Origin of the sequence: Paenibacillus oryzisoli, from assembly GCF_050467285.1 — a bacterium.
In the GTDB taxonomy this organism is placed as follows: domain Bacteria; phylum Bacillota; class Bacilli; order Paenibacillales; family NBRC-103111; genus Paenibacillus_E; species Paenibacillus_E oryzisoli_A.
The window spans coordinates 57,672-288,357 of the sequence record NZ_JBCMUN010000012.1 but is presented as its reverse complement, the minus strand read 5'-3'; the positions used below and the strand labels follow the sequence as shown (position 1 = coordinate 288,357).

Annotated in this window: 160 protein-coding genes, 1 tRNA gene, 1 riboswitch and 1 other annotated feature (2 of these 163 only partly in view); of the genes, 36 read left to right on the top strand and 125 right to left on the bottom strand. The window is 54.3% G+C overall.

The window, feature by feature from the left end:
* The 5 genes from ABE504_RS21605 to ABE504_RS21585 all read right to left on the bottom strand — a co-directional run.
* Nucleotides 1-553 carry the 5' end (the start) of a response regulator transcription factor gene (locus tag ABE504_RS21605; protein WP_430092512.1) on the bottom strand. The gene continues 1,076 nt to the left of window position 1, outside the view, so the window shows 553 of its 1,629 coding nt (coding positions 1-553); it begins with the start codon at nucleotides 551-553; its stop codon lies off the left edge, out of view.
* Nucleotides 554-555: 2 nt separating this feature from the next.
* Nucleotides 556-2,346, bottom strand: a complete 1,791-nt coding sequence (locus ABE504_RS21600) for a cache domain-containing sensor histidine kinase (protein WP_430092510.1) — start codon at nucleotides 2,344-2,346, stop codon at nucleotides 556-558.
* Nucleotides 2,347-2,468: 122 nt separating this feature from the next.
* Complete coding sequence (locus ABE504_RS21595; RefSeq protein ID WP_430092508.1) at nucleotides 2,469-3,815, bottom strand: ABC transporter substrate-binding protein; 1,347 nt, start codon at nucleotides 3,813-3,815, stop codon at nucleotides 2,469-2,471.
* Nucleotides 3,816-3,948: 133 nt separating this feature from the next.
* On the bottom strand, nucleotides 3,949-4,776 hold the full coding sequence (locus ABE504_RS21590; protein ID WP_430092506.1) for a carbohydrate ABC transporter permease: 828 nt from the start codon (nucleotides 4,774-4,776) through the stop codon (nucleotides 3,949-3,951).
* Between the two features lie 20 nt (nucleotides 4,777-4,796).
* Nucleotides 4,797-5,750: a carbohydrate ABC transporter permease gene (locus ABE504_RS21585; RefSeq protein ID WP_430092504.1), complete on the bottom strand. Its 954-nt coding sequence runs from the start codon at nucleotides 5,748-5,750 to the stop codon at nucleotides 4,797-4,799.
* Nucleotides 5,751-6,084: 334 nt separating this feature from the next.
* Here ABE504_RS21585 and ABE504_RS21580 point away from each other — a divergent pair, with 334 nt between their 5' ends.
* The gene (locus tag ABE504_RS21580) at nucleotides 6,085-8,304 is read left to right on the top strand and encodes an S-layer homology domain-containing protein (protein ID WP_430092502.1); all 2,220 of its coding nucleotides are present in this window, start codon (nucleotides 6,085-6,087) and stop codon (nucleotides 8,302-8,304) included.
* Nucleotides 8,305-8,400: 96 nt separating this feature from the next.
* On the opposite strand, the gene ABE504_RS21575 is transcribed toward ABE504_RS21580, so the two are convergent.
* Both ABE504_RS21575 and ABE504_RS21570 read right to left on the bottom strand, forming a co-directional pair.
* Nucleotides 8,401-9,846: a DEAD/DEAH box helicase gene (locus ABE504_RS21575; protein WP_430092780.1), complete on the bottom strand. Its 1,446-nt coding sequence runs from the start codon at nucleotides 9,844-9,846 to the stop codon at nucleotides 8,401-8,403.
* Between the two features lie 44 nt (nucleotides 9,847-9,890).
* Entirely contained in the window at nucleotides 9,891-10,625 is a 735-nt protein-coding gene (locus ABE504_RS21570) for a MerR family transcriptional regulator (RefSeq protein ID WP_430092500.1), read from the bottom strand.
* 157 nt (nucleotides 10,626-10,782) lie between these two features.
* On the opposite strand from ABE504_RS21570, the gene ABE504_RS21565 reads away from it, so the two are divergent.
* Nucleotides 10,783-11,676 carry an alpha/beta fold hydrolase gene (locus ABE504_RS21565; RefSeq protein WP_430092498.1) on the top strand — a complete coding sequence of 298 codons (894 nt, stop codon included), beginning with the start codon at nucleotides 10,783-10,785 and terminating at the stop codon, nucleotides 11,674-11,676.
* A gap of 119 nt (nucleotides 11,677-11,795) precedes the next feature.
* Here ABE504_RS21565 and ABE504_RS21560 read toward each other — a convergent pair whose 3' ends face one another.
* Nucleotides 11,796-12,563, bottom strand: a complete 768-nt coding sequence (locus ABE504_RS21560) for a DODA-type extradiol aromatic ring-opening family dioxygenase (RefSeq protein WP_430092496.1) — start codon at nucleotides 12,561-12,563, stop codon at nucleotides 11,796-11,798.
* 48 nt (nucleotides 12,564-12,611) lie between these two features.
* Nucleotides 12,612-12,965, bottom strand: a complete 354-nt coding sequence (locus ABE504_RS21555; protein WP_430092494.1) for a DoxX family protein — start codon at nucleotides 12,963-12,965, stop codon at nucleotides 12,612-12,614.
* Between the two features lie 132 nt (nucleotides 12,966-13,097).
* Between ABE504_RS21555 and ABE504_RS21550 the strand changes: the two genes are divergently transcribed.
* Nucleotides 13,098-13,499, top strand: a complete 402-nt coding sequence (locus ABE504_RS21550) for a winged helix-turn-helix transcriptional regulator (RefSeq protein ID WP_430092492.1) — start codon at nucleotides 13,098-13,100, stop codon at nucleotides 13,497-13,499.
* A 14-nt stretch (nucleotides 13,500-13,513) separates the two neighbouring features.
* On the opposite strand, the gene ABE504_RS21545 is transcribed toward ABE504_RS21550, so the two are convergent.
* On the bottom strand, nucleotides 13,514-14,953 hold the full coding sequence (locus tag ABE504_RS21545; RefSeq protein WP_430092490.1) for a PLP-dependent aminotransferase family protein: 1,440 nt from the start codon (nucleotides 14,951-14,953) through the stop codon (nucleotides 13,514-13,516).
* Between the two features lie 244 nt (nucleotides 14,954-15,197).
* On the opposite strand from ABE504_RS21545, the gene ABE504_RS21540 reads away from it, so the two are divergent.
* The gene (locus tag ABE504_RS21540) at nucleotides 15,198-15,416 is read left to right on the top strand and encodes a hypothetical protein (RefSeq protein ID WP_430092488.1); all 219 of its coding nucleotides are present in this window, start codon (nucleotides 15,198-15,200) and stop codon (nucleotides 15,414-15,416) included.
* 270 nt (nucleotides 15,417-15,686) lie between these two features.
* Here ABE504_RS21540 and ABE504_RS21535 read toward each other — a convergent pair whose 3' ends face one another.
* The 14 genes from ABE504_RS21535 to ABE504_RS21470 all read right to left on the bottom strand — a co-directional run bounded on the left by ABE504_RS21535 (nucleotide 15,687) and on the right by ABE504_RS21470 (nucleotide 37,964).
* Complete coding sequence (locus tag ABE504_RS21535; protein WP_430092487.1) at nucleotides 15,687-15,815, bottom strand: hypothetical protein; 129 nt, start codon at nucleotides 15,813-15,815, stop codon at nucleotides 15,687-15,689.
* A 50-nt stretch (nucleotides 15,816-15,865) separates the two neighbouring features.
* Nucleotides 15,866-16,075: an MbtH family protein gene (locus ABE504_RS21530; RefSeq protein ID WP_430092485.1), complete on the bottom strand. Its 210-nt coding sequence runs from the start codon at nucleotides 16,073-16,075 to the stop codon at nucleotides 15,866-15,868.
* Nucleotides 16,076-16,587: 512 nt separating this feature from the next.
* A complete protein-coding gene (locus ABE504_RS21525; protein WP_430092483.1) occupies nucleotides 16,588-23,763 on the bottom strand; it encodes an amino acid adenylation domain-containing protein in 7,176 nt (2,391 codons plus the stop codon).
* 21 nt (nucleotides 23,764-23,784) lie between these two features.
* Nucleotides 23,785-24,774, bottom strand: a complete 990-nt coding sequence (locus ABE504_RS21520; RefSeq protein ID WP_430092481.1) for an isochorismatase family protein — start codon at nucleotides 24,772-24,774, stop codon at nucleotides 23,785-23,787.
* A gap of 452 nt (nucleotides 24,775-25,226) precedes the next feature.
* Complete coding sequence (locus ABE504_RS21515; protein WP_430092777.1) at nucleotides 25,227-26,921, bottom strand: (2,3-dihydroxybenzoyl)adenylate synthase; 1,695 nt, start codon at nucleotides 26,919-26,921, stop codon at nucleotides 25,227-25,229.
* 19 nt (nucleotides 26,922-26,940) lie between these two features.
* Entirely contained in the window at nucleotides 26,941-28,185 is a 1,245-nt protein-coding gene (dhbC, locus tag ABE504_RS21510) for an isochorismate synthase DhbC (RefSeq protein WP_430092479.1), read from the bottom strand.
* An 89-nt stretch (nucleotides 28,186-28,274) separates the two neighbouring features.
* Nucleotides 28,275-29,057, bottom strand: coding sequence for a 2,3-dihydro-2,3-dihydroxybenzoate dehydrogenase (locus ABE504_RS21505; protein WP_430092477.1), 783 nt, complete (start codon nucleotides 29,055-29,057; stop codon nucleotides 28,275-28,277).
* A 17-nt stretch (nucleotides 29,058-29,074) separates the two neighbouring features.
* The gene (locus ABE504_RS21500; protein ID WP_430092475.1) at nucleotides 29,075-29,926 is read right to left on the bottom strand and encodes an alpha/beta hydrolase; all 852 of its coding nucleotides are present in this window, start codon (nucleotides 29,924-29,926) and stop codon (nucleotides 29,075-29,077) included.
* Between the two features lie 714 nt (nucleotides 29,927-30,640).
* Nucleotides 30,641-31,615 (bottom strand): FecCD family ABC transporter permease, encoded by a 975-nt coding sequence (locus tag ABE504_RS21495; protein ID WP_430092775.1) that lies wholly within the window; start codon nucleotides 31,613-31,615, stop codon nucleotides 30,641-30,643.
* A gap of 43 nt (nucleotides 31,616-31,658) precedes the next feature.
* Nucleotides 31,659-32,666, bottom strand: coding sequence for a FecCD family ABC transporter permease (locus tag ABE504_RS21490; RefSeq protein ID WP_430092473.1), 1,008 nt, complete (start codon nucleotides 32,664-32,666; stop codon nucleotides 31,659-31,661).
* A gap of 10 nt (nucleotides 32,667-32,676) precedes the next feature.
* Nucleotides 32,677-33,693 carry an ABC transporter substrate-binding protein gene (locus ABE504_RS21485; RefSeq protein WP_430092471.1) on the bottom strand — a complete coding sequence of 339 codons (1,017 nt, stop codon included), beginning with the start codon at nucleotides 33,691-33,693 and terminating at the stop codon, nucleotides 32,677-32,679.
* A gap of 100 nt (nucleotides 33,694-33,793) precedes the next feature.
* Nucleotides 33,794-35,404 carry an ABC transporter substrate-binding protein gene (locus tag ABE504_RS21480; protein ID WP_430092773.1) on the bottom strand — a complete coding sequence of 537 codons (1,611 nt, stop codon included), beginning with the start codon at nucleotides 35,402-35,404 and terminating at the stop codon, nucleotides 33,794-33,796.
* Between the two features lie 93 nt (nucleotides 35,405-35,497).
* Entirely contained in the window at nucleotides 35,498-36,166 is a 669-nt protein-coding gene (locus ABE504_RS21475) for a 4'-phosphopantetheinyl transferase family protein (RefSeq protein ID WP_430092469.1), read from the bottom strand.
* Nucleotides 36,167-36,839: 673 nt separating this feature from the next.
* Nucleotides 36,840-37,964, bottom strand: a complete 1,125-nt coding sequence (locus ABE504_RS21470) for a serine hydrolase domain-containing protein (protein ID WP_430092467.1) — start codon at nucleotides 37,962-37,964, stop codon at nucleotides 36,840-36,842.
* A gap of 183 nt (nucleotides 37,965-38,147) precedes the next feature.
* Between ABE504_RS21470 and ABE504_RS21465 the strand changes: the two genes are divergently transcribed.
* Nucleotides 38,148-38,750 carry an AAA family ATPase gene (locus ABE504_RS21465; RefSeq protein ID WP_430092465.1) on the top strand — a complete coding sequence of 201 codons (603 nt, stop codon included), beginning with the start codon at nucleotides 38,148-38,150 and terminating at the stop codon, nucleotides 38,748-38,750.
* 87 nt (nucleotides 38,751-38,837) lie between these two features.
* Here ABE504_RS21465 and ABE504_RS21460 read toward each other — a convergent pair whose 3' ends face one another.
* The 11 genes from ABE504_RS21460 to ABE504_RS21410 all read right to left on the bottom strand — a co-directional run bounded on the left by ABE504_RS21460 (nucleotide 38,838) and on the right by ABE504_RS21410 (nucleotide 54,641).
* Entirely contained in the window at nucleotides 38,838-39,725 is an 888-nt protein-coding gene (locus ABE504_RS21460; protein WP_430092463.1) for a hypothetical protein, read from the bottom strand.
* Nucleotides 39,726-40,147: 422 nt separating this feature from the next.
* A complete protein-coding gene (locus tag ABE504_RS21455) occupies nucleotides 40,148-40,420 on the bottom strand; it encodes a hypothetical protein (protein ID WP_430092461.1) in 273 nt (90 codons plus the stop codon).
* Between the two features lie 382 nt (nucleotides 40,421-40,802).
* A complete protein-coding gene (locus tag ABE504_RS21450) occupies nucleotides 40,803-41,570 on the bottom strand; it encodes an SMI1/KNR4 family protein (protein WP_430092459.1) in 768 nt (255 codons plus the stop codon).
* Nucleotides 41,571-41,787: 217 nt separating this feature from the next.
* Nucleotides 41,788-41,967: a hypothetical protein gene (locus ABE504_RS21445; RefSeq protein ID WP_430092457.1), complete on the bottom strand. Its 180-nt coding sequence runs from the start codon at nucleotides 41,965-41,967 to the stop codon at nucleotides 41,788-41,790.
* A gap of 230 nt (nucleotides 41,968-42,197) precedes the next feature.
* Nucleotides 42,198-42,440: a hypothetical protein gene (locus ABE504_RS21440; protein WP_430092455.1), complete on the bottom strand. Its 243-nt coding sequence runs from the start codon at nucleotides 42,438-42,440 to the stop codon at nucleotides 42,198-42,200.
* Nucleotides 42,441-42,454: 14 nt separating this feature from the next.
* Nucleotides 42,455-44,479, bottom strand: coding sequence for an RHS repeat-associated core domain-containing protein (locus ABE504_RS21435; RefSeq protein ID WP_430092453.1), 2,025 nt, complete (start codon nucleotides 44,477-44,479; stop codon nucleotides 42,455-42,457).
* Entirely contained in the window at nucleotides 44,439-44,777 is a 339-nt protein-coding gene (locus ABE504_RS21430; RefSeq protein WP_430092451.1) for a hypothetical protein, read from the bottom strand. The genes ABE504_RS21435 and ABE504_RS21430 overlap by 41 nt, the downstream gene beginning before the upstream one ends.
* Before the next feature lie 236 nt (nucleotides 44,778-45,013).
* Nucleotides 45,014-45,163 carry a hypothetical protein gene (locus ABE504_RS21425; protein ID WP_430092449.1) on the bottom strand — a complete coding sequence of 50 codons (150 nt, stop codon included), beginning with the start codon at nucleotides 45,161-45,163 and terminating at the stop codon, nucleotides 45,014-45,016.
* Between the two features lie 238 nt (nucleotides 45,164-45,401).
* Nucleotides 45,402-45,797, bottom strand: coding sequence for a hypothetical protein (locus tag ABE504_RS21420; RefSeq protein ID WP_430092448.1), 396 nt, complete (start codon nucleotides 45,795-45,797; stop codon nucleotides 45,402-45,404).
* Nucleotides 45,798-45,812: 15 nt separating this feature from the next.
* Nucleotides 45,813-52,604, bottom strand: coding sequence for a polymorphic toxin-type HINT domain-containing protein (locus ABE504_RS21415; protein ID WP_430092446.1), 6,792 nt, complete (start codon nucleotides 52,602-52,604; stop codon nucleotides 45,813-45,815).
* A 24-nt stretch (nucleotides 52,605-52,628) separates the two neighbouring features.
* Nucleotides 52,629-54,641 (bottom strand): S-layer homology domain-containing protein, encoded by a 2,013-nt coding sequence (locus ABE504_RS21410; RefSeq protein ID WP_430092445.1) that lies wholly within the window; start codon nucleotides 54,639-54,641, stop codon nucleotides 52,629-52,631.
* Nucleotides 54,642-54,723: 82 nt separating this feature from the next.
* Nucleotides 54,724-54,819: riboswitch (cyclic di-GMP riboswitch) on the bottom strand.
* A gap of 263 nt (nucleotides 54,820-55,082) precedes the next feature.
* On the opposite strand from ABE504_RS21410, the gene ABE504_RS21405 reads away from it, so the two are divergent.
* The gene (locus tag ABE504_RS21405) at nucleotides 55,083-55,991 is read left to right on the top strand and encodes an ArsR/SmtB family transcription factor (RefSeq protein ID WP_430092443.1); all 909 of its coding nucleotides are present in this window, start codon (nucleotides 55,083-55,085) and stop codon (nucleotides 55,989-55,991) included.
* Nucleotides 55,992-56,093: 102 nt separating this feature from the next.
* Here the strand turns inward: ABE504_RS21405 and ABE504_RS21400 are convergent, their stop codons facing one another.
* From ABE504_RS21400 to ABE504_RS21360, 9 genes are all read right to left on the bottom strand, one after another.
* The gene (locus ABE504_RS21400) at nucleotides 56,094-56,327 is read right to left on the bottom strand and encodes a hypothetical protein (RefSeq protein WP_430092441.1); all 234 of its coding nucleotides are present in this window, start codon (nucleotides 56,325-56,327) and stop codon (nucleotides 56,094-56,096) included.
* Between the two features lie 124 nt (nucleotides 56,328-56,451).
* A complete protein-coding gene (locus tag ABE504_RS21395; RefSeq protein WP_430092439.1) occupies nucleotides 56,452-57,633 on the bottom strand; it encodes an MGDG synthase family glycosyltransferase in 1,182 nt (393 codons plus the stop codon).
* A 149-nt stretch (nucleotides 57,634-57,782) separates the two neighbouring features.
* Nucleotides 57,783-60,458, bottom strand: coding sequence for a YhgE/Pip family protein (locus ABE504_RS21390; RefSeq protein WP_430092437.1), 2,676 nt, complete (start codon nucleotides 60,456-60,458; stop codon nucleotides 57,783-57,785).
* A gap of 65 nt (nucleotides 60,459-60,523) precedes the next feature.
* A complete protein-coding gene (locus tag ABE504_RS21385) occupies nucleotides 60,524-62,596 on the bottom strand; it encodes a methyl-accepting chemotaxis protein (RefSeq protein ID WP_430092435.1) in 2,073 nt (690 codons plus the stop codon).
* 606 nt (nucleotides 62,597-63,202) lie between these two features.
* Nucleotides 63,203-64,276, bottom strand: coding sequence for a peptidyl-prolyl cis-trans isomerase (locus ABE504_RS21380; protein WP_430092434.1), 1,074 nt, complete (start codon nucleotides 64,274-64,276; stop codon nucleotides 63,203-63,205).
* Between the two features lie 65 nt (nucleotides 64,277-64,341).
* On the bottom strand, nucleotides 64,342-65,169 hold the full coding sequence (locus ABE504_RS21375; protein ID WP_430092433.1) for an MBL fold metallo-hydrolase: 828 nt from the start codon (nucleotides 65,167-65,169) through the stop codon (nucleotides 64,342-64,344).
* A gap of 14 nt (nucleotides 65,170-65,183) precedes the next feature.
* Nucleotides 65,184-67,625 (bottom strand): choice-of-anchor Q domain-containing protein, encoded by a 2,442-nt coding sequence (locus ABE504_RS21370; RefSeq protein WP_430092431.1) that lies wholly within the window; start codon nucleotides 67,623-67,625, stop codon nucleotides 65,184-65,186.
* Nucleotides 67,626-67,886: 261 nt separating this feature from the next.
* A complete protein-coding gene (locus ABE504_RS21365) occupies nucleotides 67,887-68,993 on the bottom strand; it encodes a Gfo/Idh/MocA family protein (protein WP_430092429.1) in 1,107 nt (368 codons plus the stop codon).
* Nucleotides 68,994-69,035: 42 nt separating this feature from the next.
* Nucleotides 69,036-71,435, bottom strand: a complete 2,400-nt coding sequence (locus ABE504_RS21360) for a glycoside hydrolase domain-containing protein (RefSeq protein ID WP_430092427.1) — start codon at nucleotides 71,433-71,435, stop codon at nucleotides 69,036-69,038.
* A 339-nt stretch (nucleotides 71,436-71,774) separates the two neighbouring features.
* On the opposite strand from ABE504_RS21360, the gene ABE504_RS21355 reads away from it, so the two are divergent.
* The 4 genes from ABE504_RS21355 to ABE504_RS21340 all read left to right on the top strand — a co-directional run bounded on the left by ABE504_RS21355 (nucleotide 71,775) and on the right by ABE504_RS21340 (nucleotide 76,439).
* The gene (locus ABE504_RS21355; protein WP_430092425.1) at nucleotides 71,775-72,749 is read left to right on the top strand and encodes an ABC transporter permease; all 975 of its coding nucleotides are present in this window, start codon (nucleotides 71,775-71,777) and stop codon (nucleotides 72,747-72,749) included.
* A gap of 12 nt (nucleotides 72,750-72,761) precedes the next feature.
* Complete coding sequence (locus ABE504_RS21350; RefSeq protein ID WP_430092423.1) at nucleotides 72,762-73,640, top strand: carbohydrate ABC transporter permease; 879 nt, start codon at nucleotides 72,762-72,764, stop codon at nucleotides 73,638-73,640.
* Nucleotides 73,641-73,686: 46 nt separating this feature from the next.
* Nucleotides 73,687-75,291, top strand: a complete 1,605-nt coding sequence (locus ABE504_RS21345; protein WP_430092421.1) for an extracellular solute-binding protein — start codon at nucleotides 73,687-73,689, stop codon at nucleotides 75,289-75,291.
* Nucleotides 75,292-75,452: 161 nt separating this feature from the next.
* Nucleotides 75,453-76,439: a LacI family DNA-binding transcriptional regulator gene (locus tag ABE504_RS21340; RefSeq protein ID WP_430092419.1), complete on the top strand. Its 987-nt coding sequence runs from the start codon at nucleotides 75,453-75,455 to the stop codon at nucleotides 76,437-76,439.
* A gap of 97 nt (nucleotides 76,440-76,536) precedes the next feature.
* Here the strand turns inward: ABE504_RS21340 and ABE504_RS21335 are convergent, their stop codons facing one another.
* The 3 genes from ABE504_RS21335 to aroA all read right to left on the bottom strand — a co-directional run bounded on the left by ABE504_RS21335 (nucleotide 76,537) and on the right by aroA (nucleotide 80,305).
* Complete coding sequence (locus tag ABE504_RS21335; protein WP_430092417.1) at nucleotides 76,537-77,760, bottom strand: NAD(P)/FAD-dependent oxidoreductase; 1,224 nt, start codon at nucleotides 77,758-77,760, stop codon at nucleotides 76,537-76,539.
* A gap of 118 nt (nucleotides 77,761-77,878) precedes the next feature.
* On the bottom strand, nucleotides 77,879-78,937 hold the full coding sequence (gene aroC, locus ABE504_RS21330; RefSeq protein ID WP_430092415.1) for a chorismate synthase: 1,059 nt from the start codon (nucleotides 78,935-78,937) through the stop codon (nucleotides 77,879-77,881).
* Between the two features lie 18 nt (nucleotides 78,938-78,955).
* Nucleotides 78,956-80,305, bottom strand: coding sequence for a 3-phosphoshikimate 1-carboxyvinyltransferase (gene aroA, locus ABE504_RS21325; RefSeq protein ID WP_430092413.1), 1,350 nt, complete (start codon nucleotides 80,303-80,305; stop codon nucleotides 78,956-78,958).
* Between the two features lie 108 nt (nucleotides 80,306-80,413).
* On the opposite strand from aroA, the gene ABE504_RS21320 reads away from it, so the two are divergent.
* Nucleotides 80,414-81,301, top strand: coding sequence for a LysR family transcriptional regulator (locus ABE504_RS21320; protein ID WP_430092411.1), 888 nt, complete (start codon nucleotides 80,414-80,416; stop codon nucleotides 81,299-81,301).
* A 2-nt stretch (nucleotides 81,302-81,303) separates the two neighbouring features.
* Here ABE504_RS21320 and ABE504_RS21315 read toward each other — a convergent pair whose 3' ends face one another.
* Complete coding sequence (locus tag ABE504_RS21315) at nucleotides 81,304-81,768, bottom strand: VOC family protein (RefSeq protein WP_430092409.1); 465 nt, start codon at nucleotides 81,766-81,768, stop codon at nucleotides 81,304-81,306.
* Nucleotides 81,769-81,868: 100 nt separating this feature from the next.
* Here ABE504_RS21315 and ABE504_RS21310 point away from each other — a divergent pair, with 100 nt between their 5' ends.
* Nucleotides 81,869-82,783 (top strand): helix-turn-helix transcriptional regulator, encoded by a 915-nt coding sequence (locus tag ABE504_RS21310; protein ID WP_430092407.1) that lies wholly within the window; start codon nucleotides 81,869-81,871, stop codon nucleotides 82,781-82,783.
* 191 nt (nucleotides 82,784-82,974) lie between these two features.
* On the opposite strand, the gene ABE504_RS21305 is transcribed toward ABE504_RS21310, so the two are convergent.
* The 8 genes from ABE504_RS21305 to ABE504_RS21270 form a co-directional block, all read right to left on the bottom strand.
* Nucleotides 82,975-83,349, bottom strand: a complete 375-nt coding sequence (locus ABE504_RS21305; RefSeq protein ID WP_430092405.1) for an MmcQ/YjbR family DNA-binding protein — start codon at nucleotides 83,347-83,349, stop codon at nucleotides 82,975-82,977.
* Between the two features lie 677 nt (nucleotides 83,350-84,026).
* Complete coding sequence (locus ABE504_RS21300) at nucleotides 84,027-85,013, bottom strand: Gfo/Idh/MocA family protein (RefSeq protein WP_430092403.1); 987 nt, start codon at nucleotides 85,011-85,013, stop codon at nucleotides 84,027-84,029.
* 511 nt (nucleotides 85,014-85,524) lie between these two features.
* The gene (locus tag ABE504_RS21295; protein ID WP_430092402.1) at nucleotides 85,525-88,785 is read right to left on the bottom strand and encodes a hypothetical protein; all 3,261 of its coding nucleotides are present in this window, start codon (nucleotides 88,783-88,785) and stop codon (nucleotides 85,525-85,527) included.
* Nucleotides 88,786-88,951: 166 nt separating this feature from the next.
* Complete coding sequence (locus ABE504_RS21290; RefSeq protein WP_430092400.1) at nucleotides 88,952-90,280, bottom strand: FAD-dependent oxidoreductase; 1,329 nt, start codon at nucleotides 90,278-90,280, stop codon at nucleotides 88,952-88,954.
* A 70-nt stretch (nucleotides 90,281-90,350) separates the two neighbouring features.
* Entirely contained in the window at nucleotides 90,351-91,895 is a 1,545-nt protein-coding gene (locus ABE504_RS21285) for an extracellular solute-binding protein (RefSeq protein ID WP_430092398.1), read from the bottom strand.
* Nucleotides 91,896-91,944: 49 nt separating this feature from the next.
* Nucleotides 91,945-92,817: a carbohydrate ABC transporter permease gene (locus ABE504_RS21280; protein WP_430092397.1), complete on the bottom strand. Its 873-nt coding sequence runs from the start codon at nucleotides 92,815-92,817 to the stop codon at nucleotides 91,945-91,947.
* Between the two features lie 3 nt (nucleotides 92,818-92,820).
* Complete coding sequence (locus ABE504_RS21275; RefSeq protein ID WP_430092771.1) at nucleotides 92,821-93,747, bottom strand: ABC transporter permease; 927 nt, start codon at nucleotides 93,745-93,747, stop codon at nucleotides 92,821-92,823.
* 273 nt (nucleotides 93,748-94,020) lie between these two features.
* Entirely contained in the window at nucleotides 94,021-96,309 is a 2,289-nt protein-coding gene (locus ABE504_RS21270) for a helix-turn-helix domain-containing protein (protein ID WP_430092395.1), read from the bottom strand.
* Between the two features lie 261 nt (nucleotides 96,310-96,570).
* Between ABE504_RS21270 and ABE504_RS21265 the strand changes: the two genes are divergently transcribed.
* The 5 genes from ABE504_RS21265 (at nucleotide 96,571) to ABE504_RS21245 (ending at nucleotide 99,438) form a co-directional block, all read left to right on the top strand.
* Nucleotides 96,571-96,951, top strand: a complete 381-nt coding sequence (locus ABE504_RS21265; RefSeq protein WP_430092393.1) for a hypothetical protein — start codon at nucleotides 96,571-96,573, stop codon at nucleotides 96,949-96,951.
* Between the two features lie 38 nt (nucleotides 96,952-96,989).
* Complete coding sequence (locus ABE504_RS21260; protein WP_430092391.1) at nucleotides 96,990-97,412, top strand: SRPBCC family protein; 423 nt, start codon at nucleotides 96,990-96,992, stop codon at nucleotides 97,410-97,412.
* Between the two features lies 1 nt (nucleotide 97,413).
* On the top strand, nucleotides 97,414-97,800 hold the full coding sequence (locus tag ABE504_RS21255; RefSeq protein ID WP_430092389.1) for an ArsR/SmtB family transcription factor: 387 nt from the start codon (nucleotides 97,414-97,416) through the stop codon (nucleotides 97,798-97,800).
* A gap of 243 nt (nucleotides 97,801-98,043) precedes the next feature.
* Complete coding sequence (locus tag ABE504_RS21250; RefSeq protein WP_430092387.1) at nucleotides 98,044-98,811, top strand: DODA-type extradiol aromatic ring-opening family dioxygenase; 768 nt, start codon at nucleotides 98,044-98,046, stop codon at nucleotides 98,809-98,811.
* A 258-nt stretch (nucleotides 98,812-99,069) separates the two neighbouring features.
* Nucleotides 99,070-99,438, top strand: a complete 369-nt coding sequence (locus tag ABE504_RS21245; protein WP_430092385.1) for a DoxX family protein — start codon at nucleotides 99,070-99,072, stop codon at nucleotides 99,436-99,438.
* An 848-nt stretch (nucleotides 99,439-100,286) separates the two neighbouring features.
* Here ABE504_RS21245 and ABE504_RS21240 read toward each other — a convergent pair.
* The 13 genes from ABE504_RS21240 to ABE504_RS21180 all read right to left on the bottom strand — a co-directional run bounded on the left by ABE504_RS21240 (nucleotide 100,287) and on the right by ABE504_RS21180 (nucleotide 130,415).
* On the bottom strand, nucleotides 100,287-101,204 hold the full coding sequence (locus ABE504_RS21240) for an effector binding domain-containing protein (protein ID WP_430092383.1): 918 nt from the start codon (nucleotides 101,202-101,204) through the stop codon (nucleotides 100,287-100,289).
* A 92-nt stretch (nucleotides 101,205-101,296) separates the two neighbouring features.
* Nucleotides 101,297-102,013, bottom strand: coding sequence for a metallophosphoesterase family protein (locus ABE504_RS21235; RefSeq protein ID WP_430092381.1), 717 nt, complete (start codon nucleotides 102,011-102,013; stop codon nucleotides 101,297-101,299).
* 187 nt (nucleotides 102,014-102,200) lie between these two features.
* Nucleotides 102,201-107,348, bottom strand: a complete 5,148-nt coding sequence (locus ABE504_RS21230; RefSeq protein WP_430092379.1) for an S-layer homology domain-containing protein — start codon at nucleotides 107,346-107,348, stop codon at nucleotides 102,201-102,203.
* An 869-nt stretch (nucleotides 107,349-108,217) separates the two neighbouring features.
* Nucleotides 108,218-109,381: a hypothetical protein gene (locus ABE504_RS21225; protein ID WP_430092377.1), complete on the bottom strand. Its 1,164-nt coding sequence runs from the start codon at nucleotides 109,379-109,381 to the stop codon at nucleotides 108,218-108,220.
* A 64-nt stretch (nucleotides 109,382-109,445) separates the two neighbouring features.
* Nucleotides 109,446-110,321 (bottom strand): carbohydrate ABC transporter permease, encoded by an 876-nt coding sequence (locus ABE504_RS21220; protein ID WP_430092375.1) that lies wholly within the window; start codon nucleotides 110,319-110,321, stop codon nucleotides 109,446-109,448.
* Between the two features lie 12 nt (nucleotides 110,322-110,333).
* Nucleotides 110,334-111,287, bottom strand: a complete 954-nt coding sequence (locus ABE504_RS21215; RefSeq protein WP_430092373.1) for an ABC transporter permease — start codon at nucleotides 111,285-111,287, stop codon at nucleotides 110,334-110,336.
* Nucleotides 111,288-111,374: 87 nt separating this feature from the next.
* Entirely contained in the window at nucleotides 111,375-112,910 is a 1,536-nt protein-coding gene (locus ABE504_RS21210) for an extracellular solute-binding protein (RefSeq protein ID WP_430092371.1), read from the bottom strand.
* A 219-nt stretch (nucleotides 112,911-113,129) separates the two neighbouring features.
* The gene (locus tag ABE504_RS21205; RefSeq protein WP_430092369.1) at nucleotides 113,130-113,687 is read right to left on the bottom strand and encodes a redoxin domain-containing protein; all 558 of its coding nucleotides are present in this window, start codon (nucleotides 113,685-113,687) and stop codon (nucleotides 113,130-113,132) included.
* 85 nt (nucleotides 113,688-113,772) lie between these two features.
* Nucleotides 113,773-122,229 (bottom strand): S-layer homology domain-containing protein, encoded by an 8,457-nt coding sequence (locus ABE504_RS21200; RefSeq protein WP_430092367.1) that lies wholly within the window; start codon nucleotides 122,227-122,229, stop codon nucleotides 113,773-113,775.
* Between the two features lie 40 nt (nucleotides 122,230-122,269).
* Nucleotides 122,270-122,635: a cytochrome-c oxidase gene (locus ABE504_RS21195; RefSeq protein ID WP_430092365.1), complete on the bottom strand. Its 366-nt coding sequence runs from the start codon at nucleotides 122,633-122,635 to the stop codon at nucleotides 122,270-122,272.
* A gap of 460 nt (nucleotides 122,636-123,095) precedes the next feature.
* Nucleotides 123,096-125,144 carry a LuxR C-terminal-related transcriptional regulator gene (locus ABE504_RS21190; RefSeq protein ID WP_430092363.1) on the bottom strand — a complete coding sequence of 683 codons (2,049 nt, stop codon included), beginning with the start codon at nucleotides 125,142-125,144 and terminating at the stop codon, nucleotides 123,096-123,098.
* A 158-nt stretch (nucleotides 125,145-125,302) separates the two neighbouring features.
* Nucleotides 125,303-128,755 (bottom strand): glycoside hydrolase family 44 protein, encoded by a 3,453-nt coding sequence (locus ABE504_RS21185; RefSeq protein WP_430092361.1) that lies wholly within the window; start codon nucleotides 128,753-128,755, stop codon nucleotides 125,303-125,305.
* A gap of 133 nt (nucleotides 128,756-128,888) precedes the next feature.
* A complete protein-coding gene (locus ABE504_RS21180) occupies nucleotides 128,889-130,415 on the bottom strand; it encodes an extracellular solute-binding protein (protein WP_430092359.1) in 1,527 nt (508 codons plus the stop codon).
* Nucleotides 130,416-130,569: 154 nt separating this feature from the next.
* On the opposite strand from ABE504_RS21180, the gene ABE504_RS21175 reads away from it, so the two are divergent.
* Complete coding sequence (locus ABE504_RS21175; RefSeq protein WP_430092357.1) at nucleotides 130,570-132,900, top strand: helix-turn-helix domain-containing protein; 2,331 nt, start codon at nucleotides 130,570-130,572, stop codon at nucleotides 132,898-132,900.
* A 197-nt stretch (nucleotides 132,901-133,097) separates the two neighbouring features.
* On the opposite strand, the gene ABE504_RS21170 is transcribed toward ABE504_RS21175, so the two are convergent.
* The 3 genes from ABE504_RS21170 to ABE504_RS21160 all read right to left on the bottom strand — a co-directional run bounded on the left by ABE504_RS21170 (nucleotide 133,098) and on the right by ABE504_RS21160 (nucleotide 136,455).
* A complete protein-coding gene (locus ABE504_RS21170; RefSeq protein WP_430092355.1) occupies nucleotides 133,098-133,625 on the bottom strand; it encodes a hypothetical protein in 528 nt (175 codons plus the stop codon).
* Nucleotides 133,626-133,779: 154 nt separating this feature from the next.
* On the bottom strand, nucleotides 133,780-134,289 hold the full coding sequence (locus ABE504_RS21165) for a hypothetical protein (RefSeq protein ID WP_430092353.1): 510 nt from the start codon (nucleotides 134,287-134,289) through the stop codon (nucleotides 133,780-133,782).
* Between the two features lie 21 nt (nucleotides 134,290-134,310).
* Nucleotides 134,311-136,455, bottom strand: a complete 2,145-nt coding sequence (locus tag ABE504_RS21160; RefSeq protein WP_430092351.1) for an ABC transporter transmembrane domain-containing protein — start codon at nucleotides 136,453-136,455, stop codon at nucleotides 134,311-134,313.
* A gap of 175 nt (nucleotides 136,456-136,630) precedes the next feature.
* Between ABE504_RS21160 and ABE504_RS21155 the strand changes: the two genes are divergently transcribed.
* Nucleotides 136,631-138,391, top strand: a complete 1,761-nt coding sequence (locus tag ABE504_RS21155; protein ID WP_430092349.1) for a diguanylate cyclase — start codon at nucleotides 136,631-136,633, stop codon at nucleotides 138,389-138,391.
* A gap of 93 nt (nucleotides 138,392-138,484) precedes the next feature.
* Here ABE504_RS21155 and ABE504_RS21150 read toward each other — a convergent pair whose 3' ends face one another.
* From ABE504_RS21150 to ABE504_RS21140, 3 genes are all read right to left on the bottom strand, one after another.
* Complete coding sequence (locus ABE504_RS21150) at nucleotides 138,485-138,769, bottom strand: hypothetical protein (protein ID WP_430092347.1); 285 nt, start codon at nucleotides 138,767-138,769, stop codon at nucleotides 138,485-138,487.
* Nucleotides 138,770-139,004: 235 nt separating this feature from the next.
* Nucleotides 139,005-139,841: a sugar phosphate isomerase/epimerase family protein gene (locus ABE504_RS21145; RefSeq protein WP_430092345.1), complete on the bottom strand. Its 837-nt coding sequence runs from the start codon at nucleotides 139,839-139,841 to the stop codon at nucleotides 139,005-139,007.
* 22 nt (nucleotides 139,842-139,863) lie between these two features.
* Complete coding sequence (locus ABE504_RS21140; protein ID WP_430092343.1) at nucleotides 139,864-140,937, bottom strand: Gfo/Idh/MocA family protein; 1,074 nt, start codon at nucleotides 140,935-140,937, stop codon at nucleotides 139,864-139,866.
* Nucleotides 140,938-141,060: 123 nt separating this feature from the next.
* Between ABE504_RS21140 and ABE504_RS21135 the strand changes: the two genes are divergently transcribed.
* Nucleotides 141,061-141,993, top strand: coding sequence for a helix-turn-helix domain-containing protein (locus ABE504_RS21135; protein WP_430092341.1), 933 nt, complete (start codon nucleotides 141,061-141,063; stop codon nucleotides 141,991-141,993).
* Between the two features lie 42 nt (nucleotides 141,994-142,035).
* Here ABE504_RS21135 and ABE504_RS21130 read toward each other — a convergent pair whose 3' ends face one another.
* The 8 genes from ABE504_RS21130 to ABE504_RS21095 form a co-directional block, all read right to left on the bottom strand.
* Nucleotides 142,036-142,920 carry an ABC transporter ATP-binding protein gene (locus ABE504_RS21130; protein ID WP_430092339.1) on the bottom strand — a complete coding sequence of 295 codons (885 nt, stop codon included), beginning with the start codon at nucleotides 142,918-142,920 and terminating at the stop codon, nucleotides 142,036-142,038.
* A gap of 2 nt (nucleotides 142,921-142,922) precedes the next feature.
* Nucleotides 142,923-145,814 carry an FtsX-like permease family protein gene (locus tag ABE504_RS21125; protein WP_430092337.1) on the bottom strand — a complete coding sequence of 964 codons (2,892 nt, stop codon included), beginning with the start codon at nucleotides 145,812-145,814 and terminating at the stop codon, nucleotides 142,923-142,925.
* Nucleotides 145,815-145,824: 10 nt separating this feature from the next.
* Nucleotides 145,825-146,859: an efflux RND transporter periplasmic adaptor subunit gene (locus ABE504_RS21120; protein ID WP_430092768.1), complete on the bottom strand. Its 1,035-nt coding sequence runs from the start codon at nucleotides 146,857-146,859 to the stop codon at nucleotides 145,825-145,827.
* Nucleotides 146,849-147,553, bottom strand: coding sequence for an ABC transporter ATP-binding protein (locus ABE504_RS21115; RefSeq protein ID WP_430092334.1), 705 nt, complete (start codon nucleotides 147,551-147,553; stop codon nucleotides 146,849-146,851). Before ABE504_RS21115 ends, ABE504_RS21120 begins: the two co-directional genes overlap by 11 nt.
* Before the next feature lie 123 nt (nucleotides 147,554-147,676).
* Nucleotides 147,677-148,906 carry a response regulator transcription factor gene (locus ABE504_RS21110; protein ID WP_430092332.1) on the bottom strand — a complete coding sequence of 410 codons (1,230 nt, stop codon included), beginning with the start codon at nucleotides 148,904-148,906 and terminating at the stop codon, nucleotides 147,677-147,679.
* Between the two features lie 6 nt (nucleotides 148,907-148,912).
* Nucleotides 148,913-150,610, bottom strand: a complete 1,698-nt coding sequence (locus ABE504_RS21105) for a sensor histidine kinase (protein WP_430092330.1) — start codon at nucleotides 150,608-150,610, stop codon at nucleotides 148,913-148,915.
* Between the two features lie 303 nt (nucleotides 150,611-150,913).
* Entirely contained in the window at nucleotides 150,914-151,903 is a 990-nt protein-coding gene (locus ABE504_RS21100; protein ID WP_430092328.1) for an aldo/keto reductase, read from the bottom strand.
* 561 nt (nucleotides 151,904-152,464) lie between these two features.
* Complete coding sequence (locus ABE504_RS21095; protein ID WP_430092325.1) at nucleotides 152,465-153,985, bottom strand: MDR family MFS transporter; 1,521 nt, start codon at nucleotides 153,983-153,985, stop codon at nucleotides 152,465-152,467.
* 175 nt (nucleotides 153,986-154,160) lie between these two features.
* Between ABE504_RS21095 and ABE504_RS21090 the strand changes: the two genes are divergently transcribed.
* From ABE504_RS21090 to ABE504_RS21080, 3 genes are all read left to right on the top strand, one after another.
* Nucleotides 154,161-154,916, top strand: coding sequence for a spermidine synthase (locus ABE504_RS21090; RefSeq protein WP_430092323.1), 756 nt, complete (start codon nucleotides 154,161-154,163; stop codon nucleotides 154,914-154,916).
* Nucleotides 154,917-155,094: 178 nt separating this feature from the next.
* On the top strand, nucleotides 155,095-156,651 hold the full coding sequence (locus ABE504_RS21085) for an ABC-F family ATP-binding cassette domain-containing protein (protein ID WP_430092321.1): 1,557 nt from the start codon (nucleotides 155,095-155,097) through the stop codon (nucleotides 156,649-156,651).
* A 106-nt stretch (nucleotides 156,652-156,757) separates the two neighbouring features.
* Nucleotides 156,758-156,829: transfer RNA gene (locus ABE504_RS21080), tRNA-Lys, on the top strand.
* Nucleotides 156,830-156,873: 44 nt separating this feature from the next.
* On the opposite strand, the gene ABE504_RS21075 is transcribed toward ABE504_RS21080, so the two are convergent.
* Nucleotides 156,874-157,098, bottom strand: a complete 225-nt coding sequence (locus tag ABE504_RS21075; RefSeq protein ID WP_430092319.1) for a hypothetical protein — start codon at nucleotides 157,096-157,098, stop codon at nucleotides 156,874-156,876.
* Nucleotides 157,099-157,693: 595 nt separating this feature from the next.
* Between ABE504_RS21075 and ABE504_RS21070 the strand changes: the two genes are divergently transcribed.
* The gene (locus ABE504_RS21070; RefSeq protein WP_430092317.1) at nucleotides 157,694-158,029 is read left to right on the top strand and encodes a DUF5658 family protein; all 336 of its coding nucleotides are present in this window, start codon (nucleotides 157,694-157,696) and stop codon (nucleotides 158,027-158,029) included.
* 332 nt (nucleotides 158,030-158,361) lie between these two features.
* On the opposite strand, the gene ABE504_RS21065 is transcribed toward ABE504_RS21070, so the two are convergent.
* Nucleotides 158,362-161,565, bottom strand: a complete 3,204-nt coding sequence (locus ABE504_RS21065) for an ATP-binding protein (protein ID WP_430092315.1) — start codon at nucleotides 161,563-161,565, stop codon at nucleotides 158,362-158,364.
* Between the two features lie 88 nt (nucleotides 161,566-161,653).
* The gene (locus ABE504_RS21060; RefSeq protein ID WP_430092312.1) at nucleotides 161,654-162,907 is read right to left on the bottom strand and encodes a GGDEF/EAL domain-containing response regulator; all 1,254 of its coding nucleotides are present in this window, start codon (nucleotides 162,905-162,907) and stop codon (nucleotides 161,654-161,656) included.
* A 260-nt stretch (nucleotides 162,908-163,167) separates the two neighbouring features.
* Between ABE504_RS21060 and ABE504_RS21055 the strand changes: the two genes are divergently transcribed.
* The gene (locus tag ABE504_RS21055; protein ID WP_430092310.1) at nucleotides 163,168-163,878 is read left to right on the top strand and encodes a response regulator transcription factor; all 711 of its coding nucleotides are present in this window, start codon (nucleotides 163,168-163,170) and stop codon (nucleotides 163,876-163,878) included.
* A gap of 165 nt (nucleotides 163,879-164,043) precedes the next feature.
* Nucleotides 164,044-164,676: a hypothetical protein gene (locus ABE504_RS21050; RefSeq protein WP_430092308.1), complete on the top strand. Its 633-nt coding sequence runs from the start codon at nucleotides 164,044-164,046 to the stop codon at nucleotides 164,674-164,676.
* On the opposite strand, the gene cls is transcribed toward ABE504_RS21050, so the two are convergent.
* The 11 genes from cls to ABE504_RS20995 form a co-directional block, all read right to left on the bottom strand.
* Nucleotides 164,671-166,119 carry a cardiolipin synthase gene (gene cls, locus ABE504_RS21045; RefSeq protein WP_430092306.1) on the bottom strand — a complete coding sequence of 483 codons (1,449 nt, stop codon included), beginning with the start codon at nucleotides 166,117-166,119 and terminating at the stop codon, nucleotides 164,671-164,673. The two genes, ABE504_RS21050 and cls, sit on opposite strands and share 6 nt — an antisense overlap.
* A gap of 567 nt (nucleotides 166,120-166,686) precedes the next feature.
* Complete coding sequence (locus ABE504_RS21040) at nucleotides 166,687-167,604, bottom strand: aldo/keto reductase (protein WP_430092303.1); 918 nt, start codon at nucleotides 167,602-167,604, stop codon at nucleotides 166,687-166,689.
* A 526-nt stretch (nucleotides 167,605-168,130) separates the two neighbouring features.
* Nucleotides 168,131-169,000, bottom strand: a complete 870-nt coding sequence (locus tag ABE504_RS21035; RefSeq protein ID WP_430092301.1) for a fumarylacetoacetate hydrolase family protein — start codon at nucleotides 168,998-169,000, stop codon at nucleotides 168,131-168,133.
* Between the two features lie 197 nt (nucleotides 169,001-169,197).
* Entirely contained in the window at nucleotides 169,198-169,998 is an 801-nt protein-coding gene (locus ABE504_RS21030; protein WP_430092299.1) for a creatininase family protein, read from the bottom strand.
* A 100-nt stretch (nucleotides 169,999-170,098) separates the two neighbouring features.
* The gene (locus tag ABE504_RS21025; RefSeq protein ID WP_430092297.1) at nucleotides 170,099-171,304 is read right to left on the bottom strand and encodes an amidase; all 1,206 of its coding nucleotides are present in this window, start codon (nucleotides 171,302-171,304) and stop codon (nucleotides 170,099-170,101) included.
* A 29-nt stretch (nucleotides 171,305-171,333) separates the two neighbouring features.
* Complete coding sequence (locus tag ABE504_RS21020; RefSeq protein ID WP_430092295.1) at nucleotides 171,334-171,768, bottom strand: cupin domain-containing protein; 435 nt, start codon at nucleotides 171,766-171,768, stop codon at nucleotides 171,334-171,336.
* A gap of 49 nt (nucleotides 171,769-171,817) precedes the next feature.
* Nucleotides 171,818-172,597, bottom strand: coding sequence for a cysteine hydrolase family protein (locus tag ABE504_RS21015; RefSeq protein WP_430092293.1), 780 nt, complete (start codon nucleotides 172,595-172,597; stop codon nucleotides 171,818-171,820).
* A 26-nt stretch (nucleotides 172,598-172,623) separates the two neighbouring features.
* Complete coding sequence (locus ABE504_RS21010) at nucleotides 172,624-174,300, bottom strand: CocE/NonD family hydrolase (protein WP_430092291.1); 1,677 nt, start codon at nucleotides 174,298-174,300, stop codon at nucleotides 172,624-172,626.
* Nucleotides 174,301-174,727: 427 nt separating this feature from the next.
* Complete coding sequence (ggt, locus tag ABE504_RS21005) at nucleotides 174,728-176,320, bottom strand: gamma-glutamyltransferase (protein WP_430092289.1); 1,593 nt, start codon at nucleotides 176,318-176,320, stop codon at nucleotides 174,728-174,730.
* Nucleotides 176,321-176,366: 46 nt separating this feature from the next.
* The gene (locus ABE504_RS21000) at nucleotides 176,367-177,440 is read right to left on the bottom strand and encodes a Rieske 2Fe-2S domain-containing protein (protein ID WP_430092287.1); all 1,074 of its coding nucleotides are present in this window, start codon (nucleotides 177,438-177,440) and stop codon (nucleotides 176,367-176,369) included.
* Between the two features lie 226 nt (nucleotides 177,441-177,666).
* The gene (locus tag ABE504_RS20995) at nucleotides 177,667-178,077 is read right to left on the bottom strand and encodes a hypothetical protein (protein ID WP_430092285.1); all 411 of its coding nucleotides are present in this window, start codon (nucleotides 178,075-178,077) and stop codon (nucleotides 177,667-177,669) included.
* 127 nt (nucleotides 178,078-178,204) lie between these two features.
* On the opposite strand from ABE504_RS20995, the gene ABE504_RS20990 reads away from it, so the two are divergent.
* On the top strand, nucleotides 178,205-179,221 hold the full coding sequence (locus ABE504_RS20990; RefSeq protein WP_430092283.1) for a DUF3231 family protein: 1,017 nt from the start codon (nucleotides 178,205-178,207) through the stop codon (nucleotides 179,219-179,221).
* Nucleotides 179,222-179,278: 57 nt separating this feature from the next.
* Here the strand turns inward: ABE504_RS20990 and ABE504_RS20985 are convergent, their stop codons facing one another.
* Both ABE504_RS20985 and ABE504_RS20980 read right to left on the bottom strand, forming a co-directional pair.
* Nucleotides 179,279-179,779, bottom strand: a complete 501-nt coding sequence (locus tag ABE504_RS20985) for an N-acetyltransferase family protein (protein WP_430092281.1) — start codon at nucleotides 179,777-179,779, stop codon at nucleotides 179,279-179,281.
* Nucleotides 179,776-180,249: an SRPBCC family protein gene (locus tag ABE504_RS20980; RefSeq protein WP_430092279.1), complete on the bottom strand. Its 474-nt coding sequence runs from the start codon at nucleotides 180,247-180,249 to the stop codon at nucleotides 179,776-179,778. The genes ABE504_RS20985 and ABE504_RS20980 overlap by 4 nt, the downstream gene beginning before the upstream one ends.
* Before the next feature lie 223 nt (nucleotides 180,250-180,472).
* On the opposite strand from ABE504_RS20980, the gene ABE504_RS20975 reads away from it, so the two are divergent.
* Together ABE504_RS20975 and ABE504_RS20970 are read left to right on the top strand one after the other, a co-directional pair.
* Nucleotides 180,473-181,639 (top strand): FAD-dependent oxidoreductase, encoded by a 1,167-nt coding sequence (locus tag ABE504_RS20975; RefSeq protein ID WP_430092277.1) that lies wholly within the window; start codon nucleotides 180,473-180,475, stop codon nucleotides 181,637-181,639.
* Between the two features lie 47 nt (nucleotides 181,640-181,686).
* Complete coding sequence (locus ABE504_RS20970; protein ID WP_430092275.1) at nucleotides 181,687-182,367, top strand: TetR/AcrR family transcriptional regulator; 681 nt, start codon at nucleotides 181,687-181,689, stop codon at nucleotides 182,365-182,367.
* 373 nt (nucleotides 182,368-182,740) lie between these two features.
* On the opposite strand, the gene ABE504_RS20965 is transcribed toward ABE504_RS20970, so the two are convergent.
* The gene (locus ABE504_RS20965) at nucleotides 182,741-182,941 is read right to left on the bottom strand and encodes a hypothetical protein (RefSeq protein ID WP_430092273.1); all 201 of its coding nucleotides are present in this window, start codon (nucleotides 182,939-182,941) and stop codon (nucleotides 182,741-182,743) included.
* 192 nt (nucleotides 182,942-183,133) lie between these two features.
* Here ABE504_RS20965 and ABE504_RS20960 point away from each other — a divergent pair, with 192 nt between their 5' ends.
* Both ABE504_RS20960 and ABE504_RS20955 read left to right on the top strand, forming a co-directional pair.
* On the top strand, nucleotides 183,134-184,474 hold the full coding sequence (locus ABE504_RS20960; RefSeq protein WP_430092271.1) for a S1C family serine protease: 1,341 nt from the start codon (nucleotides 183,134-183,136) through the stop codon (nucleotides 184,472-184,474).
* Nucleotides 184,475-184,594: 120 nt separating this feature from the next.
* Nucleotides 184,595-184,820: a binding site (T-box leader), on the top strand.
* A gap of 48 nt (nucleotides 184,821-184,868) precedes the next feature.
* Entirely contained in the window at nucleotides 184,869-186,782 is a 1,914-nt protein-coding gene (locus ABE504_RS20955; RefSeq protein ID WP_430092269.1) for an arginine--tRNA ligase, read from the top strand.
* Between the two features lie 1,002 nt (nucleotides 186,783-187,784).
* Here the strand turns inward: ABE504_RS20955 and ABE504_RS20950 are convergent.
* From ABE504_RS20950 to ABE504_RS20920, 7 genes are all read right to left on the bottom strand, one after another.
* Nucleotides 187,785-190,592, bottom strand: coding sequence for a polysaccharide lyase family 8 super-sandwich domain-containing protein (locus tag ABE504_RS20950; protein ID WP_430092267.1), 2,808 nt, complete (start codon nucleotides 190,590-190,592; stop codon nucleotides 187,785-187,787).
* Nucleotides 190,593-190,634: 42 nt separating this feature from the next.
* Nucleotides 190,635-192,023 (bottom strand): FAD-dependent oxidoreductase, encoded by a 1,389-nt coding sequence (locus ABE504_RS20945; protein ID WP_430092265.1) that lies wholly within the window; start codon nucleotides 192,021-192,023, stop codon nucleotides 190,635-190,637.
* A gap of 90 nt (nucleotides 192,024-192,113) precedes the next feature.
* Nucleotides 192,114-193,646 (bottom strand): extracellular solute-binding protein, encoded by a 1,533-nt coding sequence (locus tag ABE504_RS20940; protein WP_430092263.1) that lies wholly within the window; start codon nucleotides 193,644-193,646, stop codon nucleotides 192,114-192,116.
* Nucleotides 193,647-193,684: 38 nt separating this feature from the next.
* Nucleotides 193,685-194,545 carry a carbohydrate ABC transporter permease gene (locus ABE504_RS20935; protein ID WP_430092261.1) on the bottom strand — a complete coding sequence of 287 codons (861 nt, stop codon included), beginning with the start codon at nucleotides 194,543-194,545 and terminating at the stop codon, nucleotides 193,685-193,687.
* The gene (locus tag ABE504_RS20930; protein ID WP_430092259.1) at nucleotides 194,539-195,465 is read right to left on the bottom strand and encodes an ABC transporter permease; all 927 of its coding nucleotides are present in this window, start codon (nucleotides 195,463-195,465) and stop codon (nucleotides 194,539-194,541) included. The genes ABE504_RS20935 and ABE504_RS20930 overlap by 7 nt, the downstream gene beginning before the upstream one ends.
* Before the next feature lie 176 nt (nucleotides 195,466-195,641).
* Entirely contained in the window at nucleotides 195,642-197,381 is a 1,740-nt protein-coding gene (locus ABE504_RS20925) for a sensor histidine kinase (protein WP_430092257.1), read from the bottom strand.
* On the bottom strand, nucleotides 197,378-198,940 hold the full coding sequence (locus tag ABE504_RS20920; protein ID WP_430092255.1) for a response regulator: 1,563 nt from the start codon (nucleotides 198,938-198,940) through the stop codon (nucleotides 197,378-197,380). The genes ABE504_RS20925 and ABE504_RS20920 overlap by 4 nt, the downstream gene beginning before the upstream one ends.
* A gap of 183 nt (nucleotides 198,941-199,123) precedes the next feature.
* On the opposite strand from ABE504_RS20920, the gene ABE504_RS20915 reads away from it, so the two are divergent.
* Nucleotides 199,124-199,975 (top strand): sugar phosphate isomerase/epimerase family protein, encoded by an 852-nt coding sequence (locus tag ABE504_RS20915; protein WP_430092253.1) that lies wholly within the window; start codon nucleotides 199,124-199,126, stop codon nucleotides 199,973-199,975.
* 856 nt (nucleotides 199,976-200,831) lie between these two features.
* On the opposite strand, the gene ABE504_RS20910 is transcribed toward ABE504_RS20915, so the two are convergent.
* The 12 genes from ABE504_RS20910 to ABE504_RS20855 all read right to left on the bottom strand — a co-directional run bounded on the left by ABE504_RS20910 (nucleotide 200,832) and on the right by ABE504_RS20855 (nucleotide 217,010).
* Complete coding sequence (locus tag ABE504_RS20910; protein WP_430092251.1) at nucleotides 200,832-201,590, bottom strand: SDR family oxidoreductase; 759 nt, start codon at nucleotides 201,588-201,590, stop codon at nucleotides 200,832-200,834.
* Nucleotides 201,591-201,619: 29 nt separating this feature from the next.
* On the bottom strand, nucleotides 201,620-202,447 hold the full coding sequence (locus tag ABE504_RS20905; RefSeq protein WP_430092249.1) for a phytanoyl-CoA dioxygenase family protein: 828 nt from the start codon (nucleotides 202,445-202,447) through the stop codon (nucleotides 201,620-201,622).
* A gap of 239 nt (nucleotides 202,448-202,686) precedes the next feature.
* Nucleotides 202,687-205,863 carry a polysaccharide lyase family 8 super-sandwich domain-containing protein gene (locus tag ABE504_RS20900; protein WP_430092247.1) on the bottom strand — a complete coding sequence of 1,059 codons (3,177 nt, stop codon included), beginning with the start codon at nucleotides 205,861-205,863 and terminating at the stop codon, nucleotides 202,687-202,689.
* Between the two features lie 254 nt (nucleotides 205,864-206,117).
* A complete protein-coding gene (locus tag ABE504_RS20895; protein ID WP_430092245.1) occupies nucleotides 206,118-207,203 on the bottom strand; it encodes an SGNH/GDSL hydrolase family protein in 1,086 nt (361 codons plus the stop codon).
* Between the two features lie 14 nt (nucleotides 207,204-207,217).
* Complete coding sequence (locus tag ABE504_RS20890; RefSeq protein WP_430092243.1) at nucleotides 207,218-209,056, bottom strand: FAD-dependent oxidoreductase; 1,839 nt, start codon at nucleotides 209,054-209,056, stop codon at nucleotides 207,218-207,220.
* 68 nt (nucleotides 209,057-209,124) lie between these two features.
* Complete coding sequence (locus ABE504_RS20885) at nucleotides 209,125-210,657, bottom strand: extracellular solute-binding protein (protein ID WP_430092241.1); 1,533 nt, start codon at nucleotides 210,655-210,657, stop codon at nucleotides 209,125-209,127.
* Between the two features lie 92 nt (nucleotides 210,658-210,749).
* On the bottom strand, nucleotides 210,750-211,610 hold the full coding sequence (locus tag ABE504_RS20880) for a carbohydrate ABC transporter permease (RefSeq protein WP_430092239.1): 861 nt from the start codon (nucleotides 211,608-211,610) through the stop codon (nucleotides 210,750-210,752).
* Complete coding sequence (locus ABE504_RS20875; RefSeq protein ID WP_430092765.1) at nucleotides 211,604-212,464, bottom strand: ABC transporter permease; 861 nt, start codon at nucleotides 212,462-212,464, stop codon at nucleotides 211,604-211,606. The genes ABE504_RS20880 and ABE504_RS20875 overlap by 7 nt, the downstream gene beginning before the upstream one ends.
* Before the next feature lie 240 nt (nucleotides 212,465-212,704).
* Nucleotides 212,705-214,483: a cache domain-containing sensor histidine kinase gene (locus tag ABE504_RS20870; RefSeq protein WP_430092237.1), complete on the bottom strand. Its 1,779-nt coding sequence runs from the start codon at nucleotides 214,481-214,483 to the stop codon at nucleotides 212,705-212,707.
* Nucleotides 214,484-214,489: 6 nt separating this feature from the next.
* The gene (locus ABE504_RS20865) at nucleotides 214,490-215,269 is read right to left on the bottom strand and encodes a response regulator transcription factor (RefSeq protein WP_430092235.1); all 780 of its coding nucleotides are present in this window, start codon (nucleotides 215,267-215,269) and stop codon (nucleotides 214,490-214,492) included.
* 211 nt (nucleotides 215,270-215,480) lie between these two features.
* Complete coding sequence (locus tag ABE504_RS20860; protein WP_430092234.1) at nucleotides 215,481-215,999, bottom strand: hypothetical protein; 519 nt, start codon at nucleotides 215,997-215,999, stop codon at nucleotides 215,481-215,483.
* A gap of 3 nt (nucleotides 216,000-216,002) precedes the next feature.
* Nucleotides 216,003-217,010, bottom strand: a complete 1,008-nt coding sequence (locus tag ABE504_RS20855) for an AAA family ATPase (RefSeq protein ID WP_430092232.1) — start codon at nucleotides 217,008-217,010, stop codon at nucleotides 216,003-216,005.
* A 272-nt stretch (nucleotides 217,011-217,282) separates the two neighbouring features.
* On the opposite strand from ABE504_RS20855, the gene ABE504_RS20850 reads away from it, so the two are divergent.
* Together ABE504_RS20850 and ABE504_RS20845 are read left to right on the top strand one after the other, a co-directional pair.
* The gene (locus ABE504_RS20850; RefSeq protein WP_430092230.1) at nucleotides 217,283-217,957 is read left to right on the top strand and encodes a response regulator transcription factor; all 675 of its coding nucleotides are present in this window, start codon (nucleotides 217,283-217,285) and stop codon (nucleotides 217,955-217,957) included.
* Nucleotides 217,954-218,949 (top strand): sensor histidine kinase, encoded by a 996-nt coding sequence (locus ABE504_RS20845; RefSeq protein WP_430092229.1) that lies wholly within the window; start codon nucleotides 217,954-217,956, stop codon nucleotides 218,947-218,949. The genes ABE504_RS20850 and ABE504_RS20845 overlap by 4 nt, the downstream gene beginning before the upstream one ends.
* On the opposite strand, the gene ABE504_RS20840 is transcribed toward ABE504_RS20845, so the two are convergent.
* The 3 genes from ABE504_RS20840 to ABE504_RS20830 all read right to left on the bottom strand — a co-directional run bounded on the left by ABE504_RS20840 (nucleotide 218,950) and on the right by ABE504_RS20830 (nucleotide 222,486).
* Complete coding sequence (locus ABE504_RS20840) at nucleotides 218,950-220,917, bottom strand: FtsX-like permease family protein (RefSeq protein WP_430092227.1); 1,968 nt, start codon at nucleotides 220,915-220,917, stop codon at nucleotides 218,950-218,952.
* A complete protein-coding gene (locus ABE504_RS20835; RefSeq protein WP_430092226.1) occupies nucleotides 220,914-221,660 on the bottom strand; it encodes an ABC transporter ATP-binding protein in 747 nt (248 codons plus the stop codon). Before ABE504_RS20835 ends, ABE504_RS20840 begins: the two co-directional genes overlap by 4 nt.
* A gap of 175 nt (nucleotides 221,661-221,835) precedes the next feature.
* On the bottom strand, nucleotides 221,836-222,486 hold the full coding sequence (locus ABE504_RS20830; RefSeq protein ID WP_430092224.1) for an alpha/beta fold hydrolase: 651 nt from the start codon (nucleotides 222,484-222,486) through the stop codon (nucleotides 221,836-221,838).
* Between the two features lie 358 nt (nucleotides 222,487-222,844).
* On the opposite strand from ABE504_RS20830, the gene ABE504_RS20825 reads away from it, so the two are divergent.
* Nucleotides 222,845-227,485: a fibronectin type III domain-containing protein gene (locus tag ABE504_RS20825; RefSeq protein ID WP_430092222.1), complete on the top strand. Its 4,641-nt coding sequence runs from the start codon at nucleotides 222,845-222,847 to the stop codon at nucleotides 227,483-227,485.
* 155 nt (nucleotides 227,486-227,640) lie between these two features.
* On the opposite strand, the gene ABE504_RS20820 is transcribed toward ABE504_RS20825, so the two are convergent.
* Complete coding sequence (locus ABE504_RS20820) at nucleotides 227,641-228,399, bottom strand: SDR family oxidoreductase (protein WP_430092220.1); 759 nt, start codon at nucleotides 228,397-228,399, stop codon at nucleotides 227,641-227,643.
* Between the two features lie 198 nt (nucleotides 228,400-228,597).
* Here ABE504_RS20820 and ABE504_RS20815 point away from each other — a divergent pair, with 198 nt between their 5' ends.
* Nucleotides 228,598-229,209: a TetR/AcrR family transcriptional regulator gene (locus ABE504_RS20815; protein WP_430092218.1), complete on the top strand. Its 612-nt coding sequence runs from the start codon at nucleotides 228,598-228,600 to the stop codon at nucleotides 229,207-229,209.
* Nucleotides 229,210-229,257: 48 nt separating this feature from the next.
* On the opposite strand, the gene ABE504_RS20810 is transcribed toward ABE504_RS20815, so the two are convergent.
* Complete coding sequence (locus tag ABE504_RS20810; RefSeq protein ID WP_430092216.1) at nucleotides 229,258-230,139, bottom strand: hypothetical protein; 882 nt, start codon at nucleotides 230,137-230,139, stop codon at nucleotides 229,258-229,260.
* A gap of 21 nt (nucleotides 230,140-230,160) precedes the next feature.
* Nucleotides 230,161-230,686, bottom strand: the 3' portion of a protein-coding gene (locus tag ABE504_RS20805) for a heavy metal translocating P-type ATPase (protein ID WP_430092214.1). It continues 1,937 nt past the right edge of the window; only the last 526 of its 2,463 coding nucleotides appear in the window; its start codon lies beyond the right edge, outside the window — the gene reads right to left on this strand; its stop codon occupies nucleotides 230,161-230,163.

The following is a 230,686-nucleotide window of genomic DNA, read 5'->3' as shown; positions in this document are numbered from 1 at the left end:
GGATGACTGCGTGCTTCTCCAAATGAATGCCGAAGTCCAGCGCCTTCGCCTGCCATTCCCGCTGGTCAAAGAGCGGCTCGTTGACCGTCGTCCGAATGAAATGCCGCTTCGTCGCGCCGCGCTGCTGCGATACCTCCTTTTCCAGCTTGCGGTGTTTGGACTGCGCATTGCCTTCGGCGTCAAGCTGCTCTTTGACCCGCTTCAACACCTCGGTAATGTTGGTCGCATTCATCGTTTCTTTCAATATATACTCGCTCACCGACAGCTTCACCGCCGCCTGCGCGTAATGAAACTCGTCGTGGCACGACAAAATGACCGCTTTCAGGTTCGGATCATCCTCGCGCAGCGACGTGATCAACTCAAGCCCGTTCATCTCCGGCATCCCGATGTCGCTGATCAGCACATCCGTCTTCGCCAGCTTGCCGGCCTGCAAAGCCTCCAAAGGATTGGCGTATGCACCCGTCAGTTGGTAGCCCAGCTCTTCCCACTTGATCGTTGCCTGCAAAAACTCCAACACCGGCAAATCATCATCTACAATCATGACGGTATACATCGTCAACTCTCCTTTTCCGGCTCTTGCGGGAAGCGCAGCGTAATTTGGGTGCCCTCCTCAGGTCGGCTCTCAATGTCGTAATCAAATCGATGCCCATAAATCAAACGCAGCCGCTCAAAAACGTTATAAATCCCGATGCCGGACAACGTCCGCGCCACCGACTTGTCGACCGCCGCTTCCACCGGCGGTGCCTCCAGCGCAACCCGCAGCTCCGCCAGACGCTCCGGCGTCATGCCGATGCCCGAATCCCGCACCTCGATCTGCAAGCGGCCATCCTCTGTAAGCCGCGAGGTGATCGTAATTTCACCGCCTTTACTTTTAAGGCCGTGAAGATAGGCATTTTCGATCAAAGGTTGGAGCAAAAACCGCGGAATCGGCACCAGCAGCGTATCTGAAGCCGCCTGAATGCGCAGCAGCACTTTGTCGCCATGCCGCGAGTTCAGCAGCCGAACATAATGTTCATTTGTATCAATCTCTTCATGCAGCGAAATATACGCGTTATTGCGGTTAATCGTCATCCGCAGCAGCGAGGACAGGGAGCTGATCAGCTCGGCGTTCTCCTCGTCGCCTTTCATCATGATTTTCAACCGAATGGAATTAAGGACGTTAAATAAAAAATGCGGGTTAATCTGCGCCTGCAGCATCGCCAGCTCTGCCTTCCGCTTGAGCTCCTGCTCGCGCTTGTTCTCTACTAGCATTCGCTCAATGCGGTCGATCATCCTGTCAAAAACGTACCCAAGCCGCCCGACCTCGTCGCCTCCGCTAATATTGGAGCGCTCGCTGAGCTGCCCCGACTCAATCCGGACAACCGTTTGCACAAGCCGCGCAATCGGCTTCGTCAACGTACGAACAACGGACAGCAGCAGTATCGCGAAAAGCACTAAAAAGCACAACTGGATAAAAAAGTCCTTGTTGCGGAACGACTCAATCTGCTGCGCGGCCGCCTTGTATGGCGTCATATTCACCAGACGCCATTCCGGCGTAACGCGGCTCGACATCATAATATAGTCTTCGCCGGCTACTTTGACGAACGAGGTACCTTCCTCTTCGCCAAGCTGCTCGAGGTAAGGGAATGGCTGACCAATGGTCGATGAATCCTTGTCTACGAGGATTTTCCCTGTATCGTCGATAATCACCATGGATTCCTTACCCTCATATTGGCGGAATAGCTGCTGCAATCCCCCCATTTCCAGGCCCACGATTACGTAGCCGTAAGTAAGACCATAGGTACGCAGCGGTTTCGCGGCTGTAAGTACATAAGGCTGCTTGGTTTCCTGCGCATAGTTGGGTTCGACGCCGATCCATTTGGCATTATACCCCGTCATGTTTTGCACATCGGGAAACCAGCTCTTCTCGGTGAAAGAGTGAGGATCAAAACTAAACGTCGAATAGGTGGCAACATACTGCCCATTTGGCATAAGCAGCGTGACATACATGTCGCCAAGCGGTCTTTTCACTGTGGCAATCCGTAGAGCCAGCGTCGTTTTATATCCCACAAGCTCCCTCTGATCGACGAAGGCGTCCGCGCGGCTTAGCTTCAAAATAGGTTCCTGCAAATCTTCATCGAATTGCAAAAAATTCATCATATACACCATATTTTTGAGCTGCCCGTCCACGAATTGATTCACAATACCCAGCGACTGCCGCGCATTGTTCTCTACTTGCACCCGCACCGCGTCGCGGGTAAAGAAATTCGATACGTACATCGACACGATGGACGGAATAACCAGACAAATAAGAATGGTCAAAACAAGCTTGTTACGGAGCGATAACGATCTGATCCTTGTCAGCAAGCGGGGTCTCCTCCCTCCCAAGGGAAGTATGTAAATGCGGAAAAAGAGGAGGCCTTCCGGCTCCCTCTTGCTTCCTCTTTCAGTATAGCAACTTCTGCCCAATTTCTAAAACAATTTAGGCCTTATTTCGCGTTGCTTTTACGAATATCTTCAATTTTTGCTTTTGCTGTCGAAATCGTTTTATCCAGATCTTGTTTGCCAGTCAGGTACAGCTCAACTTGCGTCAAGAATTCTTTCTCTTGTTGCAAAGCGTACGTTGGAGGCACAACCAGCTTCGTGGATTTGTTCACTTTCAACGTGTTCAGCAAAGATTCTTTGTCGATGAATTTCACTTGATCCGGCTTGCCGCTTGCCAGGATGGCATCTACGTTTTTCGCAATGTCGGCTTTTTTCCATGCGGAGAAGAACAGACCTTGTGTTTGGATACCTTCGGTTGTGTACCATTTGATGAAATCATAAGCCGCTTGCTTGTTCTTGGAGTTCGCCGCGATACCCAGGAAGTCCGCGCCTACTTCTGTCAAACCGTTTTCGTCTTTGGCATCATATTTCGGATACGGTGCAAAAACAGTGTTGAATTTCGCATTTTGGGAAAGCTCGCCGACCATCCAGTTGCCTGTTGCGAGCATCGCTGTTTTACCAGCGTAGAACACATCGCGGTAAGCCATTTTTTGCGAAACAACTTCGAAATAAGGAACGGAAGATTTATCGATGTTCTCCATTTTGTTACGCAGGTCTAGGGAGAAACGAACGCGCGGGTTGTCGATATTTTCTGTACCGTCGGATTTCACCAGGTATGCGTTGTTCATATCGTTGTTTTGCGCAAGCAGCGCGTAGTCTTTCCAGTTGTGGAAGTAGGAGCCGTACACTTTCGAAGCGCCTTCGCCGCTAGTCATTTTCTTCGCGTAGTCAGCATAGTCGTTCCAAGTCCAGTCTGTCGGCACTTTCAGACCCGCAGCATCCAATTTGTCTTTGTTCAACAGGACGAACCACTCGATCATTTTACCAGGAAGCGCGTAGTATTTGCCATCGACAACCGGGTCAAGCTTGTACTCGTCTTTGACAACGATGTTGTCTTTTTTCAAATAGCTGTCCAGAGGCTCCAGGATGCCTGCGCCAACGCGTTGTGCGAAGTCGGAAGCACTAGAGTACATGACAACGTCCATTTGCTCGCCGGAAGCGGCCAAGAGGTCAAGTTTTTTCATGCCTTCTTGGGAGTCGCCTTTCTCGGACATGCTCTCGTAAACCACTTTTACGTTCGGGTGAGTCGCGTTGTAAGCTTCAACCGTTTTGTTCCAGTTGCCTTGCGCTTCTGTGTACCAGCCTTGTACTTTAATCGTAACTGGAGCACTGGCTGTACCTTGTTTGCCGCTGTCTGTGGCAGCTGTATTATTTTCTTCTTTGCTTCCGCAAGCTGTTAATGCTGTAGAGAGAAGCAGAACGCCGCTCATGACGAGTAGACTCTTTTTCATTTGAACCCCTCCAAATTGTTTTTTGCGTGAAAACCTTTACATGACCGATAGTACCCTATCGGGGGGTGAGCACACGAGGCAATATTTTAACCTCATGCACTCATATTTTGACATGTTGCGACATACAGGACTGTTATCCTTTGACGCCGCCCATGGAAATGCCCTCGATAACTTGCTTCTGGCCGATGATGAAAATAATCAGGAGCGGCACGATCGCCGACACCGATGCGGCCATGATCAGCGAGTAAAAGTTGCCGTTCAAATCGGCAAAGGATTGAATCCCAAGCGGCAAAGTGAACAAGGTTTTCGTTCTCAGGAAGATCAGCGGATTCTGGTAATCGTTCCATGTCCAGATGAAACGCAGAATCGCATATGTGGCGATCGCAGGCTTTACAAGCGGTGTACAGATCGACCAGAAAATCCGGAAATGCCCTGCGCCATCGATCCGTGCCGATTCCATGTATTCTTCATGGATACCGAGGTAAAATTGGCGAAGCATGAACGTACCGAGTACGGAGAACGAACCGAGCAAAATCAAGCCGAAATGGCTGTCGAACAAGCCTACCCAACGGAACAGCAAGAATTGCGGAACCAGGATCGCTTGGCTCGGAATCATGTAGATCACAAGGACCAGAACAAAGATCACATTGCGGCCGCGGAACTTGATTTTGGAGAAGGAATAGGCGGCCATTGACGACAGCAGAACGGAGAGCGCCGTCGTGCATACGGTGACTTTAATGGAATTCCAATAGTAGAGCGGGAAATTCGTCGACCACACTTCTTTATAGTTCTCGATCAACTGCCAATGCTTCGGAATCCACTGAATCGGATAAATAAATACGTCCGCCTCCGGCTTCATGGACGCCGAAATCATCCAGATGAACGGGGACATGAACAATATCCCGATCACGCACATGAGCAGCGTCAGCAGCGTTTTTTTCAATTTTTCAAACTTGTCCATGGGAGTTCCTCCTTCTTCTCTTAATAGTTAACCCATTTACGCTGTCCGAACCATTGAATGAGCGTAATCAGCAGGATAAGAATGAGCAGTACGATCGCCATCGCTGACGCATAACCGGATTGCAGATTGATAAACGCCGCATCGTACAGACGCGTCACCACGACACTCGTGGAGTTTGCTGGACCGCCGCCTGTCAAAACCATAATCACGTCAAACACCTTGAACGTCCCAATAATGCCCGTTACAAGCAGGAAGAACGTTGTCGGCGACAGCATAGGCACCGTAATTCTCAGGAATTGCGTCCATTTGGAGGCGCCGTCGATGTCAGCCGCTTCGTAGAGATCTTTCGGAATCGACTGCAAGCCGGCCATAAAGATAATCATGTTGTACCCGATGTTCACCCAGACCATCAGCCCCATCACGCAATACAGGGCAAAGTCCGGATCGGCCAGCCATTTTGGCGGATTGGCCATGCCCCAGCTGATTAGAATTTGGTTAATCGGCCCGTAGGTCGGGTGGAACAACACCTGGAATACAATCGCTACCGCGACGATCGAGGAAATGTACGGCACGAAGTAAACGACTTTGAACAGATCTTTGAAATAAATTTTCTTATCGATCACGATGGCGAGCGCCAACGAGCAAATGAGTGTAAGCGGCACGACAATCATCAGAATCAAGTTGTTTTTCAAAGATAGCAGGAAGACCGTGTCGTGAATCAGCTTCACGAAGTTGTCCATCCCGACGAATTTTACTTTAGAGAAGCCCGCTACGAAGTTCCAGTTCGTAAAGCTCAGAAAGAACGATGCAATAATCGGAAACAGTGTAAACGCGGTAAGTCCCAGCAGCATCGGTGCAACGAACGCATAGCCGATGAGATCCTCTTTAATCTGCCGCGAAGACCGCTTGGATTTCGCTTTGGCCGAAGAGTCGGACGCCGCACCCGCGGATTGTGAAGTTATATGGTTAGCCATGCACTCACCCCATGTCGTATTTTCTCTCATTTTATCGTGCCAGCGCGAACGGAGTAAGTCACAGATTTAACCCGTTGGAGTAATATTTTAACCTGCGGGACGAAATTTAACCTAAATTCCGAGGCTTGCTTCACACTTGAGGGTATCCAATTAAATACATAGGAAGGAAGCCTTTAGTCCCAGTAATTCATTTCACTGCTTTCCAATTTATATCAATTGAGATATATTTGTATCAGCGTAAGTAATATATTACTAGTTCCTAAGGAGGTAGGCAGAACCAAATATGCTAGGCAAGTATTCAATAGCTTTTTAATTAATTGATGGAGATGATAATGTGTTAAAAAGGAAAGTAAGCAGTTTGTTCCTCATCCTATTCCTATTCTTCAATATTTCCACGTCGGCTTATGCTGAAAATGTCAGTCAAATCATCGGTGACAATAACACTGTTGTGTTTGTGGATCTGACGCCAAATTACGATTGGGCAAAGGAAGCGATAAAAAGCTTTGCTCAGCAAGGGATCGTTTCGGGCGTTGGCGACGGCAAATTCGCTCCGGATGAAATGGTTACAAGAGAGCAGTTTGCTAAAATGCTAGTTTTAACCTTTAACGCGGCCCTGACTTCACCTCAAGAACCTACTTTTTCAGATGTTCCGCTGGATAAGTGGTCCAATCCTTATATTGAAGTAAGCAAGGATTTTCTTACGGGTTATGTCAATCCGTTTGGCGGTAAGATGAGTTTTCACCCTGAAGAGGCGGCTACTCGCGAGGATATTGCCGTGTCGTTAATCCGAATCATGGGTCTTTCCGATCAAGATGTCAGTAATCCCAATTATGCAAAATACGCTTTCAACGATGCTTATAACATTTCACCCGGACTATTAAAATATGTGAGTATCGCGGCTGAACGAGGACTAATTAATGGATATGAAGATGGTACCTTCAGACCTACACAAGGAATTACTCGCGCCGAAAGCGTTGTATTGCTCAATAGAGCTACGAAACAAGCCGTATCTTCAGCGACGGAGGAATTAGACGTATCCGCTTCAATTATCACTGGTCAAAATCCTAACGAAGTGACCCTCTCCGTTAAAGCGGAAGAAGGCACTAAGATAACGGTTGACGGCGAAGCCTTAAGGATGGACAAGATGGGGAATGGGTACATCGGGGGCATGGTGCTGTATTCATTCGAAGAGGAAGGAACGAAAACCTTTAAGATTGAGGCAACAAAAGGCGCAAAAAGGAAGATGCTAGAGAAAACAGCAAAATATCAAATTCTAGCCCCTGTTCTAACCATAACACAAGCTCCGACAAACTCGGAAATCAATTCCGCAACGATCAAAGGCACCGTATCTGATAAGAATGACAGCAATCCTATTGTTACCATTAACGGAAAAGATGTCGGAGCCTATTATGGCAGCTTCGAGAAAACAGTCAGTTTGGTGGAAGGCGATAACACTTTCACCATCGTGGCGACAAACAAATTAGGGAAGTCCACAACGGTTGAGAAGACCATCTCTTTCGGCGCCGGAGCTCCTATACTCAATATCACCCAAGCTCCAATAAACTCGGAGATCAATTCCGCTACCATCCGAGGTACCGTATCCGATACAAATGACAGCAATCCTATTGTTACCATTAACGGAAAAGATGTCGGAGCCTATTACGGCAGCTTCGAAAAAACGGTCAGCTTGGCGGAAGGCGATAACAAATTCACCATCGTGGCGACGAACAAGCTTGGGAAGTCCACCACGGTTGAGAAGACCATCTCTTTCGGTGCCGGATCTCCTGTACTCAACATCACCCAAGCGCCAACAAGCTCAGAGATCAATTCGGCCACCATCCGAGGTACCGTATCCGACAAGAATGACAGCAATCCTATTGTTACCATTAACGGAAAAGATGTTGGAGCCTATTATGGCAGCTTCGAAAAAACGGTCAGCTTAACGGAAGGCGATAACAAATTCACCATCGTGGCGACAAACAAATTAGGGAAGTCCACTACGGTAGAGAAAACCATCTCTTTCGGTGCCGGAGCTCCTGTACTCAATATCACCCAAGCCCCAGTGAGTTCGGAAGTCAATTCCGTCACCATCAGAGGCAACGTATCCGACAAGAATGACAGCAATCCTATTGTTACCATTAACGGAAAAGATGTCGGGGCCTACTACGGCAGCTTCGAAAAAACGGTCAGCTTGGCGGAAGGCGATAACAAATTCACCATCGTGGCGACAAACAAATTAGGGAAGTCCACCACGGTAGAGAAAACCATCACGTTTATTATTTCGGCGCCTCAAATCACCTTTACCAACATGCCGGAAGTAACGAATCAAAAAACGCTGTCTCTGCAAGGTAATATAAGGGACAATGACAGTAATCTAAAATTGTATATCAACGATCAAGAGGTTAGCTTGGATTATAGTAAAAATTTCTCAAAAAGCGTTACACTTTCAGAAGGCGATAACACATTCGTGTTCAGAGCCGTAAATAGCTACGGCAAATCCACCTCTATCGTGAAAACGACGAAATTCACAGAACCTGTACCATCCAAACCTTAAGAAGGTACACTTCGCACCGTCATAAGCAATACGTATAAATGAGTTCAAGCCGTTGCCTTTTTTTCCGGGCAGCGGCTTTTTATCTGAAACTTCTCCCTAATTCCTCGCTTCGTGCACTTTCAACTGTTTGCCTTTAATCTTCGTGTGCTTCATCATGGCCAGTACTCTCGGCCCCTTGCCGTTCAGGATGTCCACGTACGACGCGGTATCGCCGATCGTAATAATGCCGATATCCGCAGCCGTCATGCCTTCCAGTTTCGAAAGCGTGCCGACAAAGTCGACGGCGCGCAGCTTCTTCTTTTTGCCTCCATTAAAATACAGCTTCATGATGCCCTCGTTCAACTGCTCGTTCCGAGCCGGCTTCAGGGCCAGCTCCTCCTGCAGCTTCTGCTCCCAGGCGGGCAACGCTGCCGTAACTTCCGCCGCAGTCGGCAGCGCCTGGCGCTGAATGTCGAAGCCGAGATACGCCTCGATCTCCGGCACCAATTTCTCCTCGTTCGGCGTCACGAGCGTGATCGCCTTGCCCGCCTTGCCGGCGCGGCCCGTCCGGCCGATCCGATGCACGTAGCTTTCCTTCTCCAGCGGAAAATCGTAGTTGATCACGTGGGTGATCGCCTCCACGTCTATGCCGCGCGCCGCGACGTTCGTCGCGATGAGGAAGCGGAACTCGCCGCGCTTGAACGCGTTCATCACAAGAAAGCGGTCGTCCTGCAGCATGCCGCCGTGAATTTCGTCGCACGGCAGTCCAAGCTCGTCCAGCCGCTGGAACAGCGCGTCTACGCCTTCCTGCGTGCGGCAGAACAAGATGCAGCTCTCCGGATTCTCCACGACGAGCACATCGTGAAGCACTTGCAGCTTCTCCGCCGGATCGACGGCGAGAAGCCGATGTTCGATCTGAGCCTTGCTCTCCTCCGGCGCCTGAACCGCGATGTCGACGGGGTCCTGTTGATAGCGGTGGCAGAGCCGCTCCACATCCTCGGGCAGCGTCGCCGAGAACAGCATCGTCCTGCGCGCAGTCGGCAGCTCATCGATGATCGCGCTGACCTGCTCGATGAAGCCCATGCGCAGCAGCTCGTCCGCCTCGTCGATGACGAGAAAGCGCAGCTTCGATACATCCAGCGTCCCTTTCTGGATGTGGTCGAGCACGCGTCCGGGCGTGCCGACGACGACGTGACATTTTTGCCGCAGCTCGAGCTTCTGTCTTGCAAACGGCTGCTTGCCGTACAGCGCCACCGCCTTGATCCGCTTCAGGCGGCCGATGTCGGTGACGTCGCTGCGAATCTGGTCCGCCAGCTCGCGCGTCGGCGTCAGAATGAGCGCCTGCGGGCGATTCTCCTCCCACTGGACACGCTCGCAGATAGGGATGGCGAACGCGGCCGTTTTGCCGCTGCCAGTGCGCGCTCGCACGGTGACATCCCGCTCTTGCAAGGCAGTCGGAATGACGGCCATCTGCACATCCGTCGGCTGCGTGTAGCCGAGGCTCTGCAAAGCGCGCAAGATGTCGGCGCTCAGGTGAAATTGCGTGAAACTTGTTGTAGGTATCGTCACGTGCCGTGCTCCTTTGGGGTAATCGTGGTTTCATTGTACTACATTTCGGTATGGGGATTCACAGCTTCTCCGTTGCGGATTAAGGAGATATATGCCATGAGCTCAGCAATGCCCGCGTAGCGAATAACCAGCTTTTCATTCAAATGCTGCAAAGCAAGCTGAAACGCCTGATCAATTTCAGACAAGTTACGGCGATCCAGGTCGTCCAGCAACTCTCTCAAATTGTCGATATAATACACCGTTCTCCGCAGACTGCGGATGACCAGGATTTTGCGCAATTCCTTCTGCGTGTACAAGCGATAGCCGCTCCTGTGCTGCCTGTCCGAGGAGACCAGCCCCTCCTGCTCCCAGTGCCGAATGGCTGACGTATTCACGCCTGCCAGTTGCGCAGCTTGCCCGATGGTCATCTGAGCCGGAATGGGAGCATTCCCGTACGGGGTCAAATCGGAGCGTTGAATCATCTCCGAGATCGCTTGGACACGCCGTTTCTCCTCCTGTAAATCATTGAGCTGCTCGTTAAGCTGCCAGAGCCCCTCCACTGCCGTGCCCCGCTTCACATGCCGCATAGCTTCATAGGCTGGAGGAATATCAAAACCTTTCAATAATGCGCGGATGCTGCGAAAAGCTTGCAAATGCACAGGCCCGTAGCTGCGGTGACTGCCGGAAGTGCGGGGAACATCAGGAATCAGCCCCTGCCCCTCGTATCTTCGTAACGTCGTCGTGCTGACTTGCAGCATTTCGGCGATTTGCGCCGGTGTATAGACATTCGTCATGAAACACCTCTTCAACCTTCATCTCAAACCTTCAAGTGCTACGCAAAGTTTCATCTTCTCTACAGTATAGGCGATAGGCGGTGTGCCGTGCAAAACCGGGATATTGCGTTTATGTTGTACGATAGAAGGGACAACAAAAAAGGAGTGTGGATTTGTGATGATTCAAAAGCAAATTGGTTTACAGAACGGTACCCTACTAGAGGTGCAATTAACCGGATGTGCAACAGGTCCCGTCATCATGCTGCCTGGCGCTAAAACTTCGGTCTATGGCGCGGAAGCCGAAGCCCTCAAACAGTGGGGAGTTGATCCTGAATTAGGCCGGCATCTGAGCGAAGGATTGTCCGATACGTTTCAGGTGCTGACCTTTGACTATGAGAAGCATATCATGCAGCATCCTCAACCAGAGACATTTACTCCAGCGAATATTGTACAAGATTTACTTCGCATTGCGGATGGCATGGATGTCAAGCGATTCAGCTATTACGGCTACTCTTGGCTGGCGGTAATTGGTTTGCAGCTTGCACTCCGCACCGACAGACTGGACAGCCTCGTCATGGGCGGCTTCCCACCGTACCGGGGACCTTACGATGAAATGTTAGCTGTCACGACCGCGACGCATACACTGGCTCTGGCCCACTTGCAAACGTCGGAGTCGACGAAGGCAGCAAGTCTCGATGCTGGCCAGCCGGATGCTTACGACTGGGATGCCGCTCCTGTCGCTCTCAATTCCCGGCAAACACAACAGTTTCGCACGTTATATGCCGCATTATCCGGTTTTGACGATACCGTCATTCATGAAAAGCTGCGCAACCTGCCCAAACTGGTGTTTGCGGGCGAAGCTGATACGATCGTGTACGGCGAGCGGTTTGGCGGCGTCACGGTGGACATCGCGGGACGCTTGCAGGAAAGCGAAGTCGATCTGACTCGCCACGGCTGGGATGTGGCAATGATTCTTGGGGCAGAGGGGGATCACACGAAAGCAATGCAGCCCGCAGCCGTGCTGCCCGTGATCGTGCCATGGCTGCTGAGATGTTTGGTCGACCCGAAGTAAGCGGGACATAGACGCTCTCAGGTTGATGACCGGCGCCAAAGGCCGCTCTCTCATCAATATACAAAAAGCCCAGTCAGCTTCCGCTAACCAGGCATTCTTCTCTTCCTCATTTAACCTCATTAAAATTTCATGCTTAACGTGCTTAACGAACCATGCTCAATCGTATCGTGGAGCACTTGAACCTCCCGCGCCAGCGACCCGGCGCCGAGCGCAATCAAGAGCGGCACGAAGTGCTCCGCTCGAGGCACGCCGCGCCGCGCATAAGGCGCCAGCGCCATGTACTCGCTGAGCGCTTCTACGTCGCGCGCCAGCGCTTTCTCGCGAATCCAGTCGCGGAACTCCATCGCCCACTGGCGGGGCGGCGCCGCGTCCGACATATCGATTTCATTGAAGTTGTGCGTCAAAAAACCGCTGCCAACGACCATGATCCCATCCTGTTCCAGTCCTTGCAGCGCTTCGCCAATGGCAATCTGCTGCCGCGCAGGCAGGTATGGATTTACCGAAACCGGCACGATCGGAATATTCGCTTCCGGGTACGCGTGCATCATGATCGGAAACACGCCGTGATCGAGACCACGGTATTTTATTTCGACCGGGATGTCCCGCGAACGCAAGCGATCCGCCACGATAGACGCCACAATCTTGGAGCCGCGAGCCGGGTACTGCACCTGATAATACGCCGGCGGGAAGCCATAGTAGTCGTACACCATCTCATGAACATCGTCCGTCGCGGCAATGGTTGTCACTTCATTTTCAAAATGCGCTGAAAAAATCACAATCGCCTTGGGCTTATTCGCCTGACCGAAGCGGTTCAAGAACCGCGTGAAGTCCGAATTCTCGAATATCGTCATCGGCGAGCCGTGCGCCAAAAAGACCGGTGAAATCACTGTCAATCCCTCCTAACTTGCCTTGCCGTGCTAACCGCAGCCTCGCGTTTACATCCGCCCAATCGCCACAAAAATCGTAAGCGCCAACAGCACGATATTCATCACGACCGCCTGATTTTCTTTCTGTCTCGCATGCACGCCGATCGCAAGTATCATGATAATCCCCAGCCCGATTGCCGCAATCGGCGTCAGCACCGGCGCAATGCCTGTCGCATAAGGCACGATCAGACCGATCGCTCCAAGCAGTTCGGAAAGCCCGATAAAGCGCACATAGCCGTTCGAGGCGTTTTTCGCCCAAGGCATCGTGGATTTGACTTTAGCCACTTGCGTCGTTTTCATGAGACCGCCCATCAGAAACATAGCGGCAAGCAAAATTTGTGCAATCCATAACGCAATATGCATAAGCGGCATTCCCCTTTTCGTTATTTTCAACATGCCTTTATGGACGTATAATAATCCCTAGTCGCACAAATAAGAAGTAGGCACCTGAAATAAACCTAGTATACAAAAAGATACCAAAGGAGAAATAAGGCGATGCACACGGATTGCAAATTTGAAACCGTTCTGGAAATTCTCGTCGGCAAATGGAAGCCCGTCATTATGTTCCAATTATTTTCCAATGGTACGATGAGATTTAGCGAATTGCAGAGAGCGATTCCGGCCATTACCAAAAAAATGCTGACCCAACAGCTGCGTGAACTGGAGTATCACGATATTGTCCACCGCAAGGTGTACCATCAGATTCCGCCGAAGGTCGAATACTCCATTACGGAGCATGGGAGAAGCATGGACCTCGTCATGCAAGCCTTAAACGACTGGGGAAGGTTTCACACTGCGCATTTGAATCAACTGTACGATGAGGGTGAGGGAGCTAATGAGGGCCACAACCGGGAGGACGAACCCCTTGCCGATGCGATCGATAACGCGGTGGAGTAAGCTCACCTCCCCTCTTAATCCGCCGCTTCGCGCAGCGCCTCAGCGAATTTGGCAATGCCGGGGCCGATCTCTTCCGGATCCCGCGGCCTTGCATACGTGAACCGCACATAACCATCGCTCGAGCCATATACGCTGCCCGGCACAAAAACGACTCCTCGCCGGATCGCCTCTTCCAGCAGTTTGCCGTCGTGCACCTTGGGGACAAGCTTGCACCAGAGATGCAGCCCGCCCTGCGGCGCTTCGTACGTCAGTAAGCCTGGCAGTTCTCGCCCTACAGCTTCGAGCAGGCTGTCCCGTCGAAACTGCAGCTGCAGCCGCAGCCGTTCCAAATGCGGTTCCAAATAAGCCGACGTCAGAAACTGCGCCACAATCTGCTGTGGTATGACGCTCAGCCCGAAATCCATCTGCTGCCGGGCATCCGCCAGCCGCTCCACAATGGCATTCGGCGCGACCATCCAGCCGATTCGCATGCCGGAGGCGGCGATTTTGGAAAAAGAGCCGACGTAAATCACAGAACCGCCGGTATCCACCGCTTTGAGCGGAGGCGGAACGGGACGGTCGTAGGCCGTTAAGCTGAACGGATCGTCCTCCACGATCGGAATACCCAACTCACTGGCTGTGTTCAGAAGCTGCCGACGGCGCTCCAGATCGTACAAAGTACCGGTCGGATTTTGAAAATTGGGATTCATGAACACCATTTTAATCTGATGCTTTTTCACCAATTTCCGGATCTCGTCCACATAGCCTTCGGAGCTGCCTACTGGCAGGCGAAACAGCCGCAGGCCCGCGGATTGGAACATCGGCAGCGAATAGCAGTACGACGGATCTTCAATCGCAACCGCATCCCCCGGTGACAAGAGGCACTGTGCAATCAAAAACAACGACTGCTGCGACCCCGAAGTAATCAAAATGGACGACTCCGTCGTCTGAATCTCCCGATGCCGTGCCAGATACGTCACCAAAGCTTCTCGTAAGGGCACATAGCCCTGCGGATTGTCGTAGCCCAGGTACGACGTGTAAGTATGCTCGCGCATGAGTTGCTGGATTTCCGCCGTCGGAGCCAATGAGCCCGCCAATTCTCCGCTGGCAAAATCAATCAGCGACGGCTGCTGCTGCAGCGCTTCCCGGATGCGCCGCAGGAAAGGCACGTTCGGAAGAAAGCTGCCGCCCTCGGCATACTGCCGCCAGTTCAGCGCATACGGAGGGGTTGCGCCCCATTTGGTCTGACTTACGCGCGTTCCGCTGCCCGTCTGGCTCTCAATCAAGCCGATCGATCGCAGCTCCGCGAACGCCTGAATAATGGTGCTGCGATTCACGCCGAGCTGCTCCGCCAGTTTACGTTCCGACGGCAGCAAGCTGCCGGGCGGAAATTCACTGCACGCGATACGCTGCTCGAGATGCGCGGCGATTTGTTCATATATCGGTTTTTTGCTGTCCCGGTCGGGTTTCCACATCGAATGACAACCTCTCTTTTTCCGGCCTGCCGCGCCGTCACGCTGTCCAAATGTAGCCGGATTGTCACATTTTCCGTCTAGTGGTTGGGCTGACAAGCTGAAAAACACGCATTTTCCCTGTATTTTAAGCGAATTGGATGGGTGCTGCAATGAAAAAGTGGATGATGTGTTTTCAGCGATCGTTCGTTATAATCAATCTCGTAGTCATCGTTTTCAAACCCTTTGGCAGGATGGTGATTCTTCTATGAACTTGTACACCTATTATGCGATTTTCTTCATTCTTATATTGTTCGGGCTTGTCAGCACCGTGATGATCGGTTTTTCCCGCAGGAACGCCGAAGGCGACCAGACTTACTTTCAAAAAACAGGAACCAAATGGGCGCGGCTGACTGCCCTTTACGTTGTGTCGATTGCGGCAGGTTTGCTCGCTTTAGGGGCTTTTATGTATTATGCGGTGAAGTGAATATCGATGAAAACCCCCTCAGCGCCGCTGAGGGGGTTTTTGGTGGTGCCGCCTAGGTGGATGCCGGCGGCCGTGATGGGGTTGCCGCCGCTACGGAGGCGGCTGGGCTTGCACCCGGCGCCGCGCTGGGTGCGGGTGGTTGCGGCCGGCGCGCGAGCACCCCGGCCGTATCGGCTTCGCGCAGCGTGAGGGCGAGGCCCCACGCCAGCGCCAGGAACCCGGCCGCGGCGAGCAGCGCGGCCTGATACCCGAGCGCGCTAGGCGCCGCGCTCAGGGCTGCGTCGGCGGCTGCGCCAGCCGACGAGCCGCCCGTCCTGGCAGCGAGGATGCTGCCAATGACGGCCACACCCCTGTTACTCGTACCCAACCTCCCGTCGACGTCCCCTCTTGTGTTTCCAATGCTGAAACTTGCTCTTGCCGCTTTCTCCTCCGGTCCTTTCTCGCTCTCGTCATACGCTTGCCGCTTGAGGCGCGGCCACCTGCGGATGCATATCCGTCCAGTTTTCTTCAATATAAGCAAGGCACGCATCGCGTCCCGCTTCATAATGCTTCGTCCACCCTGCTGGCACGTGGGCAAAAGCCGGCCACAGCGAATACTGCCCCTGCTCATTCACAAGTACGTAGAATTTATCTTTCGTCGCTTCAAAAGGATTGCTCATGGGAAATCCTCCTCATCTTATCTATAGTTCGAACGTCCGAGTTTGTATCTTTTTCATCAAAATCGGGAGACATCGTCTACCCGAGCTCACAAATGCCTGCGAAATGGCAGGCTTTTTCTCCTCTTGGCATGTTTTAAGGGAAATGCCTGCAAATAAGCAGGTTTTAAACACCACTTCCGCAAAATCATGCAATTTTTTCGAAAAATCCTGCTTTTTCGCAGCTTTTACCTTAAATCAGCACGGTGCGAGAGAAAATTCCTGCTTTTCTGCAGGTTTTGGACGGAGCAGGGGGACGGCAGCGGTATCCAGAGTATGTCGGGCCTGGCCAGACTAGCCAGGCCATACCACACCGCAATACTACTTCGCCACCCTTCCCGGAAAAGCGGCGCTGCTCAGCGGAATCGTCCCTGAACTCCTGCAACTCCCGCAACTCTCACCCGCCCTACACCAGTCACATATCTCCTTCCTCCTACTCCTCACCACCCTGCACCAGTCCCCCCATCTCCTTCCACCTACCGCTCCCCACCATGCATCTCCGCCAATTTCCGGGAAATAATCCGTCCAATGTCGGTCAGCGGCCCTGGCTGGCACAAATCTTTGTGCCGGCATGCCAGGTCATGCTGCTCGATGGAGCCGGTAATGTAAGGCTGCCACGTGCTCGGCGAGATCGGCGTGAACCAGTCCGGAATAACCGTCGAGTGAACAAAAAGCAGATCGCCTTTGTACGGCCCCGGACGATACGCGCCGAGAATCCGCACGGAGTTCACATACGTGTCTTTGAGGCTCATGATCACCTCAGGCTCCAGGCTCGCGAGTGCGCTGCCGTCGCTGCGAAGAATTTCCACCGCAGCCTCCATATCCAGCTTTCGGTCGCCGCCCAAGCTGTCCGGGTCATACCCGCCCAGCGCGAGCAAGGCGATCAGCGCCTCTTCCTCGTTCGGTCCTTCGCTGATCGGCAGGAAGTGGCTCGGGAAGGCGTCCAGCATCACGAGCAGCGCGATTTCCTCACCATCCGCTTGCAGCAGGGACGCAATCGCATGCGCCACGTTGCCGCCGAGCGACCAGCCGAGCAGGTAGTACGGGCCGTGCGGCTGCACGGAGCGGATGTGCGCGATATAATCGGCCGCCATCTCCATCAAATCGCCCGGCAGCGGCTCCGGTCGCGCAATGCCCCGGGCCTGCAAGCCGTAGACCGGATAGTCCGGTCCGAGCGATTTCATTAGACCCGCGTAGCACCAGCTCAGACCGCCCGCCGGATGAATGCAGAAGAACGGCGAGTGCTTCCCGCTGCGACGCAGCGGCAGCAGCACGTCCAGCGCGCCATCGCTGTCGCCGCCTTCAAGGCGGGCTGCAAGCCCAGCCACCGTCGGCGCTTCGAACAGCGTCCCGATGCTGAGCGACACGCCCAGCGCTTCGCGGATGCCACTCATCAGCTTCACCGCGAGCAGCGAGTGGCCGCCAAGATCGAAGAAACCGTCGTCGATGCCGACTTTCGTCAGACCGAGCGTCTCGGCGTACAGGTCGCACAGGATTTCCTCCTGCGGCGTCCGCGGACCGCGGCCCCCTGCCGCCGACGAGAAATCCGGTGCCGGGAACACCTTACGGTCCAGCTTGCCGTTGACCGTGAGCGGCAGCTCCGGCATCACGACGAACGCGGAAGGCACCATGTAGTTCGGCAGCGCCTCCGATGCATGCTGGCGCAGCGCGTTCGTATCCAGCTCGGCTCCGGCTTCGGGAACAATGTAGGCGACGAGCCTTTTATCGCCGGGAATGTCCTCACGCGCCAGAACAATCGCCTTGGACACGCCGTCCACCTGAGCCGTGACCGCTTCGATTTCGCCGAGCTCGATGCGGAAGCCGCGGATTTTGACCTGATGGTCGATCCGTCCGAGATAATCCAGCGTGCCGTCTTCGAGCCAGCGGGCCAAGTCGCCCGTCCGGTACATCCGCGACCCTGGAGCACCATAAGGATCAGCAAGGAACCGGTCCGCCGTCAGGCCCGGACGCTTCCAATAACCACGCGCAAGCCCTGCGCCCGCTACGTACATTTCGCCGGTTACGCCCGTCGGCACATGCTGCATGTAGCTGTCGAGCACGTATACCTGAAGGTCTGGAATCGCTCCGCCAATTAGGCTGCTCGCCTTGCTTTCCGTCTGCGCCCGCGACAGCGGGTAGTAACTCACGTGCACCGTCGTTTCCGTAATGCCGTACATGTTCACAAGCAGCGGCGCTTTCTCGTCATGCCGATCGTACCAGTCGCGCAAATGCCCGAGATCCAACGCCTCGCCGCCAAAAATCACATACCTCAGCGCCAGCTTCTGCCCGAGCTCTGCATTTTCTTTATCCGCCTGCATGAGCTGATAAAAAGCGGAAGGCGTCTGATTGAGCACCGTCACGCGCTCCTCGCAGAGCAGCTCCAGGAACGCCTCCGGTGAACGCGACGTCCTGTGCGGGACTACTACGAGCTTGCCGCCGTACAGCAGCGCGCCCCACATTTCCCAGACCGAGAAATCGAACGCATAGGAATGGAACAGCGTCCACACATCCTGCGCCCCAAAGCTGTACCAGTGGTCGGTCGAAGAGAACAAGCGCACCACGTTGCTGTGCGGAATGACGACGCCTTTCGGCTTGCCCGTGGAACCGGACGTGTAGATGATGTAGGCCACGTTCTCCGTTGTCAAAGGCGCTGCACGATCGCTGTCTGCCGGATCCGTCTCCAGATAACGGCTCAATAGCTCGCTGGTCTGCGGCTCGTCAATCAGCAGCACCTCTTCCCCTTCCAGCACGGACGCCGTGTCGAGACAGCCGATCACGCAAGCAGGCTGCGTATCCTCCAGCATGAACATGAGGCGATCGAGCGGATAGTCCGGATCAAGCGGCAAGTAGCCTGCGCCAGCTTTGAGCACCGCCAGTACGCCTACCATCATGTTCGTCGAGCGCGGAAGCAGCAATCCAACAATGTGCTCGGGACCAATGCCGCGAGAGATCAAGTAATGCGCCAATTGATTCGACCGGACATTGAGCTCGGCATAGGTCAACGCTTCACCCTCATACGTCACCGCCACTGCATCCGGATGCTTCTCGACCTGCTCCTGGAACAACTCTACGAGGTTGCGGCCTGCCCAAGCGTCCTCTACAGGAGCAGCCTGAACCGAACGAGCGGTAATCTCCTCAGCTGTCAAAATATCCAGCAATCCGATTGGCTTATCCGGCGCCGCCCAAGCTTGCTCCAGCAGGAGCTGCAGGCGGGCTGCCAGCTTTTCAACCGTCCGGCGCTCATACAAATCGCTGGTGTATTCAAACCAGCCGTCAATACCGTCTGGCCTGCCGTCAGCAAGCTTGCGCTCCCTGAACTCGATGGTCAGATCGAATTTTGCCCGACCAACGGTATCCAGCCTTAAGTCGGCCGTCACCTCGCTGAGCGGCAGCTGAGGTGACGGTGTGTTTTGGAACGCCAGCATGATTTGGAACAGCGGATGTCTTGCCCGGGAACGCGGCGGATTGAGAATCTCTACCAGTCGTTCGAACGGTACATCCTGATGCTCATATGCGGCCAGATTCGTCGCCCGCACCCGCTCCAGCAATTCTCTAAAACTCGGGTCGCCGGACGTATCCGTACGCAAAATAATCGTATTGATGAAGAGACCGACCAGATCGCTGAGCGCATCGTCGTTGCGGCCGGCAATCGGACTTCCGAGCGGGATGTCCGTCCCTCCGCCCAAACGGGTGAAAAGCGAGGCGAGCCCCGCCTGCACAACCATGAACAGGCTTGTGCGCGTCTCCCTGGCCAGCGCCAGCAAGCGCACATGCAGTTCAGCCGGCAGCCGCACGGTAATCGTGTCCCCCACATGCGTGGATTCCGCAGGACGCGGATAATCCGTCGGCAGCTCCAACTGATCCGGCAGCGCCCGCAGCGTTTCCTTCCAAAAGGCGACTTGACGTGCGATGAGGCTGTTCGGGTCGCTCTCGTTGCCGAGCAGTTGCTCTTGCCACAGCGCATAGTCGGCATACTGCAAAGGCAGCGGCGACCAGGCCGGCGATTCCCCTTTTACGCGCGCCTCGTAGGCAGCGGTCAAATCACGGGTCAGCGTGTCCAGCGACCAACCGTCGCCGACAATATGATGCAGCAGCAGGAGCAGCACATGCTCCTCCGGTCCAAGCACATACAGATGCGCGCGGAACGACAACTCCTTCGCCAGATCGAAGCCGTAGCGCACGGCGACCGCCAGTTCATCAGCCAGCTCATCTTCCGCCACTTCAGCGACGAGCAGCTTCACTTCGCAGGCATCGGCATCCAGCACGAGCTGCGCAGAAGCGCCATTTTGCTCCGGAAAAATCGTCCGCAGCGTCTCATGACGCCGAACGACATCCTGCAAAGCCGCCTCCAGCGCAGCCGGATTGAGCGGCCCGCTGAGACGAGCGACCAGCGGAATATTGTACGTCGGGCTCGGCCCCTCAAGGCAGTTCAAGAACCACAAGCGGCGTTGGGCAAAAGAGAGCGGAACGTCCGCCGGACGCACATCCGGGCGAATCGCCGGTCTCGCCGCAGCGGCGGTGTCGATCCGTTTGGCGATGCCCGCTACCGTAGGCGCTTCGAACAAGGCAGCGATGCCCAGCTCGACCTGCAGGCCTTCGCGGATGCGGCTGACCAAGCGGCCGGCGAGCAAGGAGTGCCCGCCGAGATCGAAGAAGTCGTCGTCGATGCCGACTTTTGGCAGTCCGAGCACCTCGGCGAACAGCTCGCAGAGCATTTCCTCCTGCGGCGTGCGGGCAGTGCGTCCCGCCGATCCCGCCAAGTAATGCGGCGCCGGCAACGCCTTGCGGTCCAGCTTGCCATTCGGCGTCTGCGGGAACTCCTCCATCGCGACGAACGCCGAAGGCACCATGTAGTCGGGCAGCACCGCCGCCATATGATCGCGCAGCTGCGCGAGATCTACCGCTTCGCCGGCTACGAAGTAAGCGACCAGCCTTTTATCCCCCGGCTGATCTTCCCGAACCACGACAGCGCCCTGCACCAGGCCTGGATAGCTCGCCAGCACCGCTTCAATCTCGGAAATTTCGATGCGGAAACCGCGGATTTTGATCTGATGATCGGCACGTCCGCAGTAGTCCACCGTTCCATCCGGCAGCCAGCGGGCCATGTCGCCGGTGCGATACATACGGGAACCCGGAGGACCGTACGGATTCGCGACAAAACGCTCCGCCGTCAGCCCCGGACGCTGCCAGTAGCCAAGCGCCAGACCGTCGCCGGCAATATAGAGATCGCCAGTCACGCCGAGCGGCACCGGCTGCAAGCCGCTGTCCAAAATGAACAGCTGCGTGTTCCACAGCGGCCGCCCGATGGACGGCTTCGGCACGCTGACGCTCGGTTCGTACGCGATGCTCGTCGACCAGATCGTCGTCTCCGTCGGGCCGTACAAATTCGTTACTTCGCAGCCGAGCGCCTGCAAATCGTGCAGCAAGCTGCCGGACAACGCCTCGCCGCCGACCAACACGCGAAGACCATGCAAGCCGTCCGGCGCCTGCTCCACCAAAGCATGCCAAAGCGAAGGCGTCGCCTGCATAAGCGTCGCACCCGACGTCTGAATCAACTGTGACAATTCTGCAGCATCCTGAATCGTCCGTTTGTTCGCGACGATGAGCTGTGCACCGCTAAGCAGCGGCATAAAAATCTCGAGAATCGAAATATCGAAAGAAATCGTCGTTACCGCCAGCAGGCGATCCTGCGTCGTTAATTTGAACTGTTCGCCCATGGACAGCAGGAAATTCGTCAAGGCGGCGTAAGGGATGACCACGCCTTTGGGTTTGCCTGTTGAACCGGATGTGTACAGGATGTACGCCGGGTCATTCAGACGTACCGTCCCCACACGCTCCTGCTCCGTCACGTTCGACTCCGCATAGCTGCCCAGCACGGACTGAACCGTCGTGCCGTCCAGCTCGATCAGCGCATGGCGCGCCTCCACAGATGCAGGCTGCGGCAGCTTGGCGGCCACCTCGGCTGTCGTCAGCGTCACCAGCGCCTGCGCATCCTCCACCATATACGCGATGCGATCCGCCGGGAAATCGATGTCCAGCGGCAGGTAGCCTGCGCCTGTTTTGTGCACGGCCAGCATGCTGACGATCATGTCCACCGAGCGCGGCACCGCAATCGCAATGATGCGCTGAGGACCTGCCCCGCGCTCGATCAGGAAGCGTGCGAGTCGGTTCGCACGAGCGTTAAGCTCCGCATAGGAGACTGCGTCTTCCTCATGGACGAGCGCAACACCGCTAGGCGTGCGCAGCACCTGCTCCTCGAACAGATCGACCGTACGCGCCTGCGGCACCAACTTGGACGTATCATTCCAGCGCGTCAAGCCGTCTGCGCGTTCTCCTTCTTCCAGCAGCTCAATCGCACCGACCGGTTCATGAGGCTGCGCCCCTGCAACATTCCCCAGGAAATGAATGAATCGGCGGTGATGCGCGCGCAGCTCATCTTCTGTGTACAGCTCGGGGTTCCCGTCGAGATCGATTTGCAGCCCGGTGCCCTCCGAATTGGGGTACACGTTGATCGCCACATCATCGACTGGCCCGGCCGATAAATTATGTTTATAACCTTGTGCCCGGTTAAACTGCAACCCGCTGTCAAAAGGCATAATATTGATCATCGGGCCGAACAATTTGCGGGCGTCGCCGACCCGCTTCAGATCGCGGCGCAGCTCCTCGTGCCGATAGCCTTGATGCTTGCGCACCTCGCGAATTTCACGGGCAATTTGGCGCACCAGCTCCGACAGCTCCATCGCAGGTCTGACGTGCACGCGCAGCGGTACAATGTTCATGACCATGCCTGGCGTGTTCAGCGACACCGAGCCGAGGCGGCTCATCATCGGCAAGCCGAGGATGACGTCCTCCGCGCCCGCCAGGCGGTGCAAATAGGAAGCAGCCGCAGCCAGAACGACGTCCGGCCAAGAGGCGTTATGCAGCTGTGCGGATTGGCGCAGGCTCGACGCCTCGGCGGCGGAAAGCTCCGCCGACTGCCGCACGACCCGGTGCGAGCTGCGCGGAGTGCGGTCGGACAAGCTGACCGCATCCGGCTCGTCAGCGAAACGATCCAGCCAGAAGCGGCGGTCCGCTTCCGCTTTGTCCGAGCTGCGGTAGCTCTCATCTTCGTCCAGCACGCGCTGCCAGGAGCCGAAGCCCCCGTTCAAGTAAGGCTGATGCTGCAGCATCGCCGTGTACACCTGCGCCACACGCTTCGTCAGCAAAGAGAACCCATATCCGTCTATGACGATATGATGAATGCGCTGATACCACAGGTAACGTTCCGGTCCTATTTTAAACAAAGCTTCCGTAAAAAGCGGCCCTTCCGTGAGCTCGCAAGGCCGGCTTAAATCGGCGTTCATCCATGCCTTCGCCTGCTCGAGAGGATTCCGTTCTCCGCTCAAATCTACATATTCCAGCGTCCATCCGGCATTCGGGGCAAGCACCTGCCAAGGCCCTTCGTGGTCCTCTTCGAACTGGACATGCAGCGCCTCCGCCTCCACCAGCACCTGGCGAAGCGCAGCCTCAAAAGTCATACGGTCCACGGGACCGTGAATATCGACATATTCGCCCGTGTTATACATCGGATTGTGCGGATCGAGCTGCTGGGCATACCAAATTCCCGCCTGAGCCCCCGATAACGCACGCCGAACCGTTGAAGCGACTAGCATCGCGGTCATCTCCTTCCCGTTCTAGGCGTGGACGCCCACTTTGGTTTTGGATTGCAAAAGCTCGCTCCAACTCGCAAGTGTCGGCTGCTCCGCCAGTTCGACGAACGTCACTTCGGCCCCTTGCTGGCGCCAAGCTTCAACCAGGCTCATGACGCGGATCGAGTCCAGCCCATGCACGTCGATGAGATGGTCATGGTCGCCGAGACTTTCCGGCGCTTCGTACAGCAGTTTTGCCACCTGTTCACGCAGGATATCGACATGGAAGTGAGCGCAAACGGCGGCTCCAGCTCCAGATCCAATTCCTGCTCCTGCTCCTGACCCTGCCCCTGCCCCAGCATCAGATCCAACACCTGCTCCTGCTACGGATCCAGCTTCGGCTCCCAAATGTGCCTGCACCTGCTCCGTCGTCAACACGACCGCACAGCGATTTGCCGCATAGGTAATCGCCATCGTATGGTTCTCCAGCGAAAAATCCGCCAGCGCATCCGCCACCATAAACGCCTGGATGTCCTGCATAAACGCCTCCGCCGCCGTCATCATGCAGCCGATATGCGCGTAGATGCCGGTGATGATGAGTTGATCGCGCCCTTGCGCCTTCATCAGGTCGATCAGATTGGATTTGCGGAATGCGCTGTACCGCCATTTATCCAGTACCGTGTCACCTTCCGCGGGCGCCAGCTCCGGTAGGATATATTTCAAATGCGGCGCTTTGTTGATGCCCTCCCCCCAATAATCGAACAGCAGCCCGCGCTCATCGCGCGATTGTTCACCCGGCTGCGCCGTGTACACGACAGGAACGCCCAGCTTGCGGCATTGCTCCAGCAGTGCCTTAATGTGCGCGACCAATGCAGGAATCGGAGCCTGCTGGGTGTCGTACGCATTCAAGAAATACGCCTGCATATCGTGCACGAGCAGTACGGCTCTTTGCGGATCGGGTGTCCAGAAAGCGCGGTTTGCAGGCAGATCAGCCGCCACCGGCATCGAATAAGATTGAATCGTAGGAAGTGCCATATATGAAAATACCTCTTTTCTTTCATCTATTGGGATGCTTTGGTCGAGTATTGCGGTCAAGTATTTCGGTTGGAACGTAACCTTTTCGGTCAAGCTGTATCACATGCAGCGCTAGTCCGCGTAACGGTTGCCAGCAAGCTTATTTCATCGAATCGCCGATATTCAAGAGCGTAACGGTTGCGACAGCGGCTATTTCCCTGAAATCGGCCCAATTTCGCCGGCATTTCGGCAAATAAGCGCTGTGGCAACCGCTAAAGCTGGGGTACGCGTGTTTTGAGCCAAATAGGCGCTGTGGCGACCGTTAGCGTAGATTTGTTGCAGCGACTCTGGGAGGTTCATATCAATTTGGCGGGCACCTGAGACAGCCTAATCATCCCGCGCCACTTGGTTAAGCACTTGGTACTTGTCTGATCAGCCAGATCCTAATACCAGGTCCAACCGCCCCGTCACGCTTAGCTACTCGCAGGCGTAAGCAGGCGCTCGCGCAGCGCTTTTTTGCTGACTTTACCGACATTCGTCTGCAGAAAAGCGTCCGTAAACTCGATGCGGTCCGGGATTTTGTAGGCGGATAGGCCGCGTCCGCGCAGGAACGTTTTCAGCTCAGGGCCAGTGGCCGTCACACCCTCGCGTAAAATAATGAACGCGCAGGAGCGTTCGCCCAAGAACGCATCCGGCATCGCCACAAGCGCCGCATCAAAAACAGCCGGATGCGCGAGCAGGTGATTCTCCACCTCTTCGGCGGCGATTTTGTCCCCGCCTCGGTTGATCTGATCCTTCACGCGCCCGTCAACGGTGACATAGCCCTGCTCATTCACTTTCACGAGATCGCCCGTGCGGTAAAAGCCGTCCGCCGTAAACGCTTTGGCGTTATGCGCCTCCGCCTTATAATAGCCACGAATCGTATACGGCCCCCGTGTCAAAAGCTCGCCTACCTCGCCCGGTGCCACTTCGGCATCGTCCTCGTCGACGACGCGCACTTCATCCCAGTCCGACATCGGTCGGCCCTGGGTGTTCACCACGATCTCCTCGGCATCGTCCAGCCTCGTGTAATTCACGAGCCCTTCCGCCATGCCGTATACCTGCTGCAGCTGGCAGCCGAGCACGTGCCGGACGCGCCCTGCGGCCTCGGCGCTGAACTTGGCCCCGCCCACCTGCAGCACCTGCAGGCTCGACAGATCCGGCTGGCGCTGCGCCGCCGCCTCCATCCACACCAGCGCCAGCGGTGGCACCAGCGCTGTGATCGTCACCCGCTCCTTCGTGATGAGCGGGAAGGCATCGTCCGGGCTCGGCCTTGCGGCGAGCACGACGGTTGCGCCAGCGTACAGCGCACCCAGTACGCCCGGCGAGCTCAGCGGGAAATTATGCGCGACCGGCAGGGCCGCCATGTAGACGCTTCGCTCGGTGATGCCGCAGATTTCATTGCTGCGCCGGAAGCTGTACATATAATCATCGTGCGTGCGCGGGATGAGCTTAGGCAGACCCGTGCTGCCGCCGGACAGTTGAAGGAACGCGACGTCGCTGGATTCAACTAGCGGCCACTGCAGCTGCGTTCGAGCTTCTGCTTCTGCCACTACTCCTGCTCCATCTCCTGCTTCCGCTCTTGCTTCGGTTCTCGCTTCCACTCCCGCACTGGCCTCCGCCAACTGCTCCAACGACAGGAACGCCCCCGGTTCCCCGGCGACAAGCACATGCTTCAGCGTCGGCACCTGTTCCTGCACCTGCGCCGCCAACCCGCGATAGTCAAAGCCGGCATCCGTATCCGGAATGACGTACGCCTTAGCTTCACTGAACTCGCACAAATAGCGAATTTCGCTCAGGCGGTGCAGAGGAAGCGCGAACACGGGCAGCGCCCCGATACGGAACAGCGCAAAAATCACCGTAAAAAACTCGTACCGATTCGTCATCTGCACCACGACGCGGTCGGTTGGCTTTACGCCGAGCTGCAGCAATCCCGCAGCCAGCTTCCCCGCCTGTTCATACAGCGCTGCGTAGCTGAGTCTCGTCTCTCCGCTCACGACGGCCGTCTTATCGCCGTAGCGCACCGCCCGATCCGCCAGCATATCGCTGAGCGTCAATCCTTCCCAAAGGCCGGCCGAGCGGTATTCCGCTGCCTTGTCAGCAGGCCAGGTTGGGCAATCTTTTTTCAATTGTGCATAGGCTTGCTCATTAGAGTGCTTCGTCATCCTGTACCCCCATCGCGCGCAGCATCGTGCGGAATTTAGCCGACGTTTCTTTCAGTTCAGATTCCGCGCTGGATTCGGCTACGACGCCCGCTCCGGAATACAGCAGCAAGGAATGGCTTTCCGCCACGGCGCAGCGGATCGTAATGACCCATTCGCCGTCTCCGTTCGCATCGCACCAGCCGACAAGCCCTGTATAGAACCCCCGGTCAAAAGGCTCAATCTCTCCAATCGCTTCTCTCGCTAGCTCCGTCGGCGAACCGCACACCGCAGGTGTCGGGTGCAGGGCCACGGCAAGCGCCAGCGATGTCATTTCTGGATCAGCAAGCTCCCCCCTAATCTCCGTAGATAAATGCCACATCGCTGCCGTGCTGACCAGCGACGGCTTCTCCGGTACGTCAAGCTCCTTGCAAAAAGGACGCAGCGCCTCAGCAACCGCCTCGATCACCAACGCGTGCTCGCGCAAATCCTTCGGCGAAACCAGCAGCGCCTCGGCACGCCGTGCATCTTCGACAGGATCGCTGCTGCGCGGTGTAGAGCCGGCGAGCGGATTCACGTACAGCTGCGTTCCCGTTCTGGCAACGAGCAGCTCCGGACTCGCGCCGATCAAGGTGCGGGTGCGGTCGACCGTTTTTTCACCGTTCAGCCCTCGTCCCACGTTCTCCGCCCGCTTCGGCAGATCGACGGCAAATGTGTAGCCGAGCGTGTTGTGCTGCGCAAGATTATGCAGCAGCTCCTGCAGCTTGATCGGCTCTTGCGAATTGAGCTTGAGTGTGCGGGCCAGCACGATTTTGTCGAGCTCTCCGGCGCGCATGCGGACGATCGCTTTGTTGGCTCCTGCCACATACGCCTCTGGCGCAGGAATCTGCTCAATCGTGTATCTGCTGCCGATCGGACGGCGCAACGGTTCACGCGGATCAAGGTTCAGCTTCTCCAGCTTGCGAACGGTTAACGGCACCACGAGGTGGGCGGACTGCTTCGGGTCAAAAGGGATGGCCCCGACCAGCATCGGAAGCCGCTGACCAGTCTGTTTCAACTGTGCTAACAGCCTCGCAGCACGCTCAGGCAGCGTCTGAAGCTCATTCTGCCCCGCAGCGCTCGGAAGAACAGCAAGCGTTCCTTGCGCCAGCCAAGTCGCCCCTGGGGTCGCAAAGAAAAAGGATTGGCCCGACTCATAATCCTTCAATAATTCGGCGGCTGTCGCCTCCGTAACTTGTCCTTGTGCGTTCATGGTTTTCATCCTCCTTATAGTCCCGGAATGGCGGATGTATGAAAGCTTCTAGCTGCCTGACTTCCAGGTATTATTATCGGTTTACTTGGTTAAACGCCGAGTGTCGCCCCGCCATCGACGCGCATATCGTGCATCGTCACGTGGCCGGCGCGATCGGACGCCAGAAACAACACGGCGTTGGCAATATCCACCGGCGCTGCAAGCTTTCTCAGCGGGATACCGGTGCGGAATGCTGACAGCGAGCCGTCCAGCGTCGCCTGCTTGCCCTGCTCATCCTGCCACATGCCTCGCAGCATGGGCGTGTCGGTCGAGCCCGGCGAGACGATGTTGCAGCGAATGCCGTGCTCGGCGAGCTCCAGCGCCAGGCACTTCGTCAACATCGTCACCGCCGCCTTCGTCGTCGCGTAGGCGCCCATGCCCATGCGGGGCACGGCGGCAGCGTTCGACGACACCGTGATGATCGCGCCTCGCCGGCGCGGAATCATCCGCGTGCTGACCGCACGCGAGAGATGGAACACGCCGCTCACGTTCACGGCGAGCAGTTCATTCCAGTCCTCGTCGGTGTACGAGATCAGCTCTCCCGTGCGCAGCACGCCGGCCGCATGGACGAGAATGTCGATGGGGCCGAGTTCCGCCTCGACCCGCTCCACGACCTGCGGCACAGCCGTATGGTCTTTGAGATCCAAGGGGTACGCCTTCACACGCGCCCCCTGCCCGGCCATCGCGCCGCATAACCGCTCCAGCGGCTCCGCTTGCTTGTCGACAGCGGCGACGGTCGCTCCTTGCGCGCTGAGCGCGCGGACGACGGCTTCGCCGATGCCCTGCGCCGCCCCGGTAACAAGAGCGACTCGGCCTGCAAATTCATTTGTCATTCGCTCGTCACGTCCCCTCATACAAATCGAAGCATGCGGCTGATTAACGCTGGCAGCACCGTAATGTGGCCCTCGCCTTCAAATTCGTGAAGCTTCATACGCAGCTTTTCCGATTGATGCTGCGATAGCCGGTCATACAGCTCGATCGTATTTTCGCTCATATTGCTCGGGTGATTCCGCTCCAGCTCGGCAAAGGTTACGAACAGCGAGAGCGGCTGCTCGACATTTGGCAGTTGAGCGAGGAACCTCTCCTCCTGCTCCCGCAGCAGCGCCTTGTTCCAATGTACGGAGGGACTGCCAGCGATGTAAGTCTGAAAGCTTTCCGGTCTCGTAAAAAGTGTCTGCAACACGAACAATCCACCGAGCGAATGGCCGAAAATCGCCTGCCGATTCCGGTTAATCGGATAATCCCGCTCGATGCGCGGTTTGAGCGTTTCTTCAATAAATGTCCGCAGCGCATCCGCGCCGCCGACCTCGGGACGAGGCTGCTCCTTGTTCCGCACCGGCAGTGCGTCCAGCACCTCCTGCGGCGTCGGCATCGTAAAATCGTAGAATCGGGTCGAATCGAACGGCTGGTTCGTCGGATACCCGATGCCGACGATCACGGCGGGGTGAACGCCCGTTTTGTCCGGGACGCGAGACTGGACCCGCATCGTCTCTACCGTTGTTGCAAATGTTGCGTTGCCGTCCAGCAAATAGATGACTGGAAAACCTTCCGACGGCGCCTCCTGCATTGGTCTCGCAACATAAATGTGGTAAGGACGCTCGCGCACCGGTGTGTGGAGCAGAAACTGCTCCGTATTTGGCATGTAAAAAGCTTCCCTAACCGCCCCCTCCGAGGCGGTCTGTGCGGAAATGGGGTATGTCATGGTGGTGGTTGCTCCTTTCATGGTGACAGTAAGTCGTCTGTCTGGTTCGTCTTGCTGCCGACTAGGCTGCTGACGAATCCGCTTGATGAGATAGTTGCTCCGGACAAATAGTTGCCCAGTAACTATCTTAATTAAATGATAATGATTCTCATTGTTGATTATAGGAGAATACTTTAACTCCTTCCATGAACGATTTCCACATTATCCGATGGACGAAATACAGATTTTTTTGGAATCGCATCGCATGCTAGGCGTTGCGAACTGGCTGATCTAGGTCTCTGAATCTAGAGGAACACTGGCGAAGTCGACTCTTGTCGGAAAAAGAACTTCCTCTTGACCTAGTCCGGTTATCGAGTTTGCGCCGGATTGCATGCGAAAGTCACATCGCGGCGTCCCCTTTATCAGCGAAAAGCTAGCTCGGGTCTGTACTGCTAAGCTTAGCAGGGGCTGTACCCTCTTAACCCGGCAAAATCTCGCTTTTTTACCGTCTTAGCAGGGGCCAGCCCCTCTTAGGAATGCGGAATTTGCTCATTTCGCACCATTCGGCGAGCTTTAGAAGGGTTTGTCCCCACTTAACTCCGCAAAATTACTCTTTTCCACCTTGTAGCTAGGGCCAGACCCTCTTAGAGATAGAGAATTTGCTCATCGGGGGATACGACCTTTCGTTCTAAGTAGATTAGAAAAAACCAGCCCCTACGGAGCTGGCTTCCCACTCTACGCCTGCCGCTGCTTATTCCGATACAGCAACAGCACAAAATACGGCACGCCGATGATCGCGATAACGACGCCGACGGGCATTTCCATCGGGGCGAACACGGTTTTCGCGGTAAAATCCGAAATCATGACGAGCAGCGCGCCGATCAGCCCGCTCATCGGCAGCAGCTGCCGGTGCCCGTGCCCGACGAGCCGGCGGGCAATGTGCGGCGCCATGAGGCCGATGAAGCCAATGCCGCCGGACACCGAGACGCAGGCGCTGACGATACCGATCGCGCTGAGCAGCAGGATCGCCCGCTCTCTGTCGACGTTCGCGCCCAGGCCGCGGACGCTCGACTCGCTGAGCTGGAACACATCCAGAATGCGGGTTCGCAAGAACAGCACCGGCGTCAGGAGCAGCAGCCACGGCAGCATCGACGCGATATACGTCCAGTTCGCGTTATAGATACTGCCGGACACCCAGACGGCGACCGTCTCGAAGTCCTTGGCATTCATTTTCAGCGTAAGGAATACGGAGACGGCCGACAGGCCCGAGGCCATGGCGATACCGGTGAGCAGGAGCCTCTGCGCCTCCAGCCGCCCGTTTTTGCGGGAGAAGAAGTAGATGAGCAGCGCGGCCCCCAAGCCGCCCACGAGGCCGACAGCCGGACCCGCGAGAATCGCCGCCAGGGAGGTTCCTTTCATTTTGCCCTGAAAAAAGAATAGGAAAATGACCATCGCCACGCCAGCCCCCGCGTTAATACCGAGAATGCCGGGGTCCGCCAGAGGGTTGCGGGTCAGGCTCTGCACGACGGTGCCCGCCATGCCTAATCCCATGCCGACCAGCACGGCGATCACGATGCGCGGCAGGCGAAATTCAAAAATGACCAGATCATAATCATGCTGAGGATTAATGCGCAGCAGCGTCTTCACCACATCCCGCAGTGCAATATCGAAAGCGCCGTTCGTCAGCGAGATGTAAGCCGTCGTCAGCATCAGCACCACGCTAACGGTGACCGCCAGCGTAAATTTACCGCCCTTACCGATTGGACTCGCCCCCTCTCGTACGAATGAGATAGAGGAAGAACGGCACGCCGAGAATGCCCGTCACGACGCCGATCGGCATCTCGAACGGATTGCCCAGATACCGGCTGGCCACATCGCACAGCCCAAGAAACACCGCGCCGAGCACCGCCGCACAAGGAATGATCCACTTGTAGTCAATCCCAACTAGGAAGCGTGTAATATGCGGCACGATCAGCCCGACGAACCCGATTTTGCCTGCGATCGCCACCGAAATGCCGGTTAGCAGGACGACGCTTAACGTCGTTAATAGTTTGACCTGTGTCGTTTTCTGCCCCAGCGATACGGCCACTTCATCCCCCAAGGAGAAAATCGTGACCGATTTGGACAGCCAGATCGCCAGTGCAAGCCCCACAACGGCAAAAGGAACCGCCAGCCAGATCAGCTTAGGGTCCAATTGATGCAGGCGGGAATTGTACCAGAAGGAAACATTTTGCGACACTTGAAAATACATGGCTATCGCCGACGACACACTGCTGAGAAACGTGCCGATGAGCGTGCCGAGAATCGCCAGCCTTACCGGCGACATGCCGCCTGGCAGCAGTGAGGCAAGACCGAATACAATGACGATGGCCAGCGCAGAGCCGACAAAAGAAGCTCCAATCATCGCCATCATGGATGAATAAGGCGCGACAACCATAATGACGGTCACGGCAAAAGCCGAGCCATCCGAGATGCCCATAATGGAAGGGGATGCCAGATAGTTTCTGGTCATCCCCTGCATAAGAGCGCCCGATACCGCCAGGAAGGCGCCGACGAGCAGCGCCCCGATCACCCTGGGCAGTCTTGCGTGCATAATAATCTGATGATCCACATTCCCCGAATCCCAGTGCATGAAAGCATCTGTAATTTGGCTGAACGAGATATTTTTCGTCCCGTAGCTGATCGACAGGATCATCGTCAGCAGCACCGCAATCGGGGCTGCCGCAAGGATGATCACGGGTAGCGCAGCGCTCCGCTTCATTGATCTACACTCACTTTGCTTGAACGATTTTCGAAGCGCTCAGGGCTTCCAGGAACTTGATTTTGCTGTAAGCCGTACCGCCTTGCAGCATTGGATCTACGATATTCGTGTACAATTGACCATTCTTAACCGCGTTAATGTTTTTGAAAATCGGGTTGTTTTTCAGATCTTCAAACACTTTCGGCGTATCTTTGTTTTCATCTTCAGCAAACTCAACGAACAGGTAATCCGGATTCATTTCGGACAGCTTCTCAAGTGAAATGCCTGCCTGCGCTTTCGCCGCTTTGACTTCCTCCGGCACTGTCGCGCCCAGTTCAGCATACAAGGACGGGTTGAAGAAGACGTCTTGCGGGTAGATAAACAAGGAGCCAGAACGTACGCGAAGCGCAAGCACTTTCTTATCCTTCAGAACGGGACCGATCTTCTCTTTCAGCGCTGCGGCATCCTTCTTGTATTTATCAAGAACCTCTTTCGCCTTTGCTTGTTTGCCTGTCAACTCGCCCAGAAGCAGCAGGTTGTTCTCCCAATCTGTCGCAATGTGCGATACGGGGATGGTCAAACCGACTTTTGTCAGCTTGTCATTGGTCTCTGCTGGGAACTTCGTGGAGCTCAGGATAACGTCAGGCTTCAATTTCAAAATGGTTTCCATATTCGGCTGCGTTTTCTCGCCGATGCCTTCTGCTTTATCTGTGATTGGCCCGAACACGGAAGGAAATTTACCGCCTACCGTCAAAGCGCCGACAGGCTTCACGTCAAGCAGCAGCGCGTCTTCGAGCGACTCAACTGCACCTGTAATAACCACTTTGTCAACTTTCGCAGGCACCGTGTAATCTTTGCCTACATATTTAATCGTACGCGGTCCAGTCGCTTCCGGCGCTTTCGTCGCTGCTGCAGTAGCTGCCGCTGCTGGTGTTGCTGCCGCTTTCTCCGGCGCTGCCGTCCCCGATGTTGTTTCCAATTTGGTGCCGCATGCCGTCATAGCCAATAGGGCTAATGCCGACAAACCGATGGTTACTAGTTTTTTCATTTTATTTGTTTCCCCTCTCTATCTGCTACGAATGATAATCATTCTCATCGAATTATAAAAGAACTTGCCCATAGATAACATGGACAATAGTCGGATTTTATCATGTACGATTTTCACATAACCGCTCATAGACTTCTTGCACCATCCGCTCGATCGCATTCGCCGAGTACTCCCTCCATGGGTCCGACGAAATCTGGTACACACGCCCCCTGCGCACCGCCCTGACGTCCTGCCACGCCTCGGTCGCGCGCAAATGCTCCCAATGATTGAGCGTCACAGACTCTTGACGGATGTTCAGTAAAATATGATCAGCGTCAAGCTGGGTCAGCTCCTCCAGCGAAATGCATTGATTGCTGCTGTACATAGCTGCGCCAACCGGCGCTTCCAGCACCAAATCTGCGAATACGTCTCGCATCCCAATGGATGGGAACAGAAAGAAACGGTCGTTGAACAGGCTGACGATCAGCACGGTCTCGCCTTGAAGTATCTCGTGTAGTCGCTCGCGCACCAGCTGCAGCTTGCGGTTATAGCGATCCAACCACACGCTCGCTTCGTCGGAAGCGCCGACGATCCCGGCGATCGACAGCAGCTGATCCCGCCAATTATGCTCGTATAACGGCACCACGTGAACGGGTGCGAGCTGCGTCAGACGCTCTTTTTCCAGGGGCTGCAGCTGGTCGGTCGAAATGATGCAATCCATCTGCGCCTGCTCCAGCACGTCCACATTGGCTTCCCAGTCTTCGTTGAAGCGGTAGCCGCTCAGGTGCAGCGGGATGTCGTGACGATACTTCGTGTAATAGTACGACGTCCATTTGGGATGAAGCGGCGCGGCGTATGGCATGATTTTGAGCGCCAGGAGCTGTCCGAGCACCGTCGCGCTGTAGGCGACGATTTTTTGCCTCCGGTTTTTTAGATACACCGTGGGGGAAACGCCGACTTCCTTTTTAAACATCCGGCTAAAATAAAACTCGTCATTATACCCAACCTGATAAGCAACGTCCTTAAGGCGCACGCTTTCCTGGAGCATGAGCTGCTTCGCCATATTCACCCGGACCTCGGTCAAGTAGTCGATCGCGGTTTTGCCGTACGTTTTTTTGAAAAGAGAGACGTAATACTTCGGAGAAATCTCCGCCATGCGGGCGAGTTGCTCGATCGTGATGCTTTCGCTGTAATGCGACTCCATGTAACTGCGGGTGCGGTCCATCGCGGCACGGGAATCGTATTTGCCCTCCTGCCGGGTGTGGTGGAAAATCCAGGACATGAGTTCCTGAAAATGCGCCTGCCCCCGGAATCGCTCCAGGGCCATCTCGCTGCGGCTGCAGCTGCATAGGTGATCGCATAGCTGCTGCAAGGCGTTATCTACTTTAATGCCGACTTCGCCTTGCAGCGGAAGGGTGCGTCTGCTTTGCGCCGAATCTTCGTCCCACTGCAAATCGAAGGTGATCAGATACACCTCCAACTTCGTTCCCGGCTCCTCGCTAAAGCCGATCGTTTGACCGGGTGAGACAAAACGCACAGCCTCGGGATACAGCCGGTGCGTACTGAGATCGAGTGTCATGTGCCCGTCGCCCTGTCGAACCACGATGAGCCCATGCGCATATAAAAGCTGCGGCTTGAAATGCTCCTGCTGGAGCACCCGCGCCGTGCGGAATTTGAGCCAAAGATGATCGAGGCTCAGGAAAGCCTCCTCTTGCTTCTCGGTGAAAATCACAGGCAAGGTGGTGAACCTCCCTCTTTGTCATGAAAATGATAATCATTATCAATTTAAAATTTAACATAGACAAAGAAGACCTGTCAACGATTGTCAGGCCTTTATTTTTGCCAGTATGGTTTCGGCCGTTAGCTGTTCAGCGCCGTACCAGACGGCTTGGGGCTTGCAGCAGACCGTGAAGCTGTAGCCGGGATCGAGGGCTAGCTGGCGGAGCTGCCAAGTGCCGCCTTCTACGTCGACCAAACCTAGACCGTCGTTGGAGATCGCAGGTACGACGGAAAAACTGTGCAGCGGCAGCGACAAGCCTTTGCCGACTGCTTTGATGCAGCTTTCTTTGGCCGTCCACAGCTGAAAAAAACGCTGCTGCCGCTCCTCCGGGTGCGCCGGCTCCTCGAGGAACCGCACCTCCGCCGCGGTGAAAAACGAATGCGCGATCCGGGGATCGAACGGCGCGTGTTTTTCTACGTCGACGCCGACGGGCTGCTCGTCTGTCAGACAGACGACCCAACGGCCTGAGTGTGACACGTTGAAGTGAAAGCCGGCGTCCTCCGCCAGCTGCGGCTTGCCGTAGGCGTTCGAGACGAGCGCGATGCTGCGGTTCGCGATGCCGAGCTCGCTGCACACGCTGCTGCGTAGAAGCAGCTCCGCCCACAGCCCGCGCTGCCGGTCCTCCTCGCGGTGAAACCGCAGCAGCTTCGCGCGCTTCTCTTCGGTGAGATACTGCCAGCCTGCATCCGATGCATAGGCCGGCACGGTGTCCACCGGTAACATCCATAGTTTCGCGATGGGAAGCACCTCCTTGGGATAGATTGACCTCTATCCCAATTCGTGTCCAGGGCGTGGAATCCTGCTGGGGGGCGCGGGGAATGCTGGAGGAGTAATTTGTTTTTTGAGGGTCTGGGGTGGAAAGTAGCTTGTTTAGCGCGAGGAGTGGCATGGGCGAGAAAGTAGTTTGCTTAGGTGCGGGAGTCGCTGGGTGCGAAAGTAGATTGCTTAGGTGCGGGAGAGCTGCTAGGGTGCGAAAGTAGATTGCTTGGCTCGGGGAGTAGCTTCGGCGAGGAAAGTAGCTTGTTTGAACCGCACTCTCCCCCCACTTCACAGCTGGCGGCGCACGTTAAGAGGGGTCCACCACTCTTATTTAGCCGGCTTTGCCGATTTGCATGGAAATAAGAGGGGCTAACCACCTCTATTGGCCGCGAATCCTCGTTGTTCCAGGCCCGCGGCGCTTGTTAAGAGGGGTTTACCACTCTTATTTAGCCGGGTTTGCTGATTTGCGCGGAAATAAGAGGGGTTTACCACCTCTGTTGAGCTCGGGTTCTCGCGGGTTCCGCTATTTCCGAGCCGCAGCGGCAGGTAAATCCCCCCGGGGCCAAGTTAGGTCCGCGGCAACGCCAAAAAAGCCGCTCCCCCACTCGGGAGCGGCTTCCATACGCTTTTACTCGCCTGCTTCAAAAAAACGGATCGCACGCTCAAGCTGCGCGCTCGCTTCGCTGTTCGGCGACAGCGGCTTGTTGCCGCGGATAGCCTGCACGACGTGGTTCAGCAGGTTTTCCGGCATATCTACATCGGCGGAATTGGCCGTCATCGCGACGACCAGTTCCAGCTCCGGCACGTAGAAAATACGGCGCCCGCCGGATCCCGACGCATAATGCACGTCGATCGGCTTGCGGCTGCCTCTCACTAGGCCCGGCGCCAACGGCTTGGACCACCAATAGTACCCGTAGCCGCCCTGTGTGCCGTTGCTGTAATTCAGAAACACCCGCTTCGTCACCGCGGTGCGGATCCAGGCCTCGGGAATGATCGCCTGACCGGCCCACTGGCCATTTTTCAAAAATAAGTACCCCAGCTTCGCCATGTCCCCGAGCGTCAAAGCGAGCGCCCAGGCACCGATCGTCCGTCCTTGCGGATCGTCATTCCAGCTGACCTGTGTGATGCCAAGCGGTTCAAAAAGCCGCTTTTTCGCATAGTCCAACATGCTCTCCCCGGTCGCCAACTGCAAAATAGCCGAGATCAAATGCGCATCCCCGTTGCTGTAGTTAAACACGTTCCCCGGCTCATGCAGCCCCGGCCGATTCAAAATATAGTCTACCCAATTGTCCGAATGCATCATCTCGGTGGAGGATTGTTCATTCACGTTATCCCAGTCAAGTCCTGAGGTCATGTTCAGGAGGTGTTTCAAACGAATTTTGGATTTGAGCGGGTCCTGCTCCAGTTGAGGGAAGAAGGATGCGAGCCGCTGTTCCGGGCTTTTCAAATGGCCTTCCGCCAGCGCGATGCCGAACAGTGCGGACACGATGCTTTTGGTGACAGACTTCATATCCTGCACAGCATGCGCACTAACATGAGGCTGATAAGCCTCCGCGACGAGCACGCCGTTCCGAATCACCGCTACACTATGCACGCCTTGGTTGTGGAAGACTTCAAATGTTTTAGCGAGTGTTGCTGAGAATAGGCCTTGTGCCTCAGGCGTTGATGACGGCCACCCGTTCGTTGGCCAGTCGATAGATGGATGTGCCGTTCCGTTCCCATTTCTGCTGGCTGGCTTTATTGTTAGTGTCAACGCTTCATCGACCTTTCCGGCTAAGTTTTTACTTGTCGCATGAATTATACATGACAATTGTGAAGCAAATATGCTGGAAACCTTAATAAAACCTTAAGATTAACTGAACATTGGCTGAAAAACCAAATTGAAACCGCTCTTATGGTACAATGGAAGAAATTTTGTAGAAACCGGGGGATTGGGATGCGGAAGCTGCTATTTTTCATCGGGCCTGCGGGCGCAGGCAAAACGACCCTCGCAGCCGCTTGGGCGCGCCGCTATGGCGGGGCTTTTTTGGACATGGATACGTTGCTGCGCCCTGCAGCCGAGGCCATTATGACACTTGCGGGGCAAGACCCGACCGACCGGGACTCCCCTTTTTATAAAAAACACTGCCGGGATCTCGGCTACCGGATCACGATGGACGCCGCGCTGGAGAACCTGAAGCTTGGCTTGGATGCGCTGGTGATCGGGCCGTTTACCCGGGAATCCGAAGACTCGCTGTGGCTGGCGCGCGAATTGGCGCGAATCGGGGCAGACGCGGAAAGTGTGCAGGTGCGCGTACTTTTTGTGCATTTGTCGGACGAGGCGGCCTATTATGAACGGATTCAAGCCAGAGGCTCGGCGCTGGATGTGTGGAAGCTGGACAACTGGGCGCAGTTTCGCCCGTCGCTTGCGCGCCGAACGATCAAGTGGGAGCTCGATCCCGCCCATATTTGTTACTGGGATAATTCGGCGCCTTTAACAGAGGAGCGGCTTGCGGAGCTGGCGGCTTTTATTGAGGTCGATCTAAATGGGACGGACTAACTTCGAAAGAAATCATTCTTCTCTACATGTTAAGTCGTCAGAACATTGTTCAATTCTCCCACTTTTCAAAAAATAAACAAAGCCGCGTCACGTTGGCGCGGCTTTGTTTATTTCAGAGGCAGTGCTAGCATCTGGAGATTCCCCCTTCGCCAAATGCTTGCCAAAAATCTCTCCAATCATAAGAATCAACAGAGGAAACATCAGATATATATAAACGTCCCACCAAATCTGACTTATCAAGATTCCACTTTGTTTCAAGAGCATAGTTATAATTAGGAGGATAATCTCCAGACAGGCATATTTTATCCATTGGTATCTCCAACTGTCCATAACTAGCAAGGTGATGACGAGTACAACGAATAGATAGTAAACGATACCGAAAGCACTTGTGTCATATGCAGGGTCACTAAACCAACCAGTTCGGTAAACCCTGCTATTGAATAACATGAAAGGTAAGAACTGAACCGTTCCGGAAAAAGGACCCAAACATAAAAAAAGCAAAAATGCTCGTGAGAGCCCTTTCTTTGCTTTTAGCATCCAGGGATACATTTTTTTTATCAAGGGGAAGTAAAGGAGAAGACCTAATGAAGTGTACCCAATGCGCCACCAATAAAGCGTGTAGATATGCAACTCGATGAAAAGCCACTCAATCCCTGCTAGCAGTGCGATAAATGCAACTATCCAAATCCAGCTTAATTGAAATACCGAAAGGACCAGAGCAAAAGACGGTATCGAGATTAAGTTAGATGTTATAGCTCCGAGATGGCTGTCGTAATAACGATTGCTAAGCAATTTTGGGTGGTACTCGTAGCTCCCGTTAAAGATATAGATGACGGCTTCGACGAGATATAAGAGTTCAACTCCAATAAAGAATTGCATGTAGGTGTGGACGCTTCGTTTTCTATAAAACACAATGACCTGCAAAATGATACTGATGAAGCTAAGCCCCAAGTACCAATATGAATTAGAACTCACACCAGACACCTCTGTTTTGTGGAATCATCCCGTTATATTACTCAACGATGAAAAATTTATTCTCTCCCTTTGCTGGCACAATGCGAAATTAAAGTTTCTATAGGTTTCTCCTGCTTCTTCTTGAACTCTTTTTCCCAGCCTTCGCGCGGGCCGCTTGGATGCATATCTGGGTATGGCTCTTCAACTTGGCCGCATTTCTTCGCGAGACCTGGCGGCTCTGCTCCAGCTGTGCCGTAGTGAGTTCCCCGCTGTAAAGCGCGGTGAGGGCGCGGGGGTTGCCGGGAGGCAACCGAGACTTTGATCATTCAGGCCTGCGCTTTGAGGCTGGAAGCGCAAGAGGGCGGTTGTTTGCGCTGTTGGCGAGGCGATAGAGAAAAAAGAAACCACAAGCGAGAGGTTAATCTCGTTTGTGGTTCTATAAATTAATTTTCTCTTACGTCACCAAATACTTTACGCAAATAACTTAATAAATTTGCAAGTTTCTGTCGTATTGGCTCAACTTGTGAATCTCTAGAATAAGCTAATTGCGTTTCTAACTGAACGTAAATATGGAATAAGAATCCAGATAGTTTCCTGCTTATCATCTCTTCGTCTTTTATGTTTGGAATTAGCTCATCTAAAAGTTTAAATAATCGATTGAAAGCTTGTTCATTCACTTCCTTATGTCTTAGCGGAACTACTATTTGTGTTGTCAAAGTCCTAAGCTCATTCTCAAAATAAGAATTATTTAGCTCCAGTACCCTCACTCCTTACGGACTAAACTTCATTCCGATTATCGCTTTTGAGCCGAATAGTACATGATCCTTTATACCCCAGTCGCCAATTGGATTTTTAGCTATAATGCCAGTTCCTGCTTTCAAGGTTTCCACAATCCGATTCATCGCTTAGAATTACAGCTGCATTAGTAGAGAAACTGGAATTGTGCTTTGAGTACCTCAATTCACTATAGCATCTTTTAAGCATCCGCCGCGCATACTCTTCGTGATTATATTCATTGTTAGTGATGCTGTGGCGGATAAAAGAAAACCACCAAGCGAGGGTTATGGTCGAATTTTGTCTCGCTTGTGGTTTTCCAGGTTACTTAATTTTTTGCAGCAGAGGTTCGAGGAGTGGATTAGATAAATTAATTCCTTCATCGTCTACTACCTTACTCCAATCATATACATCTACAAACGCTATCTGAATCCATCTTTCAAGTAGTTCATAAATATTTTCTGCTATCTTTGTTCCGTGGATGTATGGACCACCGTCCATAACATCATGTTCAAGGAACACAATTTTCTGATTTCTTGCATCAATACAGAAGGCATCTCCGTTTGCAAAAGAGCAAAACGGAAGCCAATACGGCCAATCATTGACTAAAGCCCTCACCCCTGCATTCTCATTAAATTCTCTTTGGTTAGTTCTTCCTTCATTAACAATTTCCATCATATCACGATACACATTTAGTACCATCATCGGAGGTAAAACATTTAATTCTCCTCGTTTACAATCCACACCAAACACAGATGGTTCTGCGCTCCACCTAAAGTCTACTGATGAAGCATGACGCAAATAAAACTCTTTTAGCTGATGGGGTACTTCGATCGGAATCTCTTGCTCAATTTTTTTAATAATATCCCTATCAACTACAGGACTAATATTCAAGCTCCGAATAGTGACGCCAGTTATTTGCTCCATCTTTCTCTGTAAATCTCGTATCCTTTCGAGCAATCTATTCGCCTCCATAAGGTACAATTTTAATACCTGACAATCCAAAACGTCCATCATCTTCCCTGCTTGCTGATATACCTCCTTTACAGTAGCATTGGGATCCTCATCTATCGAGTGTTTATTTTCACGCATCTTATAAAACCAATCCGCGCACATAAAAACGGCAAGCAAACACAAAATCCATCCAGAAAACAAAAAGTTTTCACTGGCTTACAATGTCTACTATCCTAAAACGCAATAAATAAAGGTTAATGTCCAGCGGCTAAGTGGTTATTTATATTGTTAGCTATTCAGCGGCGGTTAAAAAAAACCACCCTACGATGGTTAGTCGCAAGGTGGTTAGGCTTTATCATTTAAAAGTATTTTTGATCGGCGGGCTAGGCTCCCAACTTATCAGTTTGATGTTGTATTTATTAAACAATTCATCAGCAGGAAGAAATTTATCACCAGCATCTTTGCCTTTTTTTATGACGACAGCAGCATTAGGAAAACTATGCTGATATTGCGTACCGTCTCCATAGTCACCCATGTAGTAGTCTGCTCTACCAGGGGAGTAATATACTTCTTCGATTTCACCGACTTTTAACACAGCGGTAGATAAAAAGAAAACCACCAATACGATGGTTTGTCGTATGGTGGCTGAAGTTAAAGCGAAGACTGTCTAGAAAAAAGTGTAACCATCGAAATAAATCTAGCAAACGGTAGTTGCAGCAGTTTGGCATGAAGCCTCCTGCGGACATGTCTCTGGTTGGCCCACTCTTACGATGCAAAAAAGGTTCTGTCTGGGAAGCCCTCACCGCTTCGGTAACATTTAACCAGTGCTGACACTGCTCGCATAAAATCATGCCCCTGGGGGTCCCTTGTTACGCCAACCAATTCAGTAAAGTCCTCTGTCTTCTTATTAAATTCAATTTCTCCTAGGTTTTCCTCACTCGGACCAAATTTGTACACTACTCTTGTTTCATCTTCAAACTTTTTTATTAAGACTACATAAGTTGCCAAGTACCTCACCCCTATTAATCGTATAAACCTTTAATTGCCTGTTGCCAATTATACAATGCATTTGCAGCCTCATGTGCAGTCTCATAATTTGACCCGAATTGCGACATGTGGGTCGCCTCAAAATATTCATGCTCTAAAAGCAATAAATCATTCGAATTATATGTTGCATTTCCAAGTCGTTCCCAGGCTATAGCAATTGGGTAATCGCGTGCAAATGGTTCCACCCTTCCATCTGCAAATTTAATATCGTTATGAAATAAATGATCTTTAATGATTTGAATCTTCGACTCTTCCATACCAACATTATTTGCGATGGTCTTTACGCTATCGTTAGAAGCACGAAACTTTGAATACAATTCAAGGGTAACCTTCTCTCTTCTTTCCCATTCTGTTATTGATATTACTCTTCCACCAGTCCGAGCAACCCTACTCTCAACAGTCATAAGCCTTACTGCTGAAAGATAAGAATCAAGTAGAACCGCATCTGCAGGAGGTAACGCATTGGAGGCATCATCTATTAATTGCATAGATTGCTCATAACCAGATTGGTAATCTTCAGTTTCATTCTCGCCAGCTAAGTAATTTATTACTTGACTGTATCCACCAAATGTAATCGCATCAGCAACTGAATCTAGCCCACCAGACAATTTATCTAACCAGTCATGTCCACTTGGATCAATTCTGGTCAGGGGATTATTTGCTACATACGTATACAAATTCAAACTAAGCGGATTATCAATCTGACCCTTATACGTATCCTCACTAACAAACCGCCCGAGCTCCGGCTTATAATACCTAGCCCGCGCATAACTCAGACCGCTATAGTAATCATACCCCAATCCCGTATACCCGAAAAGGCTATCCGGTCCCGGCCAGTTCACATCGAATTTCTTCGCATCCGTTGGGATGCCGAATTCATCGTAGTGGAAGCGGCTGGAGACGCGACCATCCTTCTCGATCAAACTCAGGGGGCTACCCAGCGCGTCATTTAGGTAAAAGAGCGTACGTGGCGCAACGCCTGGTTCTGCTCCTGCGGTGCCGTCATGCGGATCCCAGCCGTTGTTGGCATCGTAAGCTGGCAGGTAGGTCATGGAGATGCGCTCGCCACCGGCGCCGTACGCATATGTTTCTTTCCAGCGATAATAGTCGTTTGCTCCGCTAAGCTGATCTTTATCCGTTACCTGCAATGGCTCCGGCAGGGCCAAACTGACATCATTGGTATAGTTAAACTCCCAATGCTTCTTCTTGAACTCTTTTTCCCAGCCTTCGCGAGGGCCGCCTGGATGCATATCCGGGTATGGCTCTTCAACTTGGCCGCATTTCTTCGCGAGACCTGGCGGAATGAAACCTGGCGGCACTTCATGGCATTTATTTGGACCATTACCGTTCCCGTTACCATTGTTGCCATTTCCATTCCCGTTATTGCCATTGTTACCATTGCCATTACCGTTATTTCCATTTCCATTGCTATTCCCTTGCCCGTTTCCACCGTCACTATGATCCGTCGGTCCATGCGCCACGTCGACAGTCATTTTGGTCCGGTTGCCGTCACCGTCATAGAAGTATTGCGAAACATCACCCTTCGGATTACGCTGCTGCTTCAGACGATTCGCGGAGTTCCAGATATATTCCTCCAAAAGTTCTGCCGAACCGCGATTAGCAGATTGCGCAGACACGCTGCTGGTGCCGTATACGCTATTGGTTACAGGGCCGCTGCCGTACACCTGACTCAACACAGTCGGGTTCAGCAAGCTCGCTGCCGACTCTTCGGCATCATCATCCCCGTCAATCCCCATAATGCGAAGCAGGTTGCCGCGCGGGTCATACGTGAAGTCCTTGTAGTTGCTTCCGTTTTGCCAGTGCAGCAGTTTGTCCGCTCCGTCATAAGAATACGTCTCAAGGCTCGCTAACGTATCCCACGCACTCTGCTTGGTCAGACGGTTGCCGACCGTATCATACGTGTAATCCGTTAACGACGGCGTTGCCGCTGTCTGGTCATTATACTGCTTGACCTGCGTTAACTGGCGCATCATACGCATATTCAGTGATCATCGACTCCGGGTGCTCGCCGCCGTCCGCGTCGTCCTCATCATTGCTGTCTTCCAATCGCTCGACGCGCGAACGATTGCCAACCGGATCGTAGGCGTACTGCAATTGTTCCACGATTTTGCCGAACTGGTTGGCGTGGCGCAGCTCCAGCAGCTGGCCGAGCGCATCATAGCGGTATGTGCTGATGCCTTCGGTTGGCAGTTTCTTTTGCACCAGAAGACCGCGCTTATCATACGTATAATTCGTCGTTACACCGCCGTTATCGGTGACGCTTGTCATGCGATCCATCGCATCGTACTGATAGCTAACCGCCGTGTGATCCGGATAGATGACTTTGCTGCGCTAGCCAGTCGGCGTCCACTCATAGCCAATGGTCTGATTGGCACCGTTGGTCACGGAGATCAACCGATTGAGCTCATCGTACATGTACGAAGTCGTTCCCGTAGCATCGCGCATGGATGTGCGGCGGCCGAGCGTGTCGTAGGCGTAATTGACTTTTTGCCCGTCAGCATAGGCAATTTCCTTTACAATACTTTCCGAATCGAATTCTCCAGATTCGCGTCTCCGCTCCCGCGATCTCGGTTAATCAGATTAACGACGTAGCTGCTCGCGTTTGGAAGTCCATCCAGAAAAGCCTTAATATCAGCAGGAACACTTATTGATTTGTTGGCCACCCAACATCTCCTCGTTTCTTTCAATTCACTCCGAATAAGCCCTCTCTAGTCTTGAATGATTCTCCACCCCAATCACGATGAGACATACGGGCGACTGGTATCATATGAATTCAGTTTCCGAGAGAAGTCGCTATGAATTATTAAATAAAGCGGGTTACGACGTAGCCGCCCGATTCATTCGGCACTGGGCGGGGGTAAAAGAAAGACCTTGAGGTTTGCAGCCCTCAAGGTCATAAGATCATGGATGATAAATTGAAATAAATTCAATGGGTGCGACATTTTCATCCCATTCATCTATATCCTCTAGTTCAAAACAGATACCTGGATAATCGGGCAAGATGTATACATAGTCTTCCTTAGCCCATTGAATACTGTACTTATTTAAATCAAATATTGTACTCCCAATACCAATTTCATTTAGAAATTTCCCGTCATACTCTCCAAAGACCATGATTTGAGATACCATATCCTCATCTCTTAATACCCAAAATTTCATGTTCTTGGAAGTGAGTGTGAAGTGATTATCTAGTGACTCTAGATTGCAGCTTTCATCGAGTTCACTCTTTAACTTTTCTAAACTCCATCCTAGATGGTATTTCCCCACACTTTTACCATTAAGAATTATTTCTCCCACTTAGCATCTCCTCGCTTATTGTAATGTAACAATGTTAATACCTTTATACTCAGTGCCGACAAAGAAATCCACTACTTGTCCTGTGTTGACATCAATTACTGCAGTTTTACCGTCAAATGTTATAGCTCGTTGTCTTGCTCCATTTAAAGACCCTGAACCGTTCCATGTTCCTTCAACTATTGATGCATTTGGATTGCTTTGGTTTGCCGTTGCAAACTCCTTAGCCGCCGCATCATATTCTTTCTTCGATGCATATCCCATACCCCTACCGTGTTTATTATAGTGGTCTCCAAGTTGATACATTTTAGATTCAGCCACATTTATTGGGGTGCAAGCACCACCAGTGTTATGAACCAAAATGCCCAGGTCACTAACAAAGTAGGTATGGAACTCATCTACTGTCATGTTGTAAACTGTGACGTGCTTGTGTTCCAATTCGAAGCTATCAATCTTGAGTGTATTCCCATCGCTCTGAACAAGCAAGTCACCGACTTTAAGGTCTTTGACGAACGTCCATCCTTTGCCCTTCACATAAAACGGATGGTTGAAGGTGGATTCTATCGTCTGTCCGCCCACATGAATCTTGTAAATCTCATCCGTCTCATGGTTGAATGTAGCCGTAACTTCTTTATAAGCTACTTCACCAGTCGCTTCATCTTTCGAGAGAACCTTATTTCCGACTTGGATGTCTTCGATGTTTTTCTCCCCTTCGTCTGTTTGAACCTTCGTTCCGGCCGTAAAGCAGTTACAAGGATTGACCGCTTGTTCAATTTTTAATACTTTTGCTAATTTGGGTGCTTTAGCCACGATCTTTGCTGTTAGTACACTGCTCCCTGCTCCCACAGTTGTGACAGTCACTGCAAAGTCCGCTAATGCAAGAATCGCTCTCCCGAAATACTCACCGTATTTCTCGTCTTCTTCCTCTGTTCCTTTGTTGTTATATATACGATTGAAATTCTCATACAGATGAACAAAAGGTGCAATGTATTCCTCCGCTAACACACCCTTTAAATCATCAAATCCAATATCTCCTCCAACTAAAGCTTTCGTGAATTCCCACATTCCCTCATAGGTATCCCAATCTGTTAATGCGCTTATATTATCTTTAGCATTCTTCCATAAGTATTTTCCTGCACCTTGTGCAACATTCCATGACGTGCTCCAACTTATATTTCCACTTGGATCAATGTACAGCATAGGATTATTATGCACATAAGCATACCCATTCTGACTCTGCGGGCTCCACGGACTGCCCTTATACGTATCCTCACTAATAAACCGCCCCAGCTCCGGCTTATAATACCTAGCCCGCGCATTCGACAGCCCGCTATAGTAATCATAGCCTAATCCCGTGTAGCCGAAAAGGTTATCCGGTCCCGGCCAGTTCACATCGAATTTCTTCTCATCCGTTGGGATACCAAACTCATCATAGTGGAAGCGGCTGGAGACACGGCCGTCTTTTTCAATCAAGCTCAGGGCGCTGCCGAGGGCGTCATTCAGGTAAAAGAGTGTCCGTGGCGCTACGCCTGGCTCAGCTCCCGCTGTGCCGTCATGCGGATCCCAACCGTTATTAGCATCGTAAGCTGGCAGGTAGGTCATGGAGATGCGCTCGCCACCCGCTCCGTATGCATAGGTTTCTTTCCAACGATAATAGTCGTTTGCTCCGCTAAGCTGGTCTTTGTCCGTTACCTGCAGAGGCTCCGGCAGGGCCAAGCTGACATCATTGGTGTAGTTGAACTCCCAATGCTTCTTCTTGAACTCTTTTTCCCAGCCTTCGCGCGGGCCGCCTGGATGCATGTCCGGATATGGCTCTTCTACTTGGCCGCATTTCTTGGCTAGACCCGGTGGAATAAAGCCCGGCGGCACTTCATGGCATTTGGTATTTCCGTTTCCATTTCCATTACCATTACCATTACCATTACCATTACCATTACCATTACCGTTCCCGTTACCATTGTTGCCATTTCCATTGCTATTCCCTTGCCCGTTTCCGCCAGCACTGTAATCCGTCGGTCCATGCTCCACGTCGACGATCATTTTGGTCCGGTTGCCGTCACCGTCGTAAAAGTATTGTGAAACATCACCCTTCGGATTACGCTGCTGCTTCAGTCGGTTCGCGGAGTTCCAGATGTATTCCTCCAAAAGTTCTGCCGAACCATGATTAGCAGACTGCGCAGACACGCTGCTGGTGCCGTAAACGCTATTGGTTACAGGGCCGCTGCCGTACACCTGACTCAATACAGTCGGGTTCAGCAGGCTCGCAAACGACGCATCCGCATCATCTTCACCATCAATCCCCATGATGCGAAGCAGGTTGCCGCGCGGATCATACGTGAAGTCCTTGTAGTTGCTTCCGTTTTGCCAGTGCAGCAGCTTGTCCGCCCCATCATAAGCATACGTCTCCAGGCTAGACAACGTATCCCACGCACTCTGCTTGGTCAGACGGTTGCCGACCGTATCGTACGTGTAATTCGTGAGAGACGGCGTTGCCGCTGTCTGGTCATTATACTGCTTGACCTGCGTCAATTGATTCAGCGCATCATACGCGTACTCGGTGATCATGGAATCCGGGTGCTCGCCGCCATCCGCGTCGTCCTCATCATTACTGTCTTCCAGCCGCTCCATACGCGAACGGTTGCCGACCGGATCATACGCGTACTGCAATTGTTCCACGATTTTGCCGAACTGGTTGGCGTGGCGCAGCTCCAGCAGCTGACCAAGCGCATCATAGCGGTATGTGCTGATGCCATCGGTTGGCAGTTTCTTTTGCACCAGAAGACCGCGCTTGTCATACGTATAGTTCGTCGTTATACCACTATTATCAGTGACGCTTGTCATGCGATCCATCGCATCGTACTGATAGCTAACCGCCGTGTGATCCGGATAGATGACTTTGCTTCGCTGACCTGTCGGTGTCCACTCATAACCAATGGTCTGATTGGCGCCGTTGGTCACAGAGATCAACCGATTGAGCTCATCGTACGTATACGAAGTCGTCCCCGTAGCATCGCGCATGGATGTGCGACGGCCGAGCGTGTCGTAGGCGTAATTGACTTTTTGCCCGTCAGCATAGGCAATTTCCCTTACACGATTCATCGGATCGTATTGATAGGAAGTCAACGAGTTGTCCGGGAAACGGATCTGATTTACATTGCCGTTGTTGTCATAGCTTAACCGTGTCGCTTGGTTCAGCGGGTTGATCTCCGAGGTCAACTGACCACGGTTGTTGTACCCGTAATTCGTCACGCGCGATAAGGCGTCCGATTTCTGCGTAATGTTGCCTACGGCATCGTACGCATAGCTCGTTGTCGCTTGCAACGCATTCGTTACGGCTGTCAGACGGCCGACAGGATCGTACTGGTAGCTCGTTGTTTGCTGCTTTGCATCTGTAATGCCGGTGACACGACCCAGTGCATCATACTGCATCGTGGTGCTCTGATTCATTGCATCCATAATGGATGTCACGTAACCAAGCGCATTGTAGCTGTACCTAGTCGCTGCGCCTGTTTCATCGTAGGAGGCCCTCACGCGGCCGAGCTCGTCCCTTTCGAGGGACGTTGTATTGCCGAGCGGATCTTTGGTGCCGACCATGAGACCGCGGGCATCGTACATCATTTCCCAGACAGCGCCGCCCGGTTTAATCGTCTGCACAAGACGGCCCGACACGTCGTAGACGAACGATGTTGCGTTGTTCTTGGCATCGGTGGCTTTGACCAAACGCCCTAAAGCATCGTACATGTACGTTGTGCCATTGCCCAAAGCATTCGCTTCCTGCGTCAGACGTCCAGCCGCATCGTACGTATACGTTGTGATGGCGCCCGTCGCATCTTTAATTTGAATCGGTAAATTCCGCGCGTCATAGGAAATTTCGGTAATGCCGCCCTTCGGATCCTGGCTCCAGATCAGATTCCCGTTGCCGTCGTATTGGAACTTCGTGACAAGGTCGACATCCTGTCCTTGCTCGTTCTTCTCTTGGACAATCATCGCTTCCATCCGATTGACGTTGTTATAACGGTAGGCGGTTTGCGCGCCGTTCGGAAGGGTTTTGAGCGTCAGATTGCCCACTGCGTCATAAGTAAAGGTCGTTGTTTGGGACAGACCGTCTGTGACGGTTTTGATGCGGTTGAACTCATACGTAAAACGGGACTCCGCCCCTGCAGCATCTTTGTGATAGACAACATTGCTGTCCTTGTCATACTGGAATTCTTCGCGCTGCTGAAGCGCATCGATTCTTGCTGTTATGCGGTCGCGGGCATCATATTCCATCGTGCTAACCTGCCCTAAGGCGTCAACCATGCTCGTAACGCGATTCAGACCATCGCGACGCAGCTCCTGTTTAAAGCCCAGCGGGTCGGTAATGAATTTCACGAAGCCTTGCACGTTGGTTAACGAAACGGTTTCACCTTTTGGATTCACCATACTGGTCGGTATGCCGTGCTCATCGCGGTTAATCCGGCTAAGCTCGCCCAGCGCATTTGTGATGGTTGTGGCATTGCCTCGTGCATCGTATCCAATGCTTGTTGTATTCCCCAATTGATCCATCATGGCATCCGGCTTGTTAAGGCTGTTATAGCTAATCGTGGTTGTGTGGTTCAACGGATCAATCGTTTGCCGCAAATTACCGTTCGCATCATACACATACCTCCATGCGTTGCCACGGCGATCTGTCTGGCTGATTAGATTATCGTTGCTGTCATACTCAAAACGCTCAACTGTCCCGTCCGGATAATGAATCGCGGTTTGGCGGAAGCGCTCGTCGAATTCAAACGTTTTGACACGGCCTAATGGGTCCGTTGTTACGGTTCTGCGCTCATCCGGGAAATACTCGATCTCCCCAGCCGCTCCATAGAAGTCGGTCTGTGCAATGACGCGCCCATTCGCGTCGTAGGTGTTTTTCAGCGTTGATGTTTGGTTCGGGTTCGTGATTTCCAAGAGTTGATGTTTGTCATCATATACAAAACTGATCGTCCCTTGGTCCGGCAAGTGAATTGCCTTAAGATCGTGCGTTAGCTCGTCGTAGTCATAAGATACGACACGGCCGGTATGGTCTGTGGCGGTTTTGATTTTGCCGCCTTTTTCGTAGTTGAACGTAAGGCTAGCACCGTCTGTCTCCACTTTAACAAGTGAACTTCCTTGGTAGGTTAGCTGAGTCAGATTGCCATTGGTGTCCCGAATCTGGTACAGCATCCCGTCTTGGCGGAAAAGGTACTTCCACCCTTGCGGGGTCAGCATCAGGTACGTGCCGTCAGCTTGCTTGGTAATTTGGTTGTAGGTGCCTGCTGGTGTTTCATAGTTTCCGTTTCCGTTCGGTTTGTAGAAATAGGCTGCACCCTCTGGTGTAATGAGATAGAATTTCCCCTCTTCGCGAGGCTCAATACGCCATTCATACGTGTGATGCCAGCCATAACCAGTCGCTCCATCGAAGGTATCTCGACTATGGTAGGTAAGACCAAATTCAATTGGCATCGCCGCTTGCAAGGAAATATTGGTATGGCTAAAGTCAAAGTCTCCCGTCGCCAAGTTGATCGGATCCCACCAGGCGGGTTTGTTGAAGCCGCGTGGGTTACTGATTTGTTCCAGCTTTAAATCGTCTCTGAATTCCTTATACGTAATCTGGCCTGCAATCTCGGGCTCTTCAACGATAATGTTCCAATTCTTTGCAATGGCACCAGGGCAATTTTGATTGTCCAAACAAACATTTAAAGGCCGTGAATCGTTAAAAGGTTTCGATACATTATATGCAGCAATTCTACGAGAACCTTCTATTAGTGTCTCCATGCTTTCTGTCTTGTAGTAGTAGCCAGCCAGTGCATCCCATGTAATGTTCCATTCTGGAGCGACATACCGGAGATAACTAACAACAGGGGACATGCCTGACTTATTTTTCTGTGCATTCTCGGCGTTGTAATATGGATTGCTCGGTATGCGCTCAACCCTTGTACTAATATTTGCAATTTCATAGGGATGGAGTTCAAGCTCGTACGACCATTCTCGAAGATACTTTTCAGGTTTATTGTCCTCACGAAGTGGAAACTGCGTGAAATATTGCAAGAAGTCTTTTCCCTTCGACCAAGTCAAGTGACTCCCGTCATTCTTACCGATCGTATCATCAAAAGGGACAATCACCGAAGCGGTAATATGTTCCCCTGGCACCTGCAAATCTTGATCATTCCGCACCGTGTACTGGATGTCCAGAAACACCTCCGTACCCCGCTCCGCAACACCGCGAATGACATGCTTTGTTTTCATAGGATCCTGGTTAGCCGGAACCTCAACATACGCAGGCGCTGGTGGAGCAGGATTGTTAATTCTCACATCCGTAAAGTAAAAGAACTCCGCAGCTCCACTCGGCACGGCACATACAGTATGCGAGCCTTCTTTCGCAGGTGTCCCGCCGTTCACATTGCCATTCCACAGGTAGGTATATGATTTTAATCCGCTGCTGGGAATCTGTGCAATCGATTGTAACGTTGTCCGATTGTACGGCGTTGGCGGATCGTAAGGCGGTTGATTTGGTGCCGGTGGCGGCGGCTGAGGCGGCGGTACCATCGGGGAGACTGTACACGTCTCCAGTGAAGTGGCATGCGGGCTGTCCTGATATCCCCAGGAAATCGTCGTCTGACCACCATAGACATTATTAAATTCATTCGGATTTGAGGATACGCTAATCGTCGCTGCAGACGCCTTCTTGATCCCGTCCCCCGGAAAAAGCGGTATGCCCGAGATAACAACCGTTACGGCAAGCAGTGCGCTTACCGCGGGCTTTGCCGCCTTTTTCCCCCATCGCTTGATCATTTTCCAATTCACTGTATAGCTCCCCCAATTTTCGATCTATTTCATATTCCATAACATGCGGTATATTACAGTTGCAGCTTGTGCCCGCGTAGATGAGGCTTGCGGTCGCAGGGATCCGTTGTCGCCTTCGATCAAGCCTAACTGCGAAGACAACGCCGCATATTTGAAAGCCCAACTGCTGACGTCTTCGGCATCCGTAAACGCCAGAAGCTCCCCCGATTTTTCATTTGACATCGCGAGCGCTTGCTGCTCTCCGCCTACTGCTCTCACGAGCATAATCATCATTTGCTCCCGACTAAGCTCTTCGTCCGGGTTAAAAGCAAGCCCATCCCCCTGAACCAGCCCGGCTGAAACTGCTGCTTCCACCCAATCATGTGACCAGTGACTGCTAGGGACATCTTTAAAAGTAGCACCCCCGGCCGCCGGCTTTAACTGCAAAGCTCCCACCAGCATTTTGGTAAATTGGGCTCGTGTCAGAACCCCATCCGGCACGAACTGCTCATCGCTAAGGCCGTCCACAATGCCTCTTGAAGCCAAGACTTCAATCGCTGTACATGCCCAGTGATCGGTTCCGTCGGCAAATGTGACATCTCTATCGAACAAAGCGTACGTCCCCGACTCCGTAATCTCGGCTGCAATTCCTTCCGTTTCGCTCTTCAGACGAGTAAAGACAGGCTCCCATCTTGATAAGGAGGCATTCCAACGGTGAACAACCATCTTCTGCACTTGGCCTTCATTCCATTTGGATGTATCGAAGGCAAGTGTGAGCGTGCCTTTTTGCAGCAGCGGTCCGCCTAGGTTCAAATCCCAAGCTTTCGAGACCACCCGCATAAAGATTTGCTTTGTTTGTTCCATAGTGTCTGTCACGGTGCTATTCAGTTTGATTTCCATCTCAGTGTCCTTGCTCACCGCACCAGGAGGAATCGTCAAACCTGCCGAACCATCCTTAATCGTAAGTTTGCCGCCTGCAGTTCCTATGTTCGACTTGATAGCATCTGTCGTAATAACCGATGCTGTTCCTCCACCCACGACATCGGGCACTTCGATTCTCGTAATCGCTTTGGCGAACAAGCTGCCATCCGCCTGTTTCATAATAAGTCCACCTTGATCGAACCCCTTTACACGCAGCGCTTGATCCCCGGAAGCGATGTTGAAACTTTCTTTCAGTGCGACGTTATACCCTTGAAGAACCGGGGTACCGCCTTGATCCTGTACCCAAGCAACCTGGCCGTTGCCGATGTACATCTGATAGTACTCAACGGACTTCTTTGTCGCAGGCGTCAGATCAACAGGAACGGCTGCAGGATCAGACGTATTCAACACGACATACTTTGTTTTCAGGTCCAAATCCGCCGACTTATACAAAGCCCACGTACCGTCAAAAGCAAGGTCCCACACGTACAAATGATACGGCAGATCCAACACCACACGTGTCTGTCCCGTTGCTACAACCGTCAGGCTTAGCCCTCCGTCCCCTTCATGCTTGTAAAGCACCTTCCCATCAGCCACAACAGGTATGCGGCCTTTGCCGATCAGGGTCTCCTGATTCGTTCGAAGATTATAGTGAACGATGTTCGACGTTGCATTATCGCTGCCTACGAACTCGGAGCCATTCATGTTCAGTACTGTGTAATATTCCGGATGCACGTCCAGCTTCCACTCGTGCCCCGACGATAATTGATAACCATACATGCTCCATGTTTGTGTTGCTGCATAGTCCCGGCCATCCGTCCAAATGATGTAGACCTCACCGTCTTTGGTTTCCCCGACATGAGGGGAATGCTTCTGCGAAGCGTTGGACGTGATTTGCTTTTTCTCACCGGATCGAATGTCCTGATAGAAAACCTGTAAATATCCATCCGCGTCAGACTCTGTCCAGACCATATGATTGCCGGCAATGTTAGCTAGTAGCGGTTCTTTGGCCCCTAGCGTTTGATCCTGAGTGGTATAGACCCCGCGAGCTGAAGCCATTGCGGACCCGAGCAGCAAACTGAATGTCAGGACTAGTAGAAAACACATAACTTTTTTAAAACTTACTCTTCTTCTCATTTCGTCTCTCCTCTTAAATCGTTTAACCCCCGGGTTCCCACGTCCCGAATAAGGTTTTTTGGCAACAAAAAAACAAGCCCCTAAAGGTAACCCGGCGATCGTCTCATGAAGGTGCGCCTCATGACTTAGACCCGTGGCTTTGCGTCTCCGCCTTTCGACGGATTTGCCTTTGTTCATTATTGCTTGTTCCTAGGCGATTCTACTTAATCGTGCTAGTCCGATAGACCCGACATTTCCCTATATTAATCCACCAAATACCATTTTTCAACAATTTTCTGCATAAAAAAGGAAGATAGGGAACAAAAAACAGCCCTCTCCGGCCGTTTCGCCAGCTGGGCTTGGTCCCGAAACAATCAAATAGAAAACATTTGAATTGTTTAAATAATCAAATGGTTATACAATAGAAATATCTATCTTCACGGAATGAGGTCTGCACCCCTAATGCAAATTGACGTCTCTACGAAAAATATGGCGTTTCTTGAATGCTTCTCCTCGGAAACGCGCGTGAAAATGATTGAGCTCCTGAGCGAGGAACCGCTCAATATCAAGCAGTTGTCCCAGCGGCTCGACATCTCGTCGGCGATCGTGACGAAGCACGTGCAGAAGCTCGAGCAAGCCGGCATCCTCCGTTCTGAAAGTGTGACAGGCATCCGGGGCACTCAAAAGATTTGCTACCTGCAAATGGACCAAGCCGTACTGCAATTCCGCGCGAAAAAGGCCCACGAGCTGCCGACGACGTCCATCGCCATTCCTGTGGGCCAATACGCCGCGTACGATGTGCAGCCAACCTGCGGCCTCTCATCGGCCTCGCAGTTGATCGGCGTGCTGGACGATCCGCGGTATTTTGCCGACCCGCAGCATGTGCAGGCGGGTATTCTCTGGTTCGGGAGCGGTTATGTGGAATACCGCATCCCGAACTTCCTGCACAGCAACCAGCGCCTCCGCTCCCTCGAAATTTCGTTCGAAATTTGCTCCGAGGCGCCGGGTTTTAACGAGAATTGGCCTTCGGACATCTCGTTTTCTTTGAACGACAAGCCGGTGGGCATGTGGACGTGCCCCGGCGATTTCGGCAAGCAGCGCGGCGTGCTGACGCCGGAGTGGTGGGGCGCCGGCAACACGCAGCACGGCTTGCTCAAGATCATCACCGTGAACAGCCAAGGCTCGTTCCTCGATGGCACGCCCCTGTCCTCCTTCACGACGGAGGACCTCGCGATGTCCTTTTCGCAGGACATCCGCTTCCGCATCGCCTCGCTGCCAACCGCCGACAATCCAGGGGGCGTCACGCTCTTTGGTAAGGCGTTCGGCAACTACGCGCAGGACATCGTCGTGACGATGTATGCGGAGAAATAGGACACTTTACAATTTGAAATTGTAAAGTTACAAGAAGCCGCCGCTGCTTTAACAAAACTCGGCCGAGCCACCAAGAGCCTGAAACCTGCAAAAAAGCAGGCTTCAGCCCCAAATTCCGGCCAAATCATGAAATGCCTGCGAATAAGCAGGCATTCCCGAAAAATCAGCCCGGTTTCGAGAACCCGGACCGAAAAAACTGCCTTTTCGCAGGCTTCCCTCCGAAAAAGCCAAAAACACCGAAAAAGCCTGCTCATTCGCAGGCTTTTTCACGCTATAACCACAGATCAAGCCAAACACCCGCAGGAGCCGAGCCAACTCAAGCTGATCATGTCCCATCGCATCGCCCCTCCCCGCCAATCCCTGTCGAACCCTCTCGAAAATCCATGAAAACCGCCTGTTTTCATAAAAGAGGGAGGAAGGCACCTAATAAATGGTACTTTCCCCCCTCCAACATTTGTTGTCAGACATTCGCATAGGACAGCAGCCGTCCATCGTGTACCGGGATGAAATGATGGCGTGTCGCCAGAATGGCATCCAGCGCCTGCCGCATGTCGGCCTCCCGGCGAATGCGCCGTGCGTTCTCGCGCAGGCTTTGCAGCATGGACTGATCGGCAACGACCTCGGACAATCCGCGTCGCAGCCCCGCGGTGTTCTTCACTTGAATCGCTGCGCCGTACGCTTCCAAATAAGCGGCATTCCCCTGCTCCTGCCCGGGAATCGGCTTATAGAGCAGCATCGGCAGCTCCTGCGCCAAGGCTTCGGACACGGTAAGCCCGCCGGGCTTCGTCACGATGAGGTCCGACAGCGCCATCAACTCATGGACGTGGTCCACGAAGCCAGTCACCATCAGCCGATGATGCGTCCGCGCCTCGGCGATCTCCGCTTCCAGCTGAGCCTTCAACTTCTCGTTGCGTCCGCACACGAAGACGAACTGCACAGGCTCGGTCAACTCCCGGGCCTGCAGCACGGACTTGAACGATTTGCCGATCAGGCCGTGCCCGCCGCCCATCACCAGCACCGTCGGCAGCTCGCTCGCCAAGCCGTGCTTCTTCCGCAGCGCAGTGCGGTCATACGCCTGCATGAACGGCATCCGAATCGGGATGCCTGTCACGACGATGCGTGCTTCCGGCACGCGGTGGCGCAGCAGCGCCTTTTTGACATGCTCGGCGCCGACTAGATAGCGGTCCGTCCCCGGATGGACCCAATAGCTGTGGTCCGTATAGTCCGTAATCACGGTGACAGTCGGCACCGTCGTGTAGCCGTTTATTTTGAGATAGGACATCGCCGCGGCCGCTCCGGGAAACGTGCACACGACCTCCGTCGGCGCTTCCTGCTCCAGCAGGGCCAGCATGCGGTCCGTGTTGAATGATTTTATTTTTTTAAACAACTGGGATAAGGCATTGTCCTGACGCGTTCTGCGATACAGGAAACCGTAGACCGCCGGTAAACTCTTGACCCACTGCATATAGCAAAACGTGCCTACCCCATGCAAATGCGGATGCGCCCACGCCAAATAGTCCACGATGCGGACCTCCACGTCCGGCCTGTACACCCGTGTTCCTTCCATGATCGCCTTCGCCGCCTGATTATGCCCGTCCCCCAAGCTGCCTGTTAGAATCAAGATTTTTTCTCTTGCGCCCATTGTCGCCTTAGCCCCTTTCGCTTCTCCTTCTGTTATCTCTATCTTAAAGGAGTTCGCGCCGCCGCCCCACCCACCTAGGTACGATTTTGCATTAGCCCTTGGTCGTGACCGAACCTAGACTTAAGGCGAGGTTGCGGTGGAGCAGCCCGTCAAGGAATGAGCTTCGTCCGTCTCGCCTTCTCAGCGACACGGCTGGTGTAGCCGCTTAGCGGCTTTTTGAGCAGAACCCCGACCCCATAGCATAGCAGCGCGAATAGTACTAGCATACCCACATCACGCCATACCACAGACATCAGCATCCCGCCAACCGCCTCGCGAAGCAGACTGACCGCATAAGTGAAAGGCACGATCGGGTTCAATCTCTGGAAAAAAGCCGCCGCCGTACTGACCGGAAACGTCCCGCCAGAGCTGGAAAACTGGAGCACGAGAAAAATAATCCCGAGCCCCTTCCCGATATTGCCGAACACCGAGACGAGCGTATACGCGATCGACATGAAGACGAGGGAAATCAGGATCGCAAACAGGACGAACCACAGCTTCGCCACCACATACGTCCCGAGCAAGAACATATCTCCCATCGTCACAATCACCGCCTGGGCAATGCCGATCGTCAGGAAAATGAGCAGCCGACCGAAGTAGACATGGTTCGACCGATAGATGTCATCCGGGTCCTCCACATCGACGCGCAGCATCGACACCAGCAGCATCGCGCCCACCCAGAGCGACAGTGTTGTATAAAAAGGGGACATCGCCGAGCCATAGTTCGGGATTGAGAATCTTTTCTGCTCCTGTAACAATACAGGATTGGCGAGAAAATCGCTCTGCTTCTGAATGTCGGCTTGCAAAAGCCGAAGCACTTCGTCCAGGCTGCCGCTGCCCTGGGCTTTGCGGATTTGGTCAGCCGCCTTGCGCACGGCGTCCTCAAACGCCGGCAGGTCATTCCTGACCAAATTTGCCGCCAGATGCACCGCATTTTCGACCTCCGGGAACTTGGTCTGATACAAATCTGCAACTTTCCGGAGCTCGTCCTCCGCCGCCGGCAGGTCGTTCTGCACGAAGTCGGACGCCTCCTTCAGCTTCTGCCCAACCTTCGGCAGGTCGTTCTTCACGAATGGCGCCGCTTCATTGATTGCCTGCGTGAAGGCGCTCATTTTCGCTTGCAGCGTCGTGGATGCTTCGTGCACCTTGGCGCGGATGTCCGGCATCGCTTTTTGCAGCTCGTCCAACCGGCCTTCGGCGAACTTAACGCCTTGCTGCGCATCCGTCAAAATCTGCTTGATGTTCGGCAGCTGCGTCTGGAGATTATGCAGCAGCGAGGCCGACGACTGTGCGGCAGACTGCAGCTGGGCGAGCGCTTTGGTCAGGTTCGGCACAATTTCCGTGTCGTACCGGCCGAGAATGCTGCCGATCGCCGCGCTCGCGGACTTGGACAGCGTGTTCAGGCTGGTCACGAGGTCTTTGACCGGCGTCTCGCCGTTTTGCAGCGAGGTTTGGATTTTCGTCAGCGCCGCGAGCTGCTGCGTCAAGTTTTGTTTCAGCGTGTTCAGCTCTGTGATCTGACCCGCCATCGGATTATTCGGCAGGTAAGTATTTAACCGCGTAAATAAATCGATGGTTCCATCCACGACGGTGATGCCCGCCGCCAGCTGCTTCGCGAGCACGTTCGCGACCGCCAGCGCCTGCTTGGGGTCGACGTTCACACCCTGCAGCAGCTCCGTGAGCTGCGTGACGGCGTTCGCCGTCTGCTGAAGCAGCAGAAGATTCTGCTTCACGACGGGGATCAGCGCCTGGAACGCCGGCTCGTTCTTGGCCAGGTACGCCGCCAAGCTGTCGGCGAAGGCACTGCCCTGCGAAGCGATGGTCTCCAGCTTCGGCAGGTCGGCGATGGCGGACGTGACGAGCTGGTCCGCCTTATGCACGGTGTCGACGGCCGTATTCAGCGCCGCCTCGACCTGGTCGAAGTGCTGGTCGAGCTCCACGACCTTGTCGGCCGCTTTTTGCAGCTCGGGCAGCTTCTGCTGGATGACCAGCACCTCCTGCGCCGCGTCCTGGATCTGCGGCCAGCGCTGCTGGATTTTCACCAGCGTGTCCGCCGCTTGGTCGATCTCGGGGATGCGCTGCTCCAGCTCCACGATCTTCTGGCCTTTCGCTGCGATCTCCGGCAGCTTCGCCTCGATCTCCAGCGCCTTGTTCCCCATCTCCGTGATGTCAGGGAGGCGCTGCTCCAACTCCAGGATTTTGCCCTCCATGTTGCGAATCGTCGGCAGCTCGCGCTGGATGTCGATGCCCAGCTCGTGCATGCGGGTGAGAATGGACGTGCTCACGGTTTTAATAAAATTCGCGGCAATCTGCTCCGTCACGCTGGACGCGCCTTTGCTCGTGATTTTAGGGGCAACGGCATTGATTTTTTCATTAACGGTATAAATAATTTCGGGCTTCTCCATTTGGCCGTCGACGATGCTCGTAATTTTGCGCGAAAAATCTACGGGAAGGATCAGACTCGCATAGTACTCCCCCTTCTCCACGCCATCCAGCGCCTCTTTCTGGGTCACGAAGGTCCAGCCGAGGGTGTGGTTGTTCTTGAGGCTCTCGATGACCTCGTTGCCGATGTTGATGGACTGCCCTTCCACCGTCGCGCCGACGTCGTTGCTTGTCACCGCAATGCGGATGCCCGACGTATTGGCGTACGGATCCCACATCGCTTCGAGATTGACCCACGCGTACACGGACGGCAGGATCGAGAGCGCCACCATGAGCAGGAGCCCCGTGGGCACGCGCCATAAATTGAGAAGATCCGTCCGATAAATGCGAAAAATTTTCCTCATGCTGCCTCCGGGAAAAAGTGGATTTAATTCTTAATGTTGCCGCGGAGGGGCTTTGGCATGCATCGCTACATCTCAAACTTGGAGAGGGTGGCATGAAGCCCCTGAGACAATTGCTCCAATTGGTCCGACAGACGGACTAATCGATCACTGATCCTGCTTTGCTCAAGACCTTGGGCGGTCACTTCCTCTGAAGTTGCGAGCGACTCTTCCGCTACAGCACTGACATTCATCATCGTGTCGGATAAAACGACCTGCTTGTCCTCCAAAGAGCTGACAGAATCGCTCACAGCGCTGAGCTGTTCGATAAATCCCGTCATTTGTGTAGTGACTTGCCCGAAGATGACATTCGTATCTCGGACGGCTTGAAGCTGTGTTTTAAAAATAGGCGCGGCACTTTCCAAAAGATTGAACGTTTCGTGCACCTCGTTCTGAATATCGTTCATCATTTGCCCAACGACCCCAATGGAGTGACGCGATTGCTCCGCTAGATGACGAATTTCATCCGCCACGACCATGAACCCTTTCCCCGCTTGCCCGGCTCGCACAGCCTCAATCCCGGCGTTCAACGACAAGATGTTCGTCTTTTTCATAATCTGATTCAGCATATCCAGGATGCTTTGGATCGACGACGTGCTCTCTTTAAAAGCGCCAACTTTCTTGATCAGCGTGAAGATCATTTCTTCTGTTCGGTTCGTATTGGCCATGAGGGCATCCATCTCTTGCGCCCCTCTCATTCCTGCCTCCTGCACACCCGCCGCAGCTGTGCCCATCATGAAATTCGCTTCCGTCACCTGCTTCATCTGCATGCTGACATGTTCGGTCAACGCTTTGCCCTTCTCGGATTCTTGGGCCAGACCCGTCGCTCCCGTCGAAATTTCTTCCATGGCAGCTGCGATTTCGTCTGCGGCGGTTTTCGTTAACCGGGCAGAACTCGCAAGCTCATTGGCGGTCTCGAGGACATTGTGCGCTGTATCGCCGGACTGCCTTACGAGATCGGCAAAATGCTGCATCATCTGATCAAAACTGGCTCCCAGCTGCCCAACTTCATCCTTGGAGGTGTAATTGGCGCGAACAGCGAGCCTGCCTTGCGATCCTTGCTTCATGAGATCCCGCAGCTTTTGGATTGGGCGGACAATGACTCTTGCGACCCAGATCCCGATTAATCCGGCAGCGATGGCCGCACATAGGACCGCGACTAGCGTAAACTGAAAGATTTTATCTGCGGCCTCCCGGACTAATAAGCCAATCGGAATATCGCCAACCATGTTCCAGTCGGAGAGGGTCGAGTGATAATACACCACGATATGGTCATTCGCAGACGTGAACAACCCTCTTCCCGCTTCCATCTGGCTGCTGGTTAGAGGAAATCTTGACGCTTTGCCCAACTCCCCGGAAGAGAGCGTCGCGATGTTCATATTGGCGGGGTTTGTAATACTTAATTGACTGCCTTCGCCTAACGACAGCGAGTTCAGTTCATTGTTCAAAAGCTCTGTGCCCACTTCCATGACCAGCACGCCCTCAGAACCTGCTTCCCCATTCTTCAGCACACGGCCAATCGCGAACGTATTCGTATAGCTGCCCGAGTAGCCTTCCGCCTTGCTATCCAGCCATTGGGTCTGATCGTTATTGTTCATAATCGCTTGAAACCAGTCGGTCTGTCCGACATTTTCAATCGCGGAGTTGCTGCCGCTGCCCGTTAAAGCGATCAGCCGACCGTCAGGCTGAAACAACAGCAAGGACGAAATCGATTTACCCGAAAAAGCAATAACGTTCAGCTTCTCCGTCAACTGCCCCGCAATCTCCATCGCCTGATAAGAGCCTGGCGGGAATTGCTGTACCTTGGCCAGTAGATTTTGCAGATCATTGTCCAGATTCATTTGCAGCATGACGTCTTCAAACGTTTTGTACATAAAATCGAGCTTCATTCCCGCCTGTGAAATGGTCTCCAGGCTGGATTGCGATACTTTCTTCTGAATGACATTCTTCGAGATGGAATAGGACAGCATCCCGCAGCTCAGCACAAACGAAACAATGCTGACAAAAAAAATGAGAAACAGCTTCATCCCGATCGATTTCATCGGAGAGGTCAGCTTGATTCCCCTAAGTCTTTCAATTCCCAGTTTCCGTCTTCTCTCCACTTGCCGAATCCTCCTTGTTTTTCTAACAACTTGCCTTGAACGCTCTATTTGTCTAGTTCAGGGGCAAGTCCAAAGTTTCGACAAAATATTCCAAAATACCTTTAAATTTCGAAATAAAATTTTATTTTGTGTGAAAGCAACAAAATTATTATTCGGATTTGTTGGGATTTCCAAGGGGATCGCCGAGTGAGAAAAACAAAAAGAGCTGATCGGTTCTTTTTCACGTTTGTGCGCATAGAGGGGAGGGGCTGGGAAATTGCGCTGGACTGCAGTTCAAGGTGGGGTTGGGGTTGGAACAGCGTAGGAGTAGGGCCGAAATGCACCGGGAGCCCACTGTAACGGTTGCCACGGCGCCTATTTAACCTAAAAAGCGTCAATTCTATATTTAGCGGTTGCCACAGTGCTTATCTATCTAATTTCCAAGCGAAATCATGCATTTCCGACAAATAGCCGCTCTCACAACCGTTACAGTTTGCAATGCCGGCTTTTGCCTGAAATAAGCTCTCTCACGACCGTTAGCCATGGTGCGGGGCTTGGATGGGAGCCAACAAACAAAAGAAGACCTCTCCCTCAAGAAAATGGGTAGATGTCTTCTCTTAAACTCTGTTAGTTTACTATCAATTGTTCCAGCTCGGAAGCGTTCCATTCGATCTTCGCGGCATCCACTCTTCGCTGAAGCTCGACAGCGTATTTATCCGCTACCACTTTCGCTTTCAATTGCTCTTTCATCTGCTCGAAGGATGCTAAGCCCATCTCCTGTTTGCTCACGACCCTCACAATCGTGAAACTGCCTCCCTCTTCGATGACACTGCTGATTTGCCCGGCTTTCAACGCGTTTGCCGATTCCAGAACAAGCGGCGAAAGCTCGCTATCCGAGCGGGCGGTCGATACGCTGAACGTTTGCGAGGCGATGCCATTCTTAGCATCCGGCGCTTTTCCGTAGATCCGTGCCACCTCCTCGAAAGTGACACCTTGATCCAGCTTCGCTTTTGCCTCCGCAGCCGCCGTCTTCCCTTTGCCTTGCTCAGACGGAATGACGATTTTATCGACTGTGATTGTATCCGGATTTTTAAACTGCGCCAGATTCGCCGAATATGCGGCTTTCAACTCGTCCTCGGATGGCTTCAAATCGGATGCCGCCAGCTTTTCCTTCAGCGCGCTCACTCTGTTGCTTCCCAGGTAGCTGTAATAGCCGAACGCGTCATACTGCGCAGGCCCATACACGACCTGATGGCTTGCAATCGCATCTTTCCTCCGTTTGTTTTCCTTGCTTAAGCTCGATAAAAAGGAGGAGTAGCTCAGGTCGTCGATCAGCTTGAACTGCTTCGCCCACATTTGCTCCAGCTTTTGCGGAACGAGCTGCTTCATGGCCAACGCTTTGATTTTATCCATTGGGGTTTCCGTGCCGTAACGTGTAGTCCAAAAGCCTTCTCCAACATCCGCCTTATATGTCTTCTGGAAATAATCGAACACGACAGCACGCTGATCGTTCACGAACAGCTGAAATTCCGCCGTTTCCACCGACACGTCGTTCAATTTCACGATCCAATGCGCTCCAACCTCGTCTGTGCCGCCAAGCTCCCAAGCCATTCCGGCCCCGACAAGCGCCAGCAGCGCGACACCGGCCGCTACCATCCACAGTTTGCGGCGGCTTCCAGCCCGATTGATTCGTCCGACCATGATTCCCCTCCCCCTCAATCAGCCGATCCCCCAAATAGTTCCGTCCAGGTCAAAAATATACCCTCTCATCCACTCACCACTTCGCTGATCATTCCGTCGTAAGCACAGACAATACCCATTTGTTCCAATATGGCTTTCGTTTCTTCATACGGCTTCACACCTTGATGAGAGAAATGCGTGGCGATCTTGACTGTGCGATCCGAAATAGCTCCGATCGACTGCAGCCGCTCCATCATACGCCCTAGATCGCCGAAATTGAGATGCTCCTTGCCGGATGCGCGCCAGCCGATCGTTGATTCCATCACGATGGCATCCAAGTGAACGCCCTCCAACTGCCGCCAGACCTCTTCTTCGTAATAGCCGGTGTCGGATGCGTGAAGCACGGTAACATGGCTATCATGCAAAATATAATTCATCGCATCACCCATACGCAGTTGATGGGTCGCTGCAATCGAACGCACCGTATAGGGCCCCAACTCGCGTTCGCCCCCCGGCAGCATCGGAACGCGGACGATGCCCGCTTCGGCATCGCGTCCGCCGGACAGCTCCCACTTCATCCAGACAGAAGGCCCAGCGACGACCGTCATCTCAGGAAGCTCTGTCTCCAGCCGGAACGGCTTCGCCCGAAGCACCAAATTATCCGGGTTAAAATGATCAAGATGACTGTGTGTCACGAGGAGGTGCCGCACCTCCGTTAAGGAAATCCCCAGCTGCGCACAGGAAGCAAACAGATCAGGGCCGATATCGATCAGCAAATCGTCGTTAACGAGCAGACTTTGCCGTTTGCGGACATTTCGCCCGCCCGTCTCCCTTGCGTGCCTGCATGTGGCGCAATTGCAGAACGGGGAAGGAATCCCTTCCGCCGCCGCCGTTCCAAGAAATGTGAGTTTCACCTGTGGCATCTCCCTTATTGGTAGGTAATTGTCGGATCCCAATTCGTCGCGTCATAGGAATCGTCCGACCGTTTATAAATATTGAACGAGATGACATCTCCTGCCGCTACGGTCGTCGTAACCTGATGGGAATAGCCGGTCGAATCCTCGGCCGCAATGACCTGGTACCCCCATAGGACCGCTCCGTTTTTCCAAATAGAAGCCTGCACGCCGTCTCCGCCCGTTACGACATCCTTTCTTACGGTACCCGAGATGGTAACCGTGCCGGCTTTAGGCGCGACCCACACCCGAAACGCGTCATGGCCGGTTTCCGGCGCCTGGGTCACGCTCGTCATCGTGGCGTACGTTGCCGAGCCCTTCCACAGTCCTCGCGCCGATTCCCACGTCATGTTCGTGTAGGCGGATCCGTTCCATGTTTTGAAATACCATTGATCCTGCCCCAGCGATTCGCTCCAGCCTGTCGAGGCCCGCCATTCCTTCCGGTCTCCCCACGTGATGATGGGATCCCATTTGATGTTGTCAGCCGTATCGTTGGCGTTTTTATTTACGCTGAACATAATACGATCGCCCGCTGCGACTGTCGTCGTAAGGTACGGATTATAGCCGACCGCATCGTTGTAAGCGATCGACTGAAGTCCCCACAGAACCGTGGAATTCTTCTTAATCGACACCTTCACGCCGTCACCGCCGCTGACATCGTATTTGCTGACGATGCCGCCAATCGTGATCGTTCCGGCCGCCGGAGCTACCCACTCCCGCAAGGTATCGTTGCTGCTGTCCGGAGCTTGATGATTCCGAGTAATGGCAGCATACGACGACGCCCCGACCCACTGTTTATTCGCGGAATCCCAGGTCAAGTTCACATAGGCGCTTCCGTTCCACCTTTTGTAATACCAGTTATCCTGACCCTGAACCCCACTGAATTGACGGGAGGCTTGCCAACGCTCGCCGATAACCGGTGCGGAAGACGATGTCCCTTGGTATTCGAAAGCCCCCCGATCCGTGGCGCCTCCGGCATAAGGAACTGTATTGCCCCAGTAATCCTTGCCACCATTGTTGGCAATCGCCTTTCCGCTATTAATGGCCGGCGAAGAAGCGAGCAGCTTATAGCCGTCAACCGTATGAATGCCGTTGCCGCCCGAACCGGGATCCACCAGTTTGGGGTCTGCGGTCGATTTATGTGGATCGCTAGGCTCGCTCGCGTCGTGTACGCCGAAGAACGTATTGTAATCGAACGTGGCGGTCGTGGCCGCAAACGGGTATGTCATTTTATAATCCAAATTGTAAATGATGTTATTATAAAAATTCACCGTCGAGTCCGTTGTCGAGCTGTCGCCATGATCCTGAACAAAGGCAACATCCAGTCCTCCGCTGACATAGAACGTATTGTTGTAGACGTTGAAATTCCGATTTCGTCCACAGAACTTGAATAAGTGCCATCTGTCGTTTTGGCTTACGTTGTAACGAATGATGCCATCGTCATTAAACGCGTTATCACCGCTGTAATTGCAGATCAGCATAAAGCCGCCTTCGTTGTCATGGCTGTAGTTGTATTGAAAAATCGTCCGATTCGAAAGCCCGTCGGCATCGAAGCCGGCACCATCCGCCACGCTTAGATTGCGGGTCAAATACGCTTCATTGTATTGAAAGACCGCATCGTCCGTGTTGATATTCCAGATTGCGACGTGCGGTCCTGTCGCCCTTTTGTTCGTATCGGCGGCAACATTGTACTCCACAAGTGGAGCTGTCGCCTCGCAGATGACAATACCGTCAGAACCGATGTCGGTCAGGGTATTGTTCCTGACAACGACGCGCGTGAAACCTAACCACGCCCCCGTTCCGTCCGTCCTCGTCCCCCGGTTCCGCCAATCATTTCTAGTAAACACAGCCGAGCTGTCGACCGTTTTGAAGGTATTCCCTTCGATCAACACGTCATCGAACTTGGTTGGCGTCGTTCCTCCGGTCGCTCGGATAAAGATGCCCCCTGACGTCTCGAGATCGTTTCTTCCGAGCAGCCCGTTGACATCGTGAATGTAGAGGTTTTTCAAATAAATATGGCTTGCCGTTCCAACGTCGTGGGCTTCCACCCATACCGCCCGTCTGGTATCTCTAGTAGCGCCAAGGTTGGTAATCTCCAGATTGTTAATTTCCCAGTAGCTCTGGTTATACAATCGAACCGTCTCCGTATATAACCCCGCGCCGTTGATAACCGGCTTATTGCCCGTTCCATACATATCGACCGTGATCGGACTACCGCTTGTCCCCGAGCCTTTCGGCCAAAGCTGCCCTGTATAGACCGTACCAGCCTTGAACAAAATGCTGTCGCCCGACTGGAAGGTCGTTCCATTGACCTTATCCAGCGTCTTCCATGCGGAAGTCGTGCTTAATCCGCTATTCGCATCATTTCCGTTAACAGCATCGACGTAATAGGACGTATTCGCTGCACGAGCCGGCACAGCATGCAAACATATAACCAGAAGCAAGAGAAGCAATGAACAAACTGCACATATGACGAAACGATGATTCCTCCCAAAAGCAAACTCTCTCATTCTTTAAATCACCTCTCCAACTTGATGATGAGACTGTGTTGCCCCAATCGAAGCTGCGGTGTGAAGGTCTATCCTTGGTGTCCCCTCGAGGGGCGAAGGCGGGAGCCTCCTGTCAGGCTCCATTACGGCGACATGCAAGGTGAGTTTTTCGTCAAAGGGTCATGCAGCTCACACCCCCTCCATGAATTGATAGGTATGTGTACGCGCAGCTTCCCTGGCTTTGAGGCAGATCAGCGAGCTGGTCAGTCCATCTTTTAGCGTCGAAATCGAGGGCCCGCCGCGCATGACGTTGAGGAAGCTCCGCGCCAGCTCGAGATCTCCCCCGAAATGGCGCTCCTTAACATCCAGCTGATGTGTTTCGACCACCGGACTATGGTGGTGGATGACTTGGATCTTCTGGGTGTAAAAGTCGAATTCAACGGTCCCTTTATAGCCGATAAGCCGAGCTCCCCTGGCGCACGCCTCCCTGCGGCAAAAGAAGTTTTGCGAATAGGATAAATGCATCCCCGTCGCATACTGCACCAGCGCGCTGCCGCTGTCTTCGTTCCCGGTATCTGCCGCAAAGCAGCAAAAGTCTCCGCGTCCTCCGACGACCCGCTCCGGACAATCGCGTTCCTCGCACTTGCTGCAGCGGAGACCCGCCGGCTTGCTTCCTTTGAACACTTGCTTGGATACCATCGCGCACACACTTGTCGGAGCGGCTCCGATTAAAGACTGTAAGTAGTCCATATCATGCGTTGCTTTCTGAAGAAAAAGCCCTCCCGTCTCTTGCTCATCACGATACCAATCGTGAAAATAGACCCCGCCGTAAGTGACATTATTGACAGCCTGAACATGATCGACGGCGCCGATCTTCCCGGAGTCGAGAATCTCTCTAACCGCTCTCACAATTTTCGATGCCCGCAGCGGGAAGGATACGACAACCGGCGTTTCGGCCAGCGAAGCTTCCCGCAGCCGATACCAGTCCTCCAGCGTTGTCGCCACCGGCTTTTCAAGAAATAACGGAATTCCCCGGCCGATCACCTTGATCGCCATTTCTGTATGCAAGGAACAGCGCGTGCCGATCATCACGCCGTCCAGCTGCTCGCGATCGAGCATTTCGTCGGCTTCTGTGTAGTACTTCGGCTCGGCAACCCCGATTTCCGCGAGTCTTTGCGAAACGTTCTCCCGATCCGGATCCGCCACTGCGGCAATCCGACAAGTTGGGTCAAGCTTGAGCAGCTCTTGTATCATCAGAGAGATACGAAAGCCGCATCCGATTACACCTATGTTCATGCCCATGCTGATTCTCCTTCTCTACACAGGGAGACAGAGGCGTCACCTCCGCTCCTCCATTCTCTCCCCGTCTGATTCCATCCACCTCCAAGGCTCTGTTGTTTCAGGGGCCTTCGAGTCAAAATGAAAGTAATCCAAACCTAACGTTAACGACTCAGGCTGCTTAAACATCCACAGCTCGATCCCCTTCACATGGGTGAGATCGATTCCCACTTCTTTCAGCGGGATACGAACGGTTCTCGAACAGCCTGCTTGCACCGATTGAAAGAAAGAATCGTCCGTCCTGCCATTCAGGTCGTGAAACTTAACATAAAAGATGGCCGTCCGCTTCTCGTTCAGATTATGAACATCGAAAGATAATGCGCCATAGTTCGACCAGTCGGACGAGCGGAAGCCGGTTTCCTCTTTGAATAAGCGAATATTCGGAAAATTTGCACCCGCCTGAAATTCCGCTTGAAGTGCGCAACCCGCTTCCGTTACACGAGAAGAACACCAACTAAGCGCCACGTTCGACACTGTCCACCGATTCAAATCCGTCATGTTCTCGCCGGTCATCAGCGGAATTTCATATGAAAGCGGCTCCTCCGCTTTAAGTGTCAAACTCCTCGTCTCCGTCTTTCCATGCTTACCTAATTGTACAGACACCTCGGTAAGGCCTGGAGCGAGTGTCAACGTCACAACATAACGCACCGACAGCACGCTTTCCTCCATCGGCGTAAGAGTAGTTCCCTCGACGCTGACCGCTGCCCCTTTCTCCGTATAAATCGTAATCTCCCTCTGATGAGCGGACAGCTTCTTTACGCCGATCAGGCTCTGAATGCCACCGGCCCGCCCCAAGCTCTGAATCGACTCGGCTACTTCACGGCGAACTCGCGACAAATTGGAGGTGTCAGCGTTATAATCGCGTATATTCGTGTAAAGGCGATCATAATACGGCTGAAGCGCATCATGCACATCAAAGCCGATTGCGCCAAGCTTGGCAGCCTGCTCTTGCAGCCGCTGTTCGAGCGTCCATAAATACTCGTAATCTTCGGCGCCCTCTCGCAAATTCTCCAACCTGAGTGTACCGACCGGCCCATCGATCCCCATCTCATAACCGGGATAGAACAAATATCCGTCACCGTTCGCCCCAGGGAACGCCAGTGGATCAGTCCAAACATCACGCGTCCCGTACGCTTTCCCGTCATACTTCTGGAAAATCGTCGTCGCCCAGTACAAAGTGCCTTCAACGCCGCAATCTTTTTGAAGCCAGGACAATAGCCGGCTTCCAAGTAAATCGTCGTCAAGATGGTAAGTCGGAAACGGATGCTTAGGCACGACACAGGTATACCACCAGACATGATCTCCGCCGGCTTGCAGCTTGCGGGCGAACGGTTCATCGTACTTGTCAATTTGCGCGACCCAATCATGCACGCTGTCCGTCAGCTCATCCACCGGCTGAGTGGTCACAAAGTGTCGGACATCCGGGGCAATTCTATTGAGCATCACCGCTATTTCAGTGACACGTGGATACGTCGCAGCGGCCGGTTCGTCGATTTCCGTGATGTAGTAGTACGTTTTGCCGAGCAGCCCTTTCTCGCGAAGCGCGTCTACGACAATCTCCATCTTCGCTTCATCGTACGTACCGTCCGCATTGCGATATGCAGGCAGCCGAACCGCCGACACCTTCGGATTCGTCAAGTAAGGGACCGCCTGCTCCACATACCGCTCGGGCGAGTCCGTCGGGATCGGCAGATCGCTTGGCGTAAGCCGGTGTTCAAGGGAAGCCCAGTAATACTTTTCGATCATTTCCCAAGCGTCGTCCCCCGCTATATGCTCAGCTTCTGCAAGGTACTCGCTCCATAAAGCGAACGCCGTTTCCGTGTGACTCTCGTCCGTCAGCTCGAAGTCGAAGACTTGCAGCGTCACCGGTATGCGTACAGCCTCCCCGGTTTCCTGCAGCGTGACCTCTCCGGCATACATGCCGGCGGGCTGCCCCTTCGGGATATGAACCTTGATATAAATCGCTTGATTGTTCCCGGCATCCACCGTCAGATGTCCATCCATCGGAAGCAGCGCGTCCGGATACCAGCCGGCCGGGTATGCCGATGTGGTCGGCTTCGTGACTTCTATGTAATGCTCCTTGTACAGCTGAATCCGGCTCTTATCGATCTTCGCCGGGCCCTCCGCCTGCCTCAGTTCACTTACGCTCACTTGAAGCTTGCGCAGAGGCGAATCACCTGCGATCACCACCAGTTGCGCCCCTTCATACTCATTGCGGGCCGCCTCCAGTTGAAGCCGAGGCGCGCTTTGAACCTCCAGCGGCTGATCCCGCCTAATCTTGGCCATCCCATCGGCCGCAAACACTCGAAATGCCGGGGCATCGCCCCATTTCGCGAAAGCCGCACCATCGGCAAAAGTTTTCATTCCGATCCCATCAATCAGCCATCGTTTCGATTGCATCATTTTCCTCCAGTAACAAAGATAACAAAGATGAATTACAGCGAATGAAGGGTTCTCTGCATATGCGTGCAAGCAAAATATAACACCGTTCATGAAAACGGTCAATAAAAAATTACGACGTTATATTTTTCGGCATAAATTACAAAAAAACAGTAGAAAACCTCCCGAAATACCGCAAAATCACTGATTAATCAAGCGTTATACAGAAAATAACGAATTTATATTTTTCGTAAACCTTTGGTCCACCCCCTTGTCAAACAGCTATTTTTCTGCAAGAATGGATCTAGGAAAGCGGTTTATCGCCCATTTTAAGTAACGCGTTATGGAATTTCGAACTACATGACGAAAGGACGAAATCACTTGCACAATCCCTCTGTACCGCAAGCAAGCTCATCCGTAAGAAGCAGACCTTCACCACTGCTGCGCTCCATCCGCAAAAATTGGGATCTTTATCTGCTGATCTCACCCGTTATCCTCTATTTTCTTCTATTCGAATATTTTCCGATGTACGGCGTCCAGATTGCTTTCAAAAACTTCGTAGCCGTGAAGGGCATTTGGGGAAGCCCCTGGATTGGGCTCGACCACTTCGTGCGGTTTTTCCACAGCTACTACTTCGATCGGCTTATCCGCAACACGATCGAAACAAGCCTGTACACAATGCTCGTCGGCTTTCCCGCTCCGCTCCTGCTGGCGCTGATGATCAACGAAATCCGCAGCAAATGGTTCAGGAGAATGGTCCAGACGATCACCTATGCGCCGCATTTCTTATCTACGGTCGTTGTCGTAGGGATGATCATTATGCTGCTCTCCACCCAAAAGGGCGTCATCAACCACCTCATCGTCTGGCTCGGCGGCAAACCGATCGCCTTCATGACGGATCCCGCGTGGTTTAAGACCGTGTACGTCTTCTCCGGCGCCTGGCAATCGATGGGCTGGGGCTCGATCATTTATTTGGCGGCGCTCGCCGGCGTCGACCCTCAGCTTCACGAGGCGGCCATTATGGATGGCGCCAGCCGGCTGAAACGAATTTATCACATCAACATCCCGGCCATTATGCCAACCATTGTGGTGCTGCTTATTCTCAACATGGGACATGTCATGAGCGTGGGATTCGAGAAAATTTATCTCATGCAGAACGATCTCAACCTGGAAGCATCCGACGTTATTGCTACCTATGTCTATCGCAGCGGGATCATCGGCGCACAGTACAGCTTATCCGCCGCGATCGGTCTGTTCAACTCCGTTGTCAACTTCATTCTTCTGGTCGTCGTGAATTTTACGGCACGCAAGCTAAATGATACGAGTCTGTGGTAGGAGGATACATCTATGCTTAAACAGTCTTTCGGAGACCGGATGGTCGGCATCTCCTTCGCCGTCATGCTGACCCTTATCACCTTGACCGTACTCTATCCGCTCATCTTCGTCCTGAGCGCATCCGTCAGCAATCCGGAGCATGTCGTAACAGGCCGGATGTGGCTCTATCCGATCGAGTTCACCTGGGACGGATATAACAAAATTTTTCATAACCGCGACATTCTGGCGGGCTACGGCAATACCATCATCTACACCTTGGTCGGCACATCCATCAATCTGGTGATGACCGTCCTTGCCGCCTACCCGTTATCCCGCAAGGATTTCGCAGGAAGAGGCATCATTACGACGTTTATCGTCTTCACCATGTTTTTCAGCGGGGGCCTCATTCCAACTTATCTGCTAATCAAGAAACTACATATGATCAACACGATGTGGGCGCTTGTGATTCCGGGGGCAGTGTCGGTCTGGAACATCATCATTATGCGCACCTTCTTTCAATCCAGCATTCCGATTGAAGTGCAGGAATCCGCTGCAATCGACGGCTGTTCCAATCGGCAACTGCTAGTGCGAATTGTCATCCCCCTGTCGATGCCGATTCTCGCCGTCATGGTGCTGTTCTACAGCGTAGGGCACTGGAACTCCTATTTTAACGCCCTCATTTACTTGAGCGATCGGCATAAATTCCCGCTCCAGCTCTTCCTTCGGGAAATTCTCGTGCAGGAGGACATGAGCGAAATGCAGCAGTCCAGCTTTACCGTCAAGAACATTTTGCAAAAAGAAACAATCAAGTATGCGGCGATCATTGTCGCCAACCTGCCTATCTTTATGCTCTATCCGTTCCTGCAAAAGTATTTCGTGAAAGGCATGCTTGTCGGTGCGATTAAGGGTTAGCCCTTATTCACATACAAATTCATCGTACATATAGGAGGTCAAGCGTATGAAAAGCACCAAACTTACGGCTGTGCTCGTCGCCACCGTGATGACAGCCATCGTTGCAGCCGGATGCGGAGACGAAGCCGGGTCTGCGAGTGAGAGTACAACTTCGGCTGAAGCCAAAGGAGTCGCTGCCGCCGGGTACCCCATTGTTCAGCAACCGATCAATCTTAAAATTTTTGCCGGTAAAGCCCCTTCCGCTCCCGCGAACTGGAATGACGTCGAGATCTGGAAAGAATATGCCAAAAAGACGAACGTCAACGTCGATTTTCAGCTGACTCCCGTCGAGAGCTTAACCGAGAAGCGCAATCTCATTCTGGCCGGCGGCGATCTGCCCGATGCCTTCCATACCGCCCGCTTCAGTTCGGTCGATATCGCCAACTACGGCGCGCAAGGACTTTTCATTCCTCTTAATAAACTGATTGATCAGTATGCACCAAATTTCAAAAAGCTGCTGGATGCGAACCCGGAAGTCAAACGCGGCCTAACGATGCCGGACGGCAACATTTATTCCTTTCCGACGTACTACGACGGGAACTTCAAGTCCGTGCTTGTCGGCTCCGAGCTGTGGATCAACAAGAAATATCTCGATGCGCTCGGCATGAAAGAGCCTACGACCACAGATGAGTTCTACAACTATCTGAAAGCTGTCAAGACGCAAGATCCGAACAAGAACGGAAAGAACGACGAGATTCCTTATGCGGCCAGCGGCTTTAACGGCTTGCTTGACCAACTCAAAGGCGCCTGGGGTCTCGGCAACCGCGGCAACATGCATCCGCGCGTGGACGTAGATCCGGCAACGAACAAACTCCGCTTTATTCCGACCGATCCGCGTTACAAAGAGCTGTTGGAATACTTGAACAAGCTCTATAAAGAGGACCTGTTCATCCCGGACATCATGACCGTGAAAGGAACGGAAGTGAACGCAAAAGGAAAAGAAGGCTTATACGGCTCGTTCCTTTATACGAATGCCAAAACAGGCTTCGGCGTCGAGCAAAACGATTATATCGGCGCTCAAGCGTTCAAAGGTCCTCACGGCGACCAAGTATTCTCGAGAGCCCGTTCTCCGCTGATCGACGTCGGCGCTTTCGCGATTACGAATGCAAACAAAAACCCGGAAGCGACTGTGCGCTGGATCGATTACTTCTACTCCGATGAGGGCAGCCGGATGTTCTTCATGGGGATCAAGGACAAGAGCTACACCGAAAATCCTGACGGCACGCTGGCATATACGCCAGAGGTCAAGAAGAGCGCAGACGAGATGAACAAGTACGTCTCCTTCGCCGGCGGCTACTACCCGGCCATGCTGACGAGCAAAACGTTCTTTGGCGGCGAAAGCTATCCCGAGAACATCGAGGCAGCGAAAAAAATCGAGCCTTATTGGCCGAAAGAAGTGTGGCCGTCCTTCACGTACACACAAGACGAACTTGCTCAATTCACGCCGCTGAGCACGGATCTGAACAAGTATGTCGATGAGATGACAACCAAGTTCGTCACAGGCGCCACGCCGTTCAGCGAGTGGGAAAATTATGTCTCGACCATCAAGAAAATGGGCGTCGACGATTACCTTAAAATTTACACAGCCGCTTATGAGCGCTTCAAGAAATAAAATCAAACACCTCTCCAACGTGATGCATGAGGTTAGCCGGCTGCTGCCGGTTGACCTCTTTTGGCGCCTATTGAGCGCTTCTGTACGAAACAGGGGATTATGATAAAATGAGAGTATGCCGATGATAGAGATAAGAAGAAAATAAGGAGAGAAGTACATCTATGGCGGTGACAAAGAAGGAAATCGCAGAGCACGTAGGCGTCTCCCGTTCGGCGGTCTCCCTCGTCTTGAACAACACACCGAGCAGCACCATTTCAGAAGAGACGAGAAAACGGATTCTGCAGGCTGCACAGGAGCTGGGGTATCAGGAAAAAATGGCCACCCCCAAAATCTGCTTTATTTTGTATGGACGGTCTCCGGACGACCCTCGTTACATGCATGACCTCAAGGTGGTCGAGCATGCCGCAAGCAAACTGCAATATGCGACGTTGTTTATGAATATTCCGGCTACAGCCGTTGGGCACCAGAAGCTGCAGCGGTTTTTGGACAAACGCGAAGTGGAAGGCATGATCATTACCGGGGATCTTGACGATACGCTCATCCGCATGATCCAAGCGTCAAACGAACCTTATTTGTTCTACGGGGGCACGACCCGGGAAGACGCCAACATCATGGTCCTCGATCATCGCAAAGGCGCCTATACAGCCGTTCAGTACCTGATTGAGCTTGGCCACAAGCGGATCGCGTTCTTCTCTGGGCGATTGGACATAACCGTTCATATGGAGAATTTGAAAGGGTATTATCAAGCGCTGGAGGAAGCCGGGCTCTCGATCGATAAAAGCCTGATCCAAGCCAGCAAGGAAGAGGACGGTTATGAGCTTGCTTCCCGCCTGCCGCTGCTCGGCATTGAACATTCGGCCATATTTTGCGTCAATACGGTCATTCAGTTCGGCGCTCTGCAATGGCTGAAAGACACCGGAGTGGCCGTCCCCTCCCAAGTTAGCCTCGCCGGTTACGGTTTTACAGAGCTGGTCAAGCTAAGCAAACCGGAACTGACAACCGTCTATGTGGATCAAAAGGAGAAGGAGAAGCTGGTCGATGAGCTGCTCGACATCATTCGCAAACGAAAAAGCAGCACTCCCCGCCATGCCTATCTGTCCGAAATGACGCTTCACAAAGGCGGCACCGCATCGATTTATATGCCCTAGCGCCGAATAACGGCTTACAGACGAAAAGAGGCTGCCCCCAGAGTCATAACATGACCTGGGGACAGCCTCTTCGTCTGCTCTGCCGCGCACAGCGGGATCATGACATCGACGCATGCCGCGGCCGCTCCACACGGAACAGTTCAAGGTCCGAGTGTCCGCCGTGCACAATCGCAGCAGCTACCAATTTCGCGGCAATCGCGCTGTACACAGTACCGTTGCCGCCGTAACCGAGCATGAAGTAGCTGTTGTCGAAGCCTTCCTGCTCTCCCACCATCGGCAGCCCGTCGTGCGTGCTGCCGAAAGCGGCCGTCCAGCTGTAAGCGACCTCCAGCTCCGGCATGTTCGGGAACAGCTCCTGCACGCTTTGGAGCAGGAGCTCGGTTTTGCGCGGGAGCATGCGCTCCCGCTCCTCCGGGTCAGTGGTCGGCTCATCCAAGCCGCCCAGGACGATTCGATTATCCGCCGTCGTGCGGATATACAGATAAGGGCGCGCCGTCTCCCAGATCAGGCTGCGCGCATGCCAGCCGTCGAACGAAGCGACGGGCTTGGTTGCCATCGCAAACGCGCTTGTCAGCACCGCGTTGGGATTGCGCTTCAGCTCCTGCGTCTCATAGCCTGTGGCATAGACGGCATACTGCGCCCGCACGGTATGCCGGCCGGCCCGGAAGATGAGGCGCCCTTTTTCACCCGGCATCCGAAATACTTCGGTGTGGGCGAACACCCGCATGCCTTTTCCATAACTCGTCTCAATGAGCCCGTTCACCAGTTTAAACGGATTAACCTCTGCATCCCCTTGCGCATAGATCGCTCCCGGTTTCCGAAAGGCGTACTTCGCAGCAATCTGATCCTCCGTCCAAAAATCGACCGGAAAACCGTATTTTCGAAGCGTACGGTATTCCTCCTCCAGCTTGGCTACGTCCTCCGGGCAGCTTGCGACATACAGGCTCGGGCGGCGAGCAAACTCAGGACTGTATACCAACTTCGAGGAAAATGCCTCGAGCTCGTTCAATGCCTCCTGACACAGCTGATAGAAGCGCAGCCCCTGCGCCTCGCCAAACGAATTCATGCATGCGGTGAGCGATTTATCGTTGGAAAATTGTAAAAGCCCCGTGCTCGCAAATGAACTTCCGTGGGCAACCGCCCTTTTGTCGATCAGGACCGTGTCAATGCCGTGCTCCATCAACCGATACGACACTAGCGCCCCCGAATCGCCGGCGCCGATCACAAGCACCTCGCAGTCAATGTCCTCCTCCAGCTTCGGATACTCCCGAACATGCGGACACGTCGCCCGCCACACGGACATACCGGTATGCAAGTTCATATCGTCTTCTTTCCCTCCTGGGCCGCGAATCCTTCATTCTGATTTCAGGATTCCCAGAACCGGGGGATGTATCCAAAATGGAGGCTGACGCGCAAGCACCCGCTCTCTCGCCCCCAGGCTAACCGTTCAGCATCGCCGCCTGCCGTTTATAATGATCCTCGAGCACGAGACAAGCCATCGCTTCAACAACCGGCACAATGCGCGGACAGATACAAGGATCGTGACGGCCAAACGTCTGAATCGTCTGCTCCTCGCCATGAACGTTCATCGTCTGCTGCGGCAGCGAAATCGACGACGTCGGCTTCACCGCGATCCGAAAGACGATTTCCTGCCCCGTGCTAATGCCGCCAAGAATGCCGCCCGCGTGGTTGCTGAGAAAACCGTCGCGGTTCATGCCGTCGTTATGCTCGCTGCCTTGCATCGTCGCCGCCGCGAAGCCGGCGCCGAATTCGATGCCTTTGACGGCGCCGATGGACAGCATCGCCTTCGCAAGCTCTGCATCGAGCTTATCGAATGCAGGCTCGCCAAGACCCGGCATCACCCCGCGGATACGGCATTCGACGATGCCACCGCTGCTGTCGCCCACAGCGGCCAGCTCTTCGATGTGCCGAATCATCGCCTGGGCCGCCTCAGGATCGCAGGCTCTGACAGCGTTCTGTTCAATGATACTTTCGTCAAAGGTGTCGCAGGCGATAGGCCCGATTTGCTTCGTGTAGGCGACAACTTGAACGCCTCGCCGTTCAAGCAGTTTGCGCGCGACAGCGCCTCCGGCCACTCGCGCCGCCGTCTCTCTACCCGACGCCCGGCCGCTGCCCCGATGGTCGCGAATGCCGTACTTGTGCAAATACGTGAAATCGGCATGACCCGGACGGAAAGCGTGCTGAATATCGTCATACGCCGAAGGACGCATGTCCTGATTATGCAGCATGACGAACAGCGGAGTCCCGGTTGTTTTCCCTTCAAAGACACCGGACAAAATATGAATCGTATCGTATTCCTTCCTCTGCGTCGTCACCGAGGACTGCCCCGGCTTGCGACGATCCATCTGCTTTTGAATATATGCTTCGTCTAATTCGACGCCCGGCGTTACCCCGTCCACGATCACGCCGACCGCCGCACCGTGCGACTCCCCGAAAGTTGTAATTTTAAATAGATCGCCAAACGTGTTGCCTGCCATACTCCTTCATCCCCCTTGTTAAGCTTTGCTAATTTGTGCGCCAATTGCGCTCATGCGCTCCCAATAGTCCGGGCACGTTTTCGATACGCATCCCGGATCTGAAATTCGAATGCCGCCTGCCCGCAGCCCGATCAACGACAACGCCATCGCCATGCGATGATCGTCGTAGGAATCAAGCAGCGCCGGGCTCGGCACTCCCGGATACACCGTCAAACCGTCCGGATGCTCCTCCACGCGAATGCCGAGCTTCCGCAGCTCCGTGCAGATCGCCGCAATGCGATCACATTCGTGATGCCGGATATGCGCAGCTTCCGTGAGCGTCACCGGCGCGTCGGCGAAGACCGCCAGCGCAGCAACCGTCAGCGTCTGGTCCGACGATTTGCGCATGCTGCGGGTAAAACCGCCTTTAAGCTGCGCCGTCCCGTGCACCTTGACAAAACCGTCGCCTCGCTGCACCGTACAACCCATCTGCTCCAGCACCTCCAGCAGCTCGATGTCCGGCTGGCGCGTCTTCGCCGCATCGACGCCATCGATGCGCACGCGGCCGGCCGTCAGCGCCGCGGCCGCCCAGAAGTAGCCGCACGTGGAGACGTCCGACTCCAAGACGACCGATTGCGCCGCGTAGGTCCCTTGCGGAACAGCAAAAGACTGCCCATCGCTCGCGGTTTGCACGGCGATGCCAAAGGCTCCCATCATATCCAGCGTCAACTGGATATAGTCGCGCTGCACGACCTCGCCGTCAATGGCGACGGTCAGCGGCGTTTGCGCATAAGGCGCAGCCAGCAGCACCCCGGAGATGAATTGGCTCGACGTCGAGCCCGGCAGCGTCACTTCGCCGCCGCGCAGCCCCTGCGCGTCGAGCTTGAACGGCAGGCACGCGTCCTTGTCTGTGTAGGTGAGCCCCGCCCCTTGCGACGCCAAAGCACGAAGCAGCGGCGCCATCGGCCGCTCCTGCATGCGCTGGCTTCCGCGCAGCGTCCAGCTTCCTTGCCCGGTCGCCAGCGCTCCCGGCAAGAATCGAGCCACCGTCCCTGCTGCACCTACGTAGAGATCACCTGTCGGGATTGGCCACTGGCCCCCACAGCCTTCCACATACGCCGTATCCCCTTCGACCTCAACAGTGATCCCCAGCTTGGTAAGCGCATCAATGCACCAGTAGGCATCGTCGCTTTTTAGTATTCCCTTTAGCTCCGACCGCCCTTCCGCCAAAGCGGCGATGATGAGCGCCCGGTTCGTCAAGCTTTTGCTGCCAGGCATGCGCAGCGTGGCGTCCACGCTTCCTTGTGGAGGATAGATGGTCACCTCGTGAATGTGGCTATTCGGCGACCAAGGAGAACGAGCTTCCAAATCAGGTTGATGTAGACTCATACTAGCACCTCTTTTTTTGTCAATGTGATGTACTCCGATTATAATGAGAATGTTGGAATAAATGAAATTGTAATTTCATCACTTTGTCATAGAGGTGTTCTATATCATATGATCAATCTGGAATGGTATCGTATCTTCCTGCATACCGCTCGCTGCCGCAATCTCACCAAAGCCGCTCAGGAGCTGCACATCACCCAGCCGTCCGTGAGCTATGCCATCAAGCAGATGGAGGACGCCTTGGGGGTCACGTTATTCCATCGACGGTCCAAAGGCGTCGAGCTGACGGAGGAAGGGCATGCCTTGCTGGCGTATGTCGAGCAGTCTTTTGCCTTGCTGGATTCCGGGCAGAAGCATCTCCGCAACCTTAAGCAGCTGCAAGAAGGTGAAATCCGCATTGGCGCGAGCGATTCGCTGATCAAGCATTTGCTGCTGCCGCATTTGAACACCTATCACAGCGCCTATCCGGGCATTCGTATTCGCTTGTCCCATGGCAAGACACCTGAGCTCGTAGAACGCTTAAAAGACGGCGACATCGACTGCGCCGTGATCAATCTGCCGTTGGAGGACCCACAATTGGAGGTTTATGTGCTGGATGAGTCGGAGGACGTCCTTGTGGTAGGCGATGCGTACCGCGGGTTGGCGGAACGCGTGCTTTCCGTGCCGGAATTGGAGCGACTGCCGCTTATTCTGCTGTCACCGGGCAGCAGCACTCGGCGCGCGGTCGAGCAATGGTTCGCGGCCAAAGGACTTACGGTAATGCCGGACATTGAACTGGGCAATGTGGACTTGCTTGGGGAATTTGCCAAACTGGGGTACGGCGCCGCCTGGACCAGCAAAGCTTTCGTGCAAGAGGATCTAGAGCGCGGCACACTATTCGAGCTGCGGCTGGAGGAACCGCTCCCGGTGCGGAGCATTGGCTTTGCCCTGCGCCGGGATCAGCGGCTGTCGCTGGCAGCAGCCAGCTTTGCGGCGATGATGCAAAAGCGTCCGAAATAAGGCTACTTTTTACCGGACATCACCCTGTCGAGAAATAAATCTGCGTCACTGTTGAACTTCCAGGCAACCCCAAACTTATCGATCAACATGCCGAAGCAGGAAGACCACGGCGTATCGGATAAAGGCATGATCACGTGGCCGCCGACGGACAATTTGCCAAAGTATTGCCCCATTAAGGCTTTATCCGCAAAAACAAGACTAATCCATACGTTGTTGCCGTTCACCAACTCACCGGTTACGGCTTTCATTGAAGGCAACATATCCGACATCATGATTTTGCCGCCTGCGAATTCGATAGCGGACTCCATGATCATCCTTAACTCATTGTCCGGTAATGGATAGTTTGGATCCTGCGGGATGTCCGCAAATCTCACTTTCTTCACTTCATTGGCGTCTAAAGCCTCCGAATAAAAATCAATGACTTGCTCTGCAATACCATCAAAGTTTAAATAAGCAATCGCTGGCATAAATCCTACCTCCCTCATGTGATACTTGCAGTATAATACATAAAAGGCGACATCTAAGTGTCACCTTTCGCAGAAAGTTTAGGGAGGACAGGGAACTACAATGGATAAAATCGAGAGATTGATTTCGATCATCATGATATTACTGAAAAAAGACGTGGTCGCCTCCAATGAATTCGCGCAATTATTTAACGTTTCCAAAAGAACGATTCTGCGTGATATGGAGGCGCTGAGCTTGGCTAACATCCCGATCTATGCCGTGAATGGCGTTCATGGCGGCTACGGGATTTTGAATGAATATAAGGTGGATAAACGACTTTTAAGCAGCTCGGATTCGGAAAATATTTTAACGGCGCTGAATGGATTGGAACAAATCTTCATCAGCGAAGAGGTTGAAAGAACGATCAAAAAAATGGAAGCCATGGTAGGCCCGATGTCGCTGACCGGTTCAATTCGGCTATCCTTTTATGACTGGAAGGGGCGGTCGGAAATCGACCATACGTTGAAAACATGTCAAGACGCCATCACCATGAAAAAATGCGTTTCCTTCGATTATCTGGATAAAAACGGGGCCGCCACGCATCGAATCGCCGAACCCTATCTCCTTCATTTCAGCGAAATGAGTTGGTATCTGAAAGGGTTCTGTCTGGATCGCATGGGCTTTCGGACGTTTAAATTGTCCCGGATCGACAATCTGACGATGAAGGAACAAACCTTCTCCCCCAGAGAACAACCGTCAGAAGGAGCGCGCGGCACCATGCATCAGCCAGAGCTCGCCACGATCAAGGCGCTGATCGCGCCTTCTATTAAAGATCACTTCATCGAAAGATACGGTCGGGAAAGCATTGAAAACCACAGCCCTGCCTATGCACTCGCTACGATCCATGTCCCCCAGGATCCTGCGGGATTCCAATTTCTTGCAAGCTTCGGGACAAACCTGGAAATTGTAGAACCGAAAGCTTACATCGACGATTTTCGGCGTTATTTGGCGAGGATGCTAGGGAAATACGGGAGATAAAGCGCTGCGCCCGCCGTCTTCATTCTCTCCCCTGCATGACAATAACGTATCGGTGGCGTCTCGCAGAAAATCCCGGGAAAGCTTCGTTTTGGCCATCGTGGCTATGCCTGAGAACGAGGCTGTTAAAAAGCGTCCGAGAGCCGCTTGCCCCGCTCCTGAAACTGAGAGAAGGCTCTACCTAACCTTCCGAATTAACGGATACGATGCTCTTCAATAAACCGCTTCGCAATCGTCTTCGGCGCGGCTCTGACGTACGCCTCATGGAAGAGAACCTTCATCTCCTCCCAATCCTGCGGGTTGCGGATCGATACCCAGCCGCGGTGTCCGATATATTTTGGAATGAAAAAACGTCCCGTCTGGACGAGCAGCTCCTGATTCTCCAGATCCGATTTGAACGTGATGCCATGGTCGCTCATGATAATGAACGACTTGTCCCTCACTTTAAACGTGTTGTGCCCATGGCCGTCAATCAGCTCCGTCACCTCAGGCAAATCCTTGCAAATCCGCTGCACCTGCTCCAGCATACGTTTCCCTTCCGGTGTTGCCATCCCCATATGATGTTCCACCCTATTTCCTCCTCACCACGATTTGTAAAAAGAATTCGCGATTCGCTCGCCATTTCCTTTCTATCTCTGTTATCGGCGGTTTGGGGCGGATTCATTCACGGGACGGTGAGCCCTCGCCAACAGGCGCTTTCGACCACCACTTTTCTCGCACTCCGCCAACTCCACGTCTCATAAGAGCGGTCTACCACCTCTATTTCCTCGGAAGCGTTCAATCCAACAAAAATAAGCGCGGTAAACCGCGCTTATCCCGTCAAACTAGCTCTATTTCTATCGCTTCTTGGTAAATAAAAGCGGTTCACCACTTCTATTTGCACGCCACGGCTCGATTCCGGCCAACTAGGTGTGGTTTGCCCCTCTTATTTAGCGCTAACGGCTAATACCGAACTGCTAAGAGGGGCTAACCCCCTCTAGCCTCACCGTTTCGCCGGATTTCAGCGAATTAAGCAGGGACAGACCCTCTTACCTTCAGCCGGAAACCCTTTTTCGGCCAAATTCCAAGCCGCTAAGAGGGGCTAGCCCCCTCTAGCCTCACCGTTTCGCTGGATTTCGGCGAGTTAAGCAGGGACAGACCCTCTTACCTATCGCCATTGCGCACGCACCGTTCAACGGTCCCCGCTTCGCTCCGAAACATTCCGGCGGGCGACACGTGCAACCCCAGCAGAGCCGAGCGCCCCAGCCTATCTCCGGTCCGCCGGGAACACCAGCCCGATCTGCCGCCGGGCTTCGTCCATAATCGCCATCGCCGCGAGCGATGCCGCGTGGGAGTTCGTCGCCGACTCCAGCTCACCCGCCTGGATCAGGCGGATGAACTCCGCGGCCTCGTAGCGCATCGTGCGCTCGCCTTGCGGCCGTGTCAGGTCCTCCACGGAGCCATCGCGGTAGCGGATCTCCACGCGGCCCGGCTCGTTAATGCGATCGATGATCATCGTCGCATGTTCGCCTTGGATTTCGGCTGGCTGGTACGAGCTCGAGATTTTGGAGTGCTGGATCACCGCATCCATCGACTCGTAGCTCAGCAGTAGGCTGCCTTCGCCGTCCACGCCGGACTCCAGCAGGACACCGGCGGCTTGTACTTTTGACGGAGCCCCGAACAGAACTACGCATGGGTAAATGCAGTATACGCCCAAATCCATCATCGATCCGTTCGAAAAAATCGGATTAAACGCATTGAGCACTGTCCCCTGCTTGTACGCATCGTACCGCGAGGAGTACTGGCAGTAGCCCGCCGAGTAACGGCGGATCGGTCCTAACTTGTGCAGATGCTCCTGCACCGCTTGAAAATTCGGCATCAACGTCGACTTGAGTGCCTCCATGAACACAACCTTGTTCGCCCGCGCAGCTTCGATCATTGCAGTCAACTCTGCCGTGTTGGACGCCGCCGGCTTCTCGCACAGCACGTGCTTGCCGTGCGTCATGCACAGCACCGCATACTCCGCATGCAGCGAGTTCGGGCTTGCAATATACACCGCATCAAACGCATCGCTGCCCGCAAACGCCGCCAGATCTGTAAACCGATGCGGAATGTCAAACTTGCCCGCGAATTCCGCAGCCTTCTCTTCCGTACGCGAATACACAGCAGTCAGCTTAAATTCCCCAGTCTCCTGCGCCGCTTGGATAAACGCTTCCGTAATCCAATTCGTACCTATCACACCAAAACGTATCATCGTTTCTCCAGTCTCCTTTTAACTTTCACTCCAACTAACTTAACCCTATCAAATTCATAAGCAGAACTCAATTCGAATCCGACTCAATCGCCGGCGCCTTCAAATCAAGAACGATGCTCCATTGGGTGAGACGAGGAAGGTTGGGAAAAAGGTATAGTAGAGCCTCGGAAACCGATATAGAACCGCAACTAAGCGAACAAGGCAAATTTTTCCCCGCGATAAAGGTTTAAGGCAAGGGGGCGCGGGCAGCGAGCTTCTGAATTGTTGTATACGAACGGAAGCCGTTGGGGAACATGCGTAACGGTTGCCACAGAGCTTACTTTGCCTAAATTACGTCATTTCAAATTGTAACGGTTGCCACAGCGGCTATTTCGGCCAAATCGGCCGAATTTCGCTGGTTTTATAGCAAATAGGCGCTGCTGCAACCGTTAGCCTTGGAAAAGTCGCGTTTGGCGTCAAATAGGCGCCAGGGCAACCGTTAGCGATGTGGTGCTGCCGTCATCCCCATCCTTTACTGCACGAGCTGAGCGGCCCGGAACAACGAAGGGTCCTTCGGCGTCGTTCCGACTCCCGAGCCCCACTGCAGGAAACCGTCGCGAGAATCGCCCGTTGAGCCCCGATCATCGTCATTAACTAGGAACGACATGCCAATCGTCCCCGTCGGCGGCTCGCTAAACCCAAGCGAAGCCCACGGAACAGAAATGACATAATGTGTAGTCGTGCCATTTCGAGTTATTTGAGCTTGGGCTCCTTGCGTTGGTCCTGCCTGCTGGCCAGCCGGCGCTGCGAAAGTGTAGACCGCTGGTCCGCTGTTGAGAAGCGCTGCCCCGATTTCAACGCGTTGACCGCCCGGCTGTCCCGGAACGCGGTCATAGGTGCTGAACTGGATGGAATCGGTCTGCCACATGGTACTTGGTGTGCGGGCACCATAATGTTTGTCATCTGTGATGACAGCGTCAATGATAAGCGCGTCGCTCGTGTAGTTCAGATGCAGCGGCCCGCTCAGATCGCTGTTACTGCTGCGCGTCCCTAACAAGGATGCCCAGGTGCCTTGCGCAGCCATGTCGATGGCAGGCAAGGTTTGGTGGCTCGCAGGCTCGATCGGCGCGTAGGAAATGGAGCCAGATACCACGTCCGAACCGCCAGCGCCGGCGACAGACACGTTATAATTGAGTGCGTCGAATAACGGGATATTAGAGAGCGGGACGCGCATCATCGTGGTCCCGCTGCCAGGGACACGATACACCATATCCGATACAGTCCCAGATACCGGCCCTACTTGATAAGTTATTTGGTTCGGCGTAAACACGCTGGTTCGATTATTCTTCAACGACACGTCGAGAAAATAGCTTCGCGACGTCGCATCCGATGTGATCGTCGGCTGAACGCTGATCTCGAATGGCTTGACAACAGTTGTCTTTGCCTTCAAGCCGGCAACAAGACTCGGCTTGTGCTTGGCATTACCCTCGTTCCCAGGTTTCACTTTCGTCACGTCTACCGCCACCGTCCGCGGTCCGAGGAGCGCAGTTGCAGGAACGCTGATGGTAGCGCTCGTTACCTTGCCCGGGGAAGTGCGAAGTGTCACGGGAAGCACCCCGTCCGCAACGATCGTTACCTCATTGGGAAGATCCACCTTGTGATTGGATCGATCGGCAGTTACCGTAATCGGGATCATATCTCCCTGGATCGACTGATCGGCGACTTTCATGGTGATCGCAGACTGCGTTACGCCCATACTGTCTACGGTCCCTGTTACGTAGATGGGACTATTGTCCAGCGTCAGAGTGACCGTGCCGGATGTCGGATTGATCGTCTCCTCAACGCCATACTCATCCGTGATCGTAAGCGGCTGTGCAGTTTGCAAAGCAACCGTCTCCGAACCCGTGGACCACATCACTCGAGTTGTAGCACCTCCCCCCGTATAGGGATAGGAATAGGCGGTAGCCGAACCAAGATCTTCGCGAGCCCCAAGATTTTTCCCTGTCACCGCTCGAATAAGAACGGCGTTGGTGACAGCTCCCGGCTTCGGAATTACACCTGCCACACCGGTAACCGGCGGTTTGAACAAACCAAAGTGATGCTCTCTATTCGTGGGATCCGTACCGTCATCCATCGCCGAGTACCAGTTGAAGACGTCCACTCCGCCTGCCATGGCCAACACCTGGGCACGTACCAGATTGTCCGCTTGTTGGGACTCTGTGGAGGCGGCTGCATACGTCGGCCAACCGTTCTCCGTAATCCAAAAGGGGACGTGCCGATTTCCAGCCGCCTGCTTCACCTGCTGCACCAACGCAGGAAGCTTCGATACCAACAGGGTGTGCTCGGGCGGGGTGTTAGCCCCTTCCAGCGCGTAGCCGTAGACATTCGTCGCGAACGTATCAATGTAGTTCATACCGCCTGCAGCGAAAAAGGCATTATACCAGTTTTCATCAAATGTGGTTGCAATTGGGCCCATGACGTTCGCATCCGGGTTTCCTTCGTGAATAGGCCCATACATGGCCTGAAGCATCTGCACATAGCAGGCTGCGGTAATCCCGCATGCGCCGTTGTTGAAGCCCGTGCCATTGAACTCGTTATAGATGTTAAAATCGCTGACTTTGCCCTTATAGTGCTCGGCGGCAGCTTTCCCAAACTGACCGAACGCGGCCAGGCCAGCTACAGAGCTCGGCGTTTTCCCATTGTCATAATTCGCATTGTTGTAGGCAAGGACCCCCTGCGGCGTCATTCCGAGAGCAAGAGCCTGCTGAGACTTCGCTTCGAATCCATACCCGGCCCAGTCGTAAACGCCTGGCTGCTTTTCAATCAAGGACCAGTTAATATCGCTGCGCACATGGCCGTAGCCGATGGTCGCCAAAGCATTCATCAGCCCATCCTCATAGCCTTTGTAGTGATTGAAATGGGTATCGATTCCAAAGAAGGAATCGGGACTCAATGCGCCTGCCGGCGTCGGGGTCACGATGCCAAACGTTGTCGTGCGCGTGACCAACTGATCATCAATCATACTTGAGAAAGTAAGGTTATAAAATCCGGGGCCGAGGTCCGCCACGGATAGCGTACCATGTCCGTTAGTACCTACAGGGATAGAACCCGTACGAAGGCTTACGCCTTGATGATCGGAAATCGCATAGGAAACGGCATCACCCACCGTGCCGAAGTCCAGCGATGCGGAATCGGTTGTGAAGAGCAGGCTCGGGTTCATCAAGGAGAGCGTCGGCGTCGTAGCAAAAGTGACCCGGATGCGAGAGAAACAGATTTCTGGAATGGAACCGCCCAGGCTGTGAACACGCAGACGGAAATCCGCACCGTTCGTGCCGTTGGCGAACTTAATATTATTCAGTTCAAAAAGCTGAGTCTGCCATGTCTGACTTCCGCTCATCGGCATCCATGGCGTGGCCTGGAATGCGCTGCTCTGTCCATCGTACTCGATGGCCATGGTGGTGGCTGCCGCATCGAAGTAGTCCACAGCTACAATGGCGTAAGTCGCGCCCGCAGGTTTTGCAGAACTCGCGACATCCACATAGATGTAGGGGTTTAACGGATTTTGCGATGACGTCCAGCACGCATTGCCGTTCACGATCGTCGCTGCGTGTACCGGATCTTTGTCCGCATCGCCAGGCCAAGCCTTGACGACCCCGCTGTAAACAGGAGGAGAGCTGAGAATTACGTCTGCCTGCGGCTGGGCAGCGCTGACTTGGGGTGCCATCCCCCCAAGCACACTAACGGATACAAGCAAAACTAGCATCAAGCGGGATATCCATTTTTTTGTAAACATGACGTTCACTCCCTTATCTTCGCTTAAAATCTAATTTCGGACATTCTGTAAGCGCTTTCTAGACTGAGCTGACTTTCTGCACTTTAACAACCTTGCAAAGTTCGTGCAGGAACAGCCGGTTGCCTAGGATCGTCATTCATCCCGCTGTTCCTGCACATGCATTCACTTACTCTGCCCAAGCCGGGCTCGCAGGCATCTGAATCCGCTCAACACCCCCCTCTATAAATTGACCCCGCAGTTGGAGCATAAACCGGATGTGGGCGGGCTTAACCTCACGGACATCTTGAAGCCCCTGGAACACGCAGATCGCAGCCGCTGTTCCCGCAGCCTCCCCGATAGCGCTGACCGAAGCCATGATCCGGTAGGAACTGTGAGCTTCATGGGTGCCGCTGATGCATCGGGAACTGAGCAGTAGATTGGCGCAACCCTTTGGGATAAGCGAACGGTAGGGGATATGGTAATAGCCGGGCTCGGGAATGCTTTCCAGCCTCGTAGCTCCGCCATCCGGACTATGAATATCCAAAGCATAGGCGCATGCTGCCACCATATCGTCAAACCGCCTGCTCTGCAGACAGTCCTCTGCGGTTAGTTCATATTCGCCGACGATTCGCCGCCCCTCGCGAACACCCAGCTTCGGAGCAATGTAATCCAGCTTTGCCTGATGGAAGGCAGGGTGCTGTCGAATCGCCTCAAACAGCTCCTGTGCCTGCCGAATTCCCTCTTCCTTGCCGCTGATGACGCTGTCCGGCCGAGTGGGGTCTACATCCAGTACCGATGTCGAGTTGAACAGCAGCGCCTTCCCATCGGGATAAGGAAAACAGGTGACGCCCTGCCGGGGGTTGCCGGTACGGCCGGCCGCTTTCATGTCGAGGTAATACGGCAGCAACTCCCTGCGCAAGGAATGAATGGCCGACCATTCCCGGATATTCGGCTCCTTCAGCAAGGAGCAGTCGATACCGCTGACCTTGAAGGTAGCAGTGGCGGACTGCAGCTTTCCGTCACCCTCTCTGCCTATTTGGTATGCCATTCCAGCCAGGGCGGACAAATTGCCGTCGGCCGTGGCATCCAGATAGATGTTGGCGGTAACCACAGCATTCATGCTTCCCCGGACATGCAGACGGACAATGCGTCCGTCCTGCTGATCCGCCTGATAAACCTCACAGCCGGTCCACAGCGTAAGGGTGGGTTCAGCAGCGAGCAGTCGCTCGTACGCAGCCTTCAGTTCCTGTTCATCATACGTAGGAACTAGCTTTTCGCTGTAATGCGTGTAAGAGGCGGGAAACAGTTCCCGATGAATGCCGCTGGTAATCGGTTTGCCCCAGGAGTCCCGGAACGTGCACACCAGGGATACGCTGGAGAATACACCTGTCCCCCCTACTGCCTCTGCTTGCTCAATCAGCAGCACGCGCATCTGCAATCTGGCAGCAGCAAGCGCTGCGCTTATGCCTCCAACACCCGCGCCCGCGATGATAATGTCAAATTCCGCTTTGTTCATCCCCGTAAACCTCCCGAACGTAACACTTCACTGTGTTCATGACATATCTCTTTTTCTTGAAAAGGCCGCATTATTTCTTAGCCTGCTTGGCATACAGTTCTGTATAATCCTTCATCAGCTGGTCCCCGCCCTGAGCGCGCCACTTCTCCACTTCTTTATTGAAGCCGGCTTCATCCAAGGTTCCCATAATGAATTTAACCCGGGCATCGGCAATAATCTTGTTCAGCTCCGTCCCTTTCTCCACAGCGGTCTGAGAGATCAGAGGCTCCACGGGATTGGAAACGGCAATCGACTCGTTGTTTTTCAGCATCGTGCGGAATTTATTATCCGCTTCCCCTTTCCCCTTCCAGATCATCAGCGAACCGTCATAAGTAGGCAGCTGCTTGAGAGGAGATACCTCATTCGCATAGGCGGTCTGGTTAGAGATGACCGGTTCTCCATCCGCTCCTTTCGTGTAATGGACGCCCTCGATCCCCCAAGTCCAGGTAAACATCATGTTCTCATCGACGATTTTGTCAAAGAAACCGAGAAGCTGCTTCAACTCCGCCTCCGACTTGACGGTGGCTTTCGGGAATGCGAACATGCCGTTATATCCCGTCGTTGCAAACAATCGCTCACCCTTTGGTCCCTGAATTCTGCTGACAATATCGATCTTGGCGGCAGGATTGGCTTTTTTCAGTTCATTGCCTCCTGTAATCACAAAGTCAATGGTCGTGAACAACATGCCTGCCTTGCCTTGATAGAATTGCTCTTGCTGTTTACTGACTTTAGTTGCCGCGAAGTCCAGATTGATCAGCTTTTCGTCATACAACTTCTTGTAGAACTTCATCGCTTCCATATTTTCTTTCGTCAAGAACATAGGAACGGCTTTGCCATCCTGGATCTCCCATTGGTTAGGCGCCCCGAAGTAGGCGGCAATATTCTGAAAACCGGTAAGACCCATCGAGCTTGCACCACCGGAATCCTCCGCTTCTACGAGCCCGAAGGTATCATTTTTGCCATTTCGATCCGGATCATTTAAAGCGAATGCGCGAATGACCTGGTAGAGCTCATCAATCGTTTTAGGCTGCTGCAAGCCTACTTGATCCAGCCAATCCTGCCGAAAAGCGATACCTTGCCGCGCCAACGCTCTGGCTCGATATAATCCGTAAACTTTACCATCTACGGATATATTGTTCAGCACCTGCTCATTGGTATTGTATTTGCTCAGGTTGGGAAATTCCTTGAGATAAGGACCAATCTCCCAGAACATGCCCGACCGCTCTGCATTGATGATGGAGGAAGACTTTGTATCCGCAATCATCAGTACCTGAGGCAGATCACTGGATGCGATGGAGACGTTAACCTTGTCATTGTAAGCAGATGCTGGGACCCAAGTGGTATTGATCTTCGTATTCGTGTATTCCTCGATCCGCTTAATAATCGGATTATCCGCCTTGGGCGGCTCCGTCGACGAAAAACTGTTCATCATCGTGAATGTGAATGGTCCGCTTGGCGATGCACTCGGCGTCTTCTCCCCCTCCGCCTGATTGCTGCTGCCGCACGCAGACAAGCTGGAAGCCGTCAAAATCGCCGCGAGGCCCGTTAGGAATACTTTGTAGTTTAGTTGTTTCATGTCTTACTCCCCCTCATATTGAAGATATTGTATCAAAAGATGAGCAAAATCATCCTTTAACCGAACCGAGCAGCACGCCCTTGGCGAAGTGCTTTTGCAAAAATGGATAAAAGGAAAGAATCGGGACCGTAGAGAACACGATAACTGCCATGTTGATAATCTTGGATGGCGGCGGCGGCGCCTCGTTCATATCGGACAGCCCCTTCTCCGACAGAATGACGATTTGTCTTAACAGCACCTGAATCGGCCACTTCTTGGAATCGTTAATGTACAGGATCGCGCTCAGGAACGTATTCCAATGCGTGACAGCGTAGAATAACGAAAAGGTTGCGATCGCAGGCAAAGACAGCGGAATGACAATCCGAAATAAAATCCCAAGGTCGTTGCATCCGTCGATCTTGGCCGATTCATCCAGCCCATCAGGCAGCTGTTGGAAGAAGTTTTTGATGATAATCATATTAAAAGCACTGATCGCTCCGGGAATGATAAGCGCCCAGTAGGTATTCGTAAGGTGCAAGGCTTTCACCATCAAAAAGGTAGGTACGATACCGGCGTTGAACAGCATCGTGATGATCACCATAAGCAGGACGGGACGGCGTCCGTACAAGTCTTTGCGGGCAAGCGGGTAGGCCATCAACACGGTCAACAGCAGGTTCACAAGAGTCCCTGCCACCGTGATCCCAATCGTCACTGCAAGGCTGCGCAGCAGGATGGGCGTGGAGAAGATGTACCGGTAGCCATCCAGCGAGAACTTCGTCGGAAACACGAGAAAGCTTTTGGCCAGCACCTCTTGCTCGGTCGCAAAGGAAATGAAGAGGATATATATAAACGGGATGAGCATCACAGCCGATACGACCAGCAGGATGGCGATGTTCGTCCAATCGAATAGCCGGTTTCCCCAGCTTCGTTGTTGTTGATTCATCGATTAATACACCCCTTCCTCACCAAATTTTTTGGCCAGCCAATTGGAACTGATGACCAGCACGAATCCGATCACCGACTTGAAAAGACCGACAGCGGTACTGAAACTGAACTGCCCTTGCGTAATCCCCGCCGTATAGACATAAGTGTCAAACACTTCTCCGACCTCACGGTTAATCGGATTCAGCATCAGAAAAATTTGCTCAAAGCCCGTGTCCAAAAAGGTGCCTAATCGAAGAATGAAAAGAATGATAATGGTCGAGCGAATGGCGGGAATCGTCACATGCCACAGCTGCCGCAGCCTGCCTGCCCCGTCCATTCTGGCGGCTTCGTAGAGTTGGGAATCGACGCCTGCCAAGGCGGCAAGAAAGATAATGGTTCCCCAGCCTGTTTCCTTCCAAATGACCTCCAGTGTAATCATCGTTCTAAACCAGGCTGCGCTGGTCAGAAAGTTGATTTTGTCCCCGCCCGCAGCCATGATCGCTTCATTCACCAGCCCGCCATCGATGGTAAAGAAGGTATAGGCGATGCCGACCACCACGACCCATGAGACAAAATGGGGGACATAAATGATCGTCTGAACGGCCCGTTTGAATTTTTCCCGGCGCACTTCATTAATCATGAGCGAGAGCAGGATTGGCGCAGGAAAAAAGAAGATAATATTGTAACCAGCCAGCACCAAGGTATTCTTCAGCAGCATCCAGAACGCCGGATCATGGAACAGCCGCTCAAAGTGCTTCAAGCCCACCCATTTGCTGCCGAAAAAGCCAAGGTACGGTTGGTAATCCTTGAAAGCCAGGAGAAGTCCCCACATAGGCGCATATTTGAACAATATAAAGTACAGCACCCCGGGGGCCAGCATCCCATACAGCCATTTGTTTTTCCATATCCGGGCCCAGAAATAGGATTTCTTTGGCGTGACAGCAGCCATTTGAAGCACCGCATTTTCATTGGTTGAATTCATGTCCTCGATTCCACCTTCGTGTTTCGTGTCTTTTGTGTTCGTACCTTCACGATAAGCGGGACCGCCCACGAACGTCTATAATCGAGGTGTAATCATTAGGCAGGATGTTTGCCGCTGCAGCAGTTATAAGCGGATATAATCATCATCACGTGTGGCATAATCATGCCTGCAGCAGCACGAAAACATGAAAAAGCCCCCCAACGAAGGCAAGGGGCCTATCGCGGGAGGACTTTGGAAATATCATAGTTTGTGCCGGCTGTTCAGTTCCCGATATTGTCCGGGTGTCATGTTCTCCATTTTACGGAAAAAACGAATGAAATTTTGAGGGTTGGTGTAGGTCAATTTTTCTGCAATATCCCCGATTCGCATATCCGTCTCAACCAGCCACATCTTGGCCATCTGCAAACGGTAATTTTGCAAATATTCGCTGAAGCTGATCCCTTTTTCCCTGCTGAAAAGCGGCCCCAAATGGTTCGGATGATAGTTTAGTTCCTTCGCGCAGGCCTCGAGGGTAATCTCCGTGTCGAAGTGCTGGTGGATCAGTTCCGTAATTTGATCCGATATTTTTTTGGTGTGCGACTTACGCTGCTGCTCCAGCTTCCCCATGATCGGGGCAATGACAACGTCGCTGAACCACTGGCGGATTTCCTCCTGTGACTCCAGACCAAGCAGTCGATCGAAAAGCTGCTTTTCCTGATCAGGCGGAAATTCCATTTCCCCTTCCTTCTTGGTATCCGCGTTTGTCTCGGACTGTCCAAGTTCGATCAGCATCGTGTACAGCCTGACCAGTGACATTCGGTATTGACGCCAGTCGGCTTGCTCCTGAAAAATCAGGCCAATACAGCGCTCCAGCAACTCGTCAGATCTGGTCCGATCCGCCAGTTTAACGGCATCGTACAGCTCTTTGGCCGCACGGTGCGGGAACACGCTGGATACCAAATCCTCAGGCTGAACATCGTCGATAAACAGCACGGATTCCGGACCGAAACGAATTCGATAGCGAAGCGCCTCAAGCGCTTGCTCCGCAGAGAGGGCAATATCGATGAGCCGCTTGTGGGGAAGGCTGATGCCAATGCTGATGTGCAGCTTCAAGTACTGCAGCACCGTTTGCTGAATAAGCTCAGCCAGTGCAAACAACCGGTTCTTGTACGCCAGATCCGTCGCTCCCGCACCTCCGACAATCGTCATCTGCGATTGCTCCACCACCACAGGATCAAGCCGCTCCTCGCTGGGAATCAGCTCGCCGACGATATTGGCGATAGCGAATAGGAGCAGATCACGATCATTTTCATTATATGGGGATCTCTCCAGTGAATCGATCTGGATCGCAAGCACAGCATGCCACTCCCAATCGGCCGAGTAGCCATACTCCCGCAGTCTAACAGCCAGCTGGGACTCTCTCTCCTCGCCACGAATCAGCTTCATGACAAAAAACTGCCTTAGATCCCGAACTTGCCCCGTTAGCTGGGCGGAGAGACGGGATTCGTTCTGCAGCATGGACTGCAGCCGATAACCGATCATGGCGAATTCATCGGCGCGAGCTTCTTCCGGCGGATCTCCGAATCGGTCCGTCATCGTTGCGACCAATTTCCCAACCGGTCGATAAAACGTTCGAGAACCGAGCAGTGCCAGTCCCCCGGTCACCAAAACCGTGAACAGGCACACAATCAGCGTAGCCCAGCCGATTGTACGGGAATCTTGGGTAATATCCTTGATGGATATGGCAGATACATACATCCAGCCATTGTAGCTGGACTTGCGCAGAATGACGCTGGTGATATCCCCATCAAGCTCTACGTTGAACTGCCCTTCATTTTCATTTCGCTTTTGCATCTCGGCGATGAGCTTCTCCAAGCCGGATTCCCTCACCTTCTGATCGCTCCGGGACAACAGGCGGTAATCCTTATCCATCACCAGGATGCTGCCGATCCGGTTGTCGGCTGCAAGAAGCCCTGCGAGCTGCGATTCGGCAATGGTTACGATGGCCAGTCCGTCGGCTTTGAGCGAATTCAGCGGAATTTTTTTCACGAGACTGATACTTGGCGAGCTCTTATTCTCATCGGTTACCCAAAGAGAAAAGGAAGGGAGCTTCTCATACTGCAGCAGTTGATCCCTATTTTTTAATTCGTTGAACGTAAAAATATTATTATTATCGACGCCCCACTGGCCTTTTAAATTGAGTACCGTCATATTGTTGATCGTGAGTTCGAAGGTTTGACTGCGCACCATGTTCTGGTACATTTCGGTATACACCTGATAATGAGAGGCTGAATAAGGCAGCGACATCGCATTCATGACAAGCGGCGAGCTAATATACTGCGTGACTGAATGATCAATGGTCTTAAGCACCTGTTCCATACGAAGCTGTGTTTGCTGGAGTGTCGCCATGCTGCTTTGGTTGACCTTATCCTGCACGATCGAAGAGGCTTTATCATAGGAAATAATGCCCACGATGATGGCCGGAATAGAGCCGATCAGCAGGCTGTATATGAGGAGGCGGGTGAAATATTTGCTGGCACGAATGTTCATTGCATCTCCCTCTGATTCCGTTTCTTCCAACGATTCTCCTATTATAGTGACGAGGCTGGAGGAAGTCCATAATCAGGGCATAATCATTAGAACGGATTATCCGGTCAGGTTCGATGATCATATGGCATCCCATCAACTTCCCTCTTGACGCGAAACCATTTGGTTTCGTATAATCCTTTTATGAAACCAAATGGTTTCGCATTTATTTATCACCCTAGTGCACACTAAGAGCTGGATAAGCAAGGAGGAGAGCCACCCCGTATGCAGGAAGAATTGTTGAAAAAGCTGCGCTACAAGCAAGGACGAGCCCTTGTGCTGCAAGCGCCCGAAGGCTACAGCCTCGGTGTCGAGGAGGCGGGCGAGCCGAGCGGGAAGTATGCGTTCGTTCAGTTTTTTGTCCATAACGCCGCGGACGTCGATGCTTGGATCCACCAGGCGATTGGGTACGCCGAAGAGGAAGCCCTGCTCTGGATCACGTATCCGAAGCAAAGCGCCAAGGTCAAGACCGACATCAACCGGGACAGTCTGTTCGGCATCATCAATAACAACACGGCATACACGGTGGTCAGCAATGTTGCTGTAGACGACAAGTGGTCTGCACTGCGACTGCGCCATAAATCGAAAGTGAAAAGCCGCGCTTAAAACAACTATTTCATTTTATATCTAGGAGGCATTTCCCCATGGAAAATCAAACAAATCAACTGACTGACATCGTTCAAACGCTCGTACTGGGTGCCCCTGTGCAAAAGGTCTGGAACGCTGTAGCCACATCCGAAGGCATCGCCACTTGGTTCATGCCGAACAATTTCAAGCCGGAGCTCGGGTATGAGTTCCATTTGGAAGCCGGACCTTTCGGCAAATCCCCCTGCAAAGTTACGGAGCTGGACGAGCCGAACCGCCTCACGATCAATTGGGGCAAAGATTGGTTCCTGCGTTTTGATCTGAAAGACCTTGACGGCAAAACCGAGTTCACCCTCACCCACGGCGGCTGGGATATCGACAAGGTGACCGAGTTCGGCCAACCGCACGATCAAGTTCGCGGCATGATGGCTCAAGGCTGGGCGGGTATCGTTGAACGACTGCGCGCTCACCTCGAAGGCTAATATGACGGCCCCCCAGAAACACGATGTGTTTCAGGCGATCGCCGATCCCACCCGCCGCGAAGTGCTGCACTTGCTAGGCGATCAGGAGCTGCCGGTGACGGTGATTTCGGGCCATTTTCCGATGAGCCGAACGGCGGTATCGAAGCATCTGCGCATCTTGGCCGATGCCGGCTTGGTCAAAGAGCGCAAGGTCGGCCGCGAGACCCGGTACCGATTGGAGGCGACGCCCCTTATGGAGCTCAAGCGCTGGCTGAACTACTACGAGCGCTATTGGGACAACAAGCTGCAGGCGCTCAAAAGATTCGTCGAAGAGGACGATGTCCCTGGCGAAAACTCGGGTTCGGCTCACCGCTTGCAGGCGGTGGAGCCAGATAAAAGGCAGACATAAGGCTTGCACGGGAACGTCCGCCAATACCGCCTGCACAGCGCAACCTTCCACGGGAGAGCCTGTCTGCCGCAAGTTGCCGCAACGCAACGACCAACAACCATCCCCTTGCCTTCATGGCGAGGCGGATGGTTGTTTTTATTTTAATAGTTACGAAAAGTAACTAACTTACTTGACATAACTACAAGTGCTGACGTATCATGATTGTAAAGTAACTAACCAAATGGAAGTAAAGGAGTGTTCCAGATGATCTCTCCGATTTTTGTAGGCCACGGCTCGCCGATGATGGCCATTCAACATACGCCTTGCACCGAGTTTTTGCTGGAGTATGGCAGCAAGCTGGCGCCGAAGGCGATCGTCATTTTCACCGCTCATTGGGAGACCGATACGCTTACCATCTCCTCCACCGACGATATTTATGACACGATCTACGATTTCGGCGGTTTCCCAGATGAGTTGTTCCAGATTAAATATCCGGCGCGCGGCGATTCGGCGCTGGCGAAGTCTCTTGCAGAACGGTTTGCGGCAAAAGGTATCGTGACCCGCCTAGACACCCAGCGCGGGCTGGACCACGGCTCGTGGGTGCCGCTGCTGCGCATGTTCCCGACGCCAATCTGCCCCGTTGTGCAGATTTCCGTGAACCCCTACCTGCCGCCTGCCGAGCAGTACCGCATCGGCGAAGCGCTGCGCGGACTGGATCAGGAGGACATCCTGATCGTCGGCAGCGGCGCCACCGTGCACAACCTGCGGGCGCTCAACTGGGGCGCGACGACGCCTGACGCGTGGGCGCTCGAGTTCGACGAGTGGCTCATCGCCGGGCTGGAAGCCCAGAACCTGCCGTCGCTATTTAACTATGCGGCGGAAGCGCCGCATGCGCGGATGGCCGTGCCGCGGCCGGAGCATTTTGTGCCGCTGTACTTGGCCATGGGTAGCGGAGACCCGGCGCGGAAGCCGAACGTCATCCACCGCAGCTACGAGCTTGGCTCGCTGAGCTACTTGGCCGTCGCGTTTTAAGCCTGAGCCGGCATAAAACTGATGAGGCTGCGCAAGCTAGTAAGGAGCTGCGAGGAAATTAGTAACCCTGGTCGTCGACACTGTCGACTGCTCGGGTATGCATCCTACCGCTTTTGCTGACAAAATCTCCGCGGGTTTGGGAGTTTTGGCGGCAAATTAGCGGTACTTATTTCGTCTCAGTCTCTAATCCTGGCTGCGCAGCCTTATTGGCGTCTCGTCGCTCGACAGCCGATTCTGGATAACCCGAGGTGCATCCGCTTGAGATGGACGACCTGCCTATTGCAAGGCGCGCTGGCTTTCGCGTTTATTGGTTTCGGCTTTTTAAAATTGTTCGCCCACCCGCTCCAGGTGGATGCGTTCACGAGCACTTACGGATACAGCGTCAGCTTTATGTATCTGGTCGGGGCTGTCGAGCTCGCGGCGGGGGTCGGCCTCGTGCTCGGCTTCTGGCAGCCGCGGGTCGCGTTCTTCGCCGCCGGCGTCATCGCGGTCATCATGGCCGGCGCCATGATGACGCACGTGCTCTCCGCGGCGAGCATGCGGACGTCCGTGCCGCCGCTTATTTTTCTCGCGATGGCGCTGTGGGTCATCGCCGCGGGCTACCCGCGCCGGGGGCGGGCGCGGTAGGCGGGAGCGGCGGCGGCCTAGTAGTAACGAACAGCCGCGGCAACGAAGTGCACCCCAAAGAACGAATGCTGGGCTCGCGTTGGGACTCCGGCGCAAGGCAGTCGATCCCCAATGTTGTCAGGTTAGCCTAGGAATGCCCTAACGGCTGCAACGGGGCCGGTTACCTTAAACGAGCTAGAACTAAGAGGGTCTAACCCCTTCTAATTTGTGAAAATTGGCTATTTTCGCTCAGCTAAGAGGGGCTGGCCACTCTTAATGGCCGCAATCCTGGCCGTTTCCTTAAATAAAATAGAACTAAAAGGGCCTAGCCCCTTCTAACTTGCGGAAATTGGCCATTCTTGCTCAGCTAAGAGGGGCTGGCCACTCTTAACTATTTACAAAGACCTTCTTATGTGCGTCTAAAGTTGGTCCCCTTGACTTAGTAGCCTAACCTCTAGCTTCTTAACCTGACAACATTGGGGCGTGCGTTCCCCCCACGCAGCTCGCCTTCGCCAGCAGCTTTTATAAAATAAAAGTGGTAAACCACTTCTATTCGTAGATCCGAGCGGTTTTCCAAGGAAATAAGAGTAACCACATCTATTTCCTCAGAAAACCGCTTTTTGCTCGAGCTCAGTAGAAATAGAAGCGGTTTACCACTGCTATTTCAGGACATCACAAGCTTTTAAGAGAAAATAAAAGCGGTTTCCCCCTCCTATTCGGCCCCGCACAAAAAAAGAGACCCGACAGCAACGGGCTGCGGGTCTTAAGGTATATATATTTAAAAGGGGGTCGACTTTTAGTATAGGGGCCGAACCTTAAAACAACCTGAAATCCGGATGTCATTTGCGTTACAATTGATCGCCCAAATGTTACGTGGAGGTTACTTTTTCCTTCACTGGCACATATAGGTCCATTTGGAGCTCAGTATGCAAATCCGTGTGGCACCGCTCGTCATACAGCTCAAACTCCGATTGCCCGGCGTGTTCGTATCCGGAATGCGGGAACCACTCGGCGTAAACGGCCTTCCATGTACTCTGGATCGAATCCGAGAATTGCTCAGGCGCCACCTTCGGCGTCGTAAACACCGCGTAGCGTGCTTCCGGAAATTCGCGGCAGACGAGACCGTCAGGCACGCCCTCAAAATCCGTCGCCTCCATGCCGATGATATACGTCAAATCGCTCGTCTCCAAGTTAAAATCCGCGCAAATGCCAATCTCCACCGGACGGCCCGTATGCACGCGATTCGGAATGCGGCACCCCAGCTCTTCGCGCATATACGTCTGCCAGAAAGCAGGAATATCCCGCAGATTTTTCCCTTCCTTGCACGTTGTGCGCAGCTCGTATCCGATGAGCTTAAACGCTGGTTTGGTGATTAATTGAAATTCCATACGAATCCCTCCCAAATAGGAATTAAATTTCCGATCCAACACGTTCACCCTCGGGTAGTCCGGCGTAAGAATGCCCATCTTGCGATAAGCAACCGGCGTACGTTCGAACATCTTTTTAAACGCCCGTGTAAAATTTTCGTGGGATTGGAATCCGTTGTCCAGGGCGATGTCGATCAGCCTGAGATCCGTATGCGCGATCTGATAAGCCGCCCGGGCGAGCCTTCTTTTGCGTACATACTCCATCACCGCTTCACCGACCATCATCTGAAACACACGATGAAAATGGAACGGAGAGAAACAAGCGACGCTCGCCAAGCCCTCCACCGTTAGTGGTTCTGTAAGGTACGCCTCTATATACTCCAGCGTTTTTTGAATCCGCACCTCATAGTCCGTGTCCATCGTGTGCCCCCTTCAACGTGATAACCCTAGTGTACGGGAAACCGAAACTGTCTTCTTGACGATTCTTGCTAAAAGAATGCTCGCTCCGCTCCCTATCCGGCCTTCCAGTTGCCGCGGGACGGCACCGAATATGTCCGGTACTGCAAGCCCTCTGTGATTTCCAGGCAGTTCAGTTGATAGCCGTATGGGCAGCCGCCGTCAATGCCGATTTTGTCAATTTCAAACCAGACGTCACCTTTGCCATGCAGGTCCATCGTTGTCGTATGGCCAAACACCACCGGCTTGTCCACCACCGTCCGCTGCTGCAGAAACGGCGCCCTGATCCAGATAAAATCGCGCTCCGGCTGTGTTTTCCAGTCCGTATACACCGGATTCAAGCCCGCATGGACAAAAATATGTGTCTCCGTCTCATAGTACAGTGGAAGACTACGTAAAAATTCGATATGCTCACGGCAGGTCGCGCGAATCTTGTCCTTGGACTGCTTGATGTCCAGCAGTTTGGAACCACTGAAACTCTGGAAAGTCTGAATGCCGCCGTGCTCGAAAAACTTCAACTCCGTCACGTTGTCCGTTTCACCCAACACTTCAAGAAAACGAGCGTCATGATTGCCCTTGATCGCAATCGCCCCGTGCTCCCGCACCAGCTTCATCACGTGCTCTACGACTTCTTTGCTCGCCGGACCACGATCCACATAGTCGCCGAGCAGAATGAGCCGATCTTCCCCCGGCTTATAGCTGACCCTCTCCAGCAAAGCTTTGAACTCCGTCACACAGCCGTGGATGTCGCTAATCGCTAATGTTCTTGCCATAGATGCCCCTCCCGATGACCGTCTGTCAATTATCCTTTCATTCTATCATAGAATGGGAGGTGCTGGGCGGAGAAGTTGTTAATCAGCCAGTACTTCACCGGCTCCACCGTCTTCCAAGAATAGTGCGCGCGTTTGTTAAAGGCAAGACATCGTAAAAAGAAAAGCAGGCCTCTCGGCCTGCTCTCTGCTAATTCATAAACTGGACGGCTTGCAGCATCCGTCCAAGCATCACCGCCGCCTCGGCGCGCGTAGCCTCCGCGCCGGGGGCGAATTTGTCGCCGGACACGCCCTGGGCGATGCCGGCACCTACGATCTGGTCGACGGCGTCACGCGACCAGAGGCTGATCGCTGCGCGATCCGCGAACTGCGGCGCAGCTTGCGTCTTCACGGTCGCGCCGGTCAAAGCGACCGCGCGCGCCACCATGACGGCCATCTGCTCGCGCGTAATGCGCGCGTCCGGCTGGAAGCGGCCGTCCTCAAAGCCTTGCACGAGGCCGATCTTCGCGGCCGTCGCCACCACACCCGCGTACCAGTCGGACGCGGCGACATCTTGGAATGCGGCTTCACCCGCCGCCGCATTCAGCCCCAGCGCGCGCACGAGCAGCGCAGCAAATTCCGCGCGCGTCACCGCGGCATCCGGCGCAAACGAACGTGCGCTCACGCCTTGAACGACGAGCTTGGCGGCGAGGCGTTCGACGTCTTTTTGCGACCAGTGGCCGGCGACGTCGTCAAAGCTGCGGGCATTTTGGACAACGGCGTAGACACTGTTGCCCGGACGCTTCATCGTGACGACGGTCTTATCGTCAATCACAGCGAAGGTCGCCGGCACAAAGTTCATCGCGCCGGTAGTTTCATCAATCCACACCGCCGTCGCGCTGCCGCTATCTACCGTGCCTTCCAGCGTCAAGCTGCGCGTTACATACAGGGTGCCAAAATCATTCACCTGCACCTGCTTGCCGCCCGCTTCCACCGTCACCGAGAACTCGTACGGCTCGCCGAGCAGCGTGCCGCCGTTGGTCTGGCTCAGCGCGGCAATCTTCTCTTTTCGCTCACCGGATACTTGCGTCAGCGTAATGCGAACGTTCGCGCTCGATGCATCTACACCCAGCTCCTTCGCTGCCTGCGCCACATCAACGGCCTCCAGCGGAAGCACATAGCTGACGCCTTGTGCCGTTACAGCAAGCTGCGTGCCATTCGCTGCACCAGCCAGCACGCTGCCGGGCACAACAACTTGCGCCGAAGTCGCATTGCCGGTTACTTCAACGTTAACCGTGTTCGCACCCGCAGGCTGCTTCGCCAGCAGTTGCAGCGCTTTGTCGAGCGCAGACTTATCGATCGTCAGACTGGCCACGTCTTGGCCATCCACTTTCTCGACTTTCGGTGTTCCCGTGATGCGTACGCCGCCGTCTACCGCCGTTACCGGATCTGGTGTGCCGCCACCGCCGCCACCGCTGCCGCTATCGCTATCCATAACAGGCGCTACAAATTTCAAGAAATCACCGCGAACAATCGCACCGCTCGCATCCCGCTCATAAGGCAGCACTGGCGTCAAGCTCGCAAAATTCGCGTCGCTCAGCTGCTGGCCGAGCTTGTTGACCGATTTCGTACCGTCCCACATAAAATTGGCGGCGGAGTTCAAGCTTACCGGATAGGCGTCCTTAGCCGTCACCCCTTTTTGATACGAAATAAAGCCATCCAGTTTAAAATCCAGGGTCACGCCGGTATACGAAGTGAAATTGATGTTGCCTTTCGCATTATTAAACGCGATATTGCGTCCAAGCGCCTGAACGCCAGGATTGGAGTTGCTTGCAAAGCCGTATGCTCCGTTACCGAAAGCAATACTGTTCCGAATGATATGCGGCACGTGGATGCCTTCGCCGCCGAGTTTGAAGCCGTTTTTGTCCCCGGCGCCTACCAAGCCGTTCGTCAGTGTCCCGTTGTTGTACGCGATACTATCCTCGATCAGCACAGCGCCGATGGCGCCAGTTCCGCCTTTGGTATAGAGATCCCAGCCATCATCGATATTGTTGTGGGAAATATCCCCGCGGAAAATGTTCCCCGCCCCCGCCGTCAGCTTCGCCGCAAAGCCATCGGCATTATTATTGGACGGATCGGCGTTATCAAATGATTCGCAGTTCAGAATCAGATTATCGTGTGGCCATTCTTCCCGTTGTGCAGATTCGTCGGTCCGGGATATTTGCAAGCCGGTATCGCCATTCGCGTAGAAACGGCTGCCTTCAACTATGTTATAGCTGCCCCCGACCGTGAAGCCTTTGGTGTTGCCTGCGGAACGGGTAAAATCAATTCCTTTCACATGCCAGTAGCTGCCGCTCAGGACCACGCCTTCTGTCTTTTTGTCAAAATCAATAACCGGCTTCGCCCCAGGGGCTGCGATTAACGATTTATAGGCGCCGGCTGTGCCGTCATTGCCTTTTTTCATTTCAAGCTTGGCGCTGCGTTTGTAGGTACCGTCCTGAACCAGGATCGTTTGCCCAGCCTTGACGTAGTCAATCGCCGTATCCAGATCAAGCGGATTCTGCTCGGTGCCGTCGCCAGTGCTCGTGCCATCCGGCGAGACATAAAGCTCGCTGCCCTCGTAGGCATGCATGTTAACAGTAAAATTTCGGACGATTTTATCATAGGAAGTCAGGTATTGCGCATCGCTCGGTACAAATACCGCATTAAAATTCGTATACGTACTCGCGCTTACCGTCGTTGGAATCGTGAGCTGCGTATTCGCTGCCATCGGCTGATCAGCCGCCAGCACATTCATCCCTTGCTTTATCGTCACCGTTCCTGCCACGCTAGCCTTCAGTCCTAAGTTGTAGGCAGAAGATGACGTGCGCGCCAGACTCGTAAAATCAAAACTCGGCGTCACCGGCTGCGCTGGCGGCTCGACCTTCGGCGCGTCGGTGACGGCTGCGCTTACTTTTAAGGAAATGTCGCTTACTTCAATCGTAGCAAGACGGGCCGTGTAAAAGCCGACATACATCTTGCTGTCCTGCACCGTCATGAGATCCGGCGCAAAGTAGCTCGCAGTATTGCCGTCATTGAGACGTCCGCTGAAGCCGCTGTTCGTTTTGGCCAGCGTTAGCTTATAATCGGCCTGCGGGAATGTATTACTTGCTACCGGTCGGACGGCGCTCAGCATCGTGTTCTGAACGCCTGCGCTGCCGGAGTTCGGCGCTGTGACGCCTGTTCGAATGAACAACTGCGTACCGATCGGCTTGGTGGTGCCGCCGCTGTAGCCGCCGATTGCCGCAATATTCGACCCAAATACGCTCGAATCTCCTGCTGTGCCGATCGCGTCTCTGGCCATAATGCCGAACGACTCCTGGCCGTCATAAGGCTCTTTGGCGAAGGCCGTTACTTTGACATTAGCCGATAGTTCGAAGTTCTCCTTCGTTGGATCCAGCTCTACATAGTAGAAGGAAATACCGTCATGGTCGCCGGTCACCTTGCCGCCGCCTTCCAGCGCAGTTAGACGTACCGTGCCATTGTCGAGTACTTCAATTTTATTATTCGTATCTGAGCTCGATTGCCCGAAACGAATGGACTTCCATTCCGGTTGGTACGCCTCCATCACGGTTACCGGCAGTTGAATGGCGGCGAGCGCCGGATTGTGCGGCGTAATCACGATGTTGTACGTGCCAGTCTGGGTATTGTCAAAAGCCCCTTGATCCACGTCATAATCGGTTGGCTCAAGCTTCACCAGCCTGTTGTTATCGTACACGGTGGAAACTTCAAGGCCTGATAAATCAAGCGGTGCATTGACTTCAAAGGTAGTCGTCGGGTATTTTGTCACGACGATGCCCGTTGCTACAGGCGTCTTCACTTCAATTGTAAAATAAGGAGCTGGAGACAGCTCTTTTTTATACGTGGTCACAAAAATCTGCTGATTGCCAGGAACCGCGAAATCTGCATCTGTGATGCCCACGGTATATTCGCTGCGCAGCAGCGGAACGGTCGCGCCGTTGCTGTATTTTGCCGCAACTGCCATACCTGCCTGTTCAAACTGATCGGCTTTGTCGCCAACGTAATAGGTCGTTCTCGTCGGGCTGGTCACCTCCAGGCCAATTAGATCCGCATTGTTCACGTTAACATCAAAAGACGTATACGTGTCGGTTGTTACTGTTGAGCGGACTGTGACGGTTGTGATGCCCGGCTTAGTGAGCGCATATGTTGCCGTCGTGACCGAGTAGGAGGCATCCGTCGGTGGCACAGACAACGTGTACTCGTCGCTTCCCAGCGTTATCCAATCTCCGCCACCATTGTACTGCGCCTGGACGACCAGTCCTTGCGTATCCAAGTAATCGCCGGGGTAATAGTCGGTTTTGGCCGGCATGTACTGGACGTCCATGGCCGTAACGACACGCGGTACGACGTGAACCGTACCCGGCACGACGGCAGACTGACCATTGTAGTAGATTGTCAGGGCGTAATCTCCCTCTGTTTTTCCGGAGAAGCCGCCGACAATATAATCGCCTGCCGCTAACAGCTCCTCGTGAAGATCCGGGAAAGCAGCCGTCACTTTGAGGCCGCTGAGATCCAGGCTGTCGCCGACGAAGTAACTCTTTTTAAATGCCGAAGCATCTACCGAGATTGAGCTAGGCTCACGATTGTCCTTATGAAAGCTTACGTCAGTATACGTAACGGTCGTATTCCGAGCAACGTACAGCCCGACATAGTTGAAGCTGCCTGTAATTTGTTGCGGAAGCACTTGCGTCTCCCCATTCACAGTCAGCTTGTAGACGGAACCGGATTTTTGGATAGCGATGTCGTAGCTCTGTCCGCCGCCCGGTGCAGTCGCATCGCTGAACGTATTCTTGGCGACAGCGTCTGTGGGACTGTTCTTATAAAAGACTTGCAGCAGCTTATCAACTGCTCCTGCCGCAAGATAAGCTCCGGTATAATCTTTGACGTATTTATTGGTTTCCAACATGTCCGTTTCATCGTTACGCAGCATGATCCCGAACGATTGCTGCGTATCCGACGCCGACGTCCAGACATCGACGGTAGCTTTGGCCTTGAGTTCAAAGTTGTCTTGCGGTGATATTTCCTGATAGTAATAGGCCATCCCTTCGATATTAGCTGCGCTCGTCTTGATCTTCCCCTTGCTGCCCTTCGCCATCAACGTCACCGAACCGTCTGCTTTCTCCGTCACACCAAAGTTAGTCGCAGTCGGCGTACCTCCTAAATCCCCGAACACACTCCCCTTCCAATCACTGCCGGACGGAATCGAGATCATCTCCTCCGCAGCAAACGCCGCTGTCGGCATCATCGCAAAAAGCAAACAAAGACTTAACAACAATGCGGTTATACGTTTTTGTCTCAAGTGACATTCTCCTTCGCTATGAATGGAATCGCTTACAACAAATTGCGGAAATATGTATCTGCGCTGCCCGAAGCTCCTCCCTTCGTTATCTAGGCTAGGATTGTGCATGCTGTCTGCCTGCCCTCGGCATTATGGAGTTGAGCCGCTTTCCACCGCTTCTCTTCGACAGCTCTCATCGCCTGAATCCCGCCTGCCGCCTAAGCAACCGAACCTCGATTGCTCTCTGTCGGATGTATCACACGATGAAGAATAGGGAAAGACGCCGACTGGCGCCTTTCATGATGTCATCTCTTGTTGTTCATGCCGTCTGTGTCGTTGTCGTCTAAGCGTCTCTGTCGGCTAAGCGCGCCTGTGCCATCCGCGCTGGATGGCAGCGTATCTCGGCATGTCGGCAAAATCGACTCTGACGCTGGCACCCCGCGCCAAGCCTATTCTGACAAGCTGCCTTCTCGTCCTCCGAGGGCAATTAAGAGGGGCTAACCACTCTTATTCCTGCGATTCGGTGCGACAGCCCGTAAATAGTGGGGGTAAACCACCCTTATTTATCGGGGAAGGGTGCATTTTGCCGGGTTTCGAGCTCAATAAGAGGGGTTTACCACCCTTATTTGGCCGGTTCCCGGCGGAACCTCGCAAATAGAAGGGGTTTACCCCTTCTATTTGCGCAAGAGCCGCTGATCGCCAGTCTCCCCTGGGATCTGGCGACAGCGAAAGAGAGAGGCGGCCGCGCTCCCGCACCCGCCGCCAACCTTGCGCACGCGCTGTTGCACCCCAGCGTGCCGCGCCGCTCACGCTGCCGGCTTTCGCCACGCGAGCGCGAACCCCCCGCTGCCGGCCGTCGCCCAGCAGCCAGCTCCACCCCGCGCCCGCCGCTACGCCCAGCGCGCCAAATCCGCGCCGGGCAGCAGCTCCGGCGCCTCCACCCCCGCGAGCCGGTAGATCACGGCTCGGATCAAGAGCGCCTGCGTCCCGGCGTTCATGTCGCCTTCGACGAGGCCGCCGCCGATCGGCACCGCCTGCGGCATGTCCGGGTAAAACTCGCCCGGCTTCACCTGGGCGACGTTCGGCGCGGTCGGCGAATGCGCCAGCTCGCGCGAGAAGCCGCCATCCGCCCGGAGCAGACGCTTCATATTCGCCAAAGTAATGGCGATTATTTCTTCCAGCTCCGCGGGCGGGATAGCCACCTGCATGTACGACAGCAGGTGGATCGGGTTGCGGATATAGCACATATCCGCCGCCTCTTCCTCCCGAAGCGCATGCAAGATGCTGCGGTAGATCTTATCCTCCCGCGGCAGCGGCACGCCGAAGCGGTCGTAAAAAATGTGCAACTTAAACGTGCCCGAGATGCGCACATAGAACGAGCCCTCGCCCCACAGGCCGGTCTCGGGATCCTGCGTCTCCGCGAAGAAGTCAAACGCCGTCTTCGCGAACTCCGCCTTTAGCCCTTCCGGTTCCACCTGGCCGATGAACACGCTCGACGTGGACAGCCGGTCGCAGCCGCGCCAGCTGTTCGTCAGCGGGATGCCCCGCAGCCACGCCACGTAAGCTTCCGGCGAGGCCATGTACGCCGGCGCCTGCTTCGCCGCCACCGGCAGCGCATACCGCGGCTGCCCGCCGAGCTTGCGCAGCGCGTTCAAACTATAGGAGATGGCCCGGCCGACCATCACCTCGTCCTCGCGCATCGCCGGATGCGCGTCGTAGAAATACCCCGAGGCCGCATCCTGCCTGCCCTCGAAAAACCGAACCAACCCGCGCTTCATCTCTTCCGGCATCCCGCCGAGCCACCCAAAGCGCTCCATAATGTTCAGCGCCTGCGCGGTGGACTCGATGTCCGGTCCCCCGGACATCGCCCGCGAGCTCGGCGCGTAGTAGAACCCGCCGCTGGCGGCGTCATACTGACCGCGCAGCCAGCCGCCAAACCCGGTGAATAGCTCGTCAAGCTCGCCGAGCAGTTCATGCACCCGGCTCCCGGCAAAGCCGAAGCCCTCCACACGTCCACCGCCACGCGCAGCGTGAACCTCCGCTTTTTGCTCCATAACCGTTTCATCCTCTCGATCATGCTGTCCAACTCGCAACCTGACTCATTACATTCTCGTGCCGTTACCCCTTAATCGATCCAATCAGTGCACCCTTCGCAAAGTGTTTTTGCAAGAACGGGTACACACACAGAATCGGAATGGTGGAAACTACGATAACCGCCATTTTAATCGATTGCGCCGGAGGTGGCGTTACACTGTCCAGGTCTGAACTGACGTCCAGGCCGCTCGCAAGAACAACGATCTGACGCAGCAGGACTTGAATCGGCCACTTAGCGCTCTCATTCAGATACAGAATTGCATTCAGATACGTGTTCCAATACGTCACCGCGTAGAACAAGGAAATTGTTGCAATCGCTGGCATCGAAAGCGGCAGCACAATGCGGAACAGGATGCCAAAATCGCTGCAGCCGTCGATTTTGGCGGACTCCTCCAGCCCTTCAGGGATGTTCTGGAAAAAGTTTTTGAGAATAATCAGGTTAAACCCGGAAATCGACGACGGAATGATCAGCGCCCAGTACGAATCGATCATCCCCAATTCTTTCACCACGAGAAACGTCGGAATTAATCCACCGTGGAACAGCAACGTGAAGACGACCATGAACATAATGATCTTGCGACCGTCGACATCGCGGCGCGAAAGCCCGTAGGCCATGAGCGCCGTTACGATCATGCTAAAAATCGTTCCCGCCAGTGTGGTCCAGATGGACACGCCCATCGCTTTAAAAATCGTATTGGTTGAGAAAATAAACCGATACGCCTCAATGCTCCAATCCGTCGGGAGCAGAACGAACTTTTTCGCAGCAATCTCCGCACTGGTCGTAAACGAACCCGCCACCACGTGAACAAAAGGAATAATTGTGATCAACCCGATAATCGTGAGCAATAAATAGTTAACGATGCTAAACGTTCGGCCTAGCAATGATCTATCTTCTACCATCTTGCATACCTCCTAGTAAACGCCTTCTTCGCCCATTTTCTTCGCAATGCGGTTAACAATCATGACGAGCACAAGGCCGATCACGGATTTGAATAAGCCAATGGCCGAGCTGTAGCTGAATTGCCCTTGTTTCAGACCTGCTGTATATACATAAGTATCAATGATCTCAGCAACTTCCCGGTTCATGGAGTTGAGCAGCAAATACACATGTTCGAAACCGAGTTCGAGAACCGCACCAATTTTCAAAATGAGCAAAACGATAATGACGCTGCGAATTGCCGGCAAGGTAATGTGCCATACTTGACGCAAGCGTCCTGCACCATCCATTCGTGCAGCTTCATAGAGTTGTGGGTCGATTGAAGCGATGGCCGCCAGGTAGATGATCGTGCCCCAGCCTGCTTCCCGCCAAATGACCTGCAAAATATAGACCGGTCTAAACCATTCCGGTGCCAGCAAGAAATTCACTTTTTCAAAGCCGAAATCCATTAAAATATCGTTAATAATCCCGCCATCCATCGTCAGCATAACGAACGTAATGGAGACGATAATGACCCAAGACATAAAATGCGGCAAATACACAATCGTTTGGAAAATCTTTTTGAACCCATTGCTTCTCACTTCATTCAGCATCAGCGCCAGAAGTATCGGAACCGGAAAATAAAAGAGCAGGTTCATACCAAACAAAATTAAGGTATTGCTTAAAATGTTCAGGAAATCCGGCTCGGTGAACAGCCGCCGAAAATGCTCCAGACCTACCCATTCGCTGCCGGTAATACCTTGGAAAGGTTTATAGTTCTGAAAAGAGATGATCAAGCCGTACATCGGGATGTATTTAAACACGATAAAATACAAAATTCCCGGCAGCAGCATGACATAGATCCATTTATTTTTCCAAAGCCGTCTTCCCAACTCGCTGCTCTGTTTCCGAGTCCCTGCGCTTTGCTGTACGACATTCACTTCTTGCATATCCAATCTTCCTTTCTGGAACAGAGATCGAGGGCCGCCGCACCTGCAGCAGCCTCTCTGCCCTTGCCTTCAATTTCCTGGACGATCCTACTTTTTGTAAACAGCATTAAATTCCTCGATGATTTTGCTGCCGCCACGGCTCTTCCAATCTTCAATTGCTTTGTCGAAGCCGGCCTTATCGATGTTGCCATAGATATATTTGTTCGTTGCGTCAGTAATCACTGCTTGGAGTTGAACACCTTTTTCCAGGTTTGTTTTGGAATCCAGCGCCGCTGTCGGATCCTGTACCGCGTACTTGAGGTTTGCGATTTTCAGCTCGTCCGCTTTGCCTTGCGCAGGAATTGTCGGGATACCCAGGTAACGTCCGGATGTGTCTTCATCGCCAATCGCCATATCGGCAAACGGTTTGACTTCGCGCGTCCATTTTTCTTCGTCCGACTTCTTCGCTTTGTTATCTGTCAGTGTGTAGTTCGCGTCTTTGATGCCCCAGAATGCCATGTTCGCGACTTCCGGCGTCATCATTTTGTCAAAGAACGCCAGAATTTTGCGAAGCTCGGCTTCGGTTTTGATTGCCGATTTCGGGAACAGCAGGACGTTCGCGTAGCCAGGCAGCGCCCATGCCGCGAATTTGCCGTCTGGTCCGGCGACCATACTGTGCACATCGACCACAGCGGTTGGCACGTTCTTGATCAAATCCTTGTTCAAGGAGGATACGTCCGTCATTGCGCCGATGTACATGCCCGCTACGCCGGAGGTGAACAGCTTCTGCTGATCGGTTTTACTTGTTGCGGCAAAATCTTTGTTGATGTAGCCGCCGTCACGCAGCTTCTTCACGAAGTCCATCGTTGCGACATATTGCGGTGTTGTGAATTCCGGCGCCAACTTGCCGTCGACAACGCCCCAGTTGTTCGGTGTACCCATCCAGGCAGCCAGCGTTTTGAAGGAGCCGTAGATAAGGTCGTTCCGGTCGGCGATGCCGGTCGTGTCTTTCTTGCCGTTGCCGTCCGGATCGTTTTCAGTGAACGCCTTCGCCATCGCGAACAGCTCATCCATGTTGGCTGGAGGCTTGATGCCCAGCTTATCCGCCCAGTCTTTGCGGTAGATGAGACCTTGGCGGGCGATGTCAACGCCGCGGTAAAGCGTGTACAGCTTGCCGTCAACCTTGGTGTTGTCGTTCGTCGTCGATTTCAGCTTGCTCAGGTTCGGGAAGTCTTTGAGCAGCGGCCCGATTTCCCAGAACTGACCGTCGCGGATCGCGGACTTCATTTGGATGAAGCTTGCTTGGTTTTTCAGATAGACGACTTGCGGCAGCGCGCCTGTTGCAAACGTCGTGTTCAACTTCTCATCGTACGTGTCCGCCGGGAACAATTGGTACGTCAGCTTCGTGTTCGTCAGCTTTTCCAATTCTTTAATAATGGTATCCGGCGGCGTTTGCGCCGTATTGAGCGGTGCCATGATCGTAATTGCCGCAGGTGTGTTGTCGACTTTGGCCGTCGCTGCTGCTGTCGCCGCCGCGTCTGTCGAGGCTGCAGGTGTCGTTGTTTCTTTATCTCCGCACGCTGCAAGGGCGAAGCTGGATACCAGCATGATGCTCAGGGGAATCGTCACTAATTTTCTCTTCATATCGGTTTGACCTCCGCGAAAATTTGTTGTGCTACGAGACCTACTTTACACGGCGCGGAAGGGGTGCCGAAATAATCATTTACTCATAAAGCCCAGGCACGGCGCGGGATGTGAGATGATGATTATCGGGCGAGGAGATGATTATTGGGAAAAAAATAAACCGTTTCTCCCAAATGTCTCGGGAAAAACGGTTTTGTCGATGTTATATATGCTTCGTCACTATTGTTCACTCGTCATGAAACGATCGATCGACGCGAGTTCCAAATGATCCGTGAGCAGCCGATTGTAATGCGCGACCTGCACAATCCCCTGTTCGTCAATGATAAATTCAGCCGGAATCCGGTGGAAGTTCGAACCTTCCTCTGGCGTAAGTTTGAACCCGACGGCTGCGGCCTGGGCGATAACATTCTTCGTGTCTGCGTCAACCAATGTGGCTTGCACTTTCTCCTCCGAAGTCTCGATGCCGTATAACCGATACACGAGCCCCATAGGATCGGCAACGAGTGGAAACGGAGCATCTTGCTTGCCCACATATTGTTTCATATTGGGCTCGGGGGATTCGAAGACGGCGATAACATCCATGCCTTGACTTTGCCACGCCGGGAATCGGCCGATCAACTGGTGCACGCGTAAATTGCACAAAGCACAGGCGGAGAACCGTAAAAAGGAAAGATATACTTTACGACCTTGATAATCTTTTAATGCGATCGGGTTGCCGTGCATATCCGCCGCGATGAAGTCGGGTGCCGGCATGCCCGGTTGAATGTGTTTGATCATGAGGATGACCTCCTATAGTTAGAAGTTGATGGCGCGCAAGCGGCACGGGATCTTGGATTTCGCGCCGCTTGCTTACCTGAAAACTTTATTGCTCGATGGCGCCCAGACTCGTCAGCACCCTCAAGAGCAGTGATGCGGCCTGGGCGCGGTTCGCTTGACCGAACGACTCCAGCTCGGTCTCCGTCATGCCCTGCATCCAGCGTTGGCGTACGGCCAGCGCCACGGCTTCCCGCGCCCAAACGGACACATGCTGCGCATCCGCGAAACGATCGAGTGCCGATGCCTCTTCAGCAGGCGCTGCGGATTCGAATCCTTGCATTTCTGCGAAACGTTGCAGCAAGGTGGCGAGTTCCTCGCGGGTCACGGGATCGTTCGGCCGGAAGCGATCGTTATCCCCGTACACAAGCCCCGCCTCGGCTGCCTTCCGTACATAAGAGGCATACCAGGCTTCGCTCGGTACGTCCGAGAACGTCGGTGTCAGGATCGACTGCCCGGTCTCATCCTCAGAAATCGCGACTGGCGCCCCCTGTCCGGATGTTGCTGCACTTTTCCCTTGCTCCATCGCGCTTACGAGCAGCTTCGTCACTTCCGCCCGCGTAATCGGACGATTCGGCTCGAAGCTGTCGGCGCCCAGGCCATCCACCAGATGGCGGCTGACGAGCACCGCAACCTCGTCTCTGCTCCAATGTGCGGTCAGATCGGCAAACGAACGTTCATAGAGCAGGACGGCATAGGTTCCATCGGACGGGACGGCCGTTGTCAGGCGGAACGCTTCCTTCTCCAGGACGCCGCCCACATAGGTCCAACCGGCTTCCGCAACTGGGTCCAGCCTATACAGGCCAAACTTTCGGGGGTCTACTTTGCCGATGACCGCCGGATCGAGCCGCAAGGTAAGCTGCGGCGGCTTGCCTGGGGCGGCTTTGGCCGCGCCTGCAATTTCCAAGACATCCGACATCCGGGTGTAGCCGGCAGCAAGCGGACGATCCACCGCTGCTCCCCGCGTGAGCATCAAGGTCGAGGCAGCCGGATAAGCGCCCGACTCCACCGTCAATGCGAGCCAACCGTCGAAGGCTTCAAAGCTGCCACCTTGGGCATCGATCTCCAGCTTTGTTTCTTTCGGGCTTGCGGCGGGGTGATCGTTATGGATCGGTCCGCCGCCAGTGCCGTTATTGCCGCCGGTTCCGCCTGCGCTTGCGGATGCCGTCCGGACTTGCACGAACGTCCCGGACGAGATATTGCCGTCGCGGTCAACCGCAGCGATCGACACCCTATATTCGGTCGCCGGCGCCAGCCCCGCGATCGTGAACGACTCGGCACCAGGCAGCGCTTCGCCTTCCTGCAGCGCATCGGAGGAATCCGCCTTGGCCCACGACAGCCGCAGCTTCGCCAGATCGGCGGAGGGGGATGACGGATCTTTCCAGGTAAGCGCGATTCGGCTATCCGATACGCTAACGGTTTTCAGATTAGTGACCGGCAGCGGCGCGTGCCAATCGGCGGCTGACGTCCAGCTGGCCGTCACGCCTGACGATTCGTTACCGGCGTCGTCGACCGTCGTGACCATGAATTCATAACCGGCGGAGGGGGGCAGGCCGTTGATTTGCGCCCATTCGGTGCCCTTGCCGACTTCGATCGGCGCTCCGTAAGCCGCCTCTCCGGCTTGCTTCCAACGAATGTGCGCCATGGTGTAATCGTCATCGGACGGATCGCGCCACAGAATGGTGGCCTTGTCGAAGGTAACGCCGACAGTCACATTCGCGGCTTCGTCCGGTGCCTCGCCATCTCTGGCCGTGACCCGAATGTGCAGCTCCGCGGCGGAGTCTATCACTACGCCTGCGTAACTGGCCAACGCCTCGGATACCCTAACCCGATACATTCCGTCGGCAAGCGCTTCATTCGGCGTAAAGCGAATCACGCTCGACAGGCGTTGACCATTCGCTTCGACCGGATTCACAGCCTGAACTGTCCCCACGATCGGCGTATCCACTTCCGATTCGGACGCGACCGTTATCGCATCCGGCTGGATCGATGCCTCATCGATCGGCTTGCTGAAATAGACATCCACATAAGCGCCGCCTGGAGCTGCCTTCGCCCGTTCCGGAAGCGGAGCGGCATAGGAGACAAGCGGGACGTTGACTTCAAGCTGCGGAGGCGGCACATCCAATTCATCGCTGTACGCCGCCACGTAGCCTTCCTTCTCATACTTGACCTTCCACTTGCCTTCCGGCACATCCCACCCGTACTGCCCGCGAGCGTCCGTCGCAAGCGGATTCGTCTGGCCGTACCACTCGGCATCCCAGACGTTCCACTCGCCGGAAGCTCCGTCTTTTTCCAACACGGTGGCGGTTGCGCCTTCCACCCGATTGTCCGGCATGCCTTCATAGACATATCCGCTCGGGTCCCAAATATATTTCGGTTCGGCTACCGGATTGATTGGATTCTTCTTTTTGCACAGTTCGCTGTTATAATTCCTCAGATGATCTTCAAGCTCGGTCAGCTCATTATTCGCGACTTCATCCAGCTTGAGGCCGATGTAATAGCTCACGCCCCAGAATCCAAGTCCAATAAATCCGCCCGGGATTAGAACCAATGCCGCCATGCTAAGCTCGAACTTCACCATATTGTGCATCAGCATATCTGCCGCAACTTCCTTGGCAAAATCCACATAATACTCTCTCGCCGCCGGATCGCAGATTTGCTTCGCCCGTTCCAGCGCTGCATTTGCCCGCGCTTCAAAGCTGTCAGGGTCAACGGCATCGCTAAATCCTTGTATGAGATCCCGAATCGTAACCCCTTGGTTCGCTGCTTTCAGCGCAAACTCCATCGTCGTCAACGCCACTTTTTCTTGAACCGCCAGCGCCGCAACGCGGGATTGCCCTTTCGATCCCGCCGAGAACGACCCGGCTCCCATCGGTACGTACGCGGAGACCCGCAAGGAGATGCCTGTATCGCTCACCGATCTGGTCATCGAAAACCCATAGACGGCAATTCCCGTTGCTTGCGCTTGCCGCAGCTCTTTGTCGCTGGGCGTATAATCGACGGGTACAGAGCTGATGTTGATCCGAGCCGTCATCTTGCCATTCAATTTGGTCTGAAAAGATGCTGAACCCGCAGGTATGATGCTGCCGTCCGGGGCCGTCTCTCCAGGCCCTGCCTTCCATTCCACTTGGTAATCGGATAGCGGCGATGGCAGACTGTTCCGATATGCCTCTTCCGTCGGCAGTTCGGCGGGAACCGCGGCCGCATCGGGCTTCTTACGGTAATCGACGCTTACAGGCCCCAGGTTGTTCGTAAACGGCAGTACCGCCTGATAGTTGCCACCCACAAACTGGGCGCGGGCAGATTTATCTCCCATTTGGACATACACATCGGAAATGCGCGACGCGTCCCGGAACTTCAGTTCGAATACGAACGGCCTTCCTGGAACGACGACATAAGGAAAGACGGCAACGCCGCTCGCCGGATCAAACGCGACCAATCGGCCCTGCTGCTGCTGCATGGACACCGTCTCGAGCCCGGGATCGTTCGGATCGTAGATGACAACGGCGCGCGCTCCCGGCGAACGAACGCCGCCGACCGTCGCCTCTGACGTAAGCTGATGCCTTCTGGCATCCGATTCGGCTAAATCGACAGATCGTGTCCAGGTTCCTGCTGGAGAAACTGGGGATTGACCGACGGCAACTCCGTTATCGTACACGGTAACCTCCGATCCGGCAGGCGCGTAGCCGCTGACTTCAAACTGCGGGTTCGTGACGATCTCAGGTGCTCGCATCGTGACCGGCGTCACGCTCAACACCGCCGTTCCGAAAATTTGCTCTTGCGCTTTCAGTTGGACATCTTTATATGTCATTTTCCCGACAATCGCGATCTGGCTCGCATCCACACTGCCGGCCATCTTCAATTGCAGCTGCATGCTGCCGTCGCTCAGACCGGCAATATCTCCGAGCGGAATCTCAAGCGTTCTTCCGGACAAGCTCGGTTCCACGGCCTTGCCATTCAGCACAAGCGTGCCCGCAGCGAACTCAACTTCCTTCGGCAAATCAATCGCCATGACCGCGCCTTGCGCTGTCGCCGTGACGGAATTCTTGTATACAGCGCGGAGTGAGATGCGGCCGCCCGGCGTCGCCCAGTCGACGCCGGCTTCAAGGCCGTTGCCTGCACCGCCGAAATATCCCGCAGGCTGCAAATGAATGTCCCCGAGCGCGACAACTCCGCCGGGTTGGGCGCTGAACTGAACCGAAGCCGCGTTATTCGTATACGGGATTCTAAGCATCATCCGCTTGTTTCCGCCGCTTGTGAGCGGTGCGTAAAACTGCTGTCTCTCCGGGTCAAGAAACAACTGTTCATTCTTGACGTCCTTGTTGTCCAAGTCGTACAGCGTCGCATCCAAGTAATTCAGCAGCTCGCCATTCAGATCGTAGGCGCGAAAGGACGCCTGGCCGCCCGGATTCTCCAACCTGACCTCGATGTCCGCCTTGTTGTCCGCCCCGACGATCGCCTCCCCGCATTCGCTGGGCAAGCCGGCTTCAACGCCGTTCGCGCATATACGGACCGTATCGCCGGTCGTCGCCCAGGCCTGATATACGCCATCCCGGAAGATCGAATAGCTGAACTGAGGCGAAACGTACAAATGATAATTCGTCGCAAAATCAAGCTCAATCGGCCCATCCCAGGCCCCGCCGCCAAGCCGGGCGTATAAGCGAAGCGTGACCGCGGCGAGGTCCTGCAACTGCAGATCGACGTTCTGATCGCCCGATAGGTCCAACGTGAGGGCTTTCGACAAACTGCCGGAACCGACTGTGTTCTTCGCTCGAAGCTGAACTGGCCCGACAGGCACCCGCTTGCTGTACTCGCCATTAGAATCGGTCAGTAGGGTGTAGGTTCTGGTGAAGTCAGCACTGCCGTTGCCGACCAAAATCGTGACCGTACTGCCGGTTGCCGGCTTTCCGTCCTTTCCTAGTACGCGGCCCTGAAGGAGCGCTTCCGGCTTCTTCGGCAAGGCAATGTCCATGCTCCGGGTTCTAACGTCGGCCGGGAAGGTGATCGTCGCCTTCTCGTAAGCCGGGTCTGCCACCGCCGCCGTCAGCTCCAGCGATGCCGGACCCGCGCTTTCGCGCGGAAGCCTGAATTTAGCGACTGCCTCGTTGTAAAAATTGCCCGACCACAAGATTTCACGGCTGACAGCATCGCGAAGTGTCGCTTGAACGACAGCATTGCCCACTTCGGCTTGATTCGCCTTCAGGCGATATTCAAACTGGAATTGCGGAACGATAACGGCGTCTGCATCCGCCGTTTGCCCGTTTCCTGGCGAAGTCACATAGGTCAAGTCGCTATAAGCGTTCCGGGCGCCAAGTACGACTTGATACTGGGAGTTCGGGTAAGGAACATCGACCAACAGGCTTCTTTCCTGCCCCTCTATCCCATAGGTACTGGCATAATAAGAAGTGCCGGTATGCAGCACGTTGATCACGGCGTTCTCGAGCCACTGCTCGCTCTCCGAATTGGGCGGAGCATCGATGGCAAGCCGCAAGCGGCTGGCTATGCTGCGTCCGATCGGGTATATCTGAGGTTGCAGTACCCCGTCGATCTCCAGCGCGAATTCGTTCAGCGCGGCTGTGCCTTCCGCAATCCGATACGTTGCTTGATAGTAACCGGACGCCGGCCCCGTTTCCGTCAAGATCAGCCATTCCTGGTCAGCGGCTACGGTGCCATCAACCTGCCGCACGTCCTTGCTTAACTTCGCGCGCACCGCGCGTCCGGCAGCCGCCTTCACCGTCAAGACCACATCGCTGTCGATGACCGGCGCTTTATCGCTGCCATTGCCCACTTCTTTTGAATAGCTGAGCGAATAAACATCTTGCAGCTTCACGAGCGACATAGACAGTTCCGTGCCGCCGATCGCAAGCATTACGGTCTGCTCCGGAGGCGCTTGATAGCCGGAGGGCGGTATGACGGTGACTCGAATTCGCTCTCCCGCATGCCGATTTGTCAGCAAGGCCTTCCCTTGCCCGTCGGTCGGAATGCGCGCGATTTCCGTTCCGCCCTCGTCCATGAATCGCACTTCCGCCGCAATCGACGCTCCGCGATCGGTGGATACCTGGACGGTCAAAGAAGAGGAGATCTCCGCTGGCGACAGACTCACCGTCGTCACGGCGCCCTTGTTCACGACGATGCCTTCCTGCCGGGCGAGCTCCGTTCCACCCGCAGCCGTCAAGACCACCGCGGTATCGGTAGCCGCCGGCCACCAGTAGTCATAGTGCGTAACGCCAGCGGCAAGCGATTTGCGTGTCGCGCTGGCATTCGAACTGGTTAAGTCGAACCAGGCGGAGCCCAGGAGGCCGGGATACGCGGTGGCAATATCGATCGACAGCTTGCCGGCAACGCGCAGCGGCAGTCCCGCAGCGGGTTTGCCGATCGGGCTGTTGGTCAATCGCGCCGTGATCGCATCGATCTGCGTCATCCCGTCCGCAACCGTGAAGACCGCACGATAAAAACCGGATGCCGCCGGCGTTTCCGTCATCGTGATCGTTCGCGCAGCCGTCCTCGTCTGGGCGGGGTCGCTGCCTGCCATCTCATGATATTCGATGTCAGCGACAACCGCCTGCCCCGGATTCCCAGATGCCGTAACCGTTACGGTACCTCCGGGATTTACACTGCTGAACGTAAGATCGCCGTCTTGCACCGACCATGACGCCGAATCGACCGCAGTGCCGGATTGCTGCTGTTGGCATTCCCCGTAGCAGTAGGTGTACATCTCACCGTCGCGAACGTACAACACCCGGTTGCCCAGCTCGTCGATCTGGGCATTTTCCGCAAACATGGCCGGGTTCCCGATTCTGTCCACTTGGCCGGAATCCCGATCGAACCGTTCTGCATAGTTCGTAATATAGATGCTGCCCGTCGGGTTATTGTCGTGGAGCGTTGCGACCACATATTGACCATCGCCGCTCATGGAAGTTGCCAGGTAGCTCTTATCCTTCCGATCCGCCGAACTTCGATTGTCGGGAAAAAAATCGTCGAACCAATGATCCGGGTCGGCGTCCCTGAGATCGATGGCCCACAGTTTATTCCAACCGGTGCTAAATCCCACACTCACGGCCACGAATCGGCCGTCGTTGCTGAGGGTCGGTTTTCTGAGTCGCTTGGCATACCCGCTGATCCAGACGTGCGTGCCGACAGCCATATCGTAGACCGCAACCGCATAGGTTCCGTCAGGATCGGACGCATCCTGCAAATCCGTGGATGTCGTCCAATACGCGACGTGCAAGCCGTCGCCGCTGAATGCCGGCATCTCACTGACGCCATTGCCCGGCAACTGATCGGCCGTATGGCTGATCAACGATTTCGTATGTGAGATCACGTCATACGCGTAGATTTGACCGCCTTCGGCGAAGACAACCCGGCTTCCATCCGCGCTGAGCGAAGGTTCCTCCGCTCGCAATGCCGGATTCGAGATCAACGTGACTTTGCCTGAATCCACCTGATAGACGTATACAGCGTATTGGGACCCATCTGTTGGAGCTGCGACAGCCAGATTGGTTGCCTTCGAAGCGAATGCAATGACCTGTCCCGAACGGTCCGCCGCCAGATCTTTCAAATCTCCGTTCAGCGCCTGTCCGTCAGACGTCACGTTCACGACCTCGTCAACGCCGGTCTCCGTATGGATGCGATGCAGAAACGATGACTCTTCCGCCACGTACCACACAGCGCTGCCATCCCGGAGAAGAAGCGGTGTTCCCGGGAAACCCGCACTTGTCAGCTTCACTTCGCCAGCCGGAGAAGTGCCTGCATAGATGCCTCGCTCACCTGACTCGTTGCCCGCCGCATCGAAAGCACAAACCTGAAATGTATACGCTTTCCCTGAAGCAAGGTTAGCCATCAAGTATTCCGTGTCAGCCGTTTCCTTCAGCAGTTGGCCCGTCTTGTCATAAATCCGGTACCCCACAACCGAAGGATCGGCGATCCTACCGCCGCTGCCGTCCGACACTTGAGGCGGCGACCATTGCAACAGCACGGCCGAATCAGTCGGATAAGCAGGCTGCCAGCGCTCATCCTCTACCATCTCAGGCCCCGTCCGATCCACTTCTATCATGGCCGGAACCGAAGCTTCGCTGGTCTCGCCATTCAGTTCCGCCTTGGCCTTGATCTGAAAGACGCCCTCGTCATAAAGCCACTGCAAGTAGTTGAAGCGCCCCGTTTCATCGACTTCGATCGTCGTTTCTTCGATGATGTCCCCGTTATATACACTGAAAGTCACCGTAACATCAGCGCCGGCTGCAGCGCTGCCGGCAACGACGAAGCTCTCTTCGTTCGTAAGGGCAGGCAGCGGATCGAGCTGCGGCGCCTCCAGCTTGGCGGAAGCCGCCAAAAGCGATTCGGGCGTTATCCCGGCCAGCAGGCTGCGAAACATGTTATCCGCTGCCTCATCTATGGCTGTGCGTGCCGAAGCTGTCGCAGGAGATCCGAACGTTTGCGGCATCAAACTGCTGCATGCAACGGATATAGCGAGAAACAGACTCAACATCCTCAGAGTAATGCGACCCATTTCATTTCACCCCTTCATCTGGCATAGCGACTGTGATTGCTCAGCGCACATACTTTACCGCATTGATCGAGAACAGAATCGTTCCCACAACAACCATAACGCCTCCGATGGACACCACAGGAATGAAAGCGGTGCTTGCCGTCAGCAGCATACTGGCCAGCCCTGCCATCATGACCGGTATGCCGATCATATGCAGCCAGAAATGCCACTTGCCGAGCCTGGATGCCCCCGCAGCCGGAAATACATGATACAGCATCCCGCCTAACGCCATGGACACCCAGCCAAGCAAATTAATATGCGCATGCACCGGGCTGAGCGTGTAGTTCTCCGACATCGACATGCCCATCCCCATCAATACTCCGATTACAAAATAAAACGTGGATCCAATGATCATTTTTCTCGACATTTGTCGCGCTCCTCTCGTGATTAGCCGTTCAAATAGGCTTTCATCAGCTTTTTCTCAACATTCATCCGTTTCCGCCGAGGCTTTCACGAATGTCACCCGGTCTCCGATCATCGGATTTTCGATTGTCCGATGTTCGTCATAATCAACCATGCGATTGTGCTCCTTTATGAATTTGAATGCTGCGACATTCACTGTAACACCGGATTGCTCGGTGGCGATATTATACGGACGTATAGTTTTGCGCGCCAAAAAACCAAAGAGCCAAGCGAACAGGCCGCTTAGCTCCTTGGTTTTTGAGAGATGAAATATTTGTTGCTACTCCGATGATCTATCTGGCGGAGAGTCGTGGGCGCACGAATTCCTGCGAAAGGAATTTTTCAGAAAAGAGGCTTTTTTACAAAATCCCCGCTTTTTTGCAGTTTTGGAGGCCCGATCTGGCCCGCAACTTCGGCCTTGATGATCAGGCGATGCCGGATTTCCCGACAAGCAGTTTGATCAATTGGCCGCGGCCTTTTACGGACAACTTGCTGTAGATCGAGCTTACGTGCTTCTTCACCGTAATTTCGCTGACATACAGCTCTGCGGCGATCTCGGCGTTCGTCAAACCGTCCAGTACGAGCGAGGCCACCTCCCGTTCCCGTTCCCGTTCCGTCAGCCGATCGTCCAGCCCGCCGGGCGCGGTCGTCCCGCTGGAAACTCCGCCTTGCTTCAGCAGAAACCCAAGAAAATCCTCCAGTTTCTCCCCACGTGTATCCATCAAGAAAGTCGGCGTCGGCGTTCGCCCATCATAGTTCCGATGCAGCAAACCCGGTACATCCCGAAATCCGAGCGCCCGGTGAACTTCCCCGAAGAATGGCGCCGGCGGCGGCGAAGCAACGAAGAGCCCTCCACGGAACATGTGGGAGAACATCAGGAATAGACCTTCCACGATCAGATCCGGATTGCTCCAGTCGGCAAAATCAATCGAGCGAATGAACCACCCGGCTTGCTCGGGAGGCTGGGCCGCGAGCTGCTTGTATTCAGCGGGCGGCAGCGAAGCCAGATAAGGACCGGCGAACGGGTCGCCACGCAAGTCATCAAGCGTCTTCGCATGAATCGGAACGATCACCGCCAATCCGACGGCCTCCCCTTCCGCGGATCTGAGCAGCATGACAGAGCGGGAATCCAGCGCAATCCACCTGCGCAAATCCAGGCTCTTCACCGCCAGTGACATGCCTTCTTCGCCCTCCGAACTCTCGTATCGGGCCGACGTATCCGGGTCGACCACGGATAGCGCCAACGGCGTGGCGGCATCTCTCCTTCTATTCAGATAACGTTCGCCCTCGCCTGCGTTCTCCCCCGTCAGCGTTTCCCACGCGTATCCGCCCCGGGCTCTCACCTGAACCGACGTACGCACGAGTCCGCTGCCCGTGTAATAGTACAGTTCCCCAACTTCCCATTCCGTGTTCCGAAAGGCGGACGAACGACGAATACGAGCTGCAAAGTAAAGCGCCGCCCTCCCTCTTAAATTCTCATAATACGTTGGCGTACGCTCCTCCAATTGCTTGCGCATGGCACCGCGCACCAAGTCGTGCAGCATCCAGCCCCTGTCCGTCCTGCGGACGAACGACAGCCCGATCAAGCGCCCGAACGCTTCATCGTCGATTTCCTTATCCAATATATATTGCAGCAATTCGCGATTGACGTGATGCAATACGGCAGCAGCCTCCACCAATTGGCGCAGCCAAGCTTCCGGCACCTCCCGCAGCCACACCTTCAGCAAATGTTCGAACCATTCCGCATCGCCGGTTGGGCCGCTTGCCCAATCCGTTTGTGTACCGATGAACGCGGCCAGCGACAGCGCAAGCGGGTGCCCGCGCGTCTTCATCTGAATGCGCGCAATCTGGTCGCCATCCATGATGCCTGATCGTCGAAGATACCCTTCGGAAGCTGCGTCGCTCAGATGATCAAGCGGCATGTAAAGGATCTGCTCGCGCAAAGTCGGCACGACGATCCACTGATCCTTCAGCTTGTATCGCCCCGCGATCAGAACCAGGACGTTTGGCGGCAATTGCTTGACAAATTGCTCCCGCAGCCATCCGTCCAGCTCGCTCATTTCCTCATACGTATCCAGTGCTACGATGACTTTCCTGTTGTCCGAGGTGCTGCGGATCTCGTCGTGCAAACACGCTTCCAGCGCCTCTGACCTCCGCTCCAGCAAGCTGCTCGAAGCATCTGTTCTTCCAGCCTGCAACTGCCGGAGCAGCCGCCAGATGAACTGTTCGCTCGTGTGATTGAAGTCCCGGCTGTCCACAAACAGCATCGCTGCGCCCGAGCGCTGCGCCATCCGGCGATAGGCATCAAGCAGAAAGCTTTTGCCAGTTCCGGCCGTGCCGTAAAGGTTCCAAATCCGTTTATCGTCGATGATTCCCTCCGCCAAATAGCGATTGAATCGCGCCAGCTCGGGGTCACGCTCTGCCATAAATGCGCTATTGTGTTCGCCGTTGCTGTCCACCGTATAATCGATCACGCTCACACCTCGTCCCTATTGCTGGAAATCCATTCGATTTATGTCAGCCTATGCCTCTCATTCTAAGGGGAAAACGGGTATCGGTAAACCCCCTTTTCCATGCAAAGAAGAAGCCCCTCCCGCGCAACCTGACGGCGGAAAAGAGCTTCTTCGATTTCCTATCCTTCTTTCATGACAAGCAGCGTAGCCGACTTCGCCGGCAGCGTGAGCGACAAGCCAGCAGATGTGCCTTGCATGTCGTCCGCCCGGTATAGGCGTTTGCGCGATTCAAACCGATACACCTCGGCCGTCTCCGCAAGGTTCAGATCCGCTGCCAGAGCGGCTTGCCGAGGCGCAGAATCTTTGTTGAACAGCAGCACGAAGGTCTGCCCCTGTGGAGATACGATCGTATAAGCGCCAACCGCATCGTTGTTCGAACTGGCCGTGCTGACGACCTCTCCTTCCACTCGGCTTCCGTGTCCGTCATAGTTCAGATACAGCTTGAACGCATCCTCCAGCGGAGTGCCTGCCTCGAGCGCCCCCCAGCGCATGGCGTAATCGACGCCTTCGCGGGCGAACAACGCCAGCGCTTCCGCCTGGGCCAGACCGCTTCCGATCCCGCTGCCATCCCCGAAGTTATATTCGGAGATGGACAGCTTCATGCCCGGCGACGTGCTGTCGATCAGCTCGTGCATCCGCGGGAGGAGCCGCACCGGCTCCTGTATCCATGAAGACGGATCGACGAAGCTTGGATCGTACAAGGACTTGAGCGAGTTGAACCGCCGCTTCGTCATGGCGGGGGATTCATCGCTGGAGAAAGCAATGTTGTCTTCCGCCGGGTAGTAGTGAATATCCAACGTATCGATTAGACGATGGCCGTTCTGCTGACGGTACGCTTCGTTCTTGCCGAGAAGCCATTCCATGTACGGCTTGCCGCCATGCGCCGCCATATCCGGACCCGGCGAACAGCCGTCCGCCGCTGAATAGAAGTATTCACACCATCCCCATGGCACAGGACCGAATATGTTCGCCTGCGGGTCGGCGGATTTGATCGCTTGCCCGTATTCTTGCGTGTAATTCCAGACTTCGTCATACGTCGTCATTTGCGGATGAACGTCCCAGTGGGCATGGCCCCACAACATCGGTTCGTTATCCAGCGCGTAGTTGTGCACGGCGTCGCCGAAGCGGTTCTGCAAGTACGCAATCCAATCGCTGATGAACGCCGGTCCGACTTGCTTCGATGTATCCTCGGGGTCGTTGCCGGTCAAGTAGCTGCCATCCTTCTTCTTCCCGTTGCCAGCATCCTCCCTGCACCATGCCTCGCCCCAATCGCATTCATTGCTTTGCTGCTTCCCGTATTTCTGTACGGAGAAGCTCCAGCCGATCTCACGGCTCTTCGGCGTCCAGCCGATCGTCGGGATCTGCAGCAGCACGTCCGTATGCGTATCGATCGAATCTTGAATGAATCGGTCGGACAGCGACTCCTCAGGCAGGTCGGACGGAGCTTTGTCGTCGTACGGTACGTTCAGGAAATACCAATCTCCGCCGCGATTCGTCGTATTGAGCTGCCAGTTGTAGCGCGTCATCTGGTTGCCGCCCCAGCGCTTGATCGGCACGGCCACCTCCGAATAGTTCTCAGACGGCGAATCTTCGAAATTCAAGCCGAAAATGCCGGGGCTGAGCGTACGGCGCGGTTGCGAGGCATCAACCGTCACTTGCACGGCCGGCAATTCCGGGGCGGGAAGCTGTATCACAGCCGTTGTTTTCAGCATGCTGATATCGTCCAAATACACCGTACCCTGGTCTTCTTCCCCCCACGCGGAAATGACGATGCCGTCAAAGCTGAGGTCGCCGCTCATGCCCAGATCAGTGAATTTCAGCTTCACTTCCGTCCACTGACCTGCCGGCACGCCCGCAGGAAGCTGCTTGGACAAGTCAAAATCGCCGACGAAATTACGGCCGTCCATCAAGTTGACCCGCAAGTGCTGTCCGCCCCCAGAGCCCCCATATACGTTCAGTGTCAGACCATAATAGTTCGTGAGGTCCATGATCGTGTCACGATGCATCCAAATGCCCTCATACCCCTTGGCCGCAAACGAGATCGATCGGCTGCCTGAGGCGGCCGGTGTCTGGTTCGCGAAATTTTGCGTCCCCCAGCTCCAGTCGCTGTAGCCGGACGCAAGACGGTCGTCGTAGACGGTCTCTGTGTCATATGCCGTCACTTGAACGTATAGCGAGGCCGTCGCATCTCCGTAGGCAGCGGTAATCTTCGCCAGGCCGCTGCCAACTGCCGTCAGCCTTCCCTGGTCCACCGCGACCACGTTCGGATTGCTGGACGACCATGCCGCCTGAGGACTGACATCGACGCTCGATCCATCCGTATAACGGGCCTCAAAGTTCACGCTGGAGACATCCCCCGGCGCCAGCGCCAGCCCGTACTGCGAGAGAACTCCCTCGACCATAGCCGGCGGGGCTACGTATTTCTCAAGGAGGCGAATATCGTCGAGGTAGACAGGCGATTGCGCTTCATCCTTCGCTCCCTGCAGCAGAATACCGTCGAAAATGCCGTCCTTCAGTTGCAGCGCCTGCAAGTCTACTGTCACTGGCGTCCAGCTGTTCGCCGGAATCCGCCCGCCTTCGATGAAGCCGCCAATGTTCACGCGCGCGGATTCCTCACCCCCGGATTTAAGCACGAGTTCAATCGCCTGGCCGCCGGCTGCTCCACCGTTGATCCAGAATACGAGCCGGTCGTGATGTTTCACATCCACCGCGCCGCCGCTGTCCTTATACATGTACAGGCCTCCCCGATTGCCGGGATTGAAGGATGCGGCGCTCTCTCCGGCATGCACGTAAGCTGTGTCCTGCCAATTGTGCTGCGCCCAACTGTTATCCTGGAACGCCGGATTCAGCGTATAGTCGTCATATATCGTAATGCCTGCTTCCGGGTAGTCTTGCGTTCCCGTCCCACCGCCGCCCGGATTTCCTCCTTCACCGCCGGCAGGTTCCTCCTGTTCGTCCGGTACGACGACCGGATCGTCCCCGCCGCCCCCTGCCGGATCTTCATCTGCTCCTTCGATCAGCACGATATCGTCCAAGTAAATGGCAGCTTGCGGGTCGCTGGCGGTTCCCCGGATCAGAATACCGTCGAATAGTCCGCCTGGTACATATTGCTTCAAATCGATGGTCACCTTCTGCCAGTTGCCCTTGCCAAACAACGCTGCGTCCAGCGGCAACGCGGCAACCGGCTCACCGCCCGCTTGCAGCACGAGCTCGAGCTGCTGACCGCCGCTCTCTCCGCCGTGCACCCAAAATTCCAGGACCGGGTAGTCGGCCGTTCTCAGTATCCGATCACTGTACAGGTAGAGACCGTCGTCGCCGTTCGGCTCCATACGGATTGAACGGTCTCCGCCGTGCACCTCATCCGATGCGGACAAGTCAATCTGCGCCCAACTGTTGTCGGAGAACGCCTCATTTATTTGATCGTCGTAAACGATCTTTTCGCCCGCCGACGCTGCCGCCCGCCCGGGTGCAGTCCCGAGCCCGGCGGTGCTTGTCCATGCAAGCAGAACGGTTATTATCAGCCATAAGTTCGATTTCATGCCTATCTTGCGAATTCCGATTCTCGATTTCACCGTATAGCCTCCCGCACATCAATTGAATTAGAAGGGCAACCAGCCGACATTCACCGACCTCTCGCCGCTCCGTACCTCAATTTAACATGCGTTCACGCGTTGGCGGAATTATACGTTCGTATACAATTCACGCCTACTTCCGCTGCGCCTCCGCATACGCCTCGTTATACTCGGCGATCATCTGGTCGCCGCCGTTCTTGCGCCAGCGCTCAATCTCCTGCTGATACGCCGCTTTATCCAGCTTGCCGAGCATATAATTGTACGTGGCGTCCGAGACAATTTTGTACAATTCGACGCCGCGTTCGTCGTACGTCTTCGATTCCAGCCCCACCATCGGGTCTTTGATGATATATTTCTCATTATCGAGGCTCAGGCTGTCCGCCATCTTCGACAAGGACTCGCTCTCCGACACCTGAAGCACGTTCGGGTTGCTGAGATCCGCGATCATCAGCGCATAGAGCGCGTTGACTTCGTTGGCCCGCACTTTCGATGTCTCTTCGGAGAGCAGCACTTTGCCTCCACTCATCGTGTAGTGGCGGCCCTCGAGGCCATATTTCATCAAATTCGCGACATCTTTATCCATCGACCGGTCAAAAAACTGCAGCACCTGCTTCAGCTCCGCCTCCGTGCGAATCGCTTTTTTCGAAAACAGGTACAGCGCGCTGTAATTCGGAATCGACCAGACGTGGAAGCCCGTTGGTCCTTTGATCTGATTCACGAGCGTAAATTTCGCGTTCGGATTTATGATCTGCGCCTCGTCCGACAGCCGCTGCGCGTCCTGCATACTGCCGATGTACACGCCCGCGATGCCGCGGATCAGCTTATCCCGCTGCACGTCTTTGCTGGTCACGGCAAAATCGGAGTTGACTTCCTTCTCCACATATAGCTTACGCATATAATCCATGGCGTCGATATACGCCTGCGTCTCGAACTCCGGCACGACTTTGCCGTCCACGATGCCCCAATTGTTCGGCGCGCCAAAGTAAGAAGAGATCGTCTTAAAAGCGCCGAACACCAGGTCGTTCCGGTCCGTGAGACCGATCGTATTATCCTTGCCGTCGCCGTCAGGGTCGCCAAAGGTGAACGCTTTGAGCACCGCATACAGCTCGTCGAGGGTTGTCGGCGCCTTCAGCTTCAGGTTGTCCAGCCAATCTTGGCGGATAATCAAACCTTGCCGCGAGGACGGGCGCTCGGTGTAGAGACCGTAAATTTTGCCGTCGACCGCCGTTTGAGACAGAATTTCCTTATTCAGCTTGCTCAAATTCGGGTAGGCGGACAAATAGGGCCCAACATCCCAGAAGGCGCCGGAGCGGATTGAATTTTTCATTAGCAAGTAATCGGTATATTTGACGTATGTCGCCTTTTTCAGCGAGTTCGTGGTGAGGGCGGTGTTCATTTTATCCGTATAGATGCCGTCTGGCACCCAATTAACGTCAAGCTTCGTCTGCGTCAAACCCTCGATTTCCTGGACAAGCTCCGGAAGCGGCGGATGCGGAAAATGCAGCGGCGCCATAATCGAAATGACCGGCCTGCCGTCAGATGTCGCCTCTGGCTTCACTGTCGAACTGTCCTTGCACGCGCTCAGCAAAGTCCCTGCGATTGCCAGCGCCAGTCCGGCCCGCAACCATCCTTTCCTTTTACGCTGCTCGTCTCTACTCATTCTGTCTCCTCCTTGCATCTGCCCTTCATCCTGCGTACAATCAATGAATCAGAGATAATGATTATCCCCTGAGAAGATGATTATTGCTCTAAGACGAGCTAATGACTACAATACTTAGATAGTCCGAATCTCCGAAGATAGGTGTTGACATTCGATGCGCTCTTTGAGTTTTCTAAGCAAAATGACGATATTCGGCTTCCTGCTCAGCACGCTTCCTGTAATTTTCATCGGTGCCTTCGCATTCGTGACATCCTCCAGCGAGATCCAAAAAAATGTCAACGAAGGCAAAATGCAGTTAATCAGCCAAATCAACTCCAATGTAGAGCAGAAATTAACGACTGTCAACCATACGATGAATCAAGTCATCAACTCGACCGTGCTCAAAAAGGCGATGGAAACGCCCCTTACTGTAAACGATTTCATGATGTACGACGATATTCGCAGCGAGATTCGGTATATGCAATCGTTCGATACGAAGCTCGAAGATGTCATCCTGATCAACGCCAAACAGAACTGGATGATCAAAAATTCGGGCCTCTACACCTACGACAGCTACCCGTATTACCAGAACCTCATGGCGCTGATGAAAGCGGAGAACAGCACATGGACGCTGATTCCGTCCCAGTGGTTCTACACGGAAGAGAACGCGCGAAGCGTGACGTGCGCCTATAGCATTTCTCTGGTTAAAAAGCTGCCGACGACCGGCCTGGACCAATACGGCCTTGCGCTGGCCAACATCCCTGTCTGTTCCTTGCAGGATCTGATCCGGAGCGACGCCCCGCATCCCGATGACATCGTCATTGTCGACGAATCGCAGCGCATCATCGTGAACAAGGACCCCGCGATGATCGGCAAACCCATTACCGCCATCGGGCTAAGCGAGCTGGATCCGCTTGAAGAAGGCAGCGGCCAATATCGCTCCGACATTCAGGATAAGTCGTATTCCGTAACGTTTTTGCGCTCGCATCTCACGAACTGGACGTATTTATCTTTAACGTCAATCGACAGTTTAACGCAGGAGTCGGCCAAAATCCGGACCGTCACGATCTACATCTGCGTCCTGATGCTGCTTATCTCCATGCTGCTTGCATGGCTCATTTCCCGGCGCATGTATTCGCCGATTCAACTGCTCGTGAATCAGATCGGCGCGCTCGTCAGCGGCAATCAGAAGCGCAAAGCGAACGAGTTCCAAATGATCAGCGAGCAGGTGCACACGCTCTTCCAGTCCAAATCGCAGCTTGAGCGTGAGGTACATCAGCATATCGGGCAGGTGCGTACATTCTTTCTCATCAAGGCGTTCCAGGGGCACATTAAGCCCGGCGAGCTGCAGGAAAAGCTTGTCCAATTCGGCTACGGTACGCAGTTGGAAGCCTGGAAGGTCATGTCCGTCCTGACCATCCAGATCGATTCCATTGACAATACGCGCTATGACAAAAAGGACATGGAACTCCTCCTCTTTGCCGTGCACAACATGCTGGAGGAGCTCATCCCGACAGAGCAGCGCCTGGCGCCGATTCTGATCGACCAGACCATCGTTACCCTGATCGGCAGCCCGGATACCGACGAGATTGCGTTCCGTACGACAGTGTTCGCGTTGACGGAACAGGTGCAGCAGCACATCTTCAGCTTCCTGAAGCTGCATATTTCCATCGGGATTTCGCTGCCTTTTCACAGCTTTCCGCAAATGGCACTGGCCTACCGCGAGGGTCTGGAAGCGCTCAAGCACCGGATCAAGCTGGGCGAGGGCATCATCATCCAGTACGAGAACATCAACTCGGGCAAGCACTATTTGAACTTGAACTATCCGAAGCCGCTTGAGCATGAACTCATGGACAGCATCAAGCTGGCGGAAAAAGACAAAGCCCGCGAGCTGCTGAAACAGTTGCTGGCCGCCGTGTTCTCTGCGCCGCTGTCGCCGCAGGAATATCAAGTGCCGCTGGCGCGGCTGCTGAACAACCTGCTCATTACAATGCAGGAATCGGGCGTCGCCCTGAATCAGATTCATCCGAACCAAGGCTCGCTGTTCGAGGAGCTGCTCAGCCTGCATATGGCGTCCGAAATCGAGGACTGGTTCTGGACCGAAGTCGTCCACCCGCTGATCCTCATCTACCGCGACCGGCAGGATGCCCAGTACCATAACATTTCCGAGAAAATCATCGATCTCGTGCAGCGCTACTACGACACCGATCTCACACTCGAGGAGTGCGCGTCGCGGCTTCATTATAACGCGAACTATTTGAGCAGCATTTTCCGCAAAGAGACGAACTGTTCGTTCAGCGACTACCTCTCGAACTACCGATTCAACATGGCGAAAAAGTGGCTCTCCGAGACGGATATGCCGATCAAAGATATCTCCTCCAAGCTGCGCTATAACAACTCGCAGAATTTTATCCGCTCCTTCCGCAAGCAGGAAGGCATCACCCCGGGGCAATACCGGGAGAGACAAAAGGACGGCGGCGAGGGAAGTTCGCCGGACGCCACGTAGGGGTGGCGGTCAAGAGCGCAACTCGGGGCTACGTGCCGATGAAGGTGCGGATGAGCCGTGAGCTCGGCTGATGGACAATGGCAACCCACGCGAAGGCATTTCTGGCAGATCGTTCATGGGCATGTAACGGTAGTGGCCTGAACCACCGCTTCCCACTCCGAGCCTCCCCCCAGCGCACGACAAAGAACCCGAGACCATCACGGTCTCGGGTTCTTTGTACGCTGCTCGGCATAAGCCAGAAGCTCGATAAACGGAATTGTGTAGAACATGCGGTCACCGACGACTGTCTCCTCGAAGCCCGGCAGGCTGCGCCAGCGGGAGACAAGCTTTTGCAGCTCAGCATGCTCAGGGGAGGCCCAGAACTGGATCGTCTCGACATCCGGATTGTCTGCCTGAATCTGCCCCAGAAATGCCGCCATCGCTCTGGCAAACAAGCCAGTGCTCCGGTACGCCTCCAGTAGAAACGCCACCTCGATCTGACAACGGTGGCGATCTTCGTAGTCGTGCTCACCCGTGCCGTATACGCAGCCAGCCGCCCCGACGTACTCATAGCTTCCCTCGTCGAGAACAAGCATCGTCCTGCCGAATTGCAGCGGACTGCACATGAACGCGAGCTTCATGGCAAACGGATACGGCAGATTCAGCGAAGCGTGATGCTCCAGCAGGAACCGGGCGTAGGCCTCGTAATCCATTTCAAATCGGCAGGGCCGAAACAAAAAGCTCATTAAACCGGATTCGCCCGCAGATTCTCGTTGCTTTTCACGATTCTGCCAAAGCCGCTGCCTTTTTTCGATCCCTTATCGATAGTTGGAGGAACTGGAAACATGCTGCTCGCCTCCTTTCATAGGTCAATTTTCATGCTTACCCCCATTATACCTCCTAGAATTTGGACAGGAAACCCCTCAATTCGCTAATTTTCACGAGATAGCGCACCTCTCGTCCTAGGACGCCTTCAATTTCCGGTCCCGCTTGAGCGAATTTTCCATATAAGCGCCGCAAATACGTATTTTCGGCCAATGTCACGATGTGCACCTCTTCAACTTCGGGATGATGAGCCGCGAGATGTTCAGCCAGCTCGGCAAGCCCGGACAAGAACAGCCGACTGCCCCGTAGACTGCGATCCGCAATCGCCAAATCAAGGAGAACCGTCTGCCGATCCTCATAGTCCTGCTCCGGCGTCCCGTGAAAATACGCGACAGCGCCGGCGATGCTGCCATCCGCCAGCTTCGCTTGCAGAATGCGCCCGTCCGCGATGTAGCTGTAGAGCGCCGTAACTGCGTAAATCGTGGCATAGCTCGGATGGAGGTCGCGCCGGTGCGCCAGGAAAAAAAGCCCGAACTGCGCGAAATCCTCATCCGTTTCGCAAAATGAAAACGTAAAGTCCGTCATGCTGCATGCCTCCTTCCTCATCTATAACCGATCGGCCAGCGTCCGCTCCAACGTCTGAAGAATCTGCGGGTGCGCCGCCGTCAGCCGGTCGAACGCTTCGCGCCGGATCGACAACAGCACGGCTGGCCCCATCGCCTTAACCGTCGCGTTCCGCGGGGAATTGCGCAGCAGCGCGATTTCGCCAAAGTGATCGCCGTCCTGCAGCACGGCTACGCGGACATCGCCTTGACCTGGAACCTGCTTCCAGATCCCTACCTTGCCGCGTACGATAATATAGCAGCGGTCCCCCTGCTCGCCTTCGCGGACGATGACATCGCCCTCTTGGCAGGCTTCGGTTGTAAATAAGGAAGCAAGATCGCCGAGCAGCTCCTCGGCAATCCCGTCAAAAAACGGCAGTCTCGCCAACCTCTCCGCCTCGACAGTCGCATGCAGCCCGTCCTGTGAGACGTGGAAGCCGGTCTGCTTAGCCCACAGGGCGGCGTAATGCCCTTGCCGCTGGAGCAGCTCGCGGTGCGTGCCCGCCTCCACAATCACGCCGTCCTGAAAAACAAAGATCGCATCCGTATGCACCGCCGATGCCAGCCGATGCGTGACCGAGATGACGGTGCGCTCGCCGCGGCTCATCTCCAGCAGCGCGTTGATCTCCGCCTCCGTCGCGGGATCCAGCGCGGCGGTCACCTCGTCGAGCAGCAGCAGCTTCGGTTTCCGAAGCAGCGCCCGCGCGATCGCCATGCGCTGACGCTCGCCGCCTGACAGCGATCCGCCTTCCTGCAGGATCGGCGTGTCATATCCTAGCGGCCAACTCAGGATGCGCTCATGGATGCGGGCCATCTTGGCCGCCTCCACCATCTCAGCCTCCGTGGCGCCGCTGTCCAGCAGGAGGTTCTCGCGCACGGTCGCGTTGAACAGGAACGTCTCCTGCGCGACCAGCCCGGCAAGCCGGCGCAGCGATGCTTCGCTCGCCTGCCGCAGATCCGTGCCGCTGACCAGCACCTCACCGGCGTCGGGGTCATAGAAACGCGCGAGCAGCTGCAGCGCGGTGCTTTTGCCGGAGCCGCTCGCCCCGACGAACGCGGCGTAGCCGCCTGCCGCCACGTGCAGGCTTACGTCTTTTAACTGCTTGGCGTCAGCGGTATAGCCGAACGTCACACGATCCAGCCGCACATCCGGCAGCTGGTCCGGCAAATCCGTTGCTAACTCCGCTTCCATCACATCAGGCTGGGCGTCCAGAATCTCCTCCACCCGGCGAAAGCTCGTGCCCGCATCGATAATCGTCGGCAGAATCGACGACAGGTTCGTGCCCGACTGTCCGACGGACAGGAACAGGGTGAAGAACGCCATAAAGCTGCCCACCGAAATTTCATCGTGAAAAATAAGATAGCCGCCAAAACCGATCATGATACCGTTCAGGATGAGCAGTGCCGTCAGCGGCAGCCGCTGCAGCCAGGCGCTCGCCATGTGCAGGCGAAAGCCGAGCGTAAACAGCTCGTCCATCTGCCGCCCCGCCCGCTTCTGAAAAGCGGCCTGCTGATGCAGTCCTTTGATCGCCTTATGGCCTTTGACCATTTCGTCGATCGTATTGGCGAAGCGTTCCTGCGCCTCTTTGAAGTCGACGTTCGCCGCCTCCGAGCGCCCTTGCAGCAGCCGCGGCCCGGCAAACATCAGCGTAGACCCGACCAGCATCGCCAGCGTCAGCTTCCAATTGAGCGTGAACAACAGAGCAAGGCCGAGCAGCACGCTGAATATTTCCCGCAGCAGGAACGGGTACGCCACCCGGACGACGCTTTCAATCGACCCCATGTCCGACGCATAGCGCGTCACAAGGTCGCCGGTCTTGAACCGCTGGTAGAAGGAAAGCGACTGCTTTTGCATATGGTCAAAAAGCTTCCCCCGCAGCGACCGGACAAACCCGCCGCTTAGCTTCGCAATCGCGTAATCGCCGCCGGCGCTCGCGCCGATATTCATCACCCCGCCGATAATCAGCGCCGAAAGAATCAAGATAAACGCGTGGAGATCCTTGGGCGTAAAGGCATCGTCCACCAAATATTTCAAGCTCAGCGGTGCAGCGACCGCATACACAATTTCAAGTAAGATGCCGAGAAGAAAAAGCGCCGACAACCCTTTATGCCTCGCGCAAAACCGCAGCATTTTCGATAAAAACGGCAATCGTTTCCACCCCCAATTATCTTAAGAGTACCGCGTTTGCGCTGGCCTGTAAATCGTTAATGGGGTGAAGGATGAATAGACAAGTTTTGACAGAGGGTAGGCAGGATTTTGAACATCCTTGTCGAATGACGTCATATTCATTAACATCCCAATCAATGAGCCAAAGGAGTGCCGAATGAGATCGCAATCGGAAGGCAGCGTGCGCCACGGACGGTTTAAAATAGAAAGTTTACTCGTAGGGTTGATCGCCTTTACGCTCATCGGATCGACGGCCCTTTTGACGGCGGTATCGATTCATCAGCAGAACACCATGTTAACCAAAACGACGCTGCAAAAAAACTTTGAAGCCGCGCGGAACCTCGCCATCTCGGCCAATACGATTAAGGAGCTCATGTTTGAAAAGCTGGGCGCAATGGCTAGTTATTGGACTGAACAACGGCTGCCAATCGGCGAAGAGGCTTCGCCGCTGCTTGGCAAACTGCTTGTTGGGGACGGCATGTTTGGCGGCGCCCTTCTCATCAGCGGAGCAGGCAACGTGCTCGTCACGACGCCTGCGACAGGCTTTGCCGCCGGTGACCGCCTGGATGAAGCGGCTGAGCTCATCTTCACGGGCCGCGAAACGGGCCCATGGATGTCTGCGCCGTTCGTCGCGCCGGGTGGGCACCGGGTCGTACTCGCTCTGCATCCGATGAAGTCCGGCAACTCGCAATCGGCGGTCTACCTTGCAGGTCTTATCGATCTGCAGCAGAACAACGTATTTTCTAACATGCTCATCCACACGATTAAAAGCGAACCGGGCACATACGCCTATCTAATCGACGGTACCGGTGTGATGATGATGAACGCCCAAGAGGATCGGGCGGGTGAAATCCTGCCGGCGGCAGCGCTCCTCGCGACGTTCGGCAGCGGGCATGCGGGGGATCAGCCGAATCCTCCCGATCGACAGGGCATGCAGCGTGGGCAAGGAGGGCCGGGACCCGCTGGCCCGCGGGAGCGCCCGATGTCGGTTCCGCTGGGAGGCCCAGGAGGGCCCGGTGGACAGCCCGGACCTGGAAACGATGGCGGACCGCCCCGCGTGGCTATCCTTCAGGACGGCCACGGCAAAGATGTGCTCGTCGGCTACCTGCGAGTCGGCGATCTCAGTTGGGGGATGGTCGTGCAGTCGCCGGCCGAAATTGTCACTCATGCGAAACGCGAGTTCCTCGCGACCCAGTTGAAGTGGAGCATCCCGCTGATCGTCGCATTTTTGCTCCTCAGCTTATGGACGGCCCGCAAGCTGGCCACTCCGTTTGCCAAGCTGACCTCGGCTGCGCGAAGCATCGCTGCGGGGGATCGGGCGGGTCACCCGCCGTTCGAGAGCCACTGGAATTACGAAGCCCACCATTTGGCGCGCGCGATGATGACTGCGGTGCAGGGGCTCCAGAGTCGAGCGGAGGAAATGAGCTTGCAAGCGCGCACTGATCATCTGACTGGCCTGATGAATCGGGGAGGGTTAGACGAGTGGCTGAGCACCCACGGCAACGATAAGTTCGGATATGCACTCCTGATTATCGACATCGACCATTTCAAAAACGTCAACGATACGTTCGGGCATCAGACGGGAGACGAAACGCTCATTCATCTCGCGCACATCTTAATGTCGGTATGCAGAAAAACGGATCTCGTATGCCGGATCGGCGGAGAGGAGTTCGTCGCCCTGCTGCCAGGTGAAAGACTGGAAGGCGCTTCTTTGGTCGCGGAGCAGTTGCGAAGCAAAGTCGAAAACACGATCAGCCCGACCGGGCAGCCGATCACCGTCTCGATCGGAATGGCTTGCTGCCCGATGCATGGGGAAGATTTCGAGACCCTTTTCCAACGTGCAGACGAAGCGCTTTACGAAGCAAAAGGAACGGGCCGGAACCGCGCCATCGCTTACGGGAATCATGTCAGAAGCTAAAAAACGCCGTTATACGCCTCTTCTGTGAGGGCATATAACGGCGTTTTTTTTCTAGCTAAGACTACGTACACACGATAAAAAAGCGATGCGCACTTACTCGCCCGCCGTGACCGCCTCTTTTAACGCTGCGCGATTGTTCCACAAGAAGGAAACCACATGCTCGCGTTCCACGAAAAAGGACTCATCCTCATCCTGATAGTCTTGTCCAACACCATGCACGCTGAAACGGTCGCCCTCGTAGCCCATGAGCGTCCATTGTCCGCCGCGCTTCCGGTCCGCGAAGACCAGATACAGCTTCTTGCCAACCTCGTCATACACGGCATAGGAAGAGAAGTTGTCCAAAATCAAGCTAATGTCATCTTTCTTTTTGATTTGCATGATCTGATCTCCTTTTTTTGGTTTTTTTCAATCGTACCCGAAGATTTCTGAAAAGTTTGTCAATTGATCGGGTCGAAGGATAGGAGATTTTATCGAAATCATACTCGGATGACCGCGTTGCTCTAGAATGAGATGCTCCCAATCGTTGCAGTGCCCCCTAGAGGCAAGATAGACCTGTAATGCAAAAGGCCGTCCCGCCCTGCTTACGCAGCGGGACAGCCCTCTCGCCACCCGCCTATAAGCCGGCGGCGGCCCAAACCTTGTCGAACGCAGCCTGCGAACGCTGCGCGAGTACTTCCGGCGCATCCGTCGGCGGCGTCGCCGTCAGGATCTCCTGCGCGACGGCGCCCGTGTAGCCGATGCGCTGGAGCCCTTGCAAGAAACCGGCGAGGTCGATGACGCCCTCGCCCGGGTACACACGGCCGTTGTCCAAAGCCTCGGCCACCGGCACATCCGGCGCGTCGTTGATATGGACGTGCACGATCTGCTCGGCGCGTAGCTTCTCGATGTCGGCCACGGTCAGTTCGTTCGTGTACCAGTGGTACGCATCGAACAGCAGCCCGACATTCGGCTCGCCGATCGCGCCGATCCAGTCCAGCGTTTCATCCAGCGTCCAGATGAACGGGTTGGCCCAGCGGGTCCGCAGATGGTGCGGACCGACAAACTCGAGGCCTAGGCGGATGCCATAGGCGCCGAGAATTTGCGCGCAGGTGCGCAGCCTGCGCGTCGCCAGCGCCATGAAGTGCGCGGCGCTGTGGTCCGTCGACGGCAGCACGTACGTGCAGCAGCTCGTGCAGCCGAGCGCTGCGGCAGCCTGCGCGGCCTGAGCCAGCTTCGGAAGCCCTTCCTGGAAGGCTTCCTCGGTCGTGCGCCACTCCACGGGCAAGCCGATGGTGCCGATGACCAGTCCGCGCGAGTTCAGCAGCTCGCGCGCGCCCTCGACGGTATGGCTTTCGACCAGCGCCAACGCGTCGACGTCGACGGCCTGAAAGCCATATTTTGCCGCGAGTTCAATCAGTTGCTCATTGCTTTCGATTTTTCCCAGTCCTGCTCTTGTCAGCCCTCTAAGCACGGCGATTCCTCCCCCAAATGGATTAGTCCCAGTTTAGTTTCACTTCATTCCCCGTACGCGACGATTCATAGATCGCATCGAGGATCAGGTTGTTCGTATAGCCCGACAGCGCCGATGTGATCGGCTGTTTGCCCTCACGGATGCAGGCAAGGAAATGACGGCTGAGACGCAGACGCTCGCCTTCATCGTTATCCGGCTTTGCCAATTCGGCTTCCATCGGACGGTTGAATTTTTCGGTTAGGAACTTGCCTTTGCCGCCCTTGTAGCTGGCGCCGCCTTCGGAGCCCATGAGATGGATGAACGGCACATTATCCGTATCCATATGCACCGCCCAGCTCACTTCGAGCGTCAGCGTAGCGCCACCCTCCATACGAATCAGCGCCGTCGCCAAATCCTCAACGTCATAATAACCGTCCCAATTCGGCTTGCCCCATGTGCCGATGCCTTTGCGGGCAGGCCCAAATTCCGCGTACGTCGCGCCGACGACGGAGACCGGCTTCGGATTGCCCATCAAATAGAGGGCGAGATCCAGCATATGCACGCCGATATCGATCAGCGGACCACCGCCGGATTCGTTCATGCGCGTGAACCAGGTGCCCCAGCCCGGGATGCCTTTGCGGCGGAACCAGCCGGTTTTGGCCGTATAAATGTTGCCCAGCTCGCCCGCTTCCACCTGCTCCTTAATGAGCATCGGCACGGCTTCCCAGCGCATTTGGTGCGCGATCATGACGGTGACGGGGCTTGCTTTGCTCGCTTCGTAAATCTCTCTTGCCGCAGCGCTGTTAATGCCCATCGGCTTCTCCAACAGCACGTGCTTGCCGGCTTTGATCGCCTGCACCGCAAGGGAGGCATGATATTGATTCGGTACGCCGATAATAACCGCGTCCACGTTGTCGCTTTGGATCAGAGCTTCCGGTGTAGCAGGGACGTTCGGGATGCCGAACTCCTTCGCTTTCGCTTCCGCGAGTGGCAAGTAGGCGTCGGTTACCGCTGCAATTTCACATTCCTCGGCCAGCTTTGAAAATTGCGTCATATGCACGCCGCCGATATTCCCGGCTCCGATGATACCGATTCTGATTTTGTTACCGCTTACCATTTCTGAATTCCTCCTCATGACCTTGCATTCGATGAACTGCTTTTTATGATAAAATAAGGACAACTGAAAGTCGTACCGTATTTTCGGAAAATGTCCCATTTTTTCGAAGGAGCCTGCGCCCTTATGACCTATTTTCCCGAGTATTTGAAAACGTATCCCAATATGGATTCGGGTTTTCCTTTTCATATCAGCAAAAACACACTGCCACGCGGCTACCGTGCCCATCGCCATGACTATTTGGAATTTTCCTACTGCGTCAGCGGTCAAGGGGCGGAAACGATTAACGACGTTAAGCATGCCATGATGCCGGGCACTTTCACCTTCGTGCTGCCGTATCAGGTGCATGAGATTTTTACCGATCCGGGCCAGCCGCTAGTGTTGTATAACTGCACGTTCAGCATGGATCTGCTGCTGGAGCCGGGGGCGGATCAGGCGTTTTCGGATTTTTTCAATGATGGGATCGGGCTGCCGCCTTACGCCCAGTTGGAAGGCGCTGAGCAGACGCTGATGGAGGCTTTGGTGGAGGATATGTACAAAGAGTATGCGGGGAACGAACGGCATCGGCAGACACTGCTGAAGGCGCGGTTAAAAGAGATTCTCATCCGCTTCGACCGTACCCGCTCGCGGGAGGCTGGGGTCACGGCTGGGGAGAACGCGCCTGCGTCATTGTCGGCGTCCAGCGCATCGGCCGCATCGGCTGCCGGTCGGACTTCCCCATCGGTCTGGCCCATCATCCACTACATCCACCGCAATTACCAGGAGGATCTTGCGCTGTCGGATCTCGCTGCGCGCTTCTCGCTGAGCGTCTCGCGCATCAGCGAGGTCATCAAACAGACGACTGGGCAGACGTTCGTCCACTTCCTGCACGACCTGCGGCTGCGGCACGCGTGCTCGCTGCTCGTGTCTACGGATATGAGCGTCACGGAGATCGCGCTCGAGGTCGGGTACGGCTCGTATAAGACGTTTTCCCGGATTTTTCGGGAAAGCAAGGGTGTCGTGCCGAAGGAATACCGACGAACCGAGCACGGGCGGCAGGCTGTGCCGAAGCCAAAATAAGCACACCGTCTTGTACAGAACGGTGCGCCTACCGGGCTTCGCCTATGCCTTCTCTTGCGGAAGCAGGATAATGCGTCCATTATCCATCTCTACGCGTACTTTATTCGTACCTCCAGCACCAATAGATTCCAGATAGTTCGCCGGAATTTGCAATCGCCCCGCCTTGTCAACGACCGCATATTCAACATGGGAATCTTCCGCTGACGACATGATCCCCTGCTCCAGCTCCAGCAACTCTTCCTGATAGGATTTACGCCGCAAAATTTCCGAAGAGGTTTTGCCGTCACGGATCGCCACTACGCGGTCCACCTTCTTCGCCAGAAGCGGATCATGCGTCACGATGACAACAGTCAGCCCGATGCTGCGGTTCAGCTCACGAAACAGATCAAGAATCTGATTCGCCATCATCGTATCTACTGACCCGGTCGGTTCATCCGCCAACAGAAGCTTAGGCTGATTCGCAAGCGCAATGGCAATCGCCACGCGCTGCTGCTCCCCGCCGGAAAGCTCATTCAGCTTGTTATGTTTCCGATGGCTGAGCCCTACTGCTTCCAATAATTCCAATGCTCGATGACGCTTGCGGCGGCCCTGCAGCAGAATCGGCAATTCCACATTTTCCAACGCCGTCAAATAGGGAATCAGGTTGCGGGCATTATTTTGCCACACGAAGCCTACCGTTTCCCGCTTATATTGGATCAAATCCGCCTCTTTGAACTTCAATAAATCTTTCCCATCCACGCTCAGATTGCCTGCCGAAGGCCGATCCAACCCGCCAAGCATGTTGAGCAGCGTTGATTTTCCACTGCCGCTATTGCCAATAATGGCCATCAGCTCGCCCTCGGCAATATCAAGATCAAGCCCTTGCAGGGCAACCACTTCCAGATCGGCGGCTTTATAGATTTTGACTAAATTCTCACAGTGAATCATGCTCAGTCCTCCCCGAGCTTTACGGCTTGATGAATCTTGATTCTGGAAAGCATCGTGCCGAGCAGCAGCAATCCCATCCCGATCATCACTGTAACCATAATGTACAGATGCAGTTGATCCCTTGGATCAAAGCTGACTTGGAATGGCGGCACCTGGCTGGTTGAATCGAACGTTAGTTGGAAAAGAGGAACGAATAATCGGCTGCCTGTATTTCCCGTGACTATCCCAATCAGCACCGCTGCTCCTGACGTTAATATCTGCTCCGCAACGAGCATGCCGATTAATTGGCGATAGGAAATCCCCATGGCCCGAAGCACACCAAACTGTAAAATCTGCCCATACAACGAAAGCAGCCAATACAGCAGAAAACCGATAAAACTGATGCCAATTGCGATCAAAAATCCAAGCGTCATCACACCATTCACCGCTAGTTGGAATGGATCGTTCTTCGAACGAATGACCATCATATTCGTGTCTACCAGATGTTTAACCGCTATACGCTTCTGTTCCAACGCTTCATACAAGGCTTGACTGGTCGTGTCTGGCTTCAGCTTTAGCCACACATCATACGGCTCTACAGCTAAATTATTTTGAATATAAGAGAGATGTCCGACGACGAGCTTCGGTGCGTCCACTTTAACTGACTTCGATGCATCGGTTGATCTCACCGAGCTCGCCCCTGCACTCAAAACCGGATTCGGATTCCAGCTGGGCCAGTAATCAATGATGCCATAGATGACAACGGTGGATCCCTCAACATCGTTCCAACCGATTCGGACCACATCCCCTACTTTGGCCCCTGTTTCCTCAGCAATGGATCTTGATATCAACACAGCTCTGGCATCCCCAGCCAGCAGGTTCAAATAGTCATAGAAATGATGATCCAGCAGCTTATCCCGGAACCATGCGGTGCGCCCAAAATCATCCGTATCAATCCCCATGAGCATGGTTTTTTTCGTATCTTTGCCCAGCGTGATATAGGCATCACTTTTCTGAAAAACACGTGCTGCGGCTTCTACACCAGCTAGTTGCGTGAACGGCAGGAAGGGGGGCTCGACATACTGCACTCGCTTCTTTCCCCCGCTGCCCAGTAGATTCGATTCTTCATTGAAACCTGGCGGTCCTGATTGCGGCGGCGGTGCGTCATTGTCCCAGGCCGTCTGCAAGACAATATCCGAGCCATTTTTATAGTGAATGTTTTCTTCCACATTGGTATTCATCGTTCTTGCCGCACTTGCACTAAAAATCCCGGTTGCCAGCGTCATAATAATGAACAGCATGATGAACTGATATTGCGTGGTGGATCTCCCTACTTGCAGCAGCGTTGAATATAGATAAGGGGGCCACCATTTGCGTCCGATCCTATAGATCAGTTGAATAACCCAAGGGTAGAGCCTCAACAGGAATAAACCCATGGCGAAAATGAATAAAGCCGGCACGACGAATAGGAGGGGATCGATCTTCAAATCGAGCGAATCCAGACCCAGCGCGGTCAAATCGTCCATCCGCCGCTTAAAGCTTTGCAATAAATAAATGGAAATAGCTAGAAGGACGACATCCAGATATATTTTATGAGCAAAAGAAAGCTTATTCTTCCTCGCGAGCAGTTGTTTGTGCCCAACGATGCTCACACGTGTAGCCAGTACGGCAGGAATGAGCGTCATACCGACCGAGGCGATTACCGCGATCAATCCGTATTGATACGCTTCCTTGTTCAGCTTCACTTCCATCGCCGCCCGCTGGACGAACGTCAGAAAGCCACTCGAAGCACCCAAGATTTTGGTTAATTGCATCCCCAGCAACGGGCCAATCAACAAGGCAATTCCTCCGAGCAAAATGCCTTCAATCCCATAGCCCATTAAGATTTGCGCTCGGCTGGCTCCTCTGCTTCGCAGCACAGCGATTTCGGTTTTCTGCCGTTCTGTAATCAAATTAGCGACCATGAATAAATAAAACGCAAGCAGCAGACTAACCGGCACATTCAACGACCACAGCAGGATACGGAGCTTTTTCTCTTTTTCCCCATAAGATTGCAGCGTGCCGATTGTTGCATTGCTGGATGTAAACGTTTCCAAGCGTTGACTAAAATAGTCAACCATTTCCTTGTACGTCGCGATAAAGGTATCAATGCCCTCAAGCTTCAATTGATAATAATCCAGAGCGATATTCCAGTCTGAATGCTGATCAATAAAATGACCGCTCTTTACAAAATCTTGTTCAAAAAGGGAAGATGGAATGAAAAATCTGGCGTTCAAATCGCTCGTCGTATTGAGCCAATACAGGTCAGCATCATCGGCTTGATCGATGACGCCTACCGGTTTTATGCGTATGCTCCTGTTTAGATCTTTGTCCGCAACGGTTAGTTCATCGCCAAGCACAATTTTCAATTTGGTCAACAGTTCCGGAAAAACCCAGGCCTCATATACGCCATTCTCGAGCTTGCCAGATGGCATAACGCCGTCAACAAGTCGAATATGGTTTTCCAAATCTGTCATGGCGGCAATATCGCCAGCCCTGTTCACTTTGGGATCTAATCTGGCAGGATCGCTAGGTGTGAAATAAAACGTCTTTGTGACGCGGGTAATCGTAGACAGAAGAACCGGCAAGCCAAAACGAGTCTTCATCTCATTCATGAAGGCATTTACCTCCGTTAATCGCTTCTCCCCGTCTTGCAGATTGGAAAAATAAGCATGCTCCGTTATTTGTCCTGGATACTTCTGCGTATCGGCTTGCTGAACTTCCAAATCTTTAATTAACATACGCTGCAAAATGGCATGCGTATAAATCGGCATCGAGCTGGCCAAAGCCACAGAAAGGGTGAGTCCCAGCAATAAACTAAGCTCTAACCAGCGGTTATTTACCATTTTGCGGAGAATCATCAGAAATAAAGACATCGTAATCCTCCTAATTGTTTAAAATAACCTGCTGACCCTCTTGAAGACCCGCTCGAATTTCGACTTCCGTCGCTGTGACAATCCCCTTCTCGACGTCGATTTCTTTACGGCTTTCCCCATTCAGCACTTGCACATAGTCCCGACCAAGATAAGAACGCAGGCCTGTTCTTGGGATGACAATCACATTTTCACGCTTTTCAACGTTGATCGTCATATCGCCGGTTGCCCCAATCGCGGCTCCTTCTGTCCCGTCAGGGATGCCCACAATAATCGTTTTGGCATTGCGTTCAGTCTGCGCCTTATCATCGGTTCGCGGAGCGCTGGATGGGGTCTGCAGCACTTTCCCTTGGACCACATTCCCTTTGGAGCCGAACTGCACATCCACGCCCATGCCAACTTCAATCCCCGTGAGCGCCCCGCTATCCGGTGCTTCATAGGAGAGCTGCAGCTTGGCAGGATCAGATACGACAACAAGCGTGCTGTAGGCATCCACGAGCTTCCCTTCTTGCACATCGGTGACATAGGTGACAATGCCGCCCGCATCCGCTTTCATTTTCGTTTTCGCTAATTCAGACTGGAGTGCAGCCAACTGCAGCTGCGCTGCCTCCACATCGATCGATTTAAGCCGAAGCGTCAGCTCTTGATCCGGCGATGCCGCCTTCGCCTGCATGCTGGCGATCTGCGCTTTCTCCAGATTCAATTGCTGAAGCGCAATTTTCGTTTCTAAATCGCCCTTTTCAAGCTCAGCCAGATCATCTCCCTGCTTCACGATGTCGCCTGACTTCACGCGCAAGCCCGCTAAGCGGTGGCCTGACTCTTTAAAATAATAGTTCGTCGTTTTGCTTGACTTCACCGTCGCGATGGCGGTGACCTTGCGCGTGATCGTACCTTTTTTCACTTCATACAGCTCGAAATTTTCTTTAACCGGTTTCACCAGCGGCGGCTTGAGCGCCGCTTCTTCCTTCGGCAGCAGTGTACAGCCTGCAAGCATGAACAGAGCACCGGTTATCAGCACTAGCCTTGAAGCGATTAGATTAACCTTCATCGACAATGGAACCATCCTCCAATGCATAGACTTCATCGACAATCTCCATGATCGCCAGATCGTGGGTCGTCAAAATAATGGTCAGCCCTTCCTGCACCAAATCCTTGAATAATTTGAGAATCTGAAGACCCATGCGACTGTCCAACTCCGCTGTAGGCTCATCTGCCAAAATCAGCTTAGGCTTGTGCGCAATCGCCCTTGCAATCGCAACACGCTGTTGTTCTCCGCCAGAAAGCTCATAGGGACGGTGCTTCATTCTCGCCTCCAAGCCTACAAAGTGGAGCGCCTCTTCGGCTAATGTTTTATACTGACTGGGGTGAACGCCCGATATGCGCAAGCCAAACTCCACATTCTCATAAGCCGACATATACGGCACTAAGGCAAACGATTGGAAGATAAGCCCAATCTGTTTCCTTCTGAGCTCATTGCGCTTGGATTCAGAGAGTGTGCTGATCTCCACGCCGTCCAAATACACCGCACCTTCCGTTGGATGGTCCAACGCACCTATGATGTTCAACAGGGTTGTTTTACCCGAACCTGATCTTCCGCGCAATGCCGCAAGCCTGCCTTTGGGAATCGAGAGATTGGCGCCGCGCAAGGCATGAACCGCACCGGGTCCTTTACCAAATACACGTGTTACCCCAATCGTCTGCACCATAGGCCCCTGCCCCTGAACCTCTTGCATCGTCACCATGAACACCTCGTCTTTACGCTAATCCTGCATCTTCTCTACTAAATGTAAACCTTTACATATCAAAAAAACAGACCACCTTTGTTAGAAAAGGTGTCTGTTTGTTCGATTTTAATTATTCCTCGTTCAGATAAGCTTCTCAAACTCTTTCGGCGAACAGCCTACAACGCGTTTGAACGTTTTGGCAAAGGTTTTGGCGTCCGGAAAGCCTACGGCTTCCGCTACTTCATACACCTTCATCTCTCCGGTTCGCAATCGCTGCATCGCTTCTTCCATGCGAATTCGCGTCAGCGATTCACTCAGCGACTCCCCCATCTCTTTACTGTATAAATCGCTTAAATAGCTGCGGCTGAGTCTCACATGGTCTGCCATGTCGGATGTGCTGATCGGTGAAGCATAATTGTCCCTCATATAGCTGACGACCTTGCGGATAAACGGATGATTCGAGCGAGTCTTCTGGTCAGGCCCAGGCCTGCCCGGCTGCTGCATCAGCATGCTCATCGCTTGCTGCAGCAGCTCGGTCACCTGTTCAAAGCTGACACATTGACTTGTCGCATGGCTATGGACGAACAGCTCTTCATAGCGTTCAATCTCTGCGTAACCGCGTTCGCGGGCATATCCCGCCGCCAATGCAAGCAGCTCCTGGATAAAGAGCAGCACCTTCTCCTTCTCATGACGCTGCTCCCTCAATTTGGTGCAGAGGCGTTCTGCATGATGCAGGCACCCTTCGCTGTTATCGTGTACGATACAGCGCAGCAGGTCGCTGCGGATGTCATACGGCAACGTGATGGTCCTCGTGCTTGCGTCCTCTGGCGCAAGAGCAACCCGGCGATTCCAGCTCGCGTCGTAGAATCGCTCTTGCAGCTCTGCCTCTCCTATGCCGGCTTGCAGATACGACTGCACTCCAGTCGCGCGCTGCATCTGCAGGGTTGAGGCAAGCTCCAGCTCTCGAAGGCTCTGTGCTTGGCGTTCATTTTGCAGAATTTCAAGATCCTGCTTCACACCGAGCAGGATTTCGATTAAGGACTCCGGCTCCATCGTCGGTTTAAGGATGTAATCTTTCGCGCCCAGCCTCATAGCTTCTTTCACGTAAGTGAACTCATCCATACAGCTCAGCACAACGGCACTGATGGGTCTTGGACTCTCCTTCAGTTTACGAATTAACGTCAGGCCGTCCATCCGCGGCATAAGGAGGTCAGTGATCACAATATCGATATGCAAGTCTTCCAGCAGTTCACTCGCCTCCAGGCCGTCCTCTGCATCACCTGCAAAGGTAAAGCCATGCCGCTGCCAATCGACCAACTCACGTAAACCTTGCCGGATGATAGGCTCATCATCCACAACCAGCACATTCATCAACCGTCACTCCTCGCCTTGATGGATGGGAAGGAACATTCGGATCGTGGTTCCTTCACCAAGCTTACTGCTAATATGCATCTTGTATTCAGGCCCGTAGATCAGCTTAATTTTCTCCCGAATATGCGAGATTCCTACACCGGACATGCGCTCCTTCAGCATGCGATCCGCTTGCGTTCCCCCTGCGGCATGCATGGCTTTCCAACCAGAGCTTCCTTCCTCTACCTGCATCCCGACACCATTATCTTCCACCTGACAAAATAAGAGGTCCCGATCGAGCCATGTCCGAATCGTGATGATCCCTTCACGTTTCGCAGGCCCAATGCCGTGAATAATCGCATTCTCCACTAACGGCTGCAAGAGCATGCGCGGCACCAAACAGCCTAACGTAATCTCATCCGCTTCCATAACGATTTGAATCCGATCCCCATAGCGGAATCGTTGAATTTCCATGTAATCATGGGTCAGCCTGATCTCATCGCGCAGCGAAATAAAATCACCCTTTTTACCTAAGCTGGCTTGCAAAAGACGGACTAATGCGCTGACGACCTCTGAAATTTGAGGCGTCTTATGGAGTTTGGCGACCCATTTTATCGTATTCAAGGTATTGTAGAGAAAATGCGGATTCAACTGATAGTGAAGTGCCTCTATTTCAGCTTCTTTCTTCGAGGCCTCTTCCCGCTTCACTTGCTTAATCAACTCTTCCAATCGATTCAACATTTGATTATAGCTGTGGCCCACTTGCGTCCATTCGCTCGAGCCTCGGATCGTCCAATACGCTCTCAAGTCTCCGCGCTCCGCTCGATTCATTAACGCTTTCAAGGCGTCGAGCGGCTTCGTTACCGATCCGATAAACAGAAGTAATCCGCCGATGCTTAGCGCTACCACTAACGCAATCATAGTCATCAGCCAGGCGCGATAATGAGGAAAGGCTTGAATGCTGGACACAGGCAGGGGAGCTTCATAATAAGACAGCCAAGAGGCTCCTTCAATGACGTCAATCTGTTTCACGGAACGGATCACTGCTTCAGGATGGCCTGTAAGACTCGTCCCGATGGTTGACCCTTGGAAGTCCCCCGAATACACGCCTTCCCGGTATAGTTCACGTTTATCCGAATCTATTAACAAATAGGCATGAGGAGCACCCTTTAGACCAAACTGGCCAAACTCCTTCCATACCTTGTTCATATTCAACCAAATCGTTATTTTACCAAGCTCCTGCATGCTAGAAGTGTCCGTCATCGACTCGGAATAGGTCATGAGGTAAGCGTTATTTCGACTGAACCCTTCGCCTAGCGGCTGGAATCGTTTATTGACCGTTTCTGCCGTCGCAGCCAGCGTCCCTTCCACTTCCCCATTATGCTCGCATAACGTTCGATTCGTCGCGCGAATCGTCAGGCAGACCTGCTCCACGATTGGATTGTGAATCGTATATTCGGCTAACACATTGTTCGCGTAAGCACTCAACTCTTTGGCAGTCTGAGCGCCCGGATCTTGGAGCTTGGCGTAAGAAATGAGGCCATAATCCTCGGCATGTCGATGGGTCATCTCTGCTATAAAGCGCAATTCCTGCTGCAATCCTGCGACGATATGATCATGTTGTTGATCGACAGCCTTTCGATACGTTTCCTCCGTGTTGGATGAGAACTGCTGATTGCCGGCATAGAGCATAAGGCATAGAGGCACTGTTATCGACATGAGCATATAGAGAAACACACGCAGTTGAAATCGGCTAAAAAAATGTGAGAACAGCGATAACATATATCACCTTTCGTTTCGCTTAGTCTAGCTATCTTATCTTCCATCATAGCATATTGGAATTTTTTCCATCTCACTTTTTTAGGCTCCGCCGTTCTGTCAAGGACGGGCGCGTTTAGTGATAGCATAGAGCCACTTCGAGGATATACTTTCCGATATGCCGAAAAAGCCCTCGACCCGCTAAGGATCAAAGGCTCTTTGTTATGTATCGCAAGCTCACGTAATCTCCGTAACATCTGCCGCGCCGTCTCAACCGCCAAGCACCTGCCACGACGCGTCGCTGATCCGCGTGAGCTCCGCTTCGGTCAGCTTGAACTGCATCGCCTTGACGTTCTCTTCGGCATGGTGCACCTTGGACGCGCCTGGAATCGCGAACACGGTGTCCCCGTGCGCATGGATCATCCAGTTGAGCGCGATTTGGGTCGGAGAAGCGTCATAGTACTCGGCCAGCTCCTCAAGCACGTCAATGAGCGGCTTGGATCGCCGCAGCCCTGATGCGCGGAAAGCGGACGACCATTTGCGAGGCCCTGTGATGGCCTTGACGAGCTCGGGGCGCTTGTGGAATTTGCCGCTCAAAATCCCCTGCTCCAGCGGCGAATACGCGATGATCGCGATGCCGAGCTCTTGGGCCGCATCGAGAATGCCATTGCGCTCGATTCGGCGGTCCAGCAGACTGTACTTCACCTGATTGGAGGCGAGCCGCAATCCATGCTCCCGCAGGACGCGGTCGGCTTCACGCATGCTGGCGGCGGAAAAATTGCTGACGCCGACGTTGCGGATCTTGCCCTGCTTCACAAGCTCGGCCATGGCCGTCATTTCCGCGCGCACCGACGAAAACGAATACGGCTGATGCACCTGGTGCAGCTCAATCGGCCGATTATCGAGCAAGCGAAGCCGCTCGTCAATGGTATGCGAGATGCTGCTCGCCGTACGCAGGATCGGCCACCACTTGGTGGCGATGTGCGCGCGATCGGCCAGCGGTCCTGCGTCGCGGAGGGCTTCCGCCAGCATTTGCTCCGACTGGCCTTTGCCGTAAATCTCCGCCGTGTCGAACCAGTTGATGCCGCCGCGCAGGGAGGTTTGTACGATTTTGCCTACATCCGCCTTGCTCAGCACCGGCCAAAACTTGCCGACCATCCCCTGCCCATTGCTAAATTGCCAACAACCGAGACCCAGCGGCGAGAGCTCCAGCGCAGAGCTGCCCAGTTGACGCAAATGCGATTGCCATGTAACCGTCATCCCTTGTCACCGTTCCCTTTACCTGTGGTTGATGCTTATATCCTAAGTATACAACATCCAGGCTCAGGTAGAACAATCCTGCTCATCGTTCCGCTTGCAACTTGGCCAGAAGGGCGGAGATCCATACGATGTGATTCGCATAATCCTTGCCATCCGGCCCGTGCATCGTAAACTCCCAATCGCCGCCCTCACGCAGCTCAAATACGTGGAAACCTATTGCGAGAGGCCTAAGAGGGGCGAAACCCTCTTATTTTGCGTTTTCCGCCAAAGTTGAGCGAGCTAAGAGGGGTAAAGCCATCTTAGTTGAGGGGTAACTTGGCGTTTCTGGGCTTTCACCAGCAAATAGAAGGGTTTTACCCCCTTTATTTGTGCGCTTTTCCCCCTTTTGCCCCAAATAAGAGGGGTTGCATACGCTTACATTTCTCGCCAACGCCCCCTCTTCCAACTAGCTACTCCAACTTCCCACACCCACCTACGTATTCGGCAAATGCACAATTTCCCCTGCCACTCCAGCCTACGCACGAAAAAACCAGCACCCACTAGGGGGACTGGTCTTCTCTCTTAAGCACTAACCGTCTCACTCGCCGCTGCGCCGTGCTCTTCCTTGTTCGAGCTGAGCACTTCTTTCTTCATAAAGAAGCACACGATAAATGCGACGACCGCGAAGCCGATCCCGATCGCAAAAATATGCTGGAACGCATCCGTAAACACGGTTTTGATCGAGAGCACCAGATCGGCCGGAAGTCCGCTAGGCAAACCGCCGTTCTTGATGCTGTCCGCCGTTCCCGCAGGGAAGCGGTCAGACATTCCCTCAAGCCCGGACGCGATGTTCCGCGACAGCAAGCTGCCGAAAATACTGAACCCGAGCGTCGTCCCGATCGCCTGGAACAATTGGACGGTGGCGACGCCGACACCGGTGTGTTCTTTGGCCACCGACTCCTGCACGATCAGGTTATCCGAGCCGAAAAGGACACCGATGCCGAGGCCTAGGATGAAGCTGGCCACAATGACGTACAGCACGGTCGTATCGACCTGCAAATACGCGAACATGATGTAGCTGGCAATCGGGAAGACGAAGGACACGACGAACAGGTTTTTATAAGCAACCTTGGTAATCAAGTTCCCGCACACCATGCTTGCCGGGATAGCCCCCGCCATGAATCCCAATGACAGGTAGCCGGACGCCGTCGGCGAGATGCCCATGACGATTTGCGCGAAGAACGGGAGACCGGAAATGCCGCCCATAACCCCCAGCATGGTCAAGAATACGATGATTGAGAGTACGACCACCGAGCGATTCCGGAACAAGGCCAATGGAATAATTGGCTCTTTCGCCTTGCGTTCCACGCCAATAAATAATGCCGTTAATAACACGAAAGCGGCCAGCAGCGCCACAATGATCGGCGACCCCCATGTGTAGCCTTTGACATCGATCAGCACCGGCGCCAACAACAGAGAGAACATGGCGAGCACCAGTGTGAACGCACCTGCCCAGTCGATCGACCGCTTTTCGTCGCTACGGGACTCCCGAAGCCCTTTGAACATAATGATCGCGGAGAACACACCGATTGGGATATTAATCAAGAAAATCCAGTGCCAGTTCAAATGGCTGACAAAATATCCGCCAAGCGTCGGCCCGAGCAGCTGCGGCAAAATCATCATCGGCCCGATCAAGGCTTGCAGCTTCGCCCGTTGCTCCAGCGCAAAGGTATCGCCGATAATTAACATGGCTAACGGCATCAGCCCTCCGGCGCCGATCCCCTGCACGCCGCGGCCGATCAGAAGCACCGTCATGGAATCCGCCATGCCGCAAATGACCGATCCTGCGAGAAATAAGCCGACGCAGCTCATATAAATCTTTTTCCGGCCGTAAATGTCCGCCAGTTTGCCGAAAATCGGCATAAACATCGTAATCGCCAGCATGTAAATCCCTGCTACCCAGCCGTACAGCGACAACCCGTGCAGCTCGCGGATAATCGTCGGCAGCGCAGTGGAGACGATCGTCTGATCCAGCTCTGAGAAAATGAGTCCCAGCAGCAGGCCGACGATCACCAGCGTTTTGTTATTTTCCTGCGTTGTCATAAATACCTCCTATACACCATTTCCGTTTTTCATAATTGAACTCAACATATTAAGCATAAGCCAGATTTCTCCTGCGCTCATCAGGCGGCGGTTCCAACCTGAACTCGGTCCCGAGAACGAGACGGCGCACCTGTGGTATACTGCAAACATACTTATTTATCGGAGGCAAGCTGCTATGCGTAAAGTGTTGTTCCATAAGCCCGGTTCCGGCCAAGACATCACCGTCTATGACACCAACGAATGGGACGGGGAAAAAGGGCGCTTCCGACTCCTCGAATTCGGGGATCAGGCGATGCAGGGCGCGATGGATCTCACGAGGCCGGATCGCGTGCTGTTCGAGTATCCGAGGGCGATCCTTCATTTAATGGCCTTAAATATCCCCGACGACGAGCGGGTGTTCCTTATTGGCCATGGGATCGGTACGATTGCCCGGCAGTTGCCGAAGCAGCGCTGCACGGTCGCAGAGCTGGAACCGCAGGTGGCGGAGATCAGCCGGACGTTCTTCGGCTATCCCAACGACAACGTCCTCGTCGGTGACGGCCGCGGGCTGCTCCAGGCCCAGACTGACGCCTCCCTCGGCGGCCTCGTGCTCGACGCCTTCACCGCGAAAGGCATGCCGTCCCATTTGACGTCGCTGGAGTTTTTTGAAGAAGCGCGTGCGAAGCTGTCCCCGGAAGGCGCGATTCTCATCAACTTAATGGGCCGAGGCAAGCAGGACCCGATGCTCTGCGCGATCGGAACGACGCTAGGGGCTGTTTTTCCGCATGTCAAAGCGTTCATCTTGCCCTCGGATGACAGAAGCGCAGGCGCAAGCCGCCACAATGTCCTCCTCGCCGCTGCCACTCACCCATGGCGATACGAGCTGCGCAGCATGGCCGGTTTCATTGAAACCGAACTCGAGCAAGGCTATGTGATCCGTGACGGTAAATAGGCTCTCTTTGCCCATGAGCTATCACTGGGGATTGTAGCAAAGTGTCGCCAGCGCCTCAACACCAGAAAATCGTTATACCTAAACTTTATTGGGCACTGTTTAATTTAGGGAGTTGTTTGGTTAAGGTCGTTTATAATAAAATACATGTAGGAAAAAGTATAAGGAAAAGGTGTCATTCATGAGCATATTAAATGTAGAACGACTTAGTCACGGCTTTGGAGATCGCGCGATCTTCAACGATGTATCGTTCCGCCTGCTGAAAGGCGAGCACATCGGGCTGATTGGCGCGAACGGCGAAGGTAAATCGACCTTCATGAACATTATTACCGGGAAGCTGCAACCGGACGACGGTAAGGTGGAATGGTCCAAGCGTATGCGCGTCGGTTACCTGGATCAACATGCGGTTTTGACGAAAGGCATGACGATCCGCGACGTGCTGAAAAGCGCATTCAAATATTTGTTCGACATGGAACAAGAAATGAACGACATGTACGGCCGGATGGGCGAAGTGTCCCCCGAAGAGCTGGATCGCCTGCTCGAGGACGTCGGGACGATTCAGGATATGCTGACGAACCAGGATTTTTACATGATCGATGCCAAAGTTGAAGAAACAGCGCGCGGTCTGGGCCTGACGGATATCGGACTGGACAAGGACGTGCACGATTTGAGCGGCGGACAGCGGACCAAGGTTCTGCTAGCGAAGCTGCTGCTTGAAAAGCCGGACATCCTCCTCCTCGACGAGCCGACGAACTACCTGGACGAGGTGCATATCGAATGGCTGAAGCGTTACCTGCAAGGCTACGAGAATGCGTTCATTCTGATTTCTCACGATATTCCGTTCCTGAACAGCGTCGTCAACCTGATTTACCACATGGAAAATCAAGAGCTGAACCGCTACGTCGGCGACTACAACCACTTCCTCGAAGTGCATGAGATGAAAAAAGCGCAGCTGGAATCGGCTTACAAGCGCCAGCAGCAGGAAATTGCGGACTTGAAAGACTTCGTTGCCCGCAACAAAGCAAGCGTCGCGACGCGTAACATGGCGATGTCCAGACAGAAGAAGCTCGACAAGATGGATGTCATCGAGCTGGCGAAGGAGAAGCCGAAGCCGCAGTTCAACTTCAAGGAAGGACGTACGTCCGGGAAGTTGATTTTTGAAACCAAGGATCTCGTTATCGGCTACGATACTCCGCTGTCTCGTCCGCTGGACCTGCGTATGGAGCGCGGCCAGAAAATCGCCCTTGTCGGCGCCAACGGGATCGGGAAAACGACGTTGCTGCGCAGCATCCTCGGCGAGATTCCGGCGATCTCCGGCTCCGTGCAAAGAGGCGAAAACCAGCAGGTTGGCTACTTCCAGCAGGAAATCAAAGAGTCGAACAACAACACCTGTATTGAAGAAGTGTGGAACGAGTTTCCTTCGCTTTCGCAGTTCGAGGTGCGCGCTGCGCTCGCCAAATGCGGCCTGACAACGAAACACATTGAGAGCAAAATCGTCGTCCTGAGCGGCGGCGAAAAAGCGAAAGTCCGCCTGTGCAAGCTGATCAACCGCGAAACGAATCTGCTCGTGCTCGACGAGCCTACGAACCATTTGGACGTCGATGCGAAGGACGAACTGAAACGCGCTTTGAAAGCTTACAAAGGCAGCATCCTGCTCATCTCCCACGAACCGGAATTCTATCGCGATGTCGTGACAGATACGTGGAACTGCGAGACGTGGACAACGAAAGTGTTCTAGGAACGGTAAAAGCTTGCCCTTCGCGCCGCTGTGGTGCGGTGGGGCGGGCTTTTTTTTGACGTAATCGTTGACCCTGCCTGACCCGCGTGGTAGAATAAGCCTATTCAGGTCCGTAGCTCAATGGCAGAGCAACCGGCTCTTAACCGGTAGGTTGTGGGTTCGACCCCCACCGGGCCTATCTGAATGGCAGAATGACGCTTCCCTTGATGGGGGAGCGTTTTTTCATATCAACGGGGAGAGAGTCCCCCGCCATGGAACGGAGGCTTCCTGCAGCTCCAGCTTGAGCGCTACACCGATATGCTGCTGCGGGCGATTGCTGCCAGATAGGCGGCGCAGGGGCGGTTCCAGCGACGAGCCATATCTTCGCAGCACGCGGCGGCCGTTCCAGCGGAGTGCCAGTTCTTCGCGGCACGGGGCGGCGGTTCCAGCGCATAATAAGAATGGCAAACCACTCTTATTTCGCTGTAACCGTGCGCTTTGCTAGCAAATAGAAGTGGTGAACCGCTTTTATTTGCTGGCACACAGGGGAAATCTAGCTAGTTTGACACCGATAGAAGCGGTTTACCACGCTTATTTTGCTGCGAAACGACAGTTTCGAGCAAATAGAAGTGGTAGACCACTTTTATTTATTTGGCAGGCGGGCGGTGCTCGAGGGCGGTACCTGAGTTATGAGCAGGTGGTGGTGAGTGCGGCTGTGGATGGGGATCGGTTTGAGAGAGTAGCTAGTTTTAGCCGATTCAGCAAGGAAGCGCTGCTTTTACCGATGAGCTTTGAACACCGCCTGCAACAACTCCCCCTTGACAGCCCCCTCTGGTCTTGCTTAATTACGCGATCATGCTGTCCCACTCGTATTCTCCCATGCAGCGCTCCTTTCAACGGTATCCCTCTCCTTTTCAGCGACACCCCATATTTGTTTCTCTCGCATGGTCAGGAATTTAGGCTAAATTGGACATGTCGCTCAAATATTTGATACAATATGTATCAAATTAACCATGACACTCCTGCCTCCATCTGCCTGTATTCGGAACAATGGAAAGTGAGGATGCGTACGATGACCCTGCTGCTGAAAAATAAAATCCTGCTGTGCCTCCTGCTCCTCTGCTTAGGCGACGCCCTGTTTACGGATATGGGACTGAAGCTGCGGTTTATTGAAGAAATGAACCCGCTGATCCGCTCCATCTATGAGTGGCATGTGGCTGGATATTACGCGATCAAGCTCGTGTTCCCGCTAGCCCTCATGATCATTCACCCGCGAATTCGGCAAAAACCATGGGTACACCCCGCCCTGCTCCTAACGGTCATTCTCTATGGGGCGGTCAATGTTTACCATGTCGTCTGGATGTCGATGGCGTTCAATCATTTGGCAGCGCATGGGTAGAGAACTATGCTGCCGTGTGCCGTATGGCTGCCATGTCTACCATGTCTAACGGTTGCCATTGCGCCTATTTGACTCAAATCGCTTGATTATTGAAGCTAACGGTTCCCACGGCGCTTATTCCCCCAAATCCCCGACCAAACTTGATCGTTTGGCCTCAATAGCCTCCACAGCAACTGTTAGCCTGCCGGGATACCGCTTATTCATTGGAATAAGCGCGCTGGTAACCGTTAGCCGCAAGTCCCCCGCCGCACCAACACAAAAACCCTCGCCACAAGCAGTATGTGGGAGGGTTCTATATGGTGCTATCAGCAATATGCGATTGGTGCCTCGGCCTACTCTTTCGTCGCCGCCACCCGCGCCTGTCCGCCGACGATGACGTCGATCGCCTGCTGCACGCGCGCGGCTTGCGCGAGGCACGCCTCCATGTGGATGCTGCCCGACAGCTCCCGCTCCAGCATCAGCACTTCCGCGACGAGCTCCTTCGCGTAGAAGTTGCCGGCTACGCCTTTCAGCGTGTGCACCTTGCGGCGCGCCGAGACCAGGTCCTGCTCAGCGAGAAACGGCAGCAACTGCTCGGCAAAATCAGTGTAATCCTGTCTGAATTTCTCCAACAGGTATTCGATAATATGCACTTTGTGATCCAGGCTGCGCAGCATCTCCGCAGCGCCGATGCCCGGTGTCTCGGTCAGCCAGTTCAAATCCCGCCACTTGTCCAGCATCGCGGCCACCTGCTCCGCCGTTACCGGCTTCGTCAGCACGTCGTTGATGCCCAGCTTAAGCAGCTGCAGCCGATCCTGCATCAGCACGTTGGCGGTGAGCGCAACGATCGGGACGCGGTTCATCGCTTTGCGCTGCCTTAGCTTCTGCGTCGCTTCATAGCCGTCCATCACCGGCATATGAATGTCCATCAGAATCATGCGCCAGGCTTGCGTCTCTGCAAGCGCCAGCACTTCTTCGCCGTTGCACGCAATGACAACGTCGTAGCCCAAACTCTCCAACAGCTTGGAAATGACCAGCTGATTGATGTCATTGTCTTCCGCGACCAGCACGCTGCCCTTCGACACCGCTGCCGGCTTCTCGGTCATTGCCGGCTCCCGTTCCACGAAAGGCCTCTCCTCGCGCAGCGGTACGGCTGCCAGCGCAGCCAGCGTCCGATGGAGCATCCATCGGCCGGCCGGCTCGAGCAGCACCGCATCCGCTTGCCGTTCAGCAGGCTCTTCGAGCAGCCGCTCCCGGCCTTCCAGCGTCGTATACGCGATGATAAACGTCCGCGAACGGTCAATCGCTTTCAGCATGGCCGTCCAGCGCTCATCGTTCATCTCGTGCAGATCAAGCAGCACATAATCCGGGGAGGAACCGCTGATGCCATCTTCCTCATACAGCGCATGCAACCCCTCCACATCCGCTGCCAGCTCGACCTGCACCTGCAAAGAGGCCGCCATCTCCGCCAGATGTCCCGCCGCCACTTCCACCGGCGACGCGATGCGCAGCCGCTTTCCAGCCAGCCGCACTGCGGCTTCGATCGGCAGCTTCTCCTGCGGCGCTTTTACCTTCTCCAGCAGCAGACTAAACGAGAAACAGCTGCCCACCCCCGGCGCCGTCTCGACCTGGAGCATCCCGCCCATCGACTGCACGAGATGCTGGCAGATGACAAGCCCAAGACCGGTCCCGCCATACTTGCGGCTCGTCGAGGTGTCCGCTTGCGAGAACGGCTTGAACAACAGGGCAAGCTCCTCTTTGGCAATTCCAATACCGGTATCTTCCATGGCGAACCGTACCAGATACCCCGCAGGCAGCTCCTCCTCCAGCGACACGCGCAGCCGCAGATGCCCCTTCTGCGTGAACTTGACCGCATTGTTTGCCAGGTTCGTCAGCACCTGCTCCAGACGAAACGGGTCGCCGCTAACCAGGTCGGGCAGGTCGACCGGCGTATCGAACAGGAAAGGAAGCCGGTTCTTATCCAGCATGACGCTGACGAGGTCTGCCACCCTTTGCAGCGAGGCTTCCAGGGAGAAGTCAACCTTCTCCATAGGCATTTTGCCTGCCTCCAGCTTCGAAAAGTCCAAAATATCATTAATCGTCGCAAGCAGCACCTGCGAGGAAGCATCGATTTTGCTCAAATAATCCTGCTGAAGCGCCGTCAACTCCGTCCGCTGCAGCAGCAGCGAAAGCCCCATAATGCCGTTCAGCGGCGTTCGGATCTCGTGGCTCATTCTCGCCAGGAATTCCGTTTTGGCCTGGTTGGATTGGTCGGCTTCCTCGCGTCTTTTCAAATCCGTCACATCGTGAATCGTACAGGTCATTCCTTCAACTTCCCGCCCCCCTTCTCCAAATAAAGGAGACAACGTCACGTTGTAGGCATGTTGGGTGTGATCGGGATCCAGCAAATGAACGCTGAACTGCTTCGTGCACCGCTCCAGAATGGCGCTTTCGAATCCGCTCTCCCACAGCTCAGGAGGGTCCATCCGCACCAGCGTCGTCAACGGTTGACCGATCGCCTGCTCTTCCGTAAGCCCATAAGTCCTATAAAACTTACTGTTTGCAGCGGTCAACATACCGTCGAGATCAAAGCGACATATAAAATCCTCGGAATTCTCCACCAGCGTTCTGTACTGCTCGTCTCTAGCGTGCATGCTCATCTGGGCCGCCCGATGCTCCGTCACATCGCAGGCAGAGCCAATCAGCTCGCTCACCGTCCCATCATGATTCACAGGCTGCAAGCTGACCAGAATGGTGTGCCCGTTGATGTCATACTCATACATCCGCCGCTCGCCTTGCCACACTTTTTCATAATTGGCAATCAATTTTTCTGCAAGCGTTTTCGGAAGTACGGTGACTTCATGAACGCTTTTTCCTGTAAAATCTGCAGACTTCCACCCCAATTGCGCCAGCAGCTGCCCTTCCACCAAAGCATAGATAAACTCGTCCCTCGGCTTGATGACCTTGAACGAAAACCCCGACTGGAACCTGAGCATATCCTGCAGCTCCTGCTCCACCAGTTGAAGCTGCCGTTTATACTGCTGATCCTGATAAAAAAACTTCAAGAATAACGCCACGACAACCGCACACATCATCTGATAGCAGGCAAAAGAAAGCAGCATATCCACCGCGGGCCGGTACACAATCAGGGTACTCGCACCGTAAATGAATAAATAACTAAACGCACCATAGAGCCATCTCAGCCACGGCTCCCGCACTCGCATCTTGGCCAGTACGAGCGCGGCAACCGCTGCAGCGCCGATGGCGATACTCATCTGCACCAATGTCAGCGAGCTGCCCAGCACGAATCTGCCGAGCAGCATACTCGCCAGCGTCAGCGCGAAGGAGAAGAAACCGCCCGCGTACATCGACAGCAGCAATCCAATACCTCGCAGGTTCAGACTAAGCCCAGGAGCAAGCTGCGCGCTGAACTGGCCGATCAATACACAAAGTGCGCCGTGCGCAAGTCCAACATAAAGCTTGAATGACCAGATGGATTTCTGCTTGAGTTTTTTATATAGAAACGACCGCTCTACAAAAAGTACAAAAAAAGTCATGATGACCACATTGATTAAAAAATCACGCAGCAGAAAAATCACTCCATTATCTTTACGTCATCCATAGCGCTAGCATACTGAGACCCGATTAGCTCAAATGTACCAGCATATTTTCAATCTGTTGGAATTCGACCGGTCTGCTGAAATAATAGCCCTGTACGTAACGGCAGCCGTATTCCCGCAAAATGTTCAATTCTTCTTCGCTCTCCACGCCCTCGGCCACGACCGCCAGCCCCAAATGCTGGGCCATCGTGATCATCGTCTGCACAATGACGGCATTGACGTGTCTATGCTTCAGCCCCTTGATGAAGGACTGGTCAATTTTCATTTTATCGATGGGAAAATCACGCAAATACCCGAACGAACTATAGCCCGTTCCGAAGTCATCCATCGCGATGCGAACGCCCAATCGCTTCAGATTCGCCAGCGCGCCCTCGGCCAGCTTCGCATCCATGCTGAGGCTCTCCGTAATCTCCAGCTCCAAATATCCCGGCTGAAGTCCCGTTTCACGAAGAATGTCCTCAATCATCCCGCTGAGGCGCGGGTCATTGAATTGGCAGCGCGACACGTTCACCGCCACGAAAATAGCCGGGAGTCCGGCGTCCTGCCATTGTTTATTTTGGAGACATGCTTCACGCAGCACCCACTCGCCGATGTCATGAATGACGCCGGTCTCCTCCGCAATCGGAATAAATTCCGAAGGAGAAACTTCGCCCAGTTCTGCGTTGTGCCAGCGAATCAAACACTCGAGCCCGACCATCAACGAAGTTTGCAAATCAACCACAGGTTGATAGACGATGCGAAGCTCCCCCTGCAGAATCGCTTTGCGCAGTTGAAATTCGATGGCCATTCGTCTTTGAAACCGCTGCTCCTCCTGAAGCTTCGCAATATTTCGCTCAGCCGATTCGCCGCTGGCCTGATGCACGCTCTTCATGCCTTGCTGAATGGCCACTTTGCAGCGCTCCAGGAAATAGTCGTTCATCCCACGCCCGCCCTGCTCCTCCAGCATCTCCTTGTGGAAATAATCCGCTGCGCCCAGCCGCATCGCTTGAATGGTAGGCATGGACGCCTCTGAGGCGAGAGTACTAAGCACCACGACCGGAGTAGGTCTATGATCCATAATCAATTGAAGCACGGGCAGCGCCCTTCCGCATAACAGCTCCATATCCAAAATGATCAAATCAGGCCGCAGCCGCCAGATTTCCTCCAGCACCGAACTGCCGTGCGCCGAAATGCCTACGAGTTGAAATTGTCGATCCGTCCCTAGAATAGTCGTCATGACCCCTTGAACTTGTTCAGAGTCACTGATGACTAGCACTCCATACCTGTCTATCAGGCCCATGCATCCGCCACCTTTTCGCGCAAATTCTCTATGTACTTCAGTATACCTTCCACTTATTAGGTAACTTGCCAACTTGGTATGAATTTCCGCGGGTAATTTCACTAATATTTTGCTAATATTTTTTCTCCATAAAGTCGTTTAAAATGATTTACACTTAAATTTCGACATCGTATAATATAAATATTAGTAAATTATTAGCGACGCAACTCCCTCTTCAGAATTATTAAGTAGGACTAGACTATGCGTTTGTTAGGGGGACAATGACATTGGACAAGATATTATTAATTGAAGATGACGATATCATTGGCGAAATGATTTGCATGTATTTAACCGAAGAAGGGTTCTTGGTTCATCGCTGTCTGAACGGTCAGGAAGGCATGAGTGCGCTTTCAGACTTTGCTCCGGATCTGATTTTGCTGGATTTGGTATTGCCGGATTACGAAGGAACAGCGCTTTGCAACACACTAAGAAGCTTGACGCCGGTTCCCATCATTATTATTTCTTCCAACTCCAAAGTCAGTGAGAAAATTGAAGCGTTTACCGTAGGTGCCGACGATTACCTCTGCAAGCCGTTCTCCATGCATGAAATGAAAGCGCGCATTGGGGTGCTGCTGCGCCGCTTTAAGCGCGAGCTGCCAGCTCACGAGCAAGCTGCGCCAGCCCGTCAGGAAGTTACCGTGCCTCCGGCCGAACTGGAAATTAACGTCGAGAAGCGGACGCTGCATGTGCGCGGCGAGTCGATCGAGATGACGTTCTCCGAGTTCGAGCTTATTCGTCTGTTGATTGAACACCCGGAACGGGTATACCGGCGCGAGGATTTAATTAATGCGCTGCGTGGATTTGACTCGTATATCAACGAACGGTCCATTGACGTACATATTACGAATTTACGGAGAAAAATTGAGGTCAACCCGAAAGAACCGCGGTATATCAAGACCGTCTGGGGCGTCGGTTACAAATTTGTGATTTAACATAAGTGCCCAGAAGCCCAGTCCACATGGATTGGGTTTTTTTGATGCAATTTTTTATTTGAAATTTAGAAAAAATTGGTTGACCTTCCACAAATCATCCTATAAGATATTGAGTCTGAGCACTGTTTTGCAAGCAGCGCCGACCATAGACATAGGTGAGGGACGATGATGCAAACCGATAAGATCGTGATGGAATTAAGCGAGCTCCTTGCACAGGAACGCGCGAAATCTGGGCGTAACGAAGACGTTTCCCATCATTTGCGAAGCGCCTACCGCACGCTGCAACAGAAGGAAGAAACCGAGCTCGTCAAGCAAGCCATTGCCGCCATGAAACTGCCACGCGAACTCGATGTCATACACGCCGGAGACAACAGCATTCAGATTTTCACCGTGAACGACGACACGCCTTACTATATTTCAAGCGGACTCTCCGACCTGAATCAGCAATTCGATCTGCTCCAAGCTCCGCATCACCGCCAAATCGCAACCTGCATTAAGTGGCTGTCCTGCCGTTTTCCAACCAGTCTCGGTTCCTTCGTTTTTATTGGCAAAACGTCCTTTCTGCTCCGTCATTTCCAGGTAGAGCTGGAAGAGGAATTGTACTGTCTGCGCCATGATTTTATCACGTTTGCGCAGAAGATCGCTGTCCAGCCCTTGGAGGAGCTAGAAGCCAACTCCCCTTTCAGCCCGGCCTGGATGCGCGGTTCGGTCGCGTCAAACTGCATCGTTCTGGCTGCGCTCATCAAATCCGGCGCTCCAAGGTTCATGCCCTACGATCCGACCCGGCAGCCGCTATAAAATCGGCGAGAGCAGTCTCGCCGCCGACTCGCACAGGCGCAGCCACCAGCTGCGTCTGTAGATTTGATTGAACGGCGCAGAAGCCTCCTCATCCCGGCCAAAGCTTCTCTCGAGCTCCTGGCTCTTCGCTTCGCTGTACACGATAGCCGTAACTTCAAAATTGAGCGAAAAGCTGCGGTTATCGAGGTTCGCCGTCCCCACCGAGGCCATGCGGCCGTCGATGACGACCGTTTTAGCATGAAGAAAGCCGTTTTTGTAGAGGTAGCCCGTCGCTCCCGCCTCCACCACTTCCGCCAGATACGACTTGGTCGCCAATTGCACCAGCCTGTGATCGCTTTTGTAGGGCACCATGATGCGGACATCGACGCCCGATGCGGCCGCGATCTTGAGCGCTGTCAGCATGCTCTCGTCCGGTACGAAGTACGGCGTTTGAATGTAGATGCTTTTGTGCGCGGCGTAAATCATCTTCGTAAGCGCATTGCGGATGTGCAGCACGTCCGAATCCGGCCCGCTGGCGACGATCTGTACCGCCGTACTTCCCTGTCCCGGCTCTTCGGGAAACAGCCCCCGCTCCTGCTGGATCGAGCGCTTCGCGGCAATACTCCAGTCGAGCACGAACTGCTGCTGAAGCTGCAGCACGCTCCCTCCCATCAGCATGAGGTGCGTATCGCGCCAGTAGCCGAAGTCCGGATCCTGCCCCAAATACTCCACGCCAATGTTGAACCCGCCGATAAACCCGACGCGCCCGTCGATGATGGCGATTTTACGGTGATTGCGGAAATTCATCCGGAAATTGATCCAAGGCACGATCGGCGGAAAAAAAGACGCCGTCTCTCCGCCTGCCTCGCGCAGCGGCCGGAAAAACCGTTTGGCCGTGCTGGAGGTGCCCAGCGAGTCGTAAATGACCCGCACCTTGACGCCTTGGCGGGCTTTTTCGGTAAGGGCGTGCAAGAGCTTGCGGCCCAGCGCATCGTGGCTGAACTTGTAGTACAGCAGATGAATGTGCGACTTCGCCTCCGTAATGTGCTGGAGCAGTTTATCGAACTTTGCTGCGCCGTCTTCGAGGAGCGTCACGTCGTTATCGCGCGTCAGCAGCGCACCGTTGCCCTGCAGGTTCAGCCGAATGAGCTGAAGCTGATCATGGTGAAGTGTACTTGCCGCTAACACCTCCTGCTGGCTGAGCAGCGATTGCTGCCGGCGGATCTGCAGGCGGAGACGGGCGCTCTTTTTAAGCTTATAGATTTTACGCTTCGTGAGACTTTGACCTAGGAAGATGTAGAGGAGGATGCCAAGCACAGGGAAAAAGATCAGCACAAGCAGCCAGGCCCAAGTAATGCTAGCTTGGCGTCGCTCGAGAAACACAACGATCAAGGCAAACACGATATTGATAGCGGAAATCCAATCGAACAAGGAAAGCCCAGGGAGAAAAAGCTGAACAGGCATGAAGACCGATCCCTCGCTTGTCAGGATGAAAAGTGCGCAGAGCAGCCCCGTTAGGAGGCAGGTGATGAGCTTAGGATGCCCAAGGGAATGGAATTTATTAGTATGATGCACGAAAGGCGCTTATCAGCAGCTCTACACAAGCACGTATTCCCCTCGACCAGATGACTCTTGATGCAACTCACCACTAGCTAGCTCTAAGCACTGCTCCTCACCAGTTACCGACCAAGCCGATCGGCTCCCCCTCCCCACCGCACCTGCAAAACTTACAGCTAAATTCCCGAAAAGGAGGCGAAAACGCATAAGTTCCTGCGAAAACTACATTAAAAGTGCGCGCCACCTGCCATTTCTAGGCGATTTGGGGCAAAACTAAGCGGAATTTACTGCAGGAAATGCTGGAACTTCCTCCAAATTTGCCCGGATCGCCGTTTTTTGATGTAGAAATGCAGGTAGTATAAGAATAAGCCGCTTCGCAGCCTTTCTTGGATGGGCATTCCGATGCCATACAGACGCTTCAATTGGCACAATGGCAAAAAAGACCCCGATCGGGGTCTTTGAAGTGAATCCACCTTACGGCAATACGTTGCCGGCAGCGAGGTAAATCTCGTACCATTCCTGGCGAGTCAACTGAATGTCGCTGGCCTTGATGCACTCCTGCAAGCGAGTCGCATTCATCGTGCCGATGACCGGCTGCATCTTCGCCGGATGGCGCAAAATCCACGCGATCGCAATCGTCGTGTTGGTCACTTCGTATTTTGCGGCGATCTCGTCGATCTTCGCGTTCAGTTCCGGGTACTTGTCGCTGCCGAGGAACACGCCCTCGAAGAAGCCGTACTGGAACGGCGACCACGGCTGAATCGTGATGTCATGCAGACGGCAGTAGTCGAGAATGCCGCCATCGCGGTTCACCGCAGCTGCGTTCTCCATGTTCACGTTGAAGCCGCTCGTGATCATCGTCGCATTCGTGATGCTAAGCTGCAATTGGTTGGCAACCAGCGGTTGCTTGACGTATTTGCGAAGCAGCTCGATTTGCAGCGGATGCTGGTTCGAGACGCCGAAATGGCGCACTTTGCCTGCGCGCTCCAGCGTGTCAAAAGCCTCCGCTACTTCCTCCGGCTCCACCAACGTATCCGGGCGGTGCAGCAGCAGGACGTCGAGGTAGTCGGTTTGCAGACGTTTCAAAATATTGTCCACCGACGTCAGGATGTGCTCCTTGGAAAAGTCGAACATCCCTTTGCGGATGCCGCATTTGGATTGCAGGATGATGCTTTCGCGCTTGTTCGCGTTCATGCCGAAGGCGTCAGCGAAAATTTCTTCCGAGCGCCCCCCGCCGTAAATGTCCGCATGATCAAAAAAATTCGCGCCTTGCTCCAGCGCGGTTTGAATAAAGGTCTCCGCCTCCCGCTTCTCCAGCGCGTTCATCCGCATACAGCCGACGGCCACGACCGGCACTTGCAGTCCGCTTGTTCCTAGCCCAATTGTTCTCACTGCTGTCTTCCTCCTTAGGTCGATCTCGCCGGTTCCTGCCGCCCTCTAATCGGCGTAAAGCCAGCGTTTCTCCTATTGTCCCATACTTGGGAGGAAGATTTCAAACGCAAGTGAAGTTAGGTGCGTACGCGGAGCTATGGGACTGCGAGGAAGGGGACCTCTGATCCAATGATTAGGTGGCCCCGCTCTCCCACAAGCTGCAGGAAAGCAGGAATTTCACGCCGCAACTCCATGATTTCAAGAAATGACTGCTATTGTTGAGGAGGATGGGGGGGATTCCTGCGAAAAGGCAGGCTTTGTTCTACAAAAGTGGCGGTTTTCGCAAAATGCCTGCGATTCGGCAGGTGTTTAGGTCAACCTCGCTCAAAAAGGGAGTTCTCGCCCAAAATACCTGCCCTTTTGCAGGTATCTCATCGAATCAGGAGGGAAAGAGGAAAATTCCTGCTTTTTTGCAGGCTTGATGCTGGATCCAAGGGCCTTCGCGGTTCCTCCTGCGAAAAGGCCGCCCCAAAGGAGCGGCCTATGATCACACCTCCGCAACCACCGGGTTGCGGAGCACGGCGAACCCGCCGCCGATCCGGCACTCGGCGGTATCGCCCGGGGACAGCCGCACAGAGCCCGGCGTCCCGGTCATGAGGATGTCGCCGGGTTCCAGCGTCATCAACTGCGAGAAGAACGATACAATGTACGGTATCGTATAAATCATGCGCGACACGTCGGTGGCGTAAGCCAGCGTGTCGTTCAGCCACGTTTCGACCGGCCAGTCGGCGGCCGCCGGGCATTCGTCCGGCGTGACCAGCTCCGGCCCAAAGCTGAAAAACGTGTCGAACGCCTTCGACCGGCCGAGAAATCGCGGATTGCGCGCGTGGATGTCCTGCGCCGTCATGTCCAGCGACGGCGTGAAGCCCGCGATGGCGCTCAGCGCGTCCCTCTCGGCCACATGCTTGCATCGTTTGCCGATCACGATCGCGATCTCCGCCTCGGCGGTGACGCGCTCCGCCCCGATCGGCAGCACGATCGCCTCGCCGGGACCGATGAGCGTTGTCGTCGGCTTCATGAAGCAGATCGGCTCCCCGTCGGGCGGCGTGACGGCCATTTCGGCCGCCTTTTCCCGATAATTAGCGCCGATGCCCCAAATCTTGGGCGGCTTGCGCAGCAGAGGTGCGTACGTCATCTTGGCAGGTGGGATCGCCGCCAGCCCGGCAACCGTCGCCGCACCTCCGCCGGTATACCAGCCGGTCAGCTCCGCTAGCTCCTCTTTTTCCAGCAGCTCCGTGATCGTCCCGCTCCAGCTGCCGCCCGTCGCACGGTTGACGGTCTCCAGCAGCACGCCGCCGTGCATCGTGACGATGGCAGCTTGCTCACGGCCATCCCACTGCAATGTTGTAAGTTTCATGCAACAAACCTCGCTTTCTCACTTGCTCGCACGTCGAGGTGAAGCGCCTACGTTGGGAACGCACTTACCTCTGCGATGACTGCCTTCACTGCTCGTTGCCGCATGTAAATGCGATCGCTTTCTCACTTCCCTGCACGTCGCTCCCGCCAGCGTGGGGCTGCACGCTGCGCCAACGCCCATGCCGCTCCCAGCGCTTTTTACAAATTCGACAGCTTGAACGTGCACAGCTCCTTCAGCGCCTTAGCCAGCGTATCCGTTACACGATCCATGATGATGCGGCCCTTGTCCGACGTAGCCACCGTCGCATCCCCGGCGATCCCGCTGGATGAAATGTCCGACATGTGCCAAGCGAAGCGGATTTTGCCCTCCATGGTCAGGAAATCGTACCCGCTCATTCGCGGAATCTCACGTACAGCGTGCTGCTGCTGCACCCAGTTTGGCTTGATCGACAGCACGAGTGAAGTCTCATAATCGCCGCCATGTATGCCGTATTCCATCTCTTCCGCATCGATCAGACCTTCCGCACCGCCGAGGCTGCTCGGGCTCAAATAAAACACCGTCATCCCGCTCCGAATCCGAATCTCCCGGGACACCATATTGAGCAAATCCACATTGCCGCCATGTGTATTGAACAGCAGCAGCCGCTCAAACCCACTGCGGTGCAGGCTGTCCGCGATGTCGAGAATAATTCCCTGCAGAGTCGCCGCAGAGAGCGAAATCGTGCCGGGCAAGCCGAGGTGCTCGTTGCTTTTGCCGTACGAAACCGGCGGCAGCAGCCAGACCTGTTCGTCCTCGTCCAGCTTTTCCAGCGCAGCCGTCAGTGTCGCTTCCCCAATCAAGGTGTCCGTCATCACCGGCAGGTGCGGACCATGCTGCTCCACAGCGCCAACCGGCAGAATGACCAGCGCGTCATCCTTGGGCAGCTCTTTCACCTGTCTGCTCGTCAACCGGGGCAGGAACCGCTCCTCCCATGCTTTACCTTCATAGCGTGTAAACATCGTGTCCACTCCTTTTGTCTGTCTATCATGGGCGAGGTGGTAGACAGCCCTCTTCAATCCGGACTCTCCTCCATGCCATAACCGCCTAGCTCTTACCCGTTCACACTGTCGGCTGCAGCGTACTCGTCAGCCTATGCACCCAGCGCAAGAGCGGTACATCCAATCCTTTACCTGCGATAAAAGACACCGCAATCGGCACGCCGTCCACCTCACCGGCCGGTACCGTCACCTGCGGAAATCCGCTCAGCCCCGCAATGCACGAAAGCTGCATCGTCCGCATGCGGATGTCTTCCAGCACATCGCCGTTCATCCCCTTCATCGGGGCGCCGCACGGGATCGTCGGTACCACTAGCAGACCGTCCTCGCCGAGCAGCGCCGCCATCGATGCCTGTACAAGCGCACGATTCACAAGCTGAGCCTCAAAATCGCTTCGCGACAGCGTCGAAGACCAAGCAAAGCGCTCGGCAATGCCCGGCCCAAAATGCGGCTGCGCCGCCGTAATCCACTCGCCATGCTGCTGCCAAATCTCGAAGCCCTGAATCGTGCGGAACGTTTGGAACCACGTTTGCAGCCCTGCCGGGGCAATGATCCGGGATTGGGCATTCGCCCATGGGGCCCCAAGCCCGGAGAGCCAGTTCTCCATTGCTTGCCGGCAAGCGACATCCGTCAGTTCCCAGGCATCTTTGCCGAAAATAGCCCGGCGAAAACCGAAAGCCTCGTCTTCCCGCTCAACGTCCGACGGAGGCAGCAGCGCCTCCCCCACATCCAGCAGCACCCGGGAGCTGCGCGCCATCCAACCGACCGTGTCGAAGCTGGCCGATAGCGGAATGACGCCATCCATCGACACCGCCCCGTGCGTCGGGCGCATCCCATAGAGCCCGCAATAGGCGGAAGGAATGCGCACCGATCCGCCGGTGTCCGTCCCAATGGCAAAATCCACGCCGCCTGCTGCCGCCGCAACGGCCGAACCGCTGGACGAGCCGCCGGGAACGCGATCTTGCGCCCGGGGATTGACCGGGGTGCCGTAGTGGTGATTTTCGCCATTTAAACTGAACATCAGCTCATCCGTATGTGTAATGCCGTGTAACGTTGCGCCTTGCCTCAGCAGGAGATCAATGGAGGAGGCATTGCCGGTAGAAGGGCCGTGTGTCCGGTGCCAATCGGGGTTCCCCGCCGTATTCGTCCAGCCTGTGAGCCCGAACACATCCTTGACTGCAAAAGAAAATCCATGCAGCCTCCCTGTGCCGAGCGGTTCCATGATGAAATCCTCGTTGACGTATGCGTTCCAGCGGTCCGCCATCTCCATCACCTCTATCTCGTCGTGGTGCTTTTTATTTATTGTGCCAGCTGTAAGCCGTTTAAAATGGCCAAATCCGCTTCGTCGAGCTCTGCCTCCGGCCCCGATTTGATCAGATCGGAGAACGCCTCGTCCGGCACCATCGTTGTGAGTACATAGAGCCGGCTTGCGCCCGTATTGCGCACTTGATGATTGTTGCCCGGCGGCACGATGAAGAACGAGCCCGTCTTAATCCCCATCTCCTGATCGCCTACGACCGCAATGCCTTCCCCATGCAGCACGTAAAAATATTCCACCGCACCGGAGTGCTCATTAGGCGGGGTTTGGCCGCCTTCGTCGAAAATTTCGACGACGGAAACGAATGTCGTCTGTGTGCCGTCGCAGAGCAGAACGAATTTATTGGAATCCGCTGCGGAAATTTTGTGCACGGGACAAGCGGTGAAATGACCTGCAATCAATCCTGGCATCCTCATGGTTTGGCCACCTTTCTCGTATCTAACGGAGCTTTCCGAAATTACCGCTTTATTTCGGAAAGTCTCCTAACGTGATTGCGTCCAGCAGAGCCGCCGAGTCGGCGACGAAGCCGTAGCATTGTTTAATGTTGTAAATCGCGCCGTCTGCACAAAACTGCGGTGAGCTGGTCGCGCTGCAATCCTCCAGTAAAATCACATCGTACCCCAGACACCCCGCATCCTGCAGCGTGTGCATGACGCATTGGTCGAGGTTCACGCCGGCAAAAAGGATCGTATCGGTCCCCAGGTTCCGCAGAATACTGTCCAGCGGGGTATCCCAAAAACCGCTCATGCGGAACTTATCGACATAAATGTCTTCTGACGCTTGCGTGAGATCATCGACGATGGCGGCGCCCCAGCTGCCTTTTTCAAGGACGCGCGAGCCGCTCGTTGGCATCGGATCGCCGATGCCCGTGCTTGCTCCGTCTCCGTTGTAGACGTGGAGCACGGAAGGACTTAAGTTGAGGCGATCCGGACGGTTGCCCCAATTGAGCCAAATGACCGGCACGCCGCTTGTGCGCAGCACGGGAAGCAGGCGGTTCAGATACGCCACCGGCTGTGTCAGCGGTGCCGTATCCACCCCGATGCCGGCCAGCCAACCGCCTGGGGAGCAAAAATCGTTCTGCATATCCACGACGATGATTGCCGTCCGCTCCAGATCGAGCGTCAGCCGCTGTGGCTGGGCGGCGAAGGAGACGGCTGCTTCGGCATCGTTGTAGGCGGATCTGCGCAAGTCCACATGCTCCTTCGTCACCAGCCAGCCTCGCTTGCGGTTTCCTAAACGGTTCATGGGCATCCCTCTTTTCGTTAATGTGGTTAACCGCTAGCGGCGTTAACGGTCGGGAGTTGGAGATAGGATACCAGGCCGGGCTGGCTGGTCACTGCGACGACCGCGATGTCCAAGCAGCTGTCATCGACCGTGTGCGCGAGCTTCATCCCGACGCTGTTCGGGTGCCGGATCAGCGTCGGGAATGCGCTGCCGGTCAGCTCCAGCCGCAGCGCCGTGCCCAGCGGGAAGGTCAGCCCGATCGGCCGCATCGGGATGTCGGCGCGCTGCCAGCCGTCCGCGTCGGGATCGGTGCCGATCTCCACGCGTCCAACCGAGAGAAAGAGTGCTTGGCCGCCGGGCTTCACCAGCGAAAGCATCGCCACGACGTCGGTCGGGCCGTCCATCGACTGCACAGCCACGCTGAGCTTCGGCGAGCCGAGGACGTGGAGGCTCTCGGCGAACGACTCGCTCGTGTAGACAAGGATCTCGGTGCGATCCTGGATCGCGCTCCGGTCCAGCGGGGCGTACCCCGGCAGGGCCATCGGCAGCCGGGCGTCGTAGACATAGACATCCGGCGTGCGCTGCGGATGGAGCTGGTTGGCGTGCGGCGTTAGAAGGCCGCCGCCGAGCGTGCCATTGGCGGGGGTATCGCCGCCAGTGAGGTAGTATTTCCGGCCCGCCCGGTGGGTCGGGAAGGTGTCCGCCTCCAGCCACGCACGGCTGCTGAGGTCGAAATAGCGGATGGGCGGCTCCTCGTAGAGGCCGTTCGTCCGCTCGCCCTTGAGCCAGTAATCGAACCACCGCACCTGCTTGCGGTGCATATCGCCGTCGGCGTCTGGGCCGTGGTCGAGGCCGCCGGCTTTTTGCCCCCAGGGGATGTGGACCCAGGGGCCGATTTCCAGGCGGTGGAACAGGTCGGGTGACCGTTCGTTTTTTTGGAGTACGAGATAGGACTGTACCGTCCCATCCAGCAAAAAATCGTACCACCCGCCGATATGAAACGTCGGGATCGGATTGGCCAGGAACGACGGTAGCCAGTTGAGTCCCGCCCAATAGTCGTCGTACTCGGGATGATTCACCCAGTCGAAGTACGCCGGGCAGTATTTTTCGAGGATGGGGTGGCGGTCGTTCAGGGGCAGGTGGCGCACGATCCCGTCAGGGTTGTTCATGATCTGTGTGCACACCTGCTCCGCTGCCACATCCCCGGCTCGTCTCGCCGAATCGCGCGCGAGCTGGAACGCCCACGTCAGCATCCCGCTCGAAAAGCTGCCGTACGGATACGCCCAGCGGTGAATGTCCGCAGCCGTCATGCTCGGTATGATCGTCACCAGAGACGGTGGCGACAAAGTCGCTGCGGCCCACTGCGCGATGCCCTGGTAGGAGAACCCGTACATGCCGACCTTGCCATTCGCATTCGTCAGCTTCGCCGCCCACTCGATCGTGTCGTAGCCGTCCTCGGCCTCGTGCACGAATGGGATGAACTCCCCTTCGGAGTCGCCCCGCCCCCGCACATCCTGCACCACGACCATGTACCCTTGCTTGGCGTACCAAACGGGATGGGCGTGGGAGACGGTGGAGGCGATTTTGCGCCCGTAAGGCTGCCGCATAAGCAGCACCGGGTACTCCCCCGTCTCCTCAGGTAGATAAATATCGGCATATAAGGTCACGCCGTCCCGCATCATACACGGAACACGGCGCTGAAGTATGACATCACCGAAGCGCATGGTGGAACGCCTCCTTGCGTAGATTGCTGGGTTGCTTGAGTTGCTGAGTTGCTGGGTTGCTGGGTGCTGGGTTGCTGGGTTGCTGGGAATTCATTCGGATTACGCATCAAACCTGCGAAAAAGCAGGAATTTTCCGCTTCCCTTCTTGATTCCATGAAATGCCTGCACAGAAGCAGGAATTTTCGGTGAAATCTCCTATTTGGAGCGAGGTTGGCCTAAAAACCTGCTTTATCGCAGGCATTTGGCGAAAACCACCATTTTTGTGAGAAATGCCTGTCTTTTCGCAGGAATTCACCTGTCCTCTTCGATAAGCACCTAAGTAGTCGCTTCAGCTCCGGCGCAAATAGGGGCATCACCCCGGAATTTGTTGTACAGATGAAAAGCACGACACGACCGACCTCTCCCATCTTCCTTCATCACCAACCGATCACCAGCCGATCGCCTGGCCGTCGCAGCGCGGGTCGGTGCCGCCGGCGCGGAAGCCGCGCTCGTCGATGACGATTGCGTGCGCGTGGCCGACGACGCCGTCGTAGGCGGCCACGGTGCGGACGTCGTGCCCGGCGTCCGCCAGCGCGACCCGCACCGCCTCCGGCACGCGGCTCTCGATCTTGAGCTCCTGTGTCGCTGCGCCCCAGGTGCGGCCCCACACCCAGCGCGGTTCACTGACCGCTCGCTGCGGGTCCATGCCGTAGTCGACGATGCGCGTCAGCAGCGCCGACTGGGTCTGCGGCTGGCCTTCGCCGCCCTGCGTCCCGTACAGGAGGTACGGCTCGCCGGCCTTCATCGCCATGGCGGGCATCAGCGTGTGGAACGTGCGCTTGCGCGGTTCCAATGTATTCACATGGCCGGGGTCGAGGGAGAAGAAAGAGCCGCGGTTTTGCAGTAAAATGCCCGTGTCCCCCGCGGTCACGCCTGAGCCGAACTCGAAGTAGAGGCTCTGGATGAAGGACACGCTGTTCCCCTCCGCGTCGACGACCGCCGCATACGCGGTGTCGCTGCCAACCGGCGCGCTGCTGAGCGCGCTGGCCCGCTTCGGATCGATGCGCGCGGCGAGCGAGTCGCAGTACGTTTTGGAGATGAGCTCCCCCACGGGGATGCTCGCAAACGCCGGATCGGTCAACACCCGGTTCCGATCCTGAAAAGCCAGCTTCAGCGCCTCCACCTGAAGGTGATAATAATCAAAGGAGCCGTGGGCGATCCCGCCGCCCCGCGCTCCGAAGTTGAAGTTCTCGAGGATTTGCGGGGTCATTATCCCCGTAAATCCCTGGGAATTCGGCGGCACTTGATACAGATCAAGGCCGCGATACGTGCCATGCAGCGGAACCTCCCAGTTCCCGGCATGGTCGGCCCAATCGTCAGGCGTCAGCAGCCCGCCTTCCCCAGCCAAGAACGCGGCGATCCGTCCGCCGATCTCGCCTTTATAAAAGCCGTCGCGCCCGCCAGCGGCCAGCGCGCGCAGCGTCCGCGCCAGGTCGCGCTGCACGAAGCGCGCGCCCTGCGCAGGCACCGCGCCGCCGGGCAAGTACACGGCGGCCGTCTCCGGCAGCGCCGCCAGCACGGCGAGGCGCTCCACGGTATTGCGGTGCTGGTCCCGCGACAGCGGGAAGCCGTGCTCGGCGTAGCCGATCGCGGGCGCCAGCACCTGGGCCAGCGGCAGCGTGCCGTACTCGCGCAGCACCGCGTCCCATCCGTCCACCATGCCCGGCACGGTGACGACGCTACGGACGCCCCGCTGCGGGATGGCGGCCTCCCCGGCGTAGACGCTGCGGCTCGCGCCATAACCGGAGCGGCCGCTGGCATTGTAGGCGCGGACAGCGCGATCGTGCTGGCTGTACATCAGCCAGAAGGAATCGCCGCCGAGCCCGGTCATGTGCGGGTAGACGACGGCGAGGCAGGCGCTGACCGCAACAGCGGCGTCAAACGCATTGCCGCCTCGCTCAAGGATGCGCGCCCCTGCAGCCGATGCCAGATAATGCGGCGAGACCACCATTGTTTTTGTTCCGATCATCGGCTGCTGCATAGGGCGGCCCCTCCTTTTGGTTGTCTTTTCTGCCCAAGCTGACGCGCTAAGCTTCCCCCACACGCTCAATAATCTTCATTTCATATACTTGAGGTGTGCGGAGCTGCGGCAGCGATTCCTGCTCACCGTGTTCGGCGAGCAGCTTAAGCAGCATTTCCCGCATGAGAATGCCCGGCTTATCCGCATGCATATGCGTCTCCATCCGCAAGGTCAAGTCCAGCGGCACGTTGGATTCCGTCGATTCGAGGATCAGCATGTCTTCATCAACGACCGCCCGATCGAACGCGATGATTGTGGAAGCCGGAACTTCCTCTTCGGTATCGTTGCGAAAAACGAACTGAATCAGCGTACACGAGTGATCATCCCGCGGCGTTGCGCAGGTGATAATGGAGTGCACAAGCCCTGTCGGGTACGTCATGTCCAGTTGGCGGATGAACGGCATATGCCACGTGCCATGCACTTTACGAACCGTTGTATCGCCATCTACGTTGATGGCTTTGATGTTTTTGTTCAGTTTGTTGGTGACAGGCACATCGTAGTACATATCGAAGCCAGTCTCATTCGGCACCAGCTCAAATTCCGGCGGAATCGGGTCCTGGTTGTCGCCAAACGTATGATGATGAACGAACGCAATATGCGCCGTATCAAAAGAATTTTCCATCAGGCGAAGCGCGGAGCAATGGATCACCTCGTGAAACTGGTGAATTTGCCGGATGCCCGGATCGCCGTAACGGCTGAATTCAGGGATCCCGCGAAGCGGCTCGTCAAGTGCGATCCAGATATAGCCGTATTTTTCCTCACAGTAGAAAGATTTAATTTTGTAGACCTTCGGAGGGTTATCCAGCTGCGATTGCGGAAAATACGTGCATTTGCCGTCACGGTTAAACGTCCAGCCATGATATGGGCAGACGATGCAGCCCTTGCGAACTTCGCCGAGCGACAGCTTGGCGGTTCGGTGACAGCAGCGGTCGATGGCGGCCGCCGGCTTCCCTTGTTCATCCAACCAGACGACCACAGGCTCGCCAAAGAGTTGGACCGACTTCGGCCCTTCTTTCAAATCCCCGATCGGCATGACCGGAAAGTAGAACTTGCGCAGTACGTTTTGCTCCGTTTGCAGCATGGCAATGCTCCTCCTCTGGCTTTACGTTCTCTTTATATTCCGTATTCTAAAAGCACGCCAAGCCCCCTGTCTACGCATCGGAGACGGGTTTATGCCGGCATACAAAAAGCCACGCACGTTGTTGTTTGCGATCACGATCTTTTGTCAAAAGCGGCGCGGGGTGTGGTACGATGGTGACAGCGCAAAAACAGCTGCCTTCTCAATGAGAAAGCAGCTGTTTTCATGTTTATTCGATGATCGGCTTGATGGGCTTGCCTTTCTCGTCAACCACCGTGAAGCCGCCCTGGACCGTAATCCAAATTTCATTATCGGTGTGGAGATCCGCCTGAAGGCCGCGTGTCGTTTTCGGAAAAAAGAGCAAATGATTGTCCGGAATGGATGTCCCGGGCTGCAGATCCAATCCCGCGGTCAGGTCGGGGATCCCTTCCTTGTCGGTGGCGACGGCCAGCGTTTTGCCCATTCGAACGATCATTTCGGAGCCGGGCTCGCCGTAAATGGTCTGCTCGCCGACCAGTTCAACATTCGTGATTTGGCTTCGATGCTGAATGGTCAGGTAAGCTTGTACCCCGAACCACAACCCTGCCGCCCCCATCACGACAGCAGCCGTGCAGACGTATAGCGTTATTGAGCGTTTCATGCGATAAGATTCCCCTTTTTGACAATTTAATAAAAGTGTACCTGGTGCAGCTTCTATACTGAAATAATAGCTGACGCTTCGGGTAATGATAAATTCAAAATCTCTTCCTCCGAAAGTAGGTCTCTGCATGGAAACGTCCACACCCATCAAACTGACAGCCTCTGAGCTAGGCACGCTCTGGACCACTTATATCAATGATACGATGGCCAAATGTATTTTGAGCTACTTTTTCCAAAAAGCCGAAGACCTGGAGATCAAGCACGTTGTGGAGTCCGCCCTGCGAATATCCGTTAACCATCTAGAATCGCTGAAGCGACTCTTTAAGGAGGAGGATTTCCCGATTCCCCAAGGCTTTACGGACCATGATGTGAATGTTCATGCGAAACGGCTATTTTCGGACAGCTTTTCCCTGTACTACTTAAAAAACATGTCCAAAGTTGGGATTACAACCTTCGGCGTTGCGTTTTCTATGGCCACCCGGGCGGATATTCGCGCCTTTTTCCATGACTGTACGATGCATACGATCGCACTCGACCAAAAAGTGACGGAACTGTTGTTAGCCAAAGGATTGTACGTACGCCCGCCATCGATTCCCACACCGCACCTCATTGAATTCGTCTCAGACAAAAGCTTTTTGTCCGGGGGATTTTTCGGATTTGGAGATAAACGCCCCTTATTATCCATTGAAATTGCACAGCTGTTCTCGAACATTCATACAAATGCGCTAGGTAAGGCCTTACTAATGGGTTTCAGTCAAGTTGTGAAATCCCCTGAAATTCACAAGTATTTTATAACGGGAAAAGAGATTTCCTCCAAGCACGTAAAAGTTTTTTCGGATGTGCTGTTGGATGATGATATTCCTACGCCAATGACTTGGGATGCCGATGTGTCGGATTCGACAGACCCACCGTTTTCCGACAAGCTCATGCTCTTTCATGTCTCCTTGCTTATTGCAGCAGGCACCGCCAATTACGGGGTTTCAGCAGCTGCTTGTCCGAGGAAGGATCTTGCCACCAGCTATGTACGGCTGGCAGCAGAAATCGCCACTTACGCTGAGAATGGCGCTTTGCTTATGATTAAGAACAGCTGGCTGGAGGAGCCGCCGCAAAATCCGGATCGCGATGCTTTGAGACGCTCAACCTAATACAGCCCCGGCTCACTCGTGCCAGAAGCGCGCAGTGGGCTCTTTGGATTCGCGAGCCTACCCTAAAATTTTCTGATAGCTTGCAATGTCCAGCCAACGATCAAACTTGAAGCCGATTTCTTTAAAAAGCGCACAGCGCACATACCCGCTCCGTTCAAACATCCGAATGCTTCGCTCATTCTCTGTGCAGATCGTGGCGACCAAGGCATGGAAGCCCAATTCTTGCGCTTTTCCCTCCAAAAAAACCAATACCTCGGGCCCGATTTTTTGGCCGACATGATTCGGATCCATATAGATCGTCACTTCGGCAGTCGTGTCATAGGCTTGCTTGTCTTTATGCTTCGTAAACAGGGCATAGCCGATGACCGTCTCCTCGCGCTTGATGACATACGTCCGGTACCGCGGGTTCGTGTTGACGACGTTCCTGCGTATCTCCTCCAAGGTCTGTGCTTGCGTATGAAACGAGATCGTGGTATTTGCCACGTAATAGTTATAAATCGCTTGCACGCTCGGCAGGTGCCGTTCCTCAATGTCTGCAAATTCCAAGCTGTTCGTCATGATGTACGCCCCTCTTCCTGCTGTTCGATGACCCGCTTCAGCGTCCGCTGTCTGTAGCGAATGAACGCCCGCATATACCGCTTTAGGACCAGCTTATCGAACGCAAGCCCCACCCAGCCGTACGGCGAGCTAAAATCCAAAATATCCCGCATCAACGTACCTTCCGCCGCTTCTTCAAACTCGTGGGTATGCGTCAGATAACGGAAAGCCCCCTTCGTCATCGCATCGACAAACGATGCGGGCTTGTTCATGGACGTCACCTTGGCCGTCAGCCGCTGCCTGATGCCGAAATGTCTTGCCTCAAACGTCACGGTCTCCCCATTCTCAATGAGTCCCCGCACTCGGCCATCAACCGCCCGTTCCTTGGTCCACGGCCATACCGTCTGTCCATGATAGGTAATGTCCCGTGCGGCATCGAAACAGACGGCCATCGGCGCTTTCACAATGATTTCTTCCACTACGCGTGCCACGTTTCTTCCTCCCTGCTGCGGCACAGCAACGAAACGGCCATGCCCTCTTGCTTCATCTTACGCTCGCCGCCCGTAATCGGCAAGATTGGAATGGACAGAATGCGGTGTCATACGGGGATATTTCCCTTTATCGTTCAACGAACATAGTTCTTTACGAACACCGTTCGTTATGGTATAACTAGATCAAGCCATTCCAAAACTACAACGAAGAGGTGCATCTTCTATGAGACATACATCCAATTCCACTATAACCAAACGCATCGCTATTATTGGTGCCGGCCCCGGCGGGCTTACTCTGGCGCTGATCCTGAAGCGGCACGGCATCGCTTCCGTGATTTACGAGCGCGAAGCGTACAATCCGAACCGCGAGCGCGGCGGCTCGCTGGACATTCACAGCGATTCCGGCCAACTCGCGCTGCAGGAAGCCGGGCTCTATGAAGCTTTTCATGCGCTGGCTCGCTATGAGGGCGAAGATTTCCGTCTTTTCGATAAAGCCGGCACCCTGTACATGGATGAAATCGCGAACGAAGCGGAAGCTGGAGATCGGCCTGAGATTGACCGGGGGACGCTGTGCGACCTGCTGCTTAACGGGCTGGATCCGGACTGTATCAAGTACGGCTTCAAGCTGAGTGAAGCGATTCCTTTGGAAGACGGGACGCATAAGCTGGTTTTTGAAAATGGGCATGAAGACATCGCCGATCTGGTCGTCGGGGCCGACGGCGCGTTCTCGAAAATTCGGCCGCTTGTGACGGATGCCGCGGCATCTTATACAGGGCTCAGCATGATCGAACTCAATGTCCAGGCGGCTCAGCATCCGGACTTGGCGGCGTTTAACGGCCGCGGCAAGCTCTTTGCCCTCGGGGACCATAACGGGATTCTCGCACAATTGAACGGCGACGGTCGCATCAAAGTGTATCTCACTTTCCAGGCCGACCGGGACTGGCTTGACACGTGCGGTATTCCGTTCGATCAACCGGAGGCGGCGAAGGCGCAGCTGGAGGCGCTGTTCGGTGACTGGCATGATACGCTGAAGTCCTATATCCGATGTGCGGAAGACACGTTGCTGCCGCGGCGCATTTATATGCTCCCGGTCGGTCTTCAGTGGAAGCACAAACCAGGCGTGACGTTGATCGGGGATGCGGCGCATCTGATGTCCCCTTTTGCCGGGGAAGGTGTCAATCTTGCCATGCTCGACGCTAAAGAATTAGCAATGGCGATCGTACAGCATGAAGATATGAATGAAGCCTTGAAGGCCTACGAGCAAGCGATGTACACGTATTCTTCCCAATCGGCGGAAGGTTCCGACGCGAATTTGAAGTTAATGTTTGGCGAGAATGCCGCTGAGAATTTGAAAAAGCTGATGGCATCTTTTCACGAGTTGGAAGCCTGAGCAAACAGCGGATTTACTATCCGGGGCGAGTGTGCTATAAGAAAAGTATGACTACTCAACCGACACGTACCATTGTTAGCCGCCGTTCGCGGCCGGCCAAAGACCCTTTGAGCAGAGAGCTCATTGTGGCGACGGCCCTGGAACTATTGCAAAAAGAAGGCTCCACGGGACTCAGCATGCGCAAAATCGCCAAAGTACTGGACACCGGCCCTTCCTCCCTTTACGTCTATGTCGCTAATATGCAAGAACTGAGCAGCTATGTGCTTGATCTCGGACTCGCCGGCATAGCCCTGCCTGCCTCGGATGCGGGCAGCTGGCAAACGAGGCTGTTCGATGCGCTGAGTGCTTATCTGCATGCGCTGTACGATGCGCCAGGCGTTGCGGAGCTTGCGTTGACGACCGTATCCGTCGGGCCGCATGCTCTGGCGTTCACGGAGTATCTCCTTCAATGCTTGCATGAAGGCGGTGTTTCGTCGTTGTCCGCGGCTTGGGGCGTGGACCTGCTCATGCTGTACGCAACCTCGGTTGCGTTCGAGCAGTCCTCCCGCGATGCGCGGGGGACGACCATGCAGGCGCACCTTGCCGTCATGGCAGCGGTGGACCCGCAGCAGTATCCGCGCATCGCGAGCTCGCATGCCGATCTGATCTCGGGCTCAGTCGACGGCATGGAGCGCTTCCGTTGGGGGCTCGATGTGATTTTGCAAGGGATTATGAAGAAAGAGGGCTGAGGAAGCCTGATCTTTGCAAAATAAGAAATCCCCGATGTCTTATTTCGTCGGCAGCCTGCGATTTTGAGCTTGGGAAAATGTGTAACGGTTGCCACCGCGCTTATTTTGCTTAAAAGACGTCATTTCAAATCGTAACGGTTGTGACAGCGCTTATTTGCCCAAAACGAGCGGAATCTGGCCAATTTGACCCAAATAGCCTCTGCTGCAACCCTTAGCCTTGGAAAAGCGGCGTTTAGCGCCAAATAGGAGCTGTGGCAACCGTTAACGATGAGTTACTTGATAAAAAAAATCCACCGCAGCTTGCGGTGGATTTTTTCGTGTTGCCTATGTGGCGTTGTCGTTTCTTGCGACAGCACGATACATCAAGAGTCCGTTACTCTTCCGAGTTCTCCCCCATTTTCGCCCGATAAGCACGCAGTGCTTCTTCCAGCACCCCGGCCTCCGAGCGATCGAGATGCAGCGTCACATAGGTCGGCGAGAATCCTCCGTCGTTCACTTCCAGCATCAAGCTTTGATCTTGCTCGTCCAGTCGAAGGGTAAGCCGATCGCGGTCGAGCAAAGTAATCCATGCCATGGTTCAATCCCCCTTTTTAATCTCTTATTCAGCAAAACCCCTGAAATCCCCTTTTATTCCCAGTAACTATTTAAGTAATGTTTAGGCACGTTTAAGATCCATTTAAGTTTGGTGGTTCATGATAGAGACATCAGCAAGACAACAGCACACTCACTTATCAGCACGCATTCAACCAACCCAGGAGGGATTTACATGGATAACAATTATAACGATACTCAGTTTCAAGATACAGAGAAGCAGCAAGCAGAAGCTCGCAAAAACATCGTCATCTCCGAACCTCGCTTTTTTGAAGCGAAGCCGCAGAACAACCGCGGGGCAAATGTTAAAAGTATCTTCGCCGCCTTCATGGCCGGCGCGCTCGTCGTCTCCGGTCTGATGTTCACCTCGGACAAAATGAATCTGTTCTCCGGCGGCGAGCACAAAACCGCAGCCAGCACAGCGGCGTCCGCCTCGATCACCAACAACGGCGGCGCAACAACCGCCTCGCTCGATACGTCGCGGCCGAACAACATCTCCACCATCGCGGCCCAGGCAGGCCAAGCGGTCGTCAAAATCGAGACGAAGGTCAAAGCGACCCAGCAGCAATCGCGCCGCGGCAGCTCGTTCTTTGATCAATTCTTCGGCCAGAACGACGGCAGCGCAAAGCAGGATTCCGGCAGCGGCAGCTTGCAGCCGGCGGGGATCGGTTCCGGGTTTATTTTCGATAAATCGGGGTATATTTTAACCAATGAGCATGTGATCGACGGGGCTGACGAAATCGACGTCACCGTGCAAGGCTACGACACACCGTTCAAAGCCAAACTGCTTGGCAGCAGCTACGACCTCGACCTGGCGGTGCTGAAAATTGAGAACAGCGCGGCTCTTCCGGCGCTGGCCATCGGCAGCTCCGATCAATCCAGCATCGGCGATTGGGTGGTGGCGATCGGGAATCCGTACGATTTTGACTATACCGTCACGGCGGGTCTGCTCAGTGCCAAAGGCCGTGAAATCTCGATCGACGACGAGCAAGGCACGCGCAACTACAAAGATCTGATTCAAACCGACGCGGCGATCAATCCCGGCAACTCCGGCGGCCCGCTGCTGAATATGAAAGGTGAAGTCATCGGTATTAATACCGCTGTGAACTCCGAGGCGCAAGGCATCGGTTTTGCGATTCCAACCAGTACGATTTCCGCGGTTCTGGATAACCTGAAGAACGGCGTCGAGATTCCAAAAGCAGCCTCCCCTTACATGGGCGTGAGCCTGCAAGCCGTGACGGACGATATGCTGGACGATCTCCAGCTCAAAAATACGGACGGCGCACTGGTCGCAGACGTACAGCTCGGCTCTCCGGCCTATGCGGCAGGCATCCGTACGTATGACGTCATTACCGCGATCAACGGCCAGGCAACGGCTACGCCGGATGCGGTAACCAAGGCGGTGCAAGCCGCGAAAGTCGGCGACAGCTTGAAGGTGACGATCGTGCGGAGCGGCAAAGCCCAAGAAGTGACTGTCAATGTCGGCGACCGCAACAAGGCTCAGCAGCAGCAATAATCCGGAAGAATACGTGAAGTATTCGCCCGGTTCATCATACATGCGCTTAACCTCCATCGCGGTTAATCATTCAGGGTATTGATTTTTCGCAGTAATTGTCTATAATGTTTAGAATATATCGACAATTCGATGACTGGGAGAGTAGCAAAGTGATGGTTGTTCAAGCGAGCCGGGTTGGTGGGAGCCGGTACAACGTGACTTCGTGAAGCGCACCCATGAGAATGGCCTCCGAACGAACGATGGAGTAGGACGCCACGGCCCAGCCCGTTACGCTGACGAGTGGTTAAGCCGAATCGGCTTAGCAACAAGAGTGGTACCGCGAATGCACCGAGCCTTCGTCTCTTATTTAGAGACGAGGGCTTTTTATATTTTCATAAAAAGGGGATGGACACATATGATCAGCGCAGCAATTTCAATGAGTATTGACCGGTGTACAAAAAGTTTGTTCAGCGACCTGGGACTGCCATGTCCAGCGGATTTGACGATTGCAATTGAGCAGCCTGCTCAGCTCGAGCACGGCGATTACGCGACGAATATCGCGATGCAGCTCGCGAAGCTGCTGCGGAAGGCGCCGCTGCACATTGCCGAAGCGCTGAAGGGCACGCTGGAGGCGGATGCGGAGTTGATGAAGGTGATTCAACGCGTCGAGGTGGCGGCGCCGGGGTTTTTGAACTTATGGGTGGACTGGGGACGGTGGGCGGCTGCTGAAATTGGCGGTGAGGCTGGTGCTGGTGCGGCCTCGCGGCCCTCTCAGAACGGCAAGGTCGTGATCGAGCACACATCGATTAACCCTAACAAATCCGCGCACATCGGCCATTTACGGAATTCGTGCATCGGGGATACGTTGGCGCGGCTGCTGCGCCGCACAGGCTATCAGGTTGAGGTGCATAACTACATCGACGATCTGGGCAATCAGTTGGCGGATACAGTCGTCGGCTTGCAGCAGGTGCAGCTTGACGGGGAGCATGCGCGGTTCGGGGATTTTTGCTGGGATACGTATGCCGCGGTGAACAAAGCCTATGGAGAAAATCCGGCGCTGCTCGAGGAACGGACGCGCGTGCTGCACGCGCTGGAGGAAGGCGGCGGCAATGTCGCCTGGCTCGGACTGCTCGTCGCGGAACGGATCGTCCGGGAGCATCTGGCGGAGATGCGCGCCTTCGGCATCACGTACGATCTGCTCGTCTGGGAGAGCCGGATCGTGCGCGAGGGCTTCTGGCAGGCGGCGTTCGACCTGCTGCGGCAGACGCCGCAGTTTGCGCTGGAGACGGACGGCAAGCTGGCCGGCTGCTGGGTGCTGCGGGAGACGGAGGCCGGGGCGGCGGACGCGGGTGCGGTTGAAAAAGCTGAGGGCACCGACAGTGCGGGCGACGCCTATCACAAAGACAAAGTGCTGGTGCGGTCCAATGGGATTTTGACCTACACCGCCAAAGACATCGCGTACCACCTGTGGAAATTCGGTGTGCTCGGGAAGGACTTCCGCTATCAACCCTTTGAAGCGGAAGTGTGGAGCACGCAGCCCACCGGCGAATCTGCGCCGTTCGGGCAAGCGGACATGGTGATCAATGTCATCGATCACCGGCAGGCGTACCCGCAAGCGATGGTGAAGCAGGCGCTTGCGGTGCTCGGCTATGCGGCGCAGGCGGAGCTGCTGCGCCATGTGGGCTACGGTGTCGTCTCGCTCAGCCCTGGGGCTGCGCAGGAGCTCGGCCTCGACACCTCCGCGGGCAAAGCGTCCTACGCGATGTCGGGGCGGCAGGGCATCGGGATCAAGGTAGCGGAGCTGCTTGATCGGATGGAACGCGTGATCGATGCGAAGCGCTCCGATCACGAAGGGCTCGCAAGCCGCGACATTGCAGCCGCGGCGATCCGGTATTATCTCCTCCGTTTCAGCTTGCTGACGGAGGTGGTGTTCGATATTGCCCAGGCGACCGAGGTCACGGGCAATTCCGGGGTGTACCTGATGTACGCCCATGCGCGGGCGGCGAGCATTTTGGGCAAAGCCGGCGTGGTGGAGCCGCTCGCGGCGCCGGCCTTTGCCGAGCCGGAGAAGGCCGAGCACGCGCTGCTCAAGCAGCTCGCGGACTGGCCGGACCGGCTCGCCGCGGCGGCGCGTGAGCTGACGCCGCACACGCTATGCAACTACGCGCACGAGCTCGCCGTGCTGTTCAACAACTTCTACGGCGCCTGCCCGATCCTCAAGGCAGACGCCGAGAGCAAGGCGCAGCGCCTATGGCTGACGGCCAAGTTCCAGGCCACGATGGCCGACGCACTGAGCGTGCTGGGGCTTCCGGCGCCGAGCCGGATGTAGTAGCAGCCCCGTCGCTCTTTGTCCATTCTCCGAGTGCCTAACTGCCGAACAGCCCACACCTGATCACAGGATGTGGGCTGTTGATGATGCTTACCAAATCAGAGCTGGCCGAGCTCCCCTGCGGATTTCACCTTTCAGATCGGGCGCATGAATAAAACTGCATATGTGCAGGAATTATCCTCGATCCTTTACGGATTCGAGGGTATACCTGCGATTAGGCAGGCTTTTTGGAAAAAAGCCCGCTCCTGGAACAAATCCGCTATGAAAACCTGCCTTTTCGCAGGCATTTGGCTAAAAACGGCTTTTCTTCGAAAAATTCCTGCGTAATCGCAGGAATCCCCTCTCATCGGGCCGTCGGATCTCATCCTATCAGGCCAGATCCGCCAGATCTCGCCAGTTTCCATCGACTCTGCTCGATCTCACCCGCTCTCACCCTCTCGCCCCCGCTCTCACCTGCTCTCCCCCTCACCCCCAAACATGTCAGGTTAAAGAGCGAGGCTGCTCGGTTAAACGGGTAACCTAGAGCGCTAGAAGGTGACAAGCCGCCAATCAACTGGCTTGGTGCGTTCATGAACTGGAAAACCTCCAGTTTATTTCTTCTAAAAATGGCTTCCATGCTCACTGAACTGGAAAAGCTCCAGTTCATTTCAGCCATTTGAAGCAAATTCCCCATGCAAGGCCACATAGACTGGAGGAATTCCAGTTGAACACCCCAATTTGGGCAAAAACGCAAAAATAAACGGGAGAATTTCCAGTTCATTTGATGCGTAGCGTACAGATGGGCGGCGGCGAGGGCTAAACGGTGGACGACTGGCACCGCGCACGCCTCCTATGCCAGGTTAAGCGCAAGACAGCCGTAGTGGAGAATGCCTCACGCTTAATCTCACCTGCTCGCCCCCGCCCTCACCCACTCCCACCAACTCACCCGCTCTCACCGCAGCCCTCCCCCCTACGCAAAAAGAGGCCCGCAGGCCTCTTTCACACTTCCTTCCCACCTGCTCCTCACGGCACAGGCTCAAACTTAACGGCATCGACGGTGACGTACCCGTTCGCTCCGTCATTGCGGATCTTCACATACCCGCCAGTCCCCGCGGCAAAATCGTACGTCCCCAGCAGGTTCCACTGTCCGCCCAGTTCCTGCTCGTTGACGGTGACGGTGCTGGTGATGCCTTGATGGACGATGTCCACTTGGGCATTCGTGGCCCGATTCGCGTGCGAAGGCCACCACATGTACACCTTGTAGGTCCCGGCTGCGGTTAGCGTCGGGGTCATGGTGACGCTCTTCAAGCCATGGCTGACGTTGCCGTCGTGAATGTAATCGACACCGTATTTGTTGGTCAAACTCGTGCCGATGGCCCATCCGCCCACACGCGTGACGCCGCTGGTATCGGCGTTATCTACGATGACGGTCGTCGCTGCCGGAGTCAGCGCGAGTTTCGCTTTGAATGACTTCCCTTTGGCGGCATTGACGTTGACGCTAAGTTTAATCGTCGGACTGAGCTGTGTCACGGTCACACCGGCATCCGCCGAGATGGTACCGGAGGCCGCTCGATCCAATTCGAGCTGAATGGTGCCCGTATTCGCCTGGGTCGGATCGGAAACGGAAATTTCCAGTTCACTGGCCGTTTCCTTGGTCATCACGGACGCTTTTTTGTTCGAGGTGATGAAATCCACCGTCGTTACCGCATCGTTCCAGAAGTTGGCGCCGATGACATTCAACGTCGTCTCTTTCACAGCCTGGACGTCAGCGGTATTCGCCAACACCGTGATATCCGGGGTGCTGGCGTAGCTGGTCAGCTCGGCGCTTGTTTTACCAGGAAGGATGACATACTGATACGATTGGTTGCTCGCATTGCCCCCGTGATTCAGCGCAAGGGACAAATAATTTCTCGTAATATTGGTACCGGAGGTGATCCCCGTCGTTTTGATTTGCTTCCAGTTGCCGGTTCTGGCCTCGCGCTTCGCCTGAACGGTTGGCGCTGTCGGGAAGAAGTACCCGATGTCCGCACCGGACGTATTCCCGGCCAGATGAATGGTGTTCACGGAGGCCAACGTTTGCGACCAGCCCAGGCTGGCGGATTGCACCGTGCCGTTAACGGTCAGCGCATTGTTGCCTGCACTGTTCAGCTTGCGGTTCTCCACGATCGTTTCGACTGCTTTGGCGTCCGTACTTGTGATCCCGGCGCCGAGTGCGACGATTTCATTGTCGAACAGGAACCAGGATTTTTTCGCCGCCAGCGTACTGGTCACACCCGGTGCGCCCGTCGTAGTGGCGGTCACATTCATTTCCATGCCTGTCGTACCATACAGACCCAGCAGATCGGTTCCGCCCACCCAATTCTTCGTGTTAAACTGGCTACCCACATAGGTACCGGTCGTAACTGTCGTGCCGGCCAACCGGTACAAGTCGACGGTCGGCCAGAAGTCCTCGGCGTACTGGTTCAAGTCGTTGTTATAGAGATATGTCATCCCCAGCCCCGTATACCAGCCTTTGGCGTTCTCGCTATTTGCCGCTTCATAATTCAGGATCTTCGGCGAGAACATCGATATCCCGAAGCCGAAGCCAGGACGAAGCTGAACCGCGCGTGCCATAGCGGGGAATTGCGCATATTTCCCGAGTTCGCTGGCAGCCGTGATCCCCGCATCATTCATGATTGCTTTCGCAAGGAGAATCAGGTTAATCGGCGCGTCCGTGTAAAAGGTGTTCGTCGTACCGCCCGTCTCTGCGCCAATCCAGGCCTTAATCATCTGCTTGAAGGCCAGCGCATCCGCCGTCGGTGCGATCTGGGACAAGCGGATTACACCTTGCATGATGAAATGGCCGGCATCCCGATCTTGCGAGGTATACCTGACAATCTCTCTGCCGCGGACCATATCCATCATCGCGCCTTTATATAAGAAGGGTTGATACGATTTGTATATCCATTGATACACATTGGACTGGTTAACATTCGTAATCTCCCAGGTCGAGCCCTTCAGCAGATACATCAGGTTCGCCGTATCCACAAGCAGATTCGCCCCGTATCCACCGGTGTAAGCATAATAGGTATGCTGGATAAACGATCCGTCCGCGTAGAAGCCGTCGCCAGAAACGACATTGGGAAACAGCGTCGTTAAGGCATCCCGCGCAGCCGTAAGCTTCGTGCTATCCTTGACAATGACCGCGCGCAGGGCAACAACGACCGCTTGCCAGGATAGATTGGCTCCCCCTTTATTCACCGATGGCACGTATTTATTAATAGCGTCCATATAATTTGTAATCTGTGTTGGCGTCAGGTAGTCGTACATGAGAATAACGGTATCGTTCAGCGCGGTCGGTGCGCCGATCTGCCAATCCCACCAGTTGTCGTAGGAAGCTTTGGTTGAATTGTAACGATTGGCGTTCATCCAATCCAGGGCCATGATGACATCCGCGATCATGGCGGTGTTGCCATAGTACACAGAACCATAAGTCTGGGTCGCCAGCGCAATTTCTTTAATCCGCCGGAATCCGGCGGTCACTTGGCTGGAGGTGCGAGTGCCTGCCGTCAAGTCGTTCCACAAGAAATTATTCGGCTCTGCCGGTGTCTTGTTCATGCTTTCCCAGTTCGTCTTCGCTTTCGCTGAAATGGCGGCAATTGCCGGCGAAATGGCGCCATCTGCCGGATCATAGGCAGTTCCGCCTGTCAGCATCTCCCGCCATTTGGCACGCAAGCCGTCGAATTCATCCGAGGCTTGCACATGTTGCGGCGCAAACCCGCCGATCAGCGCAACGACCATCAGCATCATCAAGCACACGTAGCCTGCCCTTCGTCCTTTTCCTTTACCCATGGAGCATCTCCTCTCTTCTTATCAACTTACCCGTGACTCTTCCTACAAAATGATAGATCCCCCCTCTCGCAGCACAGCGCGAAGCTCCTGCGGATCCACGTCACTTACCCCCTGCTCCGCACGAAGCGCCAAATAGGCCGCTACCCCCGCTGCTTCGCCGGTCTGATTCATATTCACCATGACGCGGACAGCGCCGTAAGCGACAGGATCTACGTCGATCATGCGGCCGCAGACCAGCAGATTTGTATATGTGCCCGGAATCAGGCAGCGGTAAGGAATCTGATAGAACGTCGGATCTTCGGCCCATTCCTCCCGCCATCTGCCGACCTCCACTGGATAGCCTGGACGCACGTAGGCCTGCTCTCCGTTCAAATATTGGAAGGTAATGCCCGGCTTATCCGCATGATGAATATCAACCCGATAGCTGCCGTTGGCAATCGCGTCATCAAAACGAACACCATGGAGCACGTCTGTCCCGGTCAGCCGATACGCGCAGTGGATATGCCGGGTCTCCCGGATGCCGATATAAGACGGCAAGGAAAGCAGCGTCAATTGATTATCCGGCCCGTACTTGCGCACCATATCCATGATGGCTCTGACCTGGCGTCTTCCTTCAATCTCGCTCTGCGTCAGAGAAAGCCCATCCTGGCAGTCGGCATGGTAGACCCTGGTGCCGGCGTACATATACACGTCTTTCGAGCCCGGCACGAAACGTCCCCAGCCGAAGCCTTCCGGCAAATCGAATTCCGCCTTATGCTGCAACAGCGCCTGATTCAAGTCGAGCCCCTGCAGCGAGTTGAAGCCCGTCACGTCGTCAAAGCCGCTGCCCGAACCCCATCCGCCAATCTTGGCGCAGGTCGTCGGCGGCTGACGCCGATCACCGTTCGTGAGTGGCAGCTGCAACCGTGCGCACAGATCGCCGTCGCCCGTCGCGTCAATGAACATACCGGCTTTGATCGCCCCGCGACCGGACTTGTTCTCCACGATGATGGCAGTCAGCTGCCCTTCCTCCAGAACAGGCGCGACGAACATCGTATGCAGAAAAGGCTGTACACCCGCTTCCGTAACCAGTTCATCCAGCTCGATCTTCAGCTCTTCCGTATTCAGCACATACCCGACAGAATGGCTCTTCTTCTCTTCAGCTACCGCCCCGCGCTTCGTCAATCGCGCTACAGTCTCAGCCGTAAGGCCGCCGATAATCGGCTGCTCAAACGTCGTATCGTACAAGCTGTGCCAGATGTTCACCAGTCCCGACGTCGCAACGCCGCCGAAGCTGTTCTGTTTCTCGACGATCACGACGCTCGCGCCGAGCCTGGCTGCCCGCACCGCAGCGAAAACGCCTGTACAGCTGCCGCCGAGCACACAAATATCCGCCTCATAGATGACGGGAACCGATTTCGCCTCTTCCCGAATAAACCCACGTGTATTCATCTCTCATCTTCTCCCTCTCTCTACAATAAAAGGGTTGAAGCGAAAGCTCTCGCAGCCTTGCTCCAACCCTCACGCTTCTTGTCCGGTATCCTATTTGATATAACCGAGCGGTTTCAGCACCAGCGTGCCTTGCTCCACATATTTGGACAGCTGATAGTTCGTCTCCAGCGCTTTCGTAAAAGCATCGAAATTGTCCAACGAATTTTTGCCAAAAATAAACTTCGTAATCTCTTCGCTCTCAAAACGATTCTTGTCGCTGACCGATACGCCCTCCGGATTCGGAATCATCTCCGTATACGTTTCAATACGCGGCTGCTTTTCGGCGAAATCAATGTAAGGAAGCTGCTTCGTAAATTTGGCTTTCAAATAATTTTTCTCATCGCGGCCCGTCAACTGATGATTAAAGGCAAAGCCCGTTTTGGAGCTGTCGGTGACAACCGGAATGCCGTTCTCCATTTTGTAATGCGTGCCTTCAATGCCATACATCGTCGTCAAATACCCAGGACCATCCGCAATATAGTTAAAATATTCCAAAATTTTATTCAGCTTGGCTGGATCTTTGGCCGCTTCCTTGGAAACAGCAAACCGTCCGCCCGTCGCGCTGATATCAAAATAGCCTTGATATTTGCCCCCTGGGCCGCTCAACGCGTCCATCTGCACCCAATTTGCAGCAGGATTTACGCTCTTGTACTGCGCGATGTAGTCTTCCTTCGTCATCTCGCCCCAGTTAATGTAAAGGATGCCGGCTTGCCCTTTAAACGCTTTCTCCTGATGCTTGAGCCCTTTGTTCGTCATGAACTCCGGATCGACCAAGCCCTCGCTGATCAAATCCTTAATGTAAGTCAGCGCTTGCTTCGTCTCTGGCTGCACCGTGGAGTACACGACCTTGTTGTCCTTGATCATGAATTGGCCCGGGGAAGCGACACCGAATGCGGAGAAAACCGGATCGAACGTGCTCGGCGTGTTCACCGCATCCGGCGTGCCGATGCCGATACCTGTAATCCCGTACGTGTCTTTTTTGCCATTGCCGTCCGGGTCCTTCTCCGTAAACGCCTTCGCCACCGCTTTTAACTCGTCCAGGTTTTTCGGCGCCTGGAGGCCGAGCTTATCCAGCCAATCCTGCCGGATCCAGTAGCTGGACATCGGCAGATAGGCGCGTTTGGCGATGGCATACTGCTTGCCGTCCACTTTGCCTTTATTTAGATCCACATCCTTAAGCTTCGCTTTGATGTTCGGCATTTTATCCATATAAGGCGTCAAGTCGAGCAGAATGCCCTGTTTGACATAATTCGCAAGCTGCACCTTGGAGACCGAGAAAATATCCGGCGCCGAGCCGCCTGCAATTTTCACATTCAATTGCTGATCGTAATCTGTTGCACCGACATTGAATTGCAAATCCATGTTGAGATCTTTGTTCAATTTGCTCAGGATAAAATCATCCGCCATGCCGGGATAGTTCGAGCCGCTGATGAACAAGTTGATTTTCACCGGGCCGCTAGATGTGGCCGTGCCAGGTGCGCTGGCTGACGCCTCCGGCGTCTTGTCGGTCTTGGCGGCGCACCCCGCCAGCAGGATACTGCCAAGCAATGCGGTGGATAGGGTTGCAGCAAGCATTTTTTTCATTTCAGGTGATCCCCTCTCGATATTTATTCTGAATCTGGCTAACCCTTAATACCCCCGAGCAATACGCCTTGGGTAAAATATTTCTGGATAAACGGATACACCACGATGATCGGAAGTGCCGAGAGGACGACGGCGGCCATTTGCAGCGATTGCGTCGGCAGCACGCTCGTAATGTCCATCGGCGGCAGCATGGAGTTAATCAGGATAGTCTTGAGCACAACTTGCAGCGGAAACTTGCTGGTATCGTTGACATACATAATCGCTTGGAAAAATTCGTTCCAATGTCCCACGGCATAGAACAGACCGATGGTCGCCATAATCGGCAGGGAGAGCGGGAGCACGATTTGGCTGAGAATGCGCAATTCGCCTGCGCCGTCAATGCGGGCCGCTTCATCCAGGCTGTCCGGGAGATTTTCAAAAAAAGTTTTCATAATCAGCAGATTGAACGACCAGACCAGACTTGGCACGATCAATGACCAGAGGGAATTGATAAGTCCCGTTGCCTTGACGACCAGATAGGTCGGCACAACGCCGCCATTGAACAATAAGGTGAACGCGACCAGGAACAGCAGGATGTTTCTGCCGGGCAGCCGGCTTTTGCTCAAAGGATAGGCCATCATCGTCGTTACCAATAGATTCAGCAGCGTCCCGACCACCGTGATGAAAATGGTCACACCGTACGCTCTAGGAATCGTCGGATCGTGAATGAAAGCAGCGTAGGCGTCCAGTGTCAGCTTTTTGGGGAATACGACAAACCCGCCATTTCGCAACACCTCGGCCAAAGGCGTCAGTGAGACCGATACAACATACAGCAGCGGAAAGATCACCGACAACGCCAGCAGCGTTAGAATTGCGTAAACCCCAATATCAAACCACACTTCCTGCTTGCTTTTTACCATACGCCTTCCCCCCATTTTTTAGCGATCCGATTGGCGGTGATGACAAGGGCGAAGCCCACGACAGATTTAAACAATCCGACAGCCGCAGCGAGGCTGAAGTTCAGCTCTTCCAAACCGGTGCGGAACACCCACGTGTCAATGATGTCGGCCACTTCGTAAACCTGGACATTGTACATAATATAAATTTGATCGAAGCCGGCATCGAGGATTTGGCCAAGCTTGAGAATCAGCAGCAGAATGATCACATGACGAATGCCTGGAAACGTCACGTGCCAAATCATGCGAGCCCTGCCCGCTCCATCCATGCGGGCCGCTTCATACAGCGTCGGGTCGATGCTGGTAATAGCCGCCAGATAAATAATCGCCGTCCAGCCGATGTCTTTCCACACGTCCGAGGCGACCAGGATACTGCGGAACCAAGCCGTCGAGGTCAGGAAGGAAATCGCATCCCCGCCCAGGCCCTTGACCCATAAATTGATTAAACCGTCCGCTTCCGAGAGGAAGGCGGCTGCAATGCCATAAATGATGATCCAAGAGAGAAAATGAGGCAAATACGTAACTGTCTGCACAAATCGTTTGAAGAAGCGCAGCCTGACTTCGCTGAGCAGTGTCGCGAGGAGAATGCCCGGAATCATGCCAAACAGCAGCTTATAGATACTGATGAGAAAGGTATTTCTTAATAAGGGGAAAAAGTAAGATGAGTCGTAAAACGTTTTGAAATGCGCATACCATGGATCCGCCCATGGGCTGTCGAACACCCCCAGCATAATATTATAGTTTTTAAACGCAATGATCGCGCCGAACATTGGACTGTAGCGATACACGGCGTAATACACCAAGCCCGGAAGCAGCATCGCGTAGAGTACGCGGAACGACCATATTAATTTAAGCTTCCTTGTGAGTGCATAGGTGCGCTGCATCCCTGTGTTCCTCCCTTCTGTCTGATGTGTTCCTCGGAATAGTTTAATCATACCGGGTTGGGGCACAGGGGGTAACAGGTCAGAATTAAAGAAAACTAGGTCATTATTAAGGCAGTCTGCGGCTTGTCTTCACGGCAAAAAAGCAAGGCAGCTTCCCTTGCTTTTGACTGAATTCCTCATTGGACTTCGCCGGACGTTTGGATCGGATACCGCAGCGAAGCCTTGAACCCATACGGCGCTACATTTTCCACCTCTACGCCGTACGCATGGCTATAGTGCAGCTGCAGCCTCCGGTGCACGTTGTAGAGGCCAATGCCTCCTTCCGCTCCTGGGACGGAAGAGACGGATTTATACGCCGTCAACCCCTCAGGCTCGCAGCCGTTTCCGTTATCTTCCACAAGAATGACCATGTCCTGATCTTCCTGGTAGATGGTCAGCAGGATTTTGCCCTTCCGTTCCGTCAGCTTGTTCATGCCGTGCCGAACCGCATTCTCCATCAGGGGCTGAATAAGCAGCTTTAAGATCCTCATCTGCAGCAGTGAGGGCTGTACATGGAACAGCACTTGAAAAGCGTGATTGTTGCGCAGCAGCTCAATCGTGACGTAGTTGCGCACATGCTCCAGCTCGCGTTCAATGGTCGTCCATTCTTCGCCGTCATTGATGCTGAACCGCAGCATGTCCGCCAGGGTCGTCACCATTTCCGCAATGCTCGCTTCCTGCGCGGATTCCGCTTTCCACTTGATGGCATCAAGCGTGTTATACAGAAAATGAGGATTAATCTGGTTAATTAACATCCGCTGCTGGAGCTTCTGCTTCTCCGATTCGCTGGCACGCGTCGTTTCGAGCAACGTCTCCATCCCGTGAATCATGGCGTTAAATCCCCGCACCATCTGCCCGATTTCGTCCTTCCGCGCTCCGAATTTCATGAAATAGACGAGCCGTCCAAGCTGCACCTGGCGCATGTGGCGAACTACCTGCTGAATCGGCGAGGTGAACTGGCGGACGATGACAAAGAGCAGGATGAACATCACCAGCAGACTGATGACAAACAGCCAGAACGTGAACGCTTTGATCGCATTCAGCCGGACGGTCAGATCGGAGACCGGTATCGTCGCCACCAGATTCCACAATTCTTTCCCGCTGTCGGCAATAGCTTGCGAAGCGACATAATAGGGCTTGCCTTGAATCGTTTCCGTTTCAAAATTGCGCTTGCCCTGTCCCAAGGAGGCAGGCGCAGGCAGGCTGTTTCCGGACTTCTCCGCCGGATTGTACGTCAATATATTGGCATTGCGATCGGTCAGCAGCAAACGGAAACGAGGATATTGCGAAGGCGTAATCAACTGTTTGCCGATCCAGGCGTTGGAAATTTTAAATACCATGACACCGGCATTTTGAAAATCCGTCAGCGTCCGGATGCCTCGAACGTAGTACAAATTCGTCGCAATATGGTTGTCGTCGCCCTTCACCAGCCAATACGGCTTTCCTCCCAATTCGTACGCTTTGGTAATCAATTCCGTGTTCAGATCCAGGCCAAATGCGGCGAAGCTGTTCATGTAATTGGGGTATTTCTCCTCATGATTGGGCAAAATCATTAATTCAAACGGCCCCTTCAGTTCCTCCGTAATTCCTTTCATGACGTTAATAAATTCCGTCTCTTGAAAAAAATCCTGCGGCGGCGGCTCTTGCAGCATGGTCTGCAGCTTGGAGGAAGCAATGACGCGAAAAGCGTCCGTGTCCAGCTCAGCCAGAAACTCATTAATCTTCGCTGTGTTATGCTGCAAATTATCCTGCAGGAAGGCGGAAGTGACATCCTCAATTTGCATCTTGGAGCGCTCATACGACAAATAGCCGAGCAGCGCGACAGGGATCAGAATCGCCGCCATTAAGGGCAGCAGCAGCTTTTGAAATAAATTCATTTTCCGTATCGGAACTCCTTCGGGGTCTGTCCTGTCCGCTTTTTAAACACTTTTCCGAAATACTGCAAATCCTGATAGCCAACGGATTCCGCAATCTCATAAATCTTCATCTGGCTGTCGCGAAGCAGCTTCTTGGATTGCTCCACACGCAGGTCCGTCACGTAGTCCAGAAAGTTAATCCCCGCTTCCTTCTTAAAGAGCTGGCTGAGCCATACGGGATGAATTTGCAATTGATCCGCGATGCTTTGCAGCGTAATATTTTGCGCAAACTGCCTCTCTAGCAGCTGCTTGGCTTGCGCAATAATGGCATTCGAATGGCTGACAGCCGCCTTCTTGGCGATCCCTGTCACATAGTGCAGCATCCGTTCTTTGACCTGTTCCAGCCGTTCGCACTGCTCCAGTTCCTCCCACAGCGCCATGGGAATCTGATTCAGTCCAATGCCATACTTCTCTCTAAGCGTGCTATGCAAACTTAAAATCCACTCCAGACACTTCTTGGAAATGTCCTGGTAGTCTTTCACCTCCTGCGCTGCTGCATAGTGGCGGACTAGCAGGTCGATGGTCGTATCGATTTGCTCCAGATCTCCCTCCATCATCCAGGCGGCCGCAAGCTCTGCGGACAAGCGGTTCGGTTCATCGTCCGCATACAGCGCTTCCGTATACGTATGCACATAGCTGCCCGGTGTCATGAGTGCCATCTTCAGCGCTTTGAGAGCCTGCCCGTACGCCGTAGAAATCGCCTGAAACGCATGCTGCTCCCGGGAGATGCCGAAGCCCAGAGTTAAGTACTGATACTTGCTTACGTTGGCCCCAATCGCTTCCACTACCGGCCCGGTTAGGTCGCTGGATACAATGAGAATCCAGTTGTGATGGATATTTTTAAACAACGCTGATGGCTGATAGGCTTCAAGCAGTTCCTCTGTAATATTTCCCACGGAGAACGTCTCCAGATCGGACTGGCTGTCCAGCGGGTTGGGCCGGTCCTGCCGTACAATATCCAGAGCAATGACAGTAAAATTCGTATCGGCCAGCCAGGTCAGCTCCCACATCTGAAGCCGGTGAAATACGTGCTCCTGCAGGAGCGTCGGCGTCATGCACAGACTGAGCAGGAATTTGTCCTTGAGCAGCTTCTTGCCCAGTTCGGCCTGTTTCAACTGCCCGGAGAGCTCTTGATGATGTTTGCGTTCATCCTCCAGCATGTCCAGCAAGTGGAGGATTTTGGTGGAGAACGCCTCCTTCGAAAAAGGCTTCAGCAAATAATCCATCGCCCCTAGCTGCATGCTGCGCTGTGCGTATTGAAAATCGCTGTAACCGCTTACGATTATGATTTTAGGCGTGTAATCGGGCATCTGCATCGCTTGCAGCAGATCAATGCCAGACTGCTGAGGCAGCACAATATCGGAGACTATAATGTCCGGCCGCTGCGCACGAATCAGCACCTCCGCATCTTCCGCGTTGGCCGCAGTCAGAATGTCCAACCGCCCTGCGGCAGCTTCCATGACTGTTTCTTTCATACCTTGCAGAATTTCCAATTCATCCTCAATAATGATGATTTTCATGGGATCACAGTCCTTTATAGAAGTGCATCTGAACCCACTTTATCACCAACCCCGGATTGAAAACAATGAGAATTACAGGCGTAGCTCAATCCAATATAAACTCACCACGATTGTGTGTTATCCTTGTCCTAACAATTCATGTAAAATACTTGTATCAAGACCATTTTGTAAAGGAGTGCGCCCATGTCCTATTTATCCGTCAGCACCTGGAGTCTGCATCGTTTGCTTGGCCCCCTTCGCTGGACCGTATGGAATCCGGAGACACGCCTGCATGAAGTGAAGGAGCAGGATCAGCCACAGCTTCTGTCGCTTCTGGAGCTTCCTGTGGAAGCTGCGCGAAGAGGCTACCAGGCTGTAGAGATCTGTCATTTTCACTTTCCGTCGACGAGCGACGCGTATTTACATGAGCTTCGCGAGCGTTTTGCCGCAGCTCAAATTTCACTGGACACCATTCTGGCCGATTACGGCGATTTGACGAATGGGGATGAAGGCCGCCGTAAGGCAGACACTGCCTTCCTTCGGGAATGGATCGACATTGCCGCTAAATGCGGGGCGAAACGCATACGTATCATCGCCGGCGAAGCTGCGCCTTCCGATGAGGCTGCGCTGCGCCTTTCCGCCCAATTGCTGCGGGAGCTTGGCGAATACGGAGAGCGCCCCGGCGTCCAAGTCGTCACCGAGAACTTTAAATCGCTTCTCTCTACCGGAGCGAATTGCTTGAAGGTCATGGAGCAGACAGCTGGCCAGGTGGCGATGATTACCGATTTCGGCAATTATCGCGGGCCGCTCAAATATGAAGAGATTGCCGCCACGACGCCATACAGTAAGTCGGTTCACGTCAAGCCCCACTATGACGAAAACGGACGACCGGACGAAGCTGAGCTGCGCCAATGCTTGAATAGCGTGCAGGCCAGCGGGTACAACGGCGCCTTCGTCTTGATCTATGACGGGCCGGGCAATATGTGGGACGGGCTAGAGCGTGTCAGAAAGATTGTGGAGCCTTATTTGGAGGCTGGCGGGGTTGGCGGGGCTTGAGCCGGTATGCTTCTCGCGTAATTCTCACTGCCGTCTGTGCCTGCAAAGCAACGAGCAACCAGGATTCGCGCGCTGGCAGCACTCGATGATGAGACGATGAGACTGCTTATTGGATGAGCGGCCCTTTACAAGCGGCGCTGCATGTATCTGTCATGGAGGTGAGTTACGGGAACCTGCATTTCCTACAGCTAATTTTCGAAAAATAGGCTGATTTAGTCAGGATCTTGTATTTTGTACAGGTAAATCGCTGCACTCCCCCCATTTCCAATGGAAAAGCGCTTTTTGCCGGGTTTTTACTGTAGTTTTTACATGATCATCGGCGAATTGACCGTTTTGATGGAAATTAGCTGTACTTTTTGCAGGTGGGGGGACGAAGCAGGGGCAGGAAGAGCGCTTGAGCGCAGATGGGCATGTTGGAAGGAATGGCGAGAGTTCGGCGAGAGTTCGGCGAGAGTTCGGCGAGTGTATGGCGGAGTGTATGGCGGGTGAATGCCAAAGATGACGTGTACATACCGGAAAAGTACCGGTGTATGACGTGGGTTACAGGGAGAGCGCCAAAGGTACGTCGTACGGATAGGATACCGGGACAGCGACAAAGATTCGTCGTACGGATAGCATACTGGGACAGCGACAAAGATACATCGTACGGATACCGAGAGATGCCAAAGGTACGCCGTGTACAGGCCAGGAGGCTGCCTCTGCATACCGGCAGTTCGCCAGGTTTACACGGGCCAACGAACGGGATGATCTGTTCGCGGGCGGCTTAGACCTGCCGCGAGCACCTGCTCTCTCCCTTCACTCGCCAAAAAAACCGGCCTCCCCAAGGGGAGACCGGTCAGCCGCAAAACCTTAAACCCTATACCCCGAACGTGTTGCCGCCGTTCACGGACAGGCATTGCCCCGTGATGAACTTCGCGCCCGGGGAAGCCAAGAACACGACGGCGGCGGCAATGTCCGCCGGCTCGCCGACGCGGCCGAGCGGGACGCCCGCCGCGTAGCCTCCAGTGTCGGCGCCCGCGTGGCGCTCGACAGGAATCCAGCCCGGGGCGACGAGGTTGACCCGGATGCCGCTTGGGCCCAGCTCGCTCGCCCACGAGCGGGTCATGCCGATCATCGCCGACTTGGCGGTGACGTAGCTCGAGAAGTTGGCGTTGCCGAGCTGGACCACCTCGCTGCCGATGTTGACAATGCAGCCTTCACCTTGGCGCTTCATGCCAGGAAGTACGGCTTTCAGCAGAAACAGCGGCGCTTTGACGAAGAAGTCGAGCTGGTCCTGATACGTCTCCCATGTGCTGTCCTCAATTGTGAGCATCGGCTGCGGGCCTGTCGCGTTGTTCACAACAAGATCAATCGCGCTCCCGAAATGCGCCTCTACGCGGGCAACCAGCCCCTCGACCTCGCCCGGGTCAGTGACGCTCGCACGGAAGGCCACGGCTTTACCGCCGTTAGCGGTGATGAGCCTCACCGTTTCCTCCGCATCGGCCGCAGCATTGGCATAGTTGACTGCTACGCGCGCCCCCGCTGCCGCCAGCGCCGCTGCAATGTGGCTCCCCAGTCCCCGAGATGCTCCCGTAACCAAAGCCACTTTTCCTTCCAGTTGTTGCAAGTACTCCAAAATCTCCGCCTCTTTCCGCTTCCGCTTTTTTATTCGTACACACTTGTGCCGCCCTCCGGTTGAGCCAGCTCCTTCAAAGGCACCATCTCCGCATTCGGCACGTAGTATTTAAACGGGTTGCTGTCGATGCTGCCAAGGAGCTGCTTGCGATACGGCGTCGCACTGGCCAGTAAACGCTCCGACGCTTGGTGGTAATCGATCGGCCGCATCCAGATGGGACTATAGCCCAAGAACAGCTGGCGACGGGTAAACTCGGAATGGTTCGGCGCACCGGCGTGCCACAGATTTTGCGGGAAAATGAACACATCCCCCGGCTTACCGCACACTTGCACTTCCCCTTCTACCAGACCGCGCACATCCTGGTTGCCGGGATGAAACGGTTTGTTGTGAGAGCCTGGGATGATTTTGGTATTGCCGCGATTCGGCTCCGACATGTCGCTCAGGATATAACACGTCTTGATATAGTATGTCGAGGTCACACCGTTCTGCTTCGGAAATTGCGGGTGCGGGCCATCTTGGTGCCAGTTGATGAAGCTCTGGGACTCCGTCTTCACATCGCTTGGGTTCGGCTTGCGAATGGTAAGGTGCGAGATGTGCAGTTGAATATTGTAGCCAAGCAGCCCCACCATGAGCGGCAGCAGCGTCGGCTCGTCGATCAGCGAAGCGATTTCGTCATCGCGCTCTACGCTGTTGTAAATGTTGTACGCCAACGCGTCCGGCTCGCCCGCCAGAATCCGGTCGACCGCCGCGTTCAAGCGATTCACTTTCTCCTCTGACAATACCCCTGGAATGACCAAATACCCATCGCGATGAAACTGTTCAATTAGTGCCGGCAAATTCAATGCAGTCGCTGTCATCGTACAACACTCCTTTAATTTTTCACTTGATATTTATAATTTACACGTGTAAATTCTATTTGTAAAGAGGAAAAAGTCATTTTCCTTCCTTATTGATTTTTATTCAGCCGTCCAATCCGGCGGTCGCGACGACTCGCTTCTTTATCTCTCTAACCATGATTTCGGCGCCAAACATGATCCAAGGTGGCGCAAAGAGGCTGCCCTGAAGCTTTTCGCTTCTGGAGCAGCCTCGCCCGCTTTTATCTTACAAACTTAATCGCATCCGCATTCACATAGTTTCCGTTGGCATTGTCCGTCAGCTCGACATAGCCGGTTGTGCCCGCAAGGAAATGGTGCGTCCCCAGCAAAATCCATATCCCTCCCGGAACGGTCTGTTCGTTCACGGTATACAACTGCGAGCCGCCATCGTAGTAGACTTTGAACGGCGCATTCGTTGCGCGAGCTGTGTTTCCGTCGGGAATCCGGTAGTACACCTGATAATCCCCCGTGACCGGAATCGTCGGTCTCCATCTGATTTTGTCCGCACCGGTCCCTGTGTTGCTGTACACATAATCCGAGCCGTAATAGTTCGGTAAACCGGTCGAGAATAACCAGGTCCCGAACAATTCTGCATCCGAGTTATCCACAATGATTTCGGAAGGTGCCGTCAACACAAACTTCACAGCGTCCGCATTCACGTACGTGCCATTCGCATTGTCCGTCAATTCGACATACCCGGACGTCCCCGAGACAAAATGGTGGGTGCCCAGCTTAATCCACTGCCCGCCAGGTACCACTTGCTCGTTCACTGCATATGCTTGCGAACCCCCGCTGTAGTACACCGTAAATGGAGCATTTGTTGAACGGCCCGTATTGCCGTCGGGAATCCGATAGTACACATCGTAGTCGCCTTCGGTTAGAATCGTCGGACGCCATTTCATTTTATCTGCACCGGTTCCCACGCCATTATAGACGTAATCGGAACCGTAGTAATTCGGAAGTCCTGTCGAAGATATCCAGGTCCCGGTCAATTCCGCGGAGGTATTATCGACGATAATTTCTCCTGGCGGCGGAGCGGTATAGCTCAGCTTCGCTTTGAACGTTTTTCCTTTGGCTGCCGCTGTATTGATCGTCAGCTTAATCGTCGGTGCATACTGCGTAACCGTAACGCCAGGGTCGACAGAAAGCGCACTGGTTGCGCTGCGGTTAATTTCCAGGTTGATGCCGCCTGTGTTCGCTTGCGTCGGATCGGAGACGGCAATTTCGATGTCATTCGCCGTTTCGCTGGTCATCACGGACGCTTTCTTGTTACTGGACACAAAGTTGGCGCCGCCCACTTGCACCCATTTCAACGCATCCGTCCAGAAATTCATCCCGATGACATTTAGCGTATTTTCCTTCACTGCTTGAGCGGAGGCGGAGTTCTCCAGAATCGTCACATTCGGATTGCTCGCGTAGCTGCTGACTTGCGCACTCGTTTTATTGGGAAGCGTCACATAAGCATAAGTGCCGTTCGTCGGATTGCTGCCATGGTCAAACCACATGGTTAAAAAATTGCTCGTGACATCCGTCGTCGGCGTCGACGCTCTTGAGTCGATGCTGCTCCATTTGCCTGTTCTGGCTTCGGTCAGTCCTTTCAACGCTGCGCCGCCCGGGAAGTAGTAGCCAATATCAGAGCCTGTTACACTGCCGGCCAGATGCGCCCAGTTCACACCCATCATCGACTCGGAGAAGCCCAGTGCATTCGATTTCAGCGTGCCGTTCACTGTAAAGGCATTGGTGCCGCCGCTGTTCAGCTTGCGGTTCTCGACAATCGTCTCAATCGTGCGATTGTCTGTACTGGTGATCCCTGCCCCCAAAGCGACGATTTCGTCGTCAAACATGAACCAGCTTTTCTTCGCCGTCAAAGTACTGCCGACCGCATCCAGCTCCATCCCGGACGTACCGTACGCATCCAGAATGGACGTGCCGCCGGCCCAATTCGTGCTGCTGAGCTGATCGTGGCCGTTGGAATTTGTTTTCGTCACCGTATCGACGGTCGTGCCCGGCAGCCGGTACGGATTCACGGTCGGCCAATAATCCGTGTACTGGGTAAGATCATTGTTGTAGAGGTACGTTGCCCCGTCTCCCAAATACCAGCCCTTCAAATTCTCGCCGTTGATGGATTCGTAGTTGAAGATGCGGCTTGAATGCATGCTGATGCCGTAACCGAAGCCAGGGCGCAAATGAACGGTGCGATCCATTCCGGTGAACTGATAGTTCTTCACCAGCTCCGCCCTCGGCGAGGCATTCGCCACAATTTCTTTTGCGAGTACGATAAAATTAATCGACGTGTGCGTGAAATAATCATGCGTCGTATCCGCCGTAATCCAGCTCTTGACCATACTGCGGAACGCAGCGGCATCGGCGGCAGGCGCGAATTGTGAAATGCGGATGATGGCCCCAATGATCGAGGCCCCGCTGTCATGATCCTGATCGTAGTAGCGGGAAACGTCTCTGCCTCTGGTCATATCCATCATGCCGCCCTTGTAGATGAAAGGCTCAAAGGAATCGTAAATCCAGCGGTACACGTTCTGAATCCCCACATTCGTGACTTCCCAGGTGGAATCGTCCAGCACATACAGTAAATCGGCCAGATCCTTCATAAGCCCGATGCCGTACCCGCCATTATAGGGATGGTTCCCGTGTTGAATAAACGAACCGTCTTTGTAGAAGCCGTCCCCGCTCGTTACGTAATTAAAGACATTGCTGAGACCGTCGCGCGCGGTGATCAGTTTGGTGGAACTTTTTACAATAATCCCCCGAATGCCAATTACGGTACATTCCCATACGCGATTCGCTCCAGTCATCGTCACCGTAGGCTGAAAATGATCGACAGCGTTCATGTAGTTGGTAATCTGTGTTGGGCTCAATTGATCGTACATCAGCACCACAATATCATTGAGCGCGAGCGGCACGCCGATCTCCCAGTCCCACCAGTTGCCATTTTTCGCCTTCGTCTCGTTGTAGCGGTTCGCATACATCCAATCGAGCGCGATGAGAATATCAGAGCGCAGCGACGCGTCATTTTGCAGGGAAGATCCCTTGGTCGCATAAGCGAGCGCCATCGTCTTGATCCGATTGTAGTTCGTTGTAAGCTGTGCGGCATCCGCAGCCGCAGTACCGGCAAGATCGCTCCATAAATAGGTGCCCGGCGTGTTATCCATCGTGCTCCAATTGGCATTAGCTTCGTCCGTAATCGCCGTGATTTGAGGGGCAATCGCCGGATCAAGCTGGTTATACGCGGTGCCCCCTGTCAACGTCACCTTCCATTTGTCCCGCATGGCATCAAACTCATCAGCCGCTGCCGCTCGGGGCACCGACACCGCGTTCACAGCAACAAGCACCGTAAGCATCAAAGAAACCATCATGGCGGTCCACTTGAACATTTTGGTCATAAAATTCCCCTTTCTTCTTCATGATATAAAGCGCTTACATTTAACCCTTACCCTCCTTAATTTCCGATCACCTCCGGAGCAACTTAGTTGGGAAACAACCCCAGTATAGCAAGCGCTTTCAAGGAAAAATATACAGCGATCCTGCGAAAATGTTCTAATATTTGCTAACACCACCGCACAAAAGAAAAAAAGCAGCCGACGCAATGTCATCTGCTTCCTGCCTTCTTACCAGGATTGGCCCATGGTTCAGAGGATCAAACAATCACCCCTGCGAAAGCCAATCTGAAATTGGTCCCTTTCGCCCCGGGCCGATTCCCGTGAATCACTTCCAGCTCCAGCACATGCGCACCGGCGGGCAGGCCTTCGGCGACAATCTCCGACCTGAACCAGCCCTCGTTCCCGCACCAATCAGGGCGCGGACGGTCCGTTGTCACCCACTCGCCCCCGTCCAGCCGATAGCGAAACTCCGCCGACAATTTGCCGTAATCAAACGCCAGCACGAGCCCGCTCCCTTCAAAATCGAGGCTAAGCCTGGCCCCGACGGCGGCCGTATCCAGGACCCGGTCGATCCACGCCGCGTTAGGCCAGCGGCGAATCAGCCACGGCCCTTCCGTCCGAATCCGTTCCAACGGAAGGACGTACGCTCCGCCCCAATGCCCGGGATCGATAGGCTCGGGCAACTCATAAGAAGCGGCCGCTCCAACGCCGCCCTCCTGCAATTCCTGTTCAAGCAGCTTGATCACGCTTTGTCCGTAGCTGAGACTTCCGCGCTGCGTAGGATGCGTCCCGTCGGGCAGCCATTCTTCCCAGCGCAGGAAGCCTTGCTTGACTTCATTCAGCGCGTAGGCACCCATCCAGACCGAGCTGATGCCGTAATGCTCGGCAAGCCGTTCAAACTCGGCAATCGTATCCGGCACGATGCCGCTCATCATCTCAGCGTACAAGGTTTGATGGAAGGTGTAGACAAGCACCACCTCCCGCGTCCCGTCCGCCAGCAGCTTGCGCAGCAAGCCTTCGCGCGCCTTGATACGCCTTGCGGGATCCACATCCCGGTCGTTGACGGCGTATTCCACAAACACCAGATCGCACGCGCGGTCGATGATGTCCCGCTCCGCGCGGAAGACGGCGAGGTCGCTCCCCGTGGCGCTGATCGCGGCATTCTCTACATGGAATCGAACCTCGGGATATCGGGCGACCAGCCAGCGCATCACCGGCTCCGGCCAATTGTGCCCGGGAAGCGCGTCGGTAATCGAGCCGCCGAGGAAGCCGACGCGCAGCTCCCCTTCCCGCAGCTTGTGCCGCATATGTGTCAGAGCACGGCGATAGTTCCAAATGTGCATACTCAGCGTCCTCCCTAATTGCACCTGATTTCGAAAATGCGCGCATGATCCAGCCCATTCGTCTCCAGCACCTCAAGGCGAAGCCTTCGCACCTGCTCCAGCGCAACTGCTTGGGTCACCTGCCGCTGGTAATTGTCCTGAACGTGCATCACTTCCTGGCCGTCACCAGAGTCATCCGTGCTATCCGCGCTATAAGCGATCACACGAAATGCCTTGACCGTTTCCGGCTGCGGCCCCCAGACGAATTTCTTCAGCACCTCATCCTCGTGTGTGAGTGTCAGCCTGCGGTGCATCCCGGTATCGAACACAACCGTGATTTCATTCAGTGCGACGGGCATTTCCCACGCCAGCTCGATCCAAGGCTCGGGATCCCCCGACTGCGACATCCAACGGTGTGTGCCCGGAACGACCCGATCCGGCCTTACGCCTTTCTCCCCATGCATGGCTCGCGTATGGCCGTCAATAACATTCGCCGCCGGCCCCTCCGGCTGTTCGGAAGAAGCACTCACGCGGGCCTGGCTCGCTATATTCACGCCCCCCTGTATGCCCGGCAGAAACGCATCCTGCCGAATCAGCATCTGCTGCGTTCTGCCGATCAACGCTTGATTGTGCCAGGCTTGCTCCAGCGGCACCCCTTCCTGAACAGCCATCGCCGCAAAGGTTCCGGCGCCTTGCCCCATCACGCCGCAAGTGGCCATCACCCTCGTGCTCGAGAACGCGATGTGCGTTGCCGAAATGTTGCGTCCGGCAAACATTAAATTGTCGACATTGGCGCTAATCAACGCCCTAAGCGGGATGCCGTACACATAATTGGTCACGGGCTGACTGCACGGATCGGTATCTTTCGCTTCAATACCTTGCGGAGGATGTGTGTCCATCGGCCAGCCGCCATACGCGATGACATCCTCAAAATGCACAGCGTCCTCCAAGTCCTTCTGCGTCAGCAGATGCTTGCCGATAAACCGGCGCGACTCCCGTTTGCCCGGCACGAAGCCGAACCAATCAAGCGCCCAATTGGCCGACTCCGGGTGGTGGCCGCTGTTTTTAATGTGATCCCAGACACCCATCATAATCGCCAACAGTTCATCGCGAATATGTTCATTATCCGCAATCGTATCCAGCAAGCCGCCAAACTCCACCCACCAATAGCCATACTCCCAGGAGCTGTGGCTTCGATACTTCAAATCCTCTTCTGTAAAACGCTTCGCCCACACAGGAGGAATAAACTTCATCGGCTTGCCCATATCCCGGCTTGTGAACAGCAGCGATGAACCGAGACGATACGGGTCCGCCTCCGCGCCTGCATGCGACTCTCCATACTGGCTGGAAGATTCCCGACCTGTCGTGAACTGCGCTCCCGCTTCCTTGCCAAGCCGCCCGTCTCCCGTACAATCGATGAAAATTTGCGCCGCAATCTCAAATGTATGCTCCGTGCTCTGTCTCTCTGCCAGCACCGAGACGATGCGGGAGCCATCCATCTGCACACCGGTCACCGCTGTATTCAGCATCAAGGTCAGATTGGACTCGGCACGGCATTTTTCATATAAAATCAAATCAAACATTGGAGCGCTCCGTTGCGCATTTCGAATGGCACACTCCAGCAGAATCTCCTCGATCAGACCGCCTTCTCTGGCCTCCGTGGCAAGCGCTTGGCCCCGTTTGGAATGCGCAGCGCCTACGATATGCATGCGAATTTCCGAAGAAGCGTTGCCGCCCAGAACGGGCCGATCCTGACACAGCACGACCTTCGCGCCGTTACGAGCTGCCGCAATGGCTGCCGCTACGCCCGATATGCCCCCTCCGGCCACAAGCACATCCGCCTGAATCTGTTGTCTGTCGTTATTTTCACTCATGTTGAAGCTCCTCTCCCAGTTTAAATAAAGAGGAAAGGAAGCACATTCTCCTCCCTTTCCCCCCGCAACTATTTTACGTAGCCGAGTTCTTTAATTCTTTTCTCCGCAGCATCCGTATATGCCTTGTAGTTCATCGTACTTTCCAACGTTTTGAGGAAATTATCATATTCACCCAGCGGACGTTTGCTATAAACGAACTTCGAAATTTCCTCTTCAATGAAACGGTTGGCGTCAGCCGCGTTATAGCCGTTTGGCGCATCGATGAATCCGTTCAGCGTTTCAATGCGAGGCTGTTTGTTGGCAAAATCGATATACTTGACTTGCGAAGCAAATTTCACCTTCAGATACTCCTGCTCCGGACGACCCGTGAACTGATACAGCCAGAAATAGCCGCCTTCTTTATTCATCAGATCTGTCGGCACCACTTTATCGCCTTCGAGATTGTAGTGCTTGCCCTTCACACCGTACTGTACTAACAAGGAACCATCCTTGGAAGAAACGTAGTTCAAGAGATCAATGACCTTTTGCAGCTTCTCCGGGCTCTTCTCAAGCGCTTTCGGAATCGCGTACAATCCGGCAGGATTCCCAATATCCCAGGTACCCGAAGCTTGTCCGCCCGGCCCCTTGACCGCGTCGACCTGAACCCATTCCGCATTCGGATTGACAGCCTTAATCTGCTCAATAATTGGCGCATTGGTCATATTTGACCAAGCCGTGTAAATGATACCCGCTTGCCCTTTGATCGCCTTTTGCCCTGCTTGCGTATCATTCGTAACCAGGAGCTCCGGATCTACGACGCCTGCCGAAATCACCTTTTGAATAAATCCAAGCGCATCCTTCATCTCAGGTGCATACAAAGAGTTCACAAGCTTATTATCTTTCACGAAAATGCCCGGCGTGCTGTCGTTGTAGCCAATGCCATAAGCGCCGAAAATGCTGTTAAACGCATTCAGTTTGGCACCTGTAAAGCCGAATGTATCTTTTTTCCCGTTGCCGTCCGGGTCTTTATCTGTAAACGCTTTCGCAACGTCGAATAATTCCTCTGGTGTCGTCGGCACTTTCAGGTTCAGCTTATCCAGCCAGTCCTTGCGAACCCAAAGGGACATTTTGGATGCCGTCGGCTTCTTGGCAACGGCAAACGTTTTGCCGTTCATCACGCCTTGCTTCAAGCTGGCCTCACCGATGTAGTCCGCCGTTGGCTTTAACTTGTCCAGATAAGGCGTCAGGTCCAGCAGAAGGCCTTGCTCTGAATATTGCTTGAGCTGCTGGCGGTCGACGGCGAACAAGTCCGGATAATTGGAGGAAGCGATACGTACGTTCAATTGATTTTTATAATCTTCCGGTGAAGCATAGACGGTTAGATTAATTTTGGTATTCAGCGCTTTGTCGAGTTCCTGCTTAATGATATCCTGATCGGAAGTAGGAAGGCCGGAGCCCTGCTCAATAATATCCAGTTTGATCGGTTCGCTGCTGGTCGCTGCCGGCTTTACGCTGGCCGATGTTTTGTCTTCTGTCGATGGCGCTGCGCCGCAGCCAGCCAGCAGCGTGCTGCCTGCAAAAGCCATAGCGAGCAGTGTTGGAACGAGCAATTTCTTTTTCATAGATACCCCATCTTTCTAATTTGTAGTTGAGTTATATTGTCACCGCGGCGGAACGAATCTGGCTGCAGTCCTGATCGTCCATTAAAGCGGGGTCAACCTTTGACGGAACCCATCAGCATCCCTTTAGTAAAGTGCTTTTGGATAAAAGGGTACACAACGATAATCGGCAAGCTTGCCATCACGACGGACGCCATCTGCATCGTTTCCGTCGGCATCATGTTCTCCGCATTTTCAAGCGGCATCTGGGTCTGGATAAGAATTTCGCGAATCACGACTTGCAGTGGAAACAAACCGCGGTCTGTCACATACATGATGGCTTGAAAGAACTCATTCCAATGACCAACCATATAGAACAGCCCGATCGTCAGCATCGACGGAATCGACAGCGGCAGCACAATCTGCCAGAGAATCCGGAATTCCTTCGCGCCATCCATCCGCGCCGATTCAAATAATTCTTCCGGAAGTCCTTCGAAAAAGCTTTTCATAATCAACACATTAAAGCTCCACACCGCATTCGGTAAGATCATGGACCATACCGAGTTCAGAAGGCCCAACGACTTGACGATCAGATAGGTCGGAACCAACCCGCCGCTGAACAGCATCGTAAACACAACCATCAGGAGGAAAAAGGTTCTTCCCGGGAGATTCTTGCGACTCAGCGGATACGCCATCAGCGAGGTCAAAACCAGATTAACCACGGTACCGACGACCGTAATAATAATCGTAATCACATAAGCCCGAGGAATATTTGTTTCCGTAAAGAGCTTATGGTACGCGCTGAGCGTAATCGATTTGGGAATCAGCACGAACCCGCCGTTCTTGAGCACTTCGGTGAAGGGCGTAATCGACATGGAGACCACATACATGAGTGGTAAAATGGCAGCCAAAGCCGCAAGTCCTAGAACAACCACCACGACGAGATTGAAGATTCTGTCTTCCCAACCTCTTACCATACGCCCTCCCCCCATTTCTTCGATAATTGATTCGAGCCCAGCACCAGAACGAGGCCGATGACCGATTTGAACAATCCAACGGCAGCCGCCAGTGAGAAGTTCAACTGCTGCAGCCCTGTCCGGAACACCCACGTATCGAGAATGTCTGCCACTTCATACACCTGGACGTTATACAGAATGTAGATTTGGTCAAATCCGGCATCCATAATGTGACCTAGCTTCAAGATCAACATCAGCACGATGACCGTTCGGATCCCCGGCAGCGTGATATGCCAGATCATTCTGACCCGGCTTGCGCCATCTACACGAGCCGCCTCGTACAAGGTCGGATCGATCGCGGTCATCGCCGCCAAGTAGATGATCGCTCCCCAGCCGAGATCCTTCCAAACTTCGGAGCTGACAAGAATGGTTCGGAAATAATCAACGGAGGACATGAATCCGATGGCATTGCCGCCGGCATCCTCAATCCAGTTGTTGACGATCCCGGAATTTTGGGAAAGCAGCGCAATGAGAATGCCGTAAATAATGACCCACGACAGAAAATGCGGCATGTACGTTAAGGTCTGAACGACGCTTTTGAACCAGCGCAGCCGGCATTCATTCAGGAGCAGCGCCATAACGATGGGCGGCACCATGCCAAACACCAGCTTATAAATGCTGATCAGAAGCGTATTGACCAGAAGCTGTGAGAAATACGGTGAATTGAAAAACGTTTGAAAATGCTTGTACCACGGATTCGCCCAATGGCTGCCAAGTATGCCATCCAATATTTGATAGTCCTTGAAAGCAATAATGACGCCGTACATCGGGATATATTTAAAAATGACGTAGTAGATGAGACCCGGCAAGAGCATGAGATAAAAAGCGCGAAACGCCCAAACCCGCTTTGCCGAGCCTGCAACCCCTGCTCCCCTTTCCTTGCCCTCAGCCCTAGTCTTGCGCCCGCTTACGATCTGCTGTTCCATAAGGCCACCTCTTTTCCATGTAATCACTCGCTTCCTAACGGGCTGAACCTAGTATAGCAAGCGCTTTCTCAGGAAAATATACAGTGATCCTGTCATAGTGTTCGAATTCTTGCAATTGCACTTATCCGGTCACGGCGTATGTTCGACAGCCGGAAGCTCGATGCGGATCAGCGTCCCGACCCCGGGCCTGCTGAAGATCGAGAGCCCATACTCCGGGCCAAAATGAAGTCCGATCCGATCATGGACGTTCATGACGCCGATGCCGGTAAACCTGTGCTTGCTCGGAGCCTTGCTGCGTTCGGCAAACAAGCTATCGAGCTGGTCGGCGTTCATGCCCATGCCGTCGTCACGGATCGTGACGACGAGCATCTGCTTCACGCATTTGGTCCGAATCCGAATGCTGCCCGGCCGTTTCAGCGGCACCAGGCCGTGAAAAATGGCATTTTCGACGAGCGGCTGCAGCGTCAGCTTCAGAATCCGCAGCTTGGCCGTTTCCGGCGCCGCCTCAATCGCCATCGTGAATTTATCTCCGTAGCGGATTTGTTGAATATATGCGTACATCCGCAGCCCCTCCAGCTCTTCATCCAAGGTGACGAATTCCGAGCTTTTGTCGAAGCTGAACGACAGCAGGCCGACCAATGCCTTGATGGTCTCCCGTACTTCCTGAATCTTATGCTGCTTGGCAAGGCTCGATATGCAGGCCAGCGTATTATAGAGAAAATGCGGCGCAATCTGGCTTTGCAGCATTTTCAGCTCGAACTGCTTCTTCCGCTGCTCGGCCTCCCGCGTTTCCTGAAGCAAATTGTGAATCCGCTCCATCATGGCATTATAGCTTCGCGCCAGCCGGCCGATCTCATCGCTGCCGGTCACATGAATCGTATGCTGGACATCCACATCACGTACGCGGTCCATTTTCGCCACCAGTGTGCGCACGGGCATCGTAATATACCGCGAAATCATATACGTACTGGCCAAAATAATCACAATCCAGAACAAGGCCGCCGTGCTGAAATTTCGATAGAGACTTTGGATATTTTGGTAGAAATAACTGTTCTCGTAAAAGGCAATAAAATACCATCCCAGTTTATTCATGCCCGCTTTGACCGCGACCAGATCTCCCTCGGGACCTGGCATTTCCGATGCGCCGACCGGAAGGTCTGCGATTTGGTCGACAAACCCCGTATCCAGTTCCGGCGGAAATACCGACGTGTTATACGGAATCAGTCGATACGCGCTTAATGGCAGCGTGGCGTCGAACAACTGCACGACATTCTTTTTATTCGTGATAATAGCAAACGTCTGATTCTTCGTGTTCATGAACTGCGCTAGCATGTTCGTCAATTGCACGAGGTCGATTTCGACGACCGCAATGCCTTTGAACGCTTTCGTCGAGGAGGAGTCCAGCGGCAGTACGAACGCCACGGTCTTGCCCGACATCGGCGACTGGTAAGGTTCGGTGATGAACATCCCATACGTTTGCTTGGCCTTCTCTAGCAGCGATTGGATATGGGGATTGCCGATAATATCAAAGGTCGTCTGCGAGTTCGTGATCACATGACCGTCCTCTCGGACCAGGTACATATTTTTGTACAGCGTACTGTTCTTGTTCGCGTAATTGCGCAGCACCTCGGATGCTTCCTTTTCCTTGCCGTCGTCCAGCAGGTCGTCACGCGTGGAGATAAGCATGAGAATGTTCTGCACGTTATCGAGGTACGCATTCATATAGAGATTCGTGCGGTCAATAATAATTTGCGAATCCATGACAACCTGCTTGCGGAACACATTTTCCGCCTCGCGCAAGTTCAGCCAAGCGAGCCCGCCAAGCAGCACCACCGTCGCCAGCGATAAAAAAAGAAAATGTTTGGCCAGCATACTCCAGCTGCCAAACCAGGATACGATTGCTTTCATGCGGAATCATCCTTTTTTGAATTCTGTCGGCGCAACGCCGGTCCAATTGCGGAACAGCTGCGAGAAGTAGCGGTAGCTCGGGATGCCGACCTGCTCGGCAACTTCATAGACTTTGAGTGGCGTCGTCTGCAGCAGATGCACCGCCTTCTCCATCCGCAGCCGGGTAATGTAGTCGTTGAAGGCTTCGCCCGTCTCCTCCTTGAATAGCCGGCTCAAATAGTACGAGCTCAGCCCTACCTCCTCCGACACGGAGGTCAGCGTCAGCGGCTCGCCTAGCTTCTGCTCGATGATGCGCCGCGCGAGCTGCACTTCCTTGCGTACACGGCGCGCCGGCTCGGCGGTGCCTTGCTCCAGCTCTCGCCGCAGCTGCTCTTGTCCGTAGCGCTGCAGATCCTGTTCGCGCCGCTGGGACACTCTCGTTTTATCAATCGAAGCTTGCAGATCTCCCTCTTCCAAGGCAAGCTTGGTGAAATAGTCCAAAGCTCCCAGCCTCAGCGCCTCCTGGGCGTAGTGGAAGTCGCTGTGGCAGGTGAGCAGCACAACCTGCATGAAAGGCCATTTTTGCTTGATCGCCCGGAACAGTTCCATGCCGTTCATGATCGGCATCGTGATGTCCGTAATGACCAAATCCGGCTGCAGCCTCTCACACAGCTCCAGGGCTTCCTCGCCGTTTTCAGCTTCGCCGACAAACTCCGCACCGAATGAAGCCCATGGCAGGGAGCGCAGCTCTTGACGCAAGGGCAGCTCATCATCCACGATCAACACACGTATCGGTGTATCTGACATCTCTCTCCCACCCTCAGGCTGTAGTTGAAATCGCTTACGTATATATTACTCTCCATCATACCAAGTTTTAAAAAGTTTGTTTATACAGCGATATTGCTAAATTGTACAAAGTTTGCGAAGGCGCCGCTGCCCTCGTGATTGAATTAAAAAAGCACTGCGACTTCTCAGATTGAGAGCGCGGTGCTTTTTTGATGCAGGAAGATCGGCCCTGTTAGCTTCCGATTGCGGCAATCGGGAACTGTCTGTATGCAGGGTTGTTGTTCCACTCAGAGATGGATAGAATTTCAAATCGTTTGATGAGTTGCTGGTTAAATTCAGGCTCCTTTTGTAACTCGAACGGCAATTTTGAACCTATTTTCGTTTTAATCCGCAGTCGTTCGGTGCTCCCAGCAGTGGCACACTCAAGAATATAAATGTAGCAAAAAGGCTTCGTATGTTTTAACGCTAATAAATAAAGCAAGCCGCCATAAAACTTCATGGCCATGCTAATATAATGCTTATCTTCCCGGAGCTTTTGAACAAAAGCTCCGGGATCAGCTGCATTCTCGACATCTGTATTTTTATATTCTATCAGTAGGATTTCGGTATCAGTCTCAGCAATGAAATCAACGTCACTCAATACGGATGAGATTTTAGTATACTGCGAGTTTAGTTGATCAGTTGCCCACAGCGCTGCGGAGAAGTCAAACTGGAATTGTCCGTTTTCCTCTATAAAAACACGTTCATTCACAGCCTAATCCCCCAAGTTCTTATTGAACACTTCTTCAAGTAAACGGTCATAGGTTTTCACAATTGAATTGTTCTTTAAGTCTTTGAAATAAGCATTCTGTTCCACCGTTACCCCGGCCTCTGTATGAAAGAAAGAATAAAAAGTAACTGGGTCCGTTTGCTTTCGTTTGACTTCCAAATACTTAGAAAAAACATAATCATGTGTTGAAACGAAAATTTGAACGCCACTGCGTTGCAACTCCAACAGCATTTCAACCAAAACAGGAATGTGTGCGGGATTAATATTCGCCTCAGGCTCATCCCAAAACAAAACTGCTCCTTTTTCCAAGGTGCCATTTTTAATTAACTGCCACAACAACGCGATTTTTCGAATGCCCTCTGCTACAAGTGAAAATTCTATCTTGCCGTTACTCTTCAGAAAGAACTTTTCGTTCTCTATGAGCACAGTCCCCGTTGTAATCTTTTGCAGGATATCCAAGTATCTTTTGCGAGCATTGTTGTCTTTTCCAACAGAAATATCAACCTTGGCTGAAGTAATAATGTCTATGTAGGTATCATCGAAATCCACATTATTTTTGTCTGCTGCTGCTTCCAGATTCCACGAATTTGATAATATTTCCTTGGCTGGTATAAAGGTGCTAGTTAAGGAAGACAACTGCTTTTCCCATTTACTTTCTCCAGTTACTGTCGCTTCCCACTTTTGTGTCTTATTATGAAATTCCGCTGAAATCTGCGTCTGATCGGACTCGACTATAATTTTGGACTGAGTATTCCCTTTCCGCCTTCTTAATAGTCGAGCGATTTTTAATTGATCCGGCTTAAAAACCTTAACTAGTTTATGGTTAAAAGCAACATCAATTCTTACAGCCTGGCAAGCGCTGTAGAGTACCTTCATAACATGTGTTTTCCCAGTTCCGTTCTCTCCAATGAATACATTGATACCAGATGAGAAGGGGATATCAACATGTTCAAACACAGTGAAACTATCAAGCACAATTCTATTAATCGCCATTCTGCTCCTCCTCTCTTAACCCATGTTCTGTTTCATATAGTATTAACTATCTCACTTTGCATCAAACACATTTGCAAGGATTAGTAATGAAAATATTTGATATCTTACCAAAAAATTATAGCATAGAATTCTTTGGGTTGGTTGCCCTTAACATCTCAAACTAATTCCATTCGACACTGTCGATTAAATTCCCTTTCCCCGCCCGCATGAAATCCCGCCACAAATCGGCTACAATACAGCTAACAACCATTTGACAAGAACGAGGGATGCGTATGTACCGCATTATGATCATTGAGGACGATGACACAATTAGACGCATTGTCGCTGATACTTTGACGAAGTGGCAGTATGAAGCGGTGGAAGTCACCCGGTACGATCAGGTGCTCAAGGATTTTGAACAGGCGGAGCCGCATCTGGTTGTCATCGATATTAACCTGCCGGTCTATGATGGATACTACTGGTGTCAGCAGATTCGTGCGGTGTCCAAGGTGCCGATCATTTTCCTTTCTTCGCGCAATCAGAACATGGATATTATTATGGCGATCAATATGGGCGGGGACGATTTTATCCAGAAGCCCTTTGATTTGGATATCCTGGTCACGAAAATCAGCGCGCTCATCCGCCGGAGGTATACGTATCAGGAGGATGCGAGCCCTGGGCTCACCCATCAAGGCTTGAAGCTCAATTTAGCCAATTCGTCCATGGAATACCAAGGGAAAAGCGTGGAATTAAGCCGAAATGAACTGATCCTGCTGCAGCTGTTGATGCGGAATATCGGGAAAATCATCTCCCGCGAAGACTTCATGCAGGCCTTATGGAAGGAGGAGCAGTTCGTCGATGACAACACGCTGACGGTGAATGTCAACCGGATGCGCAAGAAAATTGCGGCGCTGGGGCTGGAGGATTTTATTCGCACGCGCAAAGGAATGGGGTACTTGATCGAATGACCTTTCTGCGCTACCTCAGCTATGAAAGACCGTTGATTTCTGTGTATGTGGTCAGTTTCCTGATGGCCGCCGCTATCTTTGTCGCAGATCGTCACGATGCCTCGGCTTGGGGGACGTTTGTGTACGCCTTTGTCCTGATCTCGCTGGTATGGCTCGGATTTCTCGTCTATCGCTACCGACAGCATGTCCGTATCATCAGACAGATGCAGGCCGGCCAGGCTTACGACAGCCTGTCGCTCGAAGGAGAATTCGCGCAGAACTTTCTCGAAGAGCTGACGAAGCAGCATATCCGGCAAATGAATCAGATTCAGGAGAAGCAGAAAGAGCATTATGATTATATCGTCTCCTGGTTTCATGAGATCAAAACGCCGATTGCGGTGCTTCGCCTGCTGCAGCAGACTGAGCTGAATGCGGACAGCCTGCGGGAAGAGATTGCGAAGATCGAGCACTATGTGGATCAAGCCCTCTATTACGCCAAGCTGGACAGCTTTAACCATGATTACGATATTCAAAAGTGTGACGTGATTGGGATCACGAAGGCGCTCGTGAAGGCGCATGCGACAACGTTTATTTCCAAAAGGATCGGCATCCGCTTCGAAGCCGAAACGCTCGCTGTGCAAAGCGACCCGAAATGGCTGCAGTTTATCGTTAATCAACTTGTCACGAACAGTTTAAAATACACCGGCCAGGGCGGAAAAATAACGATTTCCGCAAGCCAAACCCCACAGGACCAGCAGCTGCGGATCCGGGACAATGGAATCGGGATCTCGCCCTCAGACCTGCCCCGAATCTTTCAGCGGGGGTTCACTGGAGAGACGGGACGCACGCATGCGAAGTCAACCGGCATGGGTTTGTATTTGGCGCAGCAGCTTGCCAACAAGCTTGGCCACACCATCACCTGTACGTCCGAGGCCGGCGCCTATACGGAATTTGTCGTTCACTTTCCCAAGGATGACGACCCCTATGTCCACGTACGGCAAAAACCGCAATGATCAGTTCATTACGGTTTTTGGGTTTACGATTTTGTAATACACTCGGGTTGAAGAGGCGTAAAACAGGAAGTAAATCACAAAATAAAGCGCCAAGACAGTTGCGATCATCGAGGTCAGTTGCGGGAACCCCCTCACCTCAGCCATCGCCAGGTAATGCAGGAGAAACCAGCTGTGCAGCAAACCGAGAAGCAGCGGAGGCAAGAAAACGAACAGCAGTTGCGTGCGGATCACCCCTTTTAATAAACCGTCACTGACTCCAATTTGCCGCAAAATCGCATAGTGTCTCTGCTCCTCCGTCGCTTCGCGCAATTGCTTGAAATAGATGATGCTGCCCATGGCGAACAAGGCGATGACCGCAAGGAAAGCCACGGAAAACAACAGCAAGGATGAACCTTCAATATCGATGGTATAGAGATCGACAAAAGCCGAGTAGTACGTTTCAGGGGACGTGACAACGATATCATGGATTTTCCGCGATAAAGCAACGGATTTGGCCGCTTTGTCAATCTGATAAATGTCAAAGGAGGCCAGGACTTGCCCAGGCTGCAGCCGTGCGAACGCTTCGTCGGAAATAATGAGGACGGCAGGCATCTTGCCAATATCTCCGCTGGCCTCTGTGGCTTTGCCGAGCAGGACATAGTCCTTTTTCCCGATGACATCAAACGTCGTTTCTTCCTTCAGCTTCACCGTAAAATGAGGCGGATTGCCTCCCGCATCCCCGTTGGCTGAGGCGCCTCCTCTAGCCAGGGCAACGGCTTCCTGCCCCTGCACGTTCACCTGCTGATCATCGCCGCGCAAGCTGACGATCTCATTATATTGCGAGGCAGCGAACAGCAGGACCGATGCTTCATACCGTTCGCCAAAAGCCGCCTCTCTCCCCGCAACAGGTTCCGTACGCAGTCCTTGGATTTCCTTATGATAGAGCACCCGATGATGATCCTCCTCGATCATGCGTTCAATTTGGTTGCGCGTCGGCTCATCCTGCGAAGTAAACGCCAAGTGGTTCGGAAACTCTTGTCCCGCGCTCACAAAGTGAACCGCATAGTTAATCGCCACGAAACCGACCAGAAAAATAATTAACGCGCTAAATAAGGAAATAAAGGTCAGGTTCGTCGTATTCCCCCGGACGGAGAAGCGAAGCGAGGAAACCCAGAGCATTTGGCTGCCCTCGACATAGGTCTTCCTGCGGCTGATCCTCTCCAATACCCAACCGAAGCTTTGGCGAAAAAACAAATACGTGCCGCCAATGATGCCGACGATCGTGGCGATAAAGCTTATCGTGAAGTGACGGCTCCAGTAGACCGAATCGCCTGCTTGGCTTATCAGAAAATAACCCAGCCCTAGCAGCACAATGGCACAACCCGCAAGCCCTGCCGAAAAAGATAACGGCCTGTCCATTTTGGCTTTGGCATGAAACAGCTCCACCAATTGAACGCGCCGCACGCTGAAGTAGCTTTGCACGCTCGTCATGACGATCAGGATGAGAAAGAGAACAACCGTCGATCCTACCGCCTCTACCGGAAAAGAGAAGGAAATCACCTGCTCGTACTGCATGAGACGCATGAGCAGCATGCCAAAAAATTTGGACAGCAATCCCCCGGCTATAATTCCGCCCGTCAGTGAAACGGCGCTCAAACACACCGTCTCGATCAGAACCATCCCGGCAATTTGCCATTCACTCATTCCATAAAGCAGGTACATCCCGAATTCTTTTTTGCGTTGTTTCATAAAGAACGAGTTCGCATACAGAATAAAGAAAATGATAAACAGGAAGACCACAATGGATGTGATGGCGGCGCCGGTCTGGAGAATCTCTTTATTGCTAAGCGCTGCCAGGATATCCGGATTGAACATGAAAGCCGCGAAGGTAAAGTAAATCACAACCCCGACAAGCAGAGAAACGAAATAAATCCCATACAGCCGGAAATCCCGCTTCATGTTCCGCCAGGACAAATCGAACAGATTCAACGCAGCTCACCCCCGAGGGCGCTTTGAATGGTCAAGATGCGGTCAAAAAATTGCTTTTCAGACTGCTCTCCCTTGAACATTTCATTGACAATTTTACCGTCACGGAGAAAAATGACGCGCCGGCAGTAGCTCGCCGCATACGGATCGTGGGTGATCATCAGCACCGTCGCTTGGAATGTTGCGTTAAGAGATTGAAGCTGCTCCAGTAGCTGAGTGGCAGACCTGGAATCCAGCGCCCCCGTCGGCTCGTCGGCAAACACGATCGCCGGATTCGTAATGAGCGCCCGGGCGGCAGCCGTCCGCTGCTTCTGACCGCCGGAAATTTCCGATGGATACTGCTGCAGGATCGCTTCGATATGAAGCGCTGCGGTCAATCTGGAGAGCCGCTGCTCCATGTCCGCTGCCGGTGTTTTTTGCAGCGAAAGCGGCAGTACAATATTTTCCTTCACCGTTAACGTATCCAGCAGATTATAGTCCTGAAAAAGAAATCCCATGCGCTTTTGGCGGAATGCCCGCAGCGCTTTCTTTTTTAAATCGAGCAGCGACTGCCCTTCCACCCAAACCTCGCCCCCGTTAAAGGCATCCAGGGTAGACAGGGTGTTCAACAATGTCGTTTTTCCCGAGCCGGACGGCCCCATAATCGCCGTAAATTCCCCCTGCTCAATGGTGAGATCGATATTTTTCAATACCTGCGTTTTCCCGTAAAATTTGGATAAGTTCTTTGCTTCTATGATTTTCGCCATGCATCCGTCCTCCTTCACCTCCCTACTATACGGGGTATAATTCCCGGTAACCATCGATTTAACAACAAAAAAGGTGACATTCTTGTCACCTTGTGTTTGCGAGATGAAAGTTGTCCGGCTGCTGAAATACACTACTCTTTCGGCGGCAGGCTGGAAATCCCTGCACATGAAGGCGCTACACGCCAACCGGCTCACCTGCGAAAAAAGCGATCAACTCCTGCGCAATCGCCTCGGCGTTCAGCTTTTTGGTGTGACCAAGGCCTTTCTTAGTCACCAGTCGCGCATTCGGCAGCGCCTTAGCTGCCGCTTGTGTGCCGCGCCGCAGGGCGATCGGGCTCTCCGGGCCTTCCAGCACCACGGTCGGCATCCCCACGCCGCGCCACTGGTGAGCGGGCAGCGACTTGCCCGTGTTCAGCCCTCCAGCAGCGCCGCATCTTACGGCAGCGTGTGCGCAACCGCCATGAGCCGATCCCAGACGCCCGGCATCAGCCGCATCATCGTCACGACGAAACCGGGCGCGCCCATCCCTTTCGTCATAAAATACTTGATCGTCTCGGCACGCCGATCCGCCCGCGGCCTGGATCAGCGCCGCGAGATCCTCGATCTCGCGCTCGATGGCGTACGGCTGCTGCCGATTCCCGCTGTCGCCGCGCCCGCGCCGATCATAGTTGTACACCGTGAAATGCGGAGACAACCTCTTCGCGAGCTCCACCTGCCCCGGGAACTGGCGGTAGCTGAACGCCCCGGCAACGAGAATCAGGGCCGGGCCTTGGCCCGATTTGTCATAAGCGATTTGGGTACCGTCTTGCGAGTGAACGAAGTGCATGGGTAAACACGCTCCTTGGGAGTGGATGGGGATTTTTTGCCCCGTTTGTATACACAACGAACGGGAGTGGGCGGAATCGACATGTTGGGAAAATTTTTTTAATTTCTTTTGAAGCGTCGATGGAGGGATATCTATAGGAGGATCCCCCTGAAAAAAGAATTCAGAGTTCCCCTATAACGAAGAGAAAAATAATGGGTGAAATTACCTATTGTGTAGCACGAATCAAGAAGGAATTCGACAATATCCTCTAGAATAATGTCGAATAACGTCGATAATATTTGAATTTTCCGGTGTCGACCCTATCATCGCAAATGTACGATTTCAAATCACGCCCATACGGGGGGGAACGAACGAGAAGATGAGAAATTCAAGTAGAGCAAGGGATTTTTTACGCATACTGCTGACATCCGTACTTGCATTGATTGTGGCATTGCCTGTCTATCTGCCTGTCGCTTCGGCGGCAACCAATCAGGCTAACATGCCCGCCAATCGGCAGTTGCATCGGGCGGTCACGATGGCCGATGGCAATGTCATGGTGACTGGCGGCAACGACGGCATGCAGCAATCCGCTGCCACGATGATTTACAACCCGACACTTAATTCGTGGGCATCTGGTACATCTATGATCACCGCCCGATTCAGCCACGCCGCAGTCCTTCTTCATGACGGGAGGATAATGGTCATCGGAGGCAACAGTTTTAACAGCGGCGTTCTTAACAGCGTTGAAATTTATGACCCGACAACGAACACATGGAGCGCAGCCGCTCCGCTTTCCGTTCTCCGCGCTGCTCATGCCGCTGTGACGCTGCCGGACGGCCGGATATTGGTCGCCGGAGGCGGAAATGACGACGGTGATCTTGCTTCGACCGAAATCTACGATCCGACGACAAACACGTGGTCCGCAGGTCCAAGCATGCCGGCTAGCCGAAAAGAATTCGGCATGGCGCTTATGGGTGATGGCAGGGTGCTCGCTTCCGGCGGTACAGTGAATGGGTCAATGTCCAACACCGCGTTGATCTATGATCCCGCGACAAACAATTGGTCGGCCGCTGCGAACATGCCGACAATGCGTTACATTCACGGCTCAACAACGTTGGAGGACGGCAGAGTTTCGGTGGCCGGTGGCTTTGACCCGAACTATTCACCTCTCGCGACCACGATTATTTACGACCCGGAAACCGATACCTGGCTCTCCGGTCCGACGATGAACGTAGGCCTTCTCGCCCCCGAAGTTGTGCTGCTGCAGAACGGAAATGTATTTCTTGCCGGCGGCGCAGGCAACTCCGGGCCTTCCAATCACAGTGAAACGTATCGCCCAACGCCGCGAACGTCCATGCCGAAGCCGAGTATTGCGGCTGGCGCAGTTTCTCCCGGCACGAACATCTCACTGTCAACCTTTGCAGCAGGCACGACCATTTATTATACGACCGATGGCACGACACCAACGACGGCAAGCACGGTTTACAGCGGGGCGATAACGGTGAATGGACCGGTGACGATTAAGGCGATCGCGCATCGCAGCGATTGGGGAAGCAGCCGGGTGATGACAGCCAGCTATACATTGAACATCCCGCTCACCGCAACGCCGGCAGCGGAACCGGCCGGCAGCGAAGTCGCTCGCGGCACCTTTGTCTCGCTATCGACGAGCACCATCGGGGCGGTCATTTACTACACGACGGATGGCAGCACACCGACGACAACAAGCGCGGTTTACGGCAGCCCGATCGCCGTAAACGCTGCGATGACGATCAAGGCGATCGCCGTGATGGACGGCATGGCCAATAGCCTCGTAATGTCCGAGGCTTATACGATCCAGCCGATCAAACCCGACGCGCCGGTCGTGACGGGCGTCACGCCGGGCAATGGCGAAGCAAGCGTCGCGGTGATGGTTCCTTTTGACGGCGGAAGACCGGTTACATCCTACACGGTAACGTCTTCACCGGATGGCATTACAGCCACAGGCGCAAGCAGCCCGATTGCCGTCACTGGATTGACGAACGGTACGGCCTACACGTTCACAGTAACCGCCACGAACTCGGTTGGCACATCGGACGCATCGGCGGCCTCGGACAGCATCACGCCAGCGAGGGAACCAGGGGCACCGACGGACGTAACAGCGGAGATGGGCAACGGCGAAGCAATGGTATCATTTACAGCGCCGGCCGATAACGGCGGCACCGAAATTGCCAGCTACACGGTGACGGCATCGCCCGGCGGACGGACAGCGACCGGCACTGGAAGTCCGATCACGATCACGGGTCTGACCAACGGTACGTCGTACACATTTACTGTGAAGGCGACGAATAGCGCGTTAACGTCGGCACCTTCCGCAGCGTCGAATGCGGTCGTTCCGATGACCGTTGCGGGCGCACCGACGAACGTTACGGCGGAATGGGGCAATAGTCAAGCAACCGTATCGTTTGATCCGCCTGCCGACAACGGAGGCAGCGCCGTGACGCAGTATACCGTAACGGTGTCACCCGGCGGACGGACGGTGACCGGCTCAAGCAGCCCCATCACGGTCACGGATCTGACAAACGGCACATCCTATACGTTTACGGTAACGGCAACGAACGCGGTAGGATCTTCTTCGGCTTCCGGGTCATCATCCGCCGTTACACCGGCCACGGTGCCGCAGGTACCGACAAACGTCGTCGCTGCGCGCGGCGACGGTCAAGCAACGGTATCGTTCGATGCACCGGCGGATAACGGCGGCAGCGCCGTGACGAGCTACACCGTGACGGCTTCGCCAGGCGGACGGACGGCAGCTGGCTCGGCTAGCCCGATTACGGTAACGGGGCTGACGAACGGTACAACGTATACGTTCACGGTAGCGGCGACAAATGTGGCAGGTTCATCTGAGGTTTCAACGCCTACGGCCGAGATAACGCCGGCAGCCGTGCCAAGCGTTCCGACTGGCGTGACGGTTGAAGAAGGCGAAGGCGAAGTAACCGTTCGGTTCACGACGCCTTCGAGCGATGGAGGTAGCACGATTACCGGCTACACGGTAATGGTATCGCCAGGTGGACGAACGGTAAGCGGTACAACCAGCCCGATTACGGTAACAGATCTAGTTTACGGTGTACCTTATTCATTTACGGTGGCAGCAACGAACGACGCCGGGGCATCGTTAGCGTCCGCGGCAACACCTGCCGTCACACTCATCACAAAACCAGGCGAACCGACCGACGTTGCCGCGGAATGGGGCAATGGCCAAGCGACCGTAACATTTACACCTCCGGCCTTTATTGGCGGCAGTACGATTACAGGCTATACGGTAACCGTATCACCGGGGGAACAGACCGTAGAAGGAACAGAAAGTCCAATCATCGTCACGGGTCTTCAAAACGGCACAGCCTACACGTTCACGGTAACAGCGAAAAACGCGGCAGGCTTATCCACAGCATCCGCATCGTCCGCTTCGGTTACCCCAGCGACCGTACCAGGCGTACCGACCGACGTTACCGCCATTGCGGACGATAGCATAGCTTATGTCTCATTTAAGCCGCCGGTCGACAACGGCGGCAGTACCGTGACGCAATATACGGTAACGGTCCTGCCGGGAGACAAAACCGTCACAGGTACGGGCAGCCCCATTACCGTCACAGGACTTACAAACGGCATACCGTACACCTTTACGGTGACAGCCGCGAATATTGCCGGCAGTTCCGCCTCTTCCGGCGAGTCGGCAGCGGTTATCCCTTACTCGCAACCCGATTCTTACGTTCCTTACGTTCCACAGCAGACAAGTGCGGATGTGCTCGTTAACGGCCAGCGCGAAAGCGCGGGCAAGCTGACGATATCCGAAGCGAACGGACGCAAGGTGGCGACGGTCGAGGTCGACGAGGCGAAGCTGGGGGCCAAGCTGGACGCCCAAACGCAAGGTGCAGTCATTACGATTCCAATCCAAGCCGGAGCGAACGTCATATCGGGCCAATTGAACGGCCGGATGATTCGGAACATGGAGACCAAATCGGCGTTCGTTGAGATTAAGACGGAGACAAGCTCGTATGCGCTCCCGGCGCGGCAAATCAATATCGATAACTTGGCCGCCAAGTTTGGCAAGGACGTAGCGCTGCAGGACATCCAAATCCGGATTGAGATTGGCGCACCTGCGGAGAAAACCGTCAAAGTCATCGAGCAGTTGACCGGTTCAGGCGAGCTCCAACTTGTCGTGCCTGCCGTGGAATTTAACGTCAGCGGCACCTACAACGGCACAACGGTTGCGATCGATCAATTCGACGCATACGTCACACGGACGATCGCGATCCCGGATGGCGTGGATCCAACCAAGATCACGACCGGCGTCGTCATCGATGAGAACGGAACGGTTCGGCACGTGCCAACCAAGATCACGTTGATCGAAGGCCGCTACTACGCACAGATTAACAGTCTGACAAACAGCACGTACTCGGTTGTCTGGCATCCGCTCACCTTCCAAGATACCAAAGGTCATTGGGCGGAAGCAGCCATTAACGATATGGGCTCCCGCATGGTGATCAGCGGCGTGGATGACCGGAACTTCCTACCGGAGCAAAACGTCACACGAGCGGAATTCGCGGCGATGCTTGTTCGTGCGCTCGGCTTAAAGCCGGACACATCGCACCTTTCCTTCTCGGATGTTAATGCGACATCCTGGTATGCGGGCTACGTCGGCGCTGCCGTCCAATATGGCCTCATCCAAGGCTTCGACGACGGACACTTCCAGCCGGAGGCAACGATGACTCGCGAGCAGGCAATGGTGATGACGGCGAGAGCGATGCGGTTAACGAGCGATGCCTTGCCGCAGCTCAGCGCCGCGCAAGTGCAAGCAGTAGTCGCCGGATTCGGCGACAGCAGCGCAGTTGGCACCTGGGCCACGGACAGCATCGCATTGTTAGTCAAACGCGGACTGGTCGTCGGGGGAGCCGCGAACCAGCTTGCACCGAAAGATTCGATCACACGAGCAGAAGTGGCCATTATGGTCCAGCGACTGCTGAAGCAGTCGGGACTCATTTAAACCAATCCAACACAAAGAGGCAAGCCCACGGGCTTGCCTCTTTTGCGCATATCGGAAAGTATATTCTCGAAGTGGCTCTGTGCCATCAGTAAACGCACCCGTCCTCGACAGGAAGGCGGAGTCGTTTATCTTTGGCCCTCAGCGGGCCGCTCCTCTTAATAAGCCGTCCAGCCCGCATCCGCGGTGACTACGGTGCCGTTCACGAAGCTGGAGTCGTCCGACGCCAGGAACAGCGCCACCTTCGCGATTTCCTCCGGCTCGCCGGTGCGCGGGTTGATGCCCATGCCGGTCATCGCGCGCTCCATGCCGAACGGGTTCGGCGCGTTGATGCTCGTCGCGATGTTCGTCGCTACGCCACCAGGGGCGATCGCATTGCAGCGAATACCCTGCTTGGCGTACTGGAAGCCGACGTTTTTCGTGAAGCCGACAACTGCGTGCTTCGCCGCCGTATAGGCTGCACCTGCGCGGGAGCCGAACAAACCACCGGCCGAAGCCACGTTGACGATGACGCCGCTTTGTTTTTCAAGGAAGATAGGCAGTACTTTGCGCGTTGCGCGCATCGGTCCTGTCGTGTTTATCGCAAACACGCGCTCCCACAGCTCGTCCGTCAAATCCGCCGCAGGCACGAAGTTGTCCATGATGCCCGCGTTATTGACCAAAATATCGACAGTGCCGAACTCCGACACGGTATGATCAATCAGATGCTGAATATCTTCTTCTTTGGCTACGTTCGCCGCAATCGCGATGGCTTGTCCGCCTTTTTCTTTAATGCCGTTAACAACGACATCCGCCGACTCTACACGCAGGTCCGACACAACAACCTTCGCACCTTCCGCCGCGAACAGCTCCGCGATCGCTTTACCCATACCCGACGCTGCGCCGGTAACAACAGCCACTTTTCCAGACAATTTCATGCTGAATCCCTCCCAGATTAGGTTGTGATCAATAGGGTTTCTCTATACTTACCGAACAAATGTTGAGTAGAGAACATCTGTTACGTTCAGTATAATAGAGAGGTAAGACCCCCAACAATCAGTAAAAAACCTCCGTTTGTTAGCTAACCGACAAAACGAAGGCTTTTGTTCACTATTTGACACAAGGGAATGATTGGGATGACAGATCCGACAAAGCCGGCGGTCAAAACCGACCGCAGAATCCTCCGCAGCAAGCGGGCCTTGCGCGAAGCGCTGCTCGCGCTGATGGCGCAGAAACCTTTTGCCACCATCACGATTACGGAAATCGTGGAGCAGGCGAATTACAACCGCGGGACGTTCTACGCCAATTATGAAAGCAAAGAAGTCCTGCTCGATGATGTGTTCGCTGAACTAATTCAGGAACTGCTTCAATCGTTCAGAGCTCCGTATGAGAAAGTCGCTATTTTCCGCATTAACGAGCTGCAGGCGCAATCGATTATGATTTTTCAGCATGTATACGCGAATGCGAAGGTCTACACGACCTTGCTCCAAAGCGATGTGCTGCCCGTACTCAAGCAAAAGATGTTTCACGCCCTTAAACAAATTTCAAGGGAAGAACTACTCTACGAAGCGAATGACATCGACCCGGAATTGGCCTCCGTTTTTTCGATCAACGCCCTGCTCGGGCTACTGTTTCATTGGATTGAAAGCGGCTTTCAGCACTCCACCGCCTACATGCAGGAGCAGCTCATCAAGCTTATTCATTATCATCCGCGGGATGCCAGAACCGCCATCAGACCGCCGAAATAGGCGACTTTCCGAAATTAAAGTACCGGTACATTTCGGAAAGCGCCATAGCTACTTCACATCCACGGTAAAAGGAACCGTGATCACCTCGCCATTATGTTGAAATTGCCCCCAAATGCGGTAGGTGCCAGCTTTCGGAAACGTCGTGGCAAACTTGGCATCCGGCCCCGTCGCCTTTTCATCCAGCGGGTGCACATGCAGATACTGCTCGGTGTCCGCCGAGATGATCACGACGTGCCCGACCGCGCCCAAATACGGCTGCAGGTCCGTAATCCCCTTCTTCGTCTTCGCATCGCGAATCGTAAAAGTCAGCATCGTCTCCTGATTCACTTTCAGGCCGCTCGCCGCAAGCGTGATTTCTTTGCCGCTCACTTCTTTGACTAGCTTGCTGTCCGCGGTGATGGAAGTGTGCCCCGTGTCGGCGCCGTCGACCTTCACCTGCTGACTCAAGGTCGTGGAGCTGCCCCCACTCGGGACAAAATCGGCAAAAAGCTTATAGTCCCCGCCCGCCGGGAACGTCACCGGCACCGTGAACTGACCGCCGCCTTTGTACGCGGGGTGAAGATGCTGAAAGTTCGAGAGGTCATGACTCACGGCGATAAGATGCAGCAGCTTTTCATGGTTCACCTGAAAATCCTGCACAGGCTTGCCCGCCTGATCCGTGATCTTCACGGTCAGCTCGGCGGGTGCGCCGGCCTTTGGCACGCCGGCGGCGAAGGTGAACGCCGCCTGCATGTGCGCAGCGGCGGCAGGCGCTTGCGGCGCGGCCTCGTGGCCGCTGTGGCCGGCATGGCCGTCCGGCTGCGCGCTGGCGCTGGTCGGGACCGCTGTCGCGCCGTGCCCCGCATGCGCGGTGGCGGTCTCCTTCGCCTGACCGCAGGCGGTTAGTAGTCCCAGCATGAGAATCGCCGGGATGATGATCTTTTTATGCATGTGGTATATCGCTCCTACACATCATGAATTTCGAATGCGAACCCGCTGCAGCCTTAAAGCATTGAGCACGACCGAGACTGAGCTCAGCGCCATCGCCGCGCCCGCCACCCAAGGGGCCAGCAGGCCCAGGGCGGCAATCGGAATGCCGAGCGCGTTGTAGCCGAGCGCCCAAAACAGGTTTTGCCGAATGTTGGCCATCGTCTTGCGGCTCATGTAGATCGCGTCCGGGATGCTGGCGAGATCGCCGCGCATCAGCGTCACGTCCGCGGCTTCCATCGCCACGTCCGTGCCGGTGCCGATCGCCATGCCGATGTCGGCCGAAGCCAGCGCCGGCGCATCGTTGATGCCGTCGCCGACCATGGCGACTTTGCGGCCCTCCGCCTGCAGCCGTTTCACTTCGGCGGCTTTGCCTTCCGGCAAGACCTCGGCGAGCACGCGGTCAATGCCGACTTCGGCGGCGATCGCTTTCGCCGTCCGCGCATTGTCACCGGTCATCATGATGACCGCGATGCCCATGTCCTTCAGGCGGCTGACCGCCGCCTGGGAC

Coding starts and splice junctions, on each gene's coding strand:
- ABE504_RS20885 (WP_430092241.1), bottom strand. CDS start 210,657: ATGAAAAAGAAATTGCTCGTTCCAACACTGCTCGCTATGGCTTTTGCA.
- ABE504_RS21250 (WP_430092387.1), top strand. CDS start 98,044: ATGATCTCTCCGATTTTTGTAGGCCACGGCTCGCCGATGATGGCCATT.
- ggt (WP_430092289.1), bottom strand. CDS start 176,320: ATGCAGCAGCCGATGATCGGAACAAAAACAATGGTGGTCTCGCCGCAT.
- ABE504_RS21590 (WP_430092506.1), bottom strand. CDS start 4,776: ATGGACAAGTTTGAAAAATTGAAAAAAACGCTGCTGACGCTGCTCATG.
- ABE504_RS21275 (WP_430092771.1), bottom strand. CDS start 93,747: ATGGCTGCTGTCACGCCAAAGAAATCCTATTTCTGGGCCCGGATATGG.
- ABE504_RS20880 (WP_430092239.1), bottom strand. CDS start 211,610: ATGGTAAGAGGTTGGGAAGACAGAATCTTCAATCTCGTCGTGGTGGTT.
- ABE504_RS21285 (WP_430092398.1), bottom strand. CDS start 91,895: ATGAAACAACTAAACTACAAAGTATTCCTAACGGGCCTCGCGGCGATT.
- ABE504_RS21280 (WP_430092397.1), bottom strand. CDS start 92,817: ATGAATCAACAACAACGAAGCTGGGGAAACCGGCTATTCGATTGGACG.
- ABE504_RS21150 (WP_430092347.1), bottom strand. CDS start 138,769: ATGCAAATCAAAAAGAAAGATGACATTAGCTTGATTTTGGACAACTTC.
- ABE504_RS20865 (WP_430092235.1), bottom strand. CDS start 215,269: ATGTCAGATACACCGATACGTGTGTTGATCGTGGATGATGAGCTGCCC.
- ABE504_RS21200 (WP_430092367.1), bottom strand. CDS start 122,229: ATGGGTCGCATTACTCTGAGGATGTTGAGTCTGTTTCTCGCTATATCC.
- ABE504_RS21380 (WP_430092434.1), bottom strand. CDS start 64,276: ATGGTCGGACGAATCAATCGGGCTGGAAGCCGCCGCAAACTGTGGATG.
- ABE504_RS21165 (WP_430092353.1), bottom strand. CDS start 134,289: ATGACGGACTTTACGTTTTCATTTTGCGAAACGGATGAGGATTTCGCG.
- ABE504_RS20930 (WP_430092259.1), bottom strand. CDS start 195,465: ATGCAGCGCACCTATGCACTCACAAGGAAGCTTAAATTAATATGGTCG.
- ABE504_RS20815 (WP_430092218.1), top strand. CDS start 228,598: ATGACAGATCCGACAAAGCCGGCGGTCAAAACCGACCGCAGAATCCTC.
- ABE504_RS21320 (WP_430092411.1), top strand. CDS start 80,414: ATGATCAATCTGGAATGGTATCGTATCTTCCTGCATACCGCTCGCTGC.
- ABE504_RS21490 (WP_430092473.1), bottom strand. CDS start 32,666: ATGAAGCGGAGCGCTGCGCTACCCGTGATCATCCTTGCGGCAGCCCCG.
- ABE504_RS21175 (WP_430092357.1), top strand. CDS start 130,570: ATGCGCTCTTTGAGTTTTCTAAGCAAAATGACGATATTCGGCTTCCTG.
- ABE504_RS20855 (WP_430092232.1), bottom strand. CDS start 217,010: ATGGCGATTAATAGAATTGTGCTTGATAGTTTCACTGTGTTTGAACAT.
- ABE504_RS20835 (WP_430092226.1), bottom strand. CDS start 221,660: ATGGCGAAAATCATAGAAGCAAAGAACTTATCCAAATTTTACGGGAAA.
- ABE504_RS21365 (WP_430092429.1), bottom strand. CDS start 68,993: ATGAACATAGGTGTAATCGGATGCGGCTTTCGTATCTCTCTGATGATA.
- ABE504_RS21090 (WP_430092323.1), top strand. CDS start 154,161: ATGCGTAAAGTGTTGTTCCATAAGCCCGGTTCCGGCCAAGACATCACC.
- ABE504_RS20845 (WP_430092229.1), top strand. CDS start 217,954: ATGACCTTTCTGCGCTACCTCAGCTATGAAAGACCGTTGATTTCTGTG.
- ABE504_RS20870 (WP_430092237.1), bottom strand. CDS start 214,483: ATGAAAGCAATCGTATCCTGGTTTGGCAGCTGGAGTATGCTGGCCAAA.
- ABE504_RS21140 (WP_430092343.1), bottom strand. CDS start 140,937: ATGGTAAGCGGTAACAAAATCAGAATCGGTATCATCGGAGCCGGGAAT.
- ABE504_RS21120 (WP_430092768.1), bottom strand. CDS start 146,859: ATGAAGGTTAATCTAATCGCTTCAAGGCTAGTGCTGATAACCGGTGCT.
- ABE504_RS21290 (WP_430092400.1), bottom strand. CDS start 90,280: ATGAACAAAGCGGAATTTGACATTATCATCGCGGGCGCGGGTGTTGGA.
- ABE504_RS21540 (WP_430092488.1), top strand. CDS start 15,198: ATGAACTTGTACACCTATTATGCGATTTTCTTCATTCTTATATTGTTC.
- ABE504_RS21115 (WP_430092334.1), bottom strand. CDS start 147,553: ATGGTGACGATGCAAGAGGTTCAGGGGCAGGGGCCTATGGTGCAGACG.
- ABE504_RS21345 (WP_430092421.1), top strand. CDS start 73,687: ATGAAAAGCACCAAACTTACGGCTGTGCTCGTCGCCACCGTGATGACA.
- ABE504_RS21225 (WP_430092377.1), bottom strand. CDS start 109,381: ATGGAGCAAAAAGCGGAGGTTCACGCTGCGCGTGGCGGTGGACGTGTG.
- ABE504_RS21520 (WP_430092481.1), bottom strand. CDS start 24,774: ATGGCACTTCCTACGATTCAATCTTATTCGATGCCGGTGGCGGCTGAT.
- ABE504_RS21315 (WP_430092409.1), bottom strand. CDS start 81,768: ATGCCAGCGATTGCTTATTTAAACTTTGATGGTATTGCAGAGCAAGTC.
- ABE504_RS21030 (WP_430092299.1), bottom strand. CDS start 169,998: ATGTTTACACGCTATGAAGGTAAAGCATGGGAGGAGCGGTTCCTGCCC.
- ABE504_RS21170 (WP_430092355.1), bottom strand. CDS start 133,625: ATGAGCTTTTTGTTTCGGCCCTGCCGATTTGAAATGGATTACGAGGCC.
- ABE504_RS20825 (WP_430092222.1), top strand. CDS start 222,845: ATGAGAAATTCAAGTAGAGCAAGGGATTTTTTACGCATACTGCTGACA.
- ABE504_RS21500 (WP_430092475.1), bottom strand. CDS start 29,926: ATGACATACCCCATTTCCGCACAGACCGCCTCGGAGGGGGCGGTTAGG.
- ABE504_RS21445 (WP_430092457.1), bottom strand. CDS start 41,967: ATGGGTGACTATGGAGACGGTACGCAATATCAGCATAGTTTTCCTAAT.
- ABE504_RS21220 (WP_430092375.1), bottom strand. CDS start 110,321: ATGGTAGAAGATAGATCATTGCTAGGCCGAACGTTTAGCATCGTTAAC.
- ABE504_RS21010 (WP_430092291.1), bottom strand. CDS start 174,300: ATGCGCTTCGGTGATGTCATACTTCAGCGCCGTGTTCCGTGTATGATG.
- ABE504_RS21000 (WP_430092287.1), bottom strand. CDS start 177,440: ATGCTGCAAACGGAGCAAAACGTACTGCGCAAGTTCTACTTTCCGGTC.
- ABE504_RS20905 (WP_430092249.1), bottom strand. CDS start 202,447: ATGACAGCGACTGCATTGAATTTGCCGGCACTAATTGAACAGTTTCAT.
- aroC (WP_430092415.1), bottom strand. CDS start 78,937: ATGGCAGGCAACACGTTTGGCGATCTATTTAAAATTACAACTTTCGGG.
- ABE504_RS21095 (WP_430092325.1), bottom strand. CDS start 153,985: ATGACAACGCAGGAAAATAACAAAACGCTGGTGATCGTCGGCCTGCTG.
- ABE504_RS21050 (WP_430092308.1), top strand. CDS start 164,044: ATGATGCAAACCGATAAGATCGTGATGGAATTAAGCGAGCTCCTTGCA.
- ABE504_RS21130 (WP_430092339.1), bottom strand. CDS start 142,920: ATGATTCACTGTGAGAATTTAGTCAAAATCTATAAAGCCGCCGATCTG.
- ABE504_RS21070 (WP_430092317.1), top strand. CDS start 157,694: ATGCGTACGATGACCCTGCTGCTGAAAAATAAAATCCTGCTGTGCCTC.
- ABE504_RS21270 (WP_430092395.1), bottom strand. CDS start 96,309: ATGAACATTCGTGCCAGCAAATATTTCACCCGCCTCCTCATATACAGC.
- ABE504_RS21430 (WP_430092451.1), bottom strand. CDS start 44,777: ATGGATCGCATGACAAGCGTCACCGATAACGGCGGTGTAACGACGAAT.
- ABE504_RS21485 (WP_430092471.1), bottom strand. CDS start 33,693: ATGAAAAAACTAGTAACCATCGGTTTGTCGGCATTAGCCCTATTGGCT.
- ABE504_RS21135 (WP_430092341.1), top strand. CDS start 141,061: ATGACCTATTTTCCCGAGTATTTGAAAACGTATCCCAATATGGATTCG.
- ABE504_RS20890 (WP_430092243.1), bottom strand. CDS start 209,056: ATGAGTGAAAATAACGACAGACAACAGATTCAGGCGGATGTGCTTGTG.
- ABE504_RS21400 (WP_430092441.1), bottom strand. CDS start 56,327: ATGGGACATGATCAGCTTGAGTTGGCTCGGCTCCTGCGGGTGTTTGGC.
- ABE504_RS21205 (WP_430092369.1), bottom strand. CDS start 113,687: ATGATCAAACACATTCAACCGGGCATGCCGGCACCCGACTTCATCGCG.
- ABE504_RS20925 (WP_430092257.1), bottom strand. CDS start 197,381: ATGAATTTATTTCAAAAGCTGCTGCTGCCCTTAATGGCGGCGATTCTG.
- ABE504_RS21350 (WP_430092423.1), top strand. CDS start 72,762: ATGCTTAAACAGTCTTTCGGAGACCGGATGGTCGGCATCTCCTTCGCC.
- ABE504_RS21360 (WP_430092427.1), bottom strand. CDS start 71,435: ATGCAATCGAAACGATGGCTGATTGATGGGATCGGAATGAAAACTTTT.
- ABE504_RS21215 (WP_430092373.1), bottom strand. CDS start 111,287: ATGCAAGAAGTGAATGTCGTACAGCAAAGCGCAGGGACTCGGAAACAG.
- ABE504_RS21340 (WP_430092419.1), top strand. CDS start 75,453: ATGGCGGTGACAAAGAAGGAAATCGCAGAGCACGTAGGCGTCTCCCGT.
- ABE504_RS21450 (WP_430092459.1), bottom strand. CDS start 41,570: ATGCGTGAAAATAAACACTCGATAGATGAGGATCCCAATGCTACTGTA.
- ABE504_RS21585 (WP_430092504.1), bottom strand. CDS start 5,750: ATGGCTAACCATATAACTTCACAATCCGCGGGTGCGGCGTCCGACTCT.
- ABE504_RS21240 (WP_430092383.1), bottom strand. CDS start 101,204: ATGGACACGGACTATGAGGTGCGGATTCAAAAAACGCTGGAGTATATA.
- ABE504_RS20820 (WP_430092220.1), bottom strand. CDS start 228,399: ATGAAATTGTCTGGAAAAGTGGCTGTTGTTACCGGCGCAGCGTCGGGT.
- ABE504_RS21295 (WP_430092402.1), bottom strand. CDS start 88,785: ATGTTTACAAAAAAATGGATATCCCGCTTGATGCTAGTTTTGCTTGTA.
- ABE504_RS21195 (WP_430092365.1), bottom strand. CDS start 122,635: ATGTCGAGAAAAATGATCATTGGATCCACGTTTTATTTTGTAATCGGA.
- ABE504_RS21260 (WP_430092391.1), top strand. CDS start 96,990: ATGGAAAATCAAACAAATCAACTGACTGACATCGTTCAAACGCTCGTA.
- ABE504_RS21055 (WP_430092310.1), top strand. CDS start 163,168: ATGACATTGGACAAGATATTATTAATTGAAGATGACGATATCATTGGC.
- ABE504_RS20945 (WP_430092265.1), bottom strand. CDS start 192,023: ATGAATACACGTGGGTTTATTCGGGAAGAGGCGAAATCGGTTCCCGTC.
- ABE504_RS21155 (WP_430092349.1), top strand. CDS start 136,631: ATGAGATCGCAATCGGAAGGCAGCGTGCGCCACGGACGGTTTAAAATA.
- ABE504_RS21495 (WP_430092775.1), bottom strand. CDS start 31,615: ATGCTGACGACGGCTTACATCTCGCTGACGAACGGCGCTTTCGATATT.
- ABE504_RS21300 (WP_430092403.1), bottom strand. CDS start 85,013: ATGATACGTTTTGGTGTGATAGGTACGAATTGGATTACGGAAGCGTTT.
- ABE504_RS20995 (WP_430092285.1), bottom strand. CDS start 178,077: ATGAAACGCTCAATAACGCTATACGTCTGCACGGCTGCTGTCGTGATG.
- ABE504_RS20920 (WP_430092255.1), bottom strand. CDS start 198,940: ATGAAAATCATCATTATTGAGGATGAATTGGAAATTCTGCAAGGTATG.
- ABE504_RS20810 (WP_430092216.1), bottom strand. CDS start 230,139: ATGCATAAAAAGATCATCATCCCGGCGATTCTCATGCTGGGACTACTA.
- ABE504_RS21565 (WP_430092498.1), top strand. CDS start 10,783: ATGATTCAAAAGCAAATTGGTTTACAGAACGGTACCCTACTAGAGGTG.
- dhbC (WP_430092479.1), bottom strand. CDS start 28,185: ATGAACGCACAAGGACAAGTTACGGAGGCGACAGCCGCCGAATTATTG.
- ABE504_RS20955 (WP_430092269.1), top strand. CDS start 184,869: ATGATCAGCGCAGCAATTTCAATGAGTATTGACCGGTGTACAAAAAGT.
- ABE504_RS21060 (WP_430092312.1), bottom strand. CDS start 162,907: ATGGGCCTGATAGACAGGTATGGAGTGCTAGTCATCAGTGACTCTGAA.
- ABE504_RS20935 (WP_430092261.1), bottom strand. CDS start 194,545: ATGGTAAAAAGCAAGCAGGAAGTGTGGTTTGATATTGGGGTTTACGCA.
- ABE504_RS21180 (WP_430092359.1), bottom strand. CDS start 130,415: ATGAGTAGAGACGAGCAGCGTAAAAGGAAAGGATGGTTGCGGGCCGGA.
- ABE504_RS20970 (WP_430092275.1), top strand. CDS start 181,687: ATGACTACTCAACCGACACGTACCATTGTTAGCCGCCGTTCGCGGCCG.
- ABE504_RS21235 (WP_430092381.1), bottom strand. CDS start 102,013: ATGGCAAGAACATTAGCGATTAGCGACATCCACGGCTGTGTGACGGAG.
- ABE504_RS21405 (WP_430092443.1), top strand. CDS start 55,083: ATGCAAATTGACGTCTCTACGAAAAATATGGCGTTTCTTGAATGCTTC.
- ABE504_RS20875 (WP_430092765.1), bottom strand. CDS start 212,464: ATGCTCTTGCCGGGTCTCATCTACTACGTCATTTTTAAATATATCCCG.
- ABE504_RS20895 (WP_430092245.1), bottom strand. CDS start 207,203: ATGCACATTTGGAACTATCGCCGTGCTCTGACACATATGCGGCACAAG.
- aroA (WP_430092413.1), bottom strand. CDS start 80,305: ATGAGTCTACATCAACCTGATTTGGAAGCTCGTTCTCCTTGGTCGCCG.
- ABE504_RS20940 (WP_430092263.1), bottom strand. CDS start 193,646: ATGAAAAAAATGCTTGCTGCAACCCTATCCACCGCATTGCTTGGCAGT.
- ABE504_RS20965 (WP_430092273.1), bottom strand. CDS start 182,941: ATGGCATGGATTACTTTGCTCGACCGCGATCGGCTTACCCTTCGACTG.
- ABE504_RS20990 (WP_430092283.1), top strand. CDS start 178,205: ATGGAAACGTCCACACCCATCAAACTGACAGCCTCTGAGCTAGGCACG.
- ABE504_RS21530 (WP_430092485.1), bottom strand. CDS start 16,075: ATGAGCAATCCTTTTGAAGCGACGAAAGATAAATTCTACGTACTTGTG.
- ABE504_RS21390 (WP_430092437.1), bottom strand. CDS start 60,458: ATGAGGAAAATTTTTCGCATTTATCGGACGGATCTTCTCAATTTATGG.
- ABE504_RS21570 (WP_430092500.1), bottom strand. CDS start 10,625: ATGACGAATGTCTATACACCGGCGCAAATCGCCGAAATGCTGCAAGTC.
- ABE504_RS21035 (WP_430092301.1), bottom strand. CDS start 169,000: ATGAAACTTACAACATTGCAGTGGGATGGCCGTGAGCAAGCTGCCATC.
- ABE504_RS21025 (WP_430092297.1), bottom strand. CDS start 171,304: ATGGAGATGGCGGACCGCTGGAACGCATACGTCAACGAGGATTTCATC.
- ABE504_RS21085 (WP_430092321.1), top strand. CDS start 155,095: ATGAGCATATTAAATGTAGAACGACTTAGTCACGGCTTTGGAGATCGC.
- ABE504_RS21015 (WP_430092293.1), bottom strand. CDS start 172,597: ATGAACCGTTTAGGAAACCGCAAGCGAGGCTGGCTGGTGACGAAGGAG.
- ABE504_RS21020 (WP_430092295.1), bottom strand. CDS start 171,768: ATGAGGATGCCAGGATTGATTGCAGGTCATTTCACCGCTTGTCCCGTG.
- ABE504_RS21410 (WP_430092445.1), bottom strand. CDS start 54,641: ATGAGAAGAAGAGTAAGTTTTAAAAAAGTTATGTGTTTTCTACTAGTC.
- ABE504_RS21545 (WP_430092490.1), bottom strand. CDS start 14,953: ATGTGGAAACCCGACCGGGACAGCAAAAAACCGATATATGAACAAATC.
- ABE504_RS21210 (WP_430092371.1), bottom strand. CDS start 112,910: ATGAAGAGAAAATTAGTGACGATTCCCCTGAGCATCATGCTGGTATCC.
- ABE504_RS21505 (WP_430092477.1), bottom strand. CDS start 29,057: ATGACAAATGAATTTGCAGGCCGAGTCGCTCTTGTTACCGGGGCGGCG.
- ABE504_RS21355 (WP_430092425.1), top strand. CDS start 71,775: ATGACGAAAGGACGAAATCACTTGCACAATCCCTCTGTACCGCAAGCA.
- ABE504_RS21550 (WP_430092492.1), top strand. CDS start 13,098: ATGCACACGGATTGCAAATTTGAAACCGTTCTGGAAATTCTCGTCGGC.
- ABE504_RS20915 (WP_430092253.1), top strand. CDS start 199,124: ATGTCCTATTTATCCGTCAGCACCTGGAGTCTGCATCGTTTGCTTGGC.
- ABE504_RS21595 (WP_430092508.1), bottom strand. CDS start 3,815: ATGAAAAAGAGTCTACTCGTCATGAGCGGCGTTCTGCTTCTCTCTACA.
- ABE504_RS20960 (WP_430092271.1), top strand. CDS start 183,134: ATGGATAACAATTATAACGATACTCAGTTTCAAGATACAGAGAAGCAG.
- ABE504_RS21310 (WP_430092407.1), top strand. CDS start 81,869: ATGGATAAAATCGAGAGATTGATTTCGATCATCATGATATTACTGAAA.
- ABE504_RS20830 (WP_430092224.1), bottom strand. CDS start 222,486: ATGCACTTCGTTCACTCGCAAGACGGTACCCAAATCGCTTATGACAAA.
- ABE504_RS21125 (WP_430092337.1), bottom strand. CDS start 145,814: ATGTCTTTATTTCTGATGATTCTCCGCAAAATGGTAAATAACCGCTGG.
- ABE504_RS20975 (WP_430092277.1), top strand. CDS start 180,473: ATGAGACATACATCCAATTCCACTATAACCAAACGCATCGCTATTATT.
- ABE504_RS21110 (WP_430092332.1), bottom strand. CDS start 148,906: ATGAATGTGCTGGTTGTGGATGATGAGCCTATCATCCGGCAAGGTTTA.
- ABE504_RS21100 (WP_430092328.1), bottom strand. CDS start 151,903: ATGACGGTTACATGGCAATCGCATTTGCGTCAACTGGGCAGCTCTGCG.
- cls (WP_430092306.1), bottom strand. CDS start 166,119: ATGCCTGTTCAGCTTTTTCTCCCTGGGCTTTCCTTGTTCGATTGGATT.
- ABE504_RS20900 (WP_430092247.1), bottom strand. CDS start 205,863: ATGACCAAAATGTTCAAGTGGACCGCCATGATGGTTTCTTTGATGCTT.
- ABE504_RS21395 (WP_430092439.1), bottom strand. CDS start 57,633: ATGGGCGCAAGAGAAAAAATCTTGATTCTAACAGGCAGCTTGGGGGAC.
- ABE504_RS21105 (WP_430092330.1), bottom strand. CDS start 150,610: ATGCTCATGTCGATAACAGTGCCTCTATGCCTTATGCTCTATGCCGGC.
- ABE504_RS21525 (WP_430092483.1), bottom strand. CDS start 23,763: ATGCTAGTCGCTTCAACGGTTCGGCGTGCGTTATCGGGGGCTCAGGCG.
- ABE504_RS21465 (WP_430092465.1), top strand. CDS start 38,148: ATGCGGAAGCTGCTATTTTTCATCGGGCCTGCGGGCGCAGGCAAAACG.
- ABE504_RS21065 (WP_430092315.1), bottom strand. CDS start 161,565: ATGACTTTTTTTGTACTTTTTGTAGAGCGGTCGTTTCTATATAAAAAA.
- ABE504_RS20950 (WP_430092267.1), bottom strand. CDS start 190,592: ATGGGTAAAGGAAAAGGACGAAGGGCAGGCTACGTGTGCTTGATGATG.
- ABE504_RS21255 (WP_430092389.1), top strand. CDS start 97,414: ATGACGGCCCCCCAGAAACACGATGTGTTTCAGGCGATCGCCGATCCC.
- ABE504_RS21555 (WP_430092494.1), bottom strand. CDS start 12,965: ATGCATATTGCGTTATGGATTGCACAAATTTTGCTTGCCGCTATGTTT.
- ABE504_RS20850 (WP_430092230.1), top strand. CDS start 217,283: ATGTACCGCATTATGATCATTGAGGACGATGACACAATTAGACGCATT.
- ABE504_RS21335 (WP_430092417.1), bottom strand. CDS start 77,760: ATGAACTTGCATACCGGTATGTCCGTGTGGCGGGCGACGTGTCCGCAT.
- ABE504_RS20985 (WP_430092281.1), bottom strand. CDS start 179,779: ATGACGAACAGCTTGGAATTTGCAGACATTGAGGAACGGCACCTGCCG.
- ABE504_RS21265 (WP_430092393.1), top strand. CDS start 96,571: ATGCAGGAAGAATTGTTGAAAAAGCTGCGCTACAAGCAAGGACGAGCC.
- ABE504_RS21435 (WP_430092453.1), bottom strand. CDS start 44,479: ATGCGTATGATGCGCCAGTTAACGCAGGTCAAGCAGTATAATGACCAG.